General features: G+C 71.3%; 204 protein-coding genes and 2 pseudogenes (1 of these 206 cut by a window edge). 91 read left to right on the plus strand and 115 right to left on the minus strand.

The genetic code is table 11. The annotated features are described in order from the left end of the window. Positions 1-282: 282 nt before the first annotated feature. The 10 genes from NMN56_RS11975 to NMN56_RS12020 form a co-directional block, all read right to left on the minus strand. On the minus strand, positions 283-576 hold the full coding sequence (locus NMN56_RS11975; RefSeq protein ID WP_274045004.1) for an ABC transporter permease subunit: 294 nt from the start codon (positions 574-576) through the stop codon (positions 283-285). A 163-nt stretch (positions 577-739) separates the two neighbouring features. Continuing rightward, positions 740-1,429 carry a hypothetical protein gene (locus NMN56_RS11980; protein ID WP_274045003.1) on the minus strand — a complete coding sequence of 230 codons (690 nt, stop codon included), beginning with the start codon at positions 1,427-1,429 and terminating at the stop codon, positions 740-742. A gap of 497 nt (positions 1,430-1,926) precedes the next feature. Beyond that, entirely contained in the window at positions 1,927-2,925 is a 999-nt protein-coding gene (locus tag NMN56_RS11985; protein WP_274040017.1) for a sugar phosphate isomerase/epimerase family protein, read from the minus strand. A 9-nt stretch (positions 2,926-2,934) separates the two neighbouring features. Then, positions 2,935-4,182 carry a Gfo/Idh/MocA family protein gene (locus tag NMN56_RS11990; protein WP_274040018.1) on the minus strand — a complete coding sequence of 416 codons (1,248 nt, stop codon included), beginning with the start codon at positions 4,180-4,182 and terminating at the stop codon, positions 2,935-2,937. Between the two features lie 110 nt (positions 4,183-4,292). Then, a complete protein-coding gene (locus tag NMN56_RS11995; RefSeq protein WP_274040019.1) occupies positions 4,293-5,360 on the minus strand; it encodes a substrate-binding domain-containing protein in 1,068 nt (355 codons plus the stop codon). Further along, on the minus strand, positions 5,357-6,304 hold the full coding sequence (locus NMN56_RS12000) for an ABC transporter permease (protein ID WP_274040519.1): 948 nt from the start codon (positions 6,302-6,304) through the stop codon (positions 5,357-5,359). Before NMN56_RS12000 ends, NMN56_RS11995 begins: the two co-directional genes overlap by 4 nt. A gap of 570 nt (positions 6,305-6,874) precedes the next feature. Further along, complete coding sequence (locus NMN56_RS12005) at positions 6,875-8,368, minus strand: sugar ABC transporter ATP-binding protein (RefSeq protein WP_274040020.1); 1,494 nt, start codon at positions 8,366-8,368, stop codon at positions 6,875-6,877. Between the two features lie 602 nt (positions 8,369-8,970). Beyond that, positions 8,971-10,152 (minus strand): ROK family transcriptional regulator, encoded by a 1,182-nt coding sequence (locus tag NMN56_RS12010; protein ID WP_274040021.1) that lies wholly within the window; start codon positions 10,150-10,152, stop codon positions 8,971-8,973. A gap of 186 nt (positions 10,153-10,338) precedes the next feature. Beyond that, positions 10,339-11,148, minus strand: a complete 810-nt coding sequence (locus tag NMN56_RS12015; protein WP_274040022.1) for a hypothetical protein — start codon at positions 11,146-11,148, stop codon at positions 10,339-10,341. A 170-nt stretch (positions 11,149-11,318) separates the two neighbouring features. After that, on the minus strand, positions 11,319-11,786 hold the full coding sequence (locus NMN56_RS12020; protein WP_274040520.1) for a phosphatase domain-containing protein: 468 nt from the start codon (positions 11,784-11,786) through the stop codon (positions 11,319-11,321). 110 nt (positions 11,787-11,896) lie between these two features. Here NMN56_RS12020 and NMN56_RS12025 point away from each other — a divergent pair, with 110 nt between their 5' ends. The 3 genes from NMN56_RS12025 to fdhD all read left to right on the plus strand — a co-directional run bounded on the left by NMN56_RS12025 (position 11,897) and on the right by fdhD (position 14,429). After that, positions 11,897-13,357: an L-lactate MFS transporter gene (locus NMN56_RS12025; protein ID WP_274040023.1), complete on the plus strand. Its 1,461-nt coding sequence runs from the start codon at positions 11,897-11,899 to the stop codon at positions 13,355-13,357. Beyond that, complete coding sequence (locus NMN56_RS12030; protein WP_274040024.1) at positions 13,332-13,484, plus strand: MFS transporter small subunit; 153 nt, start codon at positions 13,332-13,334, stop codon at positions 13,482-13,484. Before NMN56_RS12025 ends, NMN56_RS12030 begins: the two co-directional genes overlap by 26 nt. Before the next feature lie 102 nt (positions 13,485-13,586). Then, entirely contained in the window at positions 13,587-14,429 is an 843-nt protein-coding gene (gene fdhD, locus NMN56_RS12035; protein ID WP_274040025.1) for a formate dehydrogenase accessory sulfurtransferase FdhD, read from the plus strand. 277 nt (positions 14,430-14,706) lie between these two features. On the opposite strand, the gene NMN56_RS12040 is transcribed toward fdhD, so the two are convergent. After that, positions 14,707-15,711 carry a bile acid:sodium symporter family protein gene (locus tag NMN56_RS12040; protein ID WP_274040026.1) on the minus strand — a complete coding sequence of 335 codons (1,005 nt, stop codon included), beginning with the start codon at positions 15,709-15,711 and terminating at the stop codon, positions 14,707-14,709. Between the two features lie 308 nt (positions 15,712-16,019). Here NMN56_RS12040 and NMN56_RS12045 point away from each other — a divergent pair, with 308 nt between their 5' ends. Both NMN56_RS12045 and NMN56_RS12050 read left to right on the plus strand, forming a co-directional pair. Beyond that, on the plus strand, positions 16,020-17,846 hold the full coding sequence (locus tag NMN56_RS12045; RefSeq protein WP_274040027.1) for an AMP-dependent synthetase/ligase: 1,827 nt from the start codon (positions 16,020-16,022) through the stop codon (positions 17,844-17,846). A gap of 119 nt (positions 17,847-17,965) precedes the next feature. Next, positions 17,966-18,790 (plus strand): aldo/keto reductase, encoded by an 825-nt coding sequence (locus NMN56_RS12050; RefSeq protein ID WP_274040028.1) that lies wholly within the window; start codon positions 17,966-17,968, stop codon positions 18,788-18,790. A 33-nt stretch (positions 18,791-18,823) separates the two neighbouring features. On the opposite strand, the gene NMN56_RS12055 is transcribed toward NMN56_RS12050, so the two are convergent. Beyond that, on the minus strand, positions 18,824-19,129 hold the full coding sequence (locus NMN56_RS12055; protein WP_274040029.1) for a 4a-hydroxytetrahydrobiopterin dehydratase: 306 nt from the start codon (positions 19,127-19,129) through the stop codon (positions 18,824-18,826). A gap of 75 nt (positions 19,130-19,204) precedes the next feature. Between NMN56_RS12055 and NMN56_RS12060 the strand changes: the two genes are divergently transcribed. After that, entirely contained in the window at positions 19,205-20,017 is an 813-nt protein-coding gene (locus NMN56_RS12060; protein ID WP_274040030.1) for a helix-turn-helix domain-containing protein, read from the plus strand. A gap of 44 nt (positions 20,018-20,061) precedes the next feature. Here the strand turns inward: NMN56_RS12060 and NMN56_RS12065 are convergent, their stop codons facing one another. The 3 genes from NMN56_RS12065 to NMN56_RS12075 form a co-directional block, all read right to left on the minus strand. Continuing rightward, on the minus strand, positions 20,062-21,291 hold the full coding sequence (locus NMN56_RS12065; protein WP_274040521.1) for a globin domain-containing protein: 1,230 nt from the start codon (positions 21,289-21,291) through the stop codon (positions 20,062-20,064). Positions 21,292-21,396: 105 nt separating this feature from the next. Beyond that, on the minus strand, positions 21,397-21,873 hold the full coding sequence (locus NMN56_RS12070; RefSeq protein WP_274040031.1) for an RrF2 family transcriptional regulator: 477 nt from the start codon (positions 21,871-21,873) through the stop codon (positions 21,397-21,399). Between the two features lie 96 nt (positions 21,874-21,969). Then, positions 21,970-22,275 (minus strand): YrhK family protein, encoded by a 306-nt coding sequence (locus NMN56_RS12075; RefSeq protein ID WP_274040032.1) that lies wholly within the window; start codon positions 22,273-22,275, stop codon positions 21,970-21,972. Between the two features lie 175 nt (positions 22,276-22,450). On the opposite strand from NMN56_RS12075, the gene NMN56_RS12080 reads away from it, so the two are divergent. Then, complete coding sequence (locus NMN56_RS12080) at positions 22,451-23,536, plus strand: fatty acid desaturase family protein (RefSeq protein WP_274040033.1); 1,086 nt, start codon at positions 22,451-22,453, stop codon at positions 23,534-23,536. Between the two features lie 19 nt (positions 23,537-23,555). On the opposite strand, the gene NMN56_RS12085 is transcribed toward NMN56_RS12080, so the two are convergent. Further along, a complete protein-coding gene (locus NMN56_RS12085; RefSeq protein ID WP_274040522.1) occupies positions 23,556-25,637 on the minus strand; it encodes a phage holin family protein in 2,082 nt (693 codons plus the stop codon). Positions 25,638-25,925: 288 nt separating this feature from the next. Here NMN56_RS12085 and NMN56_RS12090 point away from each other — a divergent pair, with 288 nt between their 5' ends. Continuing rightward, positions 25,926-26,702 (plus strand): MBL fold metallo-hydrolase, encoded by a 777-nt coding sequence (locus NMN56_RS12090; RefSeq protein WP_274040034.1) that lies wholly within the window; start codon positions 25,926-25,928, stop codon positions 26,700-26,702. A gap of 29 nt (positions 26,703-26,731) precedes the next feature. After that, positions 26,732-27,364 (plus strand): DedA family protein, encoded by a 633-nt coding sequence (locus NMN56_RS12095; protein WP_274040523.1) that lies wholly within the window; start codon positions 26,732-26,734, stop codon positions 27,362-27,364. Here the strand turns inward: NMN56_RS12095 and NMN56_RS12100 are convergent. The 3 genes from NMN56_RS12100 to NMN56_RS12110 all read right to left on the minus strand — a co-directional run bounded on the left by NMN56_RS12100 (position 27,347) and on the right by NMN56_RS12110 (position 30,806). Beyond that, positions 27,347-28,354 (minus strand): MBL fold metallo-hydrolase, encoded by a 1,008-nt coding sequence (locus NMN56_RS12100; protein ID WP_274040035.1) that lies wholly within the window; start codon positions 28,352-28,354, stop codon positions 27,347-27,349. The genes NMN56_RS12095 and NMN56_RS12100 overlap by 18 nt on opposite strands. A gap of 236 nt (positions 28,355-28,590) precedes the next feature. Next, entirely contained in the window at positions 28,591-29,826 is a 1,236-nt protein-coding gene (locus NMN56_RS12105; protein ID WP_280842634.1) for an aminotransferase class I/II-fold pyridoxal phosphate-dependent enzyme, read from the minus strand. 104 nt (positions 29,827-29,930) lie between these two features. Beyond that, positions 29,931-30,806: an ANTAR domain-containing response regulator gene (locus NMN56_RS12110; protein ID WP_274040037.1), complete on the minus strand. Its 876-nt coding sequence runs from the start codon at positions 30,804-30,806 to the stop codon at positions 29,931-29,933. 122 nt (positions 30,807-30,928) lie between these two features. Here NMN56_RS12110 and NMN56_RS12115 point away from each other — a divergent pair, with 122 nt between their 5' ends. Beyond that, positions 30,929-32,128 carry a PAS domain-containing protein gene (locus tag NMN56_RS12115; RefSeq protein WP_274040038.1) on the plus strand — a complete coding sequence of 400 codons (1,200 nt, stop codon included), beginning with the start codon at positions 30,929-30,931 and terminating at the stop codon, positions 32,126-32,128. A 90-nt stretch (positions 32,129-32,218) separates the two neighbouring features. Here the strand turns inward: NMN56_RS12115 and NMN56_RS12120 are convergent, their stop codons facing one another. Next, positions 32,219-33,058 (minus strand): SigB/SigF/SigG family RNA polymerase sigma factor, encoded by an 840-nt coding sequence (locus NMN56_RS12120; protein ID WP_274040039.1) that lies wholly within the window; start codon positions 33,056-33,058, stop codon positions 32,219-32,221. Positions 33,059-33,330: 272 nt separating this feature from the next. Between NMN56_RS12120 and NMN56_RS12125 the strand changes: the two genes are divergently transcribed. The 4 genes from NMN56_RS12125 to NMN56_RS12140 all read left to right on the plus strand — a co-directional run bounded on the left by NMN56_RS12125 (position 33,331) and on the right by NMN56_RS12140 (position 36,952). After that, positions 33,331-33,783, plus strand: a complete 453-nt coding sequence (locus NMN56_RS12125) for a CBS domain-containing protein (protein ID WP_274040040.1) — start codon at positions 33,331-33,333, stop codon at positions 33,781-33,783. 64 nt (positions 33,784-33,847) lie between these two features. Next, entirely contained in the window at positions 33,848-35,506 is a 1,659-nt protein-coding gene (locus tag NMN56_RS12130; RefSeq protein WP_274040041.1) for a bifunctional phosphatase PAP2/diacylglycerol kinase family protein, read from the plus strand. Positions 35,507-35,663: 157 nt separating this feature from the next. Further along, on the plus strand, positions 35,664-36,473 hold the full coding sequence (locus tag NMN56_RS12135) for a methyltransferase domain-containing protein (protein WP_274040042.1): 810 nt from the start codon (positions 35,664-35,666) through the stop codon (positions 36,471-36,473). Positions 36,474-36,595: 122 nt separating this feature from the next. Next, a complete protein-coding gene (locus NMN56_RS12140) occupies positions 36,596-36,952 on the plus strand; it encodes a VOC family protein (protein ID WP_274040043.1) in 357 nt (118 codons plus the stop codon). Positions 36,953-37,121: 169 nt separating this feature from the next. Here NMN56_RS12140 and NMN56_RS12145 read toward each other — a convergent pair whose 3' ends face one another. The 3 genes from NMN56_RS12145 to NMN56_RS12155 form a co-directional block, all read right to left on the minus strand. After that, the gene (locus NMN56_RS12145) at positions 37,122-39,245 is read right to left on the minus strand and encodes a DUF5107 domain-containing protein (RefSeq protein WP_274040044.1); all 2,124 of its coding nucleotides are present in this window, start codon (positions 39,243-39,245) and stop codon (positions 37,122-37,124) included. 126 nt (positions 39,246-39,371) lie between these two features. Continuing rightward, positions 39,372-40,283: an arginase family protein gene (locus NMN56_RS12150; RefSeq protein ID WP_274040045.1), complete on the minus strand. Its 912-nt coding sequence runs from the start codon at positions 40,281-40,283 to the stop codon at positions 39,372-39,374. Positions 40,284-40,395: 112 nt separating this feature from the next. Beyond that, complete coding sequence (locus NMN56_RS12155; RefSeq protein WP_347178589.1) at positions 40,396-41,223, minus strand: 4'-phosphopantetheinyl transferase family protein; 828 nt, start codon at positions 41,221-41,223, stop codon at positions 40,396-40,398. A gap of 269 nt (positions 41,224-41,492) precedes the next feature. Here NMN56_RS12155 and NMN56_RS12160 point away from each other — a divergent pair, with 269 nt between their 5' ends. Then, on the plus strand, positions 41,493-43,199 hold the full coding sequence (locus tag NMN56_RS12160) for a right-handed parallel beta-helix repeat-containing protein (protein ID WP_274040046.1): 1,707 nt from the start codon (positions 41,493-41,495) through the stop codon (positions 43,197-43,199). 116 nt (positions 43,200-43,315) lie between these two features. Continuing rightward, positions 43,316-44,305 carry an aminoglycoside phosphotransferase family protein gene (locus tag NMN56_RS12165; RefSeq protein WP_274040047.1) on the plus strand — a complete coding sequence of 330 codons (990 nt, stop codon included), beginning with the start codon at positions 43,316-43,318 and terminating at the stop codon, positions 44,303-44,305. Positions 44,306-44,486: 181 nt separating this feature from the next. On the opposite strand, the gene NMN56_RS12170 is transcribed toward NMN56_RS12165, so the two are convergent. From NMN56_RS12170 to NMN56_RS12200, 7 genes are all read right to left on the minus strand, one after another. After that, on the minus strand, positions 44,487-45,011 hold the full coding sequence (locus NMN56_RS12170; protein WP_274040048.1) for a DinB family protein: 525 nt from the start codon (positions 45,009-45,011) through the stop codon (positions 44,487-44,489). Then, on the minus strand, positions 45,008-47,032 hold the full coding sequence (locus NMN56_RS12175) for a S9 family peptidase (protein ID WP_274040049.1): 2,025 nt from the start codon (positions 47,030-47,032) through the stop codon (positions 45,008-45,010). The genes NMN56_RS12170 and NMN56_RS12175 overlap by 4 nt, the downstream gene beginning before the upstream one ends. A 6-nt stretch (positions 47,033-47,038) precedes the next feature. After that, entirely contained in the window at positions 47,039-48,418 is a 1,380-nt protein-coding gene (locus NMN56_RS12180) for a M20/M25/M40 family metallo-hydrolase (RefSeq protein WP_274040050.1), read from the minus strand. After that, on the minus strand, positions 48,411-49,244 hold the full coding sequence (locus NMN56_RS12185; RefSeq protein ID WP_274040051.1) for a M55 family metallopeptidase: 834 nt from the start codon (positions 49,242-49,244) through the stop codon (positions 48,411-48,413). Before NMN56_RS12185 ends, NMN56_RS12180 begins: the two co-directional genes overlap by 8 nt. A gap of 267 nt (positions 49,245-49,511) precedes the next feature. After that, positions 49,512-50,159 (minus strand): nitrogen regulation protein NR(II), encoded by a 648-nt coding sequence (locus NMN56_RS12190; RefSeq protein ID WP_274040052.1) that lies wholly within the window; start codon positions 50,157-50,159, stop codon positions 49,512-49,514. Between the two features lie 134 nt (positions 50,160-50,293). Further along, complete coding sequence (locus NMN56_RS12195; RefSeq protein ID WP_274040053.1) at positions 50,294-53,080, minus strand: MFS transporter; 2,787 nt, start codon at positions 53,078-53,080, stop codon at positions 50,294-50,296. A gap of 302 nt (positions 53,081-53,382) precedes the next feature. Next, a complete protein-coding gene (locus NMN56_RS12200) occupies positions 53,383-53,829 on the minus strand; it encodes an SRPBCC family protein (protein ID WP_274040054.1) in 447 nt (148 codons plus the stop codon). 187 nt (positions 53,830-54,016) lie between these two features. Here NMN56_RS12200 and NMN56_RS12205 point away from each other — a divergent pair, with 187 nt between their 5' ends. After that, positions 54,017-55,060 carry an Rv2578c family radical SAM protein gene (locus NMN56_RS12205; protein ID WP_274040055.1) on the plus strand — a complete coding sequence of 348 codons (1,044 nt, stop codon included), beginning with the start codon at positions 54,017-54,019 and terminating at the stop codon, positions 55,058-55,060. A gap of 13 nt (positions 55,061-55,073) precedes the next feature. Beyond that, positions 55,074-55,478, plus strand: coding sequence for a RidA family protein (locus NMN56_RS12210; RefSeq protein ID WP_274040056.1), 405 nt, complete (start codon positions 55,074-55,076; stop codon positions 55,476-55,478). A gap of 65 nt (positions 55,479-55,543) precedes the next feature. Here NMN56_RS12210 and NMN56_RS12215 read toward each other — a convergent pair whose 3' ends face one another. Then, positions 55,544-56,122 (minus strand): pyridoxamine 5'-phosphate oxidase family protein, encoded by a 579-nt coding sequence (locus NMN56_RS12215; protein WP_274040057.1) that lies wholly within the window; start codon positions 56,120-56,122, stop codon positions 55,544-55,546. A 104-nt stretch (positions 56,123-56,226) separates the two neighbouring features. On the opposite strand from NMN56_RS12215, the gene NMN56_RS12220 reads away from it, so the two are divergent. After that, entirely contained in the window at positions 56,227-56,757 is a 531-nt protein-coding gene (locus NMN56_RS12220) for a GNAT family N-acetyltransferase (protein ID WP_274040058.1), read from the plus strand. Positions 56,758-56,877: 120 nt separating this feature from the next. Here NMN56_RS12220 and NMN56_RS12225 read toward each other — a convergent pair whose 3' ends face one another. Next, positions 56,878-57,465, minus strand: coding sequence for a HEAT repeat domain-containing protein (locus NMN56_RS12225; protein WP_274040059.1), 588 nt, complete (start codon positions 57,463-57,465; stop codon positions 56,878-56,880). Between the two features lie 326 nt (positions 57,466-57,791). Between NMN56_RS12225 and NMN56_RS12230 the strand changes: the two genes are divergently transcribed. From NMN56_RS12230 to pssA, 9 genes are all read left to right on the plus strand, one after another. After that, the gene (locus NMN56_RS12230; RefSeq protein ID WP_274040060.1) at positions 57,792-59,576 is read left to right on the plus strand and encodes a 3-hydroxyacyl-CoA dehydrogenase family protein; all 1,785 of its coding nucleotides are present in this window, start codon (positions 57,792-57,794) and stop codon (positions 59,574-59,576) included. An 89-nt stretch (positions 59,577-59,665) separates the two neighbouring features. After that, positions 59,666-60,448 carry a TetR family transcriptional regulator gene (locus tag NMN56_RS12235; protein WP_274040061.1) on the plus strand — a complete coding sequence of 261 codons (783 nt, stop codon included), beginning with the start codon at positions 59,666-59,668 and terminating at the stop codon, positions 60,446-60,448. 614 nt (positions 60,449-61,062) lie between these two features. Further along, positions 61,063-62,400, plus strand: coding sequence for a crotonyl-CoA carboxylase/reductase (gene ccrA / locus NMN56_RS12240; protein WP_274040062.1), 1,338 nt, complete (start codon positions 61,063-61,065; stop codon positions 62,398-62,400). Between the two features lies 1 nt (position 62,401). After that, positions 62,402-64,456 carry a protein meaA gene (locus NMN56_RS12245; protein WP_274040063.1) on the plus strand — a complete coding sequence of 685 codons (2,055 nt, stop codon included), beginning with the start codon at positions 62,402-62,404 and terminating at the stop codon, positions 64,454-64,456. Then, on the plus strand, positions 64,453-65,424 hold the full coding sequence (locus NMN56_RS12250; RefSeq protein WP_274040064.1) for an HpcH/HpaI aldolase/citrate lyase family protein: 972 nt from the start codon (positions 64,453-64,455) through the stop codon (positions 65,422-65,424). Before NMN56_RS12245 ends, NMN56_RS12250 begins: the two co-directional genes overlap by 4 nt. 3 nt (positions 65,425-65,427) lie before the next feature. Further along, positions 65,428-65,952, plus strand: a complete 525-nt coding sequence (locus NMN56_RS12255; protein ID WP_274040065.1) for a MaoC family dehydratase — start codon at positions 65,428-65,430, stop codon at positions 65,950-65,952. 1 nt (position 65,953) lies between these two features. Next, entirely contained in the window at positions 65,954-67,168 is a 1,215-nt protein-coding gene (locus tag NMN56_RS12260; RefSeq protein WP_274040066.1) for an acyl-CoA dehydrogenase family protein, read from the plus strand. A 170-nt stretch (positions 67,169-67,338) separates the two neighbouring features. After that, a complete protein-coding gene (locus NMN56_RS12265; RefSeq protein WP_274040067.1) occupies positions 67,339-68,001 on the plus strand; it encodes a phosphatidylserine decarboxylase in 663 nt (220 codons plus the stop codon). Continuing rightward, a complete protein-coding gene (gene pssA / locus NMN56_RS12270) occupies positions 67,988-68,875 on the plus strand; it encodes a CDP-diacylglycerol--serine O-phosphatidyltransferase (RefSeq protein ID WP_274040068.1) in 888 nt (295 codons plus the stop codon). The genes NMN56_RS12265 and pssA overlap by 14 nt, the downstream gene beginning before the upstream one ends. Before the next feature lie 427 nt (positions 68,876-69,302). Here pssA and NMN56_RS12275 read toward each other — a convergent pair whose 3' ends face one another. After that, a complete protein-coding gene (locus NMN56_RS12275; protein WP_274040069.1) occupies positions 69,303-70,436 on the minus strand; it encodes a glycerate kinase in 1,134 nt (377 codons plus the stop codon). A gap of 173 nt (positions 70,437-70,609) precedes the next feature. Between NMN56_RS12275 and NMN56_RS12280 the strand changes: the two genes are divergently transcribed. Beyond that, positions 70,610-72,319 (plus strand): BCCT family transporter, encoded by a 1,710-nt coding sequence (locus NMN56_RS12280; RefSeq protein WP_274040070.1) that lies wholly within the window; start codon positions 70,610-70,612, stop codon positions 72,317-72,319. Positions 72,320-72,332: 13 nt separating this feature from the next. Here the strand turns inward: NMN56_RS12280 and NMN56_RS12285 are convergent, their stop codons facing one another. Next, on the minus strand, positions 72,333-73,760 hold the full coding sequence (locus tag NMN56_RS12285; protein WP_274040071.1) for a phytoene desaturase family protein: 1,428 nt from the start codon (positions 73,758-73,760) through the stop codon (positions 72,333-72,335). 21 nt (positions 73,761-73,781) lie between these two features. Next, positions 73,782-74,618: an inositol monophosphatase family protein gene (locus tag NMN56_RS12290; protein ID WP_274040072.1), complete on the minus strand. Its 837-nt coding sequence runs from the start codon at positions 74,616-74,618 to the stop codon at positions 73,782-73,784. 114 nt (positions 74,619-74,732) lie between these two features. Here NMN56_RS12290 and NMN56_RS12295 point away from each other — a divergent pair, with 114 nt between their 5' ends. Together NMN56_RS12295 and NMN56_RS12300 are read left to right on the plus strand one after the other, a co-directional pair. Continuing rightward, positions 74,733-75,557: an SIR2 family NAD-dependent protein deacylase gene (locus NMN56_RS12295; protein WP_274040073.1), complete on the plus strand. Its 825-nt coding sequence runs from the start codon at positions 74,733-74,735 to the stop codon at positions 75,555-75,557. Between the two features lie 7 nt (positions 75,558-75,564). Next, positions 75,565-76,500 (plus strand): aminoglycoside phosphotransferase family protein, encoded by a 936-nt coding sequence (locus NMN56_RS12300; protein ID WP_274040074.1) that lies wholly within the window; start codon positions 75,565-75,567, stop codon positions 76,498-76,500. A gap of 119 nt (positions 76,501-76,619) precedes the next feature. Here NMN56_RS12300 and NMN56_RS12305 read toward each other — a convergent pair whose 3' ends face one another. Continuing rightward, a complete protein-coding gene (locus NMN56_RS12305) occupies positions 76,620-77,330 on the minus strand; it encodes a B3/B4 domain-containing protein (RefSeq protein WP_274040075.1) in 711 nt (236 codons plus the stop codon). 225 nt (positions 77,331-77,555) lie between these two features. Between NMN56_RS12305 and NMN56_RS12310 the strand changes: the two genes are divergently transcribed. Then, positions 77,556-78,314 (plus strand): SDR family NAD(P)-dependent oxidoreductase, encoded by a 759-nt coding sequence (locus NMN56_RS12310; RefSeq protein WP_274040076.1) that lies wholly within the window; start codon positions 77,556-77,558, stop codon positions 78,312-78,314. Positions 78,315-78,543: 229 nt separating this feature from the next. Continuing rightward, the gene (gene lplAB / locus NMN56_RS12315) at positions 78,544-79,608 is read left to right on the plus strand and encodes a lipoate-protein ligase LplAB (RefSeq protein WP_274040077.1); all 1,065 of its coding nucleotides are present in this window, start codon (positions 78,544-78,546) and stop codon (positions 79,606-79,608) included. Positions 79,609-79,677: 69 nt separating this feature from the next. Here lplAB and NMN56_RS12320 read toward each other — a convergent pair whose 3' ends face one another. The 3 genes from NMN56_RS12320 to NMN56_RS12330 form a co-directional block, all read right to left on the minus strand. Then, the gene (locus tag NMN56_RS12320; protein ID WP_274040079.1) at positions 79,678-80,790 is read right to left on the minus strand and encodes a type III polyketide synthase; all 1,113 of its coding nucleotides are present in this window, start codon (positions 80,788-80,790) and stop codon (positions 79,678-79,680) included. A gap of 10 nt (positions 80,791-80,800) precedes the next feature. After that, entirely contained in the window at positions 80,801-82,015 is a 1,215-nt protein-coding gene (locus tag NMN56_RS12325) for a cytochrome P450 (protein WP_274040080.1), read from the minus strand. A gap of 326 nt (positions 82,016-82,341) precedes the next feature. Continuing rightward, a complete protein-coding gene (locus tag NMN56_RS12330) occupies positions 82,342-82,887 on the minus strand; it encodes a hypothetical protein (protein ID WP_274040081.1) in 546 nt (181 codons plus the stop codon). 24 nt (positions 82,888-82,911) lie between these two features. On the opposite strand from NMN56_RS12330, the pseudogene NMN56_RS12335 reads away from it, so the two are divergent. The 7 genes and pseudogenes from NMN56_RS12335 to NMN56_RS12370 form a co-directional block, all read left to right on the plus strand. Continuing rightward, positions 82,912-83,238: pseudogene (locus NMN56_RS12335) on the plus strand (fumarylacetoacetate hydrolase family protein); the annotation flags it as partial. Positions 83,239-83,293: 55 nt separating this feature from the next. Further along, positions 83,294-83,911: a VOC family protein gene (locus NMN56_RS12340; protein ID WP_274040082.1), complete on the plus strand. Its 618-nt coding sequence runs from the start codon at positions 83,294-83,296 to the stop codon at positions 83,909-83,911. 124 nt (positions 83,912-84,035) lie between these two features. Further along, positions 84,036-85,280, plus strand: coding sequence for a TetR family transcriptional regulator (locus tag NMN56_RS12345; protein WP_274040083.1), 1,245 nt, complete (start codon positions 84,036-84,038; stop codon positions 85,278-85,280). Positions 85,281-85,669: 389 nt separating this feature from the next. Then, positions 85,670-87,167 (plus strand): annotated as a pseudogene (locus NMN56_RS43250) (MFS transporter). 303 nt (positions 87,168-87,470) lie between these two features. Beyond that, complete coding sequence (locus NMN56_RS12360) at positions 87,471-88,301, plus strand: MoaF C-terminal domain-containing protein (protein ID WP_280842646.1); 831 nt, start codon at positions 87,471-87,473, stop codon at positions 88,299-88,301. Further along, entirely contained in the window at positions 88,298-89,875 is a 1,578-nt protein-coding gene (locus NMN56_RS12365) for an FAD-binding oxidoreductase (RefSeq protein WP_274040086.1), read from the plus strand. The genes NMN56_RS12360 and NMN56_RS12365 overlap by 4 nt, the downstream gene beginning before the upstream one ends. 41 nt (positions 89,876-89,916) lie before the next feature. Next, positions 89,917-91,056: a glycine amidinotransferase gene (locus tag NMN56_RS12370; RefSeq protein ID WP_274040087.1), complete on the plus strand. Its 1,140-nt coding sequence runs from the start codon at positions 89,917-89,919 to the stop codon at positions 91,054-91,056. Between the two features lie 119 nt (positions 91,057-91,175). Here NMN56_RS12370 and NMN56_RS12375 read toward each other — a convergent pair whose 3' ends face one another. The 5 genes from NMN56_RS12375 to solA form a co-directional block, all read right to left on the minus strand. Next, positions 91,176-92,390: a cytochrome P450 gene (locus tag NMN56_RS12375; protein WP_274040088.1), complete on the minus strand. Its 1,215-nt coding sequence runs from the start codon at positions 92,388-92,390 to the stop codon at positions 91,176-91,178. A 343-nt stretch (positions 92,391-92,733) separates the two neighbouring features. Continuing rightward, on the minus strand, positions 92,734-93,915 hold the full coding sequence (locus NMN56_RS12380) for an MFS transporter (RefSeq protein ID WP_280842635.1): 1,182 nt from the start codon (positions 93,913-93,915) through the stop codon (positions 92,734-92,736). 180 nt (positions 93,916-94,095) lie between these two features. Further along, positions 94,096-95,760: a hydantoinase B/oxoprolinase family protein gene (locus tag NMN56_RS12385; protein WP_274040090.1), complete on the minus strand. Its 1,665-nt coding sequence runs from the start codon at positions 95,758-95,760 to the stop codon at positions 94,096-94,098. Beyond that, positions 95,757-97,820 carry a hydantoinase/oxoprolinase family protein gene (locus tag NMN56_RS12390; RefSeq protein WP_274040091.1) on the minus strand — a complete coding sequence of 688 codons (2,064 nt, stop codon included), beginning with the start codon at positions 97,818-97,820 and terminating at the stop codon, positions 95,757-95,759. The genes NMN56_RS12385 and NMN56_RS12390 overlap by 4 nt, the downstream gene beginning before the upstream one ends. 22 nt (positions 97,821-97,842) lie before the next feature. Next, positions 97,843-98,985, minus strand: coding sequence for an N-methyl-L-tryptophan oxidase (gene solA / locus NMN56_RS12395; protein WP_274040092.1), 1,143 nt, complete (start codon positions 98,983-98,985; stop codon positions 97,843-97,845). 248 nt (positions 98,986-99,233) lie between these two features. Here solA and NMN56_RS12400 point away from each other — a divergent pair, with 248 nt between their 5' ends. Then, on the plus strand, positions 99,234-100,136 hold the full coding sequence (locus NMN56_RS12400) for a MurR/RpiR family transcriptional regulator (RefSeq protein WP_274040093.1): 903 nt from the start codon (positions 99,234-99,236) through the stop codon (positions 100,134-100,136). Positions 100,137-100,188: 52 nt separating this feature from the next. Here NMN56_RS12400 and NMN56_RS12405 read toward each other — a convergent pair whose 3' ends face one another. From NMN56_RS12405 to NMN56_RS12465, 13 genes are all read right to left on the minus strand, one after another. Next, complete coding sequence (locus NMN56_RS12405; RefSeq protein WP_274040094.1) at positions 100,189-101,472, minus strand: MFS transporter; 1,284 nt, start codon at positions 101,470-101,472, stop codon at positions 100,189-100,191. Next, positions 101,472-102,773 (minus strand): ATP-grasp domain-containing protein, encoded by a 1,302-nt coding sequence (locus NMN56_RS12410; protein WP_274040095.1) that lies wholly within the window; start codon positions 102,771-102,773, stop codon positions 101,472-101,474. Before NMN56_RS12410 ends, NMN56_RS12405 begins: the two co-directional genes overlap by 1 nt. Beyond that, complete coding sequence (locus NMN56_RS12415) at positions 102,770-104,029, minus strand: ATP-grasp domain-containing protein (protein WP_274040096.1); 1,260 nt, start codon at positions 104,027-104,029, stop codon at positions 102,770-102,772. Before NMN56_RS12415 ends, NMN56_RS12410 begins: the two co-directional genes overlap by 4 nt. A 105-nt stretch (positions 104,030-104,134) precedes the next feature. Continuing rightward, the gene (locus NMN56_RS12420; protein ID WP_274040097.1) at positions 104,135-104,983 is read right to left on the minus strand and encodes an aldo/keto reductase; all 849 of its coding nucleotides are present in this window, start codon (positions 104,981-104,983) and stop codon (positions 104,135-104,137) included. Then, positions 104,980-106,107 carry a quinone oxidoreductase family protein gene (locus NMN56_RS12425; protein WP_274040098.1) on the minus strand — a complete coding sequence of 376 codons (1,128 nt, stop codon included), beginning with the start codon at positions 106,105-106,107 and terminating at the stop codon, positions 104,980-104,982. Before NMN56_RS12425 ends, NMN56_RS12420 begins: the two co-directional genes overlap by 4 nt. Continuing rightward, positions 106,104-107,249, minus strand: a complete 1,146-nt coding sequence (ilvE, locus tag NMN56_RS12430) for a branched-chain-amino-acid transaminase (RefSeq protein WP_274040099.1) — start codon at positions 107,247-107,249, stop codon at positions 106,104-106,106. Before ilvE ends, NMN56_RS12425 begins: the two co-directional genes overlap by 4 nt. After that, positions 107,246-108,139 carry an HAD family hydrolase gene (locus tag NMN56_RS12435; protein WP_274040100.1) on the minus strand — a complete coding sequence of 298 codons (894 nt, stop codon included), beginning with the start codon at positions 108,137-108,139 and terminating at the stop codon, positions 107,246-107,248. Before NMN56_RS12435 ends, ilvE begins: the two co-directional genes overlap by 4 nt. Beyond that, on the minus strand, positions 108,136-109,476 hold the full coding sequence (locus NMN56_RS12440) for a D-arabinono-1,4-lactone oxidase (protein WP_274040101.1): 1,341 nt from the start codon (positions 109,474-109,476) through the stop codon (positions 108,136-108,138). The genes NMN56_RS12435 and NMN56_RS12440 overlap by 4 nt, the downstream gene beginning before the upstream one ends. Positions 109,477-109,569: 93 nt before the next feature. Further along, positions 109,570-110,448 carry a dTDP-4-dehydrorhamnose reductase gene (gene rfbD / locus NMN56_RS12445; protein WP_274040102.1) on the minus strand — a complete coding sequence of 293 codons (879 nt, stop codon included), beginning with the start codon at positions 110,446-110,448 and terminating at the stop codon, positions 109,570-109,572. Beyond that, complete coding sequence (locus NMN56_RS12450) at positions 110,448-111,122, minus strand: RraA family protein (protein WP_274040103.1); 675 nt, start codon at positions 111,120-111,122, stop codon at positions 110,448-110,450. The genes rfbD and NMN56_RS12450 overlap by 1 nt, the downstream gene beginning before the upstream one ends. Before the next feature lie 46 nt (positions 111,123-111,168). Then, the gene (locus NMN56_RS12455; RefSeq protein WP_274040104.1) at positions 111,169-113,091 is read right to left on the minus strand and encodes a transketolase family protein; all 1,923 of its coding nucleotides are present in this window, start codon (positions 113,089-113,091) and stop codon (positions 111,169-111,171) included. 35 nt (positions 113,092-113,126) lie between these two features. After that, on the minus strand, positions 113,127-113,939 hold the full coding sequence (locus tag NMN56_RS12460; protein ID WP_274040105.1) for an SDR family oxidoreductase: 813 nt from the start codon (positions 113,937-113,939) through the stop codon (positions 113,127-113,129). A 4-nt stretch (positions 113,940-113,943) separates the two neighbouring features. After that, positions 113,944-115,026 (minus strand): N-acetylneuraminate synthase family protein, encoded by a 1,083-nt coding sequence (locus tag NMN56_RS12465; RefSeq protein WP_274040106.1) that lies wholly within the window; start codon positions 115,024-115,026, stop codon positions 113,944-113,946. Positions 115,027-115,184: 158 nt separating this feature from the next. Between NMN56_RS12465 and NMN56_RS12470 the strand changes: the two genes are divergently transcribed. Next, positions 115,185-116,228, plus strand: a complete 1,044-nt coding sequence (locus NMN56_RS12470; protein ID WP_274040107.1) for a helix-turn-helix transcriptional regulator — start codon at positions 115,185-115,187, stop codon at positions 116,226-116,228. Positions 116,229-116,405: 177 nt separating this feature from the next. On the opposite strand, the gene NMN56_RS12475 is transcribed toward NMN56_RS12470, so the two are convergent. The 12 genes from NMN56_RS12475 to NMN56_RS12530 form a co-directional block, all read right to left on the minus strand. Beyond that, positions 116,406-117,404, minus strand: a complete 999-nt coding sequence (locus NMN56_RS12475) for a quinone oxidoreductase family protein (RefSeq protein WP_274040108.1) — start codon at positions 117,402-117,404, stop codon at positions 116,406-116,408. Beyond that, positions 117,292-118,788: a methylaspartate mutase gene (locus NMN56_RS12480; RefSeq protein WP_274040109.1), complete on the minus strand. Its 1,497-nt coding sequence runs from the start codon at positions 118,786-118,788 to the stop codon at positions 117,292-117,294. The genes NMN56_RS12475 and NMN56_RS12480 overlap by 113 nt, the downstream gene beginning before the upstream one ends. Continuing rightward, positions 118,785-119,318 carry a cobalamin-dependent protein gene (locus NMN56_RS12485; RefSeq protein ID WP_274040110.1) on the minus strand — a complete coding sequence of 178 codons (534 nt, stop codon included), beginning with the start codon at positions 119,316-119,318 and terminating at the stop codon, positions 118,785-118,787. Before NMN56_RS12485 ends, NMN56_RS12480 begins: the two co-directional genes overlap by 4 nt. Positions 119,319-119,439: 121 nt before the next feature. Beyond that, positions 119,440-120,459, minus strand: a complete 1,020-nt coding sequence (locus NMN56_RS12490) for a stearoyl-CoA 9-desaturase (protein WP_274040111.1) — start codon at positions 120,457-120,459, stop codon at positions 119,440-119,442. 722 nt (positions 120,460-121,181) lie between these two features. After that, the gene (locus NMN56_RS12495; RefSeq protein WP_274040112.1) at positions 121,182-122,510 is read right to left on the minus strand and encodes an aspartate aminotransferase family protein; all 1,329 of its coding nucleotides are present in this window, start codon (positions 122,508-122,510) and stop codon (positions 121,182-121,184) included. A gap of 114 nt (positions 122,511-122,624) precedes the next feature. Further along, positions 122,625-122,942, minus strand: a complete 318-nt coding sequence (locus tag NMN56_RS12500; RefSeq protein WP_274040113.1) for a hypothetical protein — start codon at positions 122,940-122,942, stop codon at positions 122,625-122,627. A gap of 129 nt (positions 122,943-123,071) precedes the next feature. Continuing rightward, positions 123,072-123,377 (minus strand): hypothetical protein, encoded by a 306-nt coding sequence (locus tag NMN56_RS12505; protein ID WP_274040114.1) that lies wholly within the window; start codon positions 123,375-123,377, stop codon positions 123,072-123,074. 460 nt (positions 123,378-123,837) lie between these two features. Beyond that, entirely contained in the window at positions 123,838-125,403 is a 1,566-nt protein-coding gene (locus NMN56_RS12510; protein ID WP_274040115.1) for a hypothetical protein, read from the minus strand. 87 nt (positions 125,404-125,490) lie between these two features. Beyond that, positions 125,491-126,228: a hypothetical protein gene (locus NMN56_RS12515; RefSeq protein WP_274040116.1), complete on the minus strand. Its 738-nt coding sequence runs from the start codon at positions 126,226-126,228 to the stop codon at positions 125,491-125,493. A gap of 58 nt (positions 126,229-126,286) precedes the next feature. Beyond that, a complete protein-coding gene (locus NMN56_RS12520; RefSeq protein ID WP_274040117.1) occupies positions 126,287-127,384 on the minus strand; it encodes a hypothetical protein in 1,098 nt (365 codons plus the stop codon). 538 nt (positions 127,385-127,922) lie between these two features. Then, positions 127,923-129,413, minus strand: coding sequence for a UbiD family decarboxylase (locus NMN56_RS12525; RefSeq protein WP_274040118.1), 1,491 nt, complete (start codon positions 129,411-129,413; stop codon positions 127,923-127,925). Positions 129,414-129,478: 65 nt separating this feature from the next. Continuing rightward, a complete protein-coding gene (locus NMN56_RS12530) occupies positions 129,479-130,174 on the minus strand; it encodes a non-oxidative hydroxyarylic acid decarboxylases subunit B (protein ID WP_274040119.1) in 696 nt (231 codons plus the stop codon). Positions 130,175-130,357: 183 nt separating this feature from the next. On the opposite strand from NMN56_RS12530, the gene NMN56_RS12535 reads away from it, so the two are divergent. Continuing rightward, positions 130,358-131,263, plus strand: coding sequence for a helix-turn-helix transcriptional regulator (locus NMN56_RS12535; RefSeq protein WP_274040120.1), 906 nt, complete (start codon positions 130,358-130,360; stop codon positions 131,261-131,263). Between the two features lie 266 nt (positions 131,264-131,529). Here the strand turns inward: NMN56_RS12535 and NMN56_RS12540 are convergent, their stop codons facing one another. Then, entirely contained in the window at positions 131,530-132,390 is an 861-nt protein-coding gene (locus tag NMN56_RS12540) for an SDR family oxidoreductase (protein WP_274040121.1), read from the minus strand. A gap of 205 nt (positions 132,391-132,595) precedes the next feature. On the opposite strand from NMN56_RS12540, the gene NMN56_RS12545 reads away from it, so the two are divergent. The 5 genes from NMN56_RS12545 (at position 132,596) to NMN56_RS12565 (ending at position 137,652) form a co-directional block, all read left to right on the plus strand. Beyond that, positions 132,596-135,190: a penicillin acylase family protein gene (locus NMN56_RS12545; RefSeq protein ID WP_274040122.1), complete on the plus strand. Its 2,595-nt coding sequence runs from the start codon at positions 132,596-132,598 to the stop codon at positions 135,188-135,190. A 135-nt stretch (positions 135,191-135,325) separates the two neighbouring features. Then, entirely contained in the window at positions 135,326-136,003 is a 678-nt protein-coding gene (locus NMN56_RS12550) for a hydrolase (protein ID WP_274040123.1), read from the plus strand. Between the two features lie 177 nt (positions 136,004-136,180). Then, complete coding sequence (locus tag NMN56_RS12555; RefSeq protein WP_274040124.1) at positions 136,181-136,807, plus strand: DsbA family protein; 627 nt, start codon at positions 136,181-136,183, stop codon at positions 136,805-136,807. A gap of 63 nt (positions 136,808-136,870) precedes the next feature. Beyond that, the gene (locus tag NMN56_RS12560) at positions 136,871-137,185 is read left to right on the plus strand and encodes a GNAT family N-acetyltransferase (RefSeq protein WP_274040125.1); all 315 of its coding nucleotides are present in this window, start codon (positions 136,871-136,873) and stop codon (positions 137,183-137,185) included. A 35-nt stretch (positions 137,186-137,220) separates the two neighbouring features. Then, the gene (locus tag NMN56_RS12565) at positions 137,221-137,652 is read left to right on the plus strand and encodes a (4Fe-4S)-binding protein (protein ID WP_274040525.1); all 432 of its coding nucleotides are present in this window, start codon (positions 137,221-137,223) and stop codon (positions 137,650-137,652) included. 88 nt (positions 137,653-137,740) lie between these two features. Here the strand turns inward: NMN56_RS12565 and NMN56_RS12570 are convergent, their stop codons facing one another. The 6 genes from NMN56_RS12570 to NMN56_RS12595 form a co-directional block, all read right to left on the minus strand. Next, positions 137,741-138,760, minus strand: coding sequence for a TIGR03842 family LLM class F420-dependent oxidoreductase (locus NMN56_RS12570; protein WP_274040126.1), 1,020 nt, complete (start codon positions 138,758-138,760; stop codon positions 137,741-137,743). Positions 138,761-138,786: 26 nt separating this feature from the next. Next, on the minus strand, positions 138,787-140,196 hold the full coding sequence (gene hydA / locus NMN56_RS12575; protein ID WP_274040127.1) for a dihydropyrimidinase: 1,410 nt from the start codon (positions 140,194-140,196) through the stop codon (positions 138,787-138,789). A gap of 131 nt (positions 140,197-140,327) precedes the next feature. After that, positions 140,328-142,424: a serine/threonine-protein kinase gene (locus NMN56_RS12580; protein WP_274040128.1), complete on the minus strand. Its 2,097-nt coding sequence runs from the start codon at positions 142,422-142,424 to the stop codon at positions 140,328-140,330. 49 nt (positions 142,425-142,473) lie between these two features. Beyond that, positions 142,474-143,826, minus strand: a complete 1,353-nt coding sequence (locus tag NMN56_RS12585; protein ID WP_274040129.1) for an aspartate aminotransferase family protein — start codon at positions 143,824-143,826, stop codon at positions 142,474-142,476. Beyond that, positions 143,823-144,665 (minus strand): nitrilase-related carbon-nitrogen hydrolase, encoded by an 843-nt coding sequence (locus NMN56_RS12590; protein WP_274040130.1) that lies wholly within the window; start codon positions 144,663-144,665, stop codon positions 143,823-143,825. The genes NMN56_RS12585 and NMN56_RS12590 overlap by 4 nt, the downstream gene beginning before the upstream one ends. 224 nt (positions 144,666-144,889) lie before the next feature. Further along, positions 144,890-147,277 carry a serine/threonine-protein kinase gene (locus NMN56_RS12595; protein ID WP_274040132.1) on the minus strand — a complete coding sequence of 796 codons (2,388 nt, stop codon included), beginning with the start codon at positions 147,275-147,277 and terminating at the stop codon, positions 144,890-144,892. Positions 147,278-147,418: 141 nt separating this feature from the next. Here NMN56_RS12595 and NMN56_RS12600 point away from each other — a divergent pair, with 141 nt between their 5' ends. From NMN56_RS12600 to NMN56_RS12610, 3 genes are all read left to right on the plus strand, one after another. Next, on the plus strand, positions 147,419-147,853 hold the full coding sequence (locus NMN56_RS12600) for a MarR family winged helix-turn-helix transcriptional regulator (protein ID WP_274040133.1): 435 nt from the start codon (positions 147,419-147,421) through the stop codon (positions 147,851-147,853). Next, a complete protein-coding gene (locus NMN56_RS12605; protein WP_274040134.1) occupies positions 147,850-149,274 on the plus strand; it encodes an MFS transporter in 1,425 nt (474 codons plus the stop codon). The genes NMN56_RS12600 and NMN56_RS12605 overlap by 4 nt, the downstream gene beginning before the upstream one ends. A gap of 126 nt (positions 149,275-149,400) precedes the next feature. After that, the gene (locus NMN56_RS12610; protein ID WP_274040135.1) at positions 149,401-149,958 is read left to right on the plus strand and encodes an isochorismatase family protein; all 558 of its coding nucleotides are present in this window, start codon (positions 149,401-149,403) and stop codon (positions 149,956-149,958) included. A gap of 95 nt (positions 149,959-150,053) precedes the next feature. On the opposite strand, the gene NMN56_RS12615 is transcribed toward NMN56_RS12610, so the two are convergent. The 3 genes from NMN56_RS12615 to NMN56_RS12625 form a co-directional block, all read right to left on the minus strand. After that, complete coding sequence (locus tag NMN56_RS12615) at positions 150,054-151,052, minus strand: alpha/beta fold hydrolase (RefSeq protein ID WP_274040526.1); 999 nt, start codon at positions 151,050-151,052, stop codon at positions 150,054-150,056. Between the two features lie 457 nt (positions 151,053-151,509). Further along, positions 151,510-152,220, minus strand: coding sequence for an alpha/beta fold hydrolase (locus NMN56_RS12620; protein ID WP_274040137.1), 711 nt, complete (start codon positions 152,218-152,220; stop codon positions 151,510-151,512). Positions 152,221-152,297: 77 nt separating this feature from the next. Beyond that, a complete protein-coding gene (locus NMN56_RS12625; protein ID WP_274040138.1) occupies positions 152,298-152,945 on the minus strand; it encodes a YHS domain-containing protein in 648 nt (215 codons plus the stop codon). A 695-nt stretch (positions 152,946-153,640) separates the two neighbouring features. Here NMN56_RS12625 and NMN56_RS12630 point away from each other — a divergent pair. Continuing rightward, positions 153,641-154,201: a hypothetical protein gene (locus NMN56_RS12630; RefSeq protein WP_274040139.1), complete on the plus strand. Its 561-nt coding sequence runs from the start codon at positions 153,641-153,643 to the stop codon at positions 154,199-154,201. Next, positions 154,192-155,484, plus strand: coding sequence for an MAB_1171c family putative transporter (locus tag NMN56_RS12635; RefSeq protein WP_274040140.1), 1,293 nt, complete (start codon positions 154,192-154,194; stop codon positions 155,482-155,484). Before NMN56_RS12630 ends, NMN56_RS12635 begins: the two co-directional genes overlap by 10 nt. On the opposite strand, the gene NMN56_RS12640 is transcribed toward NMN56_RS12635, so the two are convergent. After that, on the minus strand, positions 155,479-156,384 hold the full coding sequence (locus NMN56_RS12640; RefSeq protein ID WP_274040141.1) for a helix-turn-helix domain-containing protein: 906 nt from the start codon (positions 156,382-156,384) through the stop codon (positions 155,479-155,481). The genes NMN56_RS12635 and NMN56_RS12640 overlap by 6 nt on opposite strands. Before the next feature lie 335 nt (positions 156,385-156,719). On the opposite strand from NMN56_RS12640, the gene NMN56_RS12645 reads away from it, so the two are divergent. The 13 genes from NMN56_RS12645 (at position 156,720) to NMN56_RS12705 (ending at position 169,845) form a co-directional block, all read left to right on the plus strand. After that, positions 156,720-157,688 carry an ABC transporter ATP-binding protein gene (locus tag NMN56_RS12645; RefSeq protein WP_274040142.1) on the plus strand — a complete coding sequence of 323 codons (969 nt, stop codon included), beginning with the start codon at positions 156,720-156,722 and terminating at the stop codon, positions 157,686-157,688. Next, on the plus strand, positions 157,685-158,755 hold the full coding sequence (locus NMN56_RS12650) for an ABC transporter permease (RefSeq protein ID WP_274040143.1): 1,071 nt from the start codon (positions 157,685-157,687) through the stop codon (positions 158,753-158,755). The genes NMN56_RS12645 and NMN56_RS12650 overlap by 4 nt, the downstream gene beginning before the upstream one ends. After that, a complete protein-coding gene (locus NMN56_RS12655) occupies positions 158,752-160,086 on the plus strand; it encodes a YcaO-like family protein (protein WP_274040144.1) in 1,335 nt (444 codons plus the stop codon). The genes NMN56_RS12650 and NMN56_RS12655 overlap by 4 nt, the downstream gene beginning before the upstream one ends. A 175-nt stretch (positions 160,087-160,261) precedes the next feature. Next, the gene (locus tag NMN56_RS12660; protein ID WP_274040145.1) at positions 160,262-161,026 is read left to right on the plus strand and encodes a TOMM precursor leader peptide-binding protein; all 765 of its coding nucleotides are present in this window, start codon (positions 160,262-160,264) and stop codon (positions 161,024-161,026) included. A 4-nt stretch (positions 161,027-161,030) separates the two neighbouring features. Beyond that, positions 161,031-163,034, plus strand: a complete 2,004-nt coding sequence (locus tag NMN56_RS12665; RefSeq protein WP_274040146.1) for a nitroreductase family protein — start codon at positions 161,031-161,033, stop codon at positions 163,032-163,034. Then, positions 163,031-163,939, plus strand: coding sequence for a nitroreductase family protein (locus NMN56_RS12670; RefSeq protein WP_274040147.1), 909 nt, complete (start codon positions 163,031-163,033; stop codon positions 163,937-163,939). The genes NMN56_RS12665 and NMN56_RS12670 overlap by 4 nt, the downstream gene beginning before the upstream one ends. Positions 163,940-164,046: 107 nt before the next feature. After that, complete coding sequence (locus NMN56_RS12675; RefSeq protein WP_274040148.1) at positions 164,047-164,214, plus strand: thiocillin family RiPP; 168 nt, start codon at positions 164,047-164,049, stop codon at positions 164,212-164,214. 43 nt (positions 164,215-164,257) lie between these two features. Beyond that, positions 164,258-164,434, plus strand: coding sequence for a thiocillin family RiPP (locus NMN56_RS12680; RefSeq protein ID WP_274040149.1), 177 nt, complete (start codon positions 164,258-164,260; stop codon positions 164,432-164,434). 121 nt (positions 164,435-164,555) lie between these two features. Further along, a complete protein-coding gene (locus NMN56_RS12685; protein WP_274040150.1) occupies positions 164,556-164,738 on the plus strand; it encodes a thiocillin family RiPP in 183 nt (60 codons plus the stop codon). Positions 164,739-164,831: 93 nt separating this feature from the next. Beyond that, positions 164,832-166,013: a metalloprotease gene (locus tag NMN56_RS12690; RefSeq protein WP_274040151.1), complete on the plus strand. Its 1,182-nt coding sequence runs from the start codon at positions 164,832-164,834 to the stop codon at positions 166,011-166,013. After that, the gene (locus NMN56_RS12695) at positions 166,010-168,709 is read left to right on the plus strand and encodes a hypothetical protein (protein WP_274040152.1); all 2,700 of its coding nucleotides are present in this window, start codon (positions 166,010-166,012) and stop codon (positions 168,707-168,709) included. Before NMN56_RS12690 ends, NMN56_RS12695 begins: the two co-directional genes overlap by 4 nt. Beyond that, a complete protein-coding gene (locus NMN56_RS12700) occupies positions 168,702-169,640 on the plus strand; it encodes a lantibiotic dehydratase C-terminal domain-containing protein (RefSeq protein ID WP_274040153.1) in 939 nt (312 codons plus the stop codon). Before NMN56_RS12695 ends, NMN56_RS12700 begins: the two co-directional genes overlap by 8 nt. A gap of 4 nt (positions 169,641-169,644) precedes the next feature. Beyond that, complete coding sequence (locus tag NMN56_RS12705) at positions 169,645-169,845, plus strand: glycine zipper domain-containing protein (RefSeq protein ID WP_274040154.1); 201 nt, start codon at positions 169,645-169,647, stop codon at positions 169,843-169,845. Between the two features lie 208 nt (positions 169,846-170,053). On the opposite strand, the gene ggt is transcribed toward NMN56_RS12705, so the two are convergent. Further along, positions 170,054-171,958 carry a gamma-glutamyltransferase gene (ggt, locus tag NMN56_RS12710; protein ID WP_274040155.1) on the minus strand — a complete coding sequence of 635 codons (1,905 nt, stop codon included), beginning with the start codon at positions 171,956-171,958 and terminating at the stop codon, positions 170,054-170,056. 132 nt (positions 171,959-172,090) lie between these two features. On the opposite strand from ggt, the gene NMN56_RS12715 reads away from it, so the two are divergent. Next, the gene (locus tag NMN56_RS12715; protein WP_274040527.1) at positions 172,091-172,840 is read left to right on the plus strand and encodes a hypothetical protein; all 750 of its coding nucleotides are present in this window, start codon (positions 172,091-172,093) and stop codon (positions 172,838-172,840) included. Positions 172,841-172,864: 24 nt separating this feature from the next. Here NMN56_RS12715 and NMN56_RS12720 read toward each other — a convergent pair whose 3' ends face one another. From NMN56_RS12720 to NMN56_RS12740, 5 genes are all read right to left on the minus strand, one after another. Then, on the minus strand, positions 172,865-174,130 hold the full coding sequence (locus NMN56_RS12720; protein WP_274040156.1) for a PP2C family protein-serine/threonine phosphatase: 1,266 nt from the start codon (positions 174,128-174,130) through the stop codon (positions 172,865-172,867). Between the two features lie 240 nt (positions 174,131-174,370). Beyond that, positions 174,371-175,285, minus strand: coding sequence for an amino acid ABC transporter permease (locus NMN56_RS12725; protein WP_274040157.1), 915 nt, complete (start codon positions 175,283-175,285; stop codon positions 174,371-174,373). Then, a complete protein-coding gene (locus tag NMN56_RS12730; protein ID WP_274040158.1) occupies positions 175,282-175,926 on the minus strand; it encodes an amino acid ABC transporter permease in 645 nt (214 codons plus the stop codon). Before NMN56_RS12730 ends, NMN56_RS12725 begins: the two co-directional genes overlap by 4 nt. A 19-nt stretch (positions 175,927-175,945) precedes the next feature. Further along, the gene (locus tag NMN56_RS12735; RefSeq protein ID WP_274040159.1) at positions 175,946-176,935 is read right to left on the minus strand and encodes a glutamate ABC transporter substrate-binding protein; all 990 of its coding nucleotides are present in this window, start codon (positions 176,933-176,935) and stop codon (positions 175,946-175,948) included. A gap of 13 nt (positions 176,936-176,948) precedes the next feature. Beyond that, complete coding sequence (locus NMN56_RS12740; protein ID WP_274040160.1) at positions 176,949-177,686, minus strand: amino acid ABC transporter ATP-binding protein; 738 nt, start codon at positions 177,684-177,686, stop codon at positions 176,949-176,951. Between the two features lie 214 nt (positions 177,687-177,900). Between NMN56_RS12740 and NMN56_RS12745 the strand changes: the two genes are divergently transcribed. Then, entirely contained in the window at positions 177,901-178,668 is a 768-nt protein-coding gene (locus NMN56_RS12745) for a GntR family transcriptional regulator (protein ID WP_274040161.1), read from the plus strand. 70 nt (positions 178,669-178,738) lie between these two features. Here NMN56_RS12745 and NMN56_RS12750 read toward each other — a convergent pair whose 3' ends face one another. After that, positions 178,739-179,179: a DUF6278 family protein gene (locus NMN56_RS12750; protein ID WP_274040162.1), complete on the minus strand. Its 441-nt coding sequence runs from the start codon at positions 179,177-179,179 to the stop codon at positions 178,739-178,741. Between the two features lie 177 nt (positions 179,180-179,356). On the opposite strand from NMN56_RS12750, the gene NMN56_RS12755 reads away from it, so the two are divergent. The 3 genes from NMN56_RS12755 to NMN56_RS12765 all read left to right on the plus strand — a co-directional run bounded on the left by NMN56_RS12755 (position 179,357) and on the right by NMN56_RS12765 (position 183,481). Next, positions 179,357-181,195, plus strand: a complete 1,839-nt coding sequence (locus tag NMN56_RS12755; protein WP_274040163.1) for an SGNH/GDSL hydrolase family protein — start codon at positions 179,357-179,359, stop codon at positions 181,193-181,195. A 376-nt stretch (positions 181,196-181,571) separates the two neighbouring features. Continuing rightward, positions 181,572-182,876, plus strand: a complete 1,305-nt coding sequence (locus tag NMN56_RS12760; RefSeq protein WP_274040164.1) for a DUF8189 domain-containing protein — start codon at positions 181,572-181,574, stop codon at positions 182,874-182,876. 8 nt (positions 182,877-182,884) lie between these two features. After that, entirely contained in the window at positions 182,885-183,481 is a 597-nt protein-coding gene (locus tag NMN56_RS12765) for a HEAT repeat domain-containing protein (protein WP_274040165.1), read from the plus strand. A 55-nt stretch (positions 183,482-183,536) separates the two neighbouring features. Here NMN56_RS12765 and NMN56_RS12770 read toward each other — a convergent pair whose 3' ends face one another. From NMN56_RS12770 to NMN56_RS12815, 10 genes are all read right to left on the minus strand, one after another. Continuing rightward, positions 183,537-184,316, minus strand: a complete 780-nt coding sequence (locus NMN56_RS12770) for an exodeoxyribonuclease III (RefSeq protein ID WP_274040166.1) — start codon at positions 184,314-184,316, stop codon at positions 183,537-183,539. 9 nt (positions 184,317-184,325) lie between these two features. Next, a complete protein-coding gene (locus tag NMN56_RS12775; RefSeq protein WP_274040167.1) occupies positions 184,326-185,006 on the minus strand; it encodes an MBL fold metallo-hydrolase in 681 nt (226 codons plus the stop codon). Then, positions 184,996-186,294, minus strand: a complete 1,299-nt coding sequence (gene pcaDC / locus NMN56_RS12780) for a bifunctional 3-oxoadipate enol-lactonase/4-carboxymuconolactone decarboxylase PcaDC (protein ID WP_430542555.1) — start codon at positions 186,292-186,294, stop codon at positions 184,996-184,998. Before pcaDC ends, NMN56_RS12775 begins: the two co-directional genes overlap by 11 nt. Positions 186,295-186,436: 142 nt before the next feature. Next, positions 186,437-186,997 carry a hypothetical protein gene (locus NMN56_RS12785; RefSeq protein ID WP_274040169.1) on the minus strand — a complete coding sequence of 187 codons (561 nt, stop codon included), beginning with the start codon at positions 186,995-186,997 and terminating at the stop codon, positions 186,437-186,439. A 44-nt stretch (positions 186,998-187,041) separates the two neighbouring features. Further along, complete coding sequence (locus NMN56_RS12790; RefSeq protein ID WP_274040528.1) at positions 187,042-188,196, minus strand: ROK family glucokinase; 1,155 nt, start codon at positions 188,194-188,196, stop codon at positions 187,042-187,044. Positions 188,197-188,385: 189 nt separating this feature from the next. Beyond that, positions 188,386-189,318: an ATP-binding cassette domain-containing protein gene (locus tag NMN56_RS12795; protein ID WP_274040170.1), complete on the minus strand. Its 933-nt coding sequence runs from the start codon at positions 189,316-189,318 to the stop codon at positions 188,386-188,388. Continuing rightward, positions 189,315-190,406, minus strand: a complete 1,092-nt coding sequence (locus tag NMN56_RS12800; RefSeq protein ID WP_430542552.1) for an ABC transporter permease — start codon at positions 190,404-190,406, stop codon at positions 189,315-189,317. Before NMN56_RS12800 ends, NMN56_RS12795 begins: the two co-directional genes overlap by 4 nt. Continuing rightward, positions 190,403-191,389: a sugar ABC transporter substrate-binding protein gene (locus tag NMN56_RS12805; RefSeq protein ID WP_274040530.1), complete on the minus strand. Its 987-nt coding sequence runs from the start codon at positions 191,387-191,389 to the stop codon at positions 190,403-190,405. The genes NMN56_RS12800 and NMN56_RS12805 overlap by 4 nt, the downstream gene beginning before the upstream one ends. 171 nt (positions 191,390-191,560) lie before the next feature. Continuing rightward, positions 191,561-192,607, minus strand: coding sequence for a sugar ABC transporter substrate-binding protein (locus tag NMN56_RS12810; RefSeq protein WP_274040531.1), 1,047 nt, complete (start codon positions 192,605-192,607; stop codon positions 191,561-191,563). An 85-nt stretch (positions 192,608-192,692) separates the two neighbouring features. After that, positions 192,693-193,619 (minus strand): polysaccharide pyruvyl transferase family protein, encoded by a 927-nt coding sequence (locus tag NMN56_RS12815; protein ID WP_274040532.1) that lies wholly within the window; start codon positions 193,617-193,619, stop codon positions 192,693-192,695. A 135-nt stretch (positions 193,620-193,754) separates the two neighbouring features. Here NMN56_RS12815 and NMN56_RS12820 point away from each other — a divergent pair, with 135 nt between their 5' ends. The 12 genes from NMN56_RS12820 to NMN56_RS12875 all read left to right on the plus strand — a co-directional run bounded on the left by NMN56_RS12820 (position 193,755) and on the right by NMN56_RS12875 (position 206,460). Further along, positions 193,755-194,729 carry an NAD-dependent epimerase/dehydratase family protein gene (locus tag NMN56_RS12820; RefSeq protein WP_274040171.1) on the plus strand — a complete coding sequence of 325 codons (975 nt, stop codon included), beginning with the start codon at positions 193,755-193,757 and terminating at the stop codon, positions 194,727-194,729. A gap of 93 nt (positions 194,730-194,822) precedes the next feature. Continuing rightward, positions 194,823-196,457 (plus strand): carbamoyltransferase family protein, encoded by a 1,635-nt coding sequence (locus NMN56_RS12825; protein ID WP_274040172.1) that lies wholly within the window; start codon positions 194,823-194,825, stop codon positions 196,455-196,457. After that, positions 196,454-197,491, plus strand: a complete 1,038-nt coding sequence (locus tag NMN56_RS12830; protein ID WP_274040173.1) for a glycosyltransferase family 2 protein — start codon at positions 196,454-196,456, stop codon at positions 197,489-197,491. The genes NMN56_RS12825 and NMN56_RS12830 overlap by 4 nt, the downstream gene beginning before the upstream one ends. Further along, on the plus strand, positions 197,488-198,009 hold the full coding sequence (locus tag NMN56_RS12835) for an HAD-IIIA family hydrolase (RefSeq protein WP_274040174.1): 522 nt from the start codon (positions 197,488-197,490) through the stop codon (positions 198,007-198,009). The genes NMN56_RS12830 and NMN56_RS12835 overlap by 4 nt, the downstream gene beginning before the upstream one ends. Then, positions 198,006-199,001, plus strand: coding sequence for a glycosyltransferase family 9 protein (locus NMN56_RS12840; protein WP_274040175.1), 996 nt, complete (start codon positions 198,006-198,008; stop codon positions 198,999-199,001). Before NMN56_RS12835 ends, NMN56_RS12840 begins: the two co-directional genes overlap by 4 nt. Next, entirely contained in the window at positions 198,998-199,999 is a 1,002-nt protein-coding gene (locus NMN56_RS12845; protein WP_274040176.1) for a glycosyltransferase, read from the plus strand. The genes NMN56_RS12840 and NMN56_RS12845 overlap by 4 nt, the downstream gene beginning before the upstream one ends. After that, on the plus strand, positions 199,996-201,279 hold the full coding sequence (locus tag NMN56_RS12850) for a glycosyltransferase (protein ID WP_274040177.1): 1,284 nt from the start codon (positions 199,996-199,998) through the stop codon (positions 201,277-201,279). Before NMN56_RS12845 ends, NMN56_RS12850 begins: the two co-directional genes overlap by 4 nt. Then, positions 201,279-201,938: a D-sedoheptulose-7-phosphate isomerase gene (locus tag NMN56_RS12855; RefSeq protein ID WP_274040178.1), complete on the plus strand. Its 660-nt coding sequence runs from the start codon at positions 201,279-201,281 to the stop codon at positions 201,936-201,938. Before NMN56_RS12850 ends, NMN56_RS12855 begins: the two co-directional genes overlap by 1 nt. After that, complete coding sequence (locus NMN56_RS12860; RefSeq protein ID WP_274040179.1) at positions 201,877-203,469, plus strand: PfkB family carbohydrate kinase; 1,593 nt, start codon at positions 201,877-201,879, stop codon at positions 203,467-203,469. Before NMN56_RS12855 ends, NMN56_RS12860 begins: the two co-directional genes overlap by 62 nt. Positions 203,470-203,474: 5 nt before the next feature. Continuing rightward, complete coding sequence (locus NMN56_RS12865) at positions 203,475-204,473, plus strand: glycosyltransferase family 9 protein (protein ID WP_274040533.1); 999 nt, start codon at positions 203,475-203,477, stop codon at positions 204,471-204,473. Beyond that, entirely contained in the window at positions 204,470-205,516 is a 1,047-nt protein-coding gene (locus NMN56_RS12870; protein ID WP_274040180.1) for a glycosyltransferase family 2 protein, read from the plus strand. Before NMN56_RS12865 ends, NMN56_RS12870 begins: the two co-directional genes overlap by 4 nt. A gap of 47 nt (positions 205,517-205,563) precedes the next feature. Further along, complete coding sequence (locus NMN56_RS12875; RefSeq protein ID WP_274040534.1) at positions 205,564-206,460, plus strand: glycosyltransferase family 2 protein; 897 nt, start codon at positions 205,564-205,566, stop codon at positions 206,458-206,460. Between the two features lie 103 nt (positions 206,461-206,563). Here NMN56_RS12875 and NMN56_RS12880 read toward each other — a convergent pair whose 3' ends face one another. Next, a complete protein-coding gene (locus NMN56_RS12880; protein WP_274040535.1) occupies positions 206,564-207,283 on the minus strand; it encodes a GntR family transcriptional regulator in 720 nt (239 codons plus the stop codon). 142 nt (positions 207,284-207,425) lie between these two features. On the opposite strand from NMN56_RS12880, the gene NMN56_RS12885 reads away from it, so the two are divergent. After that, complete coding sequence (locus NMN56_RS12885) at positions 207,426-208,430, plus strand: Gfo/Idh/MocA family protein (RefSeq protein ID WP_274040181.1); 1,005 nt, start codon at positions 207,426-207,428, stop codon at positions 208,428-208,430. Between the two features lie 72 nt (positions 208,431-208,502). Here NMN56_RS12885 and NMN56_RS12890 read toward each other — a convergent pair whose 3' ends face one another. The 7 genes from NMN56_RS12890 to NMN56_RS12925 form a co-directional block, all read right to left on the minus strand. Further along, positions 208,503-209,018 (minus strand): GNAT family N-acetyltransferase, encoded by a 516-nt coding sequence (locus NMN56_RS12890; RefSeq protein WP_274040182.1) that lies wholly within the window; start codon positions 209,016-209,018, stop codon positions 208,503-208,505. Between the two features lie 126 nt (positions 209,019-209,144). After that, positions 209,145-210,374 (minus strand): cytochrome P450 family protein, encoded by a 1,230-nt coding sequence (locus NMN56_RS12895; RefSeq protein WP_274040183.1) that lies wholly within the window; start codon positions 210,372-210,374, stop codon positions 209,145-209,147. Between the two features lie 70 nt (positions 210,375-210,444). After that, positions 210,445-211,104, minus strand: coding sequence for a bifunctional 4-hydroxy-2-oxoglutarate aldolase/2-dehydro-3-deoxy-phosphogluconate aldolase (locus NMN56_RS12900; RefSeq protein ID WP_274040184.1), 660 nt, complete (start codon positions 211,102-211,104; stop codon positions 210,445-210,447). Between the two features lie 35 nt (positions 211,105-211,139). After that, complete coding sequence (locus NMN56_RS12905; RefSeq protein ID WP_274040185.1) at positions 211,140-212,069, minus strand: sugar kinase; 930 nt, start codon at positions 212,067-212,069, stop codon at positions 211,140-211,142. A gap of 285 nt (positions 212,070-212,354) precedes the next feature. Beyond that, positions 212,355-212,810, minus strand: a complete 456-nt coding sequence (locus NMN56_RS12910) for a guanyl-specific ribonuclease (protein ID WP_274040186.1) — start codon at positions 212,808-212,810, stop codon at positions 212,355-212,357. A 156-nt stretch (positions 212,811-212,966) separates the two neighbouring features. Beyond that, a complete protein-coding gene (locus NMN56_RS12915; protein ID WP_274040187.1) occupies positions 212,967-213,182 on the minus strand; it encodes a DUF397 domain-containing protein in 216 nt (71 codons plus the stop codon). Between the two features lie 252 nt (positions 213,183-213,434). Then, entirely contained in the window at positions 213,435-214,616 is a 1,182-nt protein-coding gene (locus NMN56_RS12925; RefSeq protein WP_274040188.1) for a helix-turn-helix transcriptional regulator, read from the minus strand. A gap of 240 nt (positions 214,617-214,856) precedes the next feature. Here NMN56_RS12925 and NMN56_RS12930 point away from each other — a divergent pair, with 240 nt between their 5' ends. Together NMN56_RS12930 and NMN56_RS12935 are read left to right on the plus strand one after the other, a co-directional pair. Next, positions 214,857-215,048: a hypothetical protein gene (locus tag NMN56_RS12930; protein ID WP_274040189.1), complete on the plus strand. Its 192-nt coding sequence runs from the start codon at positions 214,857-214,859 to the stop codon at positions 215,046-215,048. A 67-nt stretch (positions 215,049-215,115) separates the two neighbouring features. Then, complete coding sequence (locus NMN56_RS12935) at positions 215,116-215,304, plus strand: hypothetical protein (protein WP_274040190.1); 189 nt, start codon at positions 215,116-215,118, stop codon at positions 215,302-215,304. A gap of 126 nt (positions 215,305-215,430) precedes the next feature. Here NMN56_RS12935 and alc read toward each other — a convergent pair whose 3' ends face one another. Further along, positions 215,431-216,561, minus strand: coding sequence for an allantoicase (gene alc, locus NMN56_RS12940; RefSeq protein WP_274040191.1), 1,131 nt, complete (start codon positions 216,559-216,561; stop codon positions 215,431-215,433). Then, positions 216,558-217,904 (minus strand): allantoinase AllB, encoded by a 1,347-nt coding sequence (gene allB / locus NMN56_RS12945; protein ID WP_274040192.1) that lies wholly within the window; start codon positions 217,902-217,904, stop codon positions 216,558-216,560. The genes alc and allB overlap by 4 nt, the downstream gene beginning before the upstream one ends. Positions 217,905-218,153: 249 nt before the next feature. On the opposite strand from allB, the gene NMN56_RS12950 reads away from it, so the two are divergent. Beyond that, a complete protein-coding gene (locus NMN56_RS12950; protein WP_274040193.1) occupies positions 218,154-219,008 on the plus strand; it encodes an IclR family transcriptional regulator in 855 nt (284 codons plus the stop codon). 60 nt (positions 219,009-219,068) lie between these two features. Here the strand turns inward: NMN56_RS12950 and NMN56_RS12955 are convergent, their stop codons facing one another. Continuing rightward, positions 219,069-219,359 carry a DUF5955 family protein gene (locus tag NMN56_RS12955; protein WP_274040536.1) on the minus strand — a complete coding sequence of 97 codons (291 nt, stop codon included), beginning with the start codon at positions 219,357-219,359 and terminating at the stop codon, positions 219,069-219,071. A 356-nt stretch (positions 219,360-219,715) separates the two neighbouring features. On the opposite strand from NMN56_RS12955, the gene NMN56_RS12960 reads away from it, so the two are divergent. The 3 genes from NMN56_RS12960 to NMN56_RS12970 all read left to right on the plus strand — a co-directional run bounded on the left by NMN56_RS12960 (position 219,716) and on the right by NMN56_RS12970 (position 222,921). Continuing rightward, positions 219,716-220,378 (plus strand): nucleotidyltransferase family protein, encoded by a 663-nt coding sequence (locus NMN56_RS12960; protein ID WP_274040194.1) that lies wholly within the window; start codon positions 219,716-219,718, stop codon positions 220,376-220,378. Positions 220,379-220,700: 322 nt separating this feature from the next. Next, positions 220,701-222,329, plus strand: coding sequence for a malate synthase A (gene aceB, locus NMN56_RS12965; protein ID WP_274040195.1), 1,629 nt, complete (start codon positions 220,701-220,703; stop codon positions 222,327-222,329). A gap of 382 nt (positions 222,330-222,711) precedes the next feature. After that, on the plus strand, positions 222,712-222,921 hold the full coding sequence (locus tag NMN56_RS12970) for a hypothetical protein (protein ID WP_274040196.1): 210 nt from the start codon (positions 222,712-222,714) through the stop codon (positions 222,919-222,921). Positions 222,922-223,034: 113 nt separating this feature from the next. Here NMN56_RS12970 and NMN56_RS12975 read toward each other — a convergent pair whose 3' ends face one another. Then, entirely contained in the window at positions 223,035-224,585 is a 1,551-nt protein-coding gene (locus tag NMN56_RS12975) for a YfcC family protein (RefSeq protein ID WP_274040197.1), read from the minus strand. Then, positions 224,582-226,009, minus strand: a complete 1,428-nt coding sequence (locus NMN56_RS12980; RefSeq protein WP_274040198.1) for a M20/M25/M40 family metallo-hydrolase — start codon at positions 226,007-226,009, stop codon at positions 224,582-224,584. The genes NMN56_RS12975 and NMN56_RS12980 overlap by 4 nt, the downstream gene beginning before the upstream one ends. A 269-nt stretch (positions 226,010-226,278) precedes the next feature. On the opposite strand from NMN56_RS12980, the gene NMN56_RS12985 reads away from it, so the two are divergent. Continuing rightward, positions 226,279-227,016 carry a DUF4097 family beta strand repeat-containing protein gene (locus NMN56_RS12985; RefSeq protein WP_274040199.1) on the plus strand — a complete coding sequence of 246 codons (738 nt, stop codon included), beginning with the start codon at positions 226,279-226,281 and terminating at the stop codon, positions 227,014-227,016. Between the two features lie 5 nt (positions 227,017-227,021). Here the strand turns inward: NMN56_RS12985 and NMN56_RS12990 are convergent, their stop codons facing one another. The 5 genes from NMN56_RS12990 to NMN56_RS13010 all read right to left on the minus strand — a co-directional run. Further along, positions 227,022-227,555 carry a GNAT family N-acetyltransferase gene (locus NMN56_RS12990; RefSeq protein ID WP_274040200.1) on the minus strand — a complete coding sequence of 178 codons (534 nt, stop codon included), beginning with the start codon at positions 227,553-227,555 and terminating at the stop codon, positions 227,022-227,024. 59 nt (positions 227,556-227,614) lie between these two features. Then, positions 227,615-228,166 (minus strand): GNAT family N-acetyltransferase, encoded by a 552-nt coding sequence (locus tag NMN56_RS12995; protein WP_274040201.1) that lies wholly within the window; start codon positions 228,164-228,166, stop codon positions 227,615-227,617. After that, on the minus strand, positions 228,163-228,945 hold the full coding sequence (locus tag NMN56_RS13000; protein WP_274040202.1) for a PIG-L family deacetylase: 783 nt from the start codon (positions 228,943-228,945) through the stop codon (positions 228,163-228,165). The genes NMN56_RS12995 and NMN56_RS13000 overlap by 4 nt, the downstream gene beginning before the upstream one ends. A gap of 100 nt (positions 228,946-229,045) precedes the next feature. Further along, positions 229,046-229,783 (minus strand): AroM family protein, encoded by a 738-nt coding sequence (locus tag NMN56_RS13005; RefSeq protein WP_274040203.1) that lies wholly within the window; start codon positions 229,781-229,783, stop codon positions 229,046-229,048. Positions 229,784-230,033: 250 nt separating this feature from the next. Then, positions 230,034-230,686, minus strand: the 3' end of a protein-coding gene (locus NMN56_RS13010) for an OPT/YSL family transporter (RefSeq protein WP_274047532.1). 1,036 nt of this gene lie beyond the right edge of the window; only the last 653 of its 1,689 coding nucleotides appear in the window; its start codon lies beyond the right edge, outside the window; its stop codon occupies positions 230,034-230,036.

The following is a 230,686-nucleotide window of genomic DNA, read 5'->3' on the forward strand; positions in this document are numbered from 1 at the left end:
TGGGGGCGGAGCCCCTTTTGGCGGGGGGATTGCCGGGTGGGGGTCCCCCCGGACGGAGTCTGGGGGAGGAGCCCCCCGACGCCCGGCCGGCGAGGCCAACGGGGGCCAGAGGGCGAAGCCCCCATATCGAACGGAAACGGGCTTCAAATCACAGGAACCACAACAGGGGCACGGGGCGCAGCCCCGAAGCAACGGGCCACGGGGGCGAAGCCCGCAAGACGACAGCGGGGCACGGGGCGAAGCCCGCAGAACAACAACAGGGGCACGGGGCGAGCCCCGAACTCAGCCCCGGGCAACCCGCAACCCCCGAGGCACCAGCACCCGCTGCAACAACGCCAACACCCCATCCGCAGCCAACGCAAGAACCGCAACCCACAGCGCCGCAGCAATAACCCCTTCAAGCCCATACGTGGCCTGCCCAAGAACGATGTCCCCCAGACCGCCCCCACCGGCGACGGTGGCCAGCGTCGCACTGGAGATGACGTAGACAACCGCGATACGCACCCCAGAAAACAACAGCGGAAGCGCAAGCGGCAGCTCAACCTTGAAGAGGATCTGCGCCGGAGTAAGGCCCATGCCGCGCGGTGGCTGGGACCTCAGCCGTCCTCGGGCCGCGCCGCATGACGCGGCCCCTGGACCGGGGCGGCGGAGTCCGGGCGGTGGAGCCGACGAAGCCGTCTCCACCGCCGAGCCGAACGGACGTCTACGTGTGCCCCTACAACTGCGGTTACACGTGCGGTTACGCGTGCGAGCTGATCACACCGCGGGAGCTGAGCACGATGGGTACGCCGTTGGCGTCGACGCCGACATCCCGCTGGTTCGCGTTGAGCGTCGCCATCACCGAGCCGTCCTCGCCGAGAATCCGCGCGCGGAACCGGCCGTCGCTGAGCTTCGTGACCTTGGCCTTCCAACCACCCTCAAGGCTGAAGGTGCCCGGCCCGGTGTGCTCGCCGCCCATCCAGGAGTGGATCTTGCCGTCCAGTGACAGCAGCACGTACATGCCGTTGGCGTCGAGCCCGGCGTCGTGCCCCTTCGTCTCCAGGGTGGCCAGGACGTCACCATCGTTCACGATCTTGGCACGGTAGCGCTGCTCCCCCAGCTCGGAGATCTCGGCCGTACTGCCGTCGGCCAGCTTCTCGGTACGAGCCGGTGACGCCGCCTCGCCCGCGCCGGACGGGGTGCTGTCTCGGCTCGCGGAGGACGCCTCCGTCTCCGTACCCTTCTGGCCCTTGCCCTCACTGCCCTCACTGTTCTTGGCGCCGCTGGACGCGCCGTCGTCGGCGGAGCGGGAGGCGGAAACGGGGTCCTTGCCGGTCGCGGCGGCATCCGTGTCCCCGTCCTGGCAGGCGGTGAGCGAGAACGCGGCGGCGGCGGCAAGGGCCACGAGACCGGCGGAACGGAAGGTACGGCGAGTGCGGTGCGTGGTCATGGTTGAAGTCCCCCAGTGAGTGTCGGGATACGGCATCCCGGCCGCCCCCCTTCCTCCGGGCGGGCGGTCGGCCTGTTCTGTTGTTCGTTGCACCCTGTGAGATGGCGCCCGGGCGGCACTTGTTCACCGGATTCTGTCCGCACCTGGTAACAGGAGGGCGGCGGCCCCGGGACGGCTGAGTTCTCTCGCAATGTTGGCGCGACAAGAACTCCAGGGCAGGCCCCGAGGAGAGCCGGGGGGAGTCCTAGAGGGGGGCGGAGCCCTCCTCTAGCGGGGGGCTGTTGGGGGGCAGCGCCCCTCAACGCCCGGCCGGCGAGGCCAACGGGGCAAGGGGCGAAGCCCCATTAGGAACGGGAGGCCGGGGACTGACCGGTCAGGAAACGGCGAGGACCACACGTGGTCAGGCACCCGCATGGGACCGCAGGCCCGCACGCAGTGCGAGGGGCACACATGGCGTGGGTGCCCACTCAGGGCGGAGCCCTGGAGAGGGAGGGGCGTCAGTTGCCGAACGCCGCGTCGAACGCAGCGCTAGGCGGGTCGTAATCAAAGGCGCGAAGGCGCCTCAACGCCTCGGGCGCACCCGACAGCCGGTCCATACCGGCGTCCTCCCATTCGACGGAGATGGGCCCGTCGTAGGAGATCGAGTGAAGCATGCGGAAGACGTCCTCCCACTGGACATCCCCGTGCCCGGCGGAGACAAAGTCCCACCCGCGACGCGGGTCCCCCCACGGAAGGTGCGACCCGAGGCGCCCGTTACGCCCATCGAGCCGCGTCCGCGACTCCTTGCAGTCGACGTGGTAGATCCGCGACCGGTAGTCGTAGAGGAAACCCGCGGGATCGAGGTCCTGCCACACGAAGTGGGAGGGGTCGAAGTTGAGCCCGAACGCGGGCCGATGGGAAACGGCCTCCAGCGCACGCTGGGTGGTCCAGTAGTCGTACGCGATCTCGCTGGGGTGCACCTCGTGCGCGAACCGGACGCCTTCGGCGTCGAACACGTCGAGGATCGGATTCCACCGCTCGGCGAAGTCCTCGTAGCCGCGCTCGACCATCGCGGCCGGGGTGGGCGGGAACATCGCGACGAGGTGCCAGATGGAGGAGCCGGTGAAGCCGACGACGGTGCGCACGCCCAGCGCTGCGGCAGCGCGTGCGGTGTCCTTCATCTCGGTCGCGGCGCGCTGCCGTACGCCTTCGGGGTCGCCGTCGCCCCACACACGGGGGGCGACGATGGCCCGGTGGCGCTCGTCGATGGGGTTGTCGCACACGGCCTGGCCGTTGAGGTGGTTGGAGATGGCCCAGCATTCGAGGCCGTACTTGTTCAGAAGCGCGCGCCTGCCCTCGGCGTAACCGGGTTCGGAAACGGCGCGGTCGACCTCGAAGTGGTCGCCCCAGCAGGCGAGTTCGAGCCCGTCGTAGCCGAAGTCGCGGGCCAGGCGGCAGACCTCCTCCAGGGGCAGGTCGGCCCACTGGCCGGTGAACAGGGTGAAGTTACGTGCCACGGTGACCTCCTAGGCGGTGGATTCGGCGGAAGCGGCGGACCCCGCAGGGGTGGCGGACCCCGCAGGGGCGGTGGACTCGGGCGACCCCTCCACCAGCGTGTGAACGGAGTTCTTGCCCGCGCTCTCCTCCACCGCCGCGAGCACCCGCTGCACCTGGAGCCCGTCCTCGAAGGACGGCGCGGGCGTGGTGCCCGCCGCGATGGCGCGCACCAGATCGCGGGCCTGGTGGGTGAAGGTGTGCTCGTAGCCGAGGCCGTGGCCAGGCGGCCACCACGCCTCCAGGTAGGGGTGGTCCTGTTCGGTGACGAGGATGCGGCGGAACCCGGCCTCGGCTGCCGCCGCCGTGTCGTCGTGGAACTCCAGTTCGTTGAGGCGCTCCAGGTCGAAGGCGAGGGAGCCGAGCGTGCCGTTCAGCTCGACGCGCAGGGCGTTCTTGCGGCCGGCGGCGACGCGGGTCACCTCGAAGGAGGCCAGGGCACCGGAGGCGAGGCGCCCGGTGAACAGCGCGGCGTCGTCCACCGTCACCGTGCCCCGTTCATCTCCGTGCCCGCCCGCCAGAGGGCGTTCGCGCACGAAGGTCTCGGTCTGCGCGGAGACGCCGGTGAGCGGGGAGCCGACGAGGTGCTGGGCGATGTCGACGGCGTGCGCGCCGAGGTCGCCGAGCGCGCCGGAGCCGGCGTGTTCGCGGCGCAGCCGCCATTCGAGCGGGTGGTCGGGGTCGACGAGCCAGTCCTGGAGGTAGCTGACGCGTACGTGCCGCACGGTGCCGAGGCGGCCCTGTTCGACCAGGTGGCGGGCGAGCGCGAGTGCGGGTACGCGGCGGTAGTTGAAGCCGACCATGGCCACCTGGCCGTTCCGGCGTGCCACACGTGCGGCTGCCGCCATGGCCTCGGCCTCTGCGACGGTGTTGGCGAGGGGCTTCTCGCACAGCACGTGCTTGCCGGCCTCCAGCGCCGCGACGGCGATCTCGGCGTGGCTGTCGCCCGGGGTGCAGATGTCGACGAGCTGTACGTCCTGGCGGGTGACGAGCGCCCGCCAGTCGGTCTCGGCCGCCGCCCAGCCCAGCCGTCCGGCCGCCGCGCGTACGGCGGTGGCGTTCCGCCCGCAGACCGCGGCCATGGACGGGCTGAGCGGCAGGTCGAAGACCCGGCCCACGGTGCGCCAGCCCTGGGAGTGGGCCTGGCCCATGAAGGCGTAGCCGACCATGCCCACGCCGAGCGGCGGTGCGGTGGCGGGCGCGGGGGTGTCGTACGACATTGGTCCTCCCTCTCGGGGGTTCCTATCGGTGTCAGCGGTGGGGGCGAGGCCGCCGGTGACCTGCCACCGGCCGTGGGCTGCGGCCGGTGACCGGCGACCGGTCGGGCCCGTCAGGTGAAGCCGATGGGGAGGTATTCGTCGACGTTCTCCTTGGTCACGACGGCGGAGTACAGCGTCAGGGAGGCGGGGATCTCGAACTCGGCCATCCCGCTGACGCCCTTGCCCTGGCCCAGCGCACGGGCGAGGTCGATGGCCGAGGCCGCCATGGTGGGCGGGTAGAGGACGGTCGCCTTGATGACGCCGTCGTCCTTCTTGATGGCTTCCATGACGCGCTTGGAGCCGGCGCCGCCGACCATCAGGAACTCGTCGCGGCCCGCCTGCTTGATGGCGCGTTCCGCGCCGACACCCTGGTCGTCGTCGTGGTTCCACAGCGCGTCGAACTTGGTCTGCGCGCGCAGGAGTTGGGCCATCTTGGCCTGTCCCGACTCGACGGTGAACTCGGCCGACTGGCGGGCCACCTTCTTGATGTTGGGGTAGTTCTTGAGCGCGTCGTCGAACCCTTTGCTGCGCTGCCGGGTGAGTTCGAGGTTGTCGATCCCTGCCAGCTCGACGACCTTGGCGTTCTTCTTGTCCTTGAGCTGTTCGCCGATGTAGTGCCCGGCGTTGAGGCCCATGCCGTAGTTGTCGCCGCCGATCCAGCAGCGGTACGCCTGCTGCGAGTCGAAGATCCGGTCGAGGTTGACGACGGGTATCCCGGCACGCATCGCCTTGAGGCCGACCTGGGTGAGGGCCTTGCCGTCGGCCGGGAGGATGACGAGGACGTCGACCTTCTTGTTGATCAGCGTCTCGACCTGGCCGATCTGCTGCGCGTTGTCGTTGGAGCCCTCGGTGGACTCCAGGGTGACGTCCTTGTACTTCTTGGCGCGGTTCTTGGCCTGGGTGGTGATGGCGTTGAGCCACCCGTGGTCGGCCTGGGGACCGGCGAAGCCGATGGTCACCTTCTTGCCGGGCTTGTCGTCGGCGACGTTCGCCGAACCGGCCTCGTCCTCTTTGCCGTCGTTGCTCTCGTTGCTGGTGCAGCCGGCGGCGAAGAGCGCGGCCCCGGCTGCCGCCGTGCCGAAGAGCATGTTTCTGCGGCTGGTCGCGGTGATACGTGGCGCGCGTGGATTCTCGGTCATGGCGTGGAACGACCCTTCTGGACCAGGACGGCGGCGACGATGATCGCGCCCTTGGCGATCTGCTGGACGTCGCTCTGGAGGTTGTTGAGGGCGAACAGGTTGGTGATCGTGGTGAAGACCAGGACCCCGAGGACGGAGCCGAGAATCGTGCCCCGGCCGCCGCTGAGGAGGGTGCCGCCGATGATCGCTGCGGCGATGGCGTCGAGTTCGTACAGATTGCCGTTGGTGTTCTGTCCCGAGCCGGTGAGAATGATCAGCATGAAGGCCGCGATGCCGCAGCACAGACCGGACAGCAGGTAGAGCAGCAGCCGCTGCCGCTTGACGGCGATACCGGCGAGCCGGGACGCCTCGGGATTGCCGCCGACTGCGACGGTACGGCGGCCGAACGTGGTCCTGTTGAGGACCAGCCAGCCGACAACGCCCACGAAGGCGAACACGAGCACGATCGGCGGGATGCCCAGCACATATGAACTGGGTACGCCGAGATCGAGCACCGACTCGACGTTCACGACCTGCGTCTTGCCGTCGCTGATCTGCAGCGCCAGTCCGCGTGCCGAGGCGAGCATGGCGAGCGTCGCGATGAACGGCACCATCGGCCCGTAGGCGATCAACAGCCCGTTGACCAGGCCGCATCCGACCCCGACCAGCACGCTGCACAGCAGCATGCCGGTGAGGCCGTAGTCCTGTGTCGCCACCGTCGTCGCCCATACGGAGGCGAGCGCGACGATCGCGCCGACGGACAGGTCGATGCCGCCACCGATGATCACAAAGGTGACGCCGACCGTCACGACTCCGATCACGGACGCCTGGGTGAGGATCAGTTGGAGGTTGTCCGTGCTCAGGAATTCATCCGGCTTGGTCGCAGCGCCGACGATCGCCAGCGCGATCAGAACCCCGAGGAGGGAGAGGTGGCGCACATCGAGGCGCCCGCCGGCCAGCTTCATCTTCCGCCGGCCGTTCTGCTGACCGCTCTGCTCGGGACCTGAACCCCCGCCCGGCGGGGAAACGGGCGCTGCCGCTTCGGCAACGGGCACGGCATCCCTCGGCGCCTGGCCGTTCGGGGGTTTCACCTGGTACCTCCGAGGGAGGCTCCGCGCCCTTCGAGCCGGGGATCGATGGGGCTCCCGCGGAGCTGGTCAGGGCGCGAGGCGCCGCCGTGAAGGCCAACTCCCCTTCCACCCATGGCTGTTAGGGACCGGGACATGCGTGGCGAGAACCGAGAGCGCATGAGCGCAACCTCCCAAAACTTCATACACCCGGGCTGGTTCCAACCCGGCTGGTGCCGATCGTGCAAGTGCTGTCAGGCCGCTGCCCCGCAGCCGACGTGAGCCAGGGACCCCCTGCTTGAGCCGGGGGGAGGGTGCAACGTTGAGAACGGTCGGCTGCCCGCTGCTGGCTGCCGGCTGCCGACTGCTGGTTGCCGACTGTCGGCTGGTGGTTGTCGGCTGCTGGCTGTCGACGGGAGACCGAGGGACGCGGGGGCGCCGGCCCCGCATGAGGTACGGCGGGATGCCTCATGCGGGGCTCCCCTCCATCACGAGGTCGAGGACGCGGTGCTCGTCCAGTTCGGCTGCGGGGGCCGTATGGACGACGCGGCCCTCGCGCAGCACGAGCACACGGTCGGCGAGCCCCAGCACCTCGGGCAGCTCGCTGGAGACGAGCAGTACGCACACCCCCGAGTCGGCCAGCCGCCGGATGACGGCGTACAACTCGGCGCGCGCGCCCACGTCCACGCCCCGTGTCGGCTCGTCCAGCAGCAGCACCCGGCACTCACGCAGCAGCCAGCGTGCGAGCACGGCCTTCTGCTGGTTGCCGCCGGACAGCGTGCGGACGGGGCGCTCGGGGTCGTCGGGACTGAGCGCGAGGTCGCGGGTGTGCGCGACGGCCGCTGCGCGCTCGCGCGTACGGTCGAGCCAGCCGCCGCGCGAGAAGCGGGGCAGCGAGGAGACCGAGACGTTACGGGTGACCGACTCCAGCATCAGCAGCGCCTGCGACTTGCGCTCCTCGGGCGCGAGCCCGATGCCCGCACGCACCGCTGCCACGATGCTGCCGGGCCGCAGCGGACTGCCGTCCACCAGCACGCGTCCGGCCGTCGCGCGGCGTGCCCCGTACAGCGTCTCCAGGATCTCCGAGCGGCCCGAGCCGACGAGACCCGCGAGACCGACGATCTCGCCGGGCCGCAGCTCCAGGTCCAGCGGCTCGAACTCCCCTTCCCGTGCGAGCCCTTCGGCACGCAGCACCGGCTCGGCGCCGGCGCCCACGCCACCGGGCTCGGGCTTCGCGGGGAACGCGTGCTCGACGTCGCGCCCCGTCATCAGCGCGACCACCTCGTCGGTCGGCGTCGTGCGCGCCGGAAGGTTACGGGCCGCGACGCGGCCGTCCTTCAGCACGGAGACCCGGTCACCGATGCGGCGGATCTCCTCCAGACGGTGCGAGATGTAGACGACCGCGACGCCCTCGTCCGTGAGCCCCTTGACGATACGGAAGAGGTTGTCGACCTCGTCCGGGTCCAGCGCGGCCGACGGCTCGTCCATGATGATCAGGCGTACGTCGTGCGAGAGCGCACGGGCCATCGACACGATCTGCGCGCCCGCCGCCGAGAGCCGGCCCACGAGCGTGCCGGGGTCGATCTCCGGGTGCCCGAGACGCGTGAGCAGCGCCACCGCCTTCGCACGGGCCTCGCGGGGGCGGATCACTCCGCGTGAGGCGATCTCATGGCCCAGGAAGATGTTCTCCGTGACGGACAGGTGCTCGACCAGGTCGAGTTCCTGATAGATCGTCGCGATCCCCAGCCGCATCGCGGACACCGGCGTGGACAGCTTCACGGGCCGGCCCTGCCAGGTGATCTCCCCCTCGTCCGGCTGGTGTGCCCCGGAGAGCACCTTGATCAGAGTCGACTTCCCGGCTCCGTTCTGCCCCAGAAGACAGTGCACCTCACCGGCCTCCACATCGAGGCTCACGCCGTCAAGTGCGCGTACTCCCGGAAAGGATTTGGTGATTCCGGACATCGAAAGCACGTGGAAGGACCTCCGTCCCAGCCGTACGTCGTCGTTGCGGCCCCCTACGGCACCGCTTGCGCCACGCCTCGTCCCCTGGCCCGCGCGGCCACCTGGCACCGCCCGCCGGGGCGGGCGGTTGAGCCTCCCGCCGCCGCGACGGCGGGCGAGCGGTCGCACTGCACCTGGTTCTCCGGCCCATGCGGGCCCTTGACACCGCCGAAACGGTCGCCCCCCCTCCCGCCGTCGCGGCGGGTAGAGAGGCCCCGCCCTCATGGCGGGGGAACACGATCGCGCCGTACCTCGCTCTACGGCCCGAACGGGCCACCTGGCACCGCCGAAGCGGTCGAGTCCTTGTCCCGCCGCCGCAGCGGAAAGAAGGGGCGCGCCCCACCTTCACGACGGGGCAACACGGTCACGCCGTACCTCGCTCTACGGCCCGAACGGGCCACCTGGCACCGCCGAAGCGGTCGAGTCCTCGTCCCGCCGTCGCGGCGGAAAGAAGAGGTGCGCCCCGCCCTCGGGCGGGGGAACACGGTCGCGCTGTGCCTCGTCCTGCGGCCGAAAAGGCCGCCCGGCTGCGGGTTGGTGGGAATTCGGGGGCCGTAGGCCCCCTACGCGGGGGAGAACATGTGGTCGCTGGTGAGGCGGGCCGCGCCGGTGACGCCTGCTACCTGGCCCAACTCGCCCAGGACTATGGGCAGGTTGCCGGTCGCCAGGGGGAGCGACTGGCGGTAGACCTGGGTGCGGATGCTGGCGAGCAGCGTGTGGCCGAGGCCGGTGACGCCGCCGCCGATGACGACGAGCCCGGGGTTGAAGAAGCTGACGAGCCCGGCGATGACCTGGCCGACGCGTGCCCCGCCCTGGCGGATGAGGTCGAGGGACGTGCCGTCACCCGCCGAGGCGGCCGTGGCGATGTCGGCCGCTGTGAGGCGCCCGCCGGCTTCGAGAAGCCGGGCGAGTTCGGGCGAACGCCCGTCCCGCGCCGCTTCCTCCGCGTCGCGGGCGAGCGCGGCGCCACCGAAGTACGCCTCCAGGCAGCCCCGGTTGCCGCAGGCGCACTGCCTGCCCTCGGGTTCGACCTGGATGTGGCCGATGTCGCCCGCACTGCCGGTCGTACCCCGGTGGACCTCGCCGCCGACGACGATGCCGCAGCCGATGCCGGTGCCGATCTTCACGCAGAAGAAGTCCCGTACGGAGCGGGCGACTCCGGCCTGCATCTCACCGGTGGCCATGAGGTTCACGTCGTTGTCGACCATGACGGGGCAGCCGAGTTCCTGGCTGAGCGCCTCCCGTACGGGGAAGCCGTCCCAGCCGGGCATGATCGGCGGCGCCACGGGGATGCCCTCCGGGAACCTGACCGGGCCCGGCACACCGATGCCGGCCCCGTCGAGCCCTTCGGCGACCCCGGTGTCGCGCAGTTTGGCGACCATCGTGAGGACCTGGTCGAAGACGGCGACGGGCCCCTCGCGTACGTCCATGGGCTGGTTGAGGTGCCCCAGGATCTCCAGCTCCGGGTTGGTGACGGCGACGTCGATGGAGGTGGCGCCGATGTCGACGCCGAGGAAACGGAGTTGGGGCGCGAGCCGGATGTTGTGCGAGCGCCGCCCGCCCCGTGAGGCGGCGAGTCCGTCGGCGACGACCAGCCCGGTCTCCAGCAGCCGGTCGACCTCGACCGCCAGCTTGGACCGGGACAGGTCGACGCTGTCCCCCAGCTCGGCGCGCGAGCGCGGGCCGCCGTCACGCAGCAGGCGGAGCAGTCGCGCCTGGTGCGCGTTCGCGGGCCGTGCAGTCATGCGCCTCACCGCTACCCCTCCAGCCGTCAAGTCGGCGTCACCGTGCGGGATTTCACGGGGAACCTAGCAGCGGCTCCTGGGGTTGGGAAGAAGTTATGCGGAAACCAGTTCAACTTTCTCCCGACAGTGGACAAAGACTCGCCGCACGCGAGCAACTGGCCTGCCGTCAGGACCACATGGGGGCCGTCACCCGTTTCCCGACCCGGACACGTCCGCTGGAGGAGCGTCGGGCCATCGCGATGCCCCGGCCCGCTGCTGAGGCAGCTCACGTGTGAAGGGGAACCGCTCGCGGCCCTCGTCCAGGAACTTGATCAGTTTGATGAGGGTGTGCTGGATCTCGATCAACCGAGCCTGGACGCGGAACTCGTCCCCCAGCGCTTGGACGGCCGCGTCCAGAGAGGCGAACCACGCGCCGAACTCCTGGTCCCCCTCCAGGCGCCGGCAGAACTCCGCATAGCCGAGGCAGCCCGGCTCCTCCCCGTCCTGCCTGATCATCAACTCGCCGATGGCCCGCTGTTCGCCCCGGAAGAGGCGGAAGTCCGGCCCTCGGTCCCGGTCCGCGCTGAAGCGGTGGGAGACCTCGTGAAGGAAGTTCACCACCTTCCAGTTGTCCTCCCGGTTGCCCAGGTCCAGGAACTGGACCCGCCGCCGGATGATCTCCACCCAGCAGAAGTACTCCGCGATCACATACAGCGTGTTGCGGCGCGCGTACTCCCGTTCCTGCGGGGAGCCGTTCTTGTAGTAGAGCGTCAGAAACCCGAACCGGCTTCGCGCGATGTTGTAGATACGGGACTGGAGATCGTAGGCAGCCCACAGAAGCGGATCGCGGACCCGGCTCATCACGTCCTGCCGGGCCACCTCCCGGTCGAGAGCCGCGGTCTGACGCTCCAACTCAGCAGCCAGCACCGCCTGCCGCCGACTGGCACGCGCACTGATCCCCACACTCACCAAGGCAACAGCCCCGGACAGCAGGGCAACGACCAACTCCGCATTCATGGCCGAGACGGTACGAGACCCCAACGGACCACCGCACACGCTCAGTTCAGAACCCCCGCGTCCGCCGCCCGTCACGCCGCCCGAGTGAGGTGTACCTCGACGGGGCAGGACGAAATGGCCCGCCATGCCGAGGGCTTCGACCACCTGCGGGCCCGGGCACCGAGCCCGGCCTACGTACGGCCCGTCTCCTCCTGTGCCCGCTCCAAGTCGTCCGACCGGGGCGCCCAGTTGGCCTCGATGACGTGGAAGCCGGCCGCCCGGTAGGCCGCACACACCCGGGTGTCGTCGTCCACGACGACGGCGACCGTACGGGACTGGGCCAGGCCGCGCAGGATTTCGGGCTTGGTGACGCGCGCCGGGCGCCGGTCGTTGTCGGCCCGCATCCACAGGTCGCGCGCTGGGAGCCCCTGCGCGGTGAGCCAGCGCACGGTGTCGCGGCGGCAGCGTTCGGGGCGGCCCGTGACGTAGGCGAGATCGCAGGACTCGGACCAGTCCCGGGCGAGTTGGAGGCCCTCGGCGAGCGGGGGGTCGTGGGACGCGGCGCGGAAGAACGCGTTCCAGTCCTTGTGCGGGGGCTCCAGGTGGTGGATGCGGTTGCGTACGTCGGCCAGGGTGCCGTCCAGGTCGAACACCGCCATGGGGCGCGGCACTTCCCGTTCACCGGTCCGCCTCGCGTTCCTCGTCACCCGGACACTGTACGTGCCGCACCCCTGGCCAAGCCGGTTTGATCTTCGTAGGGTGCCTGGTCATGACACGCCCCGCACCATCAGGAACCCCGGCGGCCGGGTTCCTCGACCGTTCACGCACCGTCGCCCCTCCAGGCTGGAGCCGCTGGCTGGTGCCGCCCGCCGCGCTGTCGGTGCATTTGTCGATCGGCCAGGCGTACGCCTGGAGCGTGTTCAAGCCCGCGCTCGAATCCGCGCTGGACCTCTCAGGAACGGCCAGCGCGCTCCCGTTCCAGCTCGGCATCGTGATGCTGGGCCTGTCGGCGGCGTTCGGCGGCACGCTCGTGGAGAAGCGCGGGCCGCGCTGGGCGATGGCGGTCGCGCTGGCCTGCTTCTCCTCCGGTTTTCTGCTGGCGGCGCTGGGCGCGGCGACGCACCAGTTCTGGCTGGTCGTCTTCGGGTACGGCTTCGTCGGCGGCATCGGCCTGGGCATCGGCTACATCTCGCCGGTCTCGACGCTCATCAAGTGGTTCCCCGACCGGCCCGGCATGGCGACGGGGATCGCCATCATGGGCTTCGGCGGCGGCGCCCTGATCGCCTCACCGTGGTCGGCCTCGATGCTGGACTCGTTCGGTACGGGCAGCGACGGCATCGCCGCAGCCTTCCTCGTGCACGGCCTGGTGTACGCGGTGTTCATGGCGCTCGGCGTGCTGTTGGTGCGCGTACCGCCCGACGGCTGGCGCCCGGCGGGCTGGGAGCCGCCGCAGACCGGGAAGGCGCTGGTCACCACGGCGAGGGTGTCGGCGCGCGGTGCGGTGCGTACGCCGCAGTTCTGGTGCCTGTGGGTCGTGCTGTGCATGAACGTGACCGCGGGCATCGGCATCCTGGAGAAGGCCGCGCCGATGATCACGGACTTCTTCTCGGACTCCTCGACGCCCGTCAGCGCCTCGGCAGCCGCCGGCTTCGTCGCGCTGCTCTCGCTCGCCAACATGGCGGGCCGCCTGGTGTGGTCGTCCACCTCCGACCTCATCGGACGCAAGAACATGTACCGCGTCTATCTCGGTGTCGGCGCGCTGATGTACCTGGCCATCGCGCTGCTCGGGGACTCCTCCAAGCCGCTGTTCATCGTCTGCGCGCTGGTGATCCTCTCGTTCTACGGCGGTGGCTTCGCCACGATCCCGGCGTATCTGAAGGATCTGTTCGGCACCTACCAGGTCGGGGCCATCCACGGCAGGCTGCTCACCGCGTGGTCGACGGCCGGCGTGCTCGGCCCACTGATCGTCAACTGGGTCGCCGACTCCCAGGAGGAGGCGGGGCGTTCGGGCCCCGGCCTGTACGGGCTGTCGCTGACCATCATGATCGGCCTGCTCGTCATCGGATTCGTAGCGAACGAACTCGTACGCCCGGTACACCCCAAGCACCACGAGCCCGAGTCGGAGTCCGAGTCGGAGAGTGAAGCCCGGCCCGGGGCTCCGGTACTTCCCGTACAGCAGCAGAAGAAGGAGAAGGAGGCGGCGGATGACACCGGCCGGCACACCGACTGACGGCGCGGACACCGCTCCCCCGCGCAGGACAGCACTCGCGGTGACGTCCTGGCTCTGGGTCGGGCTCCCCCTCGTCTACGGGCTCTACGAGCTGATCAGCAAGGCGACCCAGCTGTTCACGGACTGAGCCCTGCGAGGTCCGGAGTCTTCCGACGACCGGGTTCCTCGCAGAACTGAGCGAGAATGGCATGGTCAGACGCCAGTACGACACCCCGGGGGTGAACGGACCATGGGAAGGGTCACCGCACGGCGCCCCGTCCTCCGTATCCGCGACGGCGCGGTCAGTTCCCGTCCGGACACGCTGGTCGCCGAGGAACCGCTGGAGATCAGGCTGAACGGGAAACCGCTCGCCATCACCATGCGTACCCCCGGCGACGACTTCGCGCTCGCCGCCGGCTTCCTGGTGAGCGAGGGCGTCCTCGGCACAGCCGACGAGCTGGCGAACATCGTGTACTGCGCGGGCGCCCAGGACGACGGGGCGAACACGTACAACGTGGTCGACGTCCGCCTCGCACCCGGCGTCGAGGTGCCCGACATCACGCTGGAGCGCAACGTCTACACCACGTCCTCGTGCGGCCTGTGCGGCAAGGCCAGCCTGGACGCGGTGCGTACGACGGCGCGCTGGTCCCCCGCCGGGAGCGGCCCCGGCGGGATCACGCCGGAGACCCTCGCCCTCCTGCCCGACCGTCTCCGCGCTGCGCAGCGCGTCTTCGACCGTACGGGCGGGCTGCACGCCGCGGGGCTCTTCTCCGCCGGGGGTGAACTCCTCGATCTGCGCGAGGACGTGGGCCGCCACAACGCGGTCGACAAGATCGTCGGCCGCGCACTCCAGCAGGGACTGCTGCCGCTGGCCGACTCGATACTGATGGTGTCGGGCCGCGCCTCCTTCGAACTGGCGCAGAAGGCGGTGATGGCGGGCATCCCCGTACTCGCGGCCGTCTCGGCGCCGTCGTCCCTGGCGGTCGACCTGGCAGAGGAGTCGGGGCTGACCCTCGTCGGGTTCCTGCGCGGTTCCTCGATGAACATCTACGCGGGCGCGCACAGGCTGGCGCTCCCCGTGGAGGCCCGGTGACCTGACGGGCCCGCACGACAGCGTGCACGACAGCCCGCACGACAGCCCGCACGTCGGGCGCCGCGTAGCCAGGGGCCATCCCCGTGCCCCGTGCTCCGTGCCCCGGCCGCAACGGTTCGCCGCCGCGCCGGTTCGCCGCCGCACCGCAAAACTCTTCCCGCCGCAGCGGCGGGAGCCCACGGAGCGCAGCCCGGCGGTGCCACCCGGCCGCACCCCGACGGTCTCCGTACCTCCTTGGGTCTTCAACCGCGAGGTGCCTCGGCCGGCAGAGGCCCCCTCACCCCCCGGCCGGTACCGAAGGGGCCACGGGCGCCGGTTCCTGCCGCTCGTCCGCTCCGCGAGACCACCGCTTCGCGAGCACGGCGCACACCATCAGCTGCATCTGGTGAAAGAGCATCAGGGGCAGCACGGCGAGGCTGGCCTGTGCGCCGAACAGGACGCTGGCCATGGGCAGTCCGGCGGCCAGCGACTTCTTGGAGCCGGCGAAGCTGATCGCGACGCGGTCGGCGCGGTCGAAGCCCAGCTTGCGCGAGCCGTACCACGTCACGCTCAGCATGAGCGCGAGGAGCACCGCCTCGACGCCGACGAGGGCGAGCAGCCTGGCGGGGGTGACCTGGCCCCAGACTCCCTCCGTCATGCCCTGGCTGAAGGCGGTGTAGACGACCAGCAGGACGGAGCCGCGGTCGACGAAGCCGAGGATGCGCTTGTGCCGGGTGAGGAAGCCGATGAGCCAGCGGCGCACCAGCTGCCCCGCGATGAACGGTGCGAGGAGCTGGCTGCCGACCTCGATCAGCCCCGATCCGGAGAGCGCGGCGTGGCCTCCGATGAGCCAGGCGGCCAGCAGCGGCGTGACGATCATGCCGAGGAGGCTGGAGTAGGTGCCCGCGCAGATGGCGGCGGGGACGTTGCCGCGCGCGATGGAGGTGAAGGCGATCGAGGACTGGATGGTGGAGGGGACGAGGCACAGGAAGAGCAGCCCCGTCTGGAGTTCCGGGGTGAGGACGTGCGGAACGAGCCCGTAGGAGGCGAGGCCGAGCAGCGGGAAGAGCGCGAAGGTGCACAGCACGACGGCGAGATGGAGCCGCCAGTGGCGGAGCCCGTCGACGGCCTCGCGGGTGGACAGGCGCGCTCCGTAGAGGAAGAAGATCAGGCCGACGGCGATCTTGGTGGCCCAGGAGAAGCCCTCGGCGGCGCCGCCCGAGGCCGGGACCAGTACGGCGACGAGCACCGTGCCGAGCAGCAGCAGTATGTACGGGTCGACGAAACGGGCGATGCGGCGCATGATCTTCCTCGGTACGTGCGCGCCTGTTCGGAATTCCGGACATACCGCGCTGCGGAATTGTCTTTCCGACCATTCCTCTTCGTGCCACCGTCGCGCAAGCGCGCACCTGGTACGCGGGGAGATCCGGTGCAGAAAGCGCAGAAATCACGGCGCGTTTGCGACGACTTGGCACCCATACCCGCTGGGCCCGTCGAACTGTCCTAATTGACCGACTGACCAGCACCGACCGCCTCCCGTTCGCGCTGCGCATCCGATACGGTCACTCGCGCTGTGTCATACAGCGCCCTGCACGTCGAGGAGCAGTCCCTTTGCGCGAGTTCACCGTTCAGGCCGTGGCGACGGAGGCCCACGTCGGCGGATTGGCCGACGTCGTGTTCGAGCATGCCGACGAGGACCCGGCACAGATCGCACTGGCCCGTAAGGACGCGCGGGGCGAGTGGCGCGATGTGACGGCGGGCGAGTTCCGCGACGAGGTCGTCGCGCTCGCGAAGGGACTGCTGGCCGAGGGCATCCGGTTCGGGGACCGCGTGGCGATCATGTCCCGTACGCGCTACGAGTGGACGCTCTTCGACTTCGCGCTGTGGGCCGTCGGCGCCCAGTCCGTTCCGGTCTATCCCACCTCGTCGGCCGAGCAGGTCGCCTGGATGCTGCACGACGCCGAGGTGTCGGCCGCCGTGGTCGAGCACGAGGACCACGCGATGACGATCGGTTCGGTCATCGACGGGCTGCCCCGGCTGCACCGCCTGTGGCAGCTCAACGCGGGCGCGCTCACCACGCTCATGGAGGCGGGTGCGCACATCGAGGACGAGGTGGTGCACCGGCACCGGCTCGCGCTCACCCCGGACACGGTGGCGACCGTCATCTACACCTCGGGCACCACGGGCCGCCCCAAGGGCTGCGTGATCACGCACGCCAACTTCATGGCCGAGGCCGACAACATCGTCGGCCGCTACGACCAGGTCTTCGGCGTCAAGTCGGGCCAGCAGGGCTCGCTGCTGCTGTTCCTGCCGCTCGCGCACGTCTTCGGCCGCATGGTGGAGGTGGCGGCCGTACGCGGGAAGGTCAAGCTCGGGCACCAGCCGGACATGGCGGCGCGGGCGCTGCTGCCCGATCTGGCCGCTTTCCGGCCGACGTTCATCCAGGCCGTACCGCATCTGTTCGAGAAGATCTTCCGCAGCGCGCGCCGCAAGGCCGAGACCGAGGGGAAGCTCGGCGCTTTCGACAAGGCCGTCGAGGTCGCCGTCCGCTATGCCGAGGCCGGCGAGCGCAAGGCGTTCGGCAGGGGCCCGGGGCCCGGCGCCTCGCTCCGTATGCAGCACCAGGTCTACGACAAGCTCGTCTACTCCAAGCTGCGCGACGCCCTGGGCGGCAGGTGCCGCTTCGCGATGTCGGGCGGCTCCGCGATGGAGCGCCGCCTCGGCCTGTTCTACGACGGCGCCGGTGTACGCGTCTTCGAGGGCTACGGCCTCACCGAGTCCACGGCGGCGGCCATCGCCAACCCGCCCGAGCGCCCCCGGTTCGGCACGGTGGGGCAGCCGGTGCCCGGCACCACGGTGCGGATCGCGGAGGACGGCGAGATCCTGCTGCACGGCGGGCAGGTATTCGAGGGCTATCTGAACAATCCCCGCGCCACGGAGGAGTCCCTTCGGGACGGCTGGCTGGCGACGGGCGACCTCGGCCAGCTGGACGAGGAGGGGTATCTCACGATCACGGGCCGCAAGAAGGAGATCCTGGTGACCTCCAGCGGCAAGAGCCTCTCCCCCGGCCCCCTGGAGGAGCGGGTACGCGAGCACCCGCTGGTGGGCCAGTGCATCGTGCTGGGCAACGACAGGCCCTACGTCTCGGCGCTGCTCACCCTCGACCAGGAAGCGGTGCAGCACTGGCTCGCCATGCGCGAGAAGCCGGAGCTGAAGCCGACCGAGCTGCTGAAGGACACCGACCTGGAGACCGAGATGCGGCGTGCCGTGGTCGCGGCGAACACACAGGTCTCGCAGGCCGAGTCCATCCGCACCTTCCGCATCCTGGCCACGCCCTTCACCGAGGAGCAGGGGCTCCTCACGCCCTCGCTCAAGCTGAAGCGCGGCACGATAGAGGCGGCATACGCCGCGGAGATCGAAGCGCTTTACCGCAGCTGAGCGCCTTGCGCCGGGCCGTCGCCCGGGCCCCGGGGGCGGGGAACACACGTCCGAGACTGATCGTTCACCATGAGGGCGACAGAGAACATCATCAGTAACTGAACGTGAGGACCGAAAGCGTGAGCAACGTTCCCGCCATTACGCTCAACAACGGCGTCACGATGCCGCAGCTCGGCTTCGGCGTCTGGCAGGTGCCGGACGACGAGGCCCAGTCGGCCGTGACGAGTGCGCTGGAGGCCGGATACCGCAGCATCGACACGGCTGCGGTGTACCAGAACGAAGAGGGCGTCGGCCGGGCGCTGGCCGCCACGGACCTGCCCCGCGACGAGCTGTTCGTCACCACCAAGCTGTGGAACAGCGAGCAGGGCTACGACACGACGCTGCGTGCCTTCGACGCCTCGCTGGCCAAGCTCGGCCTCGACCAGGTCGACCTGTACCTCATCCACTGGCCGATGCCGAGCGCGGACACGTACGTGGACACCTGGAGGGCGTTCGAGAAGATCTACGCCGACGGCCGCGCCCGCGCCATCGGTGTCTCCAACTTCCAGCCCACGCACCTCAACCGGCTGATCGAGCTGGACAGCGCCGTACCCGCGCTCAACCAGATCGAGCTGCACCCGAGGCTCCAGCAGTCCGTGCCCCGTGCCTTCCACGCCGACCACGGCATCGCCACCGAGGCGTGGTCGCCGCTGGGCCAGGGCGGGGACCTGCTCAAGGAGCCCAGGCTGACCGAGCTGGCCGACAGGCACGGCAAGACGGTGGCCCAGGTCGTGCTGCGCTGGCACCTCCAGCTCGGCAACGTGGTCATCCCGAAGTCCGTGACGCCCTCGCGCATCCGCGAGAACATCGACGTCTTCGACTTCGAGCTGAGCGGCGAGGACATGGCCGCCATCGGCGGCCTCAACGCCGACGCCCGGCTGGGCGACGACCCCGACACCATGTAGTACCCGCCGGGGCAGCCGGCCGGCGCCCCGGTGTCAGCTCGCCCCGTGGCCCGGCGCGATCTCCTCGACGCGCCGGGCCAGGGCGATGTCCAGCTCGGTGATCCGGCCGCCGACACTGTGCGTGTTCACGGTCAGGGACAGCTTGTTGTAGCCGAGCGTCAGGTCAGAGTGGTGGTTCAGCTCCTCCTGGATGGCGGCGATGTGGATGACCATCGCGGCGGCCGGCAGGTGCTTGGCGAAGGAGTACGTGCGCGAGACGCTGTCGCCGTCCGTCGTCCAGTGCGGGAGCGCGGCGAGCGCCGTCTCGGTCTCCTCGGGAGTCAGCGGCTTGGGCGCCATGGGAAGTTCCCTTCTGTGGGTCGGCCTGTTTACGGGGCCCAGAGTGCCACGCGCCGTCGGTTACCGTCGGGTCCCATGACGGCTCTGACGGACGGTCCCGCGATAGGCCCGCTGCTGCGCGGATGGCGCGAACGCGCGTCGCTCAGCCAGCTCGAACTGGCCCTGCGCGCCGACTCCTCGGCACGCCACATCAGCTTCATCGAGACCGGTAGGACGGCACCCAGCCGCGAGATGGTGCTGAAGCTCGCCTGCACCCTGGACGTGCCGGTCAGGGAGCGCAACGCCCTGCTGCTGGCGGCCGGTTACGCGCCCGCCTTCCCCGCCACCCCCATGGACGACCCGGAGTTCGCCGAGGTCAGGGCCGGCCTGGAGCGGATGGTCACCGCCTACGAGCCGTATCCCGCGCTGATCCTCAACGGCGCGTACGAGGTGGTCGCGGCCAACCAGGGCATCGCCCTGCTCATGGAAGGCGTGGCCCCGCATCTGCTGGAGCCCGTGCCCAACGCGATGCGCGTCACGCTGCACCCGGAGGGCATGGCGCCACGCATCCGTAACCTCCCCGAGTGGCGCGGCCATCTGCTGGCCCAGATGCGCCGTCAGCTCGCGCTCCACCGCTCGGCCCCGCTGCGCAGCCTGTACGAGGAGGTCGCGGGGTACCCGGCGCCCGACGGCTCATCGCCGCTGGAACGTGAGCCGGGGCCGCCGGGCGGCGATCCCGGTACGCGCTTCGCGCTGCCGCTGATGATCGAACTGGACGGCCGGACCCTGTCGTTCCTCTCGACCATCGCCACGTTCAACACCCCGCTGGACGTGACGGTCTCGGAGCTGGCCGTGGAGACGTTCCTGCCGGCCGACCCCGCGACGGCCAAGGCACTCAGAGCGGACTGAGCTGACTGAGCTGACTACTGAGCGACTGAGCGCCACCGGGCACTTCACCGCGCGAGCCACAGATCGGGGCCGAAGACCTCGTAGTGGATGTCGCCGGCCGGCACACCGCGCGCCAGGAGCTGGTCGCGCACACCCCGCATGAAGGGCAGCGGCCCGCACAGGTAGGCGCGTACGCGCTCGGGCAGCTCCAGCCCTGACAGGTCCATGCGCCCGGTGCGCCACTCGGCGGCGGAATCGTCGGCGGAATCGGCAGCGGGCTCGTCGGCATGCTCGTACCAGACGTACGAGCGGGCTTCGGCGAGCTTGGTGACCAGCCGTTCCCGCTCGGCGCGCAGCGCGTGCGTGGCGGGGGAACGGTCGGCGTGCAGCGCCAGCACGGACCCCTGGTGCCCCTGGGCGACCAGGTGGTGGAGCATCGAGTGGAACGGGGTGCAGCCGATCCCGGCCGACGCGAACAGCAGGGCCGTTTCGGTGTCTTCGGCCGCTTCCGTCTCCAGTACGAGGTCTCCGTAGGGCGCGGAGACGGTCAGCGTGCAGCCCTCGCGCACCTGGTCGTGCAGCTGGTGGGAGACCTCACCCGCCACACCGCCCTCGGGCAGCTCGCGCTTGACGGTGAAGGAGTGCACGGGGTCGCCGGGCACGCCGGTGAGGCTGTACTGCCTGATCTGGCGGGCGCCGTCGGGGAGTTCGGCCTGTACGGAGATGTACTGGCCCGCGCTGAAGTGCGGCGCCGCGCGTCCGTCGGCGGGACGGATGCGGAAGGTGACGGCCTCCGGCGTCTCCTGGATACGCTCCACGACCTCCCACTGACGCCAGGTGGCGCCGGTGAGCACGCCGTGGCGGGCGTAGAGCGCACGTTCGCTGTCGATGAGGGTCCTGGCCATGCGCCAGTAGACCTCGTCCCACGCGGCCACGACCTCGTCGGTCGCCGCGTCACCGAGCACTTCGCCGAGCGCGCCGAAGAGGTGTTCGTGCACGACGTCGTACTGCGCGGGCGCGACGCCGAGCGAGGCGTGCTTGTGAGCGATCCGCCGGAGCATCCCGTCGGCGTCCTTGCCGGGGGTGACAAGGGCCGTGGCGTAGGCGGCCACGGAGCCGGCGAGCGCGCGGGCCTGGGTGCCGGACGCCTGGTTGGCCCGGTTGAACAGGTTCCGCAGCAGTTCGGGGTGCGCGGTGAACATGCGGCGGTAGAACACGTCGCTGACGGTGCCGATGGCCTCGGCCACGACGGGGAGGGTGGCGCGGACGGTCGCGGCGGACTTCTGCGACAGCAGCGACGACGGCACGGGTTCCGGTGACGGCACGACGCACTCCAAAGTTGCACTAGAGATTCATATTCAACGGCGAAAAGAAGGCCCGCCCCTCACGGCGGGCACCGCCTACGCCTGCCGGGCGGGCTGCCCGCCCGGCGGACCCGCACCGCCGGAACCGCCCACGAGCCCGAGCAGCACGGGTCCCGTGGGCGGGCCGACGAGGTCGGCGACGGTCAGCGGATCGAGCGAGGCGTAGAACGCCTCCTGGGCCTGGCGCAGCGCGGTGCGCAGCCGACAGGCACGGTGCAGCGGGCAGGGCACGTCACCCTCGCAGTCGACGACATCGCCGACACCCTCGAACTCCCGCGCCAGCCAGCCGACGGACGCCGTGCGCCCCTCCTCGGTGAGCGCGAGCCCGCCGCCCCTGCCACGCCGTGTCTCCACGGCGCCGAGGCGCTGGAGCCTGCCCACCACCTTCGCGAGGTGGCTGTAGGGCACCTGCATGTCCTCGGCGACCTGCCGCGCGACGCACAGTTCGTCACCGGCGACCGCCAGCCGCATCACCACGCGCAGTGCCAGGTCCGTCGACTTCGCCAATCGCATGGCGGCAATCTAATAAAATACGCATCCAGGATGCAACTTTAGAAAAGCCATCCCCGCAGGGACCGTCAGCGGTGGTCCCGGTTCAGCAGCCCCGGTTCAGTAGTAGTCCTGGTTCGAGGAGTACAGTGCGGCACCGCCGCGCAGCCGCTTGATGTGCAGTTGCCTGCCGAGGCGGATGGCGGGCCTGATCATCAGCTCGACGCTGCCCAGCACGAAGCACCAGGTTCCGGCGCGCGTCCACTCCGGCGAGAAGAACATGATGCTGCCGATGAGGAACCAGACGGCGATGAGGATGTCGTTGAGGACGCTCGCCGCCTCGTAGCGCTGCTGGACGACGAGTTCGTCCCGGCCGATGTGCAGGGTCAGCGCGCCGTCTTCCCGGCGGGACTGGGGCTCGGACACGAGAGCGCACGCTAGCGCACGCGGAACGGCCAGGACGCCGTGACGAGCCGGACAAATGGCGTGATTCCGGCGCTGAGGGTGTACCTAGCTACACCCTCGTGGGCACGACAGCCCCCGCTTCACAGGCATGCTGCACGGCTGTCGGGAGCAGGCCCCGCACGGCCAGGCTTGAGACATGACGACAGCGATCGAAGCACCACCCGGGGTACCGTCCGGGCAGCGCGGCCCCAAGGGTCAGGGCAGCGACTTCTCTCGGCTCTCCCGCAGGATCTCCGAAGCGGGGCTGATGGCACGTCGGCCCGGCTACTACACCGCGCGCATCGCCCTGGTCGGACTCGCGTTCATCGCGGGCTGGGTGGCGCTCTTCACCGTGGGCGAATCCTGGTGGCAGCTCGCGATCGCCGCGTACCTGGGCGTGATGTACGGCCAGTTGGCACTGGTGGCCCACGACCTGGCGCACCGCCAGGTCTTCAAGGGACGCCGCGCGAGCGAGGTCGCCGGCCGGATCGTCGGCAACCTGTGCATCGGGATGTCGTACGGCTGGTGGATGAACAAGCACACCCGCCACCACGCCAACCCCAACCACGAGGAGCTGGACCCGGACGTCGCGCCCGACATCCTCGTGTGGTCCCAGGAGCAGGCCAGGGAAGCCCGTGGCCTCCCCCGCTTCATCGGCCGCCACCAGGCCGCGCTCTTCTTCCCCCTGCTAACGCTTGAGGGCTTCAACCTGCACGTCTCCGGCGTCAGGGCACTGCGCCAGCCGCACCTGAAGCGCAAGTGGCTGGAGGGCGGGCTGCTGCTCGTGCACACCGCCGCCTACCTGGGCGCGCTCTTCTACGTGATGCCGGTCGGCATGGCCCTCATCGTGCTTCTGCTGCACCACATGGTCTTCGGCGTCTACCTCGGCAGCATCTTCGCGCCCAACCACAAGGGCATGCCCACCCTCCGGGGCAACGAGCGGCCCGACTTCCTGCGCCGCCAGGTGCTCACCTCGCGCAACGTGCGCGGCGGCTGGTTCACCGATGTCGCGCTCGGCGGGCTCAACTACCAGATCGAGCACCACCTCTTCCCCAGCATGCCCAGCCCGCACCTGCGCAAGGCGCGGCCCCTCGTGCGCGACTTCTGCGCCGAGCTGGACGTCTCGTACCACGAGACCGGGCTCATCGAGTCCTGGCGCGAGGCGCTGCGGCACCTGGACGAGGTCGGCGTGCCGATCCGTGAGAGCTCCGGCCCACGGGAGCCCCAGGCCCCCGTGGCCTGACGGCCTTCCTTCCACCGGCTCACGCACGGGGCGCGGCGGGCAGCCGCTCGCCCCGTACGGGCCGTGGGTCGGTACGGCCGCGTGGCTCGGCCGACTCGGCCAGCCAGCGCCTGAGCACCCTGTGCACGGCGCCGGCGCCCACCAGCTCGGCCCCCGGCTCGGCCGGGGGTGACAGCTCCAGCGGGGACAGCAGGAAGGCGTGCCCCTGCTCCCCGCCGAGGCCGCCATGGGAACCGATCTGCTCCTCGAACGCGTGCACGTCCCCGGTCAGGGGATCGAAGGCGGAGTTGACCATGAGGTCGGCCGTATGCGGAAAGCCCGCCGTACGGCGCACGGCGTCGGCCGCGCCGGGACCGAAGTCCGCCAGCGGATCGCGCGTACCGATGACCTCGCCCGTCGCCAGCCGGTGTTCCGAGCCCCCGCTGCCCAGCACGACAGGCCCGTGCTCCTCGCTCTCCACCAGGACGAACCCGATCCCCGGGTGCTCGGCGAGCGTGCGCAGCAGCGCGGGGCGGCGCTCCTCGAACTGCTCGCGGGTCATACGCCCCGGCACATCGGGGAACGAGACAAGGCCCAGGTTCCCCGAGGCGAGCACCACGGGCCCGGTGTCCCTGCGCGGCTTGCGCGGCGCCTCCTGGCCCGAGTCCTCCGGCCGGTGCAGCGCCGCACGCGCCGCGGCGCGTGCCTCGGAACCGCTGGCCGTACGCCCGGCGCGGCGCGGCACCTGGAGCCCGCTCCCCGCCCGTACGAGGTCCTCCAGCGTCAGCCCGTACGCCTCCTCGAACGTCTCCCCCGGGCTCTGCCCGTGGTCGGAGAGCACCACCAGCCGGTACGGCCGCGGCGCCCGCTCGGCGACCTTGGCGATCAGCGCGACCGAGCGGTCCAGGCGGCGCAGCACCTGGTGGGTGTCCCTGCCGCGTGGCCCGGAGTGGTGGGCCACCTCGTCGTAGCCGACCAGGTCGGCGTAGACGGCGGTACGTCCGCTGAGCATGTCGCCCAGGACGGCGGCGACCACCACGTCCCGCTCGACGACGGTCGCGAAGGCCCGGATGAACGGGTACAGCCCGCCGCGCCCCACCCGTGGCCGCTCGCGGCGCAGCAGCGCGCGCGTCGACTGCACCATCTCGCGCACGACCTCGGCGACGAACGAGACGGCGGTACGGGTCGCGTTCGCCGGGTCGGAGAAGTACGCGAAGTACCCGGCGCGCGAGCGGGTCTCCTTGCCGCGCCTGGCCGAGACCGACAGCACCAGCGCGACCTGCGCCGCGCCGCCCGTGAACAGGTTCCCCCTGCTCGCGCCGTCCTGCGCGAGCAGTCCCCGCTCCCCCGTACGCGCGACGGCGCGGCGCTGCAGCTCGGCGGCGCTGGACGGCCTGTTGCTGACCACCACCTCGCCCGTCTCCTTCTCGTACCAGCGGAAGGCGGGCACGTCCTCGTTGGTGCCGTGCAGGATGCCCAGTTGGCTGGCGCCGGTCTGGCTGGACCAGTCGGTGCGCCACCGGGTCAGCCTGTGGGTGTGCCCGCACAGGGCGGCGAGGGCCGGCATCAGCGGCTCGCCGTTCTCGCGCGGCTCCACCGCGTCGCGGAGCACGGCGTGCCCGAGCCCGTCGAGCTGGAGGAAGACGGTGCCCGGCGTGGACGGCGGCAGGGCGGCCCCCTCCCTGCGGCGCCTGCGTCCCGTGACGCGCGCGAGCCTGCGGCGGTAGGCGCCGTCGTCCCTGATCGCGAGGAGGGCGTTGGTCGCCGAGGAGGCCGCGGACATCGCGGCGGCCACCACGACCGCCATCGAGGGGTCCGTGCTGCCCCCTCCGTACGGGATGAGATACAGGGCGAGCCACAGGAGCGAACCGTTGAGGAAGAAGACCAGCAGTCCGAGCACCAGCGCCGGCACCAGCAGCAGGGCCCGTACGAGAATCGGCCACACCAGCGCGCTCAGCAGCCCGAAGGCCCCCGCGCCGACGGCGGCCGTGATACCGATCACGGTGGCGCTGTCCCGGCTGGCCGACTGGAGCCGGAAGTCGGGCAGCACTCCGGCGAGGACGAGCATGGTCAGGGTACTGGCCAGCCAGACGGCGCCCACCCGGAGCGAGGCAGCGCCCAGCGCCCGCCAGCGGATACCACGGAGGCCGGGACGGTGGAGGACACGGAGGTTACGGAGATCACGCAGCTTCCGCACGCCGTATCTTCACCTCCCTCACGGTCCTCACGGTTCGCAGGACATCGTCGGCGACATCCACTTTTGCACAGTCCCGGGACACGGCTGGACGAGGCGTGAACACGGGCTCGGTGACACGCGCACACCGGACCCGCTTACGCTCGTAGTGGCCACGAAGACGTCTGTGAAGGCTCAGCGCCTGAGAGGGGCCATACATTCCGGGGAGGAGCGCCCGTGCCGGTCGAGGTCACATGGTGGGGGCACGCCACAGCGACCGTGCGGGACTCGGGGGTCACGGTGCTGACCGACCCGCTGTTCGTACGGCGCATGGCCCATCTGCGCCGCAGGCGCGGCGAACTGCCGCCCCGCGAGGCCGCCGTCGCCGACGTGGTGCTGATCTCCCATCTGCACGCCGACCATCTGCACGTCGGCTCGCTCTCGCGGCTCATGCCGGGAACCCGTGTGGTGCTGCCGCGCGGCGCCGTGCGCGCGGTGCCCGGGCTGCGCCGGGTGGCGCCGCTGCTGGAGCTGAACGAGGTGGAGCCCGGTGACGAGATCGCCGTCGGACCCGTGACCGTACGTGCCGTGCCCGCCTCGCACGACGGACGGCGGCTGCCGGTCGGGCCGCACGGCCCTCCGGCCCTCGGCTATGTCGTCGAGGGCGAGGCCCGCACCTACTTCGCGGGCGACACCGGCCTGTTCGACGGGATGGAGCGTGCCGTGGGCCCCGTGGACACGGCCCTGCTGCCGGTGGGCGGCTGGGGCCCGTTCCTGGGCGAGCACCATCTGGACGCGGGGCGCGCGGCGGAGGCGCTGGCCAGGCTGCGCCCACGCAGCGCCGTACCGGTGCATTTCGGCACGTACTGGCCGATCGGCATGGACGCGGTCAGACCCCATGAATTCCACTCCCCCGGTGAGGAGTTCGTACGGCTCGCCGCCGAACCCGCGCCCGAGGTCGCGGTGCACCTGCTGGCGCACGGCGAGAGCGTGCGGCTGGAGGCGACCCGGTGAGCGGAGTACTCGCGGACGGACTCGGGACGGTGGCCGAGTCCGTCTCCCGGGCCGTGGTGACCCCGCCGGAGGGCACCCAGCAGGCCGTCGGCTATCCGTCGCTCTTCCTGCTGGTCGTGCTGGGCTCGCTGGTGCCCGTGGTGCCGACGGGCGCGCTGGTGAGCGGCGCCGCCGTCGTGGCGATGCATCAGAGCCTGCCCGCGCTCTCGCTGCTGACCGTCTTCGGTGTGGCCTCGCTCGCGGCCTTCCTCGGCGACCTGGGGCTCTACTGGCTGGGCAAGCGCGGTATCGGTTCGAAGAACGGCTCGCGCTGGCTGGCCGCGCTGCGCGAGCGCGCCGCACCCGAGCGGCTGGCGCAGGCGGACAAGAAGCTGCGCGAGCACGGTGTCGCCGTCCTGGTCCTCTCCCGCCTCGTGCCGGCGGGGCGTATCCCGGTGATGCTGGCCTGCCTGCTCTCGCGTACGCCGCTGCGGCAGTTCGCGCGCGGCGACGTCCTCGCGTGCCTGGCCTGGGCCGCCGCCTACCAGTTGATCGGCGTCGCCGGCGGCTCGCTCTTCCCGAGCCCCTGGGAGGGGATCGCCGCAGCGGTGGGGCTCACGCTGCTGCTCAGCGCGGCCCCTTCGCTGTGGCGGAAGGTACGGCGCTCAGCCCAGCACCCGTGAGGCGCCGACCGGCAGGTCCCACAGGTCCTCGCGCTCACGCCCCGCGTCGCGCCAGGCGGATCTGACCCGGATCAGCGGCTCCAGCGGGGGCTCGCCCGAGAGCAGGAACGTCGACCAGTGCATCGGCGCCATCCTGCGGACCCCGAGGTCCTGGCAGGCGAGCACGGCCTCTTCGGGATCGGTGTGCACGGGCCGCAGCATCCAGCGCGGGTCGTAGGCACCGATGGGCATCAGCGCCAGGTCGATACCCGGGTAGCGGCGGCCGATCTCGCCGAACCAGTGTCCGTAACCCGTGTCCCCCGCGAAGTACAGCCGCTGCCCGTTCTTGTCGGTGAGCACCCAGCCGCCCCACAGCGAACGGCATGTGTCCGTCAGGCTGCGCTTGGACCAGTGGTGCGCGGGGACGAAGTCGAAGCGGACGCGGGCGTCTCCCCCGGGCACGGGCAGCTCGGCGCCCTCCCACCAGTCCAGCTCGGTCACGGTCGTGAAGCCGCGTCTGCGGCACCACTCACCGAGCCCCGCAGGCACGAACAGCGGGGTGTCGCGCGGCAGTCTTCGCAGGGTGGGCGCGTCGAGGTGGTCGTAGTGGTTGTGCGAGATGACCACGGCGTCGACCTTCGGCAGGTCCCGCCAGGCGACACCGACCGGGGTGACACGTGCCGGGGTGCCGAGGATCTTCCGGGACCACACCGGGTCGGTGAGCACGGTCAGCCCTCCGATCCGTACGACCCAGCTGGCGTGCCCCGCCCAGGTGACGGCGAGCGTGTCGGTGTCGGCGTCGGGCATCGGGCCCGGCGCGAAAGGGAGCTTCGGGATCTCCTCACGCAGCGCTGAGGACATGGGACGCATGGCGCCCTCGCGGGCGAGCCTGGCCATCGCACGGACCCCGGGCAGCGGGTGCGTGAGCCGGTCGGCGAAGCTGCGGGGCCACAGCCGCCGGGCGCCGAGCGGATGCGGCGGGGACGGGTGCAGGCGCGGCGTCTCCAGCATGACCGCACCGGAGTGCCCGGACCCGGCGCCGGTCCCGGCCCCGGCGGAGTGCGGACCCACCGGGGCAGCGGCACCCGGCGTGCCGGGCGACGAGGGCGTCGGGGCCGGCGAAGAGGCCGAGGAAGCGGAAGAGGCGGAAGAGGCAGAGGGCGCCGAAGAGGCCGGCGGCGACGAAGGAGAGGGCGTAGGAGAGGCGGAGTGTGGGCGCTCAGGGCGCTGCCCGGTCCGTTCGGTCACTAGTGAGAGCTCCCATCCGTGAGGTCGGCCAGCGCCGACTGCACCGCTGTCAACGCCTCGGCGGCGCCCGGCAATTCCAGCGGATTCCTGTCCTCGGGGACCATCGCTCTCCCGGCGCCCGCCGCATGCCCCGCGGGCCGGGCCCAGGCGGCGTCCGTCAGCGCGTGCGCGAGCACGTCCGTGGTCAGCCGCACCCGCAGCGCGTGCGGATCGTCGCCGAAACGATGTCCCCCAGCAGCGTACGGCCCCAGCCTGCGCACCAGTTCGGCCTCAAGCCCCGCGGCGTCCGTGATCCCGAGCACAGCCAGGCGCGGCCTGAACTGCTCCAGATCGATGTAGAGCTGCCGCCCCACGTGCGGCGGCCGGCACGGTGCGCCCACGCCGAGGACGGCGCGGTGCAGCGCGGCGGCGAAGGTGCCGTGCAGCCGGGCCGCCGAGGCGCGGCGTGCCCGCAGCGGTTCGGGTTCGGTCAGCGCCTCGGCCGCCGCCGTGCCCACCGGGTCGGACAGATCGGTGTGCAGCGCGGCGAGCACCTCGCGCACTTCCTCGCCCAGCGCGTGCCCGCGCCCCGTGCGGGGAAAGCGGGCGATCCCCGCGTGCAGCCCCGGCGGCAGCAGCGCGGGGCCGAGCCCGGCGAGCACGACGACACTGTCGGCGTCGGCGTGCCGGGAGGCGTCCAGCATCTCGGCGGGGCTCACGGTGACGGTGTCGTGCGGGCGGTGCGAGGTGTCGCGCCAGGTCTCGTCGCTGACGACGAGCAGCCCCTCGTCGGTCGCCGCCTCGCACACCTCGTGCAGCAGCTCGGGCGGTACGGCAGTCCCTGTGACGTCGTCGGCGACGGAGAGGACGAGCATGCCCGGCTCGTCGCCCTCCTCGCGCGCCCTGCGCACCGTCTCCAGCAGGACGAAGGGGTCGGGCACCCCGCCGCACTCGGCGGGAACCGGCACCCCGCGCGGAACCCGCCCGAGCAGCCTGACCTGCGGCGCGTACCAGGCCGAGCAGGGGCGCGGCAGCAGCACGCTGCCCCAACCTGCGCGGGAGACACGGGGTCCGCCGCCGCCCGCAGCCGCGAGGACGGCGAGCAGCAGCAGGGGCGCCCCGGGTGCGACGGCGACCTGCGAGGGTTCGGTGGGCATGCCACGCCGGTGCCAGTACGCGCACGCCGCCTCCCTGGTGGCCTCGGCGGGCGTACGGGGGGTCTCCTCCCCTTCAGGTCCCTGGTCGGTGCGCCGCATCCGTCCCTGCCTCCGCCGCTGTCCTTCAACCCGTACATCAGACAACCTTCACCTCCTCCACCTTGGCAGAAGGCGCTGACACCGGGAGCGGCGACACGTACCGGCTACGGCGTTCGCCCGAGCCGGCGCAGTTGCTCCTCCAGGCCGCGACCGCGCGTGCGCACGATGCCCTCCGCGAGGTCGTAGAGCTTGTGGTTGGTGCGCTGGGACAGGCGGCGCAGCAGCGCGAACGCCTCGTCGTCCGTGCACGCCGTGACGGCCATGACGATGCCGCAGGCGCGGTCGACGACGGGCCGGGAGCGCAGCGCCGTGTCGAGCTGTTCGACCTCTTCGAGCGCGGCCCTGTAGCGCACGTCGCGTACGAGCACGGAGGCGGCGAGGTCGCCGAGGAGCGCGGTGCTGGAGCGTACGTCCTCGTCGAGCAGATAGGGGCGGAAGGAGCAGACCGTGAGGGTCAGGACGAGCCCGTCCCGCAGGTAGGGAAGGGTGGTGCTGGAGCGCAGTCCCGACTCCAGGGCGCGGGCGCGGTATTCGGGCCAGCGTTCGGAGTAGAGGAAGTCGTCGCCGCCGGCCGGGCGGCCGGTCCGCAGGGATGTGGGTATCGGCCCCTCGCCGGTCTCGCGCTGTACGGCCACGAGCCCGGCGAGGTCGGGGTGGGTGACGGCGACGGGCAGTTCACCGCTGGCCGCCGTCTCCTCCAGCTCGCTCGGCTCCCCCGGCTCGCCGGCGCCCGGGGGGAGGCCGGGCAGCCCCGGCACCCCCCGCGCGGCAGAACCGGAAGCAGCCGCTCCAGACGCGGACGCCTCCGTCAGCGTGGCGATGGCACCGCAGCAGTCGGGGCTGAACCTGGCCGCCTGTTCGGCGAGATGAGCCAGGCTCCGCCGTACGGATCCCTCGCCCGGCGGTCGTTCCTCGGGATCGATGTGAGCCGCTTCCGTGGGGGTGGTGCCGGGAAAGGGGACGTGCCGGGGAGTGCTCATAGGCGCCCGTGTTCCCGGCGGGAGAGATCAGAAAACGGACGTATGTACCTACTGGTGCGCGGAATCCGTTGGGAAAGTCACGCCACGGGACGCTCCGTACTCCCTAGGGCTAGGTTGAGCGCATGACCGGGGTTAATGAGTTCGGGACCGAACTCGCAGATTTCCGACGGCGTGTCGACGAACTGAAGTCGGCGCGCGCTCTTCCGGGCACCGAGCCGCTGCCCACACTCGATGCGGCTCTCTTCGAACTCCAGCACGCGGTCGACGTGCTGTGGCCCCGGGTCGAGGCACTGGTCGCCTCGAAGAAGCCCTCGGGCGACCACTCCGACGCGCGCGAACAGCAGACCCTGCGTGCCCTCTTCCAGCGGCTCCCCGTAGCGGTCGCCCTGCTGGACCGGGACGGTGTGGTGCGGCGGCTGAACGTGGCGGCGGCCGAACTGTTCGGCATCGGGGCCGGCTACGCGTCGGGGCGCGCGCTGACCGGCGCGCTCGCGCACAGCTCACGGGCGGCCTTCCGCTCCCAGGTGGCGGCCGTCGCCAGGGGGGAGGGCTCGCGGAGCCTCCGCGTACAGCTCCTGCGCGCGCCGCACGGCGAGACAGCGGCCAACGGTGAGCTGCGCGTGACGCTCAGCGAGCTGCGCCCGCCCCGGGAGCAGCGCAGTGCCGTGCTGTCGGTCTTCCAGCTCGTCGCGCACGCGGCGCCCAGCGCCCTCGCCTCAACCGGCACCCACACAGGGGTGCCGCGCCCGGGGCTCGCCGAGATGTCACGGCACACCGAACTCCTGGACGTGGTGGACGACATGGCGGCCGAGCTGCTCGTCTCCTCCTCGGCGCACGAGGCGACGGAGCGTGCGGCTGCCGTACTGCACGAACGGTTCGCCGACTGGGTGATCGTCGACAGGCGGTGCACCAGCGGGCGGCTGCGCCGCCACACCGTGCTCGGCTCGGGCGACACCGCGCACATACGCGAGGAGGTCGCGGCCCAGGACCCCTCCCATGTGCCCGTGGTCGCCGACGCGGCCGAACGCGGTTCCGAGTCCCTGCTCGTGCGCCCCGAGGACCCCGAGGCACTCGGCCGGGACTCGGCGGGGGCGCCCGTCCTGGTCAGCACGGAGGTCAGCTCGCTGCTGTGCGTACCGCTGACCGTGCCGCCCAGCCCCTCGGGCCGGGAGGGAAGGACCGGGCGGCGGACGGGCGGACGGACGATGGGGGCGCTGACCCTGCTGCGTACCGGCGGCAGGCGCACCTTCGAGTTGGCCGAGGCGGGGGCGGTCGACCGGATGGCGCGGCACCTGGCACTGGCCCTGCGCCGCTACGAGTGAGCACTCCTCCCGCTACGGGCGAGCGCTCCTCCCGGCCGCGGCACGCGCGGCACGGAAGCGTGCCGCGCGTGCCCCGTGGCCGCTTCGCGGCTACGCCGCTACGGCCGAGCGCGCACCGTCGTGCTCGTGGTGACGGCGGTCGGACTCCACCTCCTGGTGGATACGGCTGCACGTCCGGGTGATGAGCCGGGACACGTGCATCTGCGAGATCCCGAGCTGTTCGGCGATCCGGCTCTGCGTCATGTCGCAGAAGAAGCGCATGTAGAGAATGTCGCGTTCGCGCTCGGGCAGCTGCCGCAGCCGCGGCTTGACGGCCTCGCGGTAGACGACCCGTTCGAAGCCGGGTTCGGAGGCACCGATGGTGTCGGCCAGCGAGTAGCCGTCGTCGGCCCCCGGCAGCTCGGCGTCCAGCGAGAGCGTGCTGTAGCTCTCCAGCGCCTCCATGCCCACGAGGACATCCTCCTCGCTCAGCCCGCTGTGCTCCGCGATCTGCGCGACGGTCGGGCTGTGCCCGTCGAGCCCGAGGCTCAGTTCGCGCTGCGTCGTGCGGACACGGTTGCGCAGTTCCTGCACGCGGCGCGGAACGTGCAGGCCCCACATGTGGTCACGGAAGTGCCGCTTGATCTCCCCCACGATGGTCGGCACGGCAAAGCTCTCGAACGCGCAGCCGCGTGAGATGTCGTACCGTGCGACGGCCTTCACGAGGCCGAGTGCCGCCACCTGTTCGAGGTCTTCCAGCGCCTCGCCACGGTTGCGGAAGTGCCGGGCGAGCCGTCCCGCCATCGGCATCCAGGCCCGGACCACCCGCTGACGCAGCTCCTCCTTCTCCGGCCCGTCCTCCAACTGAGCGATGCGCCGGAAGTCACCAGAAGTGTCGGGAGCGTCATCGTGAGGATGCCTGGCGCGCTTCGTACGGGTGCGTACGGTCACTGTGCTCTCCCTATTGCTGTGCGGTGAACGGACAGTCACCGCGGGAGCAGACACAGGCGGGGCGAACGAAGCGCGCACAGGTCGCTCCCGCGGATGTGCCTTCTTTCCGAAGCACGGGGGTGCGGGTGCCCGACGGCTCGGTGGACAAACATCCGCGCCTCAGGTTCACGCCGTGTCCGCCGCCGGAACCGTGTCATCCGGCCGGGAGCGGGTACCCCGGCCCTCCCCGCCGCGCACACGGCGGGAGTTGGACGGACAGAAGGCGGAGGACGATGGCACAGTTCGTCAGGGAAGTCATGACGCCCGCGGCCACCACGGTGCGCCCGGACGCCTCACTCGTCGAGGCGGCCCAGCTGATGAGGGCCCAGGACATCGGCGATGTACTGGTTGCCAGGGGCGGCCGGTTGATGGGTGTGCTGACCGACCGGGACATCGCACTGCGTGCCGTGGCCGACGGTGTGGACCCGCTGAGCGTGAGCTGCCAGTCGGTGTGCACGCCCGACCCGGTGACGGTCGGCCCGGGGATGGAAATAGCCGCCGCGCTCGACCTGATGAGGAGCCATGCCATACGTCGGCTACCGGTGCTGGACAGCGGCGGGAGGCTGACCGGGATGGTCAGCATCGGCGACCTCGCCCAGGAGCGCGACCCCGACTCCGTTCTGGCTGAAATCAGTCGGGCGGCGCCCGACACCTGGATTCAGGAGGGGGCATCTCATTGGTCGTAGTAGACAAGTGACTGCACAACAGACATGACCGCGAAAATGCACCACCTGCGGAAGTGAGGCGGACATGACGGAACGCGACCTGCCGGAGCCCACGGCGCCGCCGGAATCCGGCGCCGCGGGTGCCGGAACCTACGGGATCTGGTCGCGGTGGGACCGCACGGTCTTCCGTCATGTGGCAGGCCGTCACTGGCCCGGCGCCGAACGCGTACTGCCCCGGCTGAGCCGGAGCGCCGACCACGGGCGCCTCTGGTTCGCCGTCGCCGCCGGGCTCACCGCCACCGGCGCCACCCCCGCCAAGCGGGCGGCGCTGCGCGGCACCGCCTCACTGGCGCTGGCCTCGGCCACCGTCAACACCATCGGCAAGCGCTCGATCCAGCGCGCCCGCCCGCTGCTGGACGGGGTCCCGCTCATACGGCGACTGCGCCGCCAGCCCTTCACCAGCTCGTTCCCCTCGGGACATGCCGCCTCGGCCGCCGCCTTCGCCACGGGCGTGGCCCTGGAGTCCCGGCGCTGGGGGCTCGCCGTCACACCCCTCGCGGCCTCCGTCGCGTTCTCCCGGATCTACACGGGGGTCCACTACCCCGGCGACGTCCTCGCGGGCGCGGCACTGGGCGTGGGCGCGGCCTTCGCGGTACGCGGACTGACACCCTCGCGCTCCCAGCTCCCCGCACCGGCACGCCCCGTCGCTGAGGCGCCCGCACTGCCGGAGGGTGCGGGGCTCGAACTCGTGGCGAACGTGACGGCCGGCCCCCTGGCCGCCTCCGGCGCACCCTCGGTTCCGGGCCCCGCCGCGCTGGTCACCCCGCCGTCGCTCACGGCAGGCGGGGCACGCGGAACGGACAGCGCACACGGCGAGCGCGGTGAGCGCGGACCGGAGCCGGCCGTGCTCGTCGCGCTGCGGTCGGCGCTGCCGCGCGCGAACGTCGTCAGCTGCGACCCGGCACACGACGAGCTGGGCGCCGAACTGGACGCAGCGGCGGCCAGGGCGGCCGAAGCGGGCGGCGCGCTGGGCGTGTGCGGAGGCGACGGCAGCGTCAACGCGGCGGCGCGCGCCGCCGTTCGGCACGGCGTCCCGCTGGTGGTGGTCCCGGGCGGCACCCGCAACCACTTCGCCGCCGACCTCGGCATCGACTCGGCCGGGGAGGTGCGCCGCGCGGTGACGGCGGGGCACGCGGTCGCCGTCGACCTGGGGCGCTTCACGCCGGTTCCCGGCGCCGCCGACGCGCACGGCACATTCGTGAACACGTTCAGCCTCGGCTCGTACCCCGAACTGGTGCGCGTCCGCGAGAAGTGGGCGCCCCGCGTCGGCAGCGGCCCCGCCGTACTGCTGGCCGCCTGGCACGTGCTGCGCAACTCACACCCCGTCGAGGCGGGGCTCGCCGGGCGCCCGCACACCCTGTGGCTCCTCTTCGCCGGCAACTGCGCCTACCGCGGCGTCGGCCTGGCACCGGTACGCCGGTACGACCTGGCGGACGGACTGCTGGACGTGCGCGCCGTCCCCGGCGGCTCCTGGGCCCGTACGCGGCTGCTGTGGTCCGCGCTCGGCGGCGTACTCGGACACCGGCACAGGCGCCATGCCACCCGGCTGCGCCAGCTGATGATCACCGGCATCCCACCGGGCTCGTCCCTGGCGTACGACGGCGAAGTCGCCCCGGCACCAGGCCAGTTGATGCTGACCAAGGACCACGAGGCACTGACGGTCTACCGACCGCTGCCTGAGTGAACGACCGAGCCGGGGGGCGAGGGCCGACCCTTGCCCCCTGTTTCCCGCACCTCGAGGGCGTAGGCGCTTTCTCGGAGCGCAGGCGGGGCGCCGGCGAGGCGTCCATATTCCGGAACGTTCTTGCTCACATGGCAAGACTCAGGTCTATCGTGCGGTCATGGCACAAGAGACCGCCGTGTACACCCACGGCCACCACGAGTCCGTCCTGCGTTCCCACACCTGGCGTACGGCAGCCAACTCCGCCGCGTACCTGCTCGGCGCGCTGCGGCCCGACGCACATGTCCTGGACATCGGCTGCGGCCCCGGCACCATCACGGCCGACCTGGCCGCGCTCGTCCCCCGGGGCTCGGTCACCGGGCTGGACGCCTCGGCGGACGTGCTCGCCCGCGCGCGTGCCACCGCGCGGGAACGCGGCCTGGAGAACACGGAGTTCACCACGGGCGACGTGCACGCGCTGGCCTTCGCCGACGACACCTTCTCCGTCGTCCACGCGCACCAGACCCTCCAGCACGTGGGCGACCCGGTGGGGGCGCTGCGCGAGATGCGCCGGGTGTGTGCCCCGGGCGGTGTGGTGGCGGTGCGGGACGCTGACTACGCCGGGATGTTCTGGTACCCGGAGGTGGCGGGCATGCCCGAATGGCTGGACCTCTACCGCCGCGTCGCGAGGGCCAACGGCGGCGACCCCGACGCGGGCCGCCGGCTGCACGCGTACGCGCGCGAGGCCGGATTCACGGATGTCACCGTGACCACCAGCACCTGGAACTTCCACACTCCGGAGGAACGCGCCTGGTGGAGCGGCCTGTGGGCCGACCGTACGGTGTCGTCCGACTACGCCGGCATCGCGGTGCGCGGCGGCCTCGCCACCCGCGAGGACCTGGAGCGCGTGGCCGAGGCATGGCGTACGTGGGGAGCGCACGAGGACGGCTGGTTCACGGTGGTGCACGGCGAGGTCCTCTGCCGCGTGTGAGCGGGCCCCGCCCTGCCGTGTGCAAGCGGGCCGCGGCACGTTGGCCAGGGCCGTGCGGGCCCAAAGAGGTGGGCTGCCAAGGGGGTTGGGCAGGGGCGCCCCGACGGATCTAGGCTGGGCACATGGATATTCTGGGGACCTCGCTGCGCATCTGTGTCGACGATCTGGACGCCGCCGTTCCGGTGTACGAACGCCTGGCGAGCGCGGAGGCCGTGCGCTTCCAGAACGGCCCCGTGGCCGTCGCGGCCGTCGGTCCCTTCTTCCTGATGAGCGGACCCGAGGGCCACCTCGAAGTCCTCCGCAAGATCGCGGCGACGCTCGCGGTCAAGGACGTGGACGAGGCGCTCGCCGACCTCCACACCGTGGGCGCCGAGATCATCGCGGGCCCCACGCCCACCCCCATCGGCCGCAACCTGGTGGCCCGCCACCCGGACGGCAGCATCTTCGAGTACGTCGACAGGCAGGGCGGCCAGGGGTAGCGGCACCTACCACGCAGCGCCGAACCCCTGCCCCTGGCCGCCCCGTCCAGGCCGAACGCACAGTCCAGGCCCGTACAGTCCAGCCCGGACGGCGCAGCTCAGTCCCGGCGCACAGTCCAGCCGGGACGCACAGCTCAGGCCGGGCACACTGCTCAGCCCGGCACACCGCTCAGGCCGGACGCATACGGAAGTCGTAGCGGTCGGGCAGGGGGTCGCTGGTCAGCGCGTGCCAGGTGTCGCTGAGTGCCTCCTCGCCCTCGCGCAGGTCCTCGACCTCGAACCCGGCGTCGAAGACGGCACGCGCCCCCGCGATGTCGCCCTGCGCGAGCAGGACTTGAGCGCGCAGCAGCCGGAAGCGACCGCGCAGGCCGGCGTTCGGGGGAAGACCGTCGAGAACCCCGGCGGCGTCATCGGGCCGGCCTGCCCCGAGCAGCGCCACGACGGCCTCGCGGGCGAGCGCGGCGAGCGCGGCGGCACCCGGCGACACCCCCGCGGCGCCGTCCACGGCGTCCACGGCTCCCGTGGCCTCCGCGACCTCACCCGTGGCCTCGTTCGTGGTCCTGTCCGTGGCCTCGTTCGCGGTCATGTCCGCGGTCATGTCGGCGAGCCTGCCCATGGTCCTGTCCGTGTGCGCCAGGCGGGTGCGTGCGTCGTGCACCGCGGCGAGGTAGCGCTCGGCGGCGCGTGCAGGGTTGCCGTCCTGCTGGTCGGCGACGGCCAGGCAGCGCAAAGCGGGCCAGCGCGCCGCCCGTTCGACGGACCGCTCCCAGCTGCGTACCGCCTGGGAACGGTCGCCCGCGTGCCACTGCGCGACGCCCAGGTGGTAGTCGAGCACGTGCTGCGGCGCCTCGGCCTCCGCATGCGCCGACTCCAGCAGCTCACGCCACTCGGGCGAGACGAGGGTGGGACCGGGAGGAACCTCTTCCGGGCCGCACGGAAGGGCGCCGGTACGCAGGAGTTCGGCCCACGGCTGCTGGTCGTCACCGAGCGCAGCCGCTTCGAACGGCGTGCCCGGCAGGCTGAACCCGCCCCGCTCGACCTCCAGCGCGCCCCAGCCCGAACCGCTCGCGAGCGGCGCTCCCCGTGGGTCCGTGTCGGCGCACGGGAGCCAGGCCGCGTAGGCGGCTTCCACCTCGGCGCGCGAGAGCGCCGCCTCCAGCCGCTCGCCGGTGTGGGCGCGCGCGGCGGCCCAGTCGTCGCCGTGCACGGTGGAGGGGTCGGCCGCCAGCGGCCCGTACGCCTCCAGCCAGGAGAACGCGCCGCCGGCCTCCAGCGGGACGTGTTCGAGCTGGGTACGGGCGAGGCCGGCCTGGATCTCCGCGTACCCCGGCGTGCCAGGCTCGGTCAGCCACTGCTGCCAGCGCCTGCCGCCGGGGCCCGAGCCCCAGACGAACAGCTTGCGCCCGCGCAGCACATCGGTCGAGGTCTGCACGAGGCCGTGGCCCCGCTCGTCCAGCGAAGCTATCCACTTGCGTGCGTCCTCGGGCACCTCGTAGAAGTAGTCCGCAGGAAAGCCGCTGCGCAGCGGGTACGTACGGTCGGCGCCCTCCCACTCGGGGACGGGGATGCGCCGCAACCGGCGCTCGTAGGCGAAGTACCAGGTCTCCTCGGCCGGCGCGAGCACACGGGTGTTCTCGTCCTCGGGGACGGCGATGTTCGACCACCAGTAGACGGGCACGGTGCGGTCGTGCGGGTTCCTGATGCGAACGCCGACGTACAGGAAGTCGGACCCCTCGGGCAGCCACAGATCGACCTGGAACGGGGTGTCGCGCAGCCTCTCCCACTCCCACAGCCGCACCATCGCGCCGTCACCGCGCGGCGCCGGTACGCGCGCGGCGTGCAGCGGGGCACAGGAGAGCGCCGTGTGCCCCGTGGCACCGATGTTCCATTCGACGCCGCCCGAGTACCAGGCCCCGTTGAGCGCGAAGTCGGCCGGCTGGAAGACGGGGTTGGCGTAGAGCAGTTCCCGCCGCGTCGGCTTGTGGAAGAGGGACGCGATACGGCCGCCGAGGCCGGGCAGCACGGTCGCGCGGAGCCGGTCGTTCTCGATCACGAGGGTGTCGAGCTGTGCCGGCTCGCGCTGCCGCCCGTATCCGTCGAGGAGCCGGGCGGGCAGCACCGTGCGCAGCGGCCCGTAGCCGACCTGGCGGGCCATCTCGGCCGGCAGCGCCGCCCGTTCGGACTCCTCCAGGCTGTGCGTCTCGTCCAGTGGCAGCAGCGCGGGCAGCGGATTCTCGGGGCCGAGCGGCGCGACGGGCAGGGTCAGTGTGCTGCGTCGTACGGTCGTGGCCACGGCAACCTCGCTTCTTCCATGCGTCTTTCGCGGGCGCCGCCGCCTTGCCGGGACCCCCGATGACCATGGAACACGGTCCGCCCCCGCTCCGCCAGGGTCTCCGGACGTTCGGCGGACCTCACCGGGTCACGGGCCCAGCACATCCGCCACGAGATCGGCGAGCAGCGCGGCGCAGGAGCCCTCGGGGTCGTCGCGGTCCGGGTCGTAGATGGTGAGCTGGAATCCGGCGCAGCGCGGAGAGGCGACCAACGGGCCCAGCAGCGCGCGGAGTTCGCCGGGGTAGAGGCCGCCTGGCTCGGCGCTGTCGACCGCGGGCATCACGCTCGGGTCGAGCACGTCGGCGTCCATGTGCACCCAGAACCCGTCGAGCCCGGGTGCCTCCAGACGGTCCAGCGCCTCCCGCGCCACGGCCTCGGGGCCCTGCTCGCGGACGGTGCTGACGGCCGTGTACGCGATACCGAGGGACGACAGCTCCTCGAACACGTTCTCCGGCTCGTTCTCGGCGTCCCGCAGCCCGAGCAGTACGAGGTCCTCGTCGCGCGTGTAGGGGCGCAGCCCCTCCAGGTCGGTGAGGTCACGCTGTCCGCGCCCGGTGACCAGCGCGACGTCCTCGCCTCCGGCGGCGCCCACATGGGTCGCGTTGCCCGGGTGCCGGAAGTCGTCGTGCCCGTCGAGGTAGGCGAGCCCGTAGCGGCCGACGCGCCGCAGCCCGAGCGAGGAGCCCAGCACGATGGAACAGTCACCGCCGAGCACCACGGTGAAGTCGCCGGCGCGCACGTGCTGTTCGACCCTGTCGGCGAGGCGGCGCGCGTACGCGGCCAGCGCCCCTGCGTGGAACACCCCGTCGCCGGGCTGCCATTCGCCCCTGTCGTAGCGGGGCGGCACCACGACGCCGCCCTCCTCGGCACCGATCCTGCGGGGCAGCCCCTGTTCCCGCAGCGCACCCGCGAGCTTGTAGCAGCCGGGCACGGCGCCGGGGACCGGCGGGCGCAGGCCGAGGTTGGAAGGAGCCTCGATCAGAATCGTGCGTCTGTCCATCCGGGCATTCTGCCCGGCCGCCGACGGACCGTCTGCGCCGTTCCTGAAGTGCCGTCGCCGCGCCGGTCGTACGGGCCGACCCCGGCTCCGGTGCCGCGCCGGTCGTACGGACCTATCCCGGCCCCGCATCGGTCGCACGGGACAGCCGGACAGCGCTCGCCGCGGCATGGCCCGGGGGCACGGACAGGTCGGTCAGCAGCCAGCCGGGCGGTGAGGCGGGCACGGCGAGCGTGCTCACATACGTGATCGAGGGGTCCTCGCCCAGACCCGTGCCCGTGCCCTTCAGATACGCCTCTTTACGGGTCCAGCAGCGCGTGAAAGCCGCGGGCCGTCCGGCCTCGGGGAGCAGCGCCAACTCGTCGCGCTCACGGGGGTGGAGCGCGGTGGATGTCTCGGCGACGGTCGCGCGGTCGGGGTACTCCTCGACGTCCACGCCGATCGGAACGCCCGCGAACGCCAGCAGGACGAGATCGCCCGCGTGTGACAACGAGAAGTGCAGCGGATCGCCCTCGACGGACGGCCGCCCGTGCGGCCCCCCGCACACGGGGCACGTGGCGCGGGTGAGGGGCACATCGGCGGGGCTCGTGCCCAGGAGCGCGGCGAGTTCGCGGCGCAGCGCCAGATGCGCGACGAGATAGCGGTCGCGGTCGGCCGCGCGGAGGAACGTCGTGGCGCGTGCCCGCTCCTCCGCCGAGAGCGGCTGCAGCGCACCGGGCGCCGTCGTGGCGTGCGCGTGTTCGGAGACGCGGAGGACGTGGATGACGGGCTCGGCGTCGGCCGGGATCACCGCGACGGGCGGAGTGCCGGTGCCGGTGCCTGGCGGAGTGTCGGTGCCGGTGCCTGGCCGGGTGCCGGTGGCGGGTGTGGTGTCAGTCGCGGGTGTGGTGCCCGTTCCAGCTGAGGTGCCCATGGCGGACGGGTGGGAGGCGCCGCTTGTCATACGGCGAACGTACCCGACCGTACGCCCCTGCGCCGTCTCCTCGGCCCCTTCCCGCCGCCAACTCCCGGCATTCGGCGCCCTGATGCGGGAGCGATCGGGAGAAGAGGGAGCGGGGCGAGAGGGGGCGAGCCGGTACCGGCTGGCGGGACCGCGGCACGTCCGCCGCACGTTCGTCCAAGCCTCCGCGCGCGAAAGTCCCTTCCGCCCCGGCCCCCTCCCCCGCACGCTGGTGCCGCACCGGCCTCGGCCCCACACCGGAGGACACGCGGATGACCAGGCGGATGACCAGGCGGACCATCGGCGGACAGACCATCGGCCGGACCATCGGGCGGACGAAGCGCGGGGCAGCGACGACGGCGGTGCTGGCAGCGGCGCTGGTACTCACCCCGGCCGTCGCGGCGGCCTCTCCCGGCCACGGCCAGGAGCGCGGTCACGGTCACGGTCACGGTCACGGTCACGATCGCGACCGCACCCGTGGCACGACGTACTACGTCGACTGCGAGCGCGGCTCGGACAGCGCCCCGGGTACGGGCGCGAACCGCCCGTGGCGCACGGTGAAGAAGGCGTCCTCCGTGACGTACCGGCCAGGGGACAGCGTGCGGTTCAAGCGCGGAACGCGCTGCGAGGGCACCTTCGCGCCCAAGGGTTCGGGTACGGAACGGGCTCCGGTGCTGGCCGGTGCCTACGGGTCGGGCGCCAAGCCGGAGATCGCGGGCGGCGGAGCGCGCGCGGCCGTGCTGCTGCACAACGTCGAGGGCTGGGAGCTGCGCGGACTCGCCGTCTCCAACAAGGGCCCCGCGACCACGACGGACCGGCGCGCGGGAATCCTGGTGCGGCTCACCGACTTCGGAACCGGCCACCACTACGTCGTGGACGACGTGGACGTACGCGACGTCAACGGCGCCGACTTCAAGGACCCCGACCCCTCGGGCGGCGTCCTGTTCGTCGTCGGCGGCGAGGCCGAGCCGACGGCCTTCGACGGGATCACCGTCAAGAACAGCACCGTCTCGCACGTGGACCGTACGGGCATCGGCACCAACTCCTCCTGGGGAAAGCGTGCCGAGCACCCGAAGGGCCCTGGCCGCTCGTTCGAACCGTTCACCGATGTCGTCGTGCGCGGCAACGAGGTGCGGGACGTGGGCGGTGACGGCATCGTCACGCACAACAGCGTCGGCGCGCTGGTCGAACACAACCTCGTGGACGGCTTCAACCGGCGCTCGCAGGGCTACAACGCCGGGGTGTGGTCCTGGAACTCCGACGACGTGGTGACCCAGTTCAACGAGGTGACCGGAAGCCACGGCACCCGCGACTCGCAGGCGTTCGACATCGACGGCGGCAACAACCGCAACGTCTTCCAGTACAACTACAGCCACGACAACGAGGGCGGCTTCCTGCTGCTGTGCAACGGCGAGGGAATGACCTCGGACAGCAACACCATCCGCTACAACATGAGCGTCGACGACCAGAACCGCACCGCCCCGTACGGCGTGATCTCCGTCGTCTGCGGCCCTACGACCAACACGCTGGTGCACAACAACACCCTCAGCACCACGGTCGAGGGCACACCCATGGTCAACGGCAACGGCCCCGGCGGCGTGACGTTCCGCAACAACGTCTTCGCGGGCGCCCCCGGCGGCTCCCCCATCGCCAAAACCCCCAGCGCCTTCGACCACAACCTCTATACGCGCATCCCCCAGGCCCCGGCAGGCGACACGGCTGCCGTGCACGGCGATCCGCTCTTCGCCGGCGGCCCCGCACCGCGCTCACCCGGGGACCTCAGGCTGCGCGCCGGGTCACCCGCGCTGGGCGCCGGGACACCCGTGCCCGACGACGGCGGCCGTGACTACTTCGGCGACCCGGTCCCCGACCCGCCCGCCATCGGCGCCCACCAGGGCACCCCGCGACGGGGCACGCCCCACAAGGGCGCCCCTGACCAGGGCACACCCCGCAACGACAGCGCCCCGCACGGCGGCTGAGCGCCCGGAAAAACGGAGGGCGTGCGTGGACCCGCCCCCGTACGGTGAAGGTTTCCGAGGGCTCCCCGTCCGGCCCGGCGCCGGGGCCCGCCGTACGGATGTGAGGATCCCGCACCGTGACCGAGCGCACCCCGACCGAACCCACCGCGACCAAGCGCACCGCGACCGAGCTGTTCCCGCCGACGCTCCCCGTCATGAACGACATGGCACGCACCGACAGCGGACGCGAATGGCTCGCGGGGCTGCCCGCCCTGGTCGAGAAGGTGCGGGAGCGCTGGGAACTGCGCCTCGGCGTGCCCTTCCACGGCGGCAGCTGCTCCTGGGCCGCGCCCGCCGAACGCCCCGACGGCACCCGCGCCGTACTCAAACTGACCTGGCCCCACCCCGAGGCCCGTACCGAGGGCGCGGCGCTCCGGCTGTGGCAGGGGCGCGGCGCCGTACGGCTGTACGAGGACGACCCGGGGCTCTACGCGCTGCTGATCGAACGCTGCGAGCCGGGCACCGAACTGGGCCGGGCCACGGACGTCCCGGCCGAGGAACGGCTCCTCCTCGCGGCCGGTGCGCTGCGCCGGCTGTGGGAGGCGGACCTCGCCGAGGCGCACGCCGCCGGTATGGACACGGTCGCCGCCATCGCCTCGGAGTGGGCCGACCTCGCCGACGAACGCGCCGCCCGCCAGTGGCCCGCCGAACTGGACACGGGGCTCTTCCGGCTGGGCTCCTCGCTGCTGCGTGAACTCCCGCGCACCGCACGGCGCGAGGTCGTCGTGCACGGCGACTTCAACCCGGGCAACCTTCTCGCCGCGCACCGGGAGCCATGGCTGACCATCGACCCGAAGCCGATGACAGGCGACCCCGCTTTCGACCCCTGGCCGCTGATCGAGCAGGTCGACGACCCGTTCGCGCACCCCGACCCGCACCACGTGCTACGGAACCGCACGGCACTGGTCGCCGACGCGCTCGGCGAGGACCCGGGCCGCGTGCGGGCCTGGTCGGTGGCGCGGCACGTCGAGTACACGCTGTGGAGCGTGGTCGAGGACGAGGACCTCACGCGCAGCATCGACCTGATGCGCCAGGCCCGCGTCCTCGCGGACATCGCCGACCTGTAAGCCCCGCACGAGACCCGCGCCGGATGGCCTGGGCCACCACCGGGGCCAGGCGGCCCACCGGGACCTGGGCCAGACGGCCCGGACCGGGACGTGGGCGGACGGCCCGGACCGGAGCCCTGGACCTCCGTACCGCCCCCGCCCGCACGGCACCCGCGGGCACGGGCCGCCGCCCGGCGCCCGCTCACTCTCCCGTGCGACCGGCCGCCAGCTCCACCACGACATCCAGGTGCCCCACATGCCGCGCGTACTCCTGGAGCAGATGGAACAGGATCCAGGCGAGGGTGGGTGCCTCCTTCTCCGTCGTGAACCGCCCTCCCACTCGCGCCCGTTGGGCCGGCTCCGCCGATGACGAGATCTCGCGGGAGCGCGCGCACTGCTCCTCGAACTCGGCGAGCACCCGCTCGCTGCTGAGCCCCTCGGGCACATGCCAGCGGTCGTCCGGGCCCCTGTCGCCCCAGGGGTCGGGCACCGCCTCGGCCATGAACCCCCAGCGCAGCCAGCGCCGTTCGACATACGTGAGGTGTCGGATCAGCTCCAGCGGCGTCCAGCCCGAGGGCAGCGCGCTGGAGCGGAGCTGCTGCTCGGACAGCTCACCGGCCTTGCGTACCAGCGTGCGGCGGTAGTGGTCGAGGTAGCCCTCCAGCAGCATGTGCGGGTCGGCGAGCGTGGGCGCGGGCTCCCCTTCGGGCAGCGGCGGCACGGTCACTTGCTCAGCTCCACACTGGGGATGTCGTCCCTCACGAGGCCGAAAGTCTGGGTGTACAGGGAGAGTTCGGACTCCACAGCGCGCACGATGCTGTCCGCGCGCCGGAACCCGTGTCCCTCACCCTCGAAGGCGAGGTAGGCGTGCGGAACGCCCCGGCCCTGGACCTCTTCCAGGAAGCGTTCGCACTGGACGGGCGGGCAGATCACGTCGTCCAGCCCCTGCAGCAGCAGGAACGGTACGGTCACCCGGTGCGCTCCGTGCAGCGGTGAGCGCTCGCGGTACCGCGCCCGCGTCTCGGCCAGCGGGCCGACCAGCGACTCCAGATAGTGCGACTCGAAGTCGTGCGTCTCGCCCAGCGCCCAGCCCTCCAGGTCGAGGATGGGGTAGGAGATGGTGCCGCACGCGTACACCCCCTCCGCCGCCGGCGAGGTCAGCGAGGCAGCGCTCGTCCAGCCGCCCGCGCTGCCGCCTCGGATGGCGAGCCTGGCGGGGTCGGCCGTGCCCTCCTCGGCGAGCGTGCGGGCCACGGCTGCGCAGTCCTCCACATCCACGACGCCCCACTGCTCGCGCAGCCGGTTGCGGTACTCCCTGCCGTACCCCGTCGAGCCGCCGTAGTTGACCTCGGCGACACCGATGCCACGCGAGGTGAAGTAGGCGATCTCCAGGTCGAGCACGAGCGGCGCCCTGCTGGTGGGCCCGCCGTGCACCCACACGGCATACGGGGGCAGTTCGCCGTCGGGCGCCGTGTACTCCGGGTGGTGCGGCGGATAGATGTGCGCGTGGATCTCCCGCCCGTCGGGCCCCGTGAACGTGCGAATCTGCGGCTCGGGGTAGTAGGCCGGGTCGACATGGTCCTCGTGCCGTGAGGCCAGCACCAGGGTGTGCCCGGTCCTGGTGTCCAGCTCCACGATCTCGGACGAGGAACGGGGGCTGGCTGCGACCCCGGTCACGCGGCTGTCGATGACCGCGAGCGAGGCGGCCCACTCGGTCCACGGTCCCGCCGTGTCCACCAGCTCGCCGGTCTCCGGGTCCAGAACGCCCAGCGTCTGGGCCCCGCGCCCGTGCAGGGTCGCCACGAGACCGTTCGGCAGCGGCGCGAACCAGCGCTGACCGATCTTCCAGATCCCGGCGGCGAATTCCTCCTCACGCGGGCACAGCGGTACGGCCCGCACATCCTCGCCGCGCTCGGCAGCGGCGACATCGATCCGCTGAAGGTTCCACCAGCCACTGGCGTCCGAGGCGATCAACAGGGAGCCGTCATAGGCCCACTCGGCCTGCACCACCGACTCGGCGGCCCCGCCAGCGACCTCGCGCAGACCGGTGAGCGTGCCCTCCTCCGTGACGCGCGCCGTCCTGACGCGGGTGCCGTCCCACGGCATCGCCGGGTGGTCCCACGCGATCCAGGCGAGGCGCTGCCCGTCGGGCGAGAGGCGCGGCCCGGTCAGAAAGCGGTCGGTGTCCCCGGTCAGCTCGCGCACCCGCGCACGGTCACGCGCCGCCGAGCCGTCCAGCGGCACGGCTGCCAGTAGGCGGCGCAACTCCGTGGGGCCCTCCCCCGTGAACTCCTCCAGCACGCACCACACTTCGTCCAGCTCCGGCACGATCACGGGGTCGCACCAGCGCAGCCCCCCGTCGGTGACGGTGGACAGCGGGGTCAGGGCTCTGGGCGCCGCGCCGTCCGGCGCGTCGGGCTCGACGGCGTAGAGGCGCTGGTCGGCGAAGTCGGTGAAGACGATCAGCGGTCCGTCCTCGCCACGCGGCGTGCCGGCCCAGGGAAGACCGCCGTACTCGATGACGCGGTTGCGTACGTTCCACGGCGGGGGCAGCACCGAGGCCGCCGGGCCGCGTCCGTCGGCGGCGAGCCGCATCAGCGCGCGGCGTCCGCCCTCCTCGGGGCGCGGCTCGGTCCACCACAGCTCGCCGCCGACCGCGCCCAGGAACTCGGGCCGCCCGTCGTGCGCGGCCACGAGCCGGGCGTCGATGGGTGAGGGCCAGGTGCCGTAGGGAGCCTGCTTGGTCATCTGGCGTCAGCCTCCTGACGGGACGGGGCGGGTGGGAGAGCCCGGCGCTGCCGGGTCGGAGCGCAGGGTGCGGTCCAGGACGCGGACGCCGAAGTGCAGGGCGTCAACGGGCACCCGCTCGTCCACGCCGTGGAACAGCGCCTGGTAGTCGAAGCCTTCGGGGAGCTTCAGCGGCGAGAAGCCGTATCCCTTGATGCCGAGCCGCGAGAACTGCTTGGCGTCCGTGCCCCCCGACATGCAGTACGGCACGACGTGGGCGCCGGGGTCGAAGTGGCCCAGCGCCTCGCTCATCGCGGCGAACAGCGGGGAGTCGACGGGAGCCTGGACGGGGACCTCACGGTGCTGGAAGTCCCACTCCACGTCGGGGCCCGTCAGCCTGTCCATGGTCGCGTGGAACTCCTCCTCGGCGCCGGACAGCATCCGCCCGTCGACCCCGGCCGTGGCGGTGCCGGGGATCACATTGATCTTGTAACCCGCGTCCAGCATCGTCGGGTTGGCGCTGTTGCGCACCGTCGGCTCGATGAGCGCGGCTGCGGGGCCGAGCCTGGCCAGGAGGGCGTCCACCTCTTCGTCCCGCGCGTCGGGCGCGAGCGGCGGGAGTCCGTGCACCTCGGCGAGGCGGACGAGCGCGGCCCTCACGGTGGGGGTGAGCCTGACGGGCCACCGGTGTTCGCTGATGCGCTGGACGGCCGCCGCGAGCCGGCCGACGGCATTGGCGTGGTTGACCTTCGAGCCGTGGCCCGCCTTTCCGTGCGCGGTCAGCTTGAGCCAGGCCGTGCCCCGCTCCCCCGCGGCCACGGGGTAGAGCCGCAGCCCGTCGCCCGCGTGGAAGGTGAAGGCGCCGGACTCGCTGATCCCCTCGGTGCATCCCTCGAACAACTCGGCGTGCCGCTCGACGAGATGGTCCGAGCCGAACTCCGCGCTGTCTTCCTCGTCTGCCGTGAAGGCGAGCACGATGTCGCGCGGCGGGCGCACCCCGGCCCTGGCCCAGGCGCGCACGAGGGTGAGGACCATCGCGTCGGCGTTCTTCATGTCGATGGCGCCCCGGCCCCAGACGACGCCGTCCCTGATCTCGCCGGAGAAGGGGTGCACGGTCCAGTCGGCGGGTTCGGCGGGCACCACGTCCAGATGTCCGTGCACGAGCAGCGCCCCTGCGCTGGGGTCCATGCCCTCGATCCGGGCGACGACATTGGTGCGGCCCGGCGCCTTCTCCAGCAGGTGGGGCTCGATCCCCGCCTCGGCGAGGCCGGCCGCGACGTACTCGGCCGCAGGTCGCTCGTATCCGTCTCCGCCGCCCCTGTTGGTGGTGTCGATGCGGATGAGCTCCGAGGTGGTCGTCACCACCTCGTCGAACACCTTCTCGTCCAGATGTGCCTGGTCAGCCATACTGCTCCTCCACTGCCGAGGAGACGACGGTGGTCACGGCCTTGAAACAGCGGTAGGCCGCATAGGCGGAGGGCTGGGTGAAGCCCACCCTGCGCTCGCCTGTGCGCTCGACGCCGGGGATCACTGTGGCCGCGCCAACGAGGTGCTCGGCATCGAACTCGATCTCGATGGTGTGCGGTTCGGGCGCCTGCGGGGTGTGCCGCACCGCCAGTGGTGTGGCTTCCCGCGCCGCTGCCCTGATCTCCCTGGCCGTGCGCGCGGGCGGACGGCAGACCGCAGCGTACCGCGAGACGTAGTCCTTGACGGCGACGCCCTTGGCGTCCGGGGCGTATCCCCGGGAGTCCTCGACCGCGCGGTCGTCTCCCGTGACCAGCACAACGGGCACGCCGTACTCGGCGACCACCAGCGTGTTCAGGTACCCCTCGCTGGCCCGCACGCCGTCGGCCCACACGCCCGTGAGCTGGTTGGCGAGAAAGGTGTGCGCGAGGACGCCCTCGGTACCGGCGCCCGCGTGATAGCCGACGTAGGCGATCCCGTCGACGTCACCGTGCTGGGCGCCCTCGACCATGGAGAGCTCCTTGTGTTTGCCGGTGAGCATCTCGCAGCGCTCGTCGAGCTTCTCCAGCAGGAGATTCCGCATGCTCCAGTGCGCTTCGTTGATGAGCACCTCATCGGCGCCTCCTTCGAAGAAGCCCCTGACGGCGGCGTCCACGTCCGAGGTGAACATCGCGCGGCAGCGCTCCCACTGGGGCGTGCCGGGGAGCACGTCGGCGGGCCAGGTGACTCCCGTGGCGCCCTCCATGTCGGCGCTGATGAGGATCTTCATGTCCGGAACGTTACGCGGTCGCCAAACGCCACGACACCCCTGTGGATAACTCCACTGGTCCACACCTCTGCTTTCCACTCCAGCGGGTGAGGGAGTTCTCCACAGACCCCGCTGACCTGCCCTTTCCTCCGGTCTGTGTCCGTGGCACGTCGCCGGCCGCACGGCCCTGGCCACCGGCGGCCCAGCCGGGTGTCCCTTGCCCCGGCCGGAGTTGTGCCGACGGCACGGTACGGCGGGAGTTGTACCGACGGTGCTGTGCCTCTCCCGTCAACGGCACAGCGGCAGTTCGCCGCCCGGCACCGGCGAGGGGGAGACGGGGAGCGAGGCCATCCGGGTCACTTCCAGCACGGGACAGCCCAGCTCCAGCACCCGCGGCGCGACACGCTCACCCGCCTCCCCGCTCCGGCCGCCCAGCATCAGGGGCAGCCGCGCGGCGAGTTCGGCCGCCTCGGGGAACCAGCGGTGCGGGCCGAAACCGGGCGCGACCCGGGTGCCGCGCAAGCTGCGGCGGCGCTGGAGGCGTGCCGCGTCCGTGGCGAGGACCAGCAGCCGGAAGGGCGCGGGAGCCGCGAGCGGGTAGGCCCACCAGAGGACGTCGCCACGCACGGCGCCGGGGCCCGGCACACGTGCCCGCCCCGCCATGACGTGTCCCGCGCCCGCGAGGTCGCCGGCGCCGTCGAGCCAGTGGTGGTCGCCGCTCCTGGCCGCCGCGTTCAACGCGCCGGCAACGGGGAGGAGTTCGGCCGCCGATGCGCCGACAGCTTCCCTGGCGCGGTATCCGAAGAGGGCGCGGGCTCCCGGGCTCCAGTGTCCGATGACGCCGTGCCCGTCGACGGCGACAGCGGCGGAGGGTACACATCCCCGTACGGCGACGAGGATGCCTTCCCCGCGGTCGGCGTCCGGCGCGCTGTCCATGGAACCAGTCCTCCCTCCCGGCGATGGCCGGTCCCCGGCCGCCGTGAGCGGCCAGGGTCCACGGTAGGGCTGTGCGCCCGCCGGAAGGGTGCCCTCGCACGAACGGGTGGTGCGCCGGTGGAACACCGGAGCACTCAGTCCTCGTGCCCCAGTTGCACGTCGCGCTCCGTACGCCCTCCCCCAGCGATCTGGAGCACGGTGGCGACCGGCGGATATCCGGCGGCCACGACGGTGTACTCACCCGAGGCCAGGTCGACGAAGCGGAAGACGCCGTCGGCCGCCGTGGTCGCGGTGTCCACGACGTTCCCCGCGGCGTCCAGCAGGGTCACCCGCGCATCCTCGACGGGCCTTCCGCCCGTGGCCCGTACGGTGCCGCGCAGCACGGCTCCGCCCGCGAGTTCGATGTCCTGCCGTGTCTCCCGGGACGCCTGCACGGACACCGGCAGCGCCGCGGGCCGGTAGACGGGCGCACTGGCGGCGAGGGTGTACTCGCCCGCGACCAGCTCGGTGATCACATAGCCGCCCTCGCGCCCGCTGCGGGTGGTGGCCACGACCTCGCCCCGTACGTCGGTGAGCGTCACCACGGCGTCCTTGACTGGGTTGCCGTCGGCGGTGAGGACGCTGCCCGCGAGCCGACCTGCGCCGCCCAGCACGACGTCCAGGTCGACGGGGCGTTCGCCGACGACGACACTGACCGCGCGGGGCTGGTGCCCGCCGGCCGCCGCGATGAGGACGTACGAGCCCTCGCCAGGGGTGCTCAGTGCGTAGCGGCCGTCGTCGCCCGTGGCACCGCGTCCGATCTGCCGCCCTCCCGTGTCGACGAGGGTGAGCGCGGCGCGCGGGACGATGCTGCCGTCGTGGTGCCGGACGGTTCCGCAGACGGGGATGCCCGCCATGGTGGGCACGGGGCGCTCCGCTGCGGCCCCCTCCCCCGTGGGCGCATCGGGTTCGGCCGTACGGGCCTGGGGCACGGAGGTGTGGTGTGACACCAGAGGTTTCTCCTTGAGGAAGAAGGCCAGCAGGAGCCCGAGGACGAGCACCGGTACGAGGTAGAGGTAGATCCGCGGCATCGCGTCCACGTAGGCGCTGATGTAGCCGGCACGCAGCGACTCGGGCAGCGCGCGCACGAGTTGGGGGGTGAGGGAGCCGGGGTCGGAGAGCGCGTTTCCTGGCAGCTCACGGGCGAACGCGTCGGCGAGCCGGTGTGCGAGGAGCGTGCCGAAGAGCGCGGCGCCGACGCTGCCGCCGAGCTGCCGGAAGTAGATGTTGGCGCTGGTGGCGGCTCCGAGGTCGGCGGGGCGCACGGAGTTCTGCACGGCGAGGACCAGTACGGGCAGCACGAAGCCGATTCCGAGGCCGAGGATCGCCGACCAGATGCCGAAGACCTCACGCGGGGTGCCGGCCTCCAGCTTGGAGAGCAGCCACATGCCCTCAGCCGCCAGGGCGCAGCCCAGGACGGGGAAGACCTTGTAGTGCCCCGTACGGGAGATGAGCTGCCCGGCGAGGGTGGAGGCGACGGCGACACCGCACATGAGGGGCAGCATCAGCAGCCCTGAGGTGGTGGCGCTGACGCCCTCGACCATCTGAAGGAAGCCTGGCAAGTAGCTGGCCGCGCCGAACAGCGCGACCCCGATGGCGAGCCCGACCAGCCCGGAGACGGTGAAGACGGAGTCGCGGAACAGCCGCAGGGGCAGCACGGGTTCGGGGGCGAGGCGTTCGGCGACGAGGAAGAGCGTGCAGCTGACGACGGCGCCGGCGCCGAGGCTGAGGATGACGCGGTCGTCCCACGCGTAGGTCGTACCGCCCCATGTGGTCAGCAGAACGAGACAGGTGGAGAAGACCGCGATCAGCAGGGCGCCGAACACGTCGAGCCGGGGCCGCACGCGCGGCCTGGGCAGCTTGAGCACGAACGCCGTGACGAGCAGCGCCAGCAGCCCCGGAGGAACGTTGAACCAGAAGCACCAGCGCCACGAGTACGTGTCCGTGAACCAGCCTCCCAGCAGCGGTCCCGCTACGGACGCGAGGCCGAACGCGGCGCCGATCAGGCCCATGCGGCGCCCGCGTTCGCGGGCGGGCACCAGGTCGGCGACGATCGCCTGCACCCCGATCAGGAGTCCGCCGGCGCCCGCGCCCTGGACGGCACGGCAGGCGATGAGCTGCTCCATGGAGCCCGCCCATCCGGCGAGCGCGGAGCCTGCCGTGAACACGCCGAGGGCGACGAGGAAGAGGCCCTTGCGGCCGAAGAGGTCACCGAGCTTGCCGTAGACGGGCAGCCCGACGGTGGCGGCGAGCAGGTAGGCCGTGAGCACCCACGACATCTGCCGCAGCCCGTGGAGATCGCCGACGATCTTCGGAAGTGCCGTGGCCACAATGGTCTGTTCGAGCGCGGCCAGCAGCAGCGCGAGCACCAGTGCGCCGAGGACCAGCCGCAGACGGCGCGGACTCAGCGGAGGCGGCTGTTCTGCCCGCTCGGCCTGCTCGGCGTCAGCGAACGTACGCGTCCCGTCCACGGGATCTCCGGGCGCCCGGTCATCGCCCAGCAGGTAGCCGTCGTCCGCCCGGCCGTCGTAAGCGCGCTCGCTGCCCGGCACGTCGTCGCCGGTACGGTCGGTGCCGGCCCGTTCACCGCGCGCCGGGTCGCCGCCCGGCGCATCGGGGAACCCGGCCGCCGCGTGCGGGGCCGCGACACGCGTGTGGCCGCTGACGGGCAGCGACTGCACGGACTCGCCCAGCGCAGGCGGGAGTTGAGTGGGTGTCAGGTCGAGGTGGCCCGGTTCGGGCGGCTCGCTGCGGCCCGGGATCTCCAGCGTGACCTCGACCGAGGCGGGCGCCAGGAGTTCCTGCCCCTGCCCCTCCCCCTCCCGTGGCGCAGGGTGTTCTTCGCTCCTGCTGACGAGGATCGCCCCGCCGATACCGCCCATCGCACTCCCCTTGCCACCTGTCTACGGGGGAGTAGTTCTCGCATTGCACGACAAGCGCGTTCAAGTTACGCGAGGCACGGCAACGGGCCTCACAGGCACCCAACTCGGGCTTCCTGAGCGCCTGTCGGGCGGCCGAACAGGGGCTTTCACCGCGAGGCGCGTACCACCGGCGCACGACAACGCGGCGGGAAAACCACTCGATACGGTGAGCGGCGGCACACCGGGTCGACGAGCCGCGGCACACCGGACCGGCAGGCGGCGGCACGCCGGGTGCGCCGCCGCCGGCACGGTCGGTCGTGGCGCTACTTCTCCGTCCGGGCGGCCAGCGCCGTGAGGATCTCGTCGTAGATGCGCGCGAGCCCCTTGGGCGCGAAGGTGCGCTCGAAGAAGCCTCCGACGCCGCCCGCGCCGTTCCACACGCTCGTCACCGTGACCCGGGCCGTCTTCTCGCCACCGCCGGGGGTGACCCGCCAGGTGGTGACCATCGAGGAATTCCGGTCCTTTTCGACCAGCTCCCCGTCGGACGGCTCGGTCACGTCGAGCAGGCAGTCGCGGACGCGCTTGCTGGTGGCCTGGAGCTTCCAGTGCACGACGGTGCCCTCGCCGTCGCCGCCCTCACGAACCTCGTACTCGCTGAAGTGCTCGGGGAGCAGCTTCGGCCGGGTCTCGTTGTAGTCCGCGAGCGCGTCGAACACGTCGTCGGGCTCGGCTGCGATCTCCCGCTGGGTGGTCGCCTCGACCTGCGCCATTACTCCTCCTGTGCTGGGGCCCGGCTGGCTCACCCGCCAGTCGATTCGGACGTGGCGCCCAGCCAACCACCATCGCGGCGGCCACCAAAATCCGGCTTGACACCACCCAGGGGAACAGGTGTTCTATTCTGAGCGAGAGAGCGACAGTGCCGCCAGAGGGAAGCGACACCACCACCGAGGAGGCCGCATGCGCTGGGAAGAACTGAGCGACGAGGGACCGAGGGCGGCTCCCGCGCTCTTCGGCACCTCCGCCGTGACGAGGACGTTCGACACCCCCGAGTTCAGGGGCATCACCTTCCACGAGGTCAGGGCCCGCTCCCTGGTGAACAAGGTGCCCGGGGCCTCGCGCATGCCGTTCGAATACACCGTGAACCCGTACCGCGGCTGCACCCACGCCTGCGTCTACTGCTTCGCGCGCCGCACCCACAGCTACCTCGACCTGGACACCGGCGAGGACTTCGACTCCCAGATCGTGGTGAAGATCAACGCGCCCGAGCTGATCCGCAAGGAGCTGAGCGGCCCGCGCTGGCGCGGCCAGCACATCGCCATGGGTACCAACGTCGACTGCTATCAGCGCGCGGAGGGCCGGTACCGGCTCATGCCGGGGATCCTCACGGCGCTGCGCGACTACGCCAACCCCTTCTCCATCCTCACCAAGGGAACGCTGATCCTGCGCGACCTGGACCTGCTGCGCTCGGCCGCCGCCGTGACCGACGTCGGGGTCTCCGTCTCGGTCGGCTTCACCGACGAGGAGCTGTGGCGCACCGTCGAGCCGGGCACACCGGCGCCTGAGCGCCGCCTGGACGTCGTACGGGTACTGGCCGAGCACGGCATCCCGTGCGGGGTGCTGATGGCGCCCGTGATCCCGTTCCTCGGCGACTCACCGGCACAGCTGCGCACCACCGTGCGGGCCATCGCCGCCGCCGGGGCCACCTCGGTCACCCCGCTCGCGCTGCACCTGCGTCCCGGCGCGCGCGAGTGGTTCATGAGCTGGCTCGGCACCCACCATCCGCACCTGGTACGGCACTACGAGGCGCTGTACTCCAACGGCCCGTACGCGCCCACCTGGTACCAGCGGCGCATCACCCGGCAGGTGCACGAACTGGCGGCCGAGTACGGGCTCGGCCCCTCCTCCTCCGGTGCGGCCCGCCGTATCGAACCGCCGGCGCCCGTACTCACGGAGGACGAGGAGAGCGACAGCCCGCGGGGCACACAGCTCACGCTGCTCTGAGACCATGCGCGGCATGTCATCGCTCACCCACATCCCCACCCCCGACGGTCTCGCTCCCGGCAACGGCTACAGCCATGTCGTCCAGGGCGAGGGCAAGTTCGCGGCCATATCCGGACAGATCGCGCTCGACGCTGACGGCGAGGTCGTCGGCGTCGGTGACCCGGACGCACAGGCGCGGCAGGTGTTCGCGAACCTCGCGCGCTGCCTGGAGGCGGCGGGCGCCACCTTCGCCGACGTGGTGAAGCTCACCTTCTTCGTCACCGACCTCGCGGTCATGCCCGCGCTGCGCACCGCGCGGGACGCGCACATCGACACCGGGCACCCGCCGGCCGGCACCGCCGTACAGGTCGTCTCGCTGGTCAGGCCCGAACTCCTCATGGAGGTCGAGGCGTTCGCACTCCTGCCCAGCACGGACTGACGCCCCGCTGCGGGACCGTTCAGGCCGCGCCACAGGATGCGGGGCCCCGCCTTCGGGCCGAGCCTTCAGGCCGCGCCCTCAGCGGGCCCGGCCGGTTCGCCCTCGCCCGAAGGCGCCACGCCGTCCTCGCGCGGGGGCGCGTCCTCGTTCCCGCGGCGCAGGGTGCGCAGGGCGTGGCCCGGCTTCCAGGTGCGGAAGACGATGTCCGGCATCTCGATGGAGACCAGTACGACCTCCGTCACCTCGACGCGGAAGAGGTGGAAGACCTCGGGAACGGCTCCTTCCTCCGCACCCGCTGCCCAGCGCGCGATCTCCGCGGGGTCCTTCACCTCGCTCGCGCGCCCCGACACCCGCGCGTCACCCTCCTCCATCTCCGCGCCGGAACCGGGGTTGGCGTGCATCGAGAAACGGGGATCGCGCCGCAGGTCGAGCGCCTTGCGCGAGCCCGGCATCATCCCGAGCCACATCTCCCCGCCGCGGAAGTCCACTTCGAGCCCCGTGAGCCTCGGCGCCCCGTCGGCGCGCAGGGTCGCCAGCACGTGGTGCTTGTGCAGCCCGAAGCGCCGCTCCACCCGCGCCGCGAACTCGGGCTCCGCCGCACGGAATCCGTCCCAGCTCGTCGTTCTCTTCGAATCCGTCGTCATAGGCACAGCCTCGCGCCCCAACCGGACATCCTGTGTCAGGTATCGCACCGGGCCGGAGGAGAAATGCGGTGCGGGCACGGTCACGGGGTGTCACTCTCTTGTCCATGCGAGTACGGGAGATGACCGAGGACGACATCGACGCGGTTTCGGAGGTCCGTGTGCGCGGCTGGCAGTACGCGGGCCTGGTGCCGCAGCACCATCTCGACGCGATGACACCCGAGAAGGACGCGGCCGAGCGCCGGGGCTTCTTCTCCACGAGCCGCGCCTTCCTCGACAACCTCGTCGCCGAGGAGGAGGACGGCAGCATCACGGGCTGGGCCGCCGTCGGCCCGCAGCGCGAGGAGGAGGGCCCGCCGAAAGGCCCGGGACTGCCGGGCGAGGACGGGGAGTTGTACGCGCTCTACGTGCGCCCCGACCGGATCGGCACCGGCACAGGCCGCGCTCTCATGGAGGCGGCACTCGTCGTCGCCGAACGGCGCGGACACCCCCGGCTGACGCTGTGGGTGCTCGGGGACAACCACAGGGCTCGCCGCTTCTACGAGAAGGCCGGCTTCGCGCCGGACGGGGTCACCCACACCTTCGTGATCGCGGGCGCCTCCCTGCCGGATGTGCGCTATGCGCGCGCACTCGGCTGAACCGCGCACAGGGAGCACCGTACTGAGCCGGTTTCCGCACTGACCCGGTCCCGCACCGACCGGCATCCGGCCTCACCGGCGACCGACCCCACCGGGCATCCGGCCTCACCGGGCATCGGCCTAACCAGGTATCCGTGCCCGCGCCGCCTTCGCCGCCGGGGAGAGCCTGTGGTGCTCGGCCGCCGCGTCCAGTACGGCGATCGCTCTCTTGTCGCCCAGCGCGCCGAGCCCCTGTACGCACGCCTCGGCGATCGGCCAGTAGTGCAGCGGTCCGATCAGGAGCCGCTGGAGTACGTTGATCAGCGTCGGCACGGACTCGGGCGCGCGCAGCGCCGTGAGCAGGCGTACGGGGTGGAGCGCGTAGGCGGTGCGCAGTTCGTTGGTGGCCAGCGCGGCTGCCGCCCTCGCCGTACGGGGGTCGCGCAGCAGCTCTAACGCGCGGGCCGCGCTGGCGCAGCACACGGGGTCGCGGTAGTTCAGCAGGAACACCAGCGTCTCGAAGGCCCGCCTGTCGCCCGCGCTGCCGAGTGCGAAGGCCGCGATCTCGCGTGCCCACAACGGCCGTTCGGTCTCCACGAGAACGGAGGCGAGCTGGTCGCGTGCGTCAGGACCGCGCTGCCTCGCCAGCGTGACGAGGCGTGCGTACTCGACAGGATCGGCCTCGGGCCGCACACGGTCGATCAGCGCATGAAACGACACGTCGCCCACTCCGGATCCCCCTTACGTGCTGTGTGCCACAGCTCTGGAAGTGCTCCTACCCCTGGCCTTCTGATTACCCACGAGTTACGGTGCTCATCAGAGCGGTACCCCCGCTCAGGCGGCCTGGTGACGCAGCCGCCGAGAGTGCAGTCGGTTCGGTAGTGAGCATCGCAGTCGCGGCTCGGCCCGGGGACAGGGCCGATCGCCGGGGCATGTTCCGTAACTCCCCTGCCATGTGCGTGCGTACGCCCGTGCGCCCAGTAGTGCACAGAACCCTCACCCTCATCAGCCGAGCCCCGTTCAGGGGCCTGTGTCACACCCTCTGGAGTCCCGTGATGGACCGTACTCGCCTGCGCACCATCGCCGTTGTCGGCCTCGGCACGATGGGCAGCGGCATCGCAGACATTCTCGCCCGCGCCGGGCGTCAGGTCATCGGCATTGACACGAACGAAGCAGCCTCGCGGCTGGCCCTTACCTCGCTGGAGACATCGACGGCCCGCGCCGTGAGCCGCGAGAAGATGACAGAGAGCGAACGGCGGGACGTGCTCGCGCGGTTCAGCGTCCACTCCGACCTCGCGGCGGCTGCCGAAGCCGATCTCGTCATCGAGGTCGTGCCCGAGGACTACGACACCAAGTGCCAGGTCTTCGCGGTCCTCGACACGGTCGTCAGGCCAGGGACCATCCTCGCCACGGGCACCAACGCGCTGTCGGTCACCCGGCTTGCCGCCGACTCCGACCGGCCCGAACGCGTTGTCGGGCTGCACTTCTTCAATCCCGCCCCCGCGATGAAACTCGTCGAGATCGTCTCCTCCGTGCTCACCTCGCCCGAGACGGTCGCCGCCGTGACCGCGCTCGCGCACGATCTGGGCAAGGACCCCATCGCGGTCGGCGACCGGCCCGGATTCGTCGCCGACGGACTGCTGTTCGGCTACCTCAACCAGGCGGCGGCGATGTACGAGGCCCGCTACGCCACCCGCGAGGACATCGACGCGGCCATGAAGCTGGGCTGCGGGCTGCCGATGGGCCCGCTCGCGCTGCTCGACCTGATCGGCGTCGACACGGCGCGTACGGTGCTCGACGCGATGTACGCGCAGTCCCAGGACCGGCTGCACGCGCCGGCCCCCGTCCTGCGCCAGCTGGCCGAAGCCGGCCTGACCGGGCGCAAGTCGGGGCGCGGCTTCTACACCTACGAGGCACCGGGCAGCGCCACCGTGGTCGCCGACGCCCTCACCCCCGACCCCGCGTCGGCAGCGCCCGCCGGCCGTGCGGTCGCCTCGGTCGGCGTCGCGGGCTCCGGCACGATGGCCGGCGGCATCGCGGAGGTCTTCGCCAAGGCGGGGTACCCCACGGTGCTGGCAGCGCGCAGCGAGGAGAAGGCCGAGGCGGCGAAGGCGAAGATCGCGGGGTCGCTGGAGCGCTCGGTCAAGAAGGGCCGGATGACGGCGCAGGACCGTGACGCCGCGCTGGCCCGCATCACCCCCGCGGGGACGCTCGACGCGCTCGCCGGAGTGGACCTCGCCGTGGAGGCGGTGGCCGAGGAACTGGACGTCAAGCGGGAGCTGTTCGGCACCCTGGACAAGGTCTGCAAGGACGGCGCCGTGCTGGCCACCACGACCTCCTCGCTGCCGGTCATCGCCTGCGCCCGCGCGACCTCGCGTCCCCATGACGTGGTCGGCATGCACTTCTTCAACCCGGCGCCCGCGATGAAGCTGGTCGAGGTCGTGACGACGGTGCTCACGGCCCCCGATGCGCACGCCACCGTCCGCGAGGTCTGCACACGTATACGCAAGCACCCCGTGGACTGCGGCGACCGTGCGGGGTTCATCGTGAACGCGCTGCTTTTCCCCTACCTCAACAACGCCGTGAAGATGGTCCAGGAGCACTACGCGACGCTGGACGACATCGACGCGGCGATGAAGCTCGGCGGCGGCTATCCGATGGGCCCGTTCGAGCTGCTGGACGTGGTGGGCCTGGACGTCTCGCTGGCGATCGAGCGCGTGCTGCACCAGGAGTTCCGCGACCCGGGCCTGGCACCTGCGCCGCTGCTGGAACACCTGGTCGCAGCGGGGTGCCTCGGCAGGAAGACGGGACGCGGTTTCCGCGAGTACGCAGGCCGGTGACAGGCGGCTTCGGGGGGTGGGGCGGGCTGCTTGAGCCTCCGGGGAGCAGCCCGCCCACCGAACCCGTCACAGCATGTAACGTTCCCCACATGCCAGAGCCCGCGAAGAACTCCCGTACGACTGCCTCTCGTGCGAACGGTGCAGCCACCCAGCGCCTCAAGGTGCGCCGTGAGTTGGCCGCGGCGGCGATGGAGCTGTTCGCGACAAAGGGTTACGAGGCGACGACGGTCGATGAGATCGCGGCGACGGCGGGCGTGGCCAGGCGCACGTTCTTCCGCCACTTCCGCTCCAAGGAAGAAGCGATCTTCCCCGACCACGACGACACGCTCGTACGCGCCCAGGCCGTCCTGGAGGCGGCGCCGCCGCACGAGAACCCGCTCGACACCGTGTGCCGCGGCATCAAGGAAGTCATGAAGATGTACGCCGCCTCGCCCAAGGGCAGCGTCGAGCGCTACAAGCTGACGCGCGAGGTACCGGCACTGCGGGAGCGGGAGATCGCCTCCGTCGCACGGTACGAGCGGCTCTTCACGCGCTACCTCCTGGGCCACTTCGACGAGGAGGCCCACCGGGACGGCGATGACGACCCGCTGCTCGCCGAGGTCGCCGCTTCCGCCGTCGTCACCGCCCACAACCACGTGCTGCGGCGCTGGCTGCGCGGGGGCGGAGTCGGGGACGTGGAGGCGCAGTTGGATCATGCCTTCGCGATCGTGCGCCGTACGTTCGGCACGGGCTTCGGCGCCAACCGGCCCGCCTCCGAGCAGCCGACCGCCTCGGTCAGGCGCACGGATGAGGTCCTGGTCACGGTGGCCAGGACGGACGCACCGCTCGGCGAAATCATGGCCACGATCGAACAGGCACTGGCCGGCGACTGACCCACGCACACCCAGCCCTGCCCCTCCCCCGGCAACCTCGGGCCCCCGCAACCTCGGGCCCCGGCACACCCTGCCCCTGACGTCTGCCCCTGACCCGCGGTCCCGGCGCATGATCCGTGACCGTCGCCCCGTGACCGTTGGCCCGGGGCCATTGGGCCCCGCCGTACGCCCGCCGGCGACCATCCTGCGCTGCTCGCCCGCGCCTCCCGGCGGCGACGGCATTGTCACGCCCCGGCCTGGGCCGCCAGGCCCGTTCCCTCCCGAGTTCCCTTTCCGCGCTTGCCACTTGAGGGCTCGCGGGGCGTCCGCACCCGCTCGCTGATCGATCATCGCTCATATGAGACGGCACCACGACAAGTGAGAATTCAAGGCACGCGGTGTCTTGTGCGCTGGCACTGGGTGTCATACCGTGAATTCAGTCCGGGCGCTGTCCCCGCGGTCAACTCCGCGCTGCCCGGGCCGTGCCCCCGTCACAGGGCACCCGCGCACACCCGCGCCACAGAGCACCCCGCCGAACCGACGGCACTGCCTCACCACCGACGACCTCCCATGGGGCACCTCTCGGCCGAAGGCCGGGGAGTTCCCTTCACACCGCGCTTCGCCGGAGGCAATCCGTGAACCAGATACTCGACGCGATCCTCGCGTCCGACACCTCGCCGGAGGACTTCGCAGCCCTCCCCGTCCCTGAGTCGTACCGCGCCGTGACCGTCCGCAAGGACGAGACCGAGATGTTCGCGGGGCTCGAGAGCAGGGACAAGGACCCGCGCAAGTCGCTGCACCTGGACGATGTCCCGGTGCCCGAACTCGGCCCCGGCGAGGCCCTGGTGGCCGTGATGGCCTCCTCGGTCAACTACAACTCCGTATGGACCTCGATCTTCGAACCGATGTCCACCTTCGGCTTCCTGGAGCGCTACGGCCGTCTCTCGCCGCTCACCAAGCGGCACGACCTGCCGTACCACGTCATCGGCTCCGACCTGTCCGGCGTCGTGCTGCGTACGGGCGCCGGGGTCAACTCGTGGAAGCCGGGCGACGAGGTCGTCGCGCACTGCCTGTCCGTCGAGCTGGAGTCGGCCGACGGGCACAACGACACGATGCTCGACCCCGAGCAGCGGATCTGGGGTTTCGAGACCAACTTCGGCGGCCTGGCGGAGATCGCGCTGGTGAAGTCCAACCAGCTGATGCCCAAGCCGGGGCACCTCACCTGGGAGGAGGCCGCCTCCCCCGGGCTGGTCAACTCCACCGCCTACCGCCAGCTCGTCTCCCGTAACGGCGCCGGCATGAAGCAGGGCGACAACGTGCTGGTCTGGGGCGCGAGCGGCGGACTGGGCTCGTACGCGACGCAGTTCGCGCTCGCGGGCGGTGCCAACCCGATCTGTGTGGTCTCCAGCGAGGACAAGGCCGAGATCTGCCGGAAGATGGGCGCTGAGGCGATCATCGACCGTAAGGCCGAGGACTACAGGTTCTGGAAGGACGAGCACCATCAGGACCCCAAGGAGTGGAAGCGCTTCGGCAAGCGCATCCGGGAGCTGACCGGCGGCGAAGACGTGGACATCGTCTTCGAGCACCCCGGCCGCGAGACCTTCGGCGCCTCCGTCTACGTCACGCGCAAGGGCGGCACGATCGTCACCTGCGCCTCCACCTCGGGCTACGAGCACAGCTACGACAACCGCTACCTGTGGATGTCGCTCAAGCGGATCGTCGGCTCGCACTTCGCCAACTACCGCGAGGCGTGGGAGGCCAACAGGCTGATAGCCAAGGGCAAGATCCACCCCACCCTCTCGAAGACGTACCACCTGGAAGAGACCGGCCAGGCCGCCTACGACGTGCACCGCAATCTCCACCAGGGCAAGGTCGGCGTGCTCGCGCTCTCCCCCGAGGAGGGACTCGGCGTCCGCGACCACGCGAAGCGCGAGCAGCACATCGATGCCATCCAGCGCTTCAGGAACATCTGAGATGACGCGGAAAGACCGCCCCTGGCTGATGCGGACGTACGCAGGGCACTCGACGGCCGAGGCGTCCAACGCGCTCTACCGGAACAATCTCGCCAAAGGGCAGACAGGTCTGTCGGTCGCCTTCGATCTGCCGACGCAGACGGGCTACGACCCCGATCACGTCCTCGCACGCGGCGAGGTCGGCCGGGTCGGGGTGCCGGTCTCCCATCTCGGGGACATGCGGCGGCTGTTCGACGGCATTCCGCTGGACCGGATGAACACCTCGATGACCATCAACGCCACCGCCATGTGGCTGCTGGCGCTCTACCAGGTTGTCGCGGAGGAGCAGGGCGCCGATGTCTCGCAGCTCCAGGGGACGACGCAGAACGACATCGTCAAGGAGTACCTCTCACGCGGGACGCATGTCTTCCCGCCGGTTCCCTCGCTGCGGCTGACGACGGACATGATCGCGTACACGGTCGCGCACATCCCCAAGTGGAATCCGGTCAACATCTGCAGCTACCACCTCCAGGAGGCCGGCGCGACGCCCGTGCAGGAGATCTCGTACGCGATGGCCACCGCCGTCGCCGTGCTGGACGCCGTACGGGACAGCGGGCAGGTGCCACCGGAGGAGTTCGGACGGGTGGTCGCGCGGATCTCGTTCTTCGTGAACGCGGGCGTGCGCTTCGTCGAGGAGATGTGCAAGATGCGGGCGTTCACCCGTATCTGGGACAAGGTCACATCCGAGCGGTACGGCATCACCGACCCCAAGCAGCGCCGCTTCCGCTACGGCGTGCAGGTCAACTCGCTCGGCCTGACCGAGGCGCAGCCGGAGAACAACGTCCAGCGCATCGTGCTGGAGATGCTGGCCGTCACCCTCTCCAAGGACGCGCGCGCCCGCGCCGTGCAGCTCCCCGCCTGGAACGAGGCACTGGGCCTGCCCCGGCCCTGGGACCAGCAGTGGTCGCTCCGTATCCAGCAGGTCCTCGCGCACGAGAGCGATCTGCTGGAGTACGAGGACATCTTCGCGGGGTCACAGGTGATCGAGACGAAGGTGGACACGCTGGTCAAGGAGAGCCTGACCGAGATGGGCCGGATCGAGGAGATGGGGGGCGCGATGGCGGCCGTCGAGTCCGGCTACCTCAAGTCGCAGCTGGTCTCCTCGCACGCCGAGCGCCGCGCCCGTATCGAGTCGGGCGAGGAGCGGATCGTCGGCGTCAACTGCTACGAGACGACCGAACCCAGCCCGCTCACGGCCGACCTGGACACCGCGATCATGACGGTCGATCCCGCGGGCGAGGCCGACGCCGTCGAGGCCGTACGGCGCTGGCGCGAGACGCGTGACGAGCCGTTCTGGCGCGAGGGCACCCGCGAGCCCGGCCTGTACCCGAGCGCCGCACAGGCCCTGGCCTCCCTGCGCGAGGCTGCGGGCACGGACACCAATCTGATGGAGGCCACCCTGGACTGCGCGCGCGCCGGGGTCACCACCGGGGAGTGGGCGGGCGCGCTGCGCGAGGTCTTCGGCGAGTTCCGGGCCCCGACGGGGGTGGGCGGCGCGCCCGTCGCCGTGACGGCCGAGGAGGGCTCGCTGCTGGCCTCCGTACGGCACAAGGTGGACCGCACCGCTGAGGACATGGGCGTCGGGAAGCTGCGGCTGCTGGTCGGCAAGCCCGGCCTGGACGGCCACAGCAACGGCGCCGAACAGATCGCCGTACGGGCCCGTGACGCGGGCTTCGAGGTGATCTACCAGGGCATCAGGCTCACGCCCGAGGAGATCGTCGCGGCGGCTGTCGCCGAGGACGTGCACTGCGTGGGCCTGTCCATACTCTCCGGCTCGCACGCCGAGTTGGTGCCCGACGTACTCGACAGGCTCCACGAGGCGGGGGTAACCGACCTGCCCGTCATCGTCGGGGGCATCATTCCGTCGGCGGACGCGCGGGCCCTGCGCGACGCCGGAGTCGCCGCGGTCTTCACCCCGAAGGACTTCGGCATCACGGAGATCATCGGCCGTATCGTCGACGAGATCCGGACATCCCACAAGCTCGATCGGCTCGACCCCCTGGAGGTCACTCAGTGAGCACCGTCAACCAGCCGCGCGCATCCCGCCCCCGCCGCTCGTGTCTGGCCGTGCCCGGCAGCAACCCGCGGTTCCTGGAGAAGGCGCAGGGCCTCCCCGCCGACCAGGTCTTCCTCGACCTGGAGGACGCGTGCGCCCCGCTGGCCAAGCCGGAGGCGCGGCACACCATCGTGAAGTTCCTCAACGAGGGCGACTGGACGGGCAAGACGCGCGTCGTACGCGTCAACGACTGGACCACGGAGTGGACCTACCGCGACGTGATCACGGTGGTGGAGGGCGCGGGCCCGAATCTGGACTGCGTCATGCTGCCGAAGGTGCAGGACGCGCAGCAGGTGCAGGCGCTGGACATGCTGCTCACGCAGATCGAGAAGACGATGGGCTTCGAGGCCGGCGCGATCGGCATCGAGGCACAGATCGAGAACGCCAAGGGCCTGGTGAACGTCGACGCCATCGCGGGCGCCTCGCCCCGCCTGGAGACGATCATTTTCGGCCCCGCCGACTTCATGGCCTCCATCAATATGAAGTCCCTGGTTGTGGGCGAACAGCCGCCGGGGTACCCGGCCGACGCCTACCACTACATCCTGATGCGGATCCTGATGGCGGCCCGCACGCACGACCTCCAGGCGATCGACGGGCCCTACCTCCAGATCAAGAACGTGGACGGCTACCGCGAGGTCGCCCGGCGCGCTGCGGCGCTCGGCTTCGACGGCAAGTGGGTCCTGCACCCGGGCCAGGTCGAGGCGTCGAACGAGATCTTCTCGCCCTCCCAGGAGGACTACGACCACGCGGAGCTGATCCTGGACGCGTACGAGCACTACACCTCGGAGGCCGGCGGGAAGAAGGGCTCGGCCATGCTCGGGGACGAGATGATCGACGAAGCCAGCCGCAAGATGGCCCTCGTGGTCTCCGGCAAGGGCCGCGCCGCCGGTCTGCGCCGCACCACCTCCTTCGTACCGCCGGAGGGCTGAGCGATGCAATTCGGCCGTACCTACGAGGAGTTCACCGTCGGGGACGTGTACAAGCACTGGCCGGGCAAAACGGTCACCGAGTACGACGACCACCTCTTCTGCCTGCTCACCATGAACCACCACCCGCTGCACATGGACACCAACTACGCGGAGTCCACGACGGACTTCGGGAAGAACGTCGTGGTGGGCAATTACATCTACTCGCTGCTGCTCGGCATGTCCGTGCCCGATGTCTCAGGCAAGGCCATCGCCAATCTGGAGATCGAATCGCTCCGGCACGTGGCCCCGACCTTTCACGGCGACACGCTCTACGGCGAGACGACGGTGCTCGGCAAGGTTCCGTCGAAGTCGAAGAACGACCGGGGAATCGTGCACGTGGAGACCAAGGGTTACAAGCAGGACGGCACGCTCGTGTGCGTCTTCCGCCGCAAGGTGATGGTGCCGACCGAGGCATACATCAAGGAACGCGGCGGTGAACAGCCGGGCCGCCCCGTACTTCGGGAGCCCGAGCCGAAGGGGGCGAAGTGAGATGGGACGGCTCGCACAGACCGAGGGCCTGACGGAGATCCAGCGGGAAATACTCGCGACGGTGCGGAGTTTCGTCGACAAGGAGATCCTCCCCGTCGCCACGGAACTTGAGCACAAGGACGAGTACCCGACCGAGATCGTCGAGGGACTCAAGGATTTGGGGATCTTCGGATTGATGATCCCGGAGGAGTACGGCGGTCTCGGTGAGTCACTGCTCACCTACGCTCTGTGCGTCGAGGAGATCGCGCGCGGCTGGATGAGCGTGTCGGGCATCATCAACACGCACTTCATCGTCGCCTACATGCTCCAACAGCACGGAACACCGGAACAGAAGGATCATTTCCTGCCGAAGATGGCGACGGGCGAGATACGCGGCGCCTTCTCCATGTCGGAACCCGCACTCGGCTCGGATGTCTCGGCCATCTCGTCCACGGGCGTACGCGCGCCGGACGGCTCCGGCGACTTCCTGCTCACCGGCCAGAAGATGTGGCTGACCAACGGCGGCTCGTCCACCCTGGTCGCGGTCCTGTGCAGAACGGACGAGGGGCACCCCGAGGGAACGGCACCGCACAAGTCGATGACCACATTCCTGGTGGCGAAGACACCGGGATTCGGCGAGGTCAGGCCCGGCCTCACCATTCCGGGGAAGATCGACAAGATGGGCTACAAGGGCGTCGACACCACCGAACTGATCATGGATGAACTGCGCGTTCCGGCCGATCGCGTACTCGGCGGAAACACGGGCCGGGGTTTTTACCAGATGATGGACGGCGTCGAGGTCGGCCGGGTGAATGTCGCCGCGCGTGGCTGCGGCGTCGCACAGCGTGCCTTTGAACTCGGCATCGACTACGCCCAGCAGCGCCACACCTTCGGAAAGCCGATCGCCCAGCACCAGGCCATTCAGTTCAAGCTGGCCGAGATGGCCACAAAGGTCGAGGCGGCACACGCGCTGATGGTGGGAGCCGCCCGCAAGAAGGACTCGGGTCAACGCAATGACCTGGAGGCCGGAATGGCGAAATATCTCGCCTCGGAGTACTGCAAGGAGGTCGTGGAGGACTCGTTCCGCATCCACGGCGGGTACGGTTTCAGCAAGGAATACGAGATCGAGCGGCTCTACCGAGAGGCGCCGATGCTCCTGATCGGCGAAGGAACCGCCGAGATCCAGAAGATGATCGTGGGCCGACGTCTCCTGGAGGAGTACCGCTCCCAGGACTGAATGTCCATTTCGGGGTGTTTTCTTGCAGATCAAGATCACACCCCGAGCCGGGACTTCGGACACTGACTGGCCCTCTGGCTTGCCCAGTTGCCGTCAGAAACCGATAGCATCCCGGGAAAGCCGCCGTCCCCCTGTCACCTACGCGGCTCCCTCCGCTACGAAGGTCATTCATGCCCCACAGCCCATCCTCTGCAACCAGCGGCTCCGCCTCACGCGGTCGAGTCCGCCTCGCACGCGGAGCGTCGCCGTGGCTCCTGCCGACCGTGGCCACGGCGGCTCTCAGCCTCGCGCGCTGCCGGAGGTCCGGACGCGCCGCGGCGGTAGCCGTGCCCGCCACCGCGCTCGCGGCGGGCATGCTGTGGTTCTTCCGCGACCCGGAGCGGGAAATCGGCCAGGGCCGGGTGATCTCACCGGCCGACGGTGTGGTGCAGAGCATCATGCCGTGGAAGGACGGCCGCACCCGCGTCGCCATCTTCATGAGCCCGCTGAACGTCCATGTCAACCGCGCACCGCTCGCGGGCACCGTGACGTCCGTCGAGCACATCCCCGGTGGCTTCGTTCCGGCGTTCAACAAGGAGAGCGAGAACAACGAGCGCGTCGTCTGGCACTTCGACACGGAGCTGGGCGACATCGAGATGGTCCAGATCGCCGGCGCCGTTGCCCGGCGCATCGTTCCTTACGTGCCCTGCGAGGCCAAGGTCGAGCAGGGCGAGCGCATTGGGCTGATCCGATTCGGCTCCCGGGTGGACGTCTACCTTCCCGAGGGGGTCGAGGCCGCCGTCGAGGTCGGCCAGGCCACGACAGCGGGGGTGACTCGCCTTGACCGTGATTGATCCCGATACCCAGGCCGCCTGGGTGCCCGGCGCCGAGAGGTCGGCCGACACGGACACCGACGACGACTACACCGAGGACTCAACGGATGAGATGCCCCTGTCGACGCGGTTGTCGATAGCGGACACGCTCACGCTGGGTAACGCGACCTGCGGCTTCATGGCCGTGTACTTCACCACCACCGGTGTCCTCATCCCGCACCTCACGGGGAGCGAGGACGGCGGCATGGCGCGGCACAGTGCCGCGACCGCCGTCGTGCTGATGCTGATGGCCTCGATCTTCGACCTCTTCGACGGGCTCGTCGCACGCAAGCTGCGCAGCTCCGCGATGGGGGCCGAGCTGGACAACCTCTCCGACCTCATCAGCTTCGGGCTGGCGCCCGCGTACTTCGTGGTCGTGTGGGGGATGGTCGCCAACGACGCGCACCAGAGAGTGTCGGTGGTGGCCGCCATCGTGGTGTTGCTGGCGGTGGTGCTGCGGCTTGCGAGATTCTCGTGCGTGACCGTACGAAGTGGCGTATTCCAAGGCATGCCAGGGCCTTTCGGCGCATTGACGGTTATTTCGATCGTCCTCCTGGAGTTGCCCTTCGTCCCGACCGCGCTCGCGATCGTGGGCGTCGCCTGGCTGATGGTCAGCCGCGTCGAATACCCCAAGCCGCGGGGCCGACTGGCCGTCGCCATGCTGTGCTGGATCGTCCTCAGCATGGGCCTGCTCGCCGCATGGGCCTTCGACGCCCCCGGCGGCGAGCTGCTGCTCCAGACCGGCTGCGCCCTCCAGGTGGTCCTGGGCGCCGTGATCCCCCTCTTCGCCACCGCCCGCCGCGTGAACTCGTTCCGCGACAACCGCCGCGAAGCGAGGGCTGCCGCCCAGGGCTAACCCCCTCCCTCCACCCCAAAAGGGCCCGAGCCACAGTTGGCTCGGGCCCTTACTTGTGCCCCTGCCCCGCCCTTTCACCGTTTCCTACGGGGGAGAGCCCCCCGCAGACCCCCATTCAGGGCGAGCTGATGCCCCTCTTCTGTTCAGGCTCGCTCGCGCTCGTCCTCAAATGCCGGACGGGCTGGATATTGCCCCCTCAGGCTTGGCTTCAGGGCTTCGCCCCTTTGCGGGGCGGGGGAGTCCAGAGGGGGCGGAGCCCCTTTTGGCGGGGGGATTGCCGGGGGGCGGAGCCCCCCGACGCCCGGCCGGCGAGGCCAACGGGGGCAAGGGGGCGAAGCCCCCATAGTGAATGGGAACGGGCTTCAACCCACAGGAACAACAACAGGGGGGACACGGGGCGAAGCCCCGAACAGAAAAGGCGAACGAACTACAGGTTCTCTTCAGCGAGCCGCTGAGCCAACGCCTCCAACAACGGCCCAGCCTCAGCCATACACCGACCCACATCAGCCTCAAGGTCCGTCAGCGCGTACGCACGCGCAATCCCCGCCGCCTTCAACGCCTTCTCCCCGATGGCAAGCCGCCCGCAGACGGCAAGCACCGGCTTGCCGGCGTCCCGCGCGGCAGCAGCAACCCCCGCCGGCGCCTTACCGTGCAGCGTCTGCTCATCGAGCGACCCCTCCCCGGTAATGACCAGCGAGGCACGCCCGATCGCGGAGGCGACGTCCAACTCCTCCATGAGGACCTCGATCCCCGGCCGGAACCGCGCACCGAGCCCCACAAGCGCCGCGAAGCCGATCCCCCCGGCGGCGCCGGCGCCCGGCGCCCCGGCCGCCTCCGTCTCCCCCAACACCTCGGCGAGGTGCGTGAGTGCGGTGTCGAGGAGGACCACGTCCTCCTCACTGGCGCCCTTCTGCGGACCGTAGACCGCGGCAGCGCCCTTCACCCCCGTAAGAGGGTTGTCGACGTCGCTCGCGAGCACGACATCGACCTTCTTGAAGCGCGGGTCGAGGCCGGAGAGATCGGCCGAGACCAGCTCGCGCAGACCGCCCCCGCCGTAGGGGACGGGGTCACCGTCCCGGTCCAGCAGCTTGGCGCCGAGCGCGTCGAGCATCCCCGCACCGCCGTCGGTGCTCGCCGAGCCGCCGACGCCGAAGATGATGGTGCGGGCGCCCGCTTCGACGGCGGCGAGCAGGAGTTCGCCCGCACCGTAGGTGGTCGCGGTGAGCGGCACGAAGACGCCGGGCGGCAGATGCTGGAGCCCGGAGGATTCGGCCATCTCCACGACAGCCGTACTGCCGCGCAGCGCGAACGCGGCGGTGACGGGCGCACCGAGAGGCCCGGTCACCTCCGCCTCGTGGCGCTCGAAGCCGTTGGCGACGGCCGCGGCAACGGTGCCGTCACCGCCGTCCGCGACGGGGACGGCCTCAATCTCCGTTTCCGGGCGTGCTTTCCGGATACCGGCCGTGACACGTTCAGCGACCTCGACGGCCGTCAGCGATCCCTTGAACTTGTCCGCGGCGATCAGCACGCGCGCCGGTGTGGTCCGCGCCGTCGTAGTCATGGTTCTGCCCCTGGGTCTCTCTTACGTTCGAACAGGCAGTCGCGCCCGTGTGACCTTATCTGCCTGGGCCTGTCCGCGACCATGGGCCATCCCCGCGCGGCCCCGCGCCTGGGGCCGTCCGCACGGCGTGCCCGTCACTGATTCCGGTGGTAATCGCTCCATAGTGGGGCGACATGACCACCGATCTGTCCTCCACTCCCCCGTCGTCGCCCGAGCCGCATCCCGAGCCGCCGATCGACCCGCCACCGGACCGTACGGTGGTGACGATCGGGGTGCTCGCCGTCCTGGCCGTCGTTCTGTGGGCGGCGCTGGACAAGGGCTCGTTCTCCGGCGCGACGAACAGCGCGCTGAACTGGGTGCTGGCGAACTTCAGTTGGCTGTTCATGATCGCGGCCAATGTCTTCCTGGTGCTCTGCGTGGTGCTGGCGCTGGGGCGCTACGGGCGTATCCGGCTCGGAAAGGACGACGACGAGCCGGAGTTCACCGGTATGGCGTGGATCGCCATGATGTTCAGCGCCGGTATGGGCATCGGCCTGATGTTCTACGGCGTCGGTGAACCGCTCCAGCACTACGTCGAGGCGCCGCCGTTCGGCGGGCCCCAGGACGGTTCGGCCGGCGCTGAGCGGGTCGCGCTGGAGTACTCCTTCTTCCACTGGACGCTGCATCCGTGGGCGATCTACGGCATCTCGGGCCTGGCGCTCGCCTACGTCACCTTCCGCAAGGGGCGCGGCAACAGGCTCAGTGCCGTGTTCGTGCCGCTGTTCGGGCGGCGCAGGGCGGACGGCTGGCAGGGCAGAGTCGTGGACCTGCTCGCGGTGTTCGCGACGGTCTTCGGCACGGCGACGAGCCTCGGCCTCGGCGCGCTCCAGATCGCGGGCGGCCTCAACGAGACGGTGGGGCTCAGCGCGTCGACGCGCCTGGAGCTGCTGATCATCGTGGTGCTGGGGGCCGCGTTCGTCTTCTCCGCCATGTCGGGACTGCATCGGGGCGTGAAGTGGCTGAGCAGCATCAACCTCGTGCTGGCCGCCTGTCTGATGGTGTTCATCTTCGTCGTGGGCCCCACGGTCTACATCCTCAACTCGATTCCCGCGACGTTGGGCCCGTATCTCCAGGAGCTGCTGATCACCTCCACCCGTACCGGTGCCTTCGGACAGCAGCGGTGGCTGGGCGCGTGGACGATCTTCTACTGGGCGTGGTGGCTGTCCTGGGCACCGTTCGTCGGTACGTTCCTGGCGCGGATCTCGCACGGCCGTACGGTGCGCGAGTTCCTGCTGGCCGTGCTGCTGGTGCCGAGCGGCGCCTCCGCCGTGTGGTTCTGCGTGATGGGAGGCACGGCCATCCGGCTGGACAGGAACGGTGCGGCGGACATGGCAGCGCACGCCGACGACGCGGAGAAGTCGCTGTTCACGATGCTGGACGCGCTGCCACTGTCCTGGGTGACGTCCGTGGTGGCGATCCTGCTGGTGACGATGTACTTCATCACCAGCGCCGACTCGGCCTCCCTGGTGATGGGTTCGCTCACCAGCCGGGGCGCGCTGCATCCGCGCACATGGCTGGTCGTGACGTGGGGCGTACTCATGTCCGCCGTCGCCGCCGTACTGCTGCTGGCGGGCGGCCTGGACTCGCTCAAGTCCGGCACGATCCTCGTCGCCCTGCCGTTCGTCCTCGTGATGCTGGGGCTGTGCTGGGCGTTCCTCAGGGAACTTCGCCAGGACCCGGGCGCCGGGGTGACGAGGCCGCAGTCCGTGCACGGGCTGCGGGACGCGGTACGCAGGATGGTGGGCGATGTGATGCTCCAGCAGGACCAGGAGACGGGCGACCGCGCACACCACCGCCGCCTGCGCCGCGCCGCCGAGTCCCGCAAGACGGACGGCGACCGCTAGGGCCCCCGAGGGTCTAAGCCGTACGCAGCTGGCGCCACACGGCACGTGCCGCGTGGTGCCCTGACATGCCGTGCACGCCGGGGCCCGGTGGGGTGGCGGAGGAGCAGAGGAAGACGGAGGGGTGGGCCGTGGCGTACGGGACGCGCTTGAGCTTGGGCCGGATCAGCAGGCGCAGGCCGGCCGCCGAGCCGCAGGCGATGTCGCCGCCCACGTAGTTGGCGTTACGGGCCTCCAGCTGCGGGGGGCCCGCGGTGGCGCGGGCGAGGACGCGGTCGCGGAACCCGGGCGCGAAGCGCTCCATTTGGCGTTCGATCGCGTCGGTCGCGTCACCCTCCCAGCGCGCGGGCAGGTGCCCGTAGGCCCAGAAGACGTGCTTGCCCTCGGGGGCGCGTGTGGGGTCGACGATCGAGGGCTGCGAGGTGATGAGGAACGGCTTCTCGGGTGCCTTGCCGCGTACGACGGCATCGCGCATGGCGGTGTCGATGTCGTCCAGGGTGGGGCCGACGTGCACGGTGCCGGCGCGGCGGGCGGCCTCCGAGGTCCACGGGACGGGACCGTCCAGCGCGTAGTCGATCTTGAACAGGCTGGCGCCGTAGCGGAAGCCGTCGTAGGCGCTGCCGAGGCCCGCGATACGGGCGAGCGCCGTCGGTGCCGTGTCGAAGATGTACGCGCGCGCGGGCGGGAGTTCGTCCAGGCGCTTGACCTCGGTACCGGTGTGGATCGTGCCGCCCAGCGCGCGCAGATATCCGGCCAGCGCGTCCGAGATGGCCTGGGAACCGCCGCGCGGTACGGGCCAGCCGTTCGCATGCGCCGCGAGCGCGAACACCAGCGCGGGCGCCGTGATGAACGGGCTGTTCATCGGGGCGATGACGTGCCCCGCCATGCCCGCGAGGAGCGCGCGCGCCTTCTCGTCCCTGAAGCGGGCCTTGGCCCAGGTGATCGGCGGCAGCCCGGTGAGGCCGAAGCGGATGAGCTGCAACGGGTCTTTCGGGAAGCGGCCGTTGAGGGCGGAGCCGTAGCCGAGGAAGTCCTCGGACAGCGTGTCCCATCTGCCGGTGTACGGCTCGACGAGGCGGCGGTAGGCACCCGCGTCGCGCGGGCCGAGCGAGGCGGCCGTCTCACCGACGGAGCGCGAGAGCACGGCCGCCGTACCGTCGGGAAAGGGGTTGGCCATGCACAGTTCAGGGTGCAGCCACTCCAGGCCGTAGCGGTCCAGCGGCATGTTGCGGAAGGCGGGCGAGCCCGCTCCCGTGGGGTGGACGGCCGAGCAGGGGTCGTGCAGAAAGCCGGGGAGGGTCAGCTCCTCCGTACGGGCCCCTCCCCCGACGGTGCCCTTGGCCTCGAACAGCTCGACCGAGAAGCCGCGCCGGGCGAGTTCGACGGCGGCCGTCAGCCCGTTGGGTCCTGCTCCGACGACAACCGCGTCCAGGATCGGTGGCACTCTCGGCTCCCCTCGCCCTCGTCACTGAGGTCGGCTCGTGTCGCTTCCGTCACGCAGAAGCCCCACCATACGCCGCGCCGTGTCCGCGTCACGTGCCGCCGTGAAGGGCAGGGCGTTGCCGCCAGCGAGCCGGAAGGGCTCCCCCGCGACGGTGGTACTGGCGCCGCCCGCCTCGGCGACCAGGAGCAGCCCGGCCGCATGGTCCCACGCCGCCTCCCAGGTGTAGGCGACGGCGTCCAGACGGCCACCGGCGACCGCGACGTATTCGAGCCCGGCCGACCCCGTTGGCCGGGGCGCGACGCCCTCCGTACGCAGGGCGCGCAGCGCGCGCTCCTGTTCCGCGTCGGTGAAGTCGGGGTGCGAGACGGCGACGTGCAGCGTGGCGCCCGGCGCGGGCGAACCGGCCAGCAGGGCCTCGCCGTTGAGGAGCGCGCCGCCTCCGCGGCGGGCTGTGGCGGTGAGGCCGAGCACGGGCGCGTGGATCCAGGCGCCGAGGGTCTCGCCGTGGTGGGCGAGGGCGACCATGGTGCAGAAGCCCTCCTCTCCCGCGACGAACTGGCGGGTGCCGTCGATCGGGTCGATGATCCAGACGGGCGCTTCCCCGGCCAGTGCCTGGTAGGTGACGGGGCTCGCGTGCACGCCCTCCTCGCCGACGACGGCCGAGCCCGGCAGCAAGGCGGCCAGTTCGGCGCCGAGTTGGCGCTCGGCACGCTGGTCGGCGACGGTCACGAGGTCGTGGCTGCCCGTCTTGGTCTCCACCTCGTCCTCGGCGAGCTGCCGCCAGCGCGGCATGATCTCGCTCTGCGCGGTCGCACGGACCGCCCGTTCCACAGCGGCCGTCAGCTCGTCGTCGATCATTCCTTCATGGAAGCACGGACGGCCGCGCCCACGCCGCCTTCTCCGGCCGGCGCCCTCACCGGTAGGAGGCGCGGGCCCCCATGGCCGGGGACGCATCGCCCTAGAGTGGGCGGCATGGGTGCAGGAGAGAGGGAAGCGCCGCTGGTGGCGTTGCTGAGCGGGGCGGGGATCTCCACGGACTCGGGCATCCCCGACTACCGGGGCCCGCAAGGGGTGTGGCGTCGCGATCCGGAGGCCGAGAAGCTCGTGACGTACGAGTACTACATGACGGACCCCGAGATCAGGCGCCGCTCCTGGCGCATGCGCGGTGAGAGCCCCCTGTGGGAGGCCCGGCCGAACGCGGCGCACGAGGCGGTGGCCAGGCTACACGACACGGGGACGCCGACCCGCGTGATCACCCAGAACGTCGACGGCCTCCACCAGGCTGCCGGGCTCCCCGACCACAAGGTCATGGAGCTGCACGGCAACGCCCGCACGGTCCTGTGCACAGGGTGCGGCGACCGTACGACGATGCGGCGCGCACTCGAACGCGTCGCGGCGGGCGAACCCGATCCGCCGTGCGAACGCTGTGGCGCGGTCCTGAAGTCCGCGACGGTGATGTTCGGGCAGGCGCTCGACCAGGGCGTACTCGCGGAGGCCGTGGCGGTCACCAAGGCGTGCGACGAGTTCCTCGCCGTAGGAACGAGCCTTCAGGTGCAGCCCGCCGCCTCTCTCGCGGGCCTCGCCGTCGAGCACGGAGCGCGCCTGACGATCGTGAACGCCGAACCGACGCCGTACGACGCACTCGCTGCCGACCTCGTACGCGAGCCGATCAGCGAGGCCCTGCCCCGGCTGCTCGAACACCTGGGCAAGCACAACCGGCAGGACCCACAGAACCGTGCCCCGCAGGAGCCCCCGCAGGACCGACCGGGCCGACCGGGCCGACCGGGAAAGGGCTGAGCCGGCGATGTCCCGTCACCCAGCGCCGCACACCGTGCGCACCCTCGCCTCGCGGCTCCTCCCTGACGAGGACCTCCCTGACGGGGGCCTCCCGGGCGGGAGCGGCGACGTGCGCCCCGTCGATGAGGGCGGCGAGCACTCGACCTGGTGGGTCGGCACCGCACACGTGCTGCGGCTGGCGCCTGATGCGGAGGTCTCGGCCAGGCTGCGCCGCGAGATCGCGTTGCGAGCCGCGTTGCGGCCCCGGCTGACGGCGCCCGTTCCGCGCAGCGCGGCCTGCGCCACCTGGGCCGACGGGCTCGTCTGCACGCTGGACGTACGGCTGCCCGGTGTCTCGGCCGAACACCGGGAGGTGTCGGCGGAGGGCGAGGAGGACCTGGCCCAACTCCTCGCGGAACTGGGTGGGTTCACGGCGGCGGAGGCGTCCGCACTCGGCGTGCCCACGGCTCCGGCCCGCCATCTCGCGGTACTGCGGCGGGGCGCCGTACGCGCCGCGCGGACACTGGAGGAGGACGGCTGTTTCGACGGGCGGCTGCTGGGCCTCCTCGAAACGGACCCCCCGGCCGCCTCGACGGGACCGCGACCGCACGGCCTGGCACCCGCCGTCCTGGTGCACAGCGACCTCAAGGGCGAACATCTGCTGGTGGACGGCGCCGGGCGCGTGAGCGGCGTGCTGGACTGGACGGACGCGGTGTTCGGGGACCCGGCCGAGGACATCGCCGGGCTCGCGCTGTCCCTCGGTGCACCGGCCGCCGTCCGGATCGGTACGGCGGCCGGTTACGCGCCCGAACTGTCCGCACGCGGGCTCCAACTCGCGCGCTGCGACACGCTCGTCCGGCTCGCCGACCGGCTGCGGGGCATCGACGACAGCCCGCTGCCGCTCCTGCGCGCCCAACTCGCCCGCTCCTGGCGTGCCACCTCCATGGACCGGTCGGCCGACTGACGCCGCGCTCCCCCGCCGCCCCCTGCCGTCCCTTGCGCGGCCGGCCGGGTTGCCCCCTTCGCTGAGTGCCGCGCTGTCCCCCGCCCCACCCCGCCCCCGCACCGAGAGCCGGGCCGTTCCTACGCCGAGGGCCGCACCAGCCGTGTGGCCGTCGTCGCGCCGGGGCTGCTCGCGACCAGGGCCGCGGTGAGCGCGCGGCCGGCCTCGTCCACTGCCGTGTCGTCCAGCGCGCCGAGCGCGTCCAGGACGAAGAACGCACGGGTGGTGTCCTGGGAGAGGCGCGTACGCACGCACTGCCGCCAGTTCCACCTGCGGCAGGTGACCCCCTCGTCGTCGCGCCAGACGACCTCGCCGGCGCGGGGGTTCTCGGTGACCGGTTCGCCTCCGGACATGAGCGCGAACGTCTCGCTGCCGTCGGCCCTGGTCAGCCGTGCGGGACCCACGTAAAGGTCGAGGTCCTCGCCGCCCAGCGGAAGGACGTGCGCGACGGAGACGGCGTTGTAGACATCCGTCAGCCGGTCGACGCGCGGCAGGCCCTCCGGGGCGCGGCGCAGGAGCGCGTCGACGCTGGGCCGGGTGCGCTTGGGCTTGGCGCCGAACGCGCGGAAAGCCTCGTGCCACTCGGTGATGTGCGGGTGCTGGTCGGGGTCGCACGCCTTCGCCTCGGCCTCGGCGAGCAGCTCCTCGCTGAACGCGTCGCTCGGCCCTGGGCGCAGCCCCTCGGCAACGACCAGCAGGGCGCGGTAGTCCGGGCGCAGCGCGCCGACGGAGGGGTCGACGGTGGCTGCGGCCAGCCACTCCTCGGGGGTGCTCGTCTCGTTCACGCTCACGGTCCGGCTCTCTCCTCACAAACAGACAGTGCAGTCGACTGTACCAGGGGGTGCAGCTTGGGTGACTGGAGTGCCGTGTCCGGATGCCGCCAGCGGGCAGCCAGGGGCCCGGCGAGGATCGAGGGAGTCGGTTGAACCGGCAACGGATTCCCGCCGGTTCACCGCACGCAGCCGCGCTTCCCTGGCACAGCCGCACTCCCCTGACACAAGGACAAGGACATGGCCATGAACAGCAGCTCCAGCAACTCCCTGATCGGCACGACCGCACTCGTGACCGGTGGCAGCCGGGGCATCGGCGCTGCGGTCGCGCTCCGCCTCGCGGCGGAGGGCGCTGATGTCGCCCTCACCTATGTGAACGGCGCGGAGCAGGCCGGCGAGGTAGCCGGGCAGATCAAGGAGAACGGGGGCCGCGCCCTCGCACTCCGCGCCGACATGGCGGAAGCCGCGGAGGTCACCGACGCGGTGACCAGCACCGTGGCCGAGTTCGGGCGCCTCGACATCCTGGTGAACAACGCGGGCGCCGGAGCCAACGGCCCGCTCGACGAGGTCTCCCTCGACGACGTCGACAGAGTCCTCGCGGTCAATGTGCGCGGCCCGTATCTCGCGGCCCAGGCGGCAGCCCGGCATCTGCCCGAGGGCGGGCGCATCATCAACCTCGGCAGCTGCGTCGCCGCGCACGTCCCCTTCCCCGGGATGGTCCTCTACGCCGTCAGCAAGTCGGCGACCGACGGCCTCACCAAGGGTCTCGCCCGCGAACTGGGCTCCCGGGGCATCACCGTCAACCAGGTCGCACCCGGTCCGATCGACACCGACATGAACCCGGCGAGCGGCGGCGAGGGCGCTGCGGCCCAGGCGGCGCTCACCGCGCTCGGCCGGTACGGCACCTCCGAGGAGATCGCCCACACGGTCGCGCACCTCGCCTCCGGGCACGCGCGCTACATCACCGGCGCCTCCGTCGCCGTGGACGGCGGCTTCACCGCCTGACCGGTATGGAACCCTCCGTCCCGGCATACGTGGTCCCGGCATACGTGCCGCGCGCCGCCCCCTCCCGCGTACGTGCACGGAGAGCGGGGCGGCGCTCCGTCTCCGGCGTCTCCGCCATCTCCGGAGTCCTCCGTCTCTGGAGGGACGGCGGTCGGCGGTCGGCGCTGCGGGAGGCCGGAGGGTGCCGCGTTATCGTGAGGGCGATCTGTGACGAGGAAGGCGGCGCGGCATGCACGGCGAGTACAAGATCCCCGGCGGCAAACTGGTCGTGGTGGATCTCGACAAGCAGGACGAAGTGCTGCGCAACGTCCAGGTGGCCGGTGACTTCTTCCTGGAACCCGACGAGGCGCTCTTCGCCCTCACCCGCGCCCTCGAAGGCGCACCCGCGACGACGGACGCGGAAGGACTCACCCGGCGCATCAAGGCCGCGCTGCCCGAGGGCACCGTCATGTACGGCCTCACGGCCGAGGGCATCGCCGTCGCCGTACGCAGGGCGCTCGCCCAGGCCACCGACTGGGCCGACTACGACTGGCAGTTGATCCACGAAGCCCCGCAGTCCCCCGCCCTGCACATGGCGCTCGACCAGGTCCTCACCGAAGAGGTCGCCGCCGGCCACCGCCCGCCGACGCTGCGCGTCTGGGAATGGGGCGCGCCCGCCGTGATCATCGGCAGCTTCCAGTCCCTGCGCAACGAGGTCGACCCCGAGGGCGCGGCCCGGCACGGCATCGAGGTCGTACGGCGCATCTCCGGCGGAGGCGCCATGTTCGTGGAGAGCGGGAACACCATCACCTACTCGCTCAGCGCCCCGGCGTCCCTCGTCTCCGGCCTGTCCTTCGCCGACTCCTACGCCTACCTCGACGAGTGGGTACTCGGCGCACTGGGCGACATGGGCATCAAAGCCTGGTACCAGCCCCTCAACGACATCGCCACCGAAGCGGGCAAGGTCGCCGGCGCCGCACAGAAGCGCATGGTCGGCCCCGACGGCAACCCCGGCGCCGTCCTCCACCACGTGACGATGTCCTACGACATCGACGCCGACAAAATGCTCGATGTCCTGCGCATCGGCAGAGAAAAGATGTCCGACAAGGGCACCACAAGCGCCAAAAAGCGCGTCGATCCCCTTCGCCGCCAGACCGGCCTCCCCCGCGAAACCGTCATCGACCGCATGATCGCCTCCTTCCGCACCCGCTACGGCCTCCACCGGGACCACGCCACGGCGGAGGAAACGGCCCGCGCCCAGCACCTGGCCGCCACCAAGTTCGCCACCCCCGAGTGGACGGCCCGCGTCCCCTGACGCGGCATCAACTCACCGACCACGCGCACCCGGAGACCGCTGTCACGCGCGGGCCGACTGCCTCGGCTGTCACGCGCGGGCCGACTGCCTCGGCAGCGTCGTCAACCGGTGTGCCGGCACATGGTCCAGCCCTCCGGCCGGGTTCCAGGAGCCCAGCGTGATCTCGGCGGTGATGCCGGGGCCGAACCCCGCGATGAGCCCCTGGGCCCCGTGGCCGGCTCCGCCGTCCACGAAGAAGCGTTCCAGTGCGTCGAAGATGACGGCGCTGGCGATGTTGCCGCGTTCGGTGAGGGTGGCTCTGCTGTAGCGGACCATGAACTGCGGCACTTTCAGGTGCGTGCACAGGTCGTCCAGAATCCTGGGGCCGCCGGCGTGGACGATGTAGAAGGCGAGCCCCGAGATGTCCCAGTCGCACAGCTCGGTCAGCTCGCGCAGGGCCGGGGCGAGGTCGGCCATGGTGCCCGGCACCCGCTTGTCGAGCATGAAGTGGAACCCGGTGTCGCGGACCGCGTAGGAGATCCAGTCCTCCGTGTCGGGCACGAGGTGCGAACCGTTGTGGTCCAGCCGTACGCCCCTGCCGCCCTGGCCCCGGACCACAGCCGCGGCGATGGCGTCCCCGAACAGGCCGTTGGACAGCAGGTTGCCCACCAACAGGTCCGTCGGCTGGTAGCACAGCGAGCAGAACTCGCAGCACAGGATCAGCACGTTCGCCTGCGGGTAGGCGGTGCAGAAGTCGTGGGCGCGATTGAGGGCCGCACCCCCTGCCGCGCAGCCGAGCTGGGCGATCGGCAGTTGCCGGGTCTCCTGCCGGAACCCCATCGTGTTGATCAGCCAGGCGGTCATCGACGGCATCATGAATCCGGTGCAGGAGACGTAGACGATCATGTCGATGTCGCGCGGAGTGAGGTCGGCGTAGGCCAGCGCCCGGAGCGCTGCCTCGGGCACACGGGCCTTGGCCTCCGCTTCGTACAGGGCGTTGCGCGTGGTGAAGCCGGGATGGCGCAGGGTGTCCTCGATGGGCTGCACCAGATGGCGGGTCTGCACGCCGGTGTTGGAGATCAGGCGTAGTGCGAGGCCCAGTTGAGGGTGGTCGGCATGCAGCTCCCGTGCCAGCTCAAGGGTCTGCTCCCGGGTGATGACATGCTCGGGCACGGCGATGGCCGGCCTGCACAAGGTAGCCATGACGACACCCCTACCAGGTCACGGGCAGGGCTAGCGGATAGCGCCAGATCGACACGGTGTTCCACCTCACCTCGCCCTCGGGTACGGCCAGCCGCAGCCCGGGGAAGCGGGTGAGGAGCGTGCCGATGGACACCTGGAGAGCCATGCGCGCCAGGTGGGAGCCGAGGCAGTGGTGACTGCCGTATCCGAAGGTCATGTGCCCGGCCGGCGCCTCACGTTCGAAGTCCAGCTCGTCGGGCCGCTCGTAGACCAGGCCGTCGCGGTTGCCGGTCAGATAGGACACGTGCACGGTGTCGCCGGCCGCGATGAGCCGGCCGCCGAGTTCCACGTCCTCCAGGGCCACCCGTGGAATGCCGACGCCCTGGCGGAAGGGGATGTAGCGCAGCAGCTCTTCCAGGGCCCTGGGCAGCAGTTCGGGCCGCGCCCGTAGCTGGGCCAGGTGCGAAGGGTGGGTCAGCAGGGTGTAGACGATGTTGCTGATCTCGTAGGTGGTGGTGTCATGCCCGGTGACCAGCAGGAGCATGGCCAGTACGGCCAACTCCCTCTCCTCCAGCATCTCGTCGCCGATGCGCGCGCCGGCCATCGCGCTGATCAGGTCGTCGCCGGGTGCGCGGCGCCGCGCACCGGTCAGCTCGGTGAAATACGCGCGCAGCGCCGCCTTCGCCTCGGCCGCTGCCGAGGCGTCGTCCGCGCTCATCGACATCATGGCCGTCGCCCAGCGGCGCAACCGCGGGCGGTCCTCCTCCGGTACGTCCATCAGCTGGCTGATCGTCATCAGCGGCAGCTCGTTCGCCAGGTGCGCGACGATGTCGGCCGGCGCACCGTGTTCGGCCATCCTGTCCAGCAGCGCGTCAACGGTCTTCTGGGTCCAGGGGCGCAGCGCCTCGACCTGGGGAGTGGTAAAAGCTTTGACGACCAGCTTGCGCACCCGGTTGAGCGCGGGCGGGTCCATCAGGTTGATCGCCTCCGACTGCGCGATGGGCGCCGGGGTGATCCGGGGGAAGTCCTGGCCGACCAGTGCGGCCCGGCTGAACCTCCGGTCGGAGGTCACCGTCTGCACGTCCGCGTAGCGCGTCACCAGCCAGCAGGTGCCCTTGCCGTACGGCATACGGACCCGGGCGACGGGCTCTTCGTGCATCATGCGCGTCATGAACGGGTCGGGCTCAAGAGCGTTGTCATGGCGGAACGGGCACGTCCGCTCGGTACCGGTATCAGCTGTGGTCATCCCAGCACTTCCCCTCAACGCGAGGTCCGTCCGTATTGCGTACCTTCAGGGCGATACCCGCCCTGGCATGGGGTCACCTCGCGAGGGAGCAAACCACTCTTATAGGGCCACTCTCCCTCGAACACATCCAGAGGCAGCAATGTGCGCGCCCGGGCGGCGCTGCCCCGCTCGATCTCCTCACCGCGACGACCGCGCCGCGGTCACGGGCCCGCCGATGCGCGGCACCCGCGCCGGGGAACGGTGCGCCGGCGGCCGTCTCCCCCCTCACCGGGTGAGGGAATTCGGTCGAACAGGTTCACCTGACGGCCACCGGAGCGGAGCGCCCATCAGGCCGGGGCGCGCTGGGCGCCCGCGCGGGAACAGCGCCCGCGTGGAGGCGGGTTGGACACGTGGGCGCCCGGTCGGGACGAGGCGGCGAGGGCGATCGCGGTGGAGCCGCGCTCCGGCCGCGGGAAGCCGCTATGTCTCGCGTCCGGTCTTCCCCTCGCCGCGCTCCTCGGCGGCTGCACTCCGGCTTCCGGTTGTTCTCGTCCCGGCGCCTTCACATTCTCCAGCAGATGCTGTCCCTGACGGTCGATCGTCCGCGTAACCGCCTCTTGCAGAACACCAAAAGCCGTGGCCCAGGCAATGATCTGTGACGAGGTGTCCAGGGCGTTCAGCCCGGGAAAGAATTTGCCGCTGAGCAACACGACGCCGACCAGCGCTGTCAGCGCACCGACAGGCAGCCGGAGAAGCAGAAGGTTGATGAGCACATGGTAGGGGCTCGAATTTCCGCGTACCTTGCGCAGCGACCCCGCACCGGTGACATGGGCAGCGAGCATGCCGACGAACTCGATGAACCATACGCCCTGCCATGTGGGCTTCTTCCCCAACGGGCATACGGTCAGCGGCGCGTGTTCAGCCTGGGCAAGTCTTTCCCCGGGTTCACACCCATCGGGCCGTGGCTGGTCACACCGGACGAGTTCGAGGACGCCGACGACCTCGAACTCACCTGCTCCGTCAATGGCGAGCAGGTCCAGAAGGGCCGCACCCGCGACCTGGTGTTCACCGTGCCCGCCCTGATCGCGAAGCTGTCGGCCGTGCTGCCACTGCTGCCCGGCGACGTGCTCTTCACCGGCACCCCGGCGGGTGTCGGCCTGGGCCGCGAACCGCAGCGCCGGCTGAACCCCGGCGACGTGCTGGTCTCCTCCATCGAGGGCATCGGCGAACTGCGCCAGACCTTCAGCGGCTGCCCCGCACCCGCTGAGCCCAACGGAACAGGACCAAGGAGTCCCGACCATGGCACTGCACCGCCTGACCTCCGTCACCATGGGCGTCCCCAACGTCGCCGAAACAGCCGCCTACTACACCGACTTCGGCCTCACCCCGGACGGCGACGGCTGGTTCACCACCCGCGACGCCGGCCGCCAACTGCACCTCGTGCACGCCCCCACCCGCCGCCTCATCGAGCTACGCGTCGGCGCCGACGACCCCGACGACCTGGCCGCCGCTGCCTCCCGCCTGGAGCGCGTCGGCGCCGCCTGTGAACGTCACGGCACCGCCGTCCTCGTGCTCAAGGCCCCCGTGACCTACCTCCACCACACCTCCTGGCAGGTCGACGACGTCGACGATGTCGGACGCGGTGCCACCGCCATGCTGGAGGACCATCCCGAACGCCATATCTGGGGCCTGGGCCGCCACCACGCCGGGTCGAACTTCTTCTGGTACCTCAAGGACCCGGCGGGCACCTTCTCCGAGTACTACTCCGACATGGACTGCGTCGCCGACGACCAGCTGTGGACCCCCGAAGTCCTCGAAGGCGCCAAGGGATTGTTCAACTGGGGCCCGCCCCCGCCGCCTTCCTTCCTCCATCCCGAGGACCTCGCCGCTCTGATGTCCGGCTCCCACAGCGACTGAACGCAGCCAGGCTGATGAACGTCTTCCGCGTCGGCGCCCCCTGAACTTCCGCCTGCCGCGCCCGCCGATCCGCATCGCGCCCCCGCTGAGTCAGGAACCCCATACATATGTGTAGGGTTGCGGGATGGCGCGTACTGGGCGGTCGAAGGCCGAGCTGATCCTGTCGGACGAGGAGCGGGGCGCGCTGGAGGAGTGGGTGCGGGACCGTTCCACGCCGCGGGCGTGGGCGCTGCGGTGCCGGATCGTCCTGGCGTGCGCAGGCGGGGCGTCGAACAAGGACGTGGCCGCCGAGGTCGGCTCGTCGCCCCATGCGGTGGGCCGGTGGCGGGCGCGGTTCGTCGAGCGCCGGATCGCCGGGCTGGGTGACATGCCCCGTTCGGGCGGGCCCCGCACGGTCACGGACGAGCAGGTCGCCACCGTGGTCAGGCGAACGCTGGAGACGGCGCCGGAGAACGCCGCGCACTGGTCGACGAGGGCGATGGCGAAGGAGACGGGCCTGTCCCAGTCGACCGTTTCGCGGATCTGGCGTACGTACGGCCTGCGAGCGCACCGAACGGAAACGTGCGAGCCCTCCGCGCGGAAGAAGACCGCGGACGAGATCCTCGAACGCCTCGCCGGTCCCTCGGGCGGAACGGCCACCGGACACGTCGTTGAGCCCGTTCCCCCAGGCCCGGAGGGGGCCGTCCCCGTCCAGGAGGGGGTTGCCGTCCCCGTTCAGGAAGGGGTTGCCGTCCCCGTTCAGGAGGGGGTGCGCGAGCGGAAGAAGCAGCGGACGCGGCGGGTGCTGATCGACGTGGCGCACGAACTGTTCGAGAAGCACGGGTACGAGCAGACCCCCGTGGATCGCATCGCCAAGGCGGCGCGTGTCTCGCAGCGCACGTTCTTCCGCTACTTCGCCGGCAAGGAGGATGTCGCGCTGGCCACGGTGGACGAGGTGCTGGCTGTCTTCGCGCAGGCGGTGGCGGCCCGCCCCCGTTCCGAGGCCCCGATGGAGGTGCTGCGCCTCGCGCTGCGGGACACCGTGGAGCGGGTGCGGGCCCAGGACCCGCGGCGGGAGGCCCAGTTCGGCGAACGCTTCCGCCGGCTCAACGAGGCGCCGGGACTGCTCGCCGCGCACCTGCGCAGAGAGGAAGAGCGCAACCACGTGCTGGTGGCGGAGGTGGCCGAGCGTGAGGGCGTCGACCCGGTGACCGACCCCCGCCCGCACCTGCTGGTCGCCGCCTTCGCGGCGGCGATGCGGGTGAGCATCCGGCACTGGTACCTGGAGGAGGCGACCAGCGACCTGGCCGGGCTGCCCGACGAGGTGGACCGGCACATCGAACTGCTGGGCCCGGCACTCGCGGGGCACTGGAGCCGACCACTCTCCTGAACCAAGCCCTCTTTCCTCAACCTTGCCCACCTGAGTCAGGAATGCTATTCATCAGAGGGGTATTGGGCGACCGATGCGGGATTTTCCTCTTTGCCAAATGGCAGTCAGTGCCATAACGTCGCCCGGCGATGCATCGCTCCATGCTGAACCCGTTCTCGTCCGACCGGAGTGCCTCGATGACGCCTGCCGAGAATTCGGCGCCCGGAGCGCGGAACACACCCTTGCTCCACACCGACCCACCTCCTCCCACCTCCCCCACCTCCCCCACCTCTCCGCACCCTCCGTCGCCCCCTCCGCCCTCCCTCCCCACCGGGACCGCCAACGCCGGGACCACCGGCGGTCTGCGGGGCCGTCCGTGGCTGGTGCTGATCGCTGTGGCGCTCGGCGTGATGATGGTGGCGCTGGACGGCACCGTGGTCGCCGTCGCCAACCCGGCCATCGGCCGGGACCTGAACGCCTCCCTCTCCGACCTCCAATGGGTCACCAACGGCTATCTGTTGGCGCTCGCCGTCTTCCTGATCAGCGCGGGCAAGCTGGGTGACCGCTTCGGCCACAAGGCGATGTTCCTGACCGGTGTCGTCGGCTTCAGCGGCAGTTCGCTGCTGATCGGGCTGCTGCCGCAGCTGATGCCGGACAGCGCGCTGCCGCTGGTGATCGCCTTCCGGGTGCTCCAGGGCGTGTTCGGCGCCATCCTGCAACCGGCCGCGCTGGGGCTGCTGCGCTCCACCTTCCCGGCAGAGCGCCTGAACATGGCCATCGGCATCTGGGGCGGCTGCCTGGGCGCCTCCACCGCCGGCGGCCCGATCGTCGGCGGCCTGCTGGTGCAGCACTTCAGCTGGGAGTCCGTCTTCTACATCAACGTGCCGCTCGGGGCGATCGCCATCGTCGTCGCGCTGCTGGTACTCGGCCGCAACCGGCCGGTGGACAGCACGTCCCGGTTCGACATCCCGGGGGGTCGGGCTGCTCTCCGCCGGGATGTTCTGCCTCGTCTTCGGGCTGGTGAAGGCCCCCGACTGGCACTGGGGCGACCCGAGGACCATCGGCTTCCTCGTCGGCGCCCTCGTGCTCGGCGCGGCGTTCGTGCTCCGGCAGAGCCGCGCCGCGCATCCGCTGCTGCCGTTGACGCTGTTCCGCTCGGTCAGCCTCTCCGCCGCGGCGGGGCTGACGGTGCTGATGGCCTTCCCCATGTACGGCGCCATGTTCTTCATCACCTTCTACTTCCAGGGTGTGCACGGCCTCTCCCCCGTGCGGACCGGGGTCCAGTTGCTGCCGATGACCGCGATGATCATCATCGGCTCCCCGATGGCCGGGGCCCTCGCCTCCCGGTTCGGCCCGCGTCCGCTGGCGGTCGGCGGCATGGGAGTCGCCGCCGTGGCGATGCTCGGCATGGCCACCATGGGCAAGGAAGCCGCCGGGCTGGAGACCGCCGTCTGGTTCCTGCTGCTGGGCATCGGACTGAGTCCCGTGGTGCCCTGTGTCACCCAGGCCATCCTCAGCAACGCGCCGCTCCGTCTGTCCGGCACCGCCTCCGGCTTGCAACAGGCGGCGATGCAGGTCGGCGGCTCGCTGAGCACCGCCGTACTGAGTGCGGTGATGACCTCACGCGTCGGCGGCACGCTGGGCGGCCACCTCCGGGACGCCGGGGTGCCTGCCGACCACACCCGGGTGGAACAGGCCAAGGGGATGGTGGCCCAGGGCGTCGCTCCGGTACCGCCGCACACCCCCGAGCCCCTCGCCCAGCGCATCACCACCGCGGCCCACCACTCCTTCATGGACGGACTGCACACCTCGTTCCTGGTGGCCGGCACCGTGACGGCGCTGGGCGCGCTGCTCGCCGTCCTCGTACGCGCCGACCCGGCCAAGGGCGGGGCGCCGCCTGCGCCCTAGGGATCCACGGGTGCCGCCGCGCGCTCGCGCGCTACGGGCGGGAGATCTGTGCGCCGGAGGGGGCACGGTGTGGCGGCAGGAGTGGTTGTACGCTGCCGTACATCCTGTGCGCCCGGGTACGCGGGAACCGAATTCTTCGGTTTACGTGCCCCCGTATGACCGGCCGGGGTGGTTTTCTTCGATGTCCCTCAGTCTCCGCTTTCGTCCCAGCGGTGACCGGGCAAGCCGTTTTCATGGCGGCGCCGGGCGGTTTCGACGGCGAGCCCGAACATTCGGAGAGAACTGTTGTGAGGCCGCATGTCTATGTCTTCGCCGGAACCGCGCCTGCCCGATCTGCGCTCGCTCTACCTTTCCTATGAGTTCTGTGACGCAGGGCTCGACCGCAATCGGCTGCCGCTCACCGATGAACTGGCAGGCAGGCGAATGGAATTGCATGCCGCAGGGGAAAAACTGACGTCGCACCGGCTGCATTTCCTGGACGGAGACACGCTGTTGTGGCAGCGGGATAACGAACCGAAGCCGCAGAGAGTGCATTACCGCGCGGTGGCAGCGCGTCCGGACGTCTGCTTCGTCGACTGGCCCACCGCCCGCAGTGCGGCCACCACGGTCTCCCTGATCATCGACTTCTCGACCCGGCACGTGCTCGTTCTGGACACCACGCTGCCCACGCCCCGTGCCGCGCGCGCCGGACTCTACAAGCGGATCACGGACACGGACGACCTCAGTGCGGTCCAGGTGGAGGCGACCGTGACCGGAATCGGCCGCGCCCCGAACGATGACGCGTTCCCGCATACGACCGACCTGGTGGGCGCCCGGGTGCTGTGCGACTACGGGGGCGGCTCCTTCGAGCACCTCTACCTCAACGAGCACATGTTCTGCTGGCACTGTGTCGCCGGTGACGGCCGGGGCGCTGCCGACGCCGACCCCTGTGTGTACCGGCGGGTCAGCGACGACCTGTACCTGGTGGTGTGGCGGGAGAAGCTCGCCCCCGCTGTGGGCATGGTGCTGCTTGACCTGTCGGCAGGCCGCTCCACGGGCAAGCTCCACCAGGACAGGCTGTCCCAGCCGGGGGACATCGCCAACCACCTCATCGGGGCGCGGGTGACGGTGCTCAACCGGACCCGGTACCCGTGAGCGGCGGACACGGGCCCCCGGAAGGCGCGGCCCACGGGCCCGTCCCCGAGGGGCTTCCCGCCGCGCTGGCCGCCTGGCGCCAGGCCCTCGGCACCCCGCACGTACGTACCGACCCCGGCCTGCTGAACCGGCTGTCGGCTGCCACCTACCCCACCAACGTCCGCGTCCCCGCCGCGCTGTACCCGGCCGACGTGGAACAGGTGCGGGAGTGCGTCGCTATCGCCTCCCGGAACGGCGTCGCCCTGCACCCGGTCAGCACCGGCAAGAACTGGGGCTACGGTTCCGCCTGCCCGGTCGGCGACGGCACCGTCGTCATGTCCCTGGCCCGGATGGACCGGATCCTGGACTACGACGAGGAGTTGGCGTACGTCACCGTCGAACCAGGTGTCACCCAGCAGGACCTGTACGCGTTCCTGTCCCGGCAGGGCGCACGGCTGCTGCCGAGCGTCACCGGCAGCACCCCCGACTCCAGCCTGATCGGAAATGTGCTCGAACGGGGCCTGGGTGAGGGTGCCTACGGTGACCGTTTCGCGCACGTCTGCGGCATGGAGGCCATCCTCGGTACGGGCGAGATCGTACGGACGGGGTTCTCGGGGTTCACCCATGCCCCCGTACGTTCCCCCGTCGGGGCAGTGCACCGCTGGGGGCGCGGGCCCTGGCCTGACGGGCTCTTCACACAGTCCAACCTCGGTGTCGTCACCCGCATGACGCTGTGGCTGGCCCCGGAACCCGGGGCGCTGGTGCCGTTCTCGTTCCGGACAGAGGCCGGGGGCCCGGTACTCGCGGCGGTCGTCGACGCCGTGCGGCGGCTCCGCATGGACCGGATACTCGACACGGGATTCGTCATCGCCAACGACGTACGGGAGATCTCCGCGCGGCAGCGCAGCCCCTGGCACGGACAGTCCAACCGCGAGCCGATGCCGGCGGTGCTGCGCGGGCGGTTACGTGCCCGCTGGGATCTCGGCGCGTGGAACGGCGGCGGAGCGCTGCACGCCGCCGACGACCGCCACGGCGCCGACCTGCGGCGTCTGGTGCGCGCACGGCTCGAACCGCACGTGTCCCGGCTCGTCTTCGGGGCCGGGGCCGAGGCGACTCCGTTGCAGCGCGGAGAGCCGACGGACGCGCACCTCGCCATGGCCTACTGGCGCACCCGCGCGCCCGTTCCCCCGCGCTCCCCCGACCTCGACGCTGACGGCTGCGGGCTGATCTGGGTGTGTCCCGTCGTGCCGCTGCTGGGCCGGCACGTGACGGCAGCCGTGGAACTGATCGAGGAGATCACCGCCGCGCACGGCTTCGACGCCAACCTCAGCCTGAACTCCGTCGCGGAGCGCTCAGCCGTCATCACGGCCGCCCTGGCCTACGACCGGTCGGACGCCGACGAGGAACGGCGCGCGATGGTATGCCACGACGCACTGCACGAGCGCACGGAACGGGCCGGTTATCCGTCCTACCGGCTCAGTTCACGTGCGAGGAGAAGCAGTTGCGGCATGGCGGCCGACGGCGGGCTGGCCGCCATGCTGCGGCGGATCAAATGTGCCCTCGACCCGGCCGGGGTGATCTCTCCCGGGCGTTAGGGGCTCCCACCGGTCCGGCCGATGCCGGAGGAGAGGACATCATGTCGCTCAACAGTTACGACGAATGGTCTCCGCTTGCCGAGGTCGTGGTGGGCTCGGGAGCGAGATTCGAGGCACACGAACTGGAGCTGTCCTTCAAGCTCTTCTTCCACGACGTGGCGTACGCGGCTTTCTACTACCCCAGTTACGGGCCTGCGGCCGACGACGCGGCGTCCGAGCCGGAGAGTTCCCGTCAGCTCAAGCGGCGTTACGTCGACGAGTTGAACGAGGACCTGGAAGAACTCGTCACGGTACTGCGCGAGTACGGCGCGCTCGTCCACCGCCCGCTGCCGCTGCCCGCACCGGCGCCCTTCAGTACACCGTCCTGGCAGGCCCACTGCGTTCCCGCGCTGAACATCCGTGACCAGGCCATCATCATGGGCGAGGAGATTCTTGAAACCCCGCCGCAAGTACGCGCCAGGTACTTCGAGAACGACCTGCTCAAACCGGTCTTCTACCGCTATTTCCACGCCGGTGCGAAATGGTCGGTCATGCCGCGCCCCGTGATGACCGACCGCTCCTTCGACACCTCCTACGTCTCCGGACAGAAGACTCCCGCCATGCAGGAGATCGCGCATCCGCAGGCGTCCCCTTACGACACGGGCTTCGAGATGATGATCGACGCCGCGCAGTGTCTGCGGTTCGGTCGCGACATTCTTGTGAATGCCGCGACCGAGAACCACGTGCTCGGCGCGCGCTGGATGCAGCGGCATTTCGAGGGCCGCTTCCGTTTCCATCTGATGCACCGCTTCGCTGACAACCACATCGACAGCCTGGTGCTGCCGTTGCGTCCCGGCACTCTGTTGCTGCGTAATCCACTCGTGGCCGAGAGCCTGCCGGAGCCGCTGCGGCGCTGGGACCGTATCTACGCCCCCGAGCCCGACGACAACTCCTTCCCGCAGTACGAGGACGACGATCTGCTCCTCACCAGCAGGTACATCGACATGAACGTCCTGTCGGTCGACGAGAACACCGTCGTCGTCAACTCGCTGTGCCCGGAGCTGATCCGGACGCTGGAGCGGCACCGCTTCACCGTGCTCCCGGTCCAACACCGTCACCGCCGGCTGTTCGGCGGCGGCTTCCACTGCTTCACGCTGGACACGGTGCGCCGCGACTCCGGGCCATGTGACTACCTGGAGTGACGCCTGGCCCGGTGGGCGAACGGGGCATGGGGCTCACGCGAGAACGGCGCGGCCGGTGACCACTTCGGTAACCGCCGCGCCGTTCTCGTGAGGAAGCGCCGCACACACCCGGGTGCGCTTCACACCTCTACGAGCAGGGACAGGGGATGCCGCAGGTTGTAGCCGTAGCCCCAACGAGGCTCCTCCACGAGCCGGTAGTGCGGTGCGGCAGCCAGCAGTGCCGTGTAGGCCGCCTCCATCTGCACCCGTCCCATCACGGGGCCGAGACAGCCGTGCCACCCGGTGCCGAAGGCGAGGTGACTGGTGCCGCCGCGGGCCCGGGTCAGGTCCAGTTCGTCGGGGGCGTGGAAGTAGGCGTCGTCGCGGTTGGCGGAGACGAAGAGCACCGCCACCTCCGAACCCCGGGGTATGCGTACGCCACCGATGACCGCGTCTTCCAGCGCCCAGCGTTCAAACATGTGCACGGATGAGTCATAGCGCAGGAGCTCCTCGATGGCCGCACGGAAGCGGCCCGGCTCGTTCCGCAGCAGCTGAAGCTGGTCGGGATGGCGCAGCAGGGACAGCCAGCCGATCGTGCTGGTGCCTGCCGCTGAGTCGAACGGCCCGAGGAACAGCGTGACCGCGGCGAACCCGCACTCCTCCTCGCTCAGCACTCCGGACCGCTTCGCCTCGGCCAGCGCACTGACCAGATCGTCGCCAGGGTGGTTCTCGCGGGCGCGTACCAGCCCCAGCAGATACGCCACGGCCTCCTGGTCGGCGCGTGCCGCGGCGACCAACGCCTCCGGCGTGCGGTTGGGGACGAGAGCCTCCGTCATCTCCCTCGACAGGCCGGCCAGCATGGGCTGGTCCTCCTCGGGCACTCCGACGGCTTCGCCCACCAGCGCCCAGGCGAGGGGCTGGAAGAGGGCAGAGACCAGATCACCGCCGCCGGCCGCGACGAACGGTTCGGCCAGCGCGCGGGCCCGTTCCACGTAACGTCCCCGCTTGCGCTGCCACTCACGGGCGCTGAACGGCGGCCCCAGAAGCGCACGGAGCCGGGTCTGCAACGGCGGGTCCTCGTCCAGAACGCTGAATTGCTTGTGCCAGAAGCCCACTTCCTCGGCGGAAAATGAGCGCATCCTCTCCGACCGCTCCACGAAGGCGGCCCGGTGCTTCTGGGACCTCCCGAGCGCTGGATTGCGCAGCGCGGCCTGCACCTCGGCGTATCCGGAAACCAGCCACTGGGCCGTCGGCTCGAACCAGCACACCGGATGTTTTTCCCGCAGGGCCGCGTAGGCGGGAAAAGGGTCATCGATGAATTCCCGCGACCAGGGATCGAACTCACGTGGTCCCATGGGTCTCCTCGCTTCCGTAGGGACACCCCGCAACCGCTACCCGGTCGGAGCGGCCCCAGGAGGAAAACGCTGCGGAATATCTTCCCGGCGGCGCACCCCGCCACGCGGCGGCAGACCGCAGGACCTGCCTGACGAGGGTGTACGGAATTGCGGGTGTCAAAGGAGCGCACCTCAGCGAACAGGCGCACTCCGGTGCGCGAAAACACCGTTTCCCCGCTTCGGCCCGACCGGCCCGTGAACAAGTCGCCCCACCGGCGGAGAAATGGGAATCCCCAGGGGAGGACTCAGGGCGACGATTCGCGCACTCGCCGCTCTCCTGCCGGGGCGCCCGGGGAGGGGGCTTCTAGTCCAGAACGCGGCCCTTGGTCTCCGGCAGGAGCCAGATGAACAGGAGGGTCAGGGCGGTACAGACCATCACCACGGTGGCGATGGCCGTGCCCAGCCCGGTTCCGGCCGCCGCCCAGCCGATGAGTGCGGGGCTGAACGCCGCCGCACCGCGGCCGACGTTGTAGGTGACGCCCGCTCCTGTGCCGCGGACGCGTGCGGGGAACAGCTCGGTGAACAGGGCGCCCTTGCCCGACGCCTGGGCCGATATGAAGAAGCCGACCACGAAGGCGAGCAGCAGGTTGTACCAGGGTGCGTCGAGCGGGACGGCCATGAACAGGAAGCCGAAGAGCGCCGTTCCCAGGTAGAAGACCGTGAACGCCCAGCGCCGTCCGATGCGGTCGTGCAGCCGGCCGCCGAGCACATAGCCGAGCCAGTTGCCGGCGATCATGAACCAGATGTACATCGCGGTGTCGCTGACGCTGAGCCCGCGTTCTTCCTTCAGGTACAGCGGGATCCACGTCTGCATCGCGTAGGTGCTTCCCAGGCCGGTCGCGCCGAACAGCGTGCCCAGCACGGTGTGCTTACGCAGTCCCGGCGAGAAGAGTTCGGCGAAGGCGCCTCTTTCGCGCGGCTTCCGCTCCACCTTTATCGCCGGCACGTCGCGCAGTTTCCTGCGGATCAGCAGCGCCACCAGCGCGGGGAGTATTCCGGTCACGAACATCACCCGCCACGCGACCGTGTCAGGCAGCCAGAGGTGGCTGAGCAGGTAGGCGAGGTTCGCTCCGGCCCAGCCGACGGCCCACGCCGACTGGACCCAGGCCAGCGCCCTCCCCCGGCGTTCCGGAGTCGCGTACTCCGCCATGAGTGCGGCGCCCACGGGCCATTCGGCGCCGAAGAAGAAGCCTTCGAGGGTGCGCCACAGCAGCAGTTGCTCGAAGTTCTGAGCGGTGGCGGTCAGGCCGGTGAACAGGGCGTAAGCGGCGATCACCAGTACCAGGACCTGTACCCGGCCGAAGCGGTCCGCCAGCCTGCCGCCGGCCACACCGCCAACGGCCGAGCTGATGAGCGCGCACGAGGTGGCCAGCCCGCCCTGCGCCGTGGTGAGTCCGAAGGCGGCGATGATCCCGCTGAGCGCGAGCGGGAACATCTGGTTGGTGAAGCCGTCCAGGCCCCAGCCCGTCCAGGTCGCCCAGGTCACCCGTCGTACGAGAGACCTGTTCGTGCCGGGTGGAGAGGGAGCAGTCGATGTGGTGGTCATGCCTGCACTCCGATCGGTCGGTACCTGGGTTCGATCAGCGCCATGGAGCCGGGAGTTGAGCCGGAGGCGAGCCCCGGGCTTGATCCGGGAGGCGAGCCCCGGGCTTGAGCCGGGGGGTGGTCAGTCGGCCGGGCGGAATCCGTAGAGGTCGCGTGCCGCCTGTTCGGTGACGCGCCCGTTGCGCAGGTCCTCGCGCACCTGTTCCTCGCTCCGCGCCGCCGGGTCGCCGAAGCCTCCGCTGCCGGGGCTCTCCACCCGCAGCACATCTCCCTCGCGCAGTCGCACGCCGGAGACCCGCCCGCCCGGTAGCCGGTGTTCGTCGTCCCGTCCCGGGTTGACGACGAAGCGTCCGGGGCTGCCGTCGTGGCCGCCGCCCAGGCCCCATGGCCGGGTGGACTGGCGGTCGGCGTGCGCGGAGAACTCCGCGCTGTCGCCGAGGATCCGTACGTCACGCCGGACGCCGAGGCCGCCGCGGTGGGTGCCGGCTCCGCCGGAGTCGGGGATCAGTTCGTAGGTGTCGACCAGCAGCGGGTACTCCTGTTCCAGCGCCTCGATCGGCAGATTCGAGGAGTTGGTGATGTGCACCTGGACGGCGTCCAGACCGTCCTTCGTGGTCCTGGCGCCGCCGCCCCCCGCGACCACCTCCGGGTAGACGAAGAAGTCGCCTTCGCACTCCCCGGAGAACGTCACATAGGTGACGGTGCTGTGGCTCGCAGCCGGAACCCGCTCGGGTACAGCGGCGGCCAGCGCGCCCAGTACCACGTCGGCGACCCGCTGGCAGGTGTCGGTGCGGGCTGTGACCGGTGCGGGCTCGACCGGGTTGACGATGCTGCCGTGCGGCGCTGCGATCTCCACCGCGTCGAAGAAGCCACCGTTGGGCGGGATTCCGGGGTCGAGCACCGCTTTCAGCGCGTAGTAGACGGTCGCCTCCAGCGCCGGGCGCACCACGTTGATGCCCACGGGCGACTGCGGGCCCGTACCGGCGAAGTCCAGCGCGACGCGGTCGCCTTCGACGGTGACCGCCACCGCGATCTCGGTTGCCGGGCCTTCGCTGGGGTCCATCAGGTCGCGGAACCTGTAGGTACCGTCGGGCACCTCGCGCAGCGCGGCGGCCAGCCGCTTGCGGGAGTGGGCGAGCAGGTGTGCGGTGGCGGCGCGTACCGTCTCCCGGCCGTAGCGCCTGTGCACCTCGCGCAGGTGGCGTTCGCCGATCTCCACAGCGGCCAGCTGGGCGAGCATGTCGCCGCGCCGCTCCTGCGGCAGCCGCGAGTTCAGCTCGATGAAGGCCAGCGGTGCCTGTTCGAGGCCGTCGGCCGTGGCGAACTTGACCAGGGGGATGCGCAGGCCCTCCTGGAAGAGGGAGTTCGAGTCGCCCGCGTTGCTGCCGGGGACCCGGCCGCCGATGTCGGAGTGGTGCGCGATGCCGGCGCTGTAGCCGATCAGCTCACCGTCCGCGAAGACCGGCTTGACCATGGTGATGTCGGGCAGGTGGGTGCCGCCGCCGTGGTACGGATCGTTGGTGATGAACACGTCGCCCGGCCGTACCGTCAGCTCGGAGGCCACCAGCGAGTCGATCAGACCGGTCATCGACCCCATGTGGATCGGCATGTTCTCGGCCTGTGCGACCAGCTTGCCGTGCTCGTCGAAGAGTGCGGTCGAACAGTCGGAACGTTCCTTGATGTTGGTCGAGTAGCTCGCCCGGCGCAGTACAGCGCCCATCTCCTCGGCGACGGTCACCAGGGACGCGCCGATCACCTGCACCGTAATGGGGTCGGGAGTCTTCAACGCTGCTCCACTTCGATGATGAGGTTGCCGTAGCGGTCGACGCGCGCGGTGGCGTCCGGGGTGATGACCGTGGTGGTGTCGAGCTGTTCGACGATCGCCGGGCCCGGCAGCACGGTGCCGGCGCGCAGCCCGGCGCGGTCGTACACCGGGGTCTCGACGGGGCCCGTCTCGTCGAAGTCGGCCCGGCGGCGGCCGATCAGCGCCTCCTCGGGCTCCGAGCCCTCGGCGATGGCGGGCAGCTCCGGTTTGTCGACCGCGGCGGCTGCGGTCAGTTGCACCTCGACGATCTGTACGCGTGCTCCGGGGTGCGCGTAGCCGTAGCTCTTGGTGTGCTGTTCGTGGAAGGCGGCCACGATCCCGGCCACCGCTTCGCAGTCGAACCGCGCGGCGTCGATCACCCGCTGCGGCAGCGGGACCGACAGTTCGAAGTTCTGCCTGGCGTAGCGCATCCTCGCTTCGCCGGTGATCTTCGTGTCCGCCTCGGGCGGCGCCTCGGAGGCCAGCCAGTCGCGGGCCGATGTGTGCACCTCGTGCAGCACCTCGTTGAGCTTGTCGGGGGCGCGCTCGTCGGCCTCCTCCAGGACGGCCTTGGCGAACTCGGTGCGGATGTCGGTGACGAGCAGCCCCAGTGCGCACAGCGTGCCGGGGTTGGGCGGGACCAGCACGGTGCTCATGCCGACCTCGCGGGCGACCTCGACCGCGTGCAGCGGTCCTGCGCCGCCGAAGGCGACCAGGACACAGCCGCGCGGGTCCTCGCCCGCCTCGACCGAGACCTTGCGCACCGCTCCGGCCATGTTGACCGCCGCGATCCGCCCGATGCCGCGTGCGGCCACCGGCCGGTCGGTGCCCATCGCCCGCGCGACCGTGTCGACGGCACGTTCGGCCGCCGCGTGGTCGACCGCGAGCGCGCCGCCCAGGATGTACTCCGGGTTCAGCCGTCCGCGCAGGACGTTCGCGTCGGTGACGGTCGGTGTGACGCCGCCACGCCCGTAGGCGGCCGGGCCCGGCTGCGATCCCGCGCTGCTCGGGCCGACCTCCAGCGCCCCGCCGGGGTCGACCCGCGCGATGCTGCCGCCGCCGGCGCCGACGGTGTGGATGTCCAGCGAAGGGGTGCGCACCGGGCGGTGGTTGATCCCGCGCTGCGAGGACACCAGGGCGTGCCCGTCGCGTACGAGGCAGACATCGGTGCTGGTTCCGCCCATGTCGAAGGTGATCAGGTTGCCGTAACCCGCCTGCCCTGCCACATGGGAAGCCGCCACGACACCGGCCGAGGGCCCGGACAGCAGCGTGGTCACCGGGTGCCGGCTCACCGAGTCGAGCGACATCATGCCGCCGCTGGAGCCGATCACCCGGGGCTCGACGGGCACTCCTGTCGTACGGATCCGCTCGGCCAGCCGCGACATACAGCGGTTGATCTTCGGGCCGACGTAGGCGTTGACCACGGTGGTCGAGAACCGTTCGAACTCGCGGAACACGGGCGCCACTTCGGACGAGGCGCACACGTAGACGCCGGGCAGCGCGGCGCGCAGCCGCTCGGCTGCCTCCCGTTCGTGGTCGCCGTTGCGGTAGCTGTGCAGGAAGCAGACCGCGACCGCCTCGGGCCCCGCCTCGCTGACGCCGGCCACGGCGGCGGTGAGGCCGTCCTCGTCCAGCGGCGTGAGCACCTTGCCCTCGGCTGACATCCGCTCGACCAGCGCGTGCACCAGCGCCCTCGGGACCAGCGGCGGCGCCTTGTCGGCCTCCATGTCGTAGAGGTCGGGGCGCTGCTGGCGGCCGATCTCCAGGATGTCCCGCAGCCCCGCCGTGGTCACCAGCGCCGTGAGCGCGCCGTTGGACTCCAGCACGGTGTTGGTCGCCACGGTGGTGCCGTGCCCGAGGTAGGCGACGTCGCCGGGGTCGGCGCCGGCCTCGCGCAGTACCGCGCGGACACCTTCGGCGACCGCGACGGACTGGTCCTCGGTGGTCGAAGGCAGCTTGTGGATGTGGAACCGGCCCGTGGCCGCGTCCAGAGCGGTCACGTCGGTGAACGTGCCGCCCACGTCGATTCCGATGCGGAGCATGGAGGTCCCTTCGGGGTGGAGGTCAGGCCAGCCGTGACAGCGACAGTGGGTCGATGGGCACATCGGTACGGCCGGTGAGCAGCAGGTCGACGGCGGACCTGGCGAACACGGGCGCCAGCTTGAAGCCGTGCCCGGAGAACCCGCCCATGACCAGCACATGGGGCCGGTCGGGATCGCGGCCGATGATGCCGTGGTTGTCCGCCGTGTAGCCCTCCATGAAGGTGCGCACCGTGGTGGGCCGTTCCGGCAGGCCGTCCAGGCACCGTGCCACGGCTGCTGACACACGCGGGACGTACTCCGGCTCCACCACGGGGTCGAGCCGGTCCGGATCGTCCACGGCGGACTTCGGCACATGCAGATTGATCTTCACGCCGCCGCCGACGTCGGGGAAGAAGGAGAAGGTGTTCTCGCCGCCGCTGCGGCGGATTCCCACCGGGAAGTGCTCGGGGGCCCAGCGCGGTCCCGCGTCGAACCAGCACAGTACGGCCCGGCGGATGGCGACCTCGCGCGCCAGCCTCGGCACGCTGCGCGTGATCCAGGGGCCGGTGCACACGACGGCCTGGTCGAAGCTCTCGACGCGGGTCTCGTCGCCCGTGCGGTAGTGGACGGCCACACCGTTTCCGGTGTCCACGACATCGGTGACGGTGGTCCCCGTATGGATCGACGCACCGGCCTTCCTGGCGAGCAGCGCCGTCTCGGCCACCGCGCGCCGCGGGTGCAGCAGGCCCCCTTGCCGGTCGAGCAACACCACGTCGTCGTCGAAGAGTTGGTGCTGCGCAAACCGCCGTGCCGCCTGGCGGCTGTCCAGCCGTTCGACGTCGAGTCCCCATGCGTCGGAGACGCCGACGACGGTACGTACGTCGGGGTCCTGGGCCGATCCGATGGTCAGCGCCCCGCACGGGTCGAGCAGCCGGACGCCGGCCTGCTCGCCGAGCCGCTCCCACGCGCTCCGTGCCTCGCGCAGCAGGGGCACGTAGCTGCCGCCCTCCTTGTAGGCGACGCGGAAGATACGGGTCTCGCCACCGGCGCCGCCCCGCTCGTGCCCGATGTCGAACTGCTCGAATCCGCTCGCGGACACGCCCTGGGTCGCGAGCCTGTGCAGTACCTGGCTTCCCATCGTGCCGACGCCGATGACGGCGACGCTCGGCTGCTGACGCGACTTCATCACTGTCTCCGCAGGTGTCGGGAGCCGTTTACGCGAGGAACGTAGCATTCACGTCAGGGCTCGACAATGGATGAAGCAAACACTTCAGCGAGGGAGAGACACCGGGACAGGCTCCGGGGAAAGGCTCACGGACGGCTGCCGGGAGAGGGCTCCGGGGACAGCTGCCGGACAGAGGGCTCCGGGACAGCCGCCGGGAAGAGGGCTCCGTGGGACAGACACAGCAGTCGGGACGGACGCGGGAAGGGACAATGGCGCGCGTGAACACTTCAGCCGGCGAGACCCTGGGGCACCGCATCCGCACTCGCTCAGCGACGCTCTCCAACGGGGAGCGTGCGGTCGCCGATCACCTGCAACGACACCCCGAGGAGGCGGCCATCTCCTCGGCGGCGAAGCTCGGCGAGGTCACGGGGACCAGCGACGCCACGGTGATCCGTACCGCACGCAAGCTCGGCTTCGACGGACTCAACGACCTCAAGCGCAGCCTTGTCGAGCACCTGGCACGCCGCCGTAATCCAGCCCAGGTCCTGGACGACCGGGTGCAGCGGCTGCGCCCCGCGCAGCACGGCGTGCTGCAACCGGTGATCGACGCGGGGCTCGCGCTGCTCGGTGAGGTGCCCGCGCTCGTCGAGAGCGACGAGTGGTCCGCCGCGGTCGCTTCGCTCAACGAGGCCGAGCACGTATGGGTGTACGGCATCGGGCCGGGCGCCTCGGTCGCCGAACATCTCGCGCTCAGCCTCAGGCGCGTGGGCAAGTCGGCCGACACCTGGACGGCGACCGGGTTCCGCCTCGCCGACGATCTGCTGCGGCTGCGCCCTTCGCACGCGGTGGTGGCCGTCGCACCGCTGCGGGTGTTCCGCGAGATCGGCATCCTGCTCGATCACGCCCATCGCGTCGGCGCCCACAGCGTGCTGCTGACCGAGGCCACCGACGAGGGCAGGGGAACCCGGGCCGATGTGCTGCTGCCGCTGCCCGACTCGACCGAAGGCGCCGCCAACGAACTCCTCGCGCCGCTGACGATCCTGCACGCCCTCGTACTCGAACTGGTCGCGGCGCAGCGCTCGTCAGCCGTCGATCATTACCAGCAGCTCAACACCCTGCGTACCGAGATCGCGGGCACCGAACTCGACATCAGCCGGCTGCCGGAGCTGTGAGCGACGCCTCGGCCGTCCCGGTCCCGTGCGAGCGCTCTCCGGTGAACTACCGCTATTCGGAGGGCAGTTCCCGCATGGTGCGCAGGGGTGAGAGGAATACGGGCAGCCAGGCGACGGACAGTCCGACGGCACCGGTCCACAGCGCGGCGCGCACCGAGACGTACTCACCGATGAGCGCGGCGAGCCCAGCGCCGATCGCCAGCGCCCCCGTGAACAGGAAGCGCATGGTGGCGTTCATCCGGCCCAACAGCGCGTCGGGCGTGACCCGTTGGCGGAAGCTGACCATCAGCACGTTGTCCACTCCCATGCGTACCGTGACCAGCAGCCAGCATCCGGCCGCCGCCCACAGCCACGGCCCGCGGCCCATCAGGAGGGGCACGGCCAGCGCGAAGGGCGCCGTGCACATGCCGAAGATCCAGGGGGCACGCCCCGCGCCGAGCCACTCCCCCACCCGCCGCGCGGCCAGCGCGCCCAGGAAGACGCCGACGCCGCCGAGTGCGAGGAAGACGCCGATGGTCCATACGGACAGGCCCAGTTCGTCGCGGAAGAGCACCGGCACCATGGTCGTGACGGTGAGCACGGAACAGTTGGTGAATGCCCCGGCCAGCGCGACGGGGCGCAGCACGGCATGGCCGAAGACGAAGCGGACGCCCTCCCCGACCTCGGCCGCGAGGTTCCTGCGCACGTCCCTGGCCGGCTTCTCCTGCAGTCTGCGGATACGGGTCAGACAGAGCGCTGACCACAGGAAGGCGAAGGCGTTGGCGAGCACGGCGACCGGCGCTGTGAGCAGCGCGACCAGGAAACCGCCGCCGCCCCTGCCGCCCGCCTGCAGCGCCGCGTCCCAGCCGTTGAGCTGCGCGTTCGCCTGGATCAGCCGGTCCCGGCCGACGAGTTGGGGCAGGTAGCTCTGGGCCCCGACATCGAAGAAGACCGTGGCACAGCCGGACAGCAGCACCACGGCGTAGAGCTGCTCGATGGTGAGAAGGCCCAGCCAGGCGGCGGCCGGCACGGAGGCGAGCAGCGCGGTACGGAGCAGATCGGCGACGATCATGATGTGCCGATACCGCATCCGGTCGACCCAGGCTCCGGCGGGCAGCCCGATGAGGAGGAAGGCGACGGTGGACAGCATGCCCAGCAGGCCGACCTGCCCGGGGGAAGCGTCGAGCGCCTCGATCGCCACCAGGGGCAGCGCGATATAGCCGATGTGCGTACCGGTCTTGCTGACCACGGCAGCCGCGAACAGCATGCGGAAGTCGTGGTCACTCCACAGGGACGGCGCCGCCTTCCCGGCCGGCGCCGTGGTCTCCCCGCCGCCGGCCGCCCTCTCCACCGTCATCAGGCGCCTCGCGTCCCGTCCCCTGCCGGAGCGGTGTGGAAGCGGAGGGTCGCGTCGACCTCGGCGCACCGGCGCCTGGCGTCCGCCGGGTCCTTGCCCGTGGCGATGACGTACCCCATGGCGCGGTCCCAGCCGGCCCGGATCGCCGGCACGGTGTCGCCGACGTTCATCTGGAGCATCACACCCGTCTCGGCGCCGGAGAGTTCGACCAGCCCCGGCACGCCGGGCAGCTTCGCGCCGACCGGGGCCTGCCGTACCTCGGCTCCGGACTCCGTGAGCCGTTCGATGCCGTCGAAGCCGGTGATCACACCTGGCTCGGGGGCGAAGAAGAGGATGTGTCCCGCGGCGACCGCCTCGGGAGCCCGCTCGGGCAGTTGCTCGATGCCGAGCGGAACGGACAGGAACATCCGGGAGAAGTCGAGCCCGTGGGCGCGGCGCAGGATGGAGGGGGTGCCGCCACCGCCCATCCGGCTGTGCGACTCCAGCATCCTGGGGCCCTCGGGCGTGAGGATGAACTCGGTGTGGGTCGGCCCCTCCCGCAGCCCCACCTCGGTGAGCAGCGCGACGGTCTGGGCGTGCAGTTCCGCTGTCCACTCGGAGCCGTAGGCGCCGGGTATGGAGTGCTCCATCTCCACCAGATACTCGTCCAGCACCGAGGTCATCAGCGCCACCGGCAGATGGCGGCCATCGGCGGAGAACGCCTCGACGCTGATCACCGGCCCTGCCAGGAACTCCTCAGCGAGCGCCGTACGGTATCCGTCGGCGGAGAGCGATTCCCAGGCCGCCAGCGCACCGGCCTTGTCGTCGATGAGGTGCACACCCGCGCTCGCGGTGCCGTCGACGGGCTTGACGACGATCCGGCCGCCCACGGTGTCCAGGAACGCCGTCAGGGCCTCGGCGCCGTCGACGACCTGGTACAGGACCGGGCTGACACCGGCCCTTCCCAGCGCCTCCCGGGTGAGCGCCTTGTCGTACAGGGCGCGTACCGAGGCCACGCTGTTGCCCGGCAGGCCGAACTTCTCCACGACGACGGCCGTGGGCACAGCCCCTGCCTCGCTGGTGGTGAGCACCCGCTCGAAGGGGCGCTCCTCGTGCAGCGGGCGCAGTACGTCCAGCAGCGCGTCCGCGTCGGACAGGTCGCAGTGAACGATCCGCTCGCAGTAGTCGTGCAGCATCTCCTCGTACATGCCGGGCATATGGACCAGCACCACATCGAGGCCGAGGTCCTTGGCCGACATCACCGAGTGGGAGTGTCCGCCCACGACGGCTATCCGGCGCCGCTCACTGTTCGTAGCGCTCATTCTGTCTCCAGTCGGAGAGTGGAGGTCATCTCACGGAAGGCGGGGTCGAGTTCGTCCTCGGTGTTCACGGTGAAGATGAGGTGGCCGTGGCCCTGGAAGGTCTGCGGGGGTACGAGCAGCTCGTCGCCCGGTGCCTTGTAGATCTGCACCTCGTCCACGCGCGGGTCGGCGCGCACCGTGTCCAGGCCGGTGACGCGGGTGAGGGTGCCCGCCTTGTCGGGGAAGATGTTCCAGAAGCCGACCGGGGTGGCCCGCTCGGCGGGCTCGACGCGGGGGGCACGGCCCGAGGCGAGGTCCAGGACGGCCTCGACCATGTCCACGCCCGTGGAGAGCAGGACGGAACGGTAGATGGGTCCCCCGCCCATCCGGGCCGCCGCCTCCAGCACCGCCGGTTCGTCGTCACCGCGCAGCCGGAACTCCACATGGGTGGCGCCCGTGGCGATGCCCAGGGCCCTGTGCACCTTGACGGTGGCCTCCTCGACCATGCGCACCGTCTTCTCCGGGAGCCGGGTCGGGGTGCAGGCGTACACCTCCTCGAAGGTGGGGCCCGTGGGCAGCGGCTTGTCGTGGATGGCGAGGGTGCGGGTCTCGCCGTCATGGACGAGCGACTCGACGCAGATCTCGGTGCCCGGCAGGAACTCCTCCAGCAGCAGCCCGCCGTCGTACGCCTTGTGTGCGGCGTCGTGCAGGGGGTCGTAGGTGAAGCGCTCCCAGGAGCCCTTGAGGAAGAAGTCGAAGTGCTCGGCCAGCTCTTCCTCGTTGTCGACGCTGCGTACGAACATGCTGCCGGTGCCCAGCACCGGCTTCATCACCAGCGGATAGCCGGTGCGCTCGGCTATCCCGCGTGCCTCTTCGAGGGAGTGCGCGATGCCGTAGCGGGGCTGCGGTACGCCGCCTGCCGCGAACGCCTCACGCATCGTCCACTTGTCCCGCGCCAGCCGTGCGGTGTGCTCGCTCACCGAGGGCAGACCGAACTCGGCCGCCACCCGCGCTGCCGAGGGCACCGGTGCCTCGGCGAAGGTGACCACCGCTGAGAACGCCTCGCTCTCGTCGGCCGCGAGCGCCCGCACGGCGGCGAGGGTCTCGTCGATGCTGCTGGTGTCGGCGATGACGACCCGGTCGACGTACTCCGCCTCCCACTCGGGGTCCTTCATCACCAGGAGCAGGCGCTCGCCGTGCTCGCGCGCGTACTGCCGCGCCCTGTCCAGATGGCTGCGGCGGCTGAGGTTCTTCTTGTGGAGTACGAGAATGCTCATGACGGTGGTCTCTGCCTTCTTCCGGTCAGGCGAGGTGAGGCGAGCTGGGCCCGGGCGAGGTGGGGCCGGGTGGACGTGGGCGTCGTCGGCTCGGGCAAGGTCGGCTCAGGCGAGGTCGTTCAGGCGGTCGAACTGTGCGTCGGTGAGCTGGAGCTCGGCGGCGCGCATGTTCTCCTCCAGGTGCGCGACGGAGGAGGTGCCCGGGATCGGGATCACCACGGGCGAGCGGCGCAGCAGCCAGGCGAGTGCCACCTGTGACGGGGTCGCGTCCAGCTCCCGTGCGATGCCGGCGACCGGGCTGTCGGGGCCGGCGTGCGCGCCGCGCGCGATGGGCAGCCACGGGATGAAGGCGATGTTCTGCCGGGTGCAGTGGTCGAGTACGGCCTCGTGCGAGCGGTCGGTCAGGTTGAAGAAGTTCTGGACACTGACCACGTCGAAATAGGTGCTCGCTTCCTCGATCTGCTCGACGGTGACCTCGGAGAGGCCGATGTGCCGGACCTTGCCCTCCCGCTGGAGCTGCGCGAGCGCGCCGAACTGGTCGGCGACCGGCACCTGCGGGTCGATCCGGTGCAGCTGGTACAGGTCGATACGCTCGACCCGCAGCCAGCGCAGGCTCAGCTCGCACTGCTGGCGCAGGTATTCGGGGCGACCCAGCGGCTTCCACTCGCGTGCCGAGGGGCGGCTCTGGCCGGCCTTGGTGGCGATGACCAGGTCCTCCGGATACGGGTGCAGGGCCTCGGCGAGCTGCATCTCGTTGGTCGCCGGGCCGTAGGCGTCGGCGGTGTCGATGAAGTTCACGCCGAGTTCGACGGCGCGGCGGGCGACCGCGAGCGCTCCCTCCCAGTCCTTGGGCGGGCCCCAGTTGAACTCCCCCGTGAGGCGCATGGCCCCGAAGCCGAGGCGGCGCACGGTGAGGTCACCGCCGAGGGCGAAGGTGGCGGGCTGGTCACTCATGGCGTATCTCCATTCGCGGTGCTGGTGCTGGTGCTGGTACTGGCGCCGGTGGTGCCGGCGCTCGTGGTGAGCAGGAGCTTCCCTGTGGAGGCGCGGCTCTCCAGGGCCCTGTGGGCCTCCCCGGCCGCCTCCAGGGGGAAGCTGCCGCCGATGTGTACATCGACCCGCCCGTCGGCGACCGGGCCGAGGATGCCGCCCGCACGGTGGGCCAGCTCCTCGGCTGTGGCGGTGTAGTGGTCGAGGTTGGGCCGGGTGACGAACACCGAACCCGCGGTGTTGAGCCGCTGGAGATCGACGGGAGGCACCCGGCCACCGGCCTGTCCGAAGAGCGCGAGGGTACCCCGTGTCCGCAGCGAGGCCAGGCTCGCTTCGAAGGTGGGGGCTCCGACGCCATCGTATACCGCGGCCACTCCCACTCCGCCGGTCAACTCCCTTGCCATGGCGGCGACATCGGCGACGGCGCCACGTCCCTCACCGGTACGCAGCACCTGCCAGGCCCCGGCGGCGCGCGCCGTCTTCTCCTTCGCCTCCGTGGAGACGACGCCGATCACCCGGCCGCCACGCAGCGTGGCCAACTGGGTGAGCAGCAGGCCCATTCCGCCGGCCGCCGCGTGCACCAGCACGGTGTCGCCCGGCCGTACAGGATAGGTGTCGTGGGTCAGATAGTGGGCCGTCATGCCCTGGAGCAGAACAGCGGCGGCGACGCTGAGCGAGAGGCCGGACGGCACCGGAACGGCCCGTTCGGCCCTGATCACCGCCAGCTCGGCGTAGCCGCCCGGCTGGTTGGCCCAGGCGACCCGGTCACCGACCCGGTGCCGGTCCCAGCCTCCCGGCGCCGGTCCGCGCCCGGCCCCGTCCCCGTCGCCGTCCCGGCCCCCGCCCCCCGGCTCCTGCCCGCTCTCCGGCTCGGGGCCTACGGCGAGGACGGTGCCCGCCGCCTCGGCGCCGGGGACGAACGGCAACGGGCCCGGGTACGCGCCCGAACGCCGGTATACGTCCATGAAGTTGACGCCCGCCGCCTCGACAGCGACCAGCAGCTCGCCCGCGCCCGGCAGCGGATCGGCCGTCTCCTCGACACGCAGCACGTCCGGTGAGCCGAACTCCCGTACAACTACGGCCCTCATGACAGCGGAACCTCCGTGATCCACTCCGGGTGCGTGTCGTCCTCGCCGCGCATCAGCCGCCCGTACGCCCCGGACAGCGCACGGGTCACGGGTCCCGGGGTGCCGTCGTCCACGGTCAGCCCGTCGATGGTGGTGACGGGGAGGATCTCCCACGCCGTCCCCATGAAGAAGATCTCGTCGGCCAGATGCAGCTCGCTGCGGTCCACTTCGCGCTCCTCGACGGGGAACCCGAGGCCGCGCAGCAGGGTCAGCGCCGTGTCCCGTGTGATCCCGGGCAGTACGCCGCTGCCGAGCGAGGGCGTGACGACGACTCCGTCGCGTACGAGCGCGAGGCAGGCGCCAGCTCCCTCGCTGACCTTGTGCCGCTCGTTCAGCATGACCGGCCAGTCGTGGCCGTTCTCCCTGGCCTCCATCATGGCGAGCCTGCCGTTGTGGTAGTTCGAGAACGCCTTGGCGCGGGGCGGCATCGAGGACTCGGAGACCCGCAGCCAGGAGCTGACGGCGGCCCGGCAGCCGCGCTCCTTGTCCAGCGCACTGCGGAAGGGCCAGGAGTCGATGACGACTTCGCAGGCCGCTTCGGCCGGAACCATCTGTTCCCTGATGATGCCGCGCGGAAAGGCCCAGGGCCGCAGGTAGGCGTCCTCCCTGTAGCCGTTGACCGCGAGCAACTCCACTGCCGCCGCGCCCAGTTCGGCTCCTGAGTACGGCAGCGAGAGGCGGCAGAGCCGGGCCGAGTCCGCGAGCCGGCGCAGGTGGTCTTCGAGCCGGAAGACGAGCAGCCGCCGTCCGTCGGCGGCGAGGTACGCCTTGATGCCCTCGAAGACGGCGGCGACCGAGGCGTGCCCCACGGCGTTGACATGGACAGCGGCCTGCTCCCACGGCACCAGCTCGCCGGAGCGCCAGATCCACTCGGGGTGCCCGGTGCCGGGGCTCGCCAGGCTCTCCAGCGCGGAAGCGGTCACGGAAGCGGTCCGGGCCTCGGACGCGGGTGCGGTCACGGAAGCGGTCCGGGCCTCGGACGCGGGTGCGGTCGCAGAAGCCGCCTCGGCCTCGGACGCGGGTGCGGTCACGGAAGCCGCCTCGGCTTCGGACGCGGGTGCGGTCACGGAAGCCGCCTCGGCTTCGGACGCGGGTGCGGTCATGCGGCGGGTGTCCCTTCGGTGCGCGAGTGCTCCGCGGAACGTGCCGCCGGGGGCACGGTTTCCGCTGCGGGTGTGTCGTGGCTGGTCGCGCGGTGCCCCGCGCCTCTGCGGGACGCACCCTGGGCGCGGCGGGTCGCCGCGTGACCGCTCAGGTCGTAGTCGGCCAGCGAGGTCAGTACGGCGTCCGCGTGGGCGAGTTCGGCCGGGTCACCGACCCCGTTGGGCACCGCGACGCAACGGACCCCGGCGGCGCGTGCGGCGCGGACACCGATCGCCGAGTCCTCGAAGGCGACGGCATGCGCGGGGTCGCATCCGAGGCGGCTCAGGGCCAGTTCGTACAGGTCGGGGTGCGGCTTGTTGCGCGCCGTCATGCCGCCGGTCGCCAGGAGGACGAAGTGGCCCCGCACACCGAGGCGTTCCAGGTGCGGCGCCACCCATGCGTGCGGGGCGCTGGAGACGACCGCTGCCGGTACGCCGGCCGCCCGCGCGGCGTCGAGCAGCGCCCGCACCCCGGGCCGCAGCGGTTCGCGCGCGCACAGCTCGTGCTTGAGCGCCTTTCGGCGTGCCACCAGCGCGGCCGTGCCCTGAAGGGCAGCGGGGAACCGCGCGGATGGGCCCGAAGCACCCGCGGCCGGCGTCGCTGCCCCGCCCTGAGCCCCCTCGGCTGAACCCCCTACCCGCTCGGCGAGGTGCTCCGCCGCGCGCTGTTCGCCGTCAGCGCGCCCCACCATGGAGCGCCACAGCGCGGACGGGAACTCCAGTCCGCACTCGCCGTAGATCTCCTGCCAGGCGCGGTGCCCTGCGCGCTCCGTGTCGCAGATGAGCCCGTCGAAGTCGAAGAGCAGCGCCCCGGGCGCCACTTCCGCTCCGGGCGCCCGGTCCACGGTCACCGTCCGCCTCCCGCCGGCACGGCGTCCGCCGCTGCCGTGACGGGCCCGAGCAGGTTGTCCGTGTACTCGTTCGAGAACACCCCGTGCGGGTCCAGCAGCGCCCGTATCCGCTGGAACTCCTTCCAGCGCGGGTAGCGGGGCGCCAGCACCTCGGCCGTCGCGGTGTGCGCCTTGCCCCAGTGCGGACGCGCCTCGTGCTCGCGCAGCACGTACTCGGCCGCTCTGAGTATCTCGATCTGGCCCGCTGTACGCGGCACGGTGAGGTTCACATAGCCGGTGGCGCGTCCGTATGCGGGGCTGAGCGGGAGGTCGTCGCCGGCGCCGACCCGTACCAGCACCGAGTACGGCGAGTAGGTGCGCAGCCTGCGCAGTACGGGCCGCAGGGCGCGCAGCGCTTCAGCTGTGCGCTCCAGCGGCAAGGCGTGCTCCATGGCCAGGAACCGCACCGGCTGCGGGAAGGTGAAGACCCGGTGACTCGCGTCCGTGTACGGGGAGTCGGGCCACAGGCCGCCGAGCCTGGTGGTGAGCCAGGGCACCGTTCCCGCGCCGCCGGCCCTGGCCGCCTGGGCCGTGAGCCCGCACCGCACCTCGTCGAGGGTGGCGGCGTAGCGGCGCAGCGGGGCACGCGGTGTGGCGGGTTCCGTGGTGCGGTCGACGGAGCGGAGGGTGACGCGGTCGGTCCACGGCAGCCAGTTGAGGCTGGGGTGTTCGCTCTGCGCCGCCCAGTCGGTGAAGCGCTCCAGCAGCGCGTCCAGCGGCTCGCTTCCCAGCCTGAGCCGGAGGTTGAACTGCGGTACGCAGCGCAGCGTGACGGTGCTCAGTACGCCGAGGGTGCCCAGCGCTGTCCTGACGGCGCCCCACAGGTCGGGGTCGGCCTCAGGGCCGAGGTCGCGGATCTCGCCCTCGGCCGTGACCAGCCGTACGCGGGTGACGGCGCCGGACAGCGGCGGGTGCGCGAGTCCTGTGCCGTGGTTGCCGGTCGACAGGGCCCCGGCCACGGTCTGGTCGGCGAGGGTGCCGATGTTCTCCAGCGCGAGGCCCTGTCGGTCCAGCGCCTCGCAGAGCGCGCCGATCCGGGTGCCGGCGCGCACCGTGACCTCTCCCGCCGCGTGGTCGACGGCGACGACGCCCGCGTACGACGTGAGGTCGAGCAGCACGCCGGGAGTGGTCGCCAGACGGTTGAAGGAATGGCCGGTGCCCGCCGCGCGCACCGTCAGTCCGCTGCGGGCCGCGGCCCGCACCGCCTGCCCGATCTCGTCCTCGCTGGTGGGCCTGGCCAGCTGCGCCGGAGCGCAGCCGACCGTACCGGACCAGGTGCGCCAGGTGGATCGCAGCACCGTTCTCCTCTCTGAACTTCCGGGTATCTGTGCCGGCTTGTGGCTCTGGACTTCCGGGACCCGGACTGCCGGGATTCCGCGCGGTCTTGTGGGTCAGTGCAGGGCGCAGAACCTCTTCAGCGCGTCCCGCCAGTGCGGCAGGGTCAGCCCCAGAGCCGCCATCCGCCCGGTCGCCAGCGACGAGTCACGCGGCCTGCCTCCGGCGAAGCCGCACTCCACCATGGCGAGCGGCTTCGGCTCCGGCATGCCGGGGCGCTCTTCGCACAGCGCCAGCCCGACGTCGTACCAGCTCGCCGTACCGGCGTTGGCGACATGGACGGTGCCGCTGACCTGCTCGGGGCGCGTCAGCAGGAACGTCAGCGCGCGTGCCAGGTCGGCGGTGTACGTCGGAAGGCTGTACTGGTCGGCGATCAGGGCTGCCGGTTCGCCGGCCGCGCCCTGCTGGAGCGCGGCCAGTACGACATCCACGCGCGCGTCGGCGCCGCCGAACAGCCAGGACGTGCGTACGGACAGCGCCTGGTCGCCCAGCAGGGCGCATATGCGTTCGCCGGCCAGCTTGGTCAGCCCGTAGACGCTCAGCGGGCTGGGGATGTCGGTCTCCCGGTAGCCGCCCTCGGGCGGGTCCGCACCGTCGAAGACGTAGTCGCTGGAGATGTACACCAGCCGGCTCCCGGTGCGCCGGCACGCGTCGGCGACGTTGCGTACGCCCGCCACATTGACGCGCAGCGCCAGCGCGGGGTCACGTTCGCAGTCGTCGACGACGGCGTGCGCCGCCGTGTGGACGACGACATCGGGGCGGAAGGACTCGATGGAGGCGCTGACCGCCGCCGCGTCCGCGATGTCGAAGTCCCTGGCCGAGACGGCGCGCAGCTCCCAGTCCCCGGCCACCGGGTCGGTGGCCAGCGCCCCGGTGAGGGCCGTGCCCAGCATGCCGTCGCCCCCGGTCAGATACAGCCGGGTGGGGGCTCCCATCACAGGTGCCCGAACTCTTCGAGCAGCTCAAGCACGGTGGCACCGGAGGAGATCTTGTCCCGGATGGTGCGCTCCTTGCCGATGTTCAGGCGCGTGCCCTCCAGCACGTCCTCGGCGAGCGCGGGCGGTACGACGGCGACGCCGTTCTCGTCGGCGACGAGGATGTCGCCCGGGTTGATCACCTGGCCGCCCACCACGACGGGCACATTGACCTGGACCGGCTCGGTGCGGTCGTGCACGGCGGTGGGCGAGGGGCGCGGGACGGTCGACTTGTACCAGAGCGGGAAGTTCAGGTCCCGGATCTCGTCGACGTCGCGCACGGCACCGTCGACGATGCCCGCGCTGATCCCGGCCTTGAGGGAGAGGGTCGACATCAGCCCGCCCCACATGGCGGTCAGCGGGGTGCCGTGGCAGGCGACCACGATGATGTCGCCCGGCTGGGCCCTGGCGAGCACGGGCATGCAGTCAACGAGGTCGTCGATGGAGAGGTTCACGGTGAGCGCGGGGCCGACGACCTTGTGCTCGTGACGGACCGTCTGGAAGCCGCCGATCGCGCCGACCCGGCGGCGCGCGTCCGTCACCAGGCAGCTGGGGCTGTACTCGTTCAGGACCTCGCGGAACGCGTCCATGGTCTTCTGCGGCGGCCGTACGAGGTCGTTGTAAACCGTTTCCATCAGCGCGTACTCCTGTATTCCTCTGGTCAGCTGTGGTCAGTGGTGGTCAGCGGGTTGCGGCGGCGGGTCCGGTACGGAGCGCGCCCGCGAGGTCGGCGGCGGCGAGGCCGTGGGCCGCGAGGGTCTCGGCCGGGGTGCCGCAGCGGGGTACCTCGGTGAGGCCGATCCCGTGGAAGCGGGGGGCCTGTTCGAGGCCCAGTTCCAGCAGGGCGCGGCCGACGGTGTCCGCCTGGCCGCCCCGCGTGTAGTGGTTCTCGACCACGGTCAGCGTCCGGGCCCCGGACGCCAGTTGGGCCAGCCACTCGGGGTCGGCACGGTTGAGCCAGGGCAGTTCGACGACCGTCAGCTCCACGCCCTCGGCGGCCAGCAGACGGGCGGCGTCCAGCAGTTGGCCGAGGACGACGGGCCCCGCACCGACGGCGACGGTGCTGCCGCCCTCCCGTACCACCCGGCCGCGTCCCACGTGCAGCGGCGGTGCGGGCAGTGCGGCGACCTCGCCGCCGACGGGCCCGCTGACCAGGCGGAGGTAGACGCTCTCCGCTGCCGTCGCGCAGAACTCGACGGCGGCCCTGACCCCGGCACCGTTGGCCGGCTCCAGGATCAGCAGATCCGGTACGGCGCCGAGCGCGCTGACATCGCGTACGGCCTGGTGGGAGTGGCCCGGTGCGGCGGGGACCAGCCCGGCGAGCGAGCCTGTGTAGACGACCCGCCGGTTCTCCGTCGCGTTGTTGTAGATCTGTTCGTTGGGCCGGGAGTGCAGGAAACAGGAGAAGGAGTGGACGAACGGCAGCTTCCCGCCGGCCGCGAGGCCGCCCGCCATGGACACCATGTCCTGCTCGGCGATCCCGCATTCGAAGAAGCGGTCGGGGAACTCCTCGGAGAACGGGATGAGTCCGGTGTCGAGCACCAGATCGGCGTCGAGCGCCACGACCCGCTCGTCCCCGCGTGCCAGCTCCGCCAGCGCCTCGCCGTACACCTGCGGCAGCCGCTCGGCCAGCGGGTCGGCCGCCGGTACGGTCTCTGCCGCCGCCTCCTCGGTGCGCAGCTGCCCCAGTCCGTGCCGGGAGAGCACTTCGGCCGCTGTGGCGCTGAGTTCGGCGTAGGCGGCGCGGTAGTCCTCGGCGGAGGGAGCACCGCTGTGGAAGCGGTACATCCACTCGCCCTCGCGCAGTGAGGTGGTGGCGGCGAAGGTGTCGCAGCCCGCGCCCTTGACCGTGTCCGCGATGATCACGGCGGGGCCTTCGGGGAAGCTCTCCGCGCGCTTGCGGAAGGCGGCCTCCAGCTCCAGCGGGTCGTTGCCGTCGCAGCGCAGCGTTCCCCAGCCGAAGGCCCTGAACTTCGCCTCCAGGTCGCCGAGATCGCTGACGTCCGCCACCCAGGTGTCGGACTGGATCTTGTTGTGGTCCACGACAACGGTCAGTTCGTGCATCCCGTGCCTGACGGCTCCGGCGAGCGCCTCCCAGTTCTGGCCCTCCTGGAGTTCCCCGTCTCCTGTCAGCACGTAGATCCTGCGGTCCAGTCCCCGCAGCCGGTCGGCGAGCACCAGTCCCTTGGCCTTGGAGACGCCCATACCGAGCGAGCCGGTGTTGAACGGCATGTGCGGGGTGTGCACATCGGGGTGCCCCGGCAGTCCGTCGAGACGGCGCAGCCGGTGCACGAGGTGTTCGTCGAGCGCACCCAGGCCGATCAGGGCCGCGTACAGGCCGGGTGCGTCATGGCCCTTGGAGGAGAAGTACACGTCGCCGTCGGCCTCGAAAGGCCGCCGCATCTCGTGCAGATGGAGGTGGGTGACGATGTCGGCCGCGCTGAAGCTGGAGCCCAGGTGTCCCGATCCGGCCCGCTTGATCATGTAGAGGGTGTTGATCCGGCTGAGCGCGCTCACGGCACGCGAGCGGTCGTACGGCTCGGGGATGCCCTCCCGTACGCGGGTGAACTCGGCCGTCGGCACCCAGTGCAGGGTGGTGGTCATGGCTGACTCCGTTGGTCTGTTGGCTCGGGGGTCCTTCACCAGCACACGAACCCGCCGTCGACGACGAGTTCGGTCCCGGTGACGTACCGGCTCATGCCGGAGGCGAGGAACAGCATCGGGCCGACGAGGTCGTCCTCCGTTGCCATGCGCCCCAGCGGGACCCGGGCGACGAACTTCTCCCGGAACCGCCGGTCCTGGCCGCCGAGCACACCGCCGGGCGACAGCGTGTTCACCCGGACTCCGCACGGCCCCCAGAGCGTGGCCAGATAGCGGGTCAGCGCGGCGACCGCTGCCTTGGACATGCCGTAGGCGGGCGGCTTGAGGAACGGCGGGTCCATCTCGATGTGGTCGTAGAAGCGGGGGTCAGGGGCGACGATCCCGTACAGCGAGCCGATGTTGATCACCGAACCGTGCCCGCGCCTGGCCATCTCCGTCCCGAAGACCTGGCATGTGCGCAGCACACCTGCCGCGTTGACGTCCAGGACCGCGCCTGACAGCTCCTCGGGGATGTCCTCGAAGAGCCAGCCGCCGCTGCCCGCCGACGGCGGCTGGTCGAGCCCCGCGTTGTTGACGAGGACGCCGGGCGGGCCCAGCCGGGCCAGGCAGGTGCCGAGGGCGTCCTGGAGGCTGGCCCGGTTGGTGACGTCGGCCTGCTCGAAGACGAACTGGCCGGCGTCCTCCTCCTGCCCGTACCCGGCGAACTCCTCGATCGTGCTGCCGTCGGGCTTGGTGCGGTCGAGCCCGAAGACATCGGCCCCCGCCTGGAGGAACGCCTTGGTCCATACCCTGCCGAGCCGGCCTCCCACCCCCGTGACCACTGCGGTGCTTCCGGTCAGGCCGGTCAGCACGCGCTCAGCCCGTCCGGCTGATGCCGGCGGCGACGAGTGGCTCGTCCAGCAGCTCGGGGGTGAAGTCGCCGTCGGCGTCCAGCGGTTCCCGCAGGGTGCGGCCCAGCACCTCGTCGAGCCGGTACGGCTTCATGCCGTCGCCCGGCGACTTGGCGATGACGTCGTCGGCCGTGACGGTGTGGCCGGCCGGCAGATCGCGGACCGCCACCAGCTTCTTGCCCATCTTGCGCACGGCGGGAGCCTCGTCCTCGCTGCACACCTTCTCGGGGGAGCCCAGCGACCTGTGCACGCGGTCCAGGGAGACGGTCAGGTCGGCCAGCAGCGACGGGTCCAGCGAGAAGTGATGGTCGCTGCCGGGGCGGCTCTGGTCGAGGGTGAAGTGCTTTTCGACCACCCTGGCGCCCACCGCGTACGCCAGGCAGCTCGCCTCGTTGCCCAGGTCGTGCCCCGAGAAGCCGATGACCACGTCGGGGAACTCGCGCCGATAGGTCTCGATCACCGACAGGTTGAGGTCGTCGGCGCCGGCCGGGTAGACGGCGGTGCACTGGAGCAGCGCCAGCCGGTCGTTGATCGGCAGGATGGTCTCCACCGCCTGCCTGACCTCCTCCATCGACGCACCGCCGGTGCTGACGACCAGGGTCTTGCCCGTCTTCGCCGCGTAGGCGAGGAGCGGGGTGTTGGTCAGATCGGCCGAGGCGATCTTGATGGCCGGCAGATCGATGTCGACCAGGAAATCAACGGACGGCATGTCGAAGGCCGTCGAGAAGAAATCGATGTTCAGCTCCTGGGCCAGCTTCGCCAGGTGCAGATACTCGTCGCGTCCGAACTCCAGGAATTCCCGGTGCTCGCCGTATGTGGCGCCGTAGCTGTTCCTGCCCGTGTAAGGCCGGTTGTACATCTCACGGGTGAACAGTGCCTTGTTGTCACGCTTCTGAAGCTTGGCGGCCGAAGCACCCGCGGCAGCCGCCTGCCGGAAAAGCTCTTCCGCTTTCTCCAGACTGCCCTCGTGGTTGTGGCCGATCTCGGCGATGACATAAGCGCCCGTGTCGTCGGCTACACGTCGGCCTGATATCTCAAGTTCGCGCATACCTGTGCCGTCTTCCTTCCAATTCCGGATTACTCGACGACAATTCATGGAACCGAGAGCAATACTGCCATCGCCGGGGTGCCGACAAAAGAATTACCGGGACTATGACGCTGTCCTAAGATGGCCAGTCCACTAGTGGACTCGGACGGAACGGGCACATGACATCCTTAAACGGGCCAAAAGCTAATGAACTGGACACCGCCTGCATTGCCGCGTACGACCACGCCGTACGGCAGGGGGTCTTCACCAACAGCGAGATCGCCGAGCAACTCTCGTGCGACGCCGCCGAGGTGTCCCGCATTCGGAAGGTACTGACCGACCAGCGTCTGCTGGTCTGCTGCGGGCTCGACCAGCCGGCCGTCCCCGCCAGCCCTGAGCTGGCCGAGGCCGAGCTGTCCGCCGAACTGGAAGCGGACATCGCCGAGCGCAGGCAGCGGATAGTGATGATCCACCGCCAGATGCGCTCACTGACACCTATCTACCGCAAACACTGGCAGGCGCCGTTCCCCTCCGGGGGTTCGCGGCTGATCGAGGACCCGGCGGAGGTGCGGCGCGAACTCGCGGCTGCCACCCGCAAATGCGCCCAGGAGGCGTTCACCGTGCAGCCTGGCGGCGGTCGCAGCCCGGGGACGCTCAACGAAGCGGTCGCCCGTGACACCGCGATGCTGGAGCGCGGCGTCAGCATGCGCATCCTCTACCAGCACACCGCGCGGGCGAGCCTGGCCACCCGTACCTATGTGCGCAAGGTCTCCGACGTGGGCGCCGAGGTACGCACGGCCGACGAGATCTACGAACGGCTGATCATCTTCGACCGGGCCGTTGCCTTCGTCCCCCAGCAGCGCAAGGACGGCGGTGCGCCCGGTGCCGCGATCGTCACCGATCCGACGATCGTCCTCTTCCTGTGGAACCTGCACGACAAGATGTGGGCCGCGGCACGCCCCTACGATCCGTCCGAGGTCGAGTACACCAGCACCTCGGACGAGATCAAGACCTCGATACTGCGGCTGATGGCCACCGGCCTCAAGGACGACGTCATAGCCCGCAGGCTCGGCATGGCAACCCGCACCTGCCGCCGCTACATGGCGGGCATCATGGACGAACTCGGCGCCACCAGCCGCTTCCAGGCCGGAATGCGGGCCACGGCACTGGGCCTGGTGAAACGAGATCCCGGCCTCCCCGTGGAAAGCGGGGCTCCCGACTGACCCAGCCTCCGCACCGTGTGGCCGTCGGCAACACCGACGGCCACACCCGCGACGGCACTCGGTCCTCAACGGCAGCGGTTCGCCACGCACCCGTGCTCAACTCCTGGCGCACACACGGCGCTTGACCCGGCGAGGTGGTCGCCGGCTGCCCCGGCGGGGCCGTGTCCCGCCCGGTGCTCAGGGGAGCAGCAGCAGCTTTCCTGTCGTGGAACGCGCCTCCAGCAGCCGGTGCGCCTCCGCCGCGCCCTCCAGCGGCAACTCCCGCGAGATCAGCGGGCGGAGCGCGCCGGCGGCGCACAGAGCGAAGACCTCAGCCGCCCGGGACCGCAGCGCCGCGCTGTCCCGTACATGGTCAGCGAGCTTCGGCCGCGTCACGTACAGCGAACCGCCCGCGCGCAGCGCGCCCGTATCGAGCGGCGGGACGGGCCCGCTGGAGGCGCCGCACAGCACGAGCATGCCGCGGGGTCCCAGTGCGCCCAGGCTGTCCCCGAACGTGTCGGCGCCCACGGAGTCGTAGACGACCCGCGCACCGGCGCCGCCGGTCAGTTCCCGCACCCGCTCGGCGAAGCCCGCATAGCGCAGGGTGTGCCGGGCGCCCGCCTCCCGTGCCACCTTCTCCTTCTCGTCGCTGGACACCACGGCGATCACCGTCGCGCCCCGGTGCGCCGCCAGTTGCACCAGCAGCCGTCCGAGGCCGCCTGCGGCTGCCAGCACCACGACCGTCTCGCCCGCGCCGACCGGATGTGTGTCATGTGTCAGATAGTGCGCGGCCAGCCCCTGGAGCAGCACGGCGGCGGCGTCACGCGCCGTCACTCCGCCGGGCACGGGTACCAGCTTGCCCGCCGGCACAGCCGCGGTCTGCGCGTAGGCGCCCCTGTGGGTCGCATAGGCCACCGTGTCGCCCGCCGCGAAGCCACTCACGCCCTCGCCGGTCGCGAGGACCGTACCGGCGGCCTCCTGGCCCGGGACGAAGGGCAGTTCGCTGGCGTAGCTGCCGTCGCGGTAGTACACGTCGATGAAGTTGACGCCCACCGCAGCGTGCCGCACCAGAACGTGCCCCGCTTCAGGCGCTTTCCGCTCCGGCTCCCCAGCCTGACCCGGCCCCCCTGCCTGCTCCGGCTCCTCGACCACGAGCTGCTCCGGCCCTCCCGGCTTGTGCACGCGAACGGTCTTCACGGGGTCCTCCCAGGGGGTTGGCCTGCGTATCTCGGGCAGCGGTCTCGCCGAACAGCAGAGGGAAGTAGTTGATGTCCGCTGTGAGTTCGGCCAGCAGCGAGCCGATCTCCGGCGCCGTGCCCGAGCCGGAGCGCAGTTGCTCCCGGTGGCGGCGCAGGCTGCTCGGGGAGAGCGGCAGCCGGCCGGCGGAGAGATAGCGGATCGCTCCCGAGGGGTCCCGTCTGGGGATCACCTCGGACCGCGCGTGCTTGCTGGCGCTGAACGGGATGTCGAGCCGGCCGTCGGCGAATGCCTCGGCCACGGCGGCCTGGGTGCCGGGCCGTTCGAGCACCGGCTCCACGATCTCCGCCACCTCCGTCAGTATCCAGTCGAGCTCCTGGGCGGTCTGCTCCTCGTCCGGAGTGACGAAACCGAGCAGCGGTGAATTGGCCCGCTGGGCCAGCCGGATCCCGGCCGCGTTCGCCGCGGCGTCCGGGATGCCCAGCGCCTCCTGGTAGGTCTTGTTGAGCATCTTGGAGGCGCCACCGAGCCGTGCGACCAGCGCGCCGTAGAGGATCAGGTCCTCGGCGTGGTGACGCTCCTGGGGGAAGACCCCCATGAACTCGTGGAACACCGCGTGCACGTCAGCTCCGGCCGGCACATAGCGCCTGGCCAGCAGCGGGATGGCGCGCAGCGCGGCAACGTCCTGGGCGACGTGCCCGCTCTGCGGATAGGCGACCGAGATGCACCGCACACCGGCGCGCGCGGCCAGCACCGCCTCCAGGACGCTGATGGCGAGGCTCACGGAGGGCGGGATCAGCACGGCGGTGAGGGTGCCGAACAGCTCCCGGTCGACGATCACTCCCAGCTCGGCCAGCTCGCCGCAGCGCCGGTCCACCGCCTCCCAGGCGGCGAGCGAATCGGCGAGCGCCACGTCCTTGGAGTAGGGCAGGTTGTACGAGATACCGCCGCCTTCGAACGAGGTGATGCCGGATGCCACCGTGACCTCGAACATCAGCCGCGCGTCCGGGGAGCCGTGCCGGATCTGCAGCGGCGCCCGTACGGATTCGTTCAGCTCCCTGCCGCGCCGCCAGCCGTGCGCCACCAGCGGGTACCCGTTCAGTTCGCGCGGGCTGAGATGGGCGAGCCTGCGTGCACGCTCGAACTCGCCCAGCCGGGTGTGCGAGTCGATGGTGAGCGTGAGCAGATCGGGTGCGCCCTGCGCCTCCAGCTCTCCCAGCAGCTCGTACATGGCGTCATGGCCGCCCACGCCGCAGCGCGGCTGTACGGCCACCCGGCCGGTGTCGCGGGAGCGGGCCAGCACCTCGGCAGCCGACTCCTTGCCCAGCGAGCGGATATAAGCGACCGACTCCTCCAGCGGCGGGATCCCTGTGCTGTCCGTCATGACGCGGCGCGCGAGCGGGCAGCGGCCCTCCGCAGGTCCGCAACCCTCCGCAGGTCCGCGGCCCGCCGCTCGTCCCGCAACCGGTCGAGTACGGCGGGGAGTTCGGCGGGGTCCCCGAGTATGTGGTCGACCCCGAGCGCGTACAGCCGCTCCAGCGTGGCCTTCTCCTTGTGGCTGCCCACCGAGAGGTTGCCCCCGAGCACCACGGGGCAGGGGATCGCGCCGGACTCCTTGGCCTTCGGCAGGTCCCGCAGGTCCTCCTGAGCATGGCCGTTGAGGCTCCCGATGACGACGGCCTCCACCTCCGGATGCTCGGCACAGGCAGCCGCGAACTCGCTCACGGGAGTGCAGGTGCCCAGGTTGATCACCTCGAAGCCGAGGCTGCGCAGGGAGTGGGCGATGAGGTGGTTGGCCACGGCGTGCGCATCGCTCGCCGCGACACCGAGAACGACCGACCTGCGCTGCTGGTTCAGCTGGCTCTGAGTGCCCCGGCGGTCCTGATCGTGCCGGTGCGACGGCTGCTCTGTCATGGCGATCCGTTCCTGATAGCTGTTCCTGTCGGTGGTGGCTCGTCAGTCATCGAAAGCGGCGCATGCCCGTCGTTGGTCGAACGTCGCGTGCCCGTCGTCGGCCGAGCGCCGCACGTTCCCGTCAGTCGTCGAAAGCGGCGAAGAGTTCCCGCTTGCTCACCGAGGCCAGGCGCGTGGCGTTGTACTCGTCCGGGTCGGCTGCCGCCAGTGAGTCGAAGACCCGGTTGATGGCGGGTACGAGCCCCCAGACGTGCTCGTAGCCGGGCCAGCCGCGGTGTCCCGTCTCCAGGTCACGCTGCCGGGCGAAGAGGTAGTCGTGCCACTCCCTGCTCGACGGGTACCTGTGGTGGAAGTCGTGCACGACGGTGTCGCCCGTGAGCACCAGGTAGCGGGTGGGAGCGTGCAGGAAGAGCATGCGCACGCTCCACCGGCACCACGCTCCCGCACCCCCGCCGGCGGGTGCCGCCTCACCGATGAATATGGCGTTGGTCAGGCCGGCGAAGTACTCACGGCCCTTGCGTACTTCGGCCTCCCTCGAAGGGAAGGTGTGTTTGACGCAGAGCCGCAGGATGTTGCTCATCTGGAACAGCGGAATCAGCGGCACGCACCACACCACGAGGAAAGCGGCCCAGGTACCGGTGGCGACGGTGGCCCCGAGCACGCCCCCGTACAGCAGCCCCGCCGTCACCTTCTCGACCGGCGCCGAGGCGGTCCAGAAGGACCGCGCCCGTGCGACAGCGAACCGGAGGTGGAAGAGCGGCGAGAACACCTTGCCGAGTACCCGCCGCCACATCTCGTCCCGCGTCATCCCCGGCGCCAGGCCCAGGCTGATCAGGAACGCCTGCACCGTGGGATCGCGCAGGGTCATGTGGTGGACGGCATGGTGATCGGCCACATGTTCCCGGCAGTAGCGCTCGAAGTTCTGGATCACCAGAAGCGCGGCGGCGGCCCGGCCGATCACGGTGTCGGGCGTACGGCGCCGGTACATATTGCGGTGCGCGCACTGGTGGAAGATCATCATGCGCAGATTGCGCATGCCGTGCAGGGTGATCCCCCAGCCGACCGGCAGCAGCAACAGCCACCAGCCCCCCAGGACCCATAGAGCGGTGGCGAGTGCCGTGCCGGCCGCCAATGCGCCCACGGCGGCGAGGAGATGATAGGTCGGCGTCCAGCGAGGCGGTTTCTGACCCGGGAGCGGTTTTCCGGTCAGCAGAGTCAGCCGGTGCTGAAGAAAGCCGGGCAGGGCCCGCATTGACTCACGGGGCTCCACTCCCCCAGCGCTTTCATGAACCGATGCTGCCCGTGCTGACTCCGCCACCGTTCCGCCCCTCTCGGCATTCCCGTCACACCGCCCGGAAAAGCGTTCTCAGGCCCGGCCACGCAATCTGGATCGCGCCGGACCGAACTCGCTCAGTCCCAGCCGGTGTCTTCGCCTGATCCGGGTGCATACGGACGGGGAACGTCCCATCCCGTATCACCGGCACCGTTCTCTCCCGTGCTCTTGGCGAACGGCCGCTGACTGTCCCAACCTGTGTCACCGGGACCCAAAAGCACGAACGCTGCCCCGCCCACGATCAGTGCGGGAGAGATTGCCGCGACTACGGCTCTGGAAATACGACTGCCAGACATCTTCTGCCCCCCATAGAACGACTACTCGTCGATCACCCATGAATTGCCGGCGGCTCAGATACTGCCATCAACGGACAGCCCGCAGCGCCGACATTCAGCGAAGTACGGTGGCCTCAAAGGGACTGACCAGAAGTGGACATGGACAGAACGGGCAGCTGGCCACTGACGGCCGGGGCGTAAAAGGGGCGGGGAGGCGGCGCTTCCACGGCTCTCACCAGGGAAGGCGTCGCCTGCTCAGCGCGCGGCGGCGGCCTCGTGGAGCGCCTGGTCCAGGAGGCTCAGGCCCAGCGACAGCTCCTCCTCTGTGGCGGTCAGCGGCGGTGCCATCCGCAGGACGCCGCCCATGCTGGGCAGTTGAACGATGTTCATGTGCAGGCCGAGTTCGAGGCAGCGCTTGGTGACCCTGACGCCCAGCTCGTTGGAGGTCCGCTTCGTACCGCGGTCGGTGACGAGTTCCAGCCCGGCCAGCAGGCCCCGGCCGCGGATGTCGCCGACGACCTCGTGCCGCCCGGCGATGTCCACCAGGCCCTGACGGAGGAAAGCGCCGAGCGACCGCGCGCGCTCGTCGAGCCGTTCGCCGGTCAGTACGTCGAGGACGGTGTTGCCGACGGCCGCGACCAGCGGGTCGGACACGTGTGTGGTGAGGAACAGGAACCCCCGCTCGTACGCCTCCTGTTCGATCTGCTCGCTGGTGACCACGGCCGCGAGCGGGAATCCCGCACCGAGCGTCTTGGACAGCGTGAGGATGTCGGGACCGATGCCGTCACGCTCGAACGCGTACCAGGTCCCCGTACGGCACAGGCCGGTCTGGGCCTCGTCGAGGATCAACAGCATGCCGCGTTCCCTGCACTTCTCCCGCAGGGCAGCGAAGTACCCGACGGGCGGCTCGATGATCCCGCCCGAGCTGAGTATCGGTTCGACGAGGCACGCTGCCAGGCTGCCGGTCGACTGCGCGTCGACCAGGTCGAAGGCGAAGTCCAGTTGGCGGCGCCAGTCCAGGGACCCGTCGTCCGTGGTGAAGTCGGGCCGGTATGTGTTCGGCGTCGGGATGGCGAGGTTGCCGGGCGCCACCGGGCCGTAACCCTTGCGGCCCGCGCTGTAGGTGGCGGAAGCGGCAGCCTGCGTCATGCCGTGCCAGGACCGCACGAAGGAGACGATCTCGTGCTTGCCGGTGACGAGCTTCGCCATCCGTATCGCGGCCTCGTTCGACTCGGCTCCGGTCGTCAGCAGCATCGCCTTCTCCAGCGGCGCGGGCAGCGTACCGGCCAGCCGCCGGGCGAGGTCGACCACCGGGCGGCTGAGCATGCCGCTGAAGAGGTGGTCGAGGGAGGTGACCTGCCGCTGAACGGTGGCGACGACCTCCGGGTGCGAGTGGCCGAGTATCGCGCTCATCTGGCCCGAGGTGAAGTCCAGGATCTTCCTGCCGCCCTCGGTGAACAGGAAACTCCCGGCGGCGTGGTCGATGATCTCCGGCGTGAACTCGCCGCCGTAGCGCACGAGATGCCTCCCGGCATCGGCCCAGAAGGTGTCGGTGGACATCGGTGCGGTGGTCGAGGCAGCCATGGCCACGACCGTAGGTCGCGTAGGACGGACACGTCCATCTCCCGACCCCGGCTGCCCTGTGCGGCAGCCCGGACCCGCACGGCAAGAAGGGGCGGCCCGCCTGCCCGCGCCCGCCTACGGCCGCTTCGGTGCCCGGCGGGTACGCCGCTGGGGAGCGGCGCGCCGCGCCGTCGGCGGGGTCGCTCGGCGCTCGGAGCGCGGGGTCGAACAGGTGGGGCAGAAGTAGCCGAAGGTCTGGATGAACGTCCAGCCCTGTTCCTTGATGTAGTCGGCGGCCTCGGCTCCACTGTGGGTGATGTGGCCGATCACGTCTTCCTCGATCGGCGGCGGCGAGGTCTCGATCACGAGGTCGAACACGGCACGCGTACCGCAGTCCGCCGCATCGCAGGCGAGATAGAACCTCACCAGCCCCGGCCCCTTGCCATCCGTCATCAGACTCATCCTCTACGCATAGCACTGCGAACGGGACGCCGGGGCCCGCTTCCCGGAAATGGGATGCGGGCCCCGGCTCAGGCACCACGCCCGGCAGCGGCGACGGGCGGTCGGCGGTCGGCGGTCGGCTCAACTGCCGCAGGTGTGCTCGCAGTCGCCGTAGTTGTCGAAGTACTCGTCGCGGCGGAGCGGTGCGCGCTCCTGGTCGGCCATGACGCACATGCCCTGCGCCCTGTCGTAGTACCAGCGCACCTCGTCCTGGGAGATGGTCCCCCAAAGGGTGGGGTCGCACTGGCTGTTGATCGCCTGCGCGTGACCCCGCGCCGAGGCGTGCTGCGAAGGTGCCGCGGTCGCGTGCGCGGGCGAGGGTGCGAGTACGGCTCCGGCAGCGGCGACGACGGCGAGGGCGGTGAGGGACTGCTTGAGGTGGTTCATGGTCTTTCTCCTGAAGGATGTCGCTGATGAGGCTGATGCCGAATTGGCTGCTGCCATGTTCCTGACTCTTTGTGCGGACGCTGAGGGAAGGGGAGCCGAGGGAAGGGGAGCCGAGGGAAGGGGATACGTATCGGGTGCGTGTCCTTTCCGCTGTTCTTCCGGCACCGGCCAGGGCAAAACCCGCGCCGCCGCCCGTTGGCCCTGTCGGGTGGAACGGGAGCCGCCGGAGCGCTCACGACGGCGATACGGCAGAAATCCCGCGCCGTTCGGAACGGAGGGCTCAGTCGCCCCGTACGTACGCCGACGCCGACCCGGCGCCGAGGGCGGCATCGAGGCCCGGCGCTTGAGCCCGATGCTTGAGCCCGGTGCTTGAGGCCGGCAGCCGGAAGCCCCGGCCGGTCCTGACGGGCCGGCCGGGGCCGGCGGCCCGACCGGGGCCGCACGGTGGCGGAACGCGGGCTCAGCTTCGGGGTGGCCTGGTGCCGCTGATCGGGGTTCCGGGGGCGAGACCCTCGTCCCGGGTGTCGCCGTCGGCGGGGTCGTAGGCCGTGTCCGGCGCGTTGTCCGGGGTCGAGGGGCTGGGGCGGAAGGACTGGCAGCGATTGATCTCGGTCTGCGTCATGGAGCCGTGCCGCTGGTAGAGCCGGTCCGAGGCGATACGGGAGGGGCCGTCGAAGGCGGCGAAGGTGCGGTAGACGTCGGGCTCCTTGTCTCCACCGGACTTGGTGGGAGTGGTGAACCGGCCCTCGACGCGCTCACGCGCCGCCTGCACCTCGGCCCAACTCGCGTGCCCCTTGGGCGTGATCACATCGATGGTGCGGCTGCTGCTGCGGGTCCACTGCCACGGCTGGCCCTTGACCCGTTCCCAGGCGGCGGCGAAGTGGAGTGCGGCCTTGCCCACCTCCGATTTCTTCGCCTTCCCGACAGCCGCCGAAGGGCGCTTTTCGGCCTGGCTCACCTCGTTGGTCACATCGGTCGGCTCGTCGGGCACGATCCCGTCGGTGGAGGAGTTCTCAAGGAATTGCGGCCTGGCGCTCTGCGAAATGCTGTCGAAGGACCGTTCCTTGTAGGTGATCTCCCTGGTGTCCTTCAGCGCGGCCGACTGACCGTCATCGCTGAACGTGCAGTTGATGTACACCTCGCCCACGGGCCTCGGCTTGGCGTAGTAGCCGTAGGAATACCGCTGGTCGATGGCGAAGGCGCAATCCGCGTCAGCGGCGCACTTCGCGACCGCGGTGCCGACATCCTCCGGATCATTCCCCTTGTACGCCCTGGCAGGTGGCAGGTTGTTCTTGGCGACGGACTTGTCGACCTTGAGGGGCAGTTGTTCCGCGCGCACGGCGGCGATCATGGGGTGGCACGCCGCGTTGACCGTGGTCTTACCGCCCGACCCGTTGTCGATCTGGTCGGTGGGGAGCACGAAGGAGACCTTGGGGTCGTTCTGCGTCGCGGTCACTTCGACGGCGGCGCCGTCCTTGTCCGAGCTTTGCCAGTTGGCCTTACCGACCTTCTCGTCCTGTCCCGTGAATTGCGGTGCGGGAACGTTCGTCTTCCACTGCTCCTTGTCCTCGATCTCCATGGCCAGCGGGAGCTCGGTGCGCTGCTTGGGCTTGTCGCCCTTGGGGCAGTTGGGATCGGTAGTAGGGCTGTACTCGAAATGGACCCTGACCTTCGATCCGCTTTTGACGCCCCACAAGCGCGTGTAGAACTGGCCGGGGTCCGTCTTGCCGCGCACGGCGTCGATCCGGGCGGCCTGCTCCTTGGCGTCCTGCCTGTCCGCTCTCCCGGGTCCGGGTCCGACAACCAGCCCGCCCTTCTTCTTGTCCGCCGACCCCCAGTACCAGGGGCGATCGTCGCTGTGGTGAGAAGTCCCCGTCACGGGCGGCTGGGAGAAATGCCCGTTGACGACGGGCACGGGCACCCAGTTCTGCTCGTGGCCCGGCTGAGCGGCGGCCTGGGCCGTGAGGCAGGTGCCCGCGGTCATCGTGGCGGCGACGGCGACCGCCGCGCGTGTGCACTTTCGCACTGTGGTGTTCACCTTCTGTCGTGCGCGGTCGCCGCCCGTCAGGGGGCGACCGCGCGAGGAGCGTGGTGTGTGAGAGGCGGGCACGCCTCAGGGGTTCTGCTGACCGCCGCCCTGACCTTGATCCTGGCCTTGGCCTGTCGCCTGCTTGCCGGCGCAGTGCTTCCAACGGGGGTCGAAGTGGTAGACGCCCTCGGGGTACGGAGCCAGCGCGTCGTTGGTCGCCCGGCACATGGCGGCGATGCCCTGCTCCGGCTCTGTGTGGCGCTGCTTCTGCCCCTCCTTGAAGCCCTCGACCTTGCCCTCCATGCCCTCTTGGCCCGAAGCCTGGTGTCCCTGGGCGTCGTGGAGCCCGTGGATGCTGTCCACGCAGGAGGAGAGGGACGGCGCGGCGGCGGTCTGGGCGCCGTCTGCCGGGCTGCCACTCGGGCTGGGACTCGCACCGGGGCCGCTGTCCGGTGTGCAGTGCTTCAGGCGGGCTTCCGTCTTCTGCTTCTGCTGGCAGGTGGGCGACTGCTGCGCCTGCGGATCGGTGTTCTCGCAGGGGTTCTTCTGGCCGATCGAGGGCTGGCTCGGCTGGGGTGCGCTCGGTTCGGGCGCCGACGGCGTCGGTGGGACGGGTACGGGCGAGGCGGGAGGCGGTGAGGGCTGGGCGGCGGCCGGGGCCGCGGCAGCGGGGACCGGGCTGCCGGTCATGAGCGCGGCCAGGATGCCGGCTCCCGCCAGCGCGAGCGCCAGTGCCGCGAGCCAGGAACGCCGTCCCCGCACGCAGCGGCCGACCGCGTCCGCGACGGTGGCGCTGCGGCCGTCACTGTGAGGAAGTTTCATGTCGTCTCCGGGTGTTGGCGTCCTCGGGAGCGACGCCGGGAAGTGTGAGGGGCGGGCATCAGCCGCGGGCCAGCGGCGTGCGATCGGTGTTCTCGGGGCGCTGGCCGGGGATGAGGCTGCCGTCGACGGCCAGATCGCCGCGCACCGGCCGGTGGTTGGGCATGGGCCTGGTGGTCGGCCGGTCGTCGCCTGGGCCCGTCAGCTGGGAGCTGTCGCCGGCGGCCGGCCGTGCCCGGTTCATCCAGCGAGCACCGCCGCTGTTGTCCTCGTCCCCCTCCTCGGGGTTCGTCTGGCCGCTCTGCTGGCCCTTGTCCTTGCACTTCTGAGACGGGAACGTCTGGGCGACGACATTGCTGGAGTTCACCGTCGAGGGCGTGTCCACGGCGATGCCCTGCACCTGCTTGTCCTTGTCCACCTGCAGCGTCCCCTTGACGCGGGACATGGCCTGTTCGACGCCGAAGGAGAGCACCTTGCCGGAGCGCACGGTGAAGGTGTGTGTGGTGGTCTCCTTCACCGTCTGCGTCCAGCTCTTGCTGAAGGTCGCCTTGAAGGCGGCGGTGAAACTCGCCTTCATACCTACGTGGACGCTGTCCTTGGCGCCGACATGGGCGGTGTTCTTACCGGCCGCTGTGGCGGACGCCTTGGAGCTGGCCTTCGATGTCGAGGAGGAGTTGGCCTTGGCACTGTGCGGGGACCACGTCTGGTTGGTCGACTCCGTCGCGTTCTCCTTGGTGGCCGAGCCCGAGACCTCGGCGGTGTCGTCGAAGGTCATCTCGGCGGTGTTGTCGACGGTGCCCTCGATGGTCGCCGAACCGGAGATCTCACCGCCGATGTTGTCGGTGGAACTGGAGGTCAGCTCCACCTCCCGCTCCACCTTGATCGGGTCGTCGGTGCAGTTCTCCACCGTGTTGCCGACCGAGGTCAGTGCGGTGGTGTACTCCGTCGGCTCCTTGTCGAGGATGAACCGGCACCGTGAGGACGCCCTCTTCCCCTCGGCGTCGGCGCACAGTTTCGTCAGCGAACGGGGGTCCTTCACCGGCCGGTTGCCGTCATAGGCACGCACCTGCGGAACCGGCGGCTCGCCACCCCCTCCCCGCGTGGCGCCTGGTGTCGCCGTCGCGGGTGTCGCGGCAGCGGAGAGTGCCAGCACGGACAAGGCCGCGGCCAATTGCCTCGGACGCCCCAGGCCAGGGACCGGTCGTCCCCGGGACATCGCGAATTCGGGCATGGAAGCTCCAGTTCACGGGGTTTGCTCTGATACCGGAAACCGCTCCGACAGGCGGCCCGCCCACCACGGACGTCACACACACGCCGCGGTCGGGAACGCGGGGTTCCGGCGCATCGACGTGCACAACGTAGAAGAGTTATGCACCAATCGCGCGTTTCACCGGCCAACCCAGTCCCGTTCTCACGCAGATGGCCGCACCCCTGCCCCCCGCAACCCGGTGACGGCGCCAACTTCCGTACCTGCCTACGAAAACGCCGCCAGCCCCGACCCGGCCCCAGGTCCGCAGACCGGGCGCTCACCAGGACCCGCACACCCGCGCCCGCGCGCCAGGCACACCCGTGTGTGCCCGGTGCGCGAGGGCCGCTGAGTGACGGGGAACTTCCTTACGGGTCAAGCGGCTTGGGGCGCCCCGACTGCCGCCGCCTTGCCCGTCACCCTCATTGACGCCGGGGGACGGCGCCACCGCTCACCGGTAGCCGTACGCCGCCCAGTTGGCGAGGACACGCTCTCGCAGCGCGCGGGGGTAGGAGGTGTGGAAGGAGGCCGTGGTGCCGCGGTGTGAGCCGTGGAACTGCTCCGGCTGAAGACAGCTGACGACCGACTTGCCTCCGCGCGCCGCACGGGCTTCCCCTGAGGTCAGGTACGGCACCATCGGAATGCCGGGGGCCTCGGGGAAGGGGTAGCTGCCCGTGGTGGGGTGATGGCGGGTGGCCAGGGCCCAGACGACCTGGTCGATGTCGGTGATGTCGATGTCGTTGCCGACGAGCACGACCTTCGGTACCAGCCACCCGGCGTGCGAGGCGAACAGCACCTCGGCGATGTCCCGTACCAGCTCGGCTTCCGTCGTCCGGCGTTCCGCGAGCCGCGCGAGATCGACGGACAGGACGATCCAGCACGTCGCGGCCTCGTAGGAGCACCAGGCCATGTCGATGGGCAACTGCGCGGCGCGCAGCACGTCCAGGGCCGCTGCCGAGATCATCGTGCCCCAGATGGTGTGGTTCTCCTCGGGCGGCAACCCCGCGGCGCAGACGGGGAGAACCGGGTCGTCCCGGTAGGTCACCGCCTCCACATGGAAGACCGGCTGCTGCTTGCTCTCGGCGAAGGCGTAGCCGTGGTACTCCCCCATCGGGCCTTCAGGCGCCGTCTCGTCCTGGCTGAGGTACCCCTCCAGCACGATCTCGGCGTCGGCGGGCACATACAGGCCGTTGGTCTCCGTCCTGACCACCTCGACAGGGTGGCCGGTGAGCGCGCCGACGTAGCCGTCCTCGTTCACATGCGCAGGCAGCGGCATTCCGGCTGCTGCCAGCGCGGCCGGCGGTGCGCCGAGGACCATGGCCCAGGGCGTGGGCTCTCCGCGCTCGCGCCACATCGCGTGGACCATGCCGATGTGCTGCTGGGGCATCGCGGGGCCGACGAGCGTGTTGCGGTCGTGCAGCATGGTGCGGGCGACGGACCAGCTGGTCCAGTCGCCTTCGGGGCTGCGCACCACATGGAACCCGTAGGTGCCGAAGTACCGCCCGCCGTCCTCCTGGTGCAGCAGCGGCACCGGGAACTCCTCCAGGTCGACCGCGTCCCCCGTCCTGATGTTCTGCTTGCAGGGGGCCTCGGTCACGACGGTGGGTTCGACGGGCCGCGCGTGCATGGCGGCGACCAGCTTCTCCACGATGGCGCGCGGCGCCGACTCCCGCGGCAGGCCGAGGTGTGCGGCGAGCCGCCCGTGAACGCCCTTGTCCTCACTGCTCAGTCCAGCGGGCGCGCCCAGAATCCGGAAGCCGGGTGCTGAGCCTGTCAGTGAGGTGAAGAGCGGCGCCGGCGCCCTCGTCTCGTAGGCCCTCCGCGTCACGGCGCCCACTTCGAGGTGCGGGTCGACGGGTGTGTCGATCGCCACCGCGTCCCCGACGGCGAGCAACTCGTCGAGAAACGCGCGGAAATGGAGAGCCGAGTCCTGCTGTGCCATGGGTGTTGTTCCTGTTCTTTCTAGGAGCGCGCAGTGAGCCGTGCGCGCGGCGACGCGTACGCGTTTCAGACGGCGGACGCGGCGTCCGGCGCGGAGGGACCCCGCGCTGCGGACGTGTCCGGTACCCGCGTATCCGGTACGCACGTGTCCGGTACGGCGGGAGTGGCGTGGTGCGCGAGGGCTGCCGCCTCGCGGGCCGCGCGGATTCCGGTCCATCGGCGGGCCGCGGGGGCCGGAAGGCCGAACTGGTCGAGAACCCGGGAGACGAGGTGGTCGACGATGTCCTCGACGCTCCGGGGGTGGTTGTAGAAGGCCGGCATCGGGGGCACGATCCGCGCCCCCATCCGGGAGAGTGCCAGCATGTTCTCCAGGTGGATCTCGCTCAGCGGCGTCTCCCGCGGTACGAGCACCAGCGTGCGCCGCTCCTTGAGCACGACGTCGGCCGCCCTTCCGATGAGCCCGTCCGCGTACCCGGCGCGGACGCCCGCCAGCGTCTTCATGCTGCACGGGGCGATCACCATGCCGTCGGTACGGAACGAGCCGGAGGAGAGGGGCGCGGCCTGGTCGCCGGGGCCGTGCACCACGTCGGCCAGCTCAGCCACCTCACGCGCCGACCGCCCGGTCTCCAGCTCCACGGTCGTACGGGCCCAGCGGCTGAGCACCAGATGTGTCTCCACCCCCGGGAGGGGCGCCAGGCACTCCAGCAGCCGTACGCCCAGGACGGCGCCTGTCGCGCCCGTCATCCCCACGATCAGTCGCATGTGACGCCTGTTCCTTCCAGTCGGTTACCGACGGCCACATGGCCGCGCCACGGAAGATTCCGGTCAACGCGGAACACCGTGCTCGCCGCACACGAAGGCGTGGCCGTCCGCGTGGCCACCCGCCGTCTCCCTGCTCACGTTAGGGCTGGCCACCACGGGGATCGCGGTAGAGTCGGACGCGGTATGAACAGAAACGGACAGGCTCTCGCGGAGGTCGGGCTCCCCTTCCCCGCCACCCCCGGCGGCCCTCCCGGGCTGGAGATCCATGACGTCCCCGGCTGGTCGGCACGCCTCCGGCGCCTCGCCGGCCGCGCGGAGGCCCGCGTCCGGCCCGACTTCCACGTCGTGATCCACGTACGCACCGGCCGGCTGCCGTGCTCGGTGGACTTCACCGACTGCGTGGTGGAGAGCGGCTGCTGGCTCTGGGTACGCCCGGGACAGCTGCTCCAGCTGAGGACCGAGCCCGGATCGGTGCCGGGAACAGCCGCCCAGGGGACGGTCGTACTCTTCAGGCCCAGCATCCTCGACGCCGCGACCGTCGCCACCGCGCGCCTGGACCGGCGGGCCTGGCGGCTCCCCCTCGCGCCCGCTCCCCCGGCCGGGGAACCGCTGCGGCAGACGCTGGAGATGCTGGAGAACGAGTACCACCACCTGCGGGACCTGCCGCTGGAGGCACATGTCGCGGTGGCCAGGCATCTGCTGGCGGTGCTGGTGCTGCGCCTGTCCAGCCTCTCCGGCGGCCGGCGCACCCCGATGGGCGACGCGACCTTCCAGCGCTTCCAGGAAGCGGTGGAGGAGGACTTCACCCGGACCCACCGCGTCGAGGACTACGCAGCGCGCCTGGGCTACAGCGTGCGCACCCTGACCCGGGCGACGAACGCCGCCGTCGGGTGCGGTGCCAAGAGCTTCCTCGACGACCGGCTCATGCTGGAGGCCAAACGGCTGCTGCTGCACACCGAGTTGCCCGCCACCGCCGTCGGCGAACGGTTGGGCTTCCACCACGCCACGGTCTTCACCAAGTTCTTCCGCCACCATGCCGGTGAGACACCGGCCGCCTTCCGCGCCCGGAGCGGGGGCACGCCCGCTTGAGGCTCACGCGCGTACCGCGTACCGCGTACCGCGTACCGACTGCCGCCTGCCGCCTGCCGCCCACGGCGTCCCGGTACCGGTCCGGTACGGGCCCGCACCCGGCCGCCCACGCCCAACGGTCCACACCAGACGGCCCACATCCGGCGGTCCACATCCGGCGGTCCACACCCAGGGGCCCACGCCCGACAGCCCGGGACCGGCGGCCGGAGGTCTCGGCTGTCGGTCCCGGGCGGCGGGCCGTATCCGGCGGTCCCAGTCGGCAGGTCTCAGCTGAAGTCCGCCACGTGGTCCGTGACCCAGTCACGGTAGGTGAGGGCCTGGCGGCCCATGACGGTGGGGAAGTCGGTGGTCGCGGCTTCCGGCTCGTGCTCCATCTGGACGTGGGCGTCGAGGATGCCCTCGGCGTAGTGGTCGGGGAGGCCGGCAGCGACCAGTTCGGCGTGTGCCTCCTCGCGCGGCTGTTCCTCGACCTTCAGGGGGCGGCCGAGCACCTCGCCGATCGTCTGCACCATCTCGGCCTGGGTGAGCACCTCGGGCCCCGTCATTCCGGGTGCCCTGCCCACGAGTTCGTCGGTGAGGAGTGCGCGGACGGCGACGGCGGCGATGTCGGCCTCGTGCACGAGGGCGCGGGCCGCGCGGGGTGAGGCGATGCGGACGGGACCTCCGGCGCGGACCTTGTCCGCCCACCCGAGGGTGTTGGAGGCGAAGCCTCCGGGGCGCAGCAGGGTCCACTCGGCGCCCGAGTCGCGGACGAGGCGTTCGAGGTGGGCGTGGCCGCCCATGATGCCGTCTTCCGGGTCCGCCTCCTCGTCGGGCCCCTGGTCTCCGCCACCGGCCGAGAGGTAGACGAGGCGGCCGGCGTGCCGTGCGAGGGTGCCGACGACCTCGGCGGCGCCTTCGGGCCCGTGCAGGGGCCACATCAGGAAGGCGGCCTCGACCCCTTCGAGCGCGGTTTCCAGGCCGGTGAGGTCGGTCAGGTCGCCGCGTACGATCTCGACGCCTTCCGGCAGCGCAGCCCTGGCCCTGTCCGGGTCGCGGACGAGTGCGCGTACGTCGGCGCCTGCCTCCGCGAGCTGCTTCGCGACCTGCCCGCCGACCTTCCCCGTGGCTCCGGTCACCAGAATCATGAGTGCTCCTCAGTCGTGCTCTCCCCCGCGTGTTCGCGGCGACAGGGACAACTCTGCAAGTTCAAGTGAGCTTCAAGTCAAGGCGGTGTGCGCCGGGTGCGTGCCGGGTGTGTGCCGCACGATCAGGCGCGTTCGCACCGCTGCCCCCACGCGTACCCGCCGGTAAGCTCAACGCGCCCTGCCCTCACAGCAGTTGGGAGGCACCATGCGCAACAGGCTCAGGAGCCTGCGAAGACTGATCGTCACCGGCGCAGCGCTGGCCCTCGCGGTCACCGCGCTGCCCGCTTCCGCCGCGCCACCCGGCGGTGACGGAGCACGCGACGGACACGCACAGCGCGCCGAACGCCCCTCGCACAGCGGCATGTCCGCCGTCATCCGGTACACCGAGAACGGCATACCCCACATAGCGGCGAAGGACTATCCCGGCCTCGGCTTCGGCAACGGCTGGGCGCAGGCGGCGGACCAGATCTGCGTGCTCGCCGACGGGTTCACGACCGTACGCGGCGAGCGCTCCCGCCACTTCGGCGCGACGGCCGAGACGGACGGCTCGCTCTCCTCGGCCTCCAGCAACCTCGCCAGCGACCTGTACTTCAAGGGCGTACGCGAGGCGCGCACCGTGGAGAAGCTGCTCAGGCAGCCGGCTCCGGCCGGTCCGAGCCGCGAGGTGCGGGAGCTGGCACGCGGCTGGGCCGCCGGGTACAACGACTGGCTGCGCGAACACCGCGACGACATCAAGGACCCGGCGTGCAAGGGCGCCGCGTGGCTGCGCCCTGTCACCGCGCTCGACGTGTCACGGCGCGCGTTCGCGCTGTCCGTACTCGGCGGTCAGGGCATGGGCGTGGACGGCATCACCTCGGCCACCCCGCCCGGAGAGACCGCCCCGGCCGGAAAGGCCACCCCGCCCGGAGCGGCCACCCCGCCAGAGACCAAGGGTGCGGACCGCGCCGGGACCACCGCACCCGGAGAGGCCACCGCGCCCAAGGGAGCCCGTACGAGCGCGGCCGGAGCGCACGCGGCAGGTGGCGGGGAGGGGATGAGCCCCAAGGAGGCAGCGGAGGCGGCCCGTTCGGCGCTCTCTCGGGCCAATGCCGACATGGGTTCCAACGCCGTGGCCTTCCACGGTTCGACCACGGCCAACGGTTCCGGCGCGCTGCTCGGCAACCCGCACTACCCGTGGCACGGCGGGCGCCGCTTCTGGCAGTCGCAGATGACCATCCCGGGCGAGCTGAACGCCGCCGGTGGCTCGCTGCTGGGCTCCCCCACCGTGTCCATAGGCCACAACTCACGCGTCGCGTGGAGCCACACGGTGGCGACCGGCGTCACCCTCAACCTCCACCAACTCGCCCTGGACCCCGCCGATCCGACCGCCTACACGGTGGACGGAAAACGCGAGCGCATGGAGCCGCGCGAGGTGAGCGTCACCGGCAAGGACGGCAAGCGGATCACGCGTACGCAGTGGTGGACGCGGTACGGGCCCGTCGTCACCGAGGCGGCCGGTGTCGAGCTGCCCTGGTCGGCCACGACCGCCTTCGCACTCAACGACCCCAACGCGCGCAATCTGCGCCTCACCGACACGGGCCTCGCCTTCAGCAAGGCGCGCGACATACGCGGGATGCGCGAGGCGCTGGAACGCGTCCAGGGGCTGCCCTGGGTGAACACCGTCGCGGCCGACGCGCGCGGCAACACCCTCTTCGCGCAGTCGCAGATCCTGCCCCGGGTCACGGACGAGCTGGCCAAGCGCTGCAACACCCCGCTGGGCCAGGCCACCTTCCCCGCGGCGGGACTCGCGGTGCTGGACGGCTCGCGCGCCGACTGCACTCCGGGCACGGGCAGCGGCGCTGTCCAGAAGGGCGTGTTCGGGCCCTCCGAGATGCCGGTGCTCCAGAACGCGCCCTACGTGGAGAACTCCAACGACAGCGCCTGGCTGGCCAACGCCGACCGGCCGCTGACCGGCTACCCGCGCATCTTCGGCGACGAGGGCACCCCGCGTTCCGTGCGGACGCGCGGGGCGGTCGAGGACGTGTCGGCGCTGGCCCGCGAGGGCGGGATCACGCGGCGCGATCTGCGCGAGCAGCAGTTCGCCAACCGCGCGCCGGCCGGTGACCTGGCCGCCGAGGACACCGCGAAGGCGTGTGCGGCGCTGCCGGGCGGTACGGCGGGGAACAGCGCGGGCGAGACCGTGGACGTCGCGCGGGCCTGCGTCGTCATCGCGGGCTGGGACCGCACGATGCGGACCGGGAGCGAGGGCGCGCTGCTCTTCGACAGGTTCTGGGGCAAGCTCGCGACCACCGTCCCCGCCGACCAGCGCTGGAGGACACCGTTCGACCCGGCGAAGCCCGTCACCACACCGCGCGACCTCAACACCGGGGCGCCCGGCTTCGCCACGGCGCTGGCCGACGCGGTCTCCGAGCTGGAGAAGTACGGCATCCCGCTGGACGCACCGCTGAGCGAGCACCAGTTCGTGGAGCGGCGCGGCAAGCGGATCCCCGTGCCCGGCGGTGTGGGAGGGCTGGGCGTATGGAACATGACGGTTCCCGTGTGGGACGGGGAGCGCGGCGGTTACCGGGAGGTGCAGCACGGCTCCAGCTACATCCAGGCCGTGGACTTCTCCCGCGGGGGCGGCTGTCCCGTACGCGCCGACACGCTGCTGACCTACTCGCAGTCCTCCGACCCCACCTCGCGCCATTCCAGCGACCAGACGGAGCTGTACTCCAGGGGCCGCATGGTCGAGGAGCGGTTCTGCGAGAAGGACATCCGCTCCTCGCCCGAGCTACGCACCGTACGGGTGTCGGACAGGTGAGGCGGCCAGGGGCGGCCTGAGCCGCTCCGGGAGACGGAGCTTGTGGCCGTGGTGCGCGAGCCTGTGGCCGTGGTGCGCGGGGCAACGGTCCGCGCCAAAGTGGGGTGGAACCCCCACGAAGGGACGGATCGCCCGATGAGCGACACCACGGCCACCACAGGCGGCGCCCACGTCTCGGAGCGGCTGCTCACACCGGACAACCATGTGCTGATGCTCATCGACCACGAGAGCCAGATGGGCTTCGCCGTCAGCTCGCACCCCATGGAGATCGTGCTCAACGCGACCGAGGGGCTGGCGAAGACCGCGCGGCTCTTCGACGTCCCGACGGTCGTGACGACGGTGATGGAACGGCACTTCAGCGGCCCGGTCTTCCAGGGCGTGCGGCAGGTGTTCCCCGACGACGGCTCCTGGATCGACAGGACCACGATGAACCCGTGGGAGGACGAGCGGGTACGTGAGCGCGTGCGCTCGGCCGGCCTGCGCAAGCTGGTACTGGCCGGCCAGTGGACCGAGGTGTGCGTGACCATGCCGGCGCTGTGCGCGCTGGAGGAGGGCTTCGAGGTGTACGTCGTCTGCGACGCCAGCGGAGGGGTCAGCTCCGAGGCGCACGAACGCTCCGTACAGCGCATGGTGCAGGCCGGTGCCCAGCCGCTCACCTGGCTCCAGTACCTGCTGGAACTGCAGCGCGACTGGGCACGCTCGGAGACCTCCTCGGCCGTCGGAGACATCGCCCGCGCACACGCGGGCGCCTACGGGCTGGGAGCCGAGTACATCTACACGATGCTCGGCTGGGACCGCGAGGACCGGAGCTGAGGAGCGGGAGCCCGAGCCCCAGCCCCAGCCCGGGCCCGGGAGCTGAGGAGCCCGGGAAGCCGGAGCCGGGGAGGCACGGAGGCGGGAAGGCGGGGAGCTGAGCCTCGGTGGCGAGCTGCCCACCCCTATGGCCCCTCCCCCGTTGCCCGCTGACGGGCACGGACACAGGCTGGCCGCATGATCCCCGCGAACACGACAGGTGAGGGCGGCACGACCGTGGTCTACGGCGCCGGGACCGATGCGCGGACCGACGGCGGGACCGAAGCCGCGGCCGGGGCCGCGGCCCCCGTGCTGGACGTCTACGCCGACCTGCGCTGCCCGTACTGCAAGCGGATGGAGAACGAGCTGGGCGAGACGATGCAACAGCTCGCCGACGACGGGGAATTGGTGCTGCACTACCACTTCGCCACGTTCCTGGACGACTCGCTCGGCGGCCACGGCTCGCACCGCGCGCTCAACGCCCTCGGCGCCGCCGCCACCACGGGCCAGGCCCCCTTCATGGCGTATCTGCGCACCCTCTACCGCAACCAGCCCCACGAGCACAGCGACGGGTTCGGCGAGAACAGGATGCTGCTGGGCCTGGCCAACGACGTGGAGGGGCTGCGCTCCCCGGAGTTCGAGAACGCCGTCCTGGAGATGGCGTACCACGACTGGGTGGAGCGGGTCTCGCGCGCCTTCGAGGCGAGCGGGGTCTCGGGAACGCCGGCCGTCCTGTTCGACGGAAGGCCCGTGGCGGTGCTGGACCGTACGGGGCAGGCCGTGCAGCCCGAGCAGTTCACCGCCCAGATCCACGCGACCGGCTGACCCGGCGAGAGCGCCCGCGCGGCTGCCCCGCGCCGGCGAGCGCACCACCACGAGGAGTGCGGCATGAGCGAGCAGGACGTCGAGGTCACCGACAACCCCGGCGAGAACCGCTACGAGGCGAGGGTCGGGGGCGCCCTGGCCGGGGCCACGCAGTACAAGCGCGCACCCCACGTCGTCGCGCTCCTCCATACGGAGGTGGAGCCGGAGTTCGAGGGACGGGGCGTCGGCGGGGCACTGGCACGGACCGCGCTGGACACGGCGCGCGCTGCGGGCGACGAGGTGGTGCCGGTCTGCCCGTTCGTGGCGGGCTACATCCACCAGCACCCCGAATACCAGCCGCTCGTCTACGAGAAGAAGGGCGGTGCCAAGGACCGATGACGAGGACCGAGGAACGGGACGGGGACACAGCCGCCATGCCCGAGGACAGGACGCGCCGCGCAGGCCGCAAGCGCTACGAGGGGCCGGGGATCGCCGTCAGCTACGAGGTCGCGCGCTGCCTGCACGCCGCCGAGTGCGTACGGGGGCTGCCTGAGGTCTTCGATGTGAGCCGCAGACCGTGGATCGACCCGGCAGCCGCAGCCCCCGACCGCATCGCCGAGGTGGTCGAGCGCTGCCCCAGCGGCGCACTCCAGTACCACCGCGAGGACGGGGCACCCGACGAGGTGCCCCCCGCACCGACCCGCGCGAACCTGCACGGTGACGGGGTGCTGCACCTGCGCGGTGACCTGCGCGTGGCCACACCGGAGGGGGAACGCGCCGAGACCCGCGTCATGCTGTGCGGCTGCTCCCACACCCGGCACGCCCCGTTCTGCGACCACACAGGACGCTGCAAGGAACACGGCTGAGGCAGGACCCGAGGCGTGCCCGGCTGAGGCAGGCCCTGGACAGGCCCGGCTGAGGTATGGCCTGAGACGGGGCCCGGCGCCGCCCGCCTCAGCCGGTGGCGCCCAGTACGGGGATCACGCGCGCGCCGTAGGCGTCGATGGTGTGCTCCCTGGTGTCGTGCATGGCGTAGAGCGCGAACTGGTCGACGCCCAGCCCCTCCAGCTCGCGCAGCCGCGCCAACTGGGCCTCTTCGGGGCCGATGACACAGAAGCGGTCCACGATCTCGTCCGGCACGAACGCCGTGTCGGGGTTTCCCGCGCGGCCGTGGTGCGCGTAGTCGTAACCCTCGCGCTCCTTGATGTACGAGGTGAGCGCGGTGGGCACGGCGTCGGAGTGCTCGCCGTACCGCGCGACGAGGTCGGCGACATGGTTGCCGACCATCCCGCCGAACCACCGGCACTGCTCCCGCGCGTGCGCGAGGGCCGCCGGCGTGTCCTCGCAGACATAGGCCGGCGCCGCCACACAGACGGTGACGGACGCCGGGTCGCGCCCGGCCTGCGCGGCCGACTCCCGTACGGCGCGCACCATCCAGGCGGTCAGCACGGGGTCGGCGAGCTGCAGGATGAACCCGTCGGCCTCGCGGCCGGCGAGCGCGAGGGCCTTGGGCCCGTAGGCGGCCATCCAGACCGGCAGCCGCCCGTCCCGTACCCAGGGCAGCCGCAGCGTCGCCCCGTCCACGACGGCCTCGCGGCCCTCGGCGAGGTCACGGATCGCGGTCATGGCCTCGCCGAGCCTGGCCAGGGTGGCGGGCTTGCGCCCCGCGACCCGCATCGCGGAGTCGCCGCGCCCGATGCCGCAGACGGTGCGGTTGCCGTACATCTCGTTGAGGGTGGCGAAGGTGGAAGCGGTGACCTCCCAGGCGCGGCTGCCCGGGTTGGTGACCATGGGTCCGACGGTCAGCTGGGTGGTGTGGGCGAGGATGCGGCTGTGGAGGACGTACGGCTCCTGCCACAGCACGGGCGAGTCGAAGGTCCAGCCGTAGCGGAATCCGTTGCGCTCGGCCCTGCGCATCAGGTCGACGGTGGTGGAGCCGGGAGGATCGGTCTGGAGGACGATTCCGAAGTCCATGGACGTGGCTCCTCAGTTCAGCTGGGTCAGTTCAGAAGCTGGCAGATGCCGCGCGGGACGTACTGTCCGTGCCCGGCGCGGCCCGCGTACGCGCCCCTGTCGATGACGATCTCGCCGCGCGAGAGCACCGTCTCGACCCGGCCTGTGATCCGTTTGCCCTCGTAGGCGGAGTAGTCGACGTTCATGTGGTGGGTGTCGGCGGAGAGCACCTGCTCGGCGTGCGGGTCGTAGAGGACGACATCGGCGTCCGCGCCCGGTGCCAGCGTTCCCTTCTTCGGGTAGATCCCGAACATCCTGGCCGGGGTCGCGCAGGCGATGTCGATCCAGCGGCGACGGGTCAAGTGCCCGTCGACGACCGCCTGATGGAGCAGGTCCATACGGTGTTCGACGCCGGGCATCCCGTTGGGGATCTTGGAGAAGTCGCCCCTGCCCAGCTCCTTCTGGCCGCTGAAGCAGAAGGGGCAGTGGTCGGTGGAGACGACCTGGAGGTCGTCGGTGCGCAGGGCACGCCACAGCGCGGCCTGGTGCTCACGGGGCCGCAACGGCGTGCTGCACACGTACTTGGCGCCGCCGAAGTCGGGCTCGGCGAGGTTGTCGGTGCTCAGATAGAGGTACTGCGGACAGGTCTCGCCGAACACCGGGAGGTCCATCCCCCGTGCGGTGGCGAGCTGTTGCACGGCCTCTTCGGCCGAGACATGGACGACGTACAGCGGTGAACCCGCGACCCGCGCGAGCTGGATGGCGCGGTGCGTGGCCTCGGCCTCCAGCAGGGCCTTACGGACCTCGCCGTGGTGGCGCGGATCGCTGCGGCCCGCGGCGAGCGCCTGCTCCACCAGGACGTCGATGGCGATGCCGTTCTCGGCGTGCATCATCGTCAGCCCGCCGTTGGCTGCCGTGCGCTGCATGGCGCGCAGGACCTGCCCGTCGTCGCTGTAGTAGACCCCCGGGTAGGCCATGAACAGCTTGAAGCTGGAGATCCCCTCCTCCACGAGCAGGTCCATCTCCTTGAGCGTGCGCTCGTTGACATCGGAGAGGATCATGTGGAAGCCGTAGTCGATGGCGCACTGCCCGTCGGCCTTGGCGTGCTCCTTGTCGAGCCCCTCGCGCAGCGCGTGGCCCTTGGTCTGGACGGCGAAGTTGATGATCGTCGTGGTGCCGCCCCAGGCCGCCGCACGGGTCCCGGTCTCGAAGTTGTCGGAGGAGAAGGTCCCGCCGAACGGGAAGTCCATGTGCGTGTGTCCGTCGACGCCGCCAGGGATGACGTACTTGCCGGTGGCGTCCAGGGTGCGGTCGGCCGTGAACGCCTCGGCAGCGGCGCTGTGGTGGGCCGCGAGCGCCGCGATGCGTCCGCCCTCGATGAGCACATCGGCGTGCAGCTCGTCGGCAGCGGTCACGACGAGGCCGTTCCTGATGACGGTGGATTCGCGGGATGTCATGAGCGGCTCCTTCGCGGGGGCGGCAAGCCTGTTCGACACGCGTAGACGGACGTGAGGGTGCGACAGTAAGTCTCCCCTGGGCCACTGACAAGAACCCCTGCGCCGGGCGGGCGTGATCAGTCGGCGCGTGGTCAGCCGGCGCGCTTGAGGATGACGGGCTTTCCGGGAAAGACCAGGCTGTTGAGCCGCACTTCGCCACTGCCGCGCATCGTCACGCGTATCGGCTCGCCCACCGGCAACCCCAGGTCGCCGCACGCCTCGTACGCCACCGCGTCCTGGTCAAGGGTGGCGTCCTTGTCCCCCACGCCTCCATAGACAAGAGCACGGGGCTCCACCGCACCCAGGTCCGCCTCCCAGGCGCACTCCTCTTTCGCGCCTTTACCTCTGACCGCGAACGATATTCGGGACTCACCGAGCGACCCTGCCGAGAATTCGACGACGTTGGTGCCGTCACCGACCAGCTCGCCGGTCATCTCCCACTTACCGGACATGGCCTTGGGGACAGAGTTCTTCGGCCTTCCGGAGACGCGATGGAGGAGGGCGGACTCCCTCCGGCCGGAGGCGCTCCAGGCGAGTGCCTTGTTCTCGTAGGCCAGATCCTGCTTCGGGTGCTGCGGGCACGACTCCTCCCGGTCGCTGGTGGCGGGCTCGGCCCTGAGTCTCAGGACGCCGTCGTACGAGGCGAGGGCCGCCGGTGAAGAGCACACCTGATTCGTATAGGTCGAGTAGATGTGCGCGACGGTCTCGCCCTTGCGGCCCTGTTCGATGTCGATGGTGCGGGTGATCGGTTCGTCGCCCTTCGCCGCCTTGGCGACGGACTTCCAACTGCCCAGGTACTTCTTGGGCAGATCCCCCTGGGGCGCGTCCGCCTTCTTCTCCTCCCCGAACGGCCCCACGCCCGGCAGGGCGAGGAGAGTCCCACCGCCCGCGATCAGTACGAGAGCCACGCCCGCGGCGAGCACGCCCGGTCTGCGCCATGTGCCGCGCTCCTTGCTCCTGCCCTTGTGCTGTCCCTTGCCTGAAGCGGACCGTGCCGGGGTCCCGGCGGAATCGTCCGGCGGCTGCGCGCCGCTACCCGCGGGACGGGGCGGGGGGCCCGGCGGAGGAACGGCCGGCGGCCGGTCGTACACGGTGGGCAGCGCGTACGCGGGCGACCCGAGTCCCGTCCGCGGTGGCTCCACCCGGGGCTGTTCCGTGTGCGACGACTGCGTCGGTGCCGGTGCCGGTGCCGGTGCCGCGGGGGACATCACGTACGCGTCCGCTGCGCGGTCTGCGGCTTCCCGCGCCCCCGGCACCTCCGCGTCGAGCAACCGCGCGGCGTGCTGCCCCAGTTGAGCCACCAGGCCCGCCGGAAGCCATGGTTCCGCCGCACTGTTCCCGTTGCCCCGGGGGCCCGGTCCCGGCTCGTCCTCGGGGTCGGCCGTACGGGCGGCGATCTCGGCCAGGCTCGGCCGCTCGGCCGGGTCCTTGGCCAGGCAGTCACCCAGCAGTGCCCTGAGCCCGTCCGGCACCTGCGACAGGTCCGGCTCGTCCTCGGCAACACGGAACAGCAGCGCGTGCGCGGCCAGCCCCGTGTCACCGAAGGGGACGCGGCCCGTCGCGGCGAACACCAGCGCGGAGCCCAGCGAGAAGATGTCGCTGGCTGCCGTCAGCCGCCTGCCCCTTGCCTGCTCGGGCGACATGAAGGCGGGCGAGCCGACGAGGACGCCCGTCTGCGTGAGCTGCGTGCCGTCGGCCTGCTCCAACGCCCACGCGATACCGAAGTCGATCAGGCGCGGGCCGTCGATGGTGACCAGGATGTTCGACGGCTTCACATCCCGGTGGATCAGACCCGCCTCGTGCACGCTGCCCAGCGCGAGCGCCAGCCGGTTCGCCAGAATGCGGACGGTACGCGCGGGCAGCGGGTCGGACTGACCCTCCACCGCGTCGTGCAGCGGGATGCCGGGGATGTAGCCCGTCGCCAGCCACGGCTGTTCCGCGTCCGTCTCGGCGTCGAGCACCGGCGCTGTCCACTCGCCGCCCACCTTCCTCGCGGCGCGTACCTCGCGTTCGAACCGCCGCCGGAAGTCGGTCCGTTCGGCCAGGTCGCTCCGTACGAGCTTGACGGCGACCGTCCGGCCGCGCGGCGACTGCGCCAGGTAGACGCTGCCCATGCCGCCCGCGCCGAGCCTGCCCAGCAACCGGTACTCGCCGATCTGCCGCGGGTCGGTCGCCCGTAGCGGCTCCATCCGCTTCCCCCCAGTTGTCCGTGGCCAACTGGGGAATGATCGTACGCGGTCAGGGTGCGGCCTTGCCTCCCAGCTCGATCTCGGCCGTACGCAGGGCCCGTTCGAGGATGGTGGCCGCCTCCTCGGCCTCGGCGACGGTGAGGGTGAGCGGCGGCGCGATGCGCAGCACGCTGTTGGTGGAGTGGCCGCCGGCCCTCCCGATGAGGAGGCCGTGTGCGCGGGTCTCCTCCAGCACGATGGACGCGGCCTCGGGCGAGGGGTCTTCGGTACCGGGCAGCACCAGCTCGATGCCGAGCATCAGACCGCGCCCGCGCACCTCGCGCACGATGCCGAGCCCGGCCGAGACGGCTCGCAGCCGCTCCAGGAGCAGCCCGCCGACGCGGCGCGCGTTGCCCTGGAGGTCGTGTTCGAGGAGGTAGGTGAGGTTGGCGTTGCCGGCCGCCATGGTGACGGGGCTGCCGCCGAAGGTGGAGAAGGAGTTGGCGTCGAGGCAGTTCATGACCTCGGCGCGGGCGACGACGCCGCCGATGGACATGCCGTTGCCGATGCCCTTGGCGAAGGTGAGCATGTCGGGCGGCCCGGCTGCCGCGTGTGCCTGCCAGCCCCAGAAGTGGTCGCCCGTCCTGCCCCAGCCGGTCTGGACCTCGTCGCTGATCCAGAGAATGCCGTGCTGCTGGAGGATCTCGCGGAAGGCGGCGAGCAGTCCGTCGGGCGGTGCGGTGAACCCGCCGATGCCCTGGACGGGTTCGGCGATCAGCGCGGCGACGGAGCCCCGGGTCTGTCCGAGCATGTCCTCCAGGTCCTCGGCGCAGGCCGCGGTGAACTCCGCGTCGTCGAGGTGCGCGAAGGGTCCGCGCGTACGGACGCCGCCGTGCACGTAGAGGGTGTGGAACGGGGAGAGGCTGGTCGGGGACCAGGAGCGGTTGCCCGTGATGCCGACGGCGGAGAAGGAGCGCCCGTGGTAGCTGTTGCGCAGCGCCAGCACCTGGTTGGACTGGCGGTAGGCGGTCGCGAGCATGAGCGCCGTGTCGTTGGCCTCGCTGCCCGAGGCGGTGAAGAAGACCCGCGCGTCGGGGATGCCGGAGAGCGCCGCGATCCGTTCGGCCAGGTCCACCATCGGGCGGTTGAGGTAGAGGGTGGAGGTGTGCAGGATGCGCTCGGCCTGCTCGCTGACGGCCTTGGTGACCTCGGGCAGCGCGTGCGCCGTCATGGTGGTGAGGACGCCGCCGAACAGGTCGAGGTAGCGGTTGCCCTCCGCGTCCCAGACGTGCCTGCCCTCGCCGTGGGTGATCTCCAGGGGCCGCTGGTAGTAGAGCGCGAGCCAGTCGGGGAGCACGGCCCTGTGCCGGGCGTGCAATTCGTGCGGTGGGATGCCCCGTTGGGGGCCCTGGGGGGAACTCACGGCTGCACCAGCCCTCCGTAGGCGTCCGGCCTCCGGTCCCTGTAGAAGGCCCACTGCTGCCGGACTTCGTCGATCATGCCGAGGTCGAGGTCCCGTACGAGCAGTTCCTCTGCCTTGTCGTCCGCGACCTCCCCTACGAACTGCCCACGCGGATCGACGAAATAGCTCGTTCCGTAGAAGTCGTTGTCGCCGTACTCCTCGGTGCCGACGCGGTTGATGGCGGCGACGAAGTACTCGTTGGCGACGGCAGCCGCCGGCTGTTCGAGCTGCCAGAGGTAGCCGGACAGACCGCGCGAGGTGGCGGAGGGGTTGTAGACGATCTGGGCGCCCTCCAGGCCGAGTGCCCGCCAGCCCTCGGGGAAGTGACGGTCGTAGCAGATGTAGACACCCACCTTGCCGACCGCGGTGTCGAACACCGGCCAGCCGAGGTTGCCCGGACGGAAGTAGAACTTCTCCCAGAAGCCCTTGACCTGCGGAATGTGGTGCTTGCGGTAGGTGCCGAGCACGGTGCCGTCGGCGTCGATGACGGCGGCGGTGTTGTAGTAGAACCCCGAGCCGTCGACCTCGAACACCGGCGAGACGACGACCATCCCGGTCTCCCTGGCCAGCTCCCGCATGCGCTGCGTGGTGGGCCCGTCCGGCACGGGTTCGGCCCAGCGGTAGTGAGCGGGGTCCTGGACCTGGCAGAAGTACGGCGCGTTGAAGACCTCCTGGAAGCCGATGATCTTCGCACCCTGCCGCGCGGCCTCCCGCGCGTGCTCCTCGTGCTTCGCGATCATCGACTCGGTGTCACCGGTCCAGGTGGCCTGCACGAGCGCTGCGCGTACAACATCGGGCATGAACAGCTCCTTTGCGAGGGCGGCAGCCTGTTCGACACGCGTAGATAAACGTGAGGATGCGACCGTAAGTCCCCCCTGAGCCGCTGACAAGAACCCCCGCACCGTCGGCCGGGGGTTCGCCCCCTCACAGGCGGCCGGCCGGCGCGGGCGGTCGATGAGCGCGGGGCGAGCGGTGAGCGCAAGCGGCCGGTGGGCGCGGGCGGCCGGTGGGCGCGGGCGAGCGGTCAGTCGGCGCGCTGATAGAAGCGGGGCGCGTTCTTCGAGTCCTCCGGGTTGTAGACCCGGATCTCGTCGTCCCCCTTCATCGAGACGACGATGGACTTGCCGTTGCCCCCGCACTTGCCCTCCGACACCGCCTCGTCGGTCTCCGAGGGCCCGTACATCACCGTTTCGCCGTCGGCCGCGCCGAGTACGTACGTCCACTCGCAGTGGTAGTCGTCCGCGTCCCCGACGTCGCGGTCCCCGACGTTGTGCATCGTGCCCTCACCGACCGGCCCCTGGTCGAACGTGAGGGTGCGCGCGTGCTTCTTGGCCGAGTCGGCGTGCCCCTCCCACTTGCCCAGCAGCCGGTGCGGTACGGGCCTGGCGGAGTCGCCGCCCACACGCTGGAGGCGGGAGGTGAGACCGCCGACCGGGTAGGCCCAGTCCATCGTGTCGTCGCCGGTGAGCTTCAACTCCTGCTCCCCGTAGGCCGAACAGGACTTGCTCTTCGGGTGGGAAGCGGTGATCCGGCTGGTCACCTTCATGCGCCCGTTGAACGAGATGAGCGTGGCCTCGCCGACGCACATGAGGTCCTTGCGCAGGTTGACGGTCTTGGCGACGACCTCGTTCTCGTCGCCCTGCCGGATCTCGAAGCGCCGGGTGACCGTCTCCCCGTTGTCCTGCACGGAGCCCTGCCAGGCGCCGAGGTAGCTCTTCGGCAGCGCGCCGCCGGGAGCGGGTTCCTCGCCGCCGGGCTTCCCCGTGGCCTCCGGCCCCTGCCTGCCGTCCGAACTCGCGTCGCCGCCAGGCGACTTACGGGCCTCGGCGCCACGCTTCGTGCCCCCGTCGTCCGGCGCGTCCAGTACGCGCAGCGCCACGAACGTGCCGACGCCGGTGACCAGCGCGAGCGCCACCCCGGCCGCCACCAGCACCATCGCACGCCGCCCGCGCTTCTCTCCACCGCCCGGTGGGCCGCCAGGCAGCGGGAAGGCCCCCACCTGCGTGCCGTGCCCGCCACCCGGCGGCGGCTGCGGGACGTGCGGCGCCTGTGGCGGCCCCTGTGCGGGCCCCGTCACGGTGGCCATCCCGTGCACGCCCTCACCGTCCGGGGGCGGAGCCGGGGTCGGTGCCGGGGTCGGGGTGGGCGGAGAGGCGGGGATCGGCGTGGGGGTGGGCGTGGGGGCCGGCGTGGGGGTGGGTGTCGGCGGAGGGGTGTCGGCACCCTCGCCACCGGCCGCCTCGTCCGCGGCCTCATCGGCCGCATCTCCGGCTGCGTCCGGGGACCCGGACGGAGGCGTGGACGGAGGCGTGGACGGAGGCAACGGAGGTGTGGACGGCGGCGACGGCGGCGGTGTGCCGGGAGCCGGAGGGGCCGCCGGTACGGGTGGGAGCGCGGCGCGGGGCGGGACGGAGGGGGGCAGCGGGACGACGGGGGCTCCGGCCGCGCGGTCGGCCGCCTCCCGCGCTCCGGGTACCTCCGCGTCGAGCAGAGCCGCCGCGTGCCGGCCGAGGTGGGCGACGAGGCTCCCCGGCAGCCACGGGTCGGCGGCCTCGGAACCGGTCGCCGAGGGGCCGGGCTCGTCCTCGGGGTCGGCCGTACGCTCCAGGATCTCGTCCAGCGAGGGGCGGTCGTCCGGGTCCTTCGCCAGGCAGTCGGCGACCAGTGCGCGCAGCCCCTCCGGGACGCCGTCCAGCTCGGGCTCCTCCTGGTTGATGCGGTACATCAGCACATGGCCCGCGTGGCCCGCACCGCCGAAGGGCGTGCGTCCCGTCGCGGCGAAGGCCAGTACGGAGCCGAGGCTGAACAGGTCGCTCGCGGCGGTAAGGCGTTCACCGCGCACCTGCTCGGGCGACATGAAGCCGGGCGAGCCGACGACGGCGCCCGTGCGGGTCAGATGTGCGTCGGCGACCGTCTCCAGGGCGCGCGCGATGCCGAAGTCGATGACGCGGGGCCCGTCGATGGTGACGAGGATGTTGGAGGGCTTCACATCGCGGTGGATCAGCCCGGCCTCGTGGACGGCGCCGAGCGCCAGCGCGAGCCGGTTGGCGAGGATGCGCAGCGTCCGCTCGGGCAGCGGCACCGCGCGCCCGGCGCGTCCGGTGACGGCCTCGTGCAGCGAGATGCCGGGGATGTATCCGGTGGCCACCCAGGGCTGTTCGGCCTCGGTGTCGGCGTCCAGCACGGGCGCCGTCCACTCGCCGCCGACCCGGCGTGCCGCATTGATCTCCTGCTCGAACCGGCGTCTGAACTCCGGGTGTTCCGCGAGGTCGCGCCGTACGAGCTTGACGGCGACGGTACGTCCGCGCGGCGACTGCGCGAGGTACACGCAGCCCATGCCGCCCTCACCGAGCCGCCCCAACAGCCGGTATCCGCCGATGCGTTCCGGATCCCCCGCGCGCAGCGACCTCAATGCCCTCTCCCCGGCTCGTGGTTGCAGGTGTGAAACGTGATCGTACGGGCTACGCGTACCTGGCAGCCACAGTCTTCACAGGCCCCATCCCTTGACAGGGAAACTTGCAAGTTCCCCTGTCAAAGTCGTACGGTCGCCACCATGCCAGGCAGCAAAGATCCCGAACTGATGGCCACCGAGATCGCGGCCGTCATGAGCGGACTGATCCGCAGGGTGCGCGCCGCCTCGCCGCAGGGCGAGCTGACCCCGACACAGCGTTCCGTGCTGCACCGCGTCGACGCCGAGGGCCCCGTCACGATCGCCGCGCTCGCCCGCGCCGAACTGGTGCGCCCCCAGTCCATGCGGGTCACCGTCGGCGCGCTGGAAGAGCGCGGCTTCCTCGCCCGCGCCCCGCACCCGACCGACGGCAGACAGGTCGTCTTCGCGCTCACCGACGAGGGCCGCACCACCCTGGAAGCCGTCCGCAAGGCCAAGCGGGGCTGGCTGGCCGACGCCCTCACCTCCCGCCTCGACGCCGACGAGCGCCGCACGGTCGACGAGGCGATGGGCCTGCTCAAGCGCCTGGCCGACGAATGAGCCGCGCCCTCGGCCGCTTCCACGGGTCCCAGGCCCCGGCGGTGGAGGGCGAACACGGCTTCGGCGCCCGCCTGATGACGCCCCTGCTGCTCGGCTCCGTCCTCAACCCCGTCAACTCCACGATGATCGCCACCGCGCTGGTGGCCATCGGCCGCGCCTTCCACGTCGGCGCCGCCGACACCGCCTGGCTCGTGGCCTCGCTCTACCTCGCCAGCGCCGTGGCACAGCCGACCCTGGGCAAGCTCGCCGATCTGCTCGGACCGCGCCGGGTCTTCCTCGCCGGTCTCGCCGTCGTCGTCGCCGCCGGAACCGTCGGCGCACTGGCCCCCGCCTTCGGCTGGCTGATCGCCTCCCGCGTCCTGCTCGGCGTGGGCACCTCGGCCGCCTACCCGTGCGCGATGGCGCTGCTGCGCGCCGAGGGCGCGCGCCTGGGCAGGTCCGTTCCGCGTACGGTCCTCGCGCGGCTGTCCCTCGCCTCGCTGGGCAGCGCCGCCGTCGGCCCCGTACTGGGCGGGCTGCTCGCCGCCACGCTGGGCTGGCGCGCGATCTTCGCGGTCAATGTGCCCGTCGCCCTGCTCGGACTGCTGCTCGCCGCCGTCTGGCTGCCCCGTCACACCGAGCGCCGCGCACCGGAACCGGCGCGCGGCGGCGGGATCGACCCGCTGGGCGTCCTCCTGTTCGGCGCGGCCCTCACCACCGCCATGCTCTTCCTGATGGACCTGCACGCCCCGCGCTGGCCGCTGCTCGCGCCCGTGGCGGTGCTGTCCTGCGCGCTGGTGCGGTGGGAGCTGCGGCGCCCGTATCCCTTCCTCGACCTGCGCATGCTGGCCCGGCACGGCGCGCTCGTGCGCACCTATCTGCGGCACGGGCTGGCGTACCTCGTCATCTACTGCGTCATGTACGGCTTCGCGCAGTGGCTTGAGGAGTCCCCCGGTCTGTCCTCCTTCCACGCGGGCCTCGTCCTGCTGCCCATGTCCCTTGCCGCGGCGGCCAGTTCGCTGCTCGGCGCCCGTACGAAGGGCATACGCGGGCCGCTCACGCTCGCCGCCGTACTGCTGGGCGCCGGCAGCTGCGCCCTCTTGCCCGCACACGGCTCCACGCCGCTCGCCGCGCTGCTGCTGGCCTCCGTCCTCTTCGGGCTACCCCAGGGACTCGCCGGAACCGGCAACCAGGCGGCCGTCGCCGCACAGGCACCCGCCGGGTCGGTGGGCGCAGCCGCCGGGCTCCAGCGCACGGCCCAGTACCTCGGTGCGATCACCGCTTCCAGCCTCATCGCCCTCTTCTACGGCCACCGGGCCGACGACGCGGGGCTCCACCTCATAGCCGTGACGGTGGCCGGGCTCAGCCTCGCGCTGCTCGTGCTGACCATCACCGACCGCGCCCTGCACGGCCGTTCGCCACCCTCCCCGGAACGTACGTAACCGCTTCCGGAACGCACGTATCCAGCCCCGGAACGCACGTATCCGCCCCCGGAACGCACGTATCCGCCCCCGGAACGTACGTATCCGCCGGCCCATCCGTTTCCCCCGCACCAAGGAGCACCACCCATGGCCGTCACCACCCTCGACCCGCACAGCGCCCTCGTCCTCATCGACCTCCAGAAGGGCATCACCGCCATGCCCAGCGCGCATCCCATGCAGGAGGTCGTGGACCGCTCGGCGCGGCTGGCGACCGCTTTCCGGCTGCGCCGCCTTCCCGTCGTCCTCGTCAACGTCAAGGGCGGGGCGCCGGGCCGTACCGAGGTCTCCCTCGGCGGCGGGGCCGACCGCCCGGCCGACTGGGCGGAGCTGCGCCCCGAACTCGACGTCCAGGGCACGGACATCCTCATCACCAAGCAGCAGTGGGGCGCCTTCTACGGCACGGCGCTCGACCTGGAGCTGCGCCGCCGCGGGGTCACGCAGATCGTGCTCGGCGGGGTCGCCACCTCCTTCGGCGTCGAGTCGACGGCGCGCGCGGCGTACGACCGCGGCTACCACGTCACCGTCGTCTCCGACGCCGTCACGGGCCCCGACGCCGGCACCCACCGCCACTCGCTGGAAGACGTCTTCCCGCTGCTGGGCGAGACCGGCACCACGGAGGAGGTCCTCGCCCTGCTCGGCCCCTGAACCGGCCGCACCGCCGCGGCCCCGCAGCGGGCCGCGGCAGCGGGTCCGGCGGCAGCTGGTCCGGCGCCGGCGGTGGGTCCGGCGCCGGCGGTGGGTCAGAGGTTCGCGAGCCACTCCGTCAGCAGGCGGTTGACGTCCTCGGCGCGTTCCTGCTGGACCCAGTGCCCGCAGTCCTCAAGGAGGTGCGAGCCCGCCAGTCCCGGCAGCGTGGTGGGGAACGCCGCGATGGCGTCGCGCATCCACGTGGTGGAGGAGTCACGCTGCCCGCCGATGAACAGCGAGGGCTGGCGGACCGGCGCCCCGTCCCAGGCGGCGAGGTCCTCCCAGTCCCTGTCGACGTTGCGGTAGCGGTTGAGGCCGCCCGTCAGCCCCGTACGCTCGAACTCCTGGGCGAACACATCAAATTCGGCCTCCGACAGCCAGCCGGGCAGCGGCCCGTCGACGAAGCGCTCGGACATCCGGGCGCCACGGGCCACGAAGAACGGGCTGGGGCTGCCCTCTGGCGCCATCGTGTCGCCCGACAGGCTGGCGTAGGCGCCCGCGAGCCAGCCGCGCACATCCGGCTCGATCTCCGCCTCGGCGCGGCCGGGCCGCTGGAAGTAGCCGATGTAGAACTCCTCGTCACCGCCGAGCTTCGCGAACCCCTCGGTCGGCCGCATACCGCCGCGCGGCGAGTACGGGACGCTCATCAGGCCGACGGCGGTGAACACATCGGGCCTCAGCAGTGCCGAGTTGGCCGCGATGGGCGCCCCCCAGTCGTGGCCGACGACCACCGCTTTCTCCTCGCCGAGCGCGCGGACGACACCCACGTTGTCGCCGACGTGCGCCAGCATCCGGTACGCCTCGACGGCGCCGGGACGCGAGGAACGCCCGTACCCGCGCACGTCGATCGCCACCGCGCGGTACCCCGCAGCCGCCAGCGCGGGCAGCTGACGCCGCCATGAGTACCACGACTCCGGAAAACCGTGCACGAGCAGCACCAGCGGCCCGCTCCCCTGCTCGACGAGGTGGATACGCCCACCGGGCACCTCCACCAACCTGTGCGTGCCCGCCCCGTCCCCCGTGACGTCCCCTGCCTGCTCGCCCTGCGCCATCGCGCGCTCCCCTTTCCGGTGTTCCGGCATTCCAGCGTTCCCATGGTCCAACGGTCCGACGTGTACGCGTCCCTGGCGTGCCGACACTCCACCGCGCAAGCGCGCCGACGCGCTACGTTCCGTCCCCGACGAGCCTCCACACCACCCACCCACCGCACCAAGCACCTTTGCCGTTCCGGCAAGTCGCCCGCGCCCGGGCCCCGTCCGCAGGTGTGTGGCTCACGACGAGCGACGAGATCGCCGAGCACTACGCGCGCACGACCAACTCGCCGTACCTGCCTCTCGGTTCGGGCAACCAGACCGGGTGAAGCGGGACGCCGAGCGCGCGCCGCGTGGCGCCGAGCGTCACGCGCCGCCGTGCCGAGCCACCCCGCGCCGAGCGTCACGCGGCACGCGGCAGGCAGCACGCGCGCGGGGCCCTCGTGTGCCGCCCTCCCCCGTGGGGCGGCACACGGGTTCAGTCGGCGGCGGGGCCGCCCGCCGCCTCGTTCAGGATCCGGGCCAGCTCGCGCGGCCGGGAGAACATCGGCCAGTGGCCGGTGTCCATACGGACCAGCTCCCAGTGCTCGCTCGTGAGCAGCTCGGCCACAGCGGGAGCCGGCTCCTCGCCTCCCGCGAGCAGGCAGGTGATGAATGTGGCGGGCAGCTCTCCCAACGGGCGTGCCAACACGGCCGGTTCGACCAGCGTGGGGCCAGGGTGCGGTGTGGCGCGGCCCACGAGGTACGCGATCTGCTCGTCCGAGAGGTCCTGGCCCTTGAACTCCTCGGCGGGCAGCGGCTGCCAGAAGCTCCCCTCCGCGCCGTACGCCTCCTCCATCGCCGGCCCCTCCGGCCAGCCGGAGACGAAGGACTTCCCGTCGGCGGGGACGTTGGCGTCGACGAACACCACGCGGGCCAGCCGGTCGCCGATACGGTCGGCCGCCTGGCCGACGGGGATTCCGGAGTAGCTGTGCCCGACGAGGACGACCTCGCGCAGGTCGAGCCGTTCCACCTCGTCCACGATGTCCTGGACGTGGGTGCGCTGCCCCGCCGCTGTGCCCTGCTTGTCGGCGAGACCGGAGAGCGTCAGCGGATGCACGCCGTGCCCGGCCTTCCGCAGTTCGGGCACCACCTCGTCCCACGCCCACGATCCGAGCCACGCGCCTGCCACGAGTACGAGTTCAGCCATGCGTCGGAACATAGCGCGGGGGTCTGACAATCCACCGCCGGACGGACCTCAGGACCGCCCTGCCCGGACCACGCGGATCACCCGCCGAGCGTGACCCCGTACTCGTCGGCGAAAGAGCGGCGGCAGGACCGGCTGCAGAAGCCGTAGATCTTGCCGTCGTACTGGAGGGTGAGCGTGGCGGCGTCCTCGTCCACGACCATTCCGCACACCGGGTCCAGCAGCTTGCCGGGGCCCGGCTCCTCGATGCGGCCTTCCAGTACGGCGTCACGGAACGGCCTGGTCACATGGTCCTCCAGCGCGCGACCGCCCATGGACCTCCCGTAGAGCCCGATGCCGTTCTCGGAGACGCCCAGCACATGGATCAGGGCGTGCGGATGTTCGCGCAGCCGCTCCGGGTCGCGGCCCGCCTCGGCCTCGAACTGGGCGAGCGCGTCGGTGAGGACCTCGATGACGGTGGCACTCATCTCCTTGCGCCAGGAGGCCGGGGCGCTCACCCGTACGAGATAGCGCGGCGGGTCGGCCGGGTCGGCATCGGGACGCTGCCCCAGCACCCAGTCCTCGTTCTCCCGCACGATCGCGTGCATGAGGTTCCGTTCGGCGTTGAGGACGTCGGGGTGATGGCTGCCGTCCTCCGTCATCAGCACGTCGATCAGGCGCCGCCCCAGCGCCTGGCGCTCCTCCTTGCCGAACACCCCCGCGGGAACGTCGACTTCGATCAGCAGCACGGTGAACTCCCCTCGCCCCTCGGCCCGTTGGGGTGCCAGTCTGCCGAGCCGAGGGTGGTGGCGTACTCCGGCGGACGGATGACTTCCGCCGTACGCCCCCGGGAGTAGCGGGGGGCGGCGGAGACAGCGGGCGCCTCCCGCCGGGCGGGCCCGGGGAAATGGCCGGCTGAACTGCCGTCACGGCTTCGGGGGTGAAGCCGTGAATCGGGTGAAGCGGGTGAAGTGACGCGGAATTGCGCCGGTCACCGGCGGAAAAGCGAGAGGTTCATCGCGCCGGGTTCATGGGTAAGCGCCCGGGCGGCTCCGTTGCGCACGCGTGTCCGAGTTCGACCTCAGTGGTGCCTTGCGCACTTGTGTCCGACTCGGTACTCCGTGCATGATGGATCACCGCGAGAACGTGGTGTCCGTGCAGGTCAGCGCGGATTGGAAGGCTGTCACGGGGGGACATGACATGGGGGAACAACCGACGAGCCGCAGACCGGCTGCTCACCGGTGGCACACCGGCTTCTCCGGCGACACCGCCACATGAACTTCATTCGATAGTCGCGGCATCAGCCTGTGAAATTGAAGCCTCAAGTAAAAGTGCCGGTCAAGAGCGCGGTGCCCACGTTCGTACGACGCGCCACCCTCGCTTCGTTTTCGGTACGGCATTCTGAGGCCCCGTTGAATGAGCGCAGTGGGGGAACGGTTCAGCCATGCGGTTGCCAGATTTTCTGTCCGTTTTCGGGTCCGGCGGACACAGAACCAGTGAGCAGGAGTGGGAGCGCCGCGTCTCCGACCACGTGCGCGCGCTCGACATGCGCCCGCCGTTCAGCGTCGAGGCCATCTGCGAGGCGCTCGCGCGCAGCAGGGGACGGCCCATCGAAATGATCCCGTATCCGCTGCCCACACCGGGCCCGATCGGCCTGTGGGTGGGCACTCCGAGGGCGGACCTGATCATCTATCAGCGCGAGACCACATCGCTGCACCAGGAGCACATCATCCTGCACGAGGTCGGGCACATCCTCGCCGATCACCACAGCGCGGGTGACGGCATGGACTGGGACTCGCTGTTGCCCGCGCTGAAGAGCGAGGCCATCCACCGTGTGCTGCACCGCTGTTCGTACGACACGTCGCAGGAGCGCGAGGCCGAGCTGACGGCGACGATGCTTCTGGAACGGGCCTCGGTGCTCGACCGGTTGATGCCCGCACGTCAGGAGGATCCCTCGACCCGCAGGATCAGGGCCGCTCTGGGAGGGCGCCAGGAGTGGCTGTGATACTGGCGGGGCCCCTCCAGGCCGTACTCGCCCTGCTGGCACTGGGCTTGAAGGTCTTCCAACTGGCGAGGAACCCCTACAGCGCACCGCTGCGCGCCGTCACCCTCTGCCTGCTGTACGCGTGCGGAGCCGGACTGCTCGCGCTGCCGATGGGCGCGCGGTTCTACGACGGCGCGGTCGGCGGCACGGTGACCCGGCTGGCGCAGAACGTCATGCTGCTGACTGCCTGTTACTTCCTGATGTGCTTCTACCTCTACTCGGCCCTCGACCACGCCTCCGCGCGGCACCGCGCGCGCCGTGAGGCCACAGGGCTGCTGGTGACGGTCTGCACGCTCGCCGCATGTGTACTGGTGGGCGCCGGGGACCTGTTGGCGGGCGGCTTCGCCGAGGTGGACATGGCGATTCCCGAGGACACCGTCTTCTACCTGGTGGCCGAGCTGTACCTCGTCTACTCCCTCGCCTCGTCGTTCTACTGGACGCACCGCTTCGCGCGAAGCTCGCCGCGCCCGCTGTCGACGGGGCTGTGGATCGTGGCGGCCGGGGTGTCGACGGCCGCCGTTTCCGCCGCCGTACGCGTGGCCTTCGTACTGGTCCGCTCGCAGGGTGCCGTGATCCCTGCGGCCCTGACGGAGTGGACGCGCGTGCTGCTCATGGCCGCCGTGTCCCTCTTCGTGACCGGGGTCAGCTATCCGGTGCTGCGCAACTTCCTCACCTCGGCCAGGTTCTGGCGCCGGCACCGCAGGTTCCACCGCAGGCTGCTGCCGCTGTGGCTGCTCCTGTCCGAGGCGTTCCCGCACGTCGTGCTCGATGTCGCGGGGCCGCGCAGGAGAGGGGGCAGGCCACCGGTACGGGGCGTGCACAGGCGCCTGCACCGCAGGGTGATCGAGTGCCGCGACGGGCTCGTGCTGATCCTCCCGTATCTCACCGTGCCCCCGGGCCGCGGCGCCGTCCCGGGCAACCCGGCAGCCGAGAGGGCCGCGGCGCTGCTCCGGGAGGTGATGGACGGTGCGGCACTACGGCTCGAACCTCGCGCCGCACGCGAATGTGCCCCGAGCGCCACGGCACGGGGCGTGCCGCCGTCCCTGGACAGGCAACGTGACAGGGAGGCCGACGTACACGAGTTGCTGTGCCTCTCGGACGCCCTGCGCGACGCCGGACCAGGCCGACGACGGCGTACGGGGACAGGGATGGAGACGGGGACGGCAGCGGGGGCGGCGGGGGCGGAAACCGCCGAGCCGGCGGAGCCGACCGGGCCGGTGAGGAAGCGCCTTCTGCGGCTATGAGCCCGGGTCCCGGTCCGGGTCCCGGCCGTCGGCCGGCAGCTCCCGTTCCTGGAGTTCGGCGACGACCTCGTTCAAGAAGGCCAGAACGTCCTCGGAGAGCGCCTCGCCGCCGACCCCCCGCGGCTCGACCGTACGGAGCGCGCCCGTCCTGGCCGAGGCGAGGAGCCGCAGCCCTTCGAACACCTGCCGTGCCACGGCCGCGTCGCGCTGGAAGAAGAGCGGCGAGACGCCGAACAGTTCGGCCAGCCCTTCCCTGACGATGGGCGAGGCGGTCTCCTCGGCGCCTGTCCGCAGCGCGTGCACCTGGTCCTCGGAGGTCACCCGGGCTCCCGCGTGTGCGTTGACGGACGCGGCGATCTCGGCGTCGGACGGCGGGCGCTGGTCTCCCGGGTAGGAGTGGTCCAGCAGGTAGGTGATCTTCTCGGCCAGCGAGTCGGGGACGCCGCGCGCCGCGCCGTCCCGCCGGCCCGGATCGGGGACCTCGTGGCCGAACGACCGTTCCTGGGCAGCCAGCAACTCGTCCACGCCGACGCCGTACCCGTCGGCCAGCGGGCGTACGAAGCCGTCCTTGAGGCGGCGCTTGCCGCGCTCGGCGTTGGCCACCGGACCCGCGCTCCTCGTGCCGATCAGGTCCTTCGTCTGGTACTGCGAGTACCCCGCGTCGCACCGCAGGTCGGTGAGGTCGGGCGGGTCCGAGCGGGGGAAGAGGCCGTCCAGGCTCTTGCCGAGCGCCCTCGCCAGCGCGGGGAGTTTCTCCCCGTCGGGCGCGGACTGGCCGGTCTCCCAGCTGGCGACTGTCGGGTCGGCGACGCCTACCTCCCGGGCCACGTCGCCCTGTGTCAGTTCAGCGGCGCGGCGCACCGCGCGCAGGCGGCGCCGGTCGAAGTGGCGAGCGGACATGAGGGAGCCTGTCTTTCGAGCTAGTTCGTCAAACGAAGGAAACTTTGATCAGTTGACCGGTTCGCTGAAATCGGTATAGCTTCAGGTTAGCGAACCGGGGGCATCCGGCATACACCGCACGGACGTTTCCCACACCTGTCCCACCTGCGACTCCGGCCAGAACCGCCACGGCTGCCGACCGCAGAGGACGCGACACATCCCGGAGTCATTCGTCCCGGAGCCCACAGCCCGGGACACATACAGCTACAGCCCGGACCCGTACAGCGAGGCTCCGCACACCCGGTGCCGAGAACCATCCGCGGCACCGAGGGGGAACATCCATGAGTGGAGAGGGAATGGAACGCACAGACGACGTAGCGGTCGTTCATGACCTCTCGAAGCAGTACGGCACCCGCTGGGCCCTCGACGAGGTCGCGTTCACCGTCTCCCAGGGCGAGGTCTTCGGCCTGCTCGGGCCGAACGGCGCGGGCAAGACCACGCTGCTGGAATGCCTCACGGGACTGCGCAAGCCGACATCGGGAACCGTCAGGGTACTCGGCGAGGACCCGGCGACCCCCCGCTCGGCACTGCGCAGCATGGTCGCGGTGCAGCCCCAGGAAGCCACCCTCTTCCCGCAGTTGTCCGTACGCGAGACGGTCGAGCTGTGGGCCTCCTTCTACCCCGAGCCGGACGACATCGACGACGTACTCGCCCGCGTCGGGCTGCTGGAGGAGGCGCACCAGCGCGTCAAGGTGCTCTCCGGCGGCCAGTCCCGGCGGCTGCTGCTCGCCGTCACCGTCGTCGGCAGACCCCGGGTGCTCCTGCTGGACGAACCCGCGGCCGGGCTCGACCCGCAGGCCAAGGAACACCTGTGGGACGTCGTACGGCAGCAGCGCGCATCGGGCGGCACCGTGCTGTTGAGCACGCACGACATGCACGAGGCCGCCGAGCTGTGCGACCGGGTCGCCGTCCTCGTGGAGGGTCGGATCGCCGCCTGTGACACGCCCGGCCGGCTGGTCTCCGAACTCGCGGCCCTCAGCACCGTGACCTTCACGGCCCCCAGGGAGACGGACCTGAGCGCGGTCGCGTCCTTCCCCGGCGTCACCGCCGTGGACTCCACCGAGGTGGCCGGCGAAAGCGTCCGCGTACGGGTGCGTACCGCTGTCGGCGACCAGACCCTGAAACGTATCGCAGGTGACGAAAGCCTCGTCGCCGCCGACCTGGACATCGACAAGGGCGGGCTCGGGGACGTGTTCCGCAGCCTCGCGGGCGACAGCGCACAGCGGGACGGGACCGCCGCACAGCAGAAGGGCGGCCGTTCATGAGCGCCGACACGAGGACGAGGACCAGGACGAGGGGGGCCAGCCCGGCCTTCCGGCAGATGGTGCGGACGAACTCGCGCGAGCTGTTCCGCGACGGGAAGACGGCGTTCTTCGCACTGGTCTTCCCGCTGCTCTTCCTCGCGATGTTCCTCGCCCTCGGCACCCTCGCGGCCGGCGGCACCTATCACGTCGCCGTGACCGGCTCGGCCGGGAGCCCGGCGGTCCTGGAGAACCTCAAGAAGCCCGACGGGTTCCAGACCGAGGCGTGGCCGGAGAGCACACCGCCGAAGCCGGGCGATCTGGCCGGCTACGACGCGATCGTCAGCCCGGCGGGCGACAAGGCCACCGTGGTCGTGGACCCGGGCAAGTTCGGCGCGCTCAAGGACATCCGCTCGGCGCTCTCCAGCAGCGGCATCGACGAGGACCACGTACGGTTCCTCACCCCCGACGGCGGAGCACCCTTCGACCCGCTCAAGGCGGCGCTGCCCACCGGGCTGCTGATGGCGCTGATGTCCGTCGCCTTCTTCGGTACGGCCACCCCGCTGATCGCCCTGCGAACGCGCGGCACACTGCGGCTGCTCGGCACCACACCGCTCAACCGCATGACGTTCGTGCTCGCCCAGGCGCCCGTCAGGCTCGCGCTGGTCGCCGTCCAGCTCCTCGTGCTCGGCACCGTCGCCGTCGCCATGGGCTTTCTGCCACTGGCCGGGACCCTGCGCCTGCTGGTGTCCGGATTCCTCGGCGCCGTCATGCTGTTCGCCTTCGGCTACTTGATCGCGGCACGGATGCGCAACGCGGAAGTCGTGAACGGGCTGCTGGGCCTGCTGATGCCGGTCGTGCTCTTCACCAGCGGCCTGTTCCTGCCGCTCGACCTGCTGCCCTCCGTGGTCGGGGACATCAGCGCCGTACTCCCCACGACCTACCTCGTGGACGCGCTCAACCACGACCTCAACGAGGCCGCCTCCACCCACACACTCCTCACCGACTGGTCGATCGTCCTCGCCGGCGCCGTCGTGTTCGGCGGCCTCGCCGCCCGGCTGTTCCGATGGGACCAGGGAGAAGACAGATGAAGTCAGCCGCACTGCAGGCCGGGCTCGGCCGGCTCACGGACCTGGACGCCCTCGTCGGCCCCTACGGACTGGTGGAGCGCACGCACCGGCTCCCCAACCAGCCGGGAGACCCCCGCTTCCCCATCTACTCCGCCTCGCTCGGCGAACTCGGCGAAGTCGCGGACAACGTCGCCGAGTCCACCCGCGGCCGTAGCGCGCGGGGCGAGATGGACGGTGCCGGTGGCGCCGTCGACCCCGAGCGTGCGGCCCGCCTCAGCGTCGCCGAGGCATTGGAGCGCTACGCGACCTCCGTCGTCCAGCCCGAGGGCGTCATCTGGGCGACGGCCGAGGAACTCGGCGACGAGGCACTGGACATCACCACGCTGCCCCGCTGCTCGGCCGCCGAACTGGCCCACCCCAAGGCGCTCACCTCCGATGTCGACACCACGGCGCCGATGCGCTGGGTACGCGGCTGGTCCCTCACCCGGCGCAGGGCACAGTGGGTGCCCGCCGTCGGCGTGTGGATGCACATACCGCCCCAGTCACGGGGCGAGCGCTACGCGAACCCCATCTCGACGGGCTGCGCCACGCATACCGACCTCGCGCAGGCCCTGGTGAACGCGGTCTGCGAGGTGGTGGAGCGCGACGCCATCGCCCTCACCTGGTACCAGCGCCTGGCCCTCCCCCGTATCGAGTTCGACGCCGTCCCGGAGAACCTGGCGCCCTTCCTGGCCAAGTCCAGGGACAGCCTCGTGGAGACCGTCTTCTTCGACGCGACCACGGACCTCGGCATCCCCACCGTGTACTCGGTCGATCTGACGCCCCACAACGAGGTGCTGGGCCAGATGGTGATGTGCAACACGAGCCTGGACCCCGCCGACTCGATCGCCAAGATCGTGCGGGAGTCCGCCTCCTCCCGTATCGCGATGCAGGTACCGCGCGACATCCCGGAGACCGTCGACGAGTTCCTGCACGTCTTCCACGGCGCCTCCTACATGGGGCACCCCGGCCGCAGGGACGCCTACGACTTCCTGCTCGGGCACGACGCGCTACAACCCTTCAGCGCGATGCCGACGCTCACCACGGGCGACAGCGGACAGGACCTCGCGCTGCTCGTCGCACGGCTGGAACAGGCCGGCTGCAACGTGGTCGCCGTCGAGTGCACGACTGACGAGGCCCGCGATGTCGGCTTCCGTGTCGTACGGGTCGTCATCCCCGAACTGATGCCGCTCTCCTTCGCCTACCGGGCCAGGTACCTGGCACACCCGAGGCTGTACGAGGCACCGGCCCGCATGGGCCACCCGGTCCTGCCCGAGGACCAGATCAACCCTCTCCCCCAGCCGTTCGCATGAGGCGCCGGGACGCTGCGAGCGATCAGAACGCTGTACGGGCTCGGAACGCTGTACGGGGCCCGTGCACCGCACCGGAGGAGCACGGCCGCGTATCCGCACCCGGCCCCGTACGCGAACAGAGCCCTGTGCACGAGGCGTTGGCCTCGAACGGAAACCGAACTCGGAAGGCGAACCCATGACCACGGTGCACGTACTCGCGGTGGGCGACTTCGGCGCCGAGGTGGCGCGGTGTCTCGGCCGTGCGCACCCCGGCACCGTGGTCTCCCACGACAGGGCCGCCAGGGGCACCGCGCTGCTCGACTCCTCCGGCTGGCCGCCGGCGCGCATCCGCGTACTGGCGTCATGGCGCGAGACACCCCGGCTGATGGAGACGCTCGACGCCCGGTCGGCCGACTGGCGCACGCCCTGGTTCCCCGTCGTCAACGAGCACCCCCGGCTGCGCGTCGGCCCGGTGGTCGTCCCCGGTGAAGGCGCCTGCTACCGCTGCTTCCGCAGGAGGCGCGCACAGCACGAGCCGCCGAGCACCCGCAGCACGCTGCTGCACACCCACTACGACGCGCACCCCGAGGCGGGCGTCGCCGGATTCCTGCCCCACCACGTGGACATGGCCGCCGCCGCCGCGAGCGACGTGCTGCACCGCATCGAGCGCGGCGAGAGCGCGGACACGGCAGGGAACGTACGGCACTGGAACGTGCTGGAGCACCGCATGAGCAGCGCACGCGTGGTCGGTGTGCACGGATGCGACCGCTGCCGCCGCTCCTCACCGGACGCCGCGACGGCGAGTTGGGAACCCCTCGCCAGGGAGCTGACGCCGCTGCTGGCGGGTGCGGCGCCCGCTCCCGCGTCCCCTTCCGCGCCCGCCTCAGCTCCCGTCGCCCCCGCCGCCCCCGTCCCCGGCGGCCGAGGGGCCGCCCCGTCCGTTCCCGCCGAGCAGAGGTAGTGGCATGGCAGACAGCAAGCTGATCGCCGCGGCCGACATGCGCCGCGCGGTGTCCCAGGACCCCCAGTTCACCGCTCCCGTCCGCCCCTCGCTGTGCCGGGGCATGGTCGTGGTGCCCTTCTCGGACGGCGTACTGATCGAGGGCGGCCCCAGCAGGCAGGTGCTGCGCGGCGCCGCCACCCGCGAACTCGTACCCACACTGCTGCCCCTCCTGGACGGCACCAGGAACGTCGAGGAGACCGCGGCAGAGGCGGGTGTACCCGTACCGCATGTCGAACAGGTCGTCGCCCTCCTCTACACCTGCGGCCTCCTGGAGGACGGCGAGGTCTCCGGCGCGAAAACCCCTGCGGGGAACGGGCAGTTGACGGACGGGCAGTCGGCCGAGGGGCCGACGGACCGCGAGTCGGCGGTGGACGGACCGACGGTGAACGGACCGACGGTGAACGGCCAGACCGCGAGCGGCCCGGCGCCCGGCGGGGAGAGCGCGTCCAGCGTCTTCTGGTCCCGCAGCCTGGACTCCACCCGGGTCAACCGGTCCGCCGCGCAGGTCGAAGAGCGCCTGGCCACCGCGCGGGTTTCCGTGATCGCGGACGGGGACCTGGGCAAGCGCCTTCAGGCGGGACTTGTCGCCACGGGCTTCGCCCATGTCACGCGGGAGGAGGGGCCCGTGCCCAGCTCCGGCGCCGACCTCGTCGTCGTGGTCGGCGAAGACGGCCGCGACGACGGGCTGACGGCGGCCGAGTGGTGCGCCGTCAACGGCGTACCCCTGCTGCCCGGCTGGCTGCACGGCACCACGCTCGACCTCGGTCCGTACATCGACCCGGAGTTCACCGTCACCTACGCCGAGGTCCTGCACCAGCGCGCCGCCGCGGGACCCGGGAGCGGAGTCGGCCCGGAGACGGGCGACGGGCTGGGGGCCGGCAACGGACCGGAGACGGGCAACGAGCCTGAGCCGGGCGCCCGACCTGAACCGGGCGCCGGACAAGAGACCGCCACTGGCACCGACGTGCCCGGCGCCAACGCGCCCGCCGCCGACGTGCGCGGCGCCGAAGCCCCCGAGACCCACCGCACGATGGCCGTAGCCCTGATCACGGACCAGGTCGCCGCGACCGTAGGCCGTATCGGCTCCTCGGTGGTGCTGCGCGGCATGGTCAGGACCGAACTGGACGCCTGGGAGCAGGAGATCTTCGTCATGGCGCCGGTCCCGGACGTCACGGACGAGGCGTCGGCGAAGACGGCGGGTGACGTGCCGCTCGCGCTCGCCTTCGAGTCCTCGGTCGGCTTCCCGCCCCGCAAGCTGCTCAACCCGCGCGACCACCAGGTCCACTACAAGCCGGGCAACATCGCGCTCCAGCGCGAGAGCAAGCGCTGGCCGAGCGCCCGCACCCTGGACCTGCCCCGTACGGATGTCCTCCCTTCGGCCCCGCTGGAGACGGAAAGGCCGCCGTTCACCGACCGGTTGGGCCTGGCCGAACTCGCCTCGGTCCTGCTGGTCACGGCGGGGCGCAAGGAGGAGGCCGCCGGTGCCAACCACGTTCCGCGCTGGGCGCCGACCGGCGGCAACCTCGGCTCGGTGACCCTGCACGTCGTCGTCTCCGATGTCGCGGGCGTCCCCGCAGGTACGTGGGGGTACGACTCCGCAGCGCACAGGCTGGCCCGGCTGCCCGATACCGTGCCGCCGGCTCCGTACGGGCCCGCACCGGGAGCGGAGACCGGAAGCGGACAGGGAGCGGAAAGCGGAGCCGGGCCCGAAGTCCCGGCGGCCACGCTGGTCCTCACCGGTTCGCTGGCCCGGGTGGCCTCGAAGTACGCCACGTTCGCCTGGCGCATCGTGCATCTCGACGCGGGGGCCGCCCTCGCGCAGGCGTCCATGACCGCGCGGGCGCTGGGCCTCTCGGCCCGCCCCCTCAGCCGCTGGGACGACCAGCGCCTCGCCAGGACCTTCGACCTCGATCTGGACACCGAGCCCGTGACCGGAGTGCTCGAACTCCGCCCCTCCCGGAGATGAACGCCACCATGCCCCTGACGCATCCGCTGCCCGCGCTCCTGGACGCCAACGACGTACTGCGCCAACTCCAGCTCCGCGCCCGGCTGTCCGAGGACGACCTCCGTACCGCGCCTGCCCCCGTACCGACCCGGCTCCGCAGCCCGCTGCGTGAGGCCACAGCCGACACCGGCACGGCAGGCACCCTCGGAGCCATCGCTACCGGCACCGCCACCGCCACACCCTCCGCCGAGGACGAGCCGCCGTCCCCCGACGGATTGCCGTCCCCCGACGGATTGCCGTCCCCCGACGGGTCGCCGTCCCCCGACCGGATCACCGCCTTCGCCGCACCGCCGAGCGAGCGGCCCATGGCGGAGGTGCTGCGGCGGCGGGCCTCGACCCGCACCTACGCACCCGACCCTGTTCCCGTCGAACTGCTCGCCGCCGTCGTGCGCGCCGCGGCCGACTTCGACCGCGCCGCGTGGCCCGAGCACGAGGCGGGCGCCGGGCTGGACTTCCTCGTCGCCGCGCGGCACGTCACCGGGCTGCCCACCGGCATCTACCTGTACGCCGAGGCGAGCGCCGAGTTCGTCCGCCTCGCCGACCTCCCACAGGGCGATGCGGCGGCCGACCTCGTACTCCAGCTGGAGTTCGCCGACGCGCCCGCGACCGTGCTGGCCTGCGGTCCTCTGGCCGCCTCGCTGGCCAGGCACGGCGAGCACGGCCACAGGCTGCTGCTCGCACGCGCCGGCGCCGCGTCGCAGGCCGCCTGGCTCACGGCGCTCGACCGGGGGCTCGTGGGCAGCATCTTCGCCGGGTTCCTCGCCTCGTCGCTCAAGCCGCTCGTGCCCGTCGACGGCTACCGCAGCACCCAGTTGCTCGCCTTCTCGTGCGGCCATCCCGCCGAGCGGGCGGCCGACGACGGCTGAACGCCGGCAACTCCCCAGACTCCGCACCCCGTCCCTGGGGTGCGGCCGGGCGGCGGCACCGTCGCCGCCTCCAACCCCCTACGTCACAAGAAAGGACGGGCGATTCCATGACGCATGACGAGAACTCCCTCGACCTGTTCGCCGAGGACGCCTCGCTGACCGTCGACGCACTGCCGACCGACGCTTCGCTGGCTTCCGTTTCCACCATCGGCACCTTCGGCAGCCTGGGCGGATCCACCATCGCCACCAGCGGTACCGCCAGCTCCAACGGCTGACCGTTCAGACCTTCACTCAGCCCTCCGTACAAGGAGACCATCCATGGGCGAGATCACGAATCTCGATCTGTTCGCCGAGGACATCGCCGGTGAACTGACCGCTGAAGTCCTCGACGACTCCGCGCTGCTCGGCACCTGGGGCTCGATCGGCACGTTCGGCAGCGCGACCTGCCCGTCGTCGACCGCCTCCACCGGCGGCAGCGCCTCCTCGTCCGGCTGATCCCGGCTTCCGCCGGGTTCCGGTCGGCTGTTCCACCAGCAACCGGTGACTGAGGACGGACCGCGACAGCGGTCACCGCAGTAACCGACAACAGAAGCAACCGAAGGAAAGGAGAACGATCGTGACTGCACAGGACACCGTCCAGGACGTCATGGCCATCGATCTGTCCGTCGAGGACATGACCGTGGAGCCGCTCGCTGACAGCGCGCTGCTCGGTACCGCCGCTTCCTGGGGCACCGCCGCCTCGGCGAGCTGCCCGGCCGCCTGCGTCGGCACCGCCAGCAGCGCTTCCTCGTCCGGCTGATCGGCCGCACGGTCTGAACCCGCTGTCCGGCCGGCGCAGTCTCAGTGCGCCGGCCGGGCAGCGGCCCCCGCATTATCTCTCCAGGAGGAACCCTTGCGATCCACCGCCGCGGCGCCCTCGGAAACCACCGGTGCCCCCGCTCACGGTGCTGCGGTCTCCCCGGAGCGGGACCCCGTGGACACCGCCTGGCTGGAGACCGAGCCGCTCGCACTCAAGGAGTCGGTCGAGCAGACGACCGGGCTCGACGGCCGCCCGCTGCTCTTCGACGCCGAGACGGGCAAGTACGTGGCGATCTCCCGGGCCGGAACCGTCGTGCTGGGCCAGCTCGGCGAGGGCACAACGGCCAGGGACGTGGTACGCAGGCTCAGCGCCGCCTCGTCGGCCGACCCGGCGCGCGTCGAGACCTCTGTCATCAGGTTCCTCACGGAGGTCAGACAGGCCGGGGTGCTCACCCTGGAGCCGCAGGAACAGAACCGCCGCGAGCGCGTGATGAAGTACTCGCTGCGGCAGAAGATGCCGCGCATGGCGCTCACCCGCTCGGTCCACGTCCTGCTCGGGCCCGTCGCCAAGGTCGTGGGCGCTGTCCCCGTTGCGGTCTCCGTGACGCTGTGGATCCTGCTGGCACTCGGTGGCGTCACCGTCGCCGGCTACACCCTGGCCACCCAGGGGGTTTCGTCCATCACCGCGTGGTCGGCGCTGGCAGCCGTGCTGCTGGTCGCGCAGGTCGCCGTGCACGAACTCGCGCACGCGCTGGTGTGCCAGATGCTCCGCGTCCCGGTGAGAGAGGCCGGGATCACGCTCATGCTGTACGTCATGCCGGTCGCCTACGTGGACCGGACGGACGCCTACCGCGTACAGGGCCGCGCGCCCCGCGTCCTCATCGCCCTCGCGGGGCCCATGAGCGACGCCATCTGGGCGGGCGTCAGCGCGCTGGTCCACCTCAACAGCGACGGCGCCGCGCACCAGGTCACCGGCACGCTGCTGCAGTTCCAGCTGCTGCTCATGATCGTCAACCTCAACCCCCTGCTGCCGTCGGACGGTTACCACGCCATCGAGTCGGCGGTGGGCTCCGTCAACATCCGTGGCCGCTCCTTCGCCTTCCTCGTCCACCTGCTGACCAGGGCGCCGCTCCCCAGCCATCTGCTGGCGACCAGCCGCGGCAAGCGCGTCGGCTACTGCGTCTTCGGCGCGGTGTGCGCCGTCTACGGCGTCCTGCTGGTCGGCCTCGTCCTGATGTGGTGGTGGCACATGATCGAGGGGGGCTTCTTCGGATGACGGCACGTCCCACGCTCTCCGAAGTCGTCGTCCACCGCGTCAACCACCTCCCTGTCGAGGCGCTCGACCTCGGGCTGCCCGGCACGCTGGAGTCGCTGCTCGGCGAATCGGGCCTGGAGCGGCAGCTCGCCGAGTGGGCCGAGCCCCTGTCCGACGCGCTGCACGCGGCCGTCCCCGGGCTGGAGGACGACCCCGCTCTGCGCCGCGCCGCGCTGGCCGTACGCCGTGCCGTGCACAACCAGCGGCCTGCCAAGGTGCCGGACTCCGCCGTGCTCGCCCTGGCCTGGCGGCTGGGCGACGAGGAGGGCGCCCTCCTCACGCGCTGGCAGGACGGAGTACGGCGGCTCGCGGCACTCCGCACCGTGACCGAAACGCACTACGCCACCGAGACCGCGCGGGCCACGGCACGCCTCAGGGACGTACTGAACGACCACGGCCTCGGCCAGGGCGTCGCGCTGGCCAGCCCCCATCTGCTGGGCCACCTCACGGCCAAACCCCTTGAACCGCACGGCAAGGCGACACGTTCCGTCCTCGCCTACGTCTCCAGGGCCGCCGTGAAGACCAGCCCCTTCTCCCGCCTGACGGAGCTGACCCTCGACGGGCAGAAGACCGGGGGAGAGACGGCCGAGGGAGAGGCTGCGGAAGCGGAGACGGCGGAAGGAGAGACGGCCGACGGGCCCAGCGCCGACAGCCGGCAGCCCGGAGGGCCGATGCCCGATGAGCAGATACCCGGGGAACAGCGGCCCGGTGAGCAGGGGCCCGGTGAACAGCGGCCCAGGGAACAGAAGTTCGCGCGCGGCGGCCGTCTCTCCGTGGCGCAGCAGCACGTGCGCGACTGGGTGGACACGCTCGCCCGCGACGAGCGGTGCGCCACGCTCTTCGAGACGGAGCCCAACAGGTCGCCGCGCGAGGTCGCGGGCCGCCTCCTGGTGCTGCTCCCCTCGTACGGGGGGCCGGGCGAGGCGGCGTGGCGTACCGACGAGGTCGCCGACGCCTCGCGCCACCGGGCACTGGTGGAGGAGATCGGGACGTGGCCGCGCGCGACCATCGCCGCGACCCTCGAACGGATCGGCGGCGCCGACCCGTTCGGCGGGTTCGTACGGCTGCTGGACACCGGCTGGCTGCGCCTCGTACTCCCCTGGGAGACCGGCGAGGAACGGCCGCTGCTGGCGCTCGCCCGACGGCTGGAACGCCTGGCTGACCCGGCGCTGCTGCACACCGCGCGGTGCCTCAGAACGCTGGACGACGGCGCCGCCGAGCTGGCCGGACTCGACGGGCCCGCACGCGCTGCGGCCGTCGAACGGCTGGCGCGCCGCGTGGCCGGGGGGCCGGAGGAGGCGCCCAGGCCGGCGGTGCCGTACACCGTCTACGAGGACACGCTCTCCGACGTGCCCGTGCACCTGACAGCGCCCGCCGTCCGCGAGGACCTGACAGCGCTGGGCGAACGCATCAGGCCGTACGTCTTCAGGTCGCACCTCTACGACTGGATGCGGGACGAGTTCGTCGCCGCGTACGGGTCCGGCGGCCGGTGCCGGGACGCCTTCGCCTTCCTGTGGCGACTGGCGGCGGCGCCGGACTTCGACAGCAAGCTCTTCCAGGCCCTACGGCGTGACCACCAGGAGTCCGGCAGCCCCACGGAGCGCGCCTGGCTGCCCGTCTCGGCGAGCAGCGCCCCGCCCACCACGGCCGTGCTGTACCAGATCGCGGCCGGCGGCCCCGACGACCTCGCGCGAGGGCGTCACCGCACCGTTGTGAACCAGTACAACTCGGGCGTGGGCGGCCTGCTCGCACGCTTCCGGCGGCTCCTCGACACCCCGGCACCGTCCGGCGACCTCACCGAGCAGCTCCGCGACTGGATCGGCGGGCTCTTCCCCGAGGCGGCCCCCCGCGAGGTGACCCTCTCCGGCGATGTCAACGGCATGCACGAGGCGGCCGAGGGAGTGCTGCCCCCGCTGCGCTGGCCCAATGAGCCCGCCAGAAGCGACGAGGCGTACGACCCCGAGGCGCGGGTCGCGCTCCGGCACGACCCCGCCGACGACACCCTGACCCTGACCCTGGCCGACGAGGCCGACCGCGTTGTCGCACCGGTGTACCTGGGGGTCGTTCCCCAGCACCTCGTTCCCGGCCCTGCCAGGCTTCTGCTGTGTCTGGCCGACCCGTGGGTCAACGGGTCCCGGATGTGCTGCACCCGCAACCCCGTGGAGGTCGCGCCGCCCCCGACCCCCGGCGCCGTCGACCGGTCACCCCGGAGCGCGCACGGCCGCCTGGTGCTGCGGCGCGAGACCTGGCGACTGGAACCCGGGCTGCTGCCGCGTCCCGAGAAGGGCGAGGAGGCCGCGGCGTTCTTCCGGCGCGTGCACCGCTGGCGCACCTCTCACGGCATGCCGGAGGAGGTCTTCCTCTCGGTCGAGAACCCGCCCGGCGACCCCGGGAGCACCGGCGCCGCCGCCAAGCCGCTGTGGCTCTCCTTCGCGAGCCCGCATGCGATATGGGCTGCGGTCAACCACGTCAAGAAGGCCCCGCGCGCCCTCGCCGTGCGCCTCTCCGAGGCGTGCCCCGACCGCTCCGGGTACTGGCTGCGCGACCACGAGGGGCACCGCCGCGCCGCAGAGCACGTCTCGCTGCTGCGCTGGGAGAGAGCGGCGGCCCCTGCGGTGGCGAGGAACGACGAGCGTCCCGGAGGGGATCATGGCTGACGCGCTCAACGGCCGGGACTGGTGGTACGCACGGCTGTATCCGGGCGGCCTGAATCGCCTTGACCTGGCCGCCACTTCGGTTCTGCCCGCACTGGCGGACGAGGCCCTCGCGAACGGAGCCGACCGATGGTTCTTCCTCCAGTACACCGACTGGAAGGGACCGCATCTACGGGTACGGGTGCAGGGGCCACGCGCCCCGCTGGATGCCCTGCACAGGCAACGTGGCCGAATATCCTCGCAATTGCGCGGAATACAGCGGACGAAGGTCCCAGAAAGGGGATCGCTGGTTCCTCTGGAACTCCGCCCCTTCAGTGGAACGCATACGGGATTTGAAGTCGGCGTCTACGAACCGGAGAACTCCAAGTACGGCGGCCAGGACGGCGTGGAGACGGCAGAGGCCGTATTCCAGGAATCCAGCGTGCTGGCACTGTGGGGGCTCGGTTTCCCCCGCCATCCCGACCGGGCCGCACTCGCACTGCTCCTGCTGGAGGCCGCGGTGGCGGCGCTGGCCCCCTGGGGCACAGGCGCCGAGGTGTTCTGGCAGCGGCATCTCGCGTGGTGGACGCAGGACGCGGGGAGCAGGGCCGGTGTCCTGCGCGACCGGCTGCGCGACCTCGCGGCCGAAGACCCGCACGGCGTCGGGGAGTCGGCAGCCCGGCTGGCCGCCGACCCGGTGGTGCGGGCGCGTACGCGCGGCTGGACGGAGACGCTGACGCTGTGCCTCACCAGGGCGCATGAGCAGCAGAACCCGTACAGCGCGGGCCACTTGGTCTTCCACCACGCACACATGATGTGCAACAGGCTGGGGATTCTGCCGCGCGAGGAAGCGCTTCTCGGTGCAATGGCGGCCCGTACGGAAGCGACAACTCGGAAGCCGTCGCCGGGTGCGGTACAGCAGGGTGGTAATGCCGAACCATGTCCTGCACAATGATCACATGACCAACAATCAGACGCAGCAGAAGGACACCCGCGCCGGCCTTGTTGTCGGCATGTCTGTGGGGCTTGTGATCGGCGCGGTGCTCGGAATTCTGATATTCGACAACATCGGGCTCGGTATCGGTCTGGGAATCGGAGTCGGCAGCGCACTGGGCATTGCCTCTTCGCTGATTCTGCGGTCCAGGCAGGTCTCCCGCTAGCCAATTTCCGTCATCCCGGTGACCGCGTCCCGTAACTCAGGTGACCACGTCCCGCGATCCCGACAGCCAAGCCCCGTCATCACACCCGATTCACCACCGGACCTCCTGGGTCTCCTGGATCACCTGGTTCTCCTGGATCACCCCGGGGCCAGGCACTGTCACAGCTGGGAGCCGCGCCTGCGCGCGGCCCCCGTCGGCTGCTCGCCGCTCAGTCCCGCGCGGGCCGTACGACCATCGCGGAGCCGCCGCCGCGCCGCTCGGGCTCGGCCACGGCACGCCACCGCCCGCCGGGCAGCCGCTGGATGCCCGTCGCAGCGCCGATCTCCGTGCTCTTCTTGAACGAGTGGCCCAGCTTCTCCAGTTGGGCCCGCGTCGCGCTGTCCATCAGCCCCGGCTCGGCCTCGGTCTGCGCGGCGTTGCGCTGGCTGGCGCGCGGAGCCGCGAGGGCGTCCGCGAGGGGCATGCCGCGGTCGAGGTGGTTGGTGAGCGTCTGGAGCACGGTCGTGATGATCGTCGCCCCGCCGGGCGAGCCCAGCGCGACGACGGGCTTGCCGTCCTTCAGTACGAGCGTCGGCGAGATCGAGGAGCGCGGGCGCTTGCCAGGGCCCGGCAGGTTGGGGTCGTGCACGCCGGGGCTGGCGGGCACGGGCGAGAAGTCGGTCAGCTCGTTGTTGAGCAGGAAGCCGCGGCCCGGAACCGTGATGCCGCTGCCGCCGGTCTGCTCCAGGGTGAGCGTGTAGGCGACGACGTTGCCCCACTTGTCGGAGGCCGTCAGGTGCGTGGTGTTCTCGCCCTCGTACGTCGTCGGCGCCGCCTTGCCGCCGCTCTCGCAATCCGCGGGATCGCGCGGGTCGCCGGGCGCCAGCGGGGACGTGAGGGCCTTGGAGTCGTCGATCAGGCACTCGCGCGCGTCGGCGAACCGCTGCGAGAGCAGTTCCCTGGTCGGCACGGACTCCTGGGACGGATCGCCCACCCAGCGGCCCCGGTCGGCGAACGCGATACGGCTCGCCTCGATGTACCGGTGCAGATACTCCTTCTCGCTCATACCCCGCAGGTCGCTGCGCTCCAGGATGTTCAGCGCCTCGGCGACGCTGGTGCCGCCGGAGGAGGACGGGGCCATGCCGTAGATGTCCAGGCCCCGGTAGCCGGTACGTGTCGGCTTCTGTGCCCGCGTCGTGTACCCGCGCAGGTCCTTCGCCGTCATGTCGCCCGGCCGCACCTTCCGTTCGGTGCCGGGCGCGACGGGGGGCTCGCGTACGGTGTCGACGAGGTCGCGGCCCAGCTCGCCCTGGTAGAGCGCCTTCGTCCCCTTGTGGGCCAACTCCCCGTACGTACGCGCCAGATCGGGGTTCTTCAGCTTCGAGCCGACCTCGGGCAGCTCGCCGTCCGGCAGGAAGAGGTCGGCCGTGGCGGGGAAGTCGCGGAAGCGCTTCTCGTTGTCCGCCGTCTGCTGCCGGAACGTACGGTCGACGGTGAAGCCGTCCCGTGCCAGTCGCGTCGCGGGCGCGAGCACCTTGCCCAGCGATTTGTTGCCGTAGTCCGAGAGCGCCTTCTCCCAGGTCGCCGGGGTGCCGGGGGTGCCGACGCCGAGTCCGCTGGTGACCGTCTCGGCGAACGGGATCGCCTTGCCGTCCTCCGTCAGCAGATTCTTGTCCGCGCTCGCCGGAGCCGTCTCACGGCCGTCGATGGTGTGCACCTTGCGGCTCTTCGCGTCGTAGTACACGAAGTACCCGCCGCCGCCCACACCCGCCGAGTACGGCTCCGTCACGCCCAGCGCCGCCGCTGTCGCCACGGCCGCGTCGGCGGCGTTCCCGCCGCGCTTGAGCACCTCGATCCCCGCGGCCGACGCGTCGGCGTCCACGCTGGCGACGGCCCCGCCGTACCCGGTGGCCACGGGCTCCTTCACCGGGTGGCCCCCGCCGCCCCTGCCCTGCCCCTGGCCCCCGTCCTGTGCGCCCCGGGGCGCCGCGGCGCCGAGGGTCGCGAGGACGGCGACCGCCGTGGTCACGGCCACAGCGCGCCGCTTCCCGCGCCGGCGGGGCCGCGCGGCCCCGCTGCTCCGGTCTTCTGCCGGCGTCGCGTCCGGGCGGGGAACATCGGGTGAGGGGGACATGTGGAGCCTCCTTCGCGCGGTGATCGCGACAGCGTAGTGCGCTTGACGCGCATACGTCAGTACCGCCACAAGGTGGGCAGCAGCTCACCCCGTCAGCACGGCGTGGCCGAGCTGGGCCTACGCTGCCGCGTCATGGATGAGAACCTGCGGGACATCGTGATGGGCGTGCTCGTGGCCGGGATCACGGCGACGGCGGGCTGGTTCGCGCGTACGTACCTGTGGCGCCGCAAGCTCCAGCGCAAGCAGCGGTTCTTCGGGCTGCCCGAGCACGCGGAGTGCCTGCTGGTCGTGAACAGGGACGCCGGGACGAACGAGTGGGCCGTGGCGCGCCACGACGTGTTCGCGCTGCTCGAACTGTCAGCGCTCATCAAGGACTGCGGCGCGCAGGCGGACGTCGTCTCGCACGACGCCGCACAGCAGGGGTTCGGGGAGCGCACGGAGTTCTGCCTGGGCGGGCCGGTGTCCAACCGCCGGATGGCGGCACACCTCCAGTCCCTGCTGCCGGGCGTCCAGGTCAACGCCGACCACGAACCGGGCCCGGACCGGGGCGCGTTCACCATCGGAAGTGAGCGCTACCGGCTGGAGAACGGCACCGCCGAGTACGTACTTCTCGCGCGCCTCACCGCCGGCCAGAACGAGAACGCCCGTCCGGTCTTCCTCATCTGCGGCCAGCGCTCCATCACCAACCAGGCCGCCTCGCGCTACCTCGCCCGCAACCACGTACGGCTGGCACGCAAGCACGGCCAGAACGGCAACTTCTGCCTTCTCCTCAAGGTCGTCAACTCCCAGGCGTACGGCCCCGATGTGGTGGAGCTGGTCGCCGACGTCACCAGGACCGCCACCACACCCTCGGCCCGGAGGGGCGCACACCGCGCCGCGTGAGAGGACTCAGCCACGTGAGAGAACTCAGGGGAGCCCGACCACGTATTCGGCCCGCCCGGGCGGGTACGGGGTCGGGCCGTGCCATTCGAGCAGCAGGGCCGTCGCGTCGTCGTTGAGAGTGCCGCCGTGGTAGTCGAGGTGGTGGGCGATCAGCCGCCGCAGGGTTTCCGGCGCAGGCAGGAAGTCGGCGTTGTGCCGCACGAGGAAGTCCGTGAACCTCTCCAGTCCGAACTGCTCACCCGACGGACTCCTCGCCTCGGTGATCCCGTCGGTGTAGAGCACGAGGCGGTCCCCCGGCTGCAAACGGTCGGAACGCACCGGCTCGCGCTCGTCGCAACGTACGCCCAGCGGAACGTCGGGCTTCTTGCGCAACTCGACCGGATAGCGGGAGTCCCGGATGATCACGGGCGCCGGGTGACCACGGTTCACCCACTCCAACGTGCCGGTCTTCGCGTCGAGTTCGGCGATGATGCCGGTCACGAACGTATTGTCCCCGTACTGTCCGACGATCGCCTCCTCGATGTCCCTCGCCGTGCGCTGGAGGTCGGCGCCGTCCATCCGGGCCGCACGGCACGTCGATACGGCCAGGCTGGCGACGAGCCCGGAAGCGGTGTCGTGCCCCATGGCGTCGAAGACGCACAGGTGGACCGTGGAGTCGCTGAACGCGTAGTCGAAGGCGTCGCCGCTCACCTCGTACGCGGGCTCCATCAGGGAGCTGACCACGACACGGTTGGTGGCCGAGGTGCGCGGGGGCATCTGCCGCCACTCCATCTCCGCCGCGATGTTCATCCTCGCGCGGCGCACGAGCTTCCCGTACGCGTCGCTCGTCAGCCGCTTCCCCAGCAGCATCATGGAGACGAGCCCCGCCAGCTGCCGCAGCTCCTCCTCGACGGTGGTCCCCCGGCGCTTGTCGTCCGAAGGGCCCGTGAGCCGCAGTACACCGATCCGTTCCCCACCGCTGATGAGGGGCACCCACCACTCGTCACGCAGCGCACCGGGAACCACGATGATCTCGCCCAGCTGGAAGACCCTCCCCCCGACGGTCCCGTCCACGTACAGGACCTCCGGAACCGTCTCGGAACCGCTCCCGGGGTCCTGTTCGGGGTCACCCCTGTCAGGAAGCTGTGTCAGCACCTTCTGCTGGAGGTCGGAGATGTAGATGCGCGCTTCCGACCAGCCCGCCATCGGAATGTGCCGCATGAGCAGCTGGGGCAGCTGGTCGAAGGTCGACAGCTGCCCCGCGACGACGAGTTCCCCGAGCATCCGTGCGTGACCGGAGTACGTGACCACCAGCCGGGACCGCCTCTCTTGCGGGAGGGCGTCGAGGCGCTGAGCTGTCTCGAAGTTACGTGGAAGACACCGCGTTACGCGGAATACCCATAAGTGACATCAGCACTCATTTGCCAAGCTAACACCCACTGTCCCGACCCGCCATTCCTGCGCAGCGGGACCGGGCAGGGGCGGAGGCAGAGGGCAAGGGGCCGGGCAGAGGCGGCAGGGGCGGAGGCGGCAGGACAGGGAAGGGCAGGCTCAGCGGATGCCGCTGCCCCCCGGCATCGCGGAGCCCGCCTCGGCCGGGGCCACCCGCACGGCCCCGCTCCGGCCGGCCTTGACGCTGCGGCGCTCACGCCGGGAGACCCAGGTGGCGAACCAGGACAGCAGCATGCACAGACCGATGTAGATCGCGGAGATCACGAGGACGATCGGGATGAACGGCATCGTGTAGTCCATGTTGATCGCGATCAGACGGCCGGCGTGGAGGAACTCCTCGTAGGTGATGAGGAATCCGAGCGAGGTGTCCTTGAGCGCGACCACCAACTGGCTGATGATCGTGGGCAGCATGGCCCGTACGGCCTGCGGGACGAGCACATGCGTCATCACCTGCGTCTTGCGCAGCCCGAGCGCGTAGGCCGCCTCGCGCTGACCGCGGTCGACGGACCGCACCCCGCTGCGGAAGACCTCGGCGAGCACGGAACCGTTGTAGAGGGTGAGTCCGGCGACCAGCGCGGGAAGCGGCTGGACCTGGAGCGCGACGAAGATGAAGAAGATCATGACCAGTACGGGCATGGCGCGGAAGAACTCCACCAGCACCGTGCTGACCCAGCGGACGGGCCTGTGGTCCGACAGGCGCCCGGCGGCGAGGACGGCGCCCAGCGCGAGGGCCAGCACGGCGGCCATGGCGAACGCCTTGAGCGTGTTGCCCAGACCGCGCAACAGCAGTTCCTGGATGCCCACATAGCTGAAGGGCCGCCACTTGACCGCGGAGAACTGCCCTGTGCCGACGAGGAGATCGACGACCCAGCCCAGCAGCGCCGCGAGCGCGAGCACCGTGAGCACGCCGTAGCAGAAGTGCCGGATCCGCGTCCTGGGGCCCGGGACGTCGTAGAGCGCCGAGGCCGCTGGAGGTGCTGAGGAACGGGCCTGGGGCGAGCGGCGTGCGGTCATCGGGCGGCTCCCCAGCGCCGTTCCATGAAGTGGAAGAGCGCGCTGATCGCGAGAGTGAGGATCAGATAGCCCAGCGCGATCCAGACGAAACTCCAGAGGACGCTGTAGCCGTTCTCATTCAGTGTCTTGTACGTGCTCAGCAGCTCGGTGACGCTGAAGGACCCCGCGATGGCGGAGTTCTTGCACAGCGCGATGAGCGTGGAGCCGACGGGTGCGATGACGGTGCGGAACGCCTGCGGCAGCACCACCGTGCCGAGCGTCTGCCCGAAGGTCATGCCGAGGCTGCGGGCCGCCTCGCCCTGGCCGAGCGGCACGGTGTTGATGCCGGAGCGGACCGCCTCGCAGATGAACGAGGAGGTGTAGCAGCCGAGCGCGAGGACCGCGAACAGCTCGAAGGGCAGGGCGACTCCGAAGCGCGGCAGCCCCAGCAGCATCGCGAAGAAGAGCAGCGTGAGCGGGGTGTTGCGCAGGACGGCCACCCACGCCGTGCCCACCCCGCGCAGCGCCCCGACGGGTGCGACACGGAAGCCCGCCATGACGACGCCGAGCGCGAGGGCCAGCAGCGAGGAGTAGACGGTGAGCCGGAGCGTGCCGAGGAAACCGTCGCCGTAGAGCTGGAAGTTCTGTGTCAGTACGTTCATGGTGTCCGCTTCCTTCCTCTCAGCTCGTCAGGGAGCGGTCGATACGGGGAGGAGGCGGCGCGGGCACTCCGGAGAGGCCGAGGGTGACGTCGTAGGCGCGCTTCCAGTCACCGTTCTTCTCGTGTGCGGTGATCGCCGTGTCGAGCGCCTGCGCCAGCTCGGTGTCCTCGCGGGGCACGCCGATGCCGTAGGGCTCCTCGGAGAACGCCTTGCCGACGACGCGCAGCTTCTCGGGGTCCTTGGCCGCGTAGCCGAGCAGGATGGTGTCGTCGGTCGTGACGGCGTCGACCTGGTTGTTGAGAAGGTTGTCGACGCAGATCGCGTAGCTGTCGTAGGCGACGGAGACGGCCTCGGGGTGGTCGGCCTCGATGCGCTGGAGCGGGGTCGAGCCGACGGCCGAGCAGATCTTGCGGCCCGCCATGTCCTGCGGCCCCCTGAGCCCCTCCTCGTCGGCGCGCACCAGCAGCTTCTGCCCCGCGATGTAGTAGGGGCCCGCGAAGCCGACGAGCTTCTTGCGGCCGTCGTTGATGGTGTAGGTGCCGACGTAGTAGTCGATCTGGCCGTTCTGGAGGGCCGTTTCGCGGTTGGCCGAGGCGATGGCCTTGTACGTGACGTCCTTGTCCGGGTCGAAGCCGAGTGAGGCCGCGACCATGTTGGCGATCTCCACATCGAATCCGGAGTAGACGCCGGTCGCCGGGTTCATCTCGCCCATGCCGGGCTGGTCCTCCTTGACGCCGATGGTCAACCGCCCGCGCTTCTTGGCGCGCTGCCAGGTGGGCGATCCGGGGAGCGCGAAGCCGGTGTCGACGGTGTACCGCGGGAGCTTCCCCGGCTGAGGACCTCGCGCGGGCGGACTCCCCTCCTTGCCGCACCCGGTGGCACCCAGCGCTGACCCCAGCGCGGCCAGCAGGACGGCGGCGCGGACGACGGCCCGCGTACGGGCGCCGCGGACGCGGGCCGTTGGCGGTGTACCGGCTCGGCGGGGAGTGCGATGACGCAGTTCAGGCATGACCGACCCCCTCTCAGTGCTTGAGGATCTTGGAGAGGAAGTCCTTGGCCCGGTCGCTCTCGGGCGCCGTGAAGAACTCCTCGGGGGTGCGGTCCTCGACGATCTGTCCCTCGGCCATGAAGACGACGCGGTTGGCTGCCGAGCGCGCGAACCCCATCTCGTGGGTGACGACGACCATGGTCATGCCCTCCTGCGCGAGCTGCCGCATGACCTCCAGCACCTCGCTGATCATCTCCGGGTCGAGGGCCGAGGTGGGCTCGTCGAACAGGAGGGCCTCGGGGTCCATGGCGAGGGCGCGCGCGATGGCGACGCGCTGCTGCTGACCGCCGGAGAGCTGTGCGGGGTACTTCGCCGCCTGGTCGGCGAGCCCGACGCGCTCAAGGAGGTCGAGGGCGCGCGCCTGCGCCTTGTCCTTCTTCTGGCCGCGGACCTTGAGCGGCGCGAGCATCACATTGGCCAGCACCGTCTTGTGGCCGAACAGGTTGAACGCCTGGAAGACCATGCCCACTTCGGCACGGAGCCGCGCCAGTTCCTTGCCCTCCGCCGGAAGGTTCCGCCCTGCCAGGGTGATGGTGCCTGACTCGACCGTCTCCAACCGGTTGATGATGCGGCACAGCGTTGACTTGCCGGAGCCCGAGGGGCCGATGACGACGACCACTTCTCCGCGCCCGACGGTCAGGTTGATGTCCCTGAGCACATGCAGCGTGCCGTAGTGCTTGTTGACGCCACGCAGCTCGATCAGCGGTTCCATAGAAACGGGAAACTATCGGGCCGAATGGGTCACTTCCGGGATGACACGCAGTAGTTGGATACAACGGGAAGGTGGCGCCCATCTGGGCCTAGGTACGAAGGAGACTCCTGGGTACCTAGCCTGTCGCCACATCAGAGGCTGCTGGCCTCGGGCCTGCTGGGCCTCAAGGGCATGGGGAGAGTCCGGAGACTTCCGGAGAGAGGGGACGCCCGGGATGGGTGAGGCGGACGAGAGCAAGCCGGTCTATCAGCGGATCGCCGACGATCTGCGACAGCAGATCGACGAGGGGACGCTGCCGGTCGGCGCCCGTATCCCCTCACGTTCGGAGCTGAAGCGCGCGTACGAAGCCAGCGACCAGACCGTCGACCGTGCCGTACGGGTACTGAAGTCGGGCGGGTACGCGGAAGGGCAGTTCGGGCGGGGTGTGTTCGTGACCGACCGGGCGCCCGTCGGCACGCTGCTGCGCTCCACGGGCGCCGTCGACTCACCCTTCGCGGCGAGTATCGCGTGCATGGGCAAGGAGACGGGCTCGGCCGTCGTCTGGGAGGCGACCTCCACGACGTCACAGGCCCCGGAGAAGATCGCGGTGCGGCTCGGCATCGAGCCGGACGACCCCGTGATGTGCACGCAGTACGAGTACCTCGCCGACCGCCGCCCCGTGCAGCTCGCCACCAGTTGGGAGCCCCTGGAGATCACCGAGGGCACCGACGTGATGTGCCCCGAACGGGGCCCGTACGCGCGCCGGGGCGTCAGAGGACGGCTGGCCGCCATCGGGATCCGCGTGGTGCGCGCCGTCGAACTGGTCGGCGCACGCCCCGCAACGGGGCCCGAGGCCGAGACCCTGGGCTGCTCACCCGGCCAGTGCGTCACAGCGGTCGAGCGGACGCACTACGACGAGGACGGCCGCGCGGTGGAGACCTCCGACATCGTGGTGCGGGCCGACCGCTGGCGGCTCGAATACGGCATCACCTTCGCGGGCTGACCCCGGCACGGCGCGACCGGCGGCCCGCCGGCCGCGCACACGCCCGGTGGTCGCCGGTCTCCGCCCATGGTCAGCCCTCGCTGGCCTCCGCGTACGCCTGGGACAGTTCCGGTGAACCGGTCTCCGCCCAGGAGCCGCCCTCCTCCAGCACATCCATGTCCCGCCCCGAGGGCAGCCGCACCACCGGCTGGCCGTCGGGCCAGCGCAGCCACCGCGCGCCCGGCACGGTACGCACGATCACGGTGCCGAGGTAGAGCCCCGCGTCGCTGCCGAGCCAGGGGGTGACTTCGGGGTCGTCGCGCCAGCGTGGGAGCAGCTGGTCGAGAGCGGCCAAGGACTCGACGGAATCGTCCAGTTCGACTCCGGCGGTACCCGCCTGCTCCCGCAGCAGCTCACATTCGGAGAGAAGCTGCGCCGCGCTCTCCGGGTCGCTGGACAGTGCGTCGGTCAGCGCGGCTCCGTCGGCGTCTCCGTGCCGCTTGCGCCAGTTGTCCAGAAAGGGGATGTGCATACGGCTCAGCGTGTCATTCGCGCGGCCCCCGGCACCATAGGCGCGCTGTGTGAGGAGGCCGCCCGCTTGCCCCGTTGGACACCTTGACGTCGCTTTTCCGCCTCCCTACTTTCACCCCGCCTCGTTCGAATTCGGGGTGCACACACCGGTGTTGCAGTCCCACGAGAGGGCAAACGCGTGCACAGACGTCTCTGGATCAGCTCCGTCACGGTTCTGGTGGCCACCGCGACAGCGGTGGGACCCGCTCTCACGGCGACCGCGCGGGACCGGCAGGCGGCGGTATCGGCCGCCTCGACGGCCGCCCGTCCACTCCCCCTGGAACGCCTCTTCGACAACCGCGCGGTGAGCGAGGACGCGCGGCCCGGCGACGCCGACTTCGACGGCGCCGGGCGTTCGCTGTCCGCGCGTGACCTGCGGGAGGCCGGCTGGGGTCCGGGCGCCCGGCTGGATCTCGACGGTGCCGCGCTGCGCTTCCCCGACCGCTCCCCCGGCAGCGCTGACAACGTACGGGCCGACGGCCAGCACCTCAGGCTGAAGGGGCGCGGCAACGCCATCTCCTTTCTGGTGGCGGCCACTTCGCCCGGCGGGCCCGCGCAGCCGGTGAGCGGGAACGGCTCCGTTCGCTACCGCGACGGCTCGCGCAGCGCGTACACGCTGACGGCGGGCGACTGGCGCGGCGGCCCGCTCGGCACCAAGGCGGTCGCGCTGCCGCACATCAACGCGCGCGAGGGCGGACAGCTCGGCGAGAAGGCGCGGCTGTACGCGGTGACCGTGCCGCTCGAACGGGGCCGCGCCGTCAGCTCCGTGCAACTGCCCCGCGATCCGGGGCCCGCGGCGGATCTGCACGTGTTCGCGGCCTCCGTACGCGCCGGGGCCGGCGGCTGGACGGGCAGCTGGTCGGCGAGCCCGGCCGGGTACACGGGAACGGGGCTGTGGCAGGACCGGACGCTGCGGCTGGTGGTGCACACCTCGGTGGGCGGCCCGAAGGCGCGGATCCGGCTGGAGAACACCTTCGCCTCCGCGTCCGTGCGCATCGGGCACGCCTCCCTCGCCGTGCAGCGCGAGGGTGCCTCGGCCAGGGCCCGGCCCGTGCGGCTCACCTTCGACGGAGGGCGGGCCGGGAAGCGGATCGCTGCGGGGGCACGCGCGGTCAGCGATCCGGTCGGCTTCGATGTGCCGGCCGACACCAATGTGCTGGTCAGCATCCATCTGCCGGACCCGGTGCGCGCGGCGCCCGTGCACAGCGCCGCCATCCAGCGCTCGTACCTCAGCGAGGGCGGCAGCGGTGACCGTACGGGTGAGAGCGGCGGCGGTGACTTCACGGGGTCGCTGACGATGTGGCCATTTCTGACCGGTGTGGATGTCACCGGCGGGCCAGGGTCCGTCGTCACGCTCGGTGACTCCATCACGGACGGCGTCCGCTCCACCGACAGCGCCAACAGCCGCTGGCCCAACGTGCTGGCGCGGCGCCTCCTGGACCAGTCCCCCGGCAGCGGCGTACCGCGCTACGGAGTGCTCAACCACGGCATCTCCGCGAACCGCGTGGTCACCGACCGCTACCCGGGCGACGGCATCAGTACCGACACGGGCGGTGTCAGCGCCCAGCACCGGCTGGAGCGGGACGTGCTCGCGCAGCCGGGGGCCCGGACGGTCGTGCTGTTCGAGGGCATCAACGATGTGCGCTGGGGCACCCCGGCCGCCGAGGTCGTGGCCGGAATGAAGGCGATCGCCTCCCGGGCCAGGGAGCGTGGCCTACGGGTCGTCGTGGCGACGATCGTGCCGTGCGAGGGCTACAAGGACTGCACGCCCGAGGTCGACGCGCGGCGTACGGAGGTGAACTCCTTCGTCCGCGCGAACGGCGGCGCGTTCGACGCCGTACTCGACTTCGACAGGGTCCTGCGGGACCCGGAACGCCCGGCCCGGATGCTGCCCGCATACGACTCGGGCGACCATCTGCACCCCGGCGACGCCGGGTTGCGCGCGCTGGGCGAGTCGGTGGACCTGCGGAAACTGTGAGCTGACGCGGCGATGTGTGGGGCGCCGCGATGTGCGGGGCGCCCCACATGCTGCCCGGCCCCGTTTCAGCCGGCGCTGTCGGTCCACGTCAGCCGCGCCGAGACGCCATGGAGCGCGGGGGTTCCGAGATGACGGGGTGCTCCACCACGGCATCTCCGCAAACCGCGTGATCACCGACCGCCACCCGGCGAATCCGCCGATCTGCAGACCCTCGTGGACCGAGACCCGGGCCGGTCGGACGGGCCGAACGGTACCCGAATGCCCGGACTGGCCAACTCTCCCTGCAATGGCCGGTTTTGACAGTTAGCACCGGATTGCCGGACGAGTAACTTCAGAGCCCTTCCGTGGCGGAAACCCACGGTGATAGGGGGAACCAATGACCTGGCAGGGGTGGGAAAGTCTCGGTGGAACGCTGACGAGTGCGCCCAGCGTTTCGTCCTGGACCTCGGGAAGGCTCGACACGTTCGTGCGCGGCACGGACGCGGCACTGTGGCACAAGTGGTATCAGAACGGCTGGTCGGCATGGGAGAGCCTGGGTGGCGTGATCACCTCGGACCCGGCGGCCGTCTCCTGGAGCAACGGCCGTATCGACGTCTTCGCACGCGGCACGGACTCGGCGCTGTGGCACAAGTGGTATCAGAACGGCTGGTCCGGCTGGGAAAGCCTCGGCGGCGTGATCACCACAGCACCGACCGTCTCCAGCTGGGCGTCAGGCAGGCTGGACGTCTTCGCGAGGGGGACGGACTCGGCGCTGTGGCACAAGTGGTACCAGAACGGCTGGTCCGGCTGGGAAAGCCTCGGCGGCGTGATCACCACAGCACCGGGCGCTGTCTCCTGGAGCAACGGCCGTATCGACGTGTTCGCGGCGGGGACGGACTCAGCGCTGTGGCACAAGTGGTACCAGAACGGCTGGTCCGGCTGGGAAAGCCTCGGCGGCGTGATCACCACGGCACCGACCGTCTCCAGCTGGGCATCGGGCAGGCTGGACGTCTTCGCGGCAGGGACGGACTCGGCCCTGTGGCACAAGTGGTACCAGAACGGCTGGTCCGGCTGGGAAAGCCTCGGCGGCGTGATCACCACAGCACCGGGCGCTGTCTCCTGGGGTCCGAACCGTATCGACGTGTTCGCCGCCGGCACCGACTCCGCGATGTGGCACCGGTGGTGGACGCAGATCCCCACGGTTCGCGTTCACGCCAAGGTCCTCACCACGCCGAACGTGTCCGTGGCGAACTCGATCGCCCGGATGCGGGAGGTGTACGCCACGGCGGGGATCGCCGTCCAGCTCGCGACGACGGAGACCCTCAACCTCCCCGCGCTCAACGACGTGGACGTCGGCGGGTGCCTACGCGGCCAGTCAACGCCTGAGCAGAACCAGCTCTTCGGCAACCGCAACAACGTGGCCGCCAACGACGTGGTGGTCTACTTCGTCCGCTCCACCGTGCCGCCCTTCAACGGCTGCGCCGCACACCCGGCGGGCCGTCCGGGTGCCGTGGTCGCGCAGGGCGCCACACAATGGACACTGGGCCACGAGGTGGGCCATGTGCTCGGCCTCAACCACGTCAACGACAACGACCGCCTCATGACCGGCAACGGGACGGGCAACATCACCAACCCGCCACCCGACCTGGTCTCCGACGAAGCCAAGAGCATGCTCAACAGCCCGCTCACTCAGGACATCTAGGAGGCGCTGTGAGCGTATCGATGCACGACGTGCGCCGGGTCCTGGACCCCGACGAGCCGGACTACGCGGCGACCGCGCGGCTGGGACCCGAGTCCCTTCCGCACTTGCGGGCACTGGTCGACGGCGACGACCCACTCCTCGCCTCCAAGGCCGCCTACGCGGCCGGCCTGCTCGAAGGTGACACCGGACAGGAGGTCATCACGGTCGCGGCGCGCAGCACCGACCCCGCCCTGCGGGTGGCGGCGGCGAGCGCTGCGGTGAACCTGCCCACCGAGTCGGCCGCCGCTGTCCTCACGGACCTGGTCGCCGACGCGGACGCGGGAGTACGCAAGGTGGCCAGGTCGTCCGTTCCCGAGGACGCGCCCGAAGAACTGGCACACCGCGCGCGGGAAGCGGCCCCGCCGCCCGAGGAGGACGCCGGCGCCACGCCGCCCCTCTCACCGTCCGACGCGACCCAGGCCACCACGCCCATGCCGAGCGAGCACGCCTCCTCAGGACTGATGCCGGGAGAGGCGGGCAACGGCGGTGTGATGCCGGGTGAGGGCGGCTCCGGCATGGTCGGCGAAGCGCCGATCGTGCCCGGGAAGATGCCGGGCGAGCGCTGAGGAAAGGCAACGCCCAGGGGCCCACGAGCGCGCACGGCGGCCGTGGGCCCCGCCGTCACACCTCCAGGTCGATGACGACGGGTGCGTGGTCGGAGGCGCCCTTGCCCTTGCGGGCCTCGCGGTCGACGTACGAGTCCTTCACGGCCGCCATGAACGGCTCGTTGCCATAGGCCAGGTCGATGCGCATGCCCCTGTTCTTGGGGAAGCCCAGCTGGCGGTAGTCCCAGTAGGTGAAGGCGACGTCGTACTTGAGCGCGCGGGGGTGCAGTTCCTTCGTTCCCGCCGCCTCCAGCTCCGCCAGCTTCTCGCGCTCGCGCGCGGTGACGTGCGTGGCGCCGTCGAAGGCGGAGATGTCCCAGACGTCCTCGTCGGTCGGCGCGATGTTGAAGTCACCGAGAACGGCGAAGGGAAGCGGTCCCGAGGCCCACTCCCCCACGGTGTCGCGCAGCGCCGCCAGCCACTGGAGCTTGTACTCGTAGTGCGGGTGGCCTACCTCGCGCCCGTTGGGCACGTACACGGACCACACCCGTACGCCGCCGCAGGTCGCAGCGGCGGCGCGGGCCTCGATGATGCCGTCGAACTCGGGCACGCCGGGGAGTGCGACGGCCTGGTCCTCCATGCCCACGCGGGAGAGAACCGCGACACCGTTCCAGCGCCCGCCCGCGCTCACCACCGACTCGTAGCCGAGCGCGCGCAGTTCGTCCCCGGGGAAGGCGTCGGCCGACACCTTCAGCTCCTGGAGGCAGACCACATCGGGCTGAGCGCTCTCCAGCCACTGCGTCAGGCGTGGCAGACGTGCGGTGATCGAGTTGATGTTCCAAGAGGCGATACGCATACGCCGAACCTACCGCGCCAGTCCGACACTCTCGCCCGGCGCCAGCCACGCGTGCGCCGCTCCGCCCGTGCCCGGGCCGCCGTCGCCCAGGAGGCGGCCGAAGAGGCCGATGCCGGTCTCGTTGAGCAGCCCGTCGTGGATGTCGTAGACCTGCGTGGGTGCGACGGCCCGCACGAAGTCGAGGACTTCGGAGTACTTGTTCCAGGGCGCGTGCACCGGCAGCAGCAGGGTTTCGACGGGGCGCTCGGGGACGGTGAGCGCGTCGCCGGGGTGGAAGACGAGACCGTCCACGACATAGCCGACGTTGGTGATGCGCGGGATGTCCGGGTGGATGACGGCGTGCAGTTCGCCGTGCACCTCGACCTCGAAGCCCGCAGCCGTGAACGTGTCGCCGTCGCCGACCGTGTGGACGCGGCCCGGGAAGGCTCCGGAGATCTGCTCGGCGACGCTGCGCAGCGTCCAGATCTCGCACTCCGGGTTGTTCTCCATGGCGGCGCGCAGCCGCAGCTCGTCGAAGTGGTCGGGGTGCTCGTGGGTCACCAGGAGCACGTCGGCGCCGAGCGCGGCCTCCTGCTCGCTGAAGCCGCCCGGGTCGATGACGAGCACGCGCCCGTCCTTCTCCAGGCGCACACAGGAGTGCCCCTTCTTGGTGAGGCCGAGCGGGTTTCCTTGTGCCGGTTCAGTTCCCATGGGGTTCATTGTCCTCCGCCGCGCCCCGCCGGTCCTCCGGAGTGGTCTCCTCGCGGATGACGCGCTGCGCGACGGTGAAGGCGGCGTTCGCGGCCGGGACCCCGCAGTAGACGGCGGTCTGCAGCAGCACCTCTTTGATCTCGTCAGGGGTGAGCCCGTTGCGCAGCGCTGCCCGGGTGTGGAAGACCAGTTCGTCGTGGTGACCGCCTGCCACGAGCGCGGTGAGCGTGATCACGGAGCGCATCCGGCGGTCCAGCCCCGTGCGGGTCCACACCTCGCCCCAGACGTAGCGGGTGACCAGGTGCTGGAAGTCCTCCGTGAACTCGTCGGCCGCCTCCGTCGCGCGGTCCACGTGCGCGTCTCCGAGCACCTCGCGGCGCACCTTCATGCCCACGTCGAAGGCGTCGGTACGCAGCGCGGCCCGTTCGGCGGACTCCAGCTCTGCCACGGCTGACGCCTGCTGCGGGGCCGGGGCGATCACGGGCGCCGGCGCCGGAGGGCCGGCCGCCGACTCCTGCCATGTGGTGGTGAAGTGCCGTATCAGCAGGTCGGTGACGGCGCCGGGCTGCTCGACGGGGGTGAGGTGCGAGGCGCCCGGCACGATGGCCAGCCGCGCGTCCGGGATGCCGGCGACCAGCGCACGCGCCTCGGCCGGCGGTGTCGCCTCGTCCTCAGCGCCCGCGACCACCAGCGTGGGGACGCCTATGCCGCCGAGTGCGCCCTTCGCGTCGAAGGAGGCCAGCGCCTCGCATGCCGCGATGTAGCAGCCGGGGTCGGTCGTACGGACCATCTGGACGGCCCACTCCACGATGGCGGGCTGCGCGGCGGCGAAGCCCGTCGTGAACCAGCGCTCCGGTGTGGTGCGGGCTATCGGGTCGAGGCCGTTCGTACGGATGACCACACCGCGCTGCCGCCAGGTGTCCGGCGTCGAGAAGCGCGGCGAGGAGGACACCAGCGCGAGCGAGGTGACCCGCTGGGGCGCGGCGAGGGCGAGCTGGATGCCGATGGCGCCGCCGATGGAACAGCCGGCGTAGCCGAAGCGCTCGATCCCGAGGGTGTCGAGGGTGGCCAGCAGCCGGTCGGCGAGGGCGGAGGCGGAATCGGCCGAGTAGGCGGGGGAGCCTCCGTGTCCGGGCAGGTCGAATCTCAAGACCCGCCAGTTACGGGTGAGTTCCGGTATCTGCCGGTCCCACATGTGCCACGTCGTGCCGAGCGCGGGGCCCAGAACGAGTACAGGCGCGTCGTCTGGGCCGTCGGTCCGGTGTTGCAGCGTCTTGGCAGGGGTCACTTCGCTCACACGTTCACGCTATCGAGCGGCGCAAGGTTCTCGCCGCCCGGGTCGGAAAATGGACAGGGTTCTGCTGGTCGTTCCGCCCGGTCGTGAAGAGGGTGTGACCAGGGGATGGAGACGCGCGGTCCGGTCGTGAAGTTCAGAACTCGGTGGTGGAGACGACGTAGACCCGTGGCCGCTTCTTGTACGTCGTGTCCGCCACGATGGCCACGTCCGGCTCGCTGCCCTTCTGGTCGTGCACGGCGCCCCAGTAGCGGTGCCCCGGCTCGTCGAAGCGCCAGCCGACCTCGCGGGCCTGCTTGCCGCTGATGGGGAGGCGGTCCTTCTCGAAGGCGGAGTAGCTGCTGCCGAGTTCCTTCATGAACCCCTTCAGCCGCTTCTTGCTCGTACGGAACTGGACCCACATGGTGCTCTTGTCCCAGGCGTTGGCCTCGTAGAAGGCCACGCGGGTGGCTCCCAGGGGTACGGGAACGTTGTAGATGCGCTGGCTGACCTTGGGCGGGCGGGCGTAGGTGAGGCTCGTCGCGGCTGCGGCGCGCTCCTTGTCCTTGCCGCTGTCGCGGCTCTGGAAGGCGGACTGCACGAGGTAGCCGGCGGGCAGCGCGATCAGCAGCACCACGATCACCAGCACGATCAGCCGGTTCCTCGGCTTGTGCGGGGGGCGCTCGTACGGGTCGGGGTACTCGTCCGTCGGAGGCATGTGGCCGTTGTTCCCTGGAGGCTTGGGGGGCGAGGTGGTGAGGGTCACTGGCCCACCGCTCTGCGCAGGTTGTCGGCCGCGCGCTCGTAGCGTTCGTACCGCTCCAGACGGCGGCGGTTGGCGCGGCGGAAGCGCCTGGCGACGAGCCGGGCCAGATCCGCCGCACCGACCATGCCGGCCTCGGGCCCGAGCTGCGCCTTGGCGATACGGGCCTCGGGGCGGTAGCCGCGCCCGGTCAGCTGGCGGCGGAACGCCTCGCGCGCCGGGTCGATCAGCAGCTCGTCGGCCGCGCTGACACCGCCGCCGATCACGAAGCAGCCCGGGTCGAGCGCCGCGGCGAGATTGGCGATGCCGACGCCCAGCCAGGAGCCGATCTCCTGGAGCAGCTCCGTGCACATCGCGTCGCCCTCGCGGGCCAGCTCGGTGATCAGGGGCCCGGTGATGTCGCCCACCTGGCCGCCGACCCGGTCGATGATCCCGTACGCCACGGGCGACTCGGCCGCCGCCAGCTCCCTGGCCTCGCGCACGAGCGCGTTGCCCGAGCTGTACTGCTCCCAGCAGCCTCTGTTGCCGCAGGGGCATCTGTGGCCCCCCGGCACGACCTGCATGTGGCCGAACTCGCCGGCCACTCCGTACTTGCCGCGCTTGACGCGGCCGTCCTCCAGGATGGCGCCGCCGATGCCCGTTCCGAGCGTGATCATCACGAGGTGGTCCTCGCCCCGGCCGGCGCCGAAGCGCCACTCGCCCCAGGCCGCCGTGTTCGCGTCGTTGTCGACCATGACGGGGACCGCCAGGCGCGCGGTGAGCGCGTCCTTGAGGGGCTCGTCACGCCATGCCAGGTGCGGCGCGAACAGCACGCGGGAGCGGTCGGCGTCGATCCAGCCCGCTGCACCGATACCGACGGCGTGCACGTCGTGCCTGTCGGACAGGTCGAGCACGACCTCGGCGATGGTGTCCTCCACCACCTTCGGGCTCTTGGACTTCTCCGGCGTCTCGGTGCGCACCTTCTCCAGGATGGTGCCGTCCGCGTCCACGACGCCCGCCATCACCTTGGTGCCACCGATGTCGATGCCCACGGTGGGGACACGGGGCGCCGAGAGGTGCGAGCGGCGCTCGCGCGTGCTGACCGTCCTCAGAACGCTGGCGTTCGGCCTCGTCCTGCGGGGGTAGACCCTCTCACCTCGTTGGAAGCTGTCCATGCTCAACTGTGGTCGTCCCTCGTGGTGTGGTCTCGGGCCCGCCCGATTCTGCCAGGTCCGCCCGCGCGGATGCCGCCCGCCCAGGATGCACCCTTTCCGGTCGCGCGGACGCCGCGCCCAGGATGCGCCCGCCGTCCGTGGTGCACCGCTGTGTGGGCCGTCCCGTCGCCCGACGGGCTTGTTCCCGGGTCACCGTTCCAGTTCGTGGCTCAGTTCTTCCAGCTCCGAGCCGCCTGCCATCTGGCGGACCAGTTCCTCAAGCTCCAGGCCCTCCTTCTCGTAGGAGGCGGCCATGGCGCCGCGCTTGAGGAGGACGAAGCGGTCTCCGACCAGGTACGCGTGGTGAGGGTTGTGGGTGATGAGGACGACACCGAGTCCTGCGTCCCGCGCGGCGGCCACGTACTTGAGCACGACGCCTGACTGCTTGACGCCCAGTGCCGCCGTCGGCTCGTCCAGTACGAGGACCTTCGCACCGAAGTGGATCGCCCGCGCGATGGCGACGGACTGCCGCTCTCCGCCGGAGAGCGTGCCGATCGGCTGGTCGACGTCGCGCAGGTCGATGCCCATGCGCAGCAGCTCGCGGTGCGTGGTGCGGCGCATCTGCTGGACGTCGAGGCGCTTGAGGGGACCGCGCCCGACGGAGGGCTCGGAGCCGAGGAAGAAGTTGCGCCAGACGGGCATGAGGGGCACCACGGCGAGGTCCTGGTAGACCGTGGCGATGCCCCGGTCGAGGGCCTCGCGCGGGGAGCCGAGGCGCGTTTCCTCGCCCTGGATACGGAAGGAACCCGCGTCGTGCTGGTGCAGGCCCGAGATGATCTTGATGAGGGTGGACTTGCCGGCGCCGTTGTCGCCGAGCACGCAGGTGATCTCCCCCGGGTGCACCTGGAGGGACACCTCTTCGAGGGCACGGATGTTGCCGTAGAACTTGCTGACGTCGCTCAGCGAGACCAGCGGCTCGCTGTCCTTGGGCTCGCCGTCCCTCGGCTCGCCGTCCCCGGGCTCTGTCGCGGTCGGTCCGGTCGCGGTCGGTCCCGTCTCGTCCGGCCCCGTCTCGACCGGGCCTTTCGCGTTCGGCCCTTTCGCGTCGGGTCCGCTCTCGTTCGCTTCGGTCTCGTTCGTCATCGGGTCGCCTCCGCCCGCTTACGGATCCACGCGTTGAGCAGGGTCGCGAGCAGCAGCATCGCGCCCAGGAAGAACTTGAACCAGTCCGGGTTCCACTGCGCGTAGACGATGCCCTTGTTGCTCATGCCGAAGATGAAGGCGCCGACGGCCGCGCCGATCGCCGAGCCGTAGCCGCCGGTGAGCAGACAGCCGCCGATGACGGCGGCTGCGATGTAGATCAGCTCGTTGCCCACGCCCTCGCCCGACTGGACGACGTCGTAGTTGAACAGCAGATGCTGGCCCGAGATCCAGGCGGCGAAGGCCACGCCCATGTAGAGGCCGATCTTCGTACGGGCCACGGGGACGCCGACAGCGCGGGCCGCGTCGACGCCGCCGCCGACGGCGAAGATCCAGTTCCCCGCACGGGTGCGCAGCAGTATCCAGGTCGCCAGGGCGATCAGCACCAGCCACCACACGACGGTGATCTGGATGTCCACGCTGCCCAGCGTGAGCGTGGAGGCGAAGACCTCGCGGGCCGAGGAGAAGCCCTCCATGTCGCTGATGCTCTTGGTGGAGACGGTGCCGCTGATCAGCTTGGTGACGCCGAGGTTGAGGCCCGTGAGCATCAGGAAGGTGCCGAGCGTGATGATGAAGCTCGGCAGCTTCGTCCTCGTCAGCATGAAGCCGTTGAAGAACCCGATCGCCAGCGTGACCAGCAGCGACACCGCGACGCCGACCCAGATGTTGGCCGTCATCTGGTAGCTGAACATCGAGGAGACCAGCGCCGAGGACGTCACCATGACGCCGGTCGACAGGTCGAACTCGCCACCGATCATCAGCAGCGCCACCGGCACGGCCATGATCCCGATGGTGGACGAGAAGTAGAGCACCGTGGAGAGGCTGGAGGCGCGCAGGAAGCTGTCGGCGACCAGCGAGAAGAATACGAACAGCGCGATCGCGCCCACCACGGCGCCCAGCTCGGGCCGCCGCATCAGACGCGCGGGCAGCGAGCGCTGCACCAGCCTCTCGTCGGTCTTCTCCGGTGGGAGCCCGGGCTCGCCAGGCCCCTCGGGGCCCTCCGGCTTCGCCGGTTCCTTCGTGACCGTCATCGGGTCCCCCGCTTCGTGAACGTCTCCAGCTTGCCCGCGTCCTTCTTGGTCAGGATCTGCGGCCCCGTGAGCACCGGCTTCCCGCCGCCGAGCATGTCGGCGTTGAAGCGGTGGAGCCAGAGCAGGTCGACCGACTCATAGCCCTGGAGGTACGGCTGCTGGTCGACGGCGAAGCCGATCGAACCGTCCTTGAGGCCGGCGGCCACCTTGGCGTTGAGGTCGAAGGTGTCGACCTCGGCATCGCTGCCCGCGTCCTTCTTCGCCTCGGCGGCCGTCGCGGCGAAGGGAGCGCCGAGCGTGACGACCGTGTCGACCTTCTTGTCGGACTGGAGCTTGGCCTCGACGGACGACTGCACGCCCGGCATGTTGGTGCCGTCCACGTACAGGTCCTCGACCTTGCCGTCGAAGGTCTTCTTGATGCCCTCGCAGCGCTCCTCGTGACCGACGTTGCCCTGCTCGTGCAGCAGGCAGATGGCCTTCTTACGACCCTTGTCGTTCAGCTCGCGGCCCACGGCCTCGCCCGCCATGACCTCGTCCTGGCCGATGTGGGTGAGCGCTCCGAAGTCGCGGGACTCGTCCTGGCCGGAGTTGATGGTGACGACGGGTATGCCGGCCTTGACGGCCTTCTTCACGACGTTCTTCATCGCGCTGGGCTTGGCCAGCGTGACGATCAGCCCGTCCACCTTCTTGTCGATCGCCGCCTGTACGAGCTGCGCCTGGCGGCCCGCCTCCTTGTCGTGCGAGTAGAGGAACTCGATGTTGTCCTTGGCCGCCGCCTGCTTGGCGCCGCTCTGCACGATGTCCCAGTAGGTGTCGCCGTCCCCGGAGTGGGTGACCATCGCGACCTTCCAGCGGGGCGTTGTCACATTCGCCTTGCCGGAGGCGGCCTGGTCGCGCGCCTCCTCGGCCCTCTTGCCTCCGGTACTGCTGCACCCGGCGAGGCCGGCCACCGCGGCGATCACCGCCGCCATCACGACCCCCATCGCACGCACGGACGGACGGGACCTCTGCACGCTGGCCACGGTGTTCTGCCCTCTCGGTACGGATACTGCTGCGGTCGATCGACCGGGAACCCCGGGAAACCGCCCAGGATCTTCGCACAAGTATCCGTCACGGTGGCCGGAAAGGGTGCGACGGGTCCCACCGGCACTCGCCTACCGGGTCCCGCGCTCGGTGTACTTCTCCAGCCTGGGCACATCACGGCGGGTGACGATCTCAGGTCCCGTGAGGACCGGCTTGCCGCCGCCGAGGCTGTTGAGGTTGTAGCGGTGCAGCCACAGCAGGTCGACGGCCTCGTAGCCCTGCATGTACGGCTGCTGGTCCACGGCGAAGCCGATCCGCTTGGCCTTCATCTCCTTGACGACCTGCGCGTTCAGGTCGAACGTCACGACCTCGGCCGCGCTGCCCGCCTTCTCCTTGGCCTTCGCCGAGGTCGCGGCGAAGGGGGCGCCCAGCGTGACGACGGTGTCGACATCCTTGTCCGACTGGAGCTTGGCCTCGACGGACGACTGCACGCCCGGCATGTTGGTGCCGTCCACGTTCAGCGTCTCCAGCGTGCCCTTGAACGTCTTCTTCGCGCCCGCGCACCGCTCCTCCAGGGAGACGTTGCCCTGCTCGTGGATGACGCACAGCGCCTTACCCTCGGTGGCCTCGGTGGCCTCGGTGCCCTTGGCGGCCTCGGCACGCGCGTTCAGCTCCTCGCCCACCGCCTCGCCCGCGACCGTCTCGTCCTGGCCGATGTGGGCCAGCGCGCCGAGTTCCGCGCTGTGCTCGGCCCCGGAGTTGATGGTGATCACGGGGATGCCGCGCCGTACCGCCTTGCCGATCACGGCCTTGAGCGCGTCGGGCTTGGCGAGCGTGACGATCAGCCCGTCGACCTTCTTGTCGATCGCCGTCTGTACGAGCTGGGCCTGCTGGCCCGCGTCCTTGTGGTTCGCGTAGTCGAAGCGGACGTTGTCCTTGCGCGCGGCCTGTTTCGCCCCGCTCTGGACGATGTCCCAGAAGGTGTCGCCCTCGCCCGAGTGCGTCACCATCGCGATCGTGAGCCGGGGCGTACCGACGGACGTGCCGCCGCCCTGCGCTCCCCCGTCGTCACCCTCGTCGGCGGCGGACTTCTTGCCGCCCGAGCTGCTGCATCCCGCCGCCAGCAGCGCCACCGCCGCGAGGGTCACCGCTGTCGCGGTCGTACGTCTGTGCGCCATGGCCGAGTTGTAGCGGGGCCCCGTGACGCCGTCAATGCGCTGGACCTCACCGGCCACAGGCCCCGCTCCCCGGACACCGGATCCGTCAGGTGCCCTGTGCGGGGCGCCCGGCGCGGATTCCGGGTGCCCCGAGGGCCGCGAGCAGCTGGTCGGCGCTGTCGGTCATGCCGTCCCCCGCGAAGTCGGCCGACCGCCGCGCGGCCAGTTCGCGGCCCGGCCCCAGGCACCAGGCCCACCAGCGGTCCAGCGCCCCGGCTTCGAGCTGGCTCGCGCCCAGGACGGCGGGCCAGTCGCAGGCCAGCGCCTGCGCCGTGACCTTGGCGCCGCCGGCCACCGGGTCGACGGCCAGTGCCGGCACCCCGGCGCGGAGCGCCAGGACGAGGCCGTGCAGCCTGTCGGTGATCACCACATCGAGGCGGGCCAGTACGGCCTGGAGCTGGCCGGGGCGTGCGCACTGCCGCCAGTCCTCGCGGTCGAGCCGGGTCTCCAGGGGCACGGGCGCGCAGTCCTTGGTCCGCAGCCATCCGGTGAGCGCCTCGGCCACGTGCCCGTGCCGCCGTCTGTCCCCGTACTCGTGCTGGCCATGGGTGAGGATGACGCCGGTCACCGGCGCGCCGTCGGTGCCGGGGGCGCGGGCCGCGAGGTCGGGCGAGGGGCGGATGCCCGGTGCGTCCCTGGCCAGTACGGCGTGGAAGCCGGTCGCGGCCGGGTCGCCCGGGGCGACGACGGAGGTGCCGACGGCGATCCGTACACACGCGGCGTACCGCCGGTGCAGCTCCTCCAGCCCCGGGCCGTGCAGCGGGCCGCACACGAACACCACGTGGGTGTACGCGTCCGGGTCGGCGTCCTCCAGGCACAGCGCCCCGGGGCGGAAGCCGGGACTCCACGCGGTGTCGTAGGGAACCCCGCCTTGGTCGAGCACCTCCTGCACCCGGCGCAGGGCCAGCACGTCCCCAGCCGTCACCTCACCGTGCAGGAAGCTGAACCACCCGCTGAGCAGCACACGTCGCATGCGGTCGCAGTACCCCTCGATGCCCACGGGAATCGCTTCACACAACTCTTGTGACTAGAGCTCCGAAAAGGGGTACTCGTCGCATCTCAGGCGGGACATTTAGGTATTGGCGGGGCAAAAAGGGAGGACCATGGCATGAGGTGGCACAAGGCGATGGTGACCGGCGGAGCGGGCTTCCTGGGCTCCCATCTCTGCGAACGCCTGTTGGACGAGGGGACGCACGTCATATGCCTGGACGATCTGTCCACCGGCTCCCTCGCCAACGTGGCCCCTCTCCGGGAGCGCCCCGGCTTCCGGTTCGTGCGCGGCGATGTGACCTCAGCCGCCGATCTTGACCGGGCGGCTGAGGACGGCGGCACCCTGCCCGGGCCCTTCGACCTGGTCCTCCACTTCGCGTGCCCCGCGTCACCCGCCGACTACCTGCGGCTTCCGCTGGAGACGCTGGAGACCGGCAGCAGCGGAACCCGGAACGCCCTGCGGCTGGCCGACAGCAACGGCGCCCGCTTCGTACTGGCCTCCACCTCGGAGGTCTACGGCGACCCGCTGGAACACCCTCAGCGGGAGACGTACTGGGGCAACGTCAACCCCGTCGGACCCCGCAGTGTCTACGACGAGGCCAAGCGGTTCGCCGAGGCCATGGTCACCGCCTACCGCTCCGCCCACGGCACGAACGCCGCCATAGTGCGGCTGTTCAACACCTACGGGCCCCGTATGCGCCCCGAGGACGGCCGCGCCATTCCCACCTTCATCGGGCAGGCCCTCGCGGGTGAGCCGCTCACCGTGGCCGGGGACGGCACCCAGACCCGCTCCATCTGCTTCGTCGACGACACGGTCGAGGGGACGCTCCAGCTCGCCGCCTCCACGCTGCCTGGCCCCGTGAACATCGGCGGGGACGAGGAGACCACCGTGCTCGCGCTGGCCGAGCGCGTCGCCGAGCTGGCCGGCTCGACCTCGCCCGTCCGGTTCGTGGGGCGCCCCACCGACGACCCCGCGGTCCGCAGGCCCGACACCTCCCTGGCGCGCGAGCAGCTCGGCTGGGAGCCCGTCGTGGGAGAGAAGGAGGGGCTCGCGCGCACCATCGGCTGGTTCGCCGGCGCGCACCCGCGCTGACCGTCGCCACCCGGATGCGATGTCCGCCACGACCACCCAGCAGACGACGACCACCGCAGCGGGCCGCCCGGTCGGCCGCTCCCAGGAGGGAACATGCGCATACTCGGCATCAACGCTCTCTTCCACGACCCTGCCGCGGCGCTGGTGATCGACGGCACCACCGTGGCAGCGGCCGAAGAGGAACGGTTCAGCCGGCGTAAGCACGGCAAGCGTCCGCTGCCCTTCTCGGCGTGGGAACTGCCTGAACGGTCCGCCGCCTGGTGCCTGCGGCTCGCCGGGCTCACCCCCGCGGATCTCGACCTCGTCGCCTACTCCTACGACCCGTCCCTCGCCCTCCCCGCCTGGGAACTCGGCCTGGACGACCCCTGGGACCACCTGCGCCAGCAGTACGCGAGCGACGCACCCGATTTCCTGGCCGAGGCGCTCCCCGGGCTCGACCCCGACCGGGTGCGGTTCGTGCCGCACCACGCGGCCCACGCCGCCTCGGCGGCGCTCGCCTCCCCGCACCAGGACAGCGATGTGCTGGTCTGCGACGGCCGTGGCGAAGCCTCCTCGCACCTGTCGGGACGCTACGAGGACGGCGAGCTGGAGGTCTTCGGCACCCAGCGGCTGCCCGACTCGCTCGGCCTGCTGTACGAGGAGCTGACCGAGCATCTGGGCTTCCTGCGCAGCAGCGACGAGTACAAGGTCATGGCCCTCGCCTCCTACGGCACGCCCCGCTTCCGTGCGGCACTGGCCGAGCGGGTGCACGCGCTGCCCGACGGCGGCTTCCGGGCCCACGGGGTCGACTTCGCCGACCACGCGCCCGCGCGGCGCCCCGACGAGCCGTGGACGGAAGAGCACGCCGACCTGGCGGCGAGCACGCAGGCGGTCGTGGAGGACGTGCTGCTGGGCCTCGCCCGCTCCCTGCACGCGCGTACCGGCGGCGAGCACCTCACGATGGCGGGCGGCGTCGCCCTCAACTGCGTCGCCAACTCCCGGATCGCGGCGGAGGGCCCGTACGAACGGGTATGGGTGCAGCCCGCCTCCGGAGACGCGGGCACGGCGCTGGGCGCCGCGCTGCACGTGGCGGCGCAGAAGGAACCTGTGGCCTCCATGCCGGGCGCCGACCTGGGCAGGGGCTGGACCGACGGCGAGGTCAGGGACCTGCTGGAGCAGGCGGCCGTCTCCTACGAAGAGCCGGGCGACATCGCCGAGGCCGTGGCCGAGGAGCTGACACGCGACGGGGTCGTCGCACTCTTCCAGGGCCGCAGCGAGTTCGGCCCCCGCGCGCTGGGGCGCCGCTCGCTGCTGGCGCACCCCGGCCACCAGGCGAACCTGGACCGGCTCAACGCGGTCAAGGGCCGCGAGGAGTTCCGGCCCGTCGCTCCCATGGTGGCCGCGCACCGGGCGCACGAGATCTTCCACGGCCAACTGCCCAGCCCGTACATGCTCTTCGTCCATGACGTCGCAGCCGAGTGGCGCGAGCGCATTCCCGCCGTCGTGCACACCGACGGCACCGCACGTATCCAGACCGTGGACCCGGAGACGGAGCCCCTGATGAGCCGCGTACTGGCCGCCTTCGAACGGCGTACGGGGCTCCCTGTCGTGGTCAACACCAGCTTCAACACGGCGGGCAGGCCCATGGCCGACACCCCGCGCGACGCGCTGGAGTGCTTCGGCTCGGCGCCCGTCGACATGCTGGCCATCGGCCCCTACGCCGTCCGCAGGCCGGGGCTGTTCGCATGACGGGCACCGAGGACCAGGACCAGGAGATGGGGCCCGACTTCGCCGTCGTGGTACCGACGCTCGGGCGGCCGAGCCTCACCGACTGCCTCGGCGCGCTCGGCGCCGCCTATGGGCCGCCGCCGAGCGAGATCGTGCTCGTCGACGACCGGCCGGGAACGAGCGGGGCTGCCAACTCGCTGGAGGGCCACGCCCTCGCACCGCTCAGCGCCCTGCGCCCCCGCGCCCGCGTGCTGCGCGGAGGGGGCCGCGGCCCGGCCGCCGCCCGCAACGTGGGGCTGAGCGCCGTCTCGGCGCCCTGGGTCGTCTTCGTGGACGACGACGTCACCGTGGGGCCGCACTGGTACGAGCAGCTCGCCGAGGACCTCGCCTCGGCCGGCCCGGAGGTCGCCGGGGTGCAGGGCGTGCTGTACGTACCCCTGCCCGAGGACCGCAGGCCGACCGACAGGGAGCGCAACACGGCGCACCTCGCGCACTCGCTGTGGATCACAGCGGACATGGCCTACCGCGCCGGGGCGCTGGCCGCTGTCGGCGGGTTCGACCCGCGCTTCCCGCGTGCCTTCAGGGAGGACAGCGACCTGGCGCTGCGCGTCGTCGAGGACGGCTGGCGCATCGTGCGCGGCACCCGGCTCGCGCACCATCCCGTGCCGGGACCCGACCGCTGGGCCTCCGTACGCGCCCAGCGGGGCAACGCCGACGACGCGCTCATGCGCAGGCTGCACGGGGCCGGCTGGCGCAACCGCGCCGCGGCGCCCCGTGGGCGGCTGCGCCGCCATGCGGCCGTCACCGTTGCGGGCACGGTGGCGCTCGCGCTCGCGGCCACCGGGCGGCGCAAGGCGGCCCTGGCAGCGGGGGCCGCCTGGGCCGCTGGTACCGCCGAGTTCGCCCGGGACCGCATCGCGGCGGGGCCGCGCACCGGGGAAGAGGTCACGAGCATGGTGCTCACCAGCGTGCTCATCCCGCCCGCCGCCGTCTGGCACCGGACCGCGGGGTTCCTGCGGCACCGGAAGGCCCGTCCGAGGAGGGAGGACACATGAGCCCCCGGCACCCCGTGGCCGTGCTCTTCGACCGCGACGGCACCCTCGTCGAGGACGTGCCGTGCAACACCGACCCGGCGCTCGTGCGGCCGATGCCGACGGCGGCCGAGGCGGTGGCGCTGCTCCGCGCCCGTGGCGTTCCCACCGGCTGTGTCACCAACCAGCAGGCCGTGGGCCTGGGCGTGCTGACGGCCGAGGACGTACGGCGTATGAACACCCACGTGGACCGGCTCCTGGGCCTGAACGGGATCTGGTCCTTCTGCCCGCACCTGGCGGGGGACGGCTGCTCCTGCCGTAAACCGGCCCCTGGACTCGTCCTGGAGACCGCGCGACGCCTGGGCGTACGGCCCTCCGACTGCGTCGTCATCGGCGACATCGGCGCCGACATGGACGCAGCGCGGGCCGCCGGAGCGCGCGGTGTCCTGGTGCCGACGCCGCTGACCGAGGAGAGCGAGGTCAAGAACGCCCCCGAGACCGCGCCCGACCTGCTGACCGCCGTACGCCGGAGCCTGTCGTGAGCGCGCTCGTGGCCCGCCTGGACAGCTTCGGCGACGTGCTGCTCGCCGGGCCCGCCGTACGCGCCGTCGCCGCGCGGCACGGACCCGTCGTCCTGCTGTGCGGACCGCGCGGGGAGCCGGCGGCGCGCATGCTGCCCGGCGTGGGGCATGTGCTGGTGTGGGACGCGCCCTGGGCCGGGCCCGGCGGGCCGCGTACGGAGCGCGCCGGCATCGAGGAGATCGTGGCCCGGATCGCGGCGCTGGAGGTGCGGTCGGGGCTCGTGCTCACCTCGTACCACCAGAGCCCGCTGCCCACGGCGCTGGTGCTGAGGATGGCGGGCGTACGGCAACTGGCGGCAGACAGCGAGGACTTCCCCGGCACGCTGCTGGACGTGCGGCACCACAGGGCGCCCTCGGCACACGAGGTGGAGGCCGCGCTCGCTGTCGCCGAGGCCGCTGGATGCCCCCTTCCCGCGGGGGACGACGGGCGCCCGCGGGTGCTGCCGCCGCCCGACGCGCGGGAGCTGACGGGGTCTGGGCCCTATGTGGTGCTGCACCCGGGGGCCAGCGTGCCGGCCCGCAGGTGGAGCGCCGCACGGTGCGTGGAGGCCGTGCGCCTGATGACGGCGGCAGGACACCGGGTGGTGGTGACGGGCGGTGCGGGCGAGCGTGCCCGCACGGCCGAGGTGGCGGGTGACAGCGCGCTCGACCTCGGCGGCAGGACGGGGCCGGCCGAGCTGGCCGGTGTGCTCGCCGGGGCCGGGGCCGTCGTGACCGGCAACACCGGGCCGGCCCATCTGGCCGCCGCCGTCGGCACGCCCGTCGTCTCGCTGTTCTCGCCCGTGGTCAGTGCCGAGCGGTGGGCGCCCTACGGCGTCCCGCACGTACTCCTCGGCGACCAGCGCGCCCCCTGCGCCGACACCCGTGCCCGCGAGTGCCCCGTACGGGGGCACCCCTGCCTGGAGAGCGTGACAGCCGAAGACGTGTACCGCGCCGTGGAGAAGCTGCTATGAGAATTCTGCTCTGGCATGTGCATGGCTCATGGGCGACGGCTTTCGTCGCCGGAGCCCACACCTACCTCGTACCGGTCACCGAGGACCGCGGCCCCTACGGCCTCGGCCGCGCGGCGACCTGGGACTGGCCGCCGTCCGTCCACGAGGTCACCCCGGAGCAACTGCGGTCGGCCGACGTGGACCTGGTGGTGCTCCAGCGTCCCGAGGAGGAGGAACTGGCGGCACGCTGGCTCGGCCGCCGCCCCGGCCGCGACGTACCGGCCGTCTACGTCGAGCACAACGCGCCCCACCGCGGCCCTGCCCCCTCGGCCCCCGCTCCCGCTGACGCGCCCGGAGTCCCGGACACCCGGCACCCGATGTACGACAGGTCGGACCTGACCCTCGTCCACGTCACCCACTTCAACAAGCTGTTCTGGGACTGCGGCAGCACGCCCACCACGGTCGTCGAACACGGCATCCCCGACCCGGGACCGCTGTGGACCGGCACGGTCCCCCGGGCCGCCGTCGTCGTCAACGACCCGCTGCGGCGCGGCCGTACGACCGGCACCGACCTGCTGCCGGCGCTGGCCGAAGCGGCGCCGCTCGACGTGTTCGGGATGCGGACCGAGGGGCTGGCAGCCGGCGTCGGGCTGCCGGAGGAACGCTGCAGGACCTACGACCTGCCCCAGGGCGAGCTGCACTCCCAGCTCGCCAGCCGCGGCGTGTACGTCCACCCGGTGCGCTGGACCTCGCTCGGCCTCTCGCTGCTGGAAGCGATGCACCTGGGGATGCCGGTGGTGGCCCTGGCCACCACCGAGGTGACCGAGGCCGTGCCGCCCGAGGCCGGTGTCGTCACCAACCGGATCGACGAACTGGCCCACGGCGTACGCAGGTTCCTCGCCGACCCCGAGGAAGCCGCCAGGGCCGGGCAGGCGGCACGCACGGCCGCGCTCGGCCGCTACTCCCTCTCCCGGTTCCAGGCGGACTGGGACCGACTGCTGAAGGAGCTGACCCGATGAAGATCGCCATGGTCTCGGAACACGCCAGCCCGCTCGCCGCACTCGGGGAGCCCGACGCCGGCGGCCAGAACGTCTATGTCAAACGCCTGTCGGAGACCCTGGCGGCACGCGGGCACGAGATCACCGTCCACACCCGCAGGGACTCGCCGCATCTGCCGGAACGGGCCCCGCTGGCCGACGGCGCCACGGTCGCACACGTGACCGCGGGACCGGCGCGTCCCATACCCAAGGACGAACTCCTGGGCCACATGAAGGAGTTCAGCCAGCAGCTGGCACGCGCCTGGCACGAGGACCCGCCCGACGTGGTGCACGCCCACTTCTGGATGTCCGGCATGGCCGCGCTCCCGGCCACGCACGGAACCGGCATCCCGCTCGTCCAGACCTTTCACGCGCTCGGCAGCGTCAAGCGCAGGGAACAGGGCGCCGGGGACTCCAGCCCGGACGAACGCGTCCGCGTCGAGAGCCACCTCGGACGTGCGGCGAGCGACATCGTGGCGACCTGCTCCGACGAGGAGACGGAGCTGGTCCGGATGGGCGTGCCCCGCTCGCAGGTCACCGTCGTCCCCTGCGGCGTCGACGCGCACCGCTTCCGCCCCGGCGTGACCGACACCCCGGGCCGCGTCCCTCCGCTGCGCGCCCGCCACCGGCTGCTGGCCGTCGGCAGGCTGGTGCCCCGCAAGGGCTTCGACCAGGCCGTCCGCGCGATGGCCGTGCTCCCCAGCGCCGAACTGCTCATCGTGGGCGGCCCCCCGGCAGCGCGCCTCGACGACGACGCCGAGGCACGGCGGCTGCGGGAGCTGGCCAAGGAGTACGGGGTCGAGGACCGCGTGCGCCTGCTGGGCGGCCTGCCGCACGAGGAGCTGCCCGCGCTGCTGCAGAGCGCCGACCTCGTGCTGTGCACCGCGTGGTACGAACCGTTCGGCATCGTGCCCGTCGAGGCCATGGCCTGCGGCGTGCCGGTGGTCGCCACCCGCGTCGGCGGCTACCTCGACACCGTTCAGGACCAGCAGACCGGCATACACCTGCCCTCGCACGGCCCGTTCGCGCTCGGCACCACCGTGCGGCGGCTGCTCGCCCAGCCGGGACTGCGGCGCGAGCTGGGTGCGGCCGGCAGGGCCCGCGTACTGGAGAGGTACACGTGGGACCGCGTCGCCGACGGCGTCGAAGAGGTCTACGTCAAGGCGGTGGCGCGGGCCGGCACCGGCACCCCCCGTCTCCAGCCGCTCGGGCCGCCGCCCGGGATCCGGCCCGTTTCCCGACCCGTCACCGGAGCCGCCTGATGACCACCACGTCCTCCACCCCCAGGGTCCGCAGCACCCACTGCGACGAACTCGCCCGGGTGCTCCCGTCCTTCCGTGCCTCCTCAGCCGTCGGCGACCGCTGGGGCAGGCGCCTCGCCCGGATACTCGGCGGCGGCGGGCGGCTGCTCGTCGCCGGCAACGGGGGCAGCGCGGCGCAGGCCCAGCACCTGACCGCCGAACTCGTCGGCCGCTACCGCGACGACCGCCCCGCCTTCTCAGCCCTCGCGCTGCACGCCGACACTTCCAGCACCACGGCCATCGCCAACGACTACGGCGTCGACGCCGTCTTCGCCCGCCAGGTCAGCGCACACGGCACCCGGGGCGACGTGCTGATGCTCCTGTCCACCAGCGGCGCCAGCGCCAACCTGCTGTCCGCCGCCGACGCGGCACACCGCTCGGGACTGACCGTATGGGCGCTGACCGGGCCCTCGCCCAATCCCCTCGCCGCCGGGAGCGACGAGGCATGGTGCGTGAACGCCGGCTCCACCGCCACCGTCCAGGAACTCCACCTCGTCGCCGTCCACACCATCTGCACGGCCTTCGACGCCGCCCTGCCCACCCTGGAGAACGGCCGCCATGACTCAACGCCCCTCACCGGACCAGCCGGACGGACACACCAGGCCGTCCCTGACCCGTGACAGGACCGGCACGCTTGACCGGCGTGCCCCGCTCGTCGTCGTCGGTGACGCGCTGCTGGACCACGATGTGACAGGCAGCGCACACCGCCTCGCACCCGACGCGCCCGTGCCCGTCGTGGAACCCACGGCCGAGACCGCACGCCCTGGCGGCGCCGCGCTCGCCGCCTGGCTCGCGGCCGGTGACGGGCGCGAGGTCACCCTCGTGACGGCGCTGGGCGACGACCCCGCGAGCCACACGCTGCGCGAACTGCTCGACGGGTACGTACGGATCGAGGCGCTGCCGCTCTCGGGCGGGCTGTCGGAGAAGACCCGGGTGCTCGCTGGCGGACACCCCCTCCTCCGGCTCGACCGGGGCACGGGCCGCGCCTCGGCCGCCACATCGGCGGCCGAGGAGGCGATCAGGACCGCCGGCGCGCTCCTCGTCGCCGACTACGGCAGGGGAACAGCCGACGTGCTGCGTCCCGTGCTCAGCGCCGTGGCAGCACACACCCCCACCGTCTGGGACCCGCACCCGCGCGGCGGCGCCCCCGTGCCGGGAACCCGGCTGGCCACCCCGGCACGCGCCGAGGCCCGCGAGTTCGCCGCGGCGCTGCGCTCCTCCGGCGACGGCGCCGGGCACACCTCCGCCTGCGCCCCTCCCGACCACCACGCCGCGCAGACCGAAGAGGACCCGCTCGACGCCGCACGCTGGGCCGCCGCGCTCGTCGAAGGCTGGCGGGTCGGCTCGGTCGCCGTCACCCTCGGCGCCCAGGGAGCGCTGCTGTCACAGGGCGGCCTCCCGCTGCTGATCCCGGCGGCCTCCTGCCACCCGGGCGACACCTGCGGCGCGGGCGACCGCTTCGCCTCGGCCGCCGCAGGACTGCTCGCCGACGGCAAGCTGGCCGAGGAGGCGGCACGCAGGGCCGTCGAGGCAGCGGGCTCCTTCGTCGGCGCGGGCGGCGCAGCGGCTCTCGGGTTCCCCGGCCCCGCGAACCCCGGGACCGGAAGGCGCACCGGTGTCTCGGAACCGCCGCCGCCCCCCGTTCGCACGGGCCCGCGCGCCGGGCGGCGCACACCGACGGGGCCGGGCGCCGCACACCAACTCGCCCGCGCCACCCGGGAAGAGGGCGGCACCCTCGTCGCCACCGGAGGCTGCTTCGACCTGCTCCACGCTGGCCACGTCAGCCTGCTGGAGGCGGCGGCACGCATCGGCGACCGCCTGATCGTCTGCGTCAACTCGGACGCCTCCGTCCGCCGCCGCAAGAGCCAGGGCCGCCCCATCTCGCCGCTGACCGACCGGGTCAGGGTGCTCTCGGCCCTCGCGTGCGTCGACGCCGTCGCCGTCTTCGACGAGGACACGCCCGAACAGCTCCTCGCGCAGCTCAGGCCCCATGTCTGGGCCAAGGGCGGCGACTACGCGCACGAAGAGCTGCCCGAGGCCAGGCTGCTGCGGGACTGGGGCGGCCGGGTCGTTCTGCTCCCGTACCTCGACGGGCGCTCCAGCACGGGGCTCGCGCTGCGTGCCGCCGCTTCACACGGAGCCCTCGGGTGAGCGGCGTGCCGGTCCGGACGCCCGTGCCGCAGCGGCCTGATCCGGCGTACGGGCCCGCACGGCTGCTCGTCCTGCGCGCGCTCGGCCTCGGCGACCTGCTCACCGGGGTCCCCGCGCTGCGGGCGCTGCGCCGCGCCTTCCCCGGGCACGAGACCGTGCTCGCCGCACCGGCGGCGCTCGCGCCCGTCGTGCGGCTGACCGGAGCCGTCGACACCCTGCTGCCCGCCGAGGCGCAGGACCGGGGCGTTCCCGCGCGGCTGCCGTGGGAGGGCACGCCGCCCGACCTCGCCGTCGACCTGCACGGCAGCAGCGCCGAGAGCCACCGCCCCCTCCTCGCGCTCCGGCCGGGCAGGACGCTGGGGTTCGCGGACCCCGAGACGCCGGAGGTGGCGGGCCCGCCCTGGTACGCGGAAGAGCACGAACGCGACCGCTGGTGCAGGCTGTTGGAGGCGTACGGCATCCACGCCGACGCCGGTGACCTCCTGCTGGAGCGGCCTTCCACACCCTCGCCCGCACCGGGCGCCGTCGTCGTGCACCCCGGTGCCGGCGCCCCCTCCAGGCGCTGGCCGCCCGACCGGTACGTGGCCGTGACACGGGCCCTGCTGCGCGCGGGCCACCGGGTCGCCGTCACCGCCGATCCGGGCGAGGCACGGCTGGCCCGCGAGATCGCGGAGGCGGCCGGTGTGGCCCCCGAGGACGACTTCGGCGGACGCCTGGGTCTCGGCGAGCTGACGGCACTGGTCGGCGAGGCGTCCGCCGTCCTCAGCGGGGACACGGGGCCCGCACACCTCGCGGTCGCCTGCGCCACTCCCTCCGTCACGCTCTTCGGGCCTGTCGCACCCCGGCTGTGGGGCCCACCGCCCGGCGGTCGCCATGCCGCGCTGTGGCACGAGGGCCCGCCGGGCGACCCGCACGGCCCGTACCCCGACCCGCGGCTCCTGCGCATCGAACCGCGGGAGGTACTGGACGCGCTCGCCCGCCTCCCGGAGGTGCAGCCCTCATGACACCCAGGCCCCAGCGCGACCCGCGCTCCGGCGGCCCCGCCGGTACGGGCGGCACAGGCGAAACGGACCGGCCTGAAGGCAGCATCGGCGCACCCACGCGGCGAGGCGGTGCGGGGCCCCGCGTCGGCGTCGTCATCGCGACCCGCGACCGGGCCGACAGCCTCGCCGCCACCCTGCGCCGCCTCCTCTCCCTGCCGGAGCGGCCCCCGGTGCTGGTGGTGGACAACGGCTCCACCGACCACACCCGTACGATGCTCGCCGCGCGCTTCCCCGGCGTACACCTGCACGCACTGCCGCAGAACGCGGGAGCCCTCGCGCGCAACGACGGCGTACGCCTGCTCGGCACGCCGTATGTGGCCTTCAGCGACGACGACTCGTGGTGGGCGCCCGGCTCCCTGGACCGCGCGGCCGACCTGCTGGACGCACATCCGCGGCTGGGGCTCGTGTCAGCCAGGACGCTCGTGGGGCCCGGCGAACTCCCCGACCCGCTCAACGAGGTGCTCGCCGCCTCGCCGCTCGCCGACAGCCGGCTCACCGACCAGCCGGAAGCCACGGGAGAGCCGCCGCCGGGGCCCCGGGTGCTGGGCTTTCTCGGCTGCGCCGCCGTGGTGCGCAGGAGCGCGTTCCTGGAGGCCGGTGGCTACCATCCGCTGCTCTTCTTCGGCGCCGAGGAGACCCTGCTCGCCTACGACCTGGCAGCGCGCGGCTGGGAGCTGCGGCACTGCCCCCAGGTCACCGCGCACCACCAGCCCGCCGCGCACGAACGCCCGGGCCGCGACGCGCTGGTACGCCGCAACGCGCTGCTGACCGCCTGGCTGCGCCGCCCGCTCCCGCTGGCACTGGCCCGTACGCGTGCGCTGGCACGGGATGCGGTGCGCGACACCGAGGCGCGCACGGCGCTGGCCGGTGTGCTCGCCCGGTTGCCCGCCGCGCTCAGGGCCCGCGCCCCGCTGCCGGGCTCCGTCGAGCACGCGGCCCGCCTCCTGGACGGCGGCGCACTCCCCGGCAGGCCAGGCGTACCGGAGAAGGCGGTGCCTTCATGACCGGCCCCGCCGGCACCGCCGATCTCACCGGACCAACCGGCCCCGCCGTGCCCGACTCCCGTACGACGGTCGTCGTCATCACCCACAACCGGCGTGCCGAACTGCTGCGCACGCTCGGGCTGTTGGCCGAACTGCCCGAGCGTCCGCGCGTGATCGTCACCGACAACGGCTCGACGGACGGCACGGCGGACGATGTCGCGCGGCTCCATCCGGACGTGCTGCTGCTCACCCCGGGCCGCAACCTCGGCGCCGTGGGCCGGAACCTGGCGGTACGTCATGTCGGCACCCCGTACGTGGCCTTCTGTGACGACGACTCGTGGTGGGAGCCGGGATCGCTGGCCAAGGCGGCCGACCTGCTCGACAGGCACCGCTCGCTGGGTGCCGTGACCGCGCGCATCGTGGTGGAGCCCGACGGCACCGAGGACCCGGTGGTGGCCGAGCTGCGCAACTCGCCGCTGCCGACGCCCGAGTGGCTTCCGGGCCCCGCGCTCGGCTCGTTCCTCGCCGCAGCCACCTGCCTGCGGACCCGCGCCTTCCGCGAAGCGGGCGGCTTCTCGCAGCGCCTGTGGCTCGGCGGCGAAGAGGAGCTGCTGGCCACCGACATGGCCACCCGTGGCTGGTGGCTGGCGTACGCGGAAGACCTCACCGTGCACCACGCGCCCTCCGCCCTGCGGGACCCCACGGAGCGCCGTGTGCACGGGCTGCGGAACACGCTGTGGTTCACGTGGCTGCGGCGCCCCCTCTTCCCCGCCCTGCGCCGCACCCTGTATCTGGCGCGCACCGTGCCCCGCGACACCGCGAGCCTGCGCGCCGCCGGCCAGGCGCTCGCCGCGCTGCCGTGGGTGCTGCGCGAGCGGCGGGCCGTTCCGCCCACCGTCGAACGGAACCTGCGGCTTCTGGAGACCGCACGCCGCCACTCGGCAGCACGCAGCTACGTCGGCTGAACGGCCACCGGTCGAGGCGTCACCGGCCGAAGCGTCCGCGGCTGAAGCATCGCCGGTCGGAGCATCGCCGCTCGAAGCGTCACCGGCCGAACCGCCGCGCCCCTCAATGCCGTACGAGGAGCTGGAACTCGAACGCGTAGCGCGTGGCGCGGTAGAGGTGGGAGCCGTACTCGACCGCGCGGCCCGTGTCGTCGTAGGTGGTGCGCTGCATCGTGAGCAGCGCGGCTCCCTCGGTCTCCCCCAGAAGCTCCGCCTCCTGCGGGGCGGCGACGCGCGCGCCGACGGCCTGGCGCGCGGAGTGCAGGGTCACTCCCGCTCCGCGCATGAGCCGGTAGAGGCCGGTCGTCTCCAGCGCCCCGTTCTCCAGGGAGAGCAGGTCGAGGGGAAGGTGGTTGCGCAGACGGGCCATGGGCTCGCCGTGGGTGAGCCTGAGCCGCTCGACGAGCCGTACCTCCGTGCCCTCGGGAACGGCGAGCGCCGCTGCGACCTCCGCCGTCGCCTCTTCCGTCTCGTAGCGCAGGACACGTGTGGCGGGGCGCTGGCCCGCCGCCTCCAAGTCGTCGTAGAGACTGCTGAGTTCGAGGGGGCGCTTCACCTGGCTGTGCACCACCTGCGTGCCGATGCCGCGGCGCCGTACCAGCAGGCCCTTGTCGACGAGGGACTGGATGGCCTGACGGACCGTGGGGCGGGACAGGCCCAGGCGTCCCGCGAGGTCGATCTCATTGCCGAGCAGGCTTCCGGGCGCGAGCTTTCCGCGCTCGATGGCGGACTCAAGCTGCTGAGAGAGCTGGAAGTACAGCGGTACCGGGCTGGCACGGTCCACGCTGAGCTGGAGGTCCACCGGATCATTCTTGGCCACGGGGGGAGCGTAGTGCTCTCGCGTGCCGTCGGAAACCGTACGTTCGATTGTCAGGACGAAACGACAACACATTGACAGGGCCGTGCGTCGGGGCCAGCGTAGGTCCATGCGCATCGGACTCATCGGCACCGGCAGGATCGGCACCCTTCACGCCCGTACGCTCAGCGCACACCCAGAGGTGACCGAGCTGGTGGTGACCGACGCCGACGCGATGCGCGCCGTGGAGGTCGCAGCCGCGCTGGACGCCACCTCCGTGCCGACCGTCTCCGACCTGTTCTCGCTGGACATCCACGCCGTGGTGATCGCCTCGGCGACAGCCTCGCACGCGGAGTTGATCCGCACGGCCGCCGCGCACGGGCTGCCCGTCTTCTGCGAGAAGCCCATCGCGCTGGACCTGCAGGGCACCCGCGAGGCGCTGCGCGCCGTCGAGGCCGCGGGGACCCTCCTCCAGATCGGTTTCATGCGCCGTTTCGACGCGGGCTACGTGGCGGCGCGGCAGGCGGTCCTCACCGGCCGCCTGGGACGGCTGCACACCGTACGCGCCCTCACCTCGGACCCGGCGCCGCCGCCCGCCGCTTATCTGCCGCACTCGGGCGGCCTCTACCGCGACTGCCTGGTGCACGACTTCGACGCGGTGCGCTGGGTGACGGGCCGCGAGATCGTCTCGGTGTACGCGACGGGGTCCGACGCGGGCCCCGCGATGTTCCGCGAGGCGGGCGACGTGGACACCGCCGCCGCGCTGCTCACCCTGGACGACGGCACGCTGTGCACGGCGACGGCGACGCGGGTGAACGGCGCGGGGTACGACGTGCGGATGGAACTGGCCGGTGAGCTGGACCAGTTCGCCGTCGGGCTCGACGCGCGTACGCCGATCACGTCGCTGGAGCCCGGCGCTCCCCCGCCGCCCGACAAGCCGTGGCCCGGCTTCCTCGACCGTTTCGGCCCGGCGTACGAGGCGGAGATCGCGGCGTTCGTGCGCGTGCTGCGGGACGAGATCCCCAACCCGTGCGACGGCGAGGAGGCACTCGCCGCGCTGCTCGCGGCCGAGGCGTGCGAGGAGTCCCGCAGCACGGGCCGCCCCGTCGCGCTGGAGGCGCTCTCTCCCGCGTGAGGCGGTCGGAGAAAAGGCGCTGAGGCGCCGCTCCCACTGGCCGGGGGACGAGGCGGCGCCGCTCCCGCACCGCTACGGGCGTGCGGGTCCCGGGTACAGGGACTTGACCATGAAGATGCACGCGTCGGCGACCCGGTGTGTGATCCCGGCGCCGTCCTCGTAGGACCAGCAGTCGAGGTAGGGCGTGGAGGGCTGGTAGCCGAGGCGGCGGTACAGGGCGCTGGCGCGCGGGTTGTTCTTCTCGACGCCGAGGCCGACGGTGGCGCACTCCCGCGCCGAGACGAGGTCTTCGGCCTCACGGATGAGGCCCGTGCCGATCCCCTGGGAGCGCAGGGTCTCGGGCCAGACCCCGAGCCCGTTGATCTCGGGACAGCCGGGGTGCACGGCCCGTACCTCGGGCGCGGCGCACCCCTCCCAGCGGACCTCGCAGCTGCCGACGGGGCGATCACCGTCCCAGGCCACGAGGAAGGTTCCCGTTCCCTCGCGGTGCCGGGCGTAGCGGAGGCTGTGCAGTGAGGTGGCGCCCCGGAAAGGCATGTGGCGGTCGAGCAGTTCGACATCTTCTTCCCGGCACTCGCTGATCCTCATGTCCGTAGCCTAGATACCTCTCCCGAGGGCTCAGCAGGGTGACGGGGGTTCGAGAACGGAACGAAATATTCCGGCAGTTCGGGCCCACACGTCGAGCAAAGCGCCTGGTCGGAGCGGTGCCGGCGGTCAGCCGAACCGTACGGGCAGGCCGGTGACCCCGCGCATCAGCAGCCCCTCGCGCCATCGCAGCGAGTCGGGGTGCGCGTCGAGTTCCAGCTTCGGCGCCCGCTCCAGCAGCCGTTCGAAGGCGATACGGGCCTCCATCCGGGCCAGCGGGGCGCCCAGGCAGAAGTGGATGCCGTGGCCGAACGCGAGATGCCCTCGTGTCTCGCGCCTGATGTCGAAGCGGTCGGGGTCGGGGAAGCGCTCCGGGTCGCGGTCGGCGTCGGCGAGCACGGGCAGCACGAGCTGCCCGTCGCCGGGTATCACCGTGCCGCCGACCTCGATGGGCGCCGTCGTGAACCGGTAGGTGCTCACCTCGACGGGGCCGTCGTAGCGCAGCATCTCCTCCACGGCGCCCTCGATCAGCGAGGGGTCGGCACGCAGCGCGGCGAGCTGGTCGGGGTGGCGCAGCAGCGCGAGGGTGCCGTTGGCGAGCAGGCTGACGGTCGTCTCGTAACCGGCGATGAGCAACAGCCACGCCATGCCGAGCAGTTCGTCGGAGGAGAGCTGGTCGCCGTCCTCGTCGCTGGTGCGCACGAGCGCGCCGAGCAGATCGTCGCCGGGGTCCTCACGGCAGCGTTCCAGGAGCTGGACGAGATAGCCGCCGAGCGTGCGTACCGAGGTCGCCTTCTGGTCGGCGGGCGCGGTGCCCAGCACCTCGTCGGACCAGGCACGGAAGCGTTCGCGGTCCAGGGAAGGTACGCCCAGCAGCTCGCAGATGACGGAGATCGGCAGCGGGAAGGCGAGCGACTCCACGAGATCGGCACGCCCGTCGGGGCGCGCGAGCATGGCGTCGAGCAGCGCGTCGGTGATCTCCCGCACCCGGGGTTCCAGAGCCGCGACCCGGCGCGGGGTGAACTCCTTGGCGATCAGCTTGCGCAGCCGTGTGTGGTCGGGCGGGTCGGCGACCAGCATGTGCGTCCCCGCCGAGACGACGTTGGTTCCCGCCTCGGGCGAGGCGTTGGCCCACGCCTTGGAGAGGCGCTCGTCGCCGAGCAGGTCGCGCACGGCCCGGTGTCCGACGACGAGCCAGGCCAGTGGCCCTTCCGGGGTGCGGACGCGGTGCACGGGGCCGCGCGCTCGCAGAGCCGCGTAGACCGGGTACGGGTCGCGGGAGAAGCGCTCTCCCATCGCCGCCAGATCGACAATGCCGTGCTCGTCCGCCGTGGTGTCCACGACACTGTGGTCAGCCATACGGGCGATGCTACGGAGGCGCTCGCGGAAGCCCTCGTTCAGCGGCGGCTTTCGGCCAAGGCGCGCACGGTCAGCCGTGCCGCCGTGACCCGGGGCGCGCTGCGGCGGGTACGGCGTCCTCAAGCCGCTGGAGCAGTTCGGAGACCCGCTTGGCGACCGTCTCGCGGTCGCCCTCGGTGAGCGCCGAACCCATGCCGCAGGCGACGGCGCCGGCCGCGATCCAGTCGGGCGCGCTCTCGACGGTGATGCCGCCGGTCGGCAGCACGGGCGCCTGCGGCAGCGCGGCCCGTACGTCCCGCAGCCAGCCGGGGCCGTAGCCGGAGGCGGGGAAGAGCTTGAGTGCGTCGGCGCCCAGTTCCAGGGCGCGCAGCATCTCGGTGGGGCTGGCGACGCCGGGGAAGACGGGTATCCCGTAGCGGTGTCCCGTGCGTATCACCTCGGGGTCGAGGCCGGGCGAGACGAGGAAGCGGGCGCCCGCGTCGACCGCGAGCCGTGCCGAGGGTGCGTCGAGTACCGTGCCGGCGCCGATGATCGAGTCGTCGCCGGTCTCGCGGCGCAGCGTACTGATCGCCTCCAGCGCGAACGGTGTGGTCAGCGAGATCTCCAGGCTGGTGATTCCGGCGCCGAGCAGCGCGTCGGCCGCGGCCGTCGCCTTCTCGTAACTCTCAGCCCGCACGATGGCGAAGACGCGCTGTTCGAGCGCGGACCGGGTGATCTCCCAGCGGTACACGGCAAGTTCGCCGCCTCTCTGTTGTTCTGTGGGTGTCAGCGGTGCACCGGGTCGGTGCCCCGGACAAAGGTGTTGAGGGCGCGGTCGCGGGCAGCGGCCGTGGGCAGTCCGTCGGTGTCGCCCGGCGCCTGGACGACCAGGGCCGCCACACACGCCGCTTCGGCGAGCGCCTGCGGCTGGTCGAGTCCGCGCAGCCGTGCGGACAGCCAGCCGGCGGCGAACGCGTCGCCCGCGCCGACGGGGTCGGCGACGGGCACGTCGAAGGGCTGCTGTGTCCACTGCCCCTCGGCGCTGTGGGCGACCGCGCTGTGGTCGCGCCGTTTGACCACGACGGTACGCGCACGGCCGAGGGTCAGCAGGGCCTTCGCGCTTTCCTCGGGTCCCGCGCCGAGCAGCAGCTCCAGTTCGTCCTCGCCCGCCAGGACGAAGTCGGCCTCGCGCAGCAGCGGGCCCACGGTCCTTATCCAGTCGTGGTCGGTCCCGAGCTTGCGGCGGACGTTGGGGTCGAAGGAGACGGCGGCACCCGCCTGTCTCGCGCGCTCGATGAGCGCGTGCGTGGCCTGTTCCGCCTGTTCGGAGAGCATCGGTGTGATCCCCGTGACATGCACGACCCGTACGCCGGCGAGCGCCTCGGCGGTGATCTGCGCGGGGCTCAGGAGCGAGGCGGCCGATCCGGTGCGGTAGTACTGGACGTCGATGGAGCGCCGGGGGTGGCTGTCGCGCATCAGCAGGCCCGTGGGGGACTCGGGGTCCATCTCGGCGCAGGAGACGTCGACTCCGTCGGCGCGCAGCTCCCGCAGTACGGCCTCGCCCGCCGGGTCGTCGCCGACCCGGCCGATCCAGCGTGCCCAGTGTCCGAGCCGCGCGAGACCCGCGGCGACATTGGATTCCGCGCCTGCCACGGAACGGCGGAAGTGCGTGGCACGTTCCAGTGGCAGGCCCGGTTCAGCCAGCATCAAAAGCATGGCCTCACCGCACGTAACCGCCTCCGGGCCGTTTCTCACCGGTAACTCCCCATATCTACCGCCGATGCATCACTCTCTGTGGGGAACGTTACCCGCTCACGACCACAAAGCCACCCCCGGGAGCCTCTCCCCTTGCGCGAAACGGAAGTTGGCGGCCCATCGGGGGCCGCCAAGGAGAGTGGGAAGAAGGACGTTACACGCACGGGCAAGGCCGCCGCCCCACCGAGGGGACGGCGGCCCTGGCACGCCGCGCTGTCAGGCGCTGTCAGGCGCTGTCAGGCGCTGTCAGCAGGAGTGGTCGACGAGGTCGAAGGACTCGTAGTGGTCGGCGGTGTAGTAGTCCTCCTGCTGCTTGTCGCCGGTCACGATGCGCCGCGCGCCCCGGTCGTCGGAGCCCGGCGTCTCGACGGTGTACTCGTGGTAATACCCCTCCTGCTGGTCCGGCAGGATGCCCTCACGGTTCTGGAAGACGGTGCCGTCCTGCGGGTACGGGTAGGGGCCGCCCTGCTCGATCAGGTCCAGCGTCTCGTGGGCCTCGGGCGGCAGCTTGGAGTGACAGATCTCGCCGACGTCGGCCTGACCGACTGCGGACGCCGACGCGGGCGCTGTCGCGGTGATCGCGGCGTGGGAGGTGGGGGCTGTGGTCGCGGACGCCGTCGTGAGGGCGGGCCCGCCGACGAGCAGAGCGGCGGCGAGCGCACCCAGCGCGCCGGCGCGCGCGATACGTGGGGGGAATCTCATGCCCCCCATGGTGACGCGCGTAGATGACATGTCAACGCCAAGTCCCGGAATTTTCCCCGCCGTTCACGGAGGGGGCCGTTGGCACGCGCGCCTGCGGCTGGCGCCCAGACAGCAGTGAACCCCCGGCAAGTGCCGGGGGTCGCACCGCGTGAGAGGTCAGATGGTGCCGTTCCGCACAGCGCCGGTGAACGCGGCGAACGCCTCCACACCGAAGGTGAGCACGGGACCGTCGACGTCCTTGGAGTCACGGACGGGGACACTTCCGGGGAACCCGTCGAAGACCTCCAGGCAGTTGCCGTTGCTCGCGCCGCTGTAGCTGGACTTACGCCATGCAACCGGCGCCGGCGCGTCATGGGTGTCAATGCCGTGCATGCTCGTACTCCTCTGCAACAGCCCTGATCAGGGCTAGTGACTCCTGATGTGACAGGGCATCGCCCTGAAGGCCCAAGTGGTAGGCAGCCACGGGCCGTTCGGCACGGTCACAGCAGCCGGGACGGCAGGGAGTCATCCCTTCCCGGGACCGGCGGCGCCATGTCTCCGAAGCACCGGGCAGCCTCAACGGTGGCGGTGCGCGGACAGCAGTGAACCCCGACACACATGCGGGGGTTCACACCAGGCGAGAGGTCAGAAGGTGTACGGGCCCTCCTCCAGGCCCTTTTTGATCTCGCACAGTACGTCTCGCACGTCCCCCGGGAGACCTTCCGCCGACAAGCCGCCAGCGATCACGCGCTCCAAGTTGTCCCGCGTGACCACCGACGCGATCTCGGTCACCGCCGGCAAGAAGGACTCCGCTGTCTCACGCGCGTCCGCCCACGCTCCCACCGACAAGAAGCAGTCGATGAGCCATACCGATGCGGCGATCCCGTACCCGACGTGCGGCCCGTTCCGCTCGTCCGTCGCACGCTGGAGGACCGGAATCGCTTCGGCCCAGCTCCCTACGACGCTGAGTACGCGTCCGTGCTGCCTGTCGATCTCCCGTTCCGACACCCACCAGGCCCACTCAGGCGCATCGGTGGGCGCGCACTCCTGCAACAGCGAGCGAGCGCGGGCGAACGACTCGCGGCAGCGAGGATCGCCCGCACGCCCGAGACCCTGCCCCTCACGGGCTCGGAACAGGGCCTCGACGCGTGGGTTCAAGCAGCCTCTTTCGATCACGGCCTGAGCAATCGAAAGCTCCTCGCGCGGTCGGCCCGTCCATCCGGCGAGCAGCGCGAGATTCTGCAGGGAGAGCAGCTCGATCCCCCGGTCACCGGACACCTGAGCCAGAAACAGCGCCTCCTGGCTGAACCGGCGGCTGTCCTTGAACCGCCCCCCGCTGAACAGCGCCCACCCGGCGATTTCGGCCAGCTCAGCCGCCGCCGACTGAATGTCACGTTCGTTCCGCGTGCCGAATTCCCCGTTGCCCAAACGACGATGGACCGTCTTGAACGCACGCGCTGCGGTCTCCGCGATCGGCAGCCCGTACATCTCGTTGTCGAGCACGACGAGCCGCTGATTCAGCTCGCGGATCGTTGGGGCCAGTTCGCTGCCCGCCGCTCGGTGCAGGACCGGCAGAGCGGCGGGCGAAGAGAGCGCGGATTCACGGGTCTTCCGCAAGTCCTCAAGGGAAGTACCGAGCGCGACAGCGATCGCGGGCAGCCAGTCGCGGGGCGTCCGCCGACCGGTCTCGTACCGGTAGATGTCCTGCTTGGTCAGCGCGTCGTTGGGCACCCCCGCCGCCCCGCACGCTTCCCGGGCAAGCTTGCCCTGCGTCCAGCCCAAAGCTTCGCGCCGTTGCTTGATGGAATCCCCAACAACCGTGCCCACACGGCCCATTGTGGCCTACTCGGGGCCTACCGCCGGGCTACTCGGGGCCGATCGCCAGAGGGAGCAAAGCGTCACATCCTGAGCACCGTACGTAACTACCTCGCCACCGCACCCGTGCGACCGGCACGGGAACGGATCACCTGAGAGGCAACGGCGCATGGATGACAGGGATGACACGGCTGAGCGCCCACAGGCCACGCAGACGCTGACCGGCCGCCTGCGCTCCTACGGGACGGCAGCGTGAACGGGGACGAACGCGCCAGGGGCGCGGTGGCATCCGCCGTGCGGGACGAGTTGCGCGAGGCGCTGAGGCAAGCGGACGTGCGGGGAGACGTGACCACGGGCGGCAGCACGGGAGCCGTTGTCGTGCGGCTCTCACTCGGAGAGGCCGCGTTGCTCGCGCAGGCGCTCACGTCGGCGACCGATGGCTAGCCGGATGACGCTTCGCGTCGGGACGGTGCGGGCTGACGGGTCGGTGGAGTTCGGGCGGGTGCGCGTCGTGAGTGTCAGCCCTGACCCCACCGTCATGCGGGAGGACGTGTGCCGTTACCCGCCCTGTGCCTGTCCGGAGTGCGGTCCGGGGCTCCGGGAGGGCGACGCCGCCGTGCGCGCGCCCCAGTCGTCCGGAGGCGAAGTGGGCCTGCCCGTACGGGACATGGCGGCACTGTGGGCCCTGTGGCGCGTGTGACGGCGTGCTCACCGTGCGGGCGGGGGCGGGGCCGTCACCGTGCGGGCGCACACGCGCAGGCTCCCGGGGACACGGGCCCCGGGAGCGTGCGGCGTGGGCGTGCGTACCGCTCAGCGAGCGCGGCGGTCAGCTCAGTTCGCGGTGGCGGGCCGTGAGGCGCTTGGTGCCCTCGTCCGTGAGGGAGCCGTGCAGCCGGAGGCGGGCGATGCCGCCGTCGGGGTAGATGTCGCAGCGGACATGGGTGACCGGCGGTGCGTCCTGCAGCAGGAAGCGGTGGACCGTGTCGGGCTGGAGCCGGGTGCGGGGCAGTAGTTCGGTCCACTCCCCCGTCTCGCCGTCGCGGCCGGAGAGCGAGGCCCAGCCGGCCGCGTTGCCCTTGAGGTAGCCCGTGTCGATCTCGACGGCGCGGATGCGGGACTGCTCGACGAGCTGGTGGCGGATCCAGTCCGAGCCCTTGTCGCGGCGGCGGCGCGTCTCCCAGCCGTCGTTCATCTTCTGCGAGCGGCCCGGGTTGATGGTGTTGACCGGCGGCGAGAAGAAGCGGTCCGACGCGTCCTCGACCTGGCCGCCGTTCTCCAGCGCGACCACGTCGAACGTGCCCAGCGCCGCCAGCCACGCGGGGTCGGGCACGACCTCGCCGTGCACGCGGAGGCGGGCGACGCCGCCGTCGGGGTGCTGCTTGACGCGCAGGTGCGTGAAGCGGCGCTCCTCGGTGACGGCGAAGCCGTTCGCCGCGTGCCCTCCGACGGCGGTCCTGGGGACCAGCGTCGTCCACTTCACGTCGTCGGCCAGCAGCTCCTCGGGCGAGGGCGCTCCGGCAACGGACGTGGCCTCGACGGAGACGGCCTGCGGGTAGTTGCCCCGGAAGTGCGCGGTGTCGACGACGATGCCCCGGACGACGCCGGGCGCTCCGAGCCGTACGAGGGCCCAGTCGTGGTCCTCGTCGGTGGGGTGCGGCTGCTCGGCGGAGATGCCGCGCCTGCGGCGGGTCTCCCAGCCGTCCATGATCTTGCCCTTGTGCGCGAACGCGTTCGGGTCGAACTCGGCGCGCTCGGGCTTGAGCAGGTTCTCGCGCTCGGCGAAGAACTCGTCGTTGGCGGCGATGACAGCGGCGCCGAGCCGCCTGTCGGCGAGGTCGGCGAGGTGGGCGAAGGGGAATCCGGCCTCGGGGGCGCGGTAGTCGGCATAGGTGTCCCCGCCGCCGTACGGGCTCGCGTCACCCGTGTAGTGGGGTATCCCTGCGGTCGCCGCTGTCATGCAGTCTTCCTTTCGATCAGTCGTCCGGTCTTCTTCTCTGCGGGAGTCCCGTGGTCCGCGATCCGCTCGCCGCGCAGCCAGGTCGAGCGCACGACGCCGTGCAGCGTCCTGCCCGCGTATGCGGTGACCTGGTTGCGGTGGTGGAGCGATGCGGGGTCCACGGTGAAGGTCTCTTCCGGAGCGAGGACGGCGAAGTCCGCCTCGCACCCGGGGGCGATGGCGCCCTTGCCGGTCATGCCCGCGAGGCGCGCGGGCGCCCGGGACATCCAGCGGGCCACGTCCTCCAGCCCGTGTCCGCGCCGCCTGGCCTCGGTCCAGATGGCGGGCAGGCCCAGCTGGAGGGAGGAGATGCCGCCCCACGCCTGGCCGAAGTCGGGGGTCTTGAGGTCGGCGGTGCACGGCGAGTGGTCCGAGACGACGCAGTCGAGCGTGCCCTCCGAGAGCGCCGCCCACAGCGCGTCCTGGTTCTCCTTCTCGCGGATGGGCGGGCAGCACTTGAACTCGGTCGCGCCGTCCGGGACTTCCTCGGCCGTGAGGGTGAGGAAGTGCGGGCACGTCTCCGCCGTGACCGGCAGGCCCTCGCTCCGCGCGTCGGCGATCAGCGGCAGCGCGTCGCTGGAGGACAGGTGCAGGATGTGAACGCGGGTGCCGTGCTCCCGTGCCAGCTCGATGAGCAGGGCGATGGCGTCGTTCTCGGCAGCGCGGGGACGCGAGGCGAGGAAGTCGGCGTAGGCGGGGCCGCCCTTCTGCGGCGCGGAGGCGAGCCGTCCGGGGTCCTCGGCGTGCACGATGAGCTGCCCGTCGAACGAGGCGATCTCGGCCATCGCGGCGGCGAGTTCCTCCGGGTTCAGCTCGGGGAACTCCTCGACGCCCGAGGGCGAGAGGAAGCACTTGAAGCCGAAGACGCCCGCCTCGTGCAGGCCGCGCAGCTCGCCCACGTTCCCGGGGATGGCGCCGCCCCAGAAGCCCACGTCCATATGGGCCTTGGGCCCGGCGACCTCGCGCTTGACGCGCAGGTGTTCGGCGGTGGTCGTCGGCGGCAGGGAGTTGAGCGGCATGTCGACCAGGGTGGTGATGCCGCCGGCAGCGGCGGCGCGGGTGGCGGTCCAGAAGCCCTCCCACTCGGTGCGCCCGGGATCGTTCACATGGACGTGGGTGTCGACGAGGCCCGGCAGGACGGCGTCGTCGCCGACGTCCTCCAGAACGGCTCCTGGTGGCACCTCGGTGTCGTACGGCAGGACTGCCGCGATCAGTCCGTCGTCGCCGACGGCGACGGAGGCGGGCCGCGCCCCCTCGGGAGTGAGTACGCGCTGTGAGCGCAGGACGAGCCGCACGTCGGACAAACCGACCTCCTTCAACGTTCTGTTGAACGAATCCTCATGCCGGAAGATCGGGCAGTCAAGGGTCGACCCCTTGGAGAAGTCCACAAACTGGAACTAGACTTTCGGCATACAGAAGAAAAATCGCGTCTGGGAGACGGCGCGTGCGGGTACCACCGGCTACAGCGATCACCGGCAGAGCGATCTCTGCCAGGGACCTCCCCCGGGCCCCGATACCATGCGCCTCAACGCAGGCCAGGAAAGGAACGCGACGTGCCGCCGTCCGCAGAGCGCAAGTCCACGGCCGAGGCCACGCAGGCCCACGCCGCAACGGCTCAGGCCGCACCTCCCACACCGGCTGCTCCGGCAGCATCCGGAGGGGTCCAGTCCCTTGAGCGGGCCTTCGACCTGCTGGAGCGGATGGCCGACGCGGGAGGTGAGGTCGGGCTCAGCGAACTGTCGGGCACCAGCGGCCTTCCCCTGCCCACGATCCACCGCCTGATGCGCACCCTCGTCTCCTGCGGCTACGTACGGCAGCAGCCCAACAGGCGCTACGCGCTGGGCCCCCGCCTCATCCGCCTCGGCGAGAGCGCCTCACGGCTGCTCGGCACCTGGGCCCGCCCCTATCTGGCACGCCTTGTCGAGGAGACCGGCGAGACCGCCAACATGGCGCTGCTGGACGGCGACGAGGTCGTGTACGTCGCACAGGTGCCCTCGCGCCACTCCATGCGCATGTTCACCGAGGTCGGCCGGCGCGTGCTGCCGCACTCAACGGGCGTGGGCAAGGTCCTGCTCGCGCACACCCCCGACGAACAGGTACGCGCGCTGCTCGCCCGTACCGGCATGCCGGCGGCGACCGAGAAGACGATCACCACGCCCGACGGCTTCCTTGAGGCGCTGGAGCAGGTACGCGCGAGCGGCTACGCCACGGACGACAACGAGCAGGAGATCGGCGTGCGCTGCATCGCCGTCTCCGTGCCCGACTCCCCCACCGCGGCTGCCCTCTCCATCTCGGGCCCGGCGGGCCGCGTCACGGACGCGGCGACGGACAAGTTCGTACCCCTGCTCCACGAGGTCGCCGTCGATCTGTCGGCCGCGCTGGCGAGCAGCGGGGCTCCGGGTCAGTAACCGGGGTCCGAGGCGGCCGGTCTTCGTCGCGGGTCAGGTACGGCCCGGCCCGGAAGGCGCTCAGCGCGGGGGCGGGCCGCCGAACAGCTCGACCGCGTGCCGCAGTCCGGCCAGCGGCTCGGCGAGCGCGCTCACGGAGCCGAGGGCCGCGCTCACGATCAGGAGGGACTGGCGGAGCGCCGGCACATCGGGGGTGCCGGAGCGCACCATGGCGCCGAGCGCTTCGAGTTGGTCCTCGGCGGCGCCGCGGTCGACCAGCTCGACGGGGTACGCGTCCAGTTCGGCGCGCAGCCTTACGACGGTGGTGCCCAGCGCTTCGACGCGCGGGTCGGGTCCGCTGTCCTCGGGCATGGCATCACGCGGCGTCCCCTCCCGTGGCCCGCGGTCCCGTGGCCCGCGGTCCCGTGAGCCACGCCCTCGTGACGCCGGGTCGCGGGGCGCCGGGTCGCGGCGCTCCCCCACCGTTCCGATCGTGTCCACCGTCTCGCTCTGCACGTTCTCCCCCCACATGGGGTGACGGGCACCCTCATGGATCCTTAAGTACCGGTTTCCTCCACGGAGTTGGTCGGACCCCTCAGAGGTTTGCACAGTAAACGCCACTCTCTGCTTGCCGCGCCATACGGAACGCGAGATTTCGGGGTGCTTTTGCCCACGCTCATCCCCAGGGAGGAGAGGTCCGTCCACCCCACGTGCGATATCCATGGCATATGGCACGTATCGACCGGGACCAGACCGGGGCAGCACCCTCTCACCCCGCCGCCGAACCCCCCGCCGGCGAACTTCCCGTCGCGGGGCTCCTTCTCGCGGCAGGCGGCGGGCGGCGGCTGGGCGGGCGCCCCAAGGCGCTGCTTCAGCACGCCGGGCGGCCCCTTGTGGAACACGCGGTGCGGGTGCTGCGCGAAGGGGGATGCGAGCAGGTCTACGTGGTCCTCGGCGCGGCCCGCGAGGATGTAAGGGCCAGGGCACGGCTCGACGGATGCGTCCTCGTGGACAACCCGGACTGGGCCCAGGGCATGGGCACTTCGCTGTGCGCGGGCCTGGAGCGGATGACGCGGGACGGGGCAGCGGGCGCCGCGCTCGTCTCCCTCGTCGACCAGCCGGGCATCGGCGCCGGGGCCGTGGCGCGCGTACGGGCCGCACACACGTCCCCCGGCTCGCTCGCCGCCGCCTCCTACGAGGGGAGGCGCGGCCACCCCGTTCTCTTCGGGGCGCGGCACTGGCCCGGCGTGCTGGCGAGCGCACACGGGGACGTGGGGGCCCGTGCCTATCTCGGCGGACACGGGGACGACCTCGCGCTCATCGAGTGCGGGGACATCGCCGACCTGGGGGACATCGACACCCCGGAGGATCTCGCGCGGCTGGCGCCGTAATGGGGCACGGCCAGCTCCGTAGCGGCCCGCACACGCCCCGTAAAAACCGGACGCATGGCGGCACTTGGTGGGTGGCACCCCGGGCCAGTGGAGCGTTCGGAAACGGCGTGAGAGATATCTCGACGTCAACAAAGTATTGAAGTTCCACTATGAGGAAACTAATCTCCACTGATCAGAAGCACCTTCCTGCCCGGAAGGCGCCGACGAACGCGTTCCGCGCGCCCCGTCCAGCACGCGGCACCCCGTGCCGCCCGTACGGCATACGGCCCGGCGGCACGGACCAGGGGCCGTGGATCACCGCCCGCTGAAGGAGTGACACCACATGTCCGCACCAGCGCCCTCGCCGCTGGCCCTCGTCGGGGTCGAGCCCGGGAAGCGGCCCGACCGGCAGGCCACAGTTCTGACCGACGCCGCGCTCGCGTTCGTCGCCGAGCTGCACCGCAGGTTCAACCCGCGCCGCACCGAGCTGCTCGCGCTGCGCGACAAGAAGCGCGCCGAGATCGCGCGCACGAGCACCCTGGACTTCCTCCCCGAGACCGCGCACGTGCGCGGAGGCGACTGGAAGGTGGCCGACTGCCCGCCCGCGCTCCAGGACCGCCGCGTCGAGATCACCGGTCCCACCGACCGCAAGATGACGATCAACGCGCTCAACTCCGGCGCCCGCGTATGGCTCGCGGACTTCGAGGACGCCTCGGCTCCCACCTGGGAGAACGTCATCGGCGGCCAGCTCAACCTGATGGAAGCGTATGAGCGCCGCATCGACTTCACCGACGAGCGCTCCGGCAAGTCGTACGCGCTGCGCCCCGCCGAGGAGCTGGCCACCGTCGTCGTCCGGCCCCGCGGCTGGCACCTGGACGAGCGCCACCTGGAGTGCGACGGCACCCCCGTCTCGGGCGCGCTGGTCGACTTCGGCCTCTACTTCTTCCACAACGCGCAGCGCCTGCTCGACCTCGGCAAGGGCCCGTACTTCTACCTGCCCAAGACCGAGTCGCACCTCGAAGCGCGCCTGTGGAACGAGGTGTTCGTCTTCGCACAGGACTACTGCGGCATCCCCCAGGGCACCGTACGCGCCACCGTCCTCATCGAGACGATCACCGCAGCCTACGAGATGGAGGAGATCCTCTACGAGCTGCGCGACCACGCCTCCGGGCTGAACGCGGGCCGCTGGGACTACCTCTTCTCCATCGTCAAGAACTTCCGCGACGGCGGCTCCCGCTTCGTCCTGCCGGACCGCAACGCGGTCGGGATGACGGCGCCTTTCATGCGCGCCTACACCGAACTCCTCGTCCGCACCTGCCACAAGCGCGGTGCGCACGCCATCGGCGGCATGGCGGCGTTCATCCCGAACCGCCGCGACCCCGAGGCGAACGCGCAGGCGATGGAGAAGGTGCGTACCGACAAGGACCGCGAGGCGGGCGACGGCTTCGACGGGTCCTGGGTCGCGCACCCCGACCTCGTCCCGATCGCGAAGGCGTCCTTCGACGCCGTCCTGGGCGAGCGCCCGAACCAGAAGGACCGGCTGCGCGAGGACGTCGACGTCAAGGCCGCCGACCTCATCGCCATCGACTCCCTGGACGCCAAGCCCACCTTCGACGGGCTCCGCAACGCCGTCCAGGTCGGCATCCGCTACATCGAGGCATGGCTGCGCGGCCTGGGCGCCGTCGCCATCTTCAACCTCATGGAGGACGCCGCGACGGCGGAGATCTCCCGCTCGCAGATCTGGCAGTGGATCAACGCGGGCGTCGTCCTGGACAACGGCGAACTGGTCACCGCCGACCTCGCGCGCCGCGTCGCCGCAGAGGAACTGACGGCGCTGCGCGAGGAGTTGGGCGAGGAGACCTTCGCGGCCGGCAACTGGCAGCAGGCACACGACCTGCTGCTGCGGGTCGCGCTCGACGAGAAGTACGAGGAGTTCCTCACGCTTCCCGCGTACGAGATGCTCCGCGGCTGACCCGCCCGCCCCCCATCGAGGCGGTGCGGCTCCCGAGGGCCGCACCGCCTTGTCCCTTTCCGGGCCACCACTGGCGGCCCCCCCCAGGGGCCCTCGCCTTTGCGCCTCGTGAGTGCCCCTGCCCCTATTTCCGCGAGTGCGGGCACGCTGTGGCTGGTCACCCCCGCGCCTCGTGAGTGACCCTGCCCCTATTTCCGCGAGTGCGAGCGCGTCGTGGCTGGTCGCGCAGTTCCCCGCGCCCCTTCGGGGCGCCCTCGCTCGTGCGCCAGGCGCAGTGCGGCACGTTCAGCGTGCGGGGGCGGGGCGAAGCCGGGCCGTACCCGGAGGGGCACCTTGGTCGTTACAGGGCTGAAAAGGACACACCGGACAGAGGAGTTCGCCGATGCGCCGTTCGCTCGCCGCCGCCGTCACGACCACCGCGCTGGCTCTCGCCGTCGCCCCCGTGGGGGCCGCGCACGCCAAGGGATCCGACTCGGGGGCCACGCCGACGGGGAAGATCCTGGGCGAGGCATCGAAGTCAGCGGTCGAGAGCGCGACGCCCCAGCTGCCCACCGACAAGCTGGTGAACGACAACATGCCCGCCAGGCGCTGACCCTGGCCCAGGCTGAGCCGAGAACGCCGGAATCCCTCTCCCGTTTCCTGTGCGGGGCGAGGGATTCCGGCGTATTCGAACAGAGGGCGGGGGCCACGGGGCAGGGGCGCTTCTCAGGTCATCGCCGCACCCAGCGCGACGAACCCGCAGGTCAGCACGGCCAGTACCGCCAGCAGGGGCCAGACGAACCGCAGATAACGGTCGTAGCCGACCTTGGCCAGCGAGATGCCGCCCATGATGACGGCGGTGGTGGGGACCCACAGGTTCATCCAGCCACTGGCCGCCTGCCAGGCGGTGACGACGACGGCGCGGGGCACATGGGCGAAGTCGGCGAGCGGCGCGAGGATCGGCATCGCGAGGGTGGCGTGCCCCGAGGTGGAGGGGATGAGGAAGGCGAGGGGGAGGTTGACGAGGAAGACCATGACGCCGAACAGCGCGGAGGGCGTACCGGAGACGACGCCCTCGATGGAGTGCAGGACGGTGTCCGTGATCTTCGCGTTGTTCATGATCGTGGTGACGCCCCGCGCGAGCACGATCACCAGAGCCGGGGAGACGAAGTCCCCCACTCCCCGCACGAACACCGAGCTGAGCTGCTGCTCGCCCATCCGCGTCAGCAGCCCGACCAGGATCGCAGCGCAGATGAACAGGGCCGCCAGGTGCGGGAAGGACCAGCCGAGTTCGAAGGCGTACGGTGCCGCTTCGGCATCGCCCGTCAGGGCGCCCGACCAGGGGATGACCGAGAAGATCATGAAGGCGAACACCAGGGCAACCGTGGTGAGCACGGCCTTGTGGGTGCCGGTGAGCGGCGGGGGCTCCACGCTGTCGCCGCGCGCCTCCGACTGCTCGCGGTCGCCGGGTCTGAAGCCGGAGAGCGAGCGTTCGGGGTGTGCCCGGACGCGGCGCGCGTAGCGCACGACGTAGGCGACGGTCACCCCCGTCAGCACGATCCACATGGCGGCGCGCAGCGCGATGCCGTCGCCGAGGGAGATGTCGGCCGCCGAGGAGGCGACGCCGGTCGCGAACGGGTTGACGGTGGAGCACAGCACGCCGACGCCGGCGCCGAGGATGATCACTCCGGTCGCGACCATACGGTCGTAGCCGAGCGCGAGCATCAGCGGAACGACCAGCCCGTAGAAGCCGAGCGTCTCCTCGGCGAAGCCCTCGACGGTGCCGAGCAGCGAGAAGACGAGCATCACGCCGACGATGAGCAGCGCGCCGCGTTCGCGCAGCCGGTGGGCCAGGCGGCCGATGCCCCGGTCCATGGCGCCGGTCGCGAAGACGACGGTGATGAAGGCGCCGATGGCGAGCACGAAGAGGAACACGCCTGCCGCGCCGTACAGTTCGCCGGTCAGGTCGGGGCCCACCTCGCCCGTTCTGGTGTCCTGCACGCCGTAGAGCCCGTTGACCGGTGAGAGGAACAGGTCGGTCAACCGGTCCAGGAGGCTGAGCCCCGCGTCCTCGCGGTGGTACGTGCCCTGCACCGGCGCCCCGTCCCCGCTGCGGCGGTAGGTGCCCGAGGGGACGAAGAACGCGAGGATCCAGACCGCGAGTGTGACGATCACCAGCACGGTCAGCGCACTGGGGAAGGTGAACGTCCGCCTGCCGCCGCCCTGTTGGCTGCCCCCTTCGCCCGCCTCCGCGCTCTCTCCCGTACCGGAACTCATGAGGCGGGGCCGCCGCGGAAGGCGGCGGCGTAGTCGCGCAGGAAGACGGCTTCGGCCAGGACGGCGGCGCGCAGTTCGGAGTAGAGGACACGCTCGTTGGGCCCGTGCAGGCCGGACATGTTGTCCTCGGCTCCGAACAGCAGGATCTCGGCGCCTGGTACGGCCTGCGCGAGCCCGTTGACCAGCGGGATCGAGCCCCCGGTCGCGGCATGCACCGGCTCGCTCCCCCACGCTGTCCGCAGCGCGCCCGCCGCAGCGCGGTAGGCGGGGCCGCCCGTCGCCGCCTCGAACCCGGGGCCCGTCTGCCCGGGCGTGACGGTGAGGGGAATGCCGAACGGGCGCTGCTGTTCGAGGTGGCGTACGAGCGCGCGCATGCCGTCGTCCGGGTCCTGCCGGGGGTGCAGGCGCAGATTGAGCTTGGCGCGCGCGTACGGGACGACGGCGGAGGAGCCCTGGTCCACGCCGGGCGCGTCGATGCCGATGACGGTGAGCGCGGGCCCGCTCCACAGGCGTTCCCCGAGCCCGCCCGTACCCACAAGCGGCATCCCGTCCTCGACGCCGGCGAGAGCCCTGAACTCCTCGTCCGTGTACGCCGTTCCCTCCCACGGCTCGCGGCGCAGCCCTTCGACGGCGACATCGCCGCGCGCGTCATGGAGGGTGGCGAGCGCGGCGAGGAGGGCGAGCAGCGCGTCGGGTGCCGCACCGCCGTACTCGCCGCTGTGCACGGCGTCCTTGAGCGTGCGTACCTCGACGGTGAGTTCGGCGACGCCGCGCAGCGCCGTGACGAGAGTGGGGGTGCCGGGGCGGATGTTGCCGGTGTCGGCGATGACCATCGCGTCGCAGGCGAAGCGCCCGGGGTCGGTCGGCGGGTAGTCGTCGAACGCGCTCCCGTACTCCTCCTGGCCCTCGAAGGCGATCCGGACACCGGTCGGCGGCCGTCCGTGGAAGGCGCGCAGCGCGCCGAGATGGACGACGAGGTTCGCCTTGCAGTCCGCGATGCCGCGAGCGCGCAGTCCGAGGCCGTCCTCGGTCTCGGTCGGCTCGAACGGCGGTGAGCGCCACAGCGTCTCCTCGCCCGGCGGCTGGACGTCGTAGTGGCCGTACAGGAGAACGGTGGGCGCCGTGGGGTCGCCGGGCGGCGGCGGGATGTGCGCGGTGAGGACGGGCGCCGTGTCCGGAAGGGCGAGTTCACCGACGGTCGATCCGGGTACGCGCTCCTCGTCGCCGAGGCCCACCTCGCGCACCAGGGCCTCCAGCGCGTCGTACGCCTCACGTACGGGCGCTTCCGGGCAGCCGGGGAAGGCGATGGAGGGAATGGCGGCGAGGCTCTTGAGATCGGCGACCAGATCGTCCATCAGCCCGTCGACACTGGCCTCCAACTCCTGGTCACCCGGGTCTCCCGCGCTCTCGGTCCTGTGCTTCACAACTCCCCTTCCTCTCCCGCCGTTTCCCGGCGTACGTGTGCGGCCGACCCGCATACGGCCACAGAAGCCACAAGCAATCACAGTCGGTATGAGTGGTCATGAAGTCGCACACCTAGCCATTCGGCAGGTGTCTGCCCTACATGACGTGATGACAGGGTTGATACGGAACGAACGCAGCATATCGGGCATTCCGGGCTGGGGGATGGCTCCGGGAAGCGTCATCCCTGGAAACGATCTAGGTACTGCGCGGGGCGGCGAAAATGGTCGTCATGAACACACGCCGCACGTCAGCACGCCTCTCCCCCGCCCGCCGCACGGCACTCGTCTGCACGGCACTTGCCGCAGCGACCGCCGTCGGCACGGCAGGCTGCACGTGGAACGGGGCTGACGTACGGAGCGCGAGCGAGTCCTACACGGTCAAGGAGAAGGTCACGGTCGTGGACATCGACGCGTACGCCGGGGACATCACCCTCACCGCAGCCGGCCCCGAGCGCCGCACCGTCGGCGTGACCGAGGACCTGGAGTACGACAAGACCAAACCGCGCACCGAACACACCGTCGACGGCAACACCCTGCGGCTGAGCACCGACGACTGCGGCGGCAACGGCGACACCTGCGCCGTCGGCTACACCGTGGCCGTGCCGGCCGCGATGGACGTACGCCTCAAGACGGGCGTCGGCACGGTCACCGTACGCGGCACGGCGGGCAAGGTCTCCGCGCACACCGACGGCGGCGACATCCGCATGCTCAAGTCCCGTGCGCCGAAGGTCACGGCCGACACCGGCGGCGGCGACGTCTCCGCCACCTTCGCCGCCGCGCCCTCACGCGTACGCGCCGAGAGCGGCGGGGGCGACGTCAAGGTGCTCCTCCCCCGCGCCGAGTACGCCGTCAACGCCACCACGGGCGGCGGCACCCGCGAGGTCACCGTGCCCACCGGGTCCGCGTCCCCCCACAAGATCACGGCGCGCAGCGGCGGCGGCGACGTCTCGGTGCTTCCGGCGCCCTGACGGGGTCAACGCGCCGCGTGTCCCCCCACGCGGGACCGCTCTCCGCCCCGCTGCGGTGACGGACGAGTCCATCCGCCCAGCGCCCGCAGCGAATCGTCCGTCAGGCGGTAACCGGTCCAGCCGGCCTGGGACTCGGCGCCGAGCGACTCGTAGAAGGCGATGGAGGGCGTGTTCCAGTCGAGCACGGACCACTCCAGCCGCTCGTAACCGCGCTCCACACACAGGCTGGCCAGCTCGCGCAACAGAGCCTTGCCATGGCCGCCGCCCCTGGCCGTGGGGCGCACGTAGAGGTCTTCGAGGTAGATGCCGTGCACCCCGCGCCACGTGGAGAAGTTGAGGAACCACAGCGCGAACCCGACGGGCTCGCCCCCGTCGTCCACCGCGAGATGCGCGTACACGGCAGGCCGCTCCCCGAACAACGCCTCGCGCAACTGCCCCTCACTCGCACACGCCTCCTCCAGCGCCTTCTCGTAGTCCGCCAGTTCCCGGACCATCGCGTGGATCACGGGAACGTCGGCAGGCACAGCTGTACGGATCATGCGGGCAGCCTAGGTGGTCGGCTGAGCCCGGTGCTGCGGGCCGGTGCGCGGGGGCGGAGTTACGGGCCGGAGCTGCGGGGCGGTGCCGTGGGCGGTGGCCCGCCGGTGTCCCGGGTGAGGGGGCCGGGGGCGTCGAGTGTGCGGCGGTAGTGCTGGCGGGAGCCGCCTTCGGGGCCCGGTGGGGCCGCCTCGGCCGGGGTGAAGCCGAGGCGCTCGTAGAAGACGCGGGCGCCGCTCGCCGTCGCGCCCGGGTGGTCGGCGCCGAAGGTGACGACCTCAAGGGTGCCGGGCGGGGTGACGTAGCGGCGCACCGCCTCGTCCACCAGCGTGCGGCCGACGCGTTGTCCGCGCGCCCGCTCGGAGACGACCAGCCAGTGGAGGTGATGCGTCGGCGGCTCGGAACCGAACAGCAGCGCCCCGTACACGGATCGGACCCCTCCTCCCGCTCCCTCCTCAGCGACCAGGGCCATACCCGTGTCGATGTGCGCGCGCAGCGCCTCGTGGAAGCCGGGTTCCTCCACCATGGCGCCGAACCAGTGCTCGACCTCGCCCGCGAGTGCGAGCAGCGCCCCGAAGTCGCCCCCGTGCGCGAGGCGTACGAACGGGGTCACCGGGCCAGGCGCGGGGCGCCGGGGGCCAGGGGACGGTTCACGTACCACTCGGTCGTCAGCAGGCGTCCGCGGGTGGTCTCGGGCAGGGAGGCCAACAGGGTGACGCTGCCGCCGCGTTCCACCTCCGTCGTGTGCGCCATCAGCGCGTCCCACTTGCGCCCGCCCCACGCCGCGATGCCGACCTCGTCCGTGATCCACGCGTCGGGCACCCCCGGCAGCGGCGCACCATCCCCGGACCCCGCACCACCGGCGGGGGGCGGTGCCTCGCCGAACAGGTCGTGCCAGACCTCACGTACGAAGGACACGGGCAACGTCGCGTAACAGAGCGCCTCCGGGCGCCAGGGCGCGCCCGCTTCGGGATAGAGCTGCGGCTGTCCCGCCGCCTCGGCCGCTAGGGTCGCGACACGGTGGGCGTGGATGTGGTCCTCGTGCCCGTAGCCGCCGAAGGCGTCGTATGTGACGACCACCTCGGGCCTGAACTCCCTTATGCGCGCGACGACTTGACCGACCGCCTCGTCGAGGGGCACATCGACGAAGCGGGGTACGCCCTCCGGCGCGGAGGCGCCGGCGCCGGCGTCCGCGTAGCCGAGCAGCCGGGGGCCCTCCGCGCCCAGGATCTCCAGCGAACGCGCCAACTCTCCGGCGCGCGGCGTCCCTTCGGCCCACGTGCACGTCAGGACGGCCGTACGGGCTCCCGCGTCCGCGTGCTTCGCGAGCAGGCCGCCCGTCCACAGCGCCTCGTCGTCGGGGTGCGCGTGCACGCACAGCAGACTCTCCATGCCGCTGGAAGGTACACCGCGTGCGGGCGGCCTCGGCGGCCGGGCACCGCCGACACCGCCCGCGCCGACGCCGCCCGCGCCGCCCCCTGACCGCGCCGCCTCAGCCGCCTGTCGCCGCCGGTGCCTCCTGCGTCGCCTGCGTCGCCTCCGCCACTTCAGCCGCGAGGCGGATCGCGAGGGCACGGGCCAGCAGCGTGGGCAGGCCGGCCGCCGCGGCTGCCTTGGCGCGCATCGCCTCCGTGTAGCCGATGCAGTCCAGTACCACCCAGCGGCAACCGGCCGCCGCGAGCCGCTGTGCGGCCCCGGCGATCTGCGCGTGCGCGTCCGCCGCGTACGGGTCGCCGGGCTCGGCCCGTACGGTTCCCGGCAGCAGCGCCGACCACCTGCGCGCCACGTCCTCCCGCTGTGCGGGCAGCGGGCACACGATGCCGACCGGGTCCTCGCCCGTCACCGCACGTACGCCCTGCTGCACCAGCGGCTCGGCGTACAGCAGCGGCCTCGTGGCCGGTACGGGCGGGAAGTTGCCCGTGCACAGCAACAGCGTCGCCCCCGCACCGTCCGCCTCGCACCGCGCCACCGCGTCCCGCATACGGGGCGCCAGCGCATCGTGCCCCAGTACGACGGAGCTTCCGTCACGCAGCCGCGATATCAAGGGCGCCTCGCCCTCGACCGGCCCCAGCTCGGCACGCGTCCGCTCGCCCTCCTGGCCCGCGAACACGTCCTGGTCCAGCGCCCCGTGCTCGATCGGGCGCAGCCCGCCCAGCCACGGTTCGACGTCCCCCGCCAGGTCCGCCCGAGGCGCCTGCCCGATCGTCACCAACCCGAGTCCACCAGCCACTTCTCGCTCCCTTCCCACACCCGCACTCGCGCTCGCCTGCCGATGAGGCAGCAGCACCTGACATCAACTCCCGCCCCACCGACGACGGTCGCCTCCCGGCCGGCACGGCACCGCCGAACACCACCCTCCCGCTCCCCACCAGCGGCGGAAAGAAGGGAGCCCCGCCACCGACCGCCCCCCGCCGGCCGGTGGCCCCGAACCCCCGATCGAGAGGGTGACGGGTGGGTGGGTGGGCGCAACACGCACCCCGCTACAGCGCCTTGTAGATCTGACTCACATCATTCAGCGAGGACCCAGCCACAAGCCCGGCCCCGACCAGGGCCAGATCGTTGTCCGCGTCGGCCACAGCGGACTCCTGGGCCAGCCGACCCTTGTCGGCTGCCCTCCGCTTGGCGCGCGTGTACGCGAAGCGGATGGCGAGGGCCGCGAGGACGAGCCAGCCGGCCTGCGGGGTGGCGACGAGGAGGCCGGTGGCGAGCAGGACGCCCATCTGGCGTGAGGAGCCGCCGAAGAACTGGATGAGCGCTCCGGGGATCGCCCAGACCGCCATCATCGTCAGCGCGTGCGGGTCGGTGAGGCCCGCCTTGATCGTGTCGACGTACACCTGCGCGACCGGCGGTACGCGCCCGTCGGAGAAGAACGGCTTCCAGGCGATCATCACGACGATGATGGCGACGGCGAAGCCGACGAGCTGCGAGATGTACTGCTGGCGCCGCCCCGCCATCTCGTACGGGTGCCACGGTACGGCGTCCTTCCGCAGCAGCCAGCCGGCCTTGAAGTCGAAGCCGACGTCGGCGAAGGCGGGCCCGGTGGAGGCCGCGTAGCCGACGAGCAGCGCGAGCGGGACCATCGGGATGCCGACGACGAGGCCGACGATCAGGAAGATCAGGGTGACGGCGAAGG

Source organism: Streptomyces iconiensis, from assembly GCF_028657195.3.
Taxonomy (GTDB): domain Bacteria; phylum Actinomycetota; class Actinomycetes; order Streptomycetales; family Streptomycetaceae; genus Streptomyces; species Streptomyces iconiensis.

Coding starts and splice junctions, on each gene's coding strand:
- NMN56_RS11975 (WP_274045004.1), bottom strand. CDS start 576: ATGGGCCTTACTCCGGCGCAGATCCTCTTCAAGGTTGAGCTGCCGCTT.
- NMN56_RS11980 (WP_274045003.1), bottom strand. CDS start 1,429: ATGACCACGCACCGCACTCGCCGTACCTTCCGTTCCGCCGGTCTCGTG.
- NMN56_RS11990 (WP_274040018.1), bottom strand. CDS start 4,182: ATGTCGTACGACACCCCCGCGCCCGCCACCGCACCGCCGCTCGGCGTG.
- NMN56_RS11995 (WP_274040019.1), bottom strand. CDS start 5,360: ATGACCGAGAATCCACGCGCGCCACGTATCACCGCGACCAGCCGCAGA.
- NMN56_RS12000 (WP_274040519.1), bottom strand. CDS start 6,304: ATGAAGCTGGCCGGCGGGCGCCTCGATGTGCGCCACCTCTCCCTCCTC.
- NMN56_RS12005 (WP_274040020.1), bottom strand. CDS start 8,368: ATGTCCGGAATCACCAAATCCTTTCCGGGAGTACGCGCACTTGACGGC.
- NMN56_RS12010 (WP_274040021.1), bottom strand. CDS start 10,152: ATGACTGCACGGCCCGCGAACGCGCACCAGGCGCGACTGCTCCGCCTG.
- NMN56_RS12015 (WP_274040022.1), bottom strand. CDS start 11,148: ATGAATGCGGAGTTGGTCGTTGCCCTGCTGTCCGGGGCTGTTGCCTTG.
- NMN56_RS12020 (WP_274040520.1), bottom strand. CDS start 11,786: ATGGCGGTGTTCGACCTGGACGGCACCCTGGCCGACGTACGCAACCGC.
- NMN56_RS12025 (WP_274040023.1), top strand. CDS start 11,897: ATGACACGCCCCGCACCATCAGGAACCCCGGCGGCCGGGTTCCTCGAC.
- NMN56_RS12030 (WP_274040024.1), top strand. CDS start 13,332: ATGACACCGGCCGGCACACCGACTGACGGCGCGGACACCGCTCCCCCG.
- fdhD (WP_274040025.1), top strand. CDS start 13,587: ATGGGAAGGGTCACCGCACGGCGCCCCGTCCTCCGTATCCGCGACGGC.
- NMN56_RS12040 (WP_274040026.1), bottom strand. CDS start 15,711: ATGCGCCGCATCGCCCGTTTCGTCGACCCGTACATACTGCTGCTGCTC.
- NMN56_RS12055 (WP_274040029.1), bottom strand. CDS start 19,129: ATGGCGCCCAAGCCGCTGACTCCCGAGGAGACCGAGACGGCGCTCGCC.
- NMN56_RS12060 (WP_274040030.1), top strand. CDS start 19,205: ATGACGGCTCTGACGGACGGTCCCGCGATAGGCCCGCTGCTGCGCGGA.
- NMN56_RS12070 (WP_274040031.1), bottom strand. CDS start 21,873: ATGCGATTGGCGAAGTCGACGGACCTGGCACTGCGCGTGGTGATGCGG.
- NMN56_RS12080 (WP_274040033.1), top strand. CDS start 22,451: ATGACGACAGCGATCGAAGCACCACCCGGGGTACCGTCCGGGCAGCGC.
- NMN56_RS12100 (WP_274040035.1), bottom strand. CDS start 28,354: ATGCTGGAGACGCCGCGCCTGCACCCGTCCCCGCCGCATCCGCTCGGC.
- NMN56_RS12105 (WP_280842634.1), bottom strand. CDS start 29,826: ATGCGGCGCACCGACCAGGGACCTGAAGGGGAGGAGACCCCCCGTACG.
- NMN56_RS12110 (WP_274040037.1), bottom strand. CDS start 30,806: ATGAGCACTCCCCGGCACGTCCCCTTTCCCGGCACCACCCCCACGGAA.
- NMN56_RS12115 (WP_274040038.1), top strand. CDS start 30,929: ATGACCGGGGTTAATGAGTTCGGGACCGAACTCGCAGATTTCCGACGG.
- NMN56_RS12125 (WP_274040040.1), top strand. CDS start 33,331: ATGGCACAGTTCGTCAGGGAAGTCATGACGCCCGCGGCCACCACGGTG.
- NMN56_RS12130 (WP_274040041.1), top strand. CDS start 33,848: ATGACGGAACGCGACCTGCCGGAGCCCACGGCGCCGCCGGAATCCGGC.
- NMN56_RS12135 (WP_274040042.1), top strand. CDS start 35,664: ATGGCACAAGAGACCGCCGTGTACACCCACGGCCACCACGAGTCCGTC.
- NMN56_RS12140 (WP_274040043.1), top strand. CDS start 36,596: ATGGATATTCTGGGGACCTCGCTGCGCATCTGTGTCGACGATCTGGAC.
- NMN56_RS12150 (WP_274040045.1), bottom strand. CDS start 40,283: ATGGACAGACGCACGATTCTGATCGAGGCTCCTTCCAACCTCGGCCTG.
- NMN56_RS12155 (WP_347178589.1), bottom strand. CDS start 41,223: ATGACAAGCGGCGCCTCCCACCCGTCCGCCATGGGCACCTCAGCTGGA.
- NMN56_RS12160 (WP_274040046.1), top strand. CDS start 41,493: ATGACCAGGCGGATGACCAGGCGGACCATCGGCGGACAGACCATCGGC.
- NMN56_RS12175 (WP_274040049.1), bottom strand. CDS start 47,032: ATGACCAAGCAGGCTCCCTACGGCACCTGGCCCTCACCCATCGACGCC.
- NMN56_RS12180 (WP_274040050.1), bottom strand. CDS start 48,418: ATGGCTGACCAGGCACATCTGGACGAGAAGGTGTTCGACGAGGTGGTG.
- NMN56_RS12185 (WP_274040051.1), bottom strand. CDS start 49,244: ATGAAGATCCTCATCAGCGCCGACATGGAGGGCGCCACGGGAGTCACC.
- NMN56_RS12190 (WP_274040052.1), bottom strand. CDS start 50,159: ATGGACAGCGCGCCGGACGCCGACCGCGGGGAAGGCATCCTCGTCGCC.
- NMN56_RS12195 (WP_274040053.1), bottom strand. CDS start 53,080: ATGGGCGGTATCGGCGGGGCGATCCTCGTCAGCAGGAGCGAAGAACAC.
- NMN56_RS12200 (WP_274040054.1), bottom strand. CDS start 53,829: ATGGCGCAGGTCGAGGCGACCACCCAGCGGGAGATCGCAGCCGAGCCC.
- NMN56_RS12205 (WP_274040055.1), top strand. CDS start 54,017: ATGCGCTGGGAAGAACTGAGCGACGAGGGACCGAGGGCGGCTCCCGCG.
- NMN56_RS12210 (WP_274040056.1), top strand. CDS start 55,074: ATGTCATCGCTCACCCACATCCCCACCCCCGACGGTCTCGCTCCCGGC.
- NMN56_RS12215 (WP_274040057.1), bottom strand. CDS start 56,122: ATGACGACGGATTCGAAGAGAACGACGAGCTGGGACGGATTCCGTGCG.
- NMN56_RS12220 (WP_274040058.1), top strand. CDS start 56,227: ATGCGAGTACGGGAGATGACCGAGGACGACATCGACGCGGTTTCGGAG.
- NMN56_RS12230 (WP_274040060.1), top strand. CDS start 57,792: ATGGACCGTACTCGCCTGCGCACCATCGCCGTTGTCGGCCTCGGCACG.
- NMN56_RS12235 (WP_274040061.1), top strand. CDS start 59,666: ATGCCAGAGCCCGCGAAGAACTCCCGTACGACTGCCTCTCGTGCGAAC.
- NMN56_RS12245 (WP_274040063.1), top strand. CDS start 62,402: ATGACGCGGAAAGACCGCCCCTGGCTGATGCGGACGTACGCAGGGCAC.
- NMN56_RS12255 (WP_274040065.1), top strand. CDS start 65,428: ATGCAATTCGGCCGTACCTACGAGGAGTTCACCGTCGGGGACGTGTAC.
- NMN56_RS12260 (WP_274040066.1), top strand. CDS start 65,954: ATGGGACGGCTCGCACAGACCGAGGGCCTGACGGAGATCCAGCGGGAA.
- NMN56_RS12265 (WP_274040067.1), top strand. CDS start 67,339: ATGCCCCACAGCCCATCCTCTGCAACCAGCGGCTCCGCCTCACGCGGT.
- NMN56_RS12275 (WP_274040069.1), bottom strand. CDS start 70,436: ATGACTACGACGGCGCGGACCACACCGGCGCGCGTGCTGATCGCCGCG.
- NMN56_RS12280 (WP_274040070.1), top strand. CDS start 70,610: ATGACCACCGATCTGTCCTCCACTCCCCCGTCGTCGCCCGAGCCGCAT.
- NMN56_RS12290 (WP_274040072.1), bottom strand. CDS start 74,618: ATGATCGACGACGAGCTGACGGCCGCTGTGGAACGGGCGGTCCGTGCG.
- NMN56_RS12295 (WP_274040073.1), top strand. CDS start 74,733: ATGGGTGCAGGAGAGAGGGAAGCGCCGCTGGTGGCGTTGCTGAGCGGG.
- NMN56_RS12300 (WP_274040074.1), top strand. CDS start 75,565: ATGTCCCGTCACCCAGCGCCGCACACCGTGCGCACCCTCGCCTCGCGG.
- NMN56_RS12310 (WP_274040076.1), top strand. CDS start 77,556: ATGAACAGCAGCTCCAGCAACTCCCTGATCGGCACGACCGCACTCGTG.
- lplAB (WP_274040077.1), top strand. CDS start 78,544: ATGCACGGCGAGTACAAGATCCCCGGCGGCAAACTGGTCGTGGTGGAT.
- NMN56_RS12320 (WP_274040079.1), bottom strand. CDS start 80,790: ATGGCTACCTTGTGCAGGCCGGCCATCGCCGTGCCCGAGCATGTCATC.
- NMN56_RS12325 (WP_274040080.1), bottom strand. CDS start 82,015: ATGACCACAGCTGATACCGGTACCGAGCGGACGTGCCCGTTCCGCCAT.
- NMN56_RS12340 (WP_274040082.1), top strand. CDS start 83,294: ATGGCACTGCACCGCCTGACCTCCGTCACCATGGGCGTCCCCAACGTC.
- NMN56_RS12345 (WP_274040083.1), top strand. CDS start 84,036: ATGGCGCGTACTGGGCGGTCGAAGGCCGAGCTGATCCTGTCGGACGAG.
- NMN56_RS12360 (WP_280842646.1), top strand. CDS start 87,471: ATGTCTTCGCCGGAACCGCGCCTGCCCGATCTGCGCTCGCTCTACCTT.
- NMN56_RS12370 (WP_274040087.1), top strand. CDS start 89,917: ATGTCGCTCAACAGTTACGACGAATGGTCTCCGCTTGCCGAGGTCGTG.
- NMN56_RS12375 (WP_274040088.1), bottom strand. CDS start 92,390: ATGGGACCACGTGAGTTCGATCCCTGGTCGCGGGAATTCATCGATGAC.
- NMN56_RS12390 (WP_274040091.1), bottom strand. CDS start 97,820: ATGCTCCGCATCGGAATCGACGTGGGCGGCACGTTCACCGACGTGACC.
- solA (WP_274040092.1), bottom strand. CDS start 98,985: ATGAAGTCGCGTCAGCAGCCGAGCGTCGCCGTCATCGGCGTCGGCACG.
- NMN56_RS12400 (WP_274040093.1), top strand. CDS start 99,234: ATGGCGCGCGTGAACACTTCAGCCGGCGAGACCCTGGGGCACCGCATC.
- NMN56_RS12405 (WP_274040094.1), bottom strand. CDS start 101,472: ATGACGGTGGAGAGGGCGGCCGGCGGCGGGGAGACCACGGCGCCGGCC.
- NMN56_RS12410 (WP_274040095.1), bottom strand. CDS start 102,773: ATGAGCGCTACGAACAGTGAGCGGCGCCGGATAGCCGTCGTGGGCGGA.
- NMN56_RS12415 (WP_274040096.1), bottom strand. CDS start 104,029: ATGAGCATTCTCGTACTCCACAAGAAGAACCTCAGCCGCCGCAGCCAT.
- NMN56_RS12420 (WP_274040097.1), bottom strand. CDS start 104,983: ATGAGTGACCAGCCCGCCACCTTCGCCCTCGGCGGTGACCTCACCGTG.
- NMN56_RS12425 (WP_274040098.1), bottom strand. CDS start 106,107: ATGAGGGCCGTAGTTGTACGGGAGTTCGGCTCACCGGACGTGCTGCGT.
- ilvE (WP_274040099.1), bottom strand. CDS start 107,249: ATGACCGCACCCGCGTCCGAAGCCGAGGCGGCTTCCGTGACCGCACCC.
- rfbD (WP_274040102.1), bottom strand. CDS start 110,448: ATGGGAGCCCCCACCCGGCTGTATCTGACCGGGGGCGACGGCATGCTG.
- NMN56_RS12450 (WP_274040103.1), bottom strand. CDS start 111,122: ATGGAAACGGTTTACAACGACCTCGTACGGCCGCCGCAGAAGACCATG.
- NMN56_RS12455 (WP_274040104.1), bottom strand. CDS start 113,091: ATGACCACCACCCTGCACTGGGTGCCGACGGCCGAGTTCACCCGCGTA.
- NMN56_RS12465 (WP_274040106.1), bottom strand. CDS start 115,026: ATGCGCGAACTTGAGATATCAGGCCGACGTGTAGCCGACGACACGGGC.
- NMN56_RS12470 (WP_274040107.1), top strand. CDS start 115,185: ATGACATCCTTAAACGGGCCAAAAGCTAATGAACTGGACACCGCCTGC.
- NMN56_RS12480 (WP_274040109.1), bottom strand. CDS start 118,788: ATGACGGACAGCACAGGGATCCCGCCGCTGGAGGAGTCGGTCGCTTAT.
- NMN56_RS12485 (WP_274040110.1), bottom strand. CDS start 119,318: ATGACAGAGCAGCCGTCGCACCGGCACGATCAGGACCGCCGGGGCACT.
- NMN56_RS12495 (WP_274040112.1), bottom strand. CDS start 122,510: ATGGCTGCCTCGACCACCGCACCGATGTCCACCGACACCTTCTGGGCC.
- NMN56_RS12500 (WP_274040113.1), bottom strand. CDS start 122,942: ATGACGGATGGCAAGGGGCCGGGGCTGGTGAGGTTCTATCTCGCCTGC.
- NMN56_RS12505 (WP_274040114.1), bottom strand. CDS start 123,377: ATGAACCACCTCAAGCAGTCCCTCACCGCCCTCGCCGTCGTCGCCGCT.
- NMN56_RS12515 (WP_274040116.1), bottom strand. CDS start 126,228: ATGAAACTTCCTCACAGTGACGGCCGCAGCGCCACCGTCGCGGACGCG.
- NMN56_RS12525 (WP_274040118.1), bottom strand. CDS start 129,413: ATGGCACAGCAGGACTCGGCTCTCCATTTCCGCGCGTTTCTCGACGAG.
- NMN56_RS12530 (WP_274040119.1), bottom strand. CDS start 130,174: ATGCGACTGATCGTGGGGATGACGGGCGCGACAGGCGCCGTCCTGGGC.
- NMN56_RS12535 (WP_274040120.1), top strand. CDS start 130,358: ATGAACAGAAACGGACAGGCTCTCGCGGAGGTCGGGCTCCCCTTCCCC.
- NMN56_RS12540 (WP_274040121.1), bottom strand. CDS start 132,390: ATGATTCTGGTGACCGGAGCCACGGGGAAGGTCGGCGGGCAGGTCGCG.
- NMN56_RS12545 (WP_274040122.1), top strand. CDS start 132,596: ATGCGCAACAGGCTCAGGAGCCTGCGAAGACTGATCGTCACCGGCGCA.
- NMN56_RS12550 (WP_274040123.1), top strand. CDS start 135,326: ATGAGCGACACCACGGCCACCACAGGCGGCGCCCACGTCTCGGAGCGG.
- NMN56_RS12555 (WP_274040124.1), top strand. CDS start 136,181: ATGATCCCCGCGAACACGACAGGTGAGGGCGGCACGACCGTGGTCTAC.
- NMN56_RS12560 (WP_274040125.1), top strand. CDS start 136,871: ATGAGCGAGCAGGACGTCGAGGTCACCGACAACCCCGGCGAGAACCGC.
- NMN56_RS12565 (WP_274040525.1), top strand. CDS start 137,221: ATGCCCGAGGACAGGACGCGCCGCGCAGGCCGCAAGCGCTACGAGGGG.
- NMN56_RS12570 (WP_274040126.1), bottom strand. CDS start 138,760: ATGGACTTCGGAATCGTCCTCCAGACCGATCCTCCCGGCTCCACCACC.
- hydA (WP_274040127.1), bottom strand. CDS start 140,196: ATGACATCCCGCGAATCCACCGTCATCAGGAACGGCCTCGTCGTGACC.
- NMN56_RS12580 (WP_274040128.1), bottom strand. CDS start 142,424: ATGGAGCCGCTACGGGCGACCGACCCGCGGCAGATCGGCGAGTACCGG.
- NMN56_RS12590 (WP_274040130.1), bottom strand. CDS start 144,665: ATGCCCGATGTTGTACGCGCAGCGCTCGTGCAGGCCACCTGGACCGGT.
- NMN56_RS12600 (WP_274040133.1), top strand. CDS start 147,419: ATGCCAGGCAGCAAAGATCCCGAACTGATGGCCACCGAGATCGCGGCC.
- NMN56_RS12605 (WP_274040134.1), top strand. CDS start 147,850: ATGAGCCGCGCCCTCGGCCGCTTCCACGGGTCCCAGGCCCCGGCGGTG.
- NMN56_RS12610 (WP_274040135.1), top strand. CDS start 149,401: ATGGCCGTCACCACCCTCGACCCGCACAGCGCCCTCGTCCTCATCGAC.
- NMN56_RS12615 (WP_274040526.1), bottom strand. CDS start 151,052: ATGGCGCAGGGCGAGCAGGCAGGGGACGTCACGGGGGACGGGGCGGGC.
- NMN56_RS12620 (WP_274040137.1), bottom strand. CDS start 152,220: ATGGCTGAACTCGTACTCGTGGCAGGCGCGTGGCTCGGATCGTGGGCG.
- NMN56_RS12630 (WP_274040139.1), top strand. CDS start 153,641: ATGCGGTTGCCAGATTTTCTGTCCGTTTTCGGGTCCGGCGGACACAGA.
- NMN56_RS12640 (WP_274040141.1), bottom strand. CDS start 156,384: ATGTCCGCTCGCCACTTCGACCGGCGCCGCCTGCGCGCGGTGCGCCGC.
- NMN56_RS12645 (WP_274040142.1), top strand. CDS start 156,720: ATGGAACGCACAGACGACGTAGCGGTCGTTCATGACCTCTCGAAGCAG.
- NMN56_RS12650 (WP_274040143.1), top strand. CDS start 157,685: ATGAGCGCCGACACGAGGACGAGGACCAGGACGAGGGGGGCCAGCCCG.
- NMN56_RS12655 (WP_274040144.1), top strand. CDS start 158,752: ATGAAGTCAGCCGCACTGCAGGCCGGGCTCGGCCGGCTCACGGACCTG.
- NMN56_RS12660 (WP_274040145.1), top strand. CDS start 160,262: ATGACCACGGTGCACGTACTCGCGGTGGGCGACTTCGGCGCCGAGGTG.
- NMN56_RS12665 (WP_274040146.1), top strand. CDS start 161,031: ATGGCAGACAGCAAGCTGATCGCCGCGGCCGACATGCGCCGCGCGGTG.
- NMN56_RS12670 (WP_274040147.1), top strand. CDS start 163,031: ATGAACGCCACCATGCCCCTGACGCATCCGCTGCCCGCGCTCCTGGAC.
- NMN56_RS12675 (WP_274040148.1), top strand. CDS start 164,047: ATGACGCATGACGAGAACTCCCTCGACCTGTTCGCCGAGGACGCCTCG.
- NMN56_RS12680 (WP_274040149.1), top strand. CDS start 164,258: ATGGGCGAGATCACGAATCTCGATCTGTTCGCCGAGGACATCGCCGGT.
- NMN56_RS12695 (WP_274040152.1), top strand. CDS start 166,010: ATGACGGCACGTCCCACGCTCTCCGAAGTCGTCGTCCACCGCGTCAAC.
- NMN56_RS12700 (WP_274040153.1), top strand. CDS start 168,702: ATGGCTGACGCGCTCAACGGCCGGGACTGGTGGTACGCACGGCTGTAT.
- NMN56_RS12705 (WP_274040154.1), top strand. CDS start 169,645: ATGACCAACAATCAGACGCAGCAGAAGGACACCCGCGCCGGCCTTGTT.
- ggt (WP_274040155.1), bottom strand. CDS start 171,958: ATGTCCCCCTCACCCGATGTTCCCCGCCCGGACGCGACGCCGGCAGAA.
- NMN56_RS12715 (WP_274040527.1), top strand. CDS start 172,091: ATGGATGAGAACCTGCGGGACATCGTGATGGGCGTGCTCGTGGCCGGG.
- NMN56_RS12725 (WP_274040157.1), bottom strand. CDS start 175,285: ATGACCGCACGCCGCTCGCCCCAGGCCCGTTCCTCAGCACCTCCAGCG.
- NMN56_RS12730 (WP_274040158.1), bottom strand. CDS start 175,926: ATGAACGTACTGACACAGAACTTCCAGCTCTACGGCGACGGTTTCCTC.
- NMN56_RS12735 (WP_274040159.1), bottom strand. CDS start 176,935: ATGCCTGAACTGCGTCATCGCACTCCCCGCCGAGCCGGTACACCGCCA.
- NMN56_RS12740 (WP_274040160.1), bottom strand. CDS start 177,686: ATGGAACCGCTGATCGAGCTGCGTGGCGTCAACAAGCACTACGGCACG.
- NMN56_RS12745 (WP_274040161.1), top strand. CDS start 177,901: ATGGGTGAGGCGGACGAGAGCAAGCCGGTCTATCAGCGGATCGCCGAC.
- NMN56_RS12750 (WP_274040162.1), bottom strand. CDS start 179,179: ATGCACATCCCCTTTCTGGACAACTGGCGCAAGCGGCACGGAGACGCC.
- NMN56_RS12760 (WP_274040164.1), top strand. CDS start 181,572: ATGACCTGGCAGGGGTGGGAAAGTCTCGGTGGAACGCTGACGAGTGCG.
- NMN56_RS12770 (WP_274040166.1), bottom strand. CDS start 184,316: ATGCGTATCGCCTCTTGGAACATCAACTCGATCACCGCACGTCTGCCA.
- NMN56_RS12775 (WP_274040167.1), bottom strand. CDS start 185,006: ATGGGAACTGAACCGGCACAAGGAAACCCGCTCGGCCTCACCAAGAAG.
- NMN56_RS12785 (WP_274040169.1), bottom strand. CDS start 186,997: ATGCCTCCGACGGACGAGTACCCCGACCCGTACGAGCGCCCCCCGCAC.
- NMN56_RS12790 (WP_274040528.1), bottom strand. CDS start 188,196: ATGGACAGCTTCCAACGAGGTGAGAGGGTCTACCCCCGCAGGACGAGG.
- NMN56_RS12795 (WP_274040170.1), bottom strand. CDS start 189,318: ATGACGAACGAGACCGAAGCGAACGAGAGCGGACCCGACGCGAAAGGG.
- NMN56_RS12800 (WP_430542552.1), bottom strand. CDS start 190,406: ATGACGGTCACGAAGGAACCGGCGAAGCCGGAGGGCCCCGAGGGGCCT.
- NMN56_RS12805 (WP_274040530.1), bottom strand. CDS start 191,389: ATGGGGGTCGTGATGGCGGCGGTGATCGCCGCGGTGGCCGGCCTCGCC.
- NMN56_RS12810 (WP_274040531.1), bottom strand. CDS start 192,607: ATGGCGCACAGACGTACGACCGCGACAGCGGTGACCCTCGCGGCGGTG.
- NMN56_RS12815 (WP_274040532.1), bottom strand. CDS start 193,619: ATGCGACGTGTGCTGCTCAGCGGGTGGTTCAGCTTCCTGCACGGTGAG.
- NMN56_RS12820 (WP_274040171.1), top strand. CDS start 193,755: ATGAGGTGGCACAAGGCGATGGTGACCGGCGGAGCGGGCTTCCTGGGC.
- NMN56_RS12825 (WP_274040172.1), top strand. CDS start 194,823: ATGCGCATACTCGGCATCAACGCTCTCTTCCACGACCCTGCCGCGGCG.
- NMN56_RS12830 (WP_274040173.1), top strand. CDS start 196,454: ATGACGGGCACCGAGGACCAGGACCAGGAGATGGGGCCCGACTTCGCC.
- NMN56_RS12835 (WP_274040174.1), top strand. CDS start 197,488: ATGAGCCCCCGGCACCCCGTGGCCGTGCTCTTCGACCGCGACGGCACC.
- NMN56_RS12845 (WP_274040176.1), top strand. CDS start 198,998: ATGAGAATTCTGCTCTGGCATGTGCATGGCTCATGGGCGACGGCTTTC.
- NMN56_RS12850 (WP_274040177.1), top strand. CDS start 199,996: ATGAAGATCGCCATGGTCTCGGAACACGCCAGCCCGCTCGCCGCACTC.
- NMN56_RS12855 (WP_274040178.1), top strand. CDS start 201,279: ATGACCACCACGTCCTCCACCCCCAGGGTCCGCAGCACCCACTGCGAC.
- NMN56_RS12860 (WP_274040179.1), top strand. CDS start 201,877: ATGACTCAACGCCCCTCACCGGACCAGCCGGACGGACACACCAGGCCG.
- NMN56_RS12870 (WP_274040180.1), top strand. CDS start 204,470: ATGACACCCAGGCCCCAGCGCGACCCGCGCTCCGGCGGCCCCGCCGGT.
- NMN56_RS12885 (WP_274040181.1), top strand. CDS start 207,426: ATGCGCATCGGACTCATCGGCACCGGCAGGATCGGCACCCTTCACGCC.
- NMN56_RS12890 (WP_274040182.1), bottom strand. CDS start 209,018: ATGAGGATCAGCGAGTGCCGGGAAGAAGATGTCGAACTGCTCGACCGC.
- NMN56_RS12895 (WP_274040183.1), bottom strand. CDS start 210,374: ATGGCTGACCACAGTGTCGTGGACACCACGGCGGACGAGCACGGCATT.
- NMN56_RS12905 (WP_274040185.1), bottom strand. CDS start 212,069: ATGCTTTTGATGCTGGCTGAACCGGGCCTGCCACTGGAACGTGCCACG.
- NMN56_RS12910 (WP_274040186.1), bottom strand. CDS start 212,810: ATGAGATTCCCCCCACGTATCGCGCGCGCCGGCGCGCTGGGTGCGCTC.
- NMN56_RS12915 (WP_274040187.1), bottom strand. CDS start 213,182: ATGCACGGCATTGACACCCATGACGCGCCGGCGCCGGTTGCATGGCGT.
- alc (WP_274040191.1), bottom strand. CDS start 216,561: ATGACAGCGGCGACCGCAGGGATACCCCACTACACGGGTGACGCGAGC.
- NMN56_RS12955 (WP_274040536.1), bottom strand. CDS start 219,359: ATGCCCGAGGACAGCGGACCCGACCCGCGCGTCGAAGCGCTGGGCACC.
- NMN56_RS12960 (WP_274040194.1), top strand. CDS start 219,716: ATGGCACGTATCGACCGGGACCAGACCGGGGCAGCACCCTCTCACCCC.
- aceB (WP_274040195.1), top strand. CDS start 220,701: ATGTCCGCACCAGCGCCCTCGCCGCTGGCCCTCGTCGGGGTCGAGCCC.
- NMN56_RS12970 (WP_274040196.1), top strand. CDS start 222,712: ATGCGCCGTTCGCTCGCCGCCGCCGTCACGACCACCGCGCTGGCTCTC.
- NMN56_RS12975 (WP_274040197.1), bottom strand. CDS start 224,585: ATGAGTTCCGGTACGGGAGAGAGCGCGGAGGCGGGCGAAGGGGGCAGC.
- NMN56_RS12985 (WP_274040199.1), top strand. CDS start 226,279: ATGAACACACGCCGCACGTCAGCACGCCTCTCCCCCGCCCGCCGCACG.
- NMN56_RS12990 (WP_274040200.1), bottom strand. CDS start 227,555: ATGATCCGTACAGCTGTGCCTGCCGACGTTCCCGTGATCCACGCGATG.
- NMN56_RS13000 (WP_274040202.1), bottom strand. CDS start 228,945: ATGGAGAGTCTGCTGTGCGTGCACGCGCACCCCGACGACGAGGCGCTG.